A 230686-nucleotide genomic window follows, 5' to 3' on the forward strand; every position below is an offset into this window, starting at 1 on the left:
CCGTCCCCGTTCCGGAGGGGTCGCAGTTCGCCCTCTTGCAGAAGAAGGCCGAATTGAGTAAATTTACGGAAGAATTTCTTGTAAGCGAGGCTATGCTTATGGATAACGAACCGATTGAAAAAATCGTCAAGTATTCGGGGCTTTCTGAAAAAGATATGCTTGAACTTCGCCGTTTGCAAACGGATCCGTCAAAAAAATAGCCGTTCAACCAGCAAATTGATGTGGCAAATAGCTAAAAAAATGCAAATTTGATCAAATTTGAGGGCCCCTCTGTTTGAGGGGCCTTTTTTTGATGCAGTTTTTTGCGACTTTATAAAAATCTCCCCAAAATCTTACATTTCGGTTTTCTTGCTCGGTTTGCATGGGGAGCCCTTTTACATGTTCTGTATTTTCTAAATTGTGGGCGAAACTTTGAAAGTGCGGTCTAGCCGCAGAGGTATATATATAATGTCTAAGACGATTTTGCTTTTCCCGGGCCAGGGTGCCCAGTACGTGGGCATGGGCCAGACGCTCGCTTCTACTTTTGAACCTGCCAAGAAGCTCATGATGCAGGCTGACGAAATCCTCGGTTTTTCGCTCTCCAAGCTCATGGCTGAAGGTCCGGAAGACGTTCTGAAGAGCACCGACAACACCCAACCGGCTCTGTTTACCGTGTCTGCCATGGTGATGGAACTCCTCAAGTCCGAAGGTTTTGCCTTTGACTACGTGGCGGGCCACTCCCTCGGTGAATACTCCGCCATTTACGCTGCCGGCGGTTTCAGCTTCGAAGACGGCCTCCGCCTGGTGCGTACCCGTGGCGAACTCATGGCATCTGCCGGTTCCAAGAATCCGGGTGCCATGGCCGCTATCATGGGCCAGGACGAAGCCAAGATTCTTGAACTTTGCGAAGCCGTGAAGGATGCCGGTACCGTGGTTCCGGCCAACATCAACTGCCCGGGCCAGATCGTGGTGTCCGGTGCGGTCGCCGGCGTGAACAAGCTGGTCGAAAACTGCGCTGCCGCAGGCATCAAGGCCATTCCGCTCGCCGTGTCTGGTGCCTTCCACAGCCCGCTGATGCAGTTCGCACAGGCAGGTCTCGCCGAAGCCATCGCCAAGACCAAATTCAACGATGTCGAAAAGCCGGTCATTGCCAACGTGATTGCCGAACCGGTCACGAAGGGTTCCGAAATTGCCGACCTCCTGGTGCGCCAACTGGTGTCTCCGGTCCGCTGGAACGATTGCATGAACAAGGCCATGTCTCTGGGCGTGACGCAGGGTGTCGAAGTGGGTTCCGGCAAGGTGCTCACGGGCCTCATGCGCAAGATCAGCCGCGACGTGAAGGTCACTCCGGTCGAAACAATCGAGGCTTTCCAGGCATTGAAATAGTAGACAGTAAACAGTGGTTAGTAAACAGGGTAGTTAGGCGGCGAAGCCGCGATTATTTAAACCTAACCACTAGCCACTAACCACTAACCACTTTTAAACTACTAACCACAGGTAACTACTATGGGTAAACTTACTGGTAAAAAGGCAATTGTGACTGGTGCTTCCCGCGGTATCGGTCTCGCCATTGCAACCAAGCTCGCCAGCGAAGGTGCTGACGTCGCCATCCTTTCCACCTCGGTCAAGGAAGAATTGGCCGCCAAACTTTCCGCCGAACTTGGGGTGCAGGTCAAGAGCTATGCTTGCAACGTGGCCGACTCCGAAACGGTGCAGAACGTGTTCAAGCAGATCATTGCTGACATGGGCACGGTCGACATTCTGGTGAACAACGCCGGTATTACCCGCGATGGCCTGTTGATGCGCATGAAGGACGAAGACTTCGACGCCGTGATCGCCACGAACCTGCGTTCCGTGTTCCTTTGCACCCGCGCTGTCGCCCGCACCATGATGGGCAAGCGTACCGGCCGCATTATCAACATTTCGAGCATCAACGCCCTGCACGGCCAGGCCGGTCAGGCCAACTACGCCGCCGCCAAGGCCGGCATTATCGGTATGACCCGCTCCAACGCCATGGAATTTGCCTCTCGCGGCATTACCGTGAACGCCATTGCCCCCGGTTTTATCGGTACCGACATGACCGCTGCTATGGATGAGGCCACCAAGGAAAAGTATGCCGCCCAGATTCCGCTCGGCCGCATCGGAAAACCCGAAGATATTGCCAACGCTGCCGCATTTTTGGCATCTGACGACGCCTGCTACATCACCGGCCAGATTCTTGGCGTCGATGGTGGGTTGAACGCCTAGGCATTTTTTACTAAATTTGAACTCAAACAATCAATCCAAATGGAGATTACAATGAACGAAGAAATTTTCAAGAAGGTCACCGCTGTTATCGTTGACAAGCTCGGCGTTAAGGCTGAAGATGTCAAGCCGGAATCCGAATTCGGTAACGACCTCGGTGCCGACTCCCTCGACCGCGTGGAACTCGTGATGGCCCTCGAAGACGAATTCGAAGTCGAAATCCTCGACTCCGACGCCGAAAAGTTTGCCAAGGTTGCCGATGTGGTTGCCTTCATCGAAGCTAAGAAGGCTTAATTATTAGCCTCTTTCGATAGAACTTTAAAGAGGCGGGACCATCAGGTGCCGCCTCTTTGCTTTTTTCTATTATGTTATTATCAACTTTTCCTCCATACGTCATCCTCGACCGCTAGGGAGGGAATCCATAATTTGAATTTCAATGATGGATTCCGTCACGCTTCGCGTTCCAGAATGACTTCATGGTATAACTTATGGAACAAACAACTCTTCTTCACAAAGTGTTAAAACTCTGGTTTCGCCAGAAGTCCGATGGCGGGCTTGAGGCGAAGCTCGGGTACCGGTTCAAGGATCCCGAACTCTTGGCGCATGCGCTGGTACACCGTTCATTCTTGACGGGCACGGACATGCCTTACGCGAGCAACAACGAACGTCTGGAATTTTTGGGCGATTCCGTGCTGAATATGCTCACCACCGAATATCTTTACAAGGCTTATCCCGACGATCCCGAGGGTGAACTTTCCAAGCGTAAGAGCGCGATTGTTTCGGGGCATGCCTGCGCGCAGTCGTCCAAGGAATGGAGCCTGAGCGAATATGTGAAGGTAGGCAAAGCCGAAGAAAAACTCGGCGGTCGCGGCAAGGAAAGCATCTTGGCCGACGCTTACGAAGCGGTTCTTGGCGCCGTCTACTTGGATGGTGGCCTCGAAGAGGTTCGCGCGATTTTGAACAAGTTCCACTTTCCGCGCGTGCAGGAAATTATCTCTGCCGAAGATTTTGCGAATCACAAGAGTGAACTCTTGGAATACCTGCAGGGTAAGCTCCGCACGGTTCCGGAATATATCGTGGTCGATGAGTCGGGTCCGGAACACCAGAAGGTGTTCACGGTCGAAGTCCATGTGGATGGCCGCGTGTACGGCCGCGGTCAGGGTGGCAACAAGAAGAAGGCTGAGCAGGAAGCTTCCCGTGTGTCGCTCGAAATGCTTTTAGCCGAAGCTGCGAAGGCCGAAGCCGATGGTTCGGCAAGCTCACCAACCGACAAAGCTGCCGCTCCCAAGCCCAAGAAGCAGAAACAGCGTCACGTCGGCTTGCCGTAGCCGTTGTTCCCGGGATAAATTCGGGAAAACAATCTTTCCGAACAATTTATCTATATTGTTCTGTATGAAAGATTTTTCTATTAAAGTTTCTTGTGCGGTTCTTGTTACATCCGCGTTTCTATTTTCTGCCTGTAACGAGTCCGGCGCATCCAAGGGTGCTGCCACTAAAAATGCCGAGCTGAATTGCCCCGAGTTGCCGCAGGATCCCGAAGCGACAGGTGAGTTCGACCCGATAGCCTCAAAGGATGCCCGCCCCTGCGGAACGATTACCTTGTGGGGCTCTGCGATGCCGAAGTCGTTCAACATGTGGGAAGACTATAACAGTTTCTCCGCCGAACTCATGGGCATGATGTTCGAGCCGCTCGTAAGCCTGCACAGTACCGAAGACCGGGAAGTGGGAATCCTTGCCGACAGCTGGAATGTGTCCGAAGACGGCAAGACGTTCACCTTCCACGTGGACCCGCGGGCCAAGTGGAGCGATGGCAAGGCCGTGACGGCCGAAGATGTGCAGTTCTACTACGACGTCATCATGGACGAAAAGAACCTGACGCCCATATTCAAGGTGGGGCTTAGCCGCTTTGACCGCCCCGAAGTCGTGGACAGCTTGACCATCAAGATGACTGCGAAGGAGTCCCACTGGGGCAACTTCTGGGAAGCCGCGGGAATGCTCGCCTTCCCGAAGCATGCGTGGGCAGGAAAGGACTTCAATCAAATTCGTTATGATTTCCCGGTGGTGTCCGGCCCGTATAAAATCAAGACCTTTCGCGAAGACCGCTATGTGGAACTTGCCCGACGTGCCGACTGGTGGGGCTTCAAGAAGAACTGGAACCGCGGCAAGTACAACTTCGAAAAAATCCGCTACCGTTTCATGAATGACCAGACGAAGGCACTTGAGGCCTTCAAGAAGCAGGACATCAACGCTTACGCCATTTACACCAGCAGCATCTGGATGAAACAGACGGACTTTGATGCCTTGCAGAAGGGTTGGGCGGTCAAGCAGCGTATCTTCAACAAGGAACCTATCGGTTTCCAGGGCATGGCTATCAACTTGCGCAAGCCGCAATTCCAAGACGTACGCGTACGCCGCGCCCTCAACATGCTTTTGAATCGCGAAGCCATGAACGAAAAGTACATGTACAACCAGTACTTCTTGCTCAACAGCTATTACCCTGACTTGTGGGAAGGCAACCAGAATCCGACGGCGCCGCTCTACAAGTTCAACCCGGATAGTGCCCGCGCCCTCTTTGCCGAAGCGGGTTACAAGGTGAACGCCCAGGGCGTGCTGGAAAAAGACGGGAAGCCCTTTGCCATCAACTTTATTACGAGCCAAGAAGACTTGCGTCACCTCACGCTGTTCCAGGAAGACCTGAAGAAAGTGGGCGTTGTCGCAACCATCGAGCAGATGTCGCAGAGTACGCTCCGCAAGCGTCTGGACGATGCCGACTTTGACCTTTACTGGGTGAATTGGGGCGCAGGCCGCCTACGCGATCCGGAAGCCAGCTGGAATTCTACGACAGCGCTTCAGAAGGGAACGAATAACCTGGCTGGTGTGCAGGACAAGGTGGTGGATAGCCTCATCAACTTGCAGAAGACGGAATTCGACCTCGCCAAGCGTAACGAAATCCTGAAGGCGCTGGATAACCGCCTGGCTGAAATCGTGCCCTACGTGCTCATGTGGCAATGCGACCACCACCGCATTCTCTACTGGAACCGCTACGGCACTCCGGAAAAAGTTTTCGACCGCTTTAACCGCGAAGATGCCATTCCCGTTTACTGGTGGCTGGACCCCACGAAGTCTGCCGCCTTTGACAAGGCCATGAAGGCTGGAGAGAGCCTGCCGGTTCCGGAATACGATATCAAGTAGGTCGGCGCAATGCGCCTTTGAGGTGTGAGCGCGGGACAAAGTCCCTTTGAGGTCGCTTTGCTTTGAGAAAAAAGAGCGTGCTGAAAATCAGCACGCCTTTCTTGTTTAAACATTCACGGTCTCATCTGAGAACTCTCTGCTCAATGCTCAGAGCGCTCAGCGCGACCTCAAAGCCTTGCTACGCAAGGCGACCTGATACCTCTTTAGAAGAAGAATTCTGCTCCGACGTAAAGGCCGCTGGCGTCGCCACCCATGTTGCTGTGGTCGCCGCTACGAACAAAGAGCTTCGCCTTGATATCAAGTTGGTTGGGGATAATGAAGAAATCCGCACCGAGCCAAAGGATGACCTGCTTGTCGCCGTCGTCGTTGGCGCCTTTTTCGTGCTTCTTGCCGTTTTCGTCAACTTCTTCCCAGGTGCTTTCGGTCATGCGGTATTTGAGCTGCAGGCCGACGAACGGGGTGATTCCTGCATCGGGGATGGTGTAGCCGACTTCGCCTGCCAGATGAAATTCGAGGCCGCGTTCGTTGTTGTCGTGTTCAAAGCCCCAGAAAAGGCCGGCTTCGGTTCCGAACTTGAGACCGGGAGCTTCCGGCACCTGCATGCTGAATTGTCCGCCCATATAGAGGGCGATTTCGTCGCTGGTAACTTCGTCACCACCGATAGGGAGGTTCAAGTCGAGGAAAAGGGCGACCATCGGGTCAATCTGGTAACGTCCACCAATGGTCAGGTCGCGCAGACCGTCACCGCCGTTTTCACAGCCGTTGCAGTCCGTTTCGCTCCAGAACTGAAAACCCCAGCCCTGCAAAGAAACTTCAAGATTCTGGATAATGCTGTAACGGGCGCCCACCTTGAGGCCCGCCTGAGACCAGTCGTGATACCAGTCGTAGTAGAGACCCGCTTCGGCGGAACCCTTGCCCGCTTCGAGAACGGGATAAAAGTCCCAAGTTGCAAATGCGGCACTTGCGGCGAGAGCCGAGGCCAGGGCGATTTTCTTGAACATTCCAGACTCCTTAATAAATTGGTTTTTCCAAATTTAGCAATTTCCCTACGCGGCGGGATGTAAAAAAAAGATACCCCGGACTGTGTGGGTCCGAGGCATTCCTTCTTAAATGTTTTTGAAACTAGAAGTTGATGGCGAGCTTGGCGTTCACGCCCTTCCAGTCGGAACCCATGGAATCGTCATCGGCAAACTTCATGATGAAATTGGCCTTGACGGTGAACATCGGGTTGATGTCATAGCCGGCACCGAGCCAGACCAGGATGGCCTTGTCGCCCGAACCGTATTCTTTGGTGACCTTGCCGCCACGGGCGTCGTCGTACCATTCTTCTTCGACATCGCTAAGGCGCATGTTCAAGGCGGCTCCGATCCACGGGGTCAGGCCGAGGTTGGCGAGAGTGTAGTCCAATTCTGCCTGCACGGTGAGGCCGAGACCTTCGGTTGTCTTTTCGTCTTCGAACTTGTAGCTAACGCCGGCTTCGCTACCGAACCACAGGTTGGGCACGAATTCCTTGGTGAACTGGATGGCGCCATACAGGCCAAATGGATCGTACTTTCCGGTCACGTCTTCGGAAGTGAGGGGGAGGTTCACGTCCAAGGCTGCGATCAAAACAGGCATAAACTGGTAACGAGCGCCAATGGTCATAGCCTTGAAGCCGTCGTTATCCGGGCAGTCGGGATGGCCGTCTTCGCCGCAATCATCCGGATCGTCCCAAAGCTGGTAGCCGAGTCCCGTCAGAGACAGGGCAAGATTCTGGATGACGGAGTATTCGGCACCTGCGATAATTTCCATATTGCTGGTATTGTCGGTCCAGCCATACTGGGCTCCGACTTCAACCTGGCCTTTGCCGGCGTCCTTTACCGGGAAGAAGTTATAGGTTGCAAAGGATGCGCTGGCAGCCATGGCTGCGACGAGGGCAATCTTCTTGATCATTTTTATACTCCTTGGTATATGTTTGTAGTAAGAATGTAGTATTGTGGTGCCTGTTTGTAAAGGGTTCGTTACATGGGGTGTGATAAAGAACACAATGCGCCTGCTAGCTGCAAGTTGTTGACTTGCAACGAATTAGGCACTTCGAATGTGAAATCGTCTTCGCCTAATGGGAGGGACCCCAAGGGCTGGATTCAATCGCTATCTGCTAGATATGTTCCTAATCACACGGACAACATTTTTTGAGGTGAATCACTTCCTTTTTTCAAATATTAAGATATTTTTATAGGGTAAAAGATCTAGAGGGTTTTATGAAGGCAAAAATTGGTTTGGTCTTTTTTACCGTGCTGTACTGTTGCAGCATGGCTTTTGCCGTAAATGGAACGGGTTATTACAATTTGATGACCGTTGTTGAAACGCAAGGCGGATTTGGCTTCCCTGCGATGACATCGACGAAAACGATTATGGTGCTAAGCCAGGGAGCATTGGCTTGCTCTAGTTCCGAATGGTCCTTGACTTTCAAGGGCATGAATTATGTAAGCAACGGAACCGAAATCGGCTATTACAGCAACTATGGATGGCCGGTCATGCAGTCTACCTTTACCAAGAAGGGCGATTGTGTCGCGTCGCTTGAAGACACTCCGGCCAATTTGGCAAAATTGCTTGAGAATTCGTGGGTGAAATCGCCTGAAATGAAGGGCGTTACGCTGGAATTGGGGTCCGATATCGACCTTGGCGAATTTGAATCTTCGACCAAGGCTGGAAGTTGCGAGGTAAACCATCTTCCGCTTCCCATGATGGACAGTAGTTCGTTTAACGGAAACCATTTTACGATAAGCCATCTATGTTACGCAGGACCGCTATGGACAAACCGGTCGGTCTTTTTGAATCGGCCTCGAACGTGACTATTCAGAATGTAAACCTGAACGGGGTGCGTATTTACATTGATGGAGAGAGCGGAGATGGCAAGGACTATTATCCGGTGGGTGCTATCGTTGGAGTCTTGAATCTTGCTACTATCGATAGCATCGTGCTGGCTAATGATTCGATCCAGGCTCCCATTGCGGGCGGCCTTGTGGGCCTTGTCAAAAATTCAACCATTTCGAATATTTCGGGTGACGACGACATTCATGTGTCGAATAAGGTCTCGATTACGGAAGGTTATGCAGGCTCGAGCGTCTTGGCGGATTTCAACTATGCCCATCAAGTATTTCTAGGTGGTATTGCGGGGGTGGCCATTCGTTCGGAACACGACGAAGACCCCACTTTTATCGACGATTCGCTAAAGGTTGAAATCCATGACTATGCCACAGGACATAGGTCCGCTTTGGGTGGCATCGCGGGCTTCTACAAGACGAACGGCGATACGCTTGAAAACCTGAAGGTGTATACGAAGTACGGTGGCGCAGGTGAGACTGTCCCCACGAAAATTTCAGGGGGAGCTTCGATGGGCGGAATCTTTGGAATGCTGTTTGCGCCCCGTGATTACACCGGTTCTGCAACGGCTGGAAATTTTGTTGCCGCAAATTGCTCGTTTGACGGAAAAATTTACGATGCGGCATCTCCGGATACTATAGCCGTTGGTGGTATTGTGGGACTGGGTACAATGGAATCGGCGACATCGGTTCGAGTTATGAACAGCACGGCAACGGTGGATATAAAGGATTCTTTGCGAGTCGCAGGGGTGTATCGCTATTATGCGGGTGGTATTTTCGGCTATGGCGGTTCTTGTAGCCAGGGAGGCGCTAACGGCGATGAATTCCTGACGGTGACTGGCTCGCGTACGGCAGGCTCGATTGCGCTTTCTGCATCTGGTACCGCTGTCGAGGGCCTGCGTAGCGACGCCTATTTGGGCGGTATTGCGGGGTCGGCTTGTATCGCGCAAACAGGAGGCTTGGGACTTGCAAATGACTCGTCTTCGGTCAAGATTACATCAAAGGTGAAAACGTCTGTTGACAAAGCCAAGTTGGTTAATGGAAATAATGCTCGCGATAGCGTTTTTGTAGGAGGCATGATCGGCTTTACGAGTGTGGCGGTAGCCAAGTCGGGCAAAACGTTACTCCCGGCAACCTTGATGAATCTGTATTATGACGGCTCGATTGCGGTAGAAGATAGCTTGAACAGCGTATTCGTTGGGGGCATCCTCGGTGGGTTCCCCAAGGCCGAGGGGGGCAAGTCGCTTGTTTTCGAAAAGGTGATGGCATCTAACGAGAACCTGATTACCTATAAGGCGAAAGAGGCGCCGTCTGCGGTATCGCTGAGTGTGCAGGAAACGGATATCGGCGGCATCTGCGGTATCTGCAACGAAATTGTTGAAATGTCTTATGTGGGAGTGCAAGGTAATATTGTCGTGACCGGAAAGCACGCTGCCAATACCCTTTATGTCGGTGGTCTTGTCGGTTCCACTGGCGCAAACGAGGCGGGAACTTATCTGCACAACTCCTTCAATGTCGGCAATATCCTGGTGACGGCAAGCAATAGTGATGCTTCGTATGTGCAAAAGGTGGGGTACTTGCTCGGGTACGCATTGCTGTACAAGGGATTCGATATTCGGTCGGATTATCATTATAGCGATGCTGCCGAAGATACCTACGAACCGTTCGGAATGTTGAGGGATGAAGCCTACACGAAGGATTGGCGCACGAGCGACAGTATTTTCTATGTTGTTCGGAACGGTGGCGAACGCAAATATACGGATGTTCATCACAACGGAACGGAATTGAAGGATTCCATGAAGGTGTCCAAATTTGCCGGTTTCCTGAACAGCGCTTACGAAAATGCGGAAGATTATGCCTGGAGTTTTAAGTCGGGAACAAACAGCAACCTTCCGATTTTCACCGATAGCAAGAACCTGCCGGTTGTGCCGGAACTCGGACCGGAAAATGCGACCTATGTGGTGACCTTCGTAGACATGAACGGTGAAACGATCAAGCAGGAAACGGTAGAATCGGGAAAGGCTGCAACGGCACCGACACTTGAAGAAATGCCGGAAATCGAAGGTTATAGTTTCACGGGCGAATGGGATCGGGATTTTGAAGAAATTAAGGGTGATTTGACGGTAAAGGCAGAATATGCTATCAATTCGTACAAGGTGAGATTCTTTGATTACGATGGCTTGACGCCGCTTTACGACGAGCAAGTTATTGAATATATGAAATCGGCAACGGCTCCGGAAAACCCGACTCGCAATGGTTATATTTTTGTAGGGTGGAGTGATTCCTCTTATATACAGGTGAAAAAGAACCTGGATATAAAGGCGATGTACCTTGCGAAAAAGTACCTGATCGTGTTCAAGAATTTTGACGGCTCTGTTTTGGCGCAGGATTCCGTACACTTTGATATGACGGTCTCGGAGCCGGTCGGCATTACGCGCAAAGCGACCCCCGAGTATTCTTATGAGTTCAAGGGATGGAATCCGGCGATAACGACGGTAAAGGGCGATGCGGTATATACGGCCCAGTACGATTCCGCCAAGGTAAAATACTCTGTTGCCTTTATTGATTACGACGAATCCCCGATTGGGGAAGTCCAGTGGGTGGAATATGGTGCGGCCGCCTAAGCCCCTGCCGATCCGGTGCGCGAAGGCTACCGTTTTGTCGGTTGGGATCGCAATTTTAGCGAAATTAAGAAGGATACCGAAATCATGGCCCGCTATGAACTTGTCCCCGTGTCTTCGGCTTCTGTTGAAAGCTCCAGCAGCGAGACTGCGGTGTCGAGCTCCAGCGGTGAATCCTCCAGTTCCGAAGAAAGTTCCAGCAGCGAAATCGTGGAATCGAGTTCCTCGAGTGCCGAAGAAAGCTCCAGCTCTGCCGAAAGTTCGAGCAGCAGGGGCGAACTCAAGTTGGTGGAACCGAAAATCGAACAGTCCGGTAACGCCGTTCGCCTGACCTTCGATGCGGAAAATGCGGATGTCGAAACGGTTGCCCGTGTGGTGGTGACCGGAGAAAACGGAATTATTGTCGATACGGTGATTTCGGACGATGTCGTCAAGGGCGGCGCCTGGGAAATGACGCCTGCGCCCATGGGCAAGTTTAAGGTGGAATTGACCTTGGACGACCAGAAGCAAACTGTTTCTTTCGAGAGTGACTTTGAAGTCGCTTCTGAAATTGAGGTGCGCGCGGAAAGCTGGCAGATGGTGTCGCTCTCGGCGCTTGACCGTTCCTCGATGGAAGGGGATGACGATGCCAGCTTCTATTGGTGGGATGAACATAATCCCGTGGGTGATTATTGGCAGTATCGTGCCTTTGCGGGGGGCGATGCCGATGCGACTCGTGGATTCTGGTACGGTACGGCAAAGGGAAAGCCGCTGGTACTCCGCGAATCGACCGGTGCAAAGGATAGCGAAATCGTATGGGAACTGGATAGCCTCTATAGTGGCTGGAACCTGGTGGCTAACCCTTACGGCTGGTATGTGGACCTGAGCAAGGGTGTTGCCGACGATGGTAGCGAAGTCTCGTTCTGGCGCTGGAATCCGGTGCTTTCGGAATATGAGGTGCCGACGGTGATTGGTCCCTACGAGGCTGTATGGGCGAAGGCTTCGCATGCGTTGACATGGCGTGTGTCGGCCGCTCCGGTGTTTGGAATTGCGGAATCGAAAATTGAACCCGGTGAACCGGGCGAAGAGCCTCGCAAGAAAAACCTGATGAAGGCGACGGATGGTCGTACTCCTGGTAACTTCGCTTTGGTAGCAACCCTTTCCGATGAATATGGCAAGAAAGATTCCTGGAACGTATTCGGTGTAGGGAAGCCGCAGTCGCTCGAAGAACCCCCTGCCGGTATGGGTAATCGCGTGTCCTTGGCCATTCGCGACAAGGATGAAAATGGTGCTAAGGGTGTCAAACTCGCCAAGAGCATCAAGGCGGTGGAAGATGAATACAGCTGGACTCTCGAAATGTCTGCAAGTACGGCCCGCGATGGCTAGCTTTCGTTTGAAGGTGTTCAGGAACTTAAAAAACTTGGTCTTAAGTTGTTTGTGATAGCCGACGGCAAGACGACGGAAGTGACTGATGGAAAGTCCGTGAATGTTGCCTTGGCGAAATCAGCAAGCCAGGTGGAAGTCCGCGTGGCCGCTTCGAATGCAGTTGTCGCGACAAAGATTAGCGGATTCAAATCCGCTGTTGCGGGCAATACCTTGCAGCTTGGCTTTGATGCCCCCGAATCGCTGGCCGGAACGAAGGCGAACTACGCGGTTGTCGGCGTCGATGGCAAGGTGGTTGCCTCGGGACGCTTTACGGCGACGGCGGGCACGAACAAACTTGCCATGAATGTCCCGAAGTCCGGAATTTACTTTGTGAAAATCAAGGTGGGTGCTCAGAACATGGCGGGCAAGGTACTTGTGAGATAGCGCACAACATTACAGGCAAATATGTGATTAAACTCAAAAGGTGGGCTTTGTTTCCACCTTTTTTTGCGTATGGGGCCAATATCTGGAACTTAAAAAATTATTATTTGCTTATAAAGTGGAATGGTGTATATGAAGAGAACAACAGAAATTCTTGTTGCAACGGTCCTATTTTTGGTTGGGGCTGTGTGGGCCGGTATTAAACCTATCGGGTATAGGTGCGATGTTCCGTTGCCAAATAATGATTACACAGCAGAATGCTACGTGAAACAATTTGAGCCGGGCGAATCGGCTGGCGAAGATTATGAGGTTTACGATACTTGGGATGAATTTGCATCTGATTTTCTAAGTCGTGTGGGGGCGTTTGAGAGTGATCCGAACACTTGGTCGGTCCAGATTAAATTCGAAAACGATATTGACCTGGGTGGGTATTCGAAAAAAAACGGAACGTGTGCAGAGTCGTTTACTCCGCTCCATTTTAATCTCTCTGGCAAACCGGTTTCTGTCGATGGAAACGACAAAACGATTTCGGGTTTCTGCTATGTTTCTGATGACCAAAATGCGGCGTTCTTTAGTGAGTTGTCGAATGCGTCTGTAAAGAATCTTACATTTGATAGTGCCTATGTAATGGCAAAGACGGTGTCTTCTGCATTGCCCAAGAACGCTGCGGTAGTCGCTGTTTTGATTGAAAACAGCTCTTTTTCGGGTGTGACTGTGAAAAATTCCACGGTGTATGGCTGGAATACCTCGGCCATAGTGTATAGCGCCACGGGCGGGGCGAAATTTTCTAGTGTGCAAGTAGAGAATGTTCATCTTTCTGTAAGTGAAGAATCCTTGAAGGATGTTTCCCAGATAGGATCTTTGCTTACACGAGTTTCCTATAGTGCTGGCCTTGTCGCCTATTTGGTGGACTATGCGTCATTCAAAGACATCTCGGTATCCAATCTGCAGATTCCCGATTCTGTTTCGCAGGTCTTGAAAAACAAGGGAATGGTTTATTCTGGCGCAAGTTATGTTGGTGGAATTGTCGGCTTTGCAAGCGTAAGTATGGATGGCTCGACGAGTTTTTCTCTTGAAGGCTGTACCGTATCTGCAGAATTGACCGGTTCCTCGGTAGGCGGGTTGGTTGGTTCGGTGTCTCCGCATACCATTACCCAAGAGTCCATTTTTGAAGTGGTGAATGCAGATGTGACTTTCAAGTCGGGAGACTACAGCGGAGCAAACCAAAATCGTTACCTGGGTGGACTTGTCGGAGCTTTGTCCTGGAGAAATGGTAGTGTACAACTTTTGAAAAACAAGGTTGAGACGACCATCAAGAATACAAAGACGGTGGGCTCTGTAGGTTCTCGTCTTGGCGGTGTGGTTGGTGTCTATTCGGGACTGAGTGGTGGAGACGACGCTGTTGCGGATTTCACTATAAATGAAAATGATGTCGCGGTGGATATCAGTTCGTCTGACACGGCACTTGCCGTGGGTGGAATTGTGGGCTATGCCACGGTCAACGCCACTAATAGCACTTTTGCCATTCGCAATTCGACTGTCAAACCGGTGAATCCGGGAAAGAATCCAAATGTGATTACGGCAACGGCTTCTAAGATGTACAGTGTTCATGCAGCCTATGTTGTGGGGCGTGTTGACAATCCAAATTATACCGTAGAACTCCGTGGAAACCATGCCGAAGGCAATATCAAAATTGCAGCATCGACGGTGAAAACGATGAGTGGAGTCGGTGCGATGGCGGGTAGAGCGTACTGCTTGAATCTGTATGTGCGTTACAATACTTCTATAGGTGACTTGTCTGTCCCCATCGCAAATGAGACTGCCGGTACGGATAGTGACTTTTTCCATGTCGGTTATGAAGTTGGTGAAATTCGGGCGCCATCATCTGCCCAAATGAATGTCGAGGACAATTACCATTATGGCTTTAGTGATGAAAATGCTGGGTTGGCCGTTGGTTGGCTTGGTTTAGTAAATGGCGACCCGGTTACGCCGGATTTGTGGAAAACCCAGGCTGTCGATTATTACCGAATTTGGAAAAACTATCGCAATGCCGTTAAAACGAAGTCGGCGAGCCTTGATGCCGAAGGGACGCTGGATGTAGATGGCTCGGGTGTCATTTATGTAGAAAACGAAAAAAAATGGCTCTACGATGGCGTGATCGATGGTGAAGAGATGAAGACACGCCTGTTTACTTATGTGCTGAATACAGCCTCTTCAAGTGGCGGAGAATGTGGTGTAAATGGTACGGTCTGCTGGGAAAATGAGCCGGACTCGTTGCCGATGGTTTCGACCTATAGGACGGTGTACAAGGTTACGATAGTGCTTGATGATGTTTATGATAAATTAACCGAGGCCGATAAGGAATCTGTAAAGAAGTATTTGAATGAAACGGAACAAACTTCGTACCTTACTATTTATACTGATAAATACTTCATGCTTGACCATGAACTTGTAAAATTGGTGTATGGCTTGAGTGTCGTTTGTGGAATGTTCGAAGAAAATGCCGCTGCTGGGCCGGATATGTCTGAAGGGACGGATATAGATCTTTACAATTTCTCCACGACGACGGACGCTTATTTCCGCGCAGCAGAAATCTCGTACGAGAATGTGCGTTTCGATGTAAATACAGCGGCGACGGAGGTGTTCTACGGCGTGGGCTCTGAATTGCCCGATAGCCTTGTGGTGCCGAATGGCAACAGACCCGTGTTTCTGCCGTCTCAAATTTATACGGCTGAAGCCTGCGTGATGGGCTGGGCCTTTAATGCCGATACTAACGATTATAAGTACCATGTGAAAGATCCGGGTAGTTACTTATACCCCGATATCAATGCCGAAAAGACTTTGTATGCGGTGTGGAAAGATGCGGAATCCTGCCTTGGGCATTATGTCAGGGTCCGTGTAGGCGAATCTGAAAACGGAACGGTTGCCGTGGACGAATACCGCGACGGAACGAAGGTCTATACGCACCACTTTGCAAAGGATTCCACGATGCTCTTGCCGTGGGACAATCCTGAAGGGGTTGCGATGCGGTTGCTTGCTGAACCCGATTCGGGCTATGCGCTGGATTCGCTGGTGATTGTCAAAGTGATGAAGGATGCTGGCTCGGAGGAAATGTCGAACAACATAAAGGATGGTTCAGTTGAAAGGTATGTGTTGCAAGAAGGCGATACGTTGCCGGACGGCTTGATCAATGCGACCCTGACGGCGTATTTCTCTGAAGCCAAGGACGTAAAGAATCCTGGTGATTCTGCGGATGATCCCACTAAACTCGCCTTGGTACGCCATGAATTGCTCCAGTCGGGAAATGCGGTGCAGTTGACTCTTGAAACGAATCAGTTTGAAGTAGATGGTTCTGCCTCACTACAGGTTTCATTGACGGATGCCTTGGGTGTTGTCCTGGAAAACTACGGCTTTGCCGAAGAAGTGAAGAAAACTCCTTATGAACATGTCTGGACGCAATATCCGTTGCTGCCGGGACGCTATGTGGTGAAGGCGACACTTTCGGACAAGGCCGAGAAGGTGTCGTTCGATACCGCGTTTACAGTGAGTGCGGAAATTGCCGCTGCTCCGGATGCTTGGCGAATGGTTTCGCTTTCGGATGTAGAGATTGATTCCATTGTGTGGGATGCCGACCCGGTGTTCTACCACTGGGACGAGTCCGCTTACTTTGGCGATTTCTGGAAGTACCAGAAGTATCGCGGTGGCAAGGTTGAGGCCGAACAGGGCTACTGGTACAATTCCTTGGAAGGTCGTCCGCTGTTGCTCCGCAGGGATTCGGCAAGGACAGGTAACGAAATTGTCTGGAAACTCGATAGCGGCTGGAACATGGTGGCGAACCCCTATGGTTGGGGGGTGCAGCTGAATGCGGAACAGCTTGAGAATGAGTCCCTGGTGCTGACCGTTTGGAATCCTGAGAGTGCGGATTACCCGGGGAAGACCTTGTATCTTGGCCCTTACGAGGCGGCTTGGGTGTATTCCGAGTCCAAGAGAACAGCCGAGGTCGGTCAGGAACCGTTCTTTGTAAGTGCGGCGGAACATACTCCGGGATTTGACTATCCGCTTGAAAAACGGGTGCTGGCGAAAGCTGAATCTCGCAGTAACTGGACGCTGCAGGCGGTTCTTTCGGATACGAAAGGGCACCGGGATTCTTGGAACGTAATCGGTGCCGGTGCCGCGGCTGAACAGCCGGAACCGCCGGAGGGAATGGGCGACCATGTGAACCTGTCTCTCTTGGAAGGCAAACGCGCCCTCGCGAAATCCATCAGGAGTGCCGATGAACGCTATGAGTGGAATATGGCGCTGAGCGCTACGGGCGACCGTGTGGGCTACCTCAGGTTCGAAGGCGTGAAGGCGCTGAACGAGATGGGCCTCAAGGTGTTCGTGACGGTGGATGGCAAGACGACCGAAGTCGTTGCGGGCGACTCCCTGAAGGTGCTCCTGAAGGCGGCGGGAGCTACCGCTACGGTTCGGGTGGCTCCGATGGATGCCCGCGCCCTGGCCTCTAAGGTCGAGAATTTGCGGTTTGAACAGGCTTCGGGCCGCCTCCAGGTCGGTTTCGATGTGTCCGAGGGGCTCGCCGGGGCGAATTACATGGTGCAGCTGGTGGGCCTGAACGGCAAAATTGCGGCTTCTTACGCGTCCAAGGCGTTCTTCGGCCACAATACGGTCGCCCTGAACGTCCCCAAGTCCGGAATCTACCTCCTCCGCGTTCGTGTCGGCAGCGAACAGGCCTCCCGTAAAGTGGCAATTTCCCGCTAAATCGGGTTTTTAAGGGTGAAACCCTTAGGCGAGAGGGTGGTGGAAGACCCTGCGAAAAGCCTGACCACTAAGCGAACAATCGTCGGCCGAAGGCCGAGGCCTTGTGAGCGTGTGGTTCATGGCTGAGCTGGGGCTGCAACCAGGGAGAGTCTTCTCCCTTACAGACCGCTCGGCTCTTGTTTTATGGAACCCTATGACATCGCCTCGCTCTCGCCTCCACGATTTGTTAATACAAATCGCTTGTGGCTCACTAGTAGTATTCCTGTAATCTTGCCATAAGGGCGGCATTTTTCTAAATTTGGCCGCACTATGACAAAGGCTAAATTCATCAAGTTCATCATCGCGTCGGTGCTTGCCATCGTCGCCCTCTTCTTGCCCTACGAATCCCTCGGATTCGATGCCGCAAGCCCCATGGGAATCCTGAACCCGCTCGAAATCCGCGTGATTGGCGTTTTCGTGATGGCGGCCCTCTTCTGGATCCTGCAACCGTTCCCGATCTGGTCGACCTCGATGCTTGTCATCGTGCTCATGATCGTGACGATGTCTGATTCCGCCCTGACGCCTTTCCGCGTGGACGGCGTGACCATGATCAGCCATAAGTCCATTATGGCAACGTTTGCAAACCCGATCATCATGCTTTTCTTGGGCGGCTTCTTCCTCGCTGCTGCAGCCACCAAGTACAAGATGGACTTGAACCTCGCCCGCGTGCTCCTGAAGCCCTTCGGAAAGAACCCGAAATTCGTGCTTTTGGGCCTCATGCTCATTACCGCCGTGTTCTCCATGTTCATGAGCAACACCGCAACCGCTGCCATGATGCTTGCCATTCTCGCTCCGGTGCTCAAGCTCTTCGACGAAGATGACCGCGGTAAAGCTGCCTTTGCCCTCGCTATTCCGCTGGGAGCCAACATCGGTGGTATGGGTACCCCGATCGGTACGCCTCCTAACGCGATTGCCCTCGGCGCCTTGAACGACGCTATCGCCCGTGGCGACCTGGTCGCAAACCCGGTGAGCTTCGGTCAGTGGATGGCCTTCGGTATTCCGTACGTGATTGTTTTGATGGTGATTGCTTGGCTCTTGCTCCTCAAGATCTACCCGATCAAGATGAAGGAAATGGTCCTGAAGATCGAAGGCGCCGGCAAGTTCGATACCAGCCCGAAAGCAATTATCGTGTACATTACCTTTGTCGTGTGCGTTGTCTTGTGGGTGACCGGTAAGGGTGTCCACGGCATTAACGATAACGCAATTGCTATGATCCCGATGGCCGTGTTTGCCTTGACCGGTGTGATTACCAAGAAAGACCTGAACGCGATGAGCTGGGACGTGCTCTGGCTCGTGGCTGGTGGTTTTGCTCTGGGTGTTGGCCTCAACGCTACGGGCCTTGCCGCTCACTTGATCAAGACGATTCCGTTTGCAAGCTGGTCTCCGCTCGCCCTCATGATCGGTTGCGGTATCATCTGCTTGTTCATGGCGAACTTCATGAGCCATACTTCTACCGCGACCTTGCTCGTGCCGATTCTTTGCGCCGTGGGCATTGCTTGCCAGGACAACCTCGTTGGCCTCGGTGGCGTGACCGCCCTGCTCGTTTCTGTCGCCTTTGCAAGCTCTCTCGGTATGAGCCTCCCGATTTCGACGCCGCCTAACGCCTTGGCCCACGCTACGGGTTACACCGACACTAACGGCATGGCGAAGACCGGTATCGTGATGGGTCTCGGTGGTCTCGTGATTTCTTGGGTGATGATGATCCTCCTTGCCAAGGTGAACTTCTTCGGTACGCCGGTTCCGAAGGCCGCTGAAGCCGCTCCTGCTGCTCCTGCCGCCGTTGAAAAGGTCGTTGCCCCGGCTGCTGACACTGCCGCTCCGGCTGTTGCCGATAGCGCTGCCACCGCGGACTCTACCGTTGCTGTCGCCGTTGATAGCGCAGCCGCAGCTAAGGTTGAAGTTGCCGCCCCTGCTGAAGAGAAGGCTGCAGCTCCGGTTGACTCCGCTGCTAAGTAATTAGGATTCCGGCAAAGCCGGAATGATGCTTTAGGAAGCCGCCTCGCAGGGGCGGCTTCTTTGCGTTTAATCGCTGCATCCGGGATTTTAAGGGCAGAGCCCCACCCTGGTGGCCATGCGCACTAAGGCAACAAGTTGCCAAGTGCTGTCCGCCTTAGGCGAGTGGGTACTGTAAGCCACGGCGAAGCCTGTCCGCAAAGCGAACATTCGTCGGCCGAAGGCCGAGGCCATGTGAGCGTGTGGAGCAGGCTGAGTTGTGGCTGAAAGTAGGGAGAGCCTTCTCCCTTTGCCCCAAAAACAAAAAAAGAAACCTCGCTTAAAAGCGAGGTTCTTTCAGTGGTCGATACAGAACTCGAATCTGTGACCTCTACCATGTCAAGGTAGCGCTCTAACCAACTGAGCTAATCGACCGAGGTGAGACCAAATATAGAAAAGGCTTTTTCGTTTGTCAAGGGGTTTTGACGAACTATCTCTCCGAGGCGGGAACCCAGTAGCGTAGTCGTCCGTTGACATGTACGGGGGGCAGGCTGTCGATGCACGAGCCGGAGCGGCAATCCTTGAAATAGAGGTCAAAATGGGCGGTCCAGAGCGAATCCCCGATGATTTCGTCGAACCGGATGGTGCTGCTGTCCTCGATAAGGGGCGCTTCTGGCGAGAATTCCTCGCGCATCCAGGTGACGTACTGGAACCTTCCGCTCAGGTTGGCCCTTGCGACGGGCGTGAGGGCCTTGCCGGTTTGCGGATTGTTGACCATCAGCGAAATCTGGTCGCCGCGCTTACTTTCATTGATTTGAGAGCAGAAATAGAAGTAGTGGTGGCTGTTGTTCACGTAAAAGGGCGGTTCCACGTCGTTCTTGGCGAGATCGATGCTGTAGGGGCCGTTCCCGTTGACGGTGTACTTGAGGTAGCCGCCGCCCTTGACTTCCCAGCTGCTATTGATGTCTCCGCAGCTGCAAAGCAGGGCTAGCGTGAGGCATGATACGGTGCTTAAAGCGCTCAAGAAAGCGCTTGTCGTACGCCGAGCCGTTCTTGCAAAAGAGGTCTTTGCCGTTGCACCTGGATTCATGCCCCTAAACTAGAAATTATCTTTGTGCTAGACTTCCTATGAACGACATCAATGCCATTTCTAGCGATTCCCGTACCATCCGGAGACTCGATGTGGAGACTCCTCTGGGGGTGGTGCATTTGGCGGGATTCGTGCAGAAACCGGACCACCGGTCGGTCATTCTAGGCATTCTGTCGGAGTATGTGGGCGAGCCTGTAACCGCTGCGGATATCGTGGAATCCAAAGAAGATACGCGTCCTAAATTTCCGAAGCTGGATTTTGACGTGAACTGGACGCATTCGGACGGTTACTGCGTCGTGGCTTTTGGCGGACGAGGCTCTCTAGGGTTGCGTCTCGGGGTGGACCTGGAACGATTTTCCCCTCGGCGACTGCACCTCGCGGAACGGTTCTTCAGCACCGAAGAGGCTTCCCTCGTAAAGTCGCTGACGGCATCGTCGGGAGAATTCGCCGAACATGCAGCCGAGCGGGAGTTTTTCCGTCTGTGGTGCCGCAAGGAAGCTTTCTACAAGTGCGTGGGCGGCGAGTTTTTTGAAGGTACTCTTCGGCGCAATATGCTAAAAAATCCGGTGCACCTGGATGCACCGAATCGTTCAGTTTACTTTGTCGACCTGGACGGCTCGGCTGTCGGAGCTCCTATGAAGGCCGCTCTCTGCCTCGCCGTTTCCGCTTGATTCCGGACTCGGAACGGGGATTCATTCAAAATCCAAATTACGAATTCCGAATTCTGAAAAATTGAATTAGTTGGGCAGTTCCTGTTCGCCACTTGCGATGGGGGCGTCAGGAGAGTTTCCTCCCGGCTGCTGCGGGGCTTCGAGTGCGTACAGCGGGAGGCTTGCCAGTTCTTCGTCGTCGACGATCAGGCGAATGATGTACTTGTCGGGGCGCTTGATCTGGAGGCGCTGCAGGTTCAGGACCATGTTCACCGCGGCGGTATCGAAACCCTGGGCGACAGGTTCCAGCGGAATTTTAGACTGCATCGGGGGTACGATCGGCTTGCCGCACACATCCTCGAATGCAAGCGTCAGGTCGTGCATGCCGGCTTCGCTGCGCGAGTAACGGATACGGAATGCCGTGGAGCACTGCGGGATTACGAGCGGGAATTTTGCAAAGATTCGGTCGAATGCACCAAGGATATTCAGACGGCCTCCGGACCCGTTGGCGGTCGCGGCGTCACAGATTGCAGCAATTTCGATATTCATTATTTAATCTCCCAGTTGTCGGCCACGTACTTCATCACGAGCGGGCCGTTGTTGCGGTTGGCGCCGCCCGCATTTTCGCGGGCAAGCATAGATACATAGACTTTGCCGGAATTGTCGACGGCGAGCATCGGGAACGATCCGCGCAGGTAGTAGCCCTTGGTTTCGTTGAAGACAGCCTTGAAGTAGGGCAACTGGTTCTCGCCGTGCAGGAGCCACTTGTTGTTCTCGAAGCGGTATACATGGACCTGCGACAGTTCGGGTTTGCCCTTGTCGTCTATGGCGGCGTAGATGACTCCGTTATAGATGGCGAGGCTCAAGTGGTAGGCGAGAATGCCTTCGTTAATGGGCGTGCTAGCGAATGTGCTGCCAGTCTTGATCCAGGAGATTTCGTTGTTAGAGATAGTTCCCTTGCCCATTCGTGGCCCATAGGTATTCACGTCACGGCTAAGGAAACCCATGTAGATTGTTGATTCGTCACAAACGAGTTTTGGCTGGCTTACATTATATGCACTGAAGCCATTCCACTTGATTAGCGAGTAGTCGGTTTTGTATAGTCCATAGTAAGCGGTGTAATCGGTGGTAACGCCCATCACAATCAGCTTACCGTCGCTGTTATAGGTTGCATCGAGTTCGCGGTATTTTTGGTTCCCGTCGAATTTGCCGAACTTGGTATTCTTGCTCCAGGCGCTGCCGCTGTAATCGTACATGTAGATCTTCTGGTCGTCGCTCGCAATTACCACGACGTGCGGATAGCTGTCGCTTTCCTTGCTCACGATTTTTGCGAAGCTGATTTTTTCGAAGGTGGCGCCGAGCTTGGCGAACGACGAGGTTGCGCCCGCGGACTTGTATACGGAAAGTTTTCCGGTCTTCTCGAGTGCGGCTAGGTAGAGGGCGTTGCCGTGTACGGTAACGCTGAGCTGCGTCACGGAATCGTTGAGGGTGATGGTTTCGCCGACCTTGTTCCAGTTTGTTCCGTCAAAACGTTTCGCCGCGACTGATGTCTTGCTTTCGAGGTAGGCGACAACCGGCTTGTCGTTGAAAATGGCGAGTGCAGGAGAGGTGTTGACGGTCGATGCCGCAAGAACGGTGTCCTTGCCCTGGTTTTTCCATGCCTTGCTGAAATAGACCGTGCGGCTGACTTCGGCGGCGCGGTGGCGGCTGAGGAAGCCGGGCGAGACCGTTTCGGCGCTGCTGTCGCGGTAATCCAGCGTAATCGTAATGGATCCTTCGGTTGTCCTGCGGGTGAAGGCCGTGTTGAATTCGGCAATGTTGGTATCTAGGCTTCCGTTCGCGCGGCCCTGGTAGAAGTTGTTGTCGACATTGCTGAATTTCCAGCGGAAATCCTGCATGTTCTTGTCGCCGAGGTCGCCGAGCTTGGAATTGAAACCGCCCCATTCCGGAGTGTAGAAATAGAGCGCCGCGTCATCGGCAGCTTCATCGCCGCTCCACAGGTAGACGGTGTCTGCCGCGGTAATGACGCCTACGGGGTGGTATTGCATCAGGCGGACTTCGGTCGAGTCACTGAAGGTCACCTTGGTGCTGGTTTCCTGAGCCGAAATCACGCAGACCATGTCCTTCCCCTTTTCGGAGTAGGTGGAGTCCTTGCCGATTCTGAAGGATTGGTGGTTCGCGGCGTAGTCGTACTTGGTGACCTTGTTTTCCATGGTCTTGCCGGTCGCCTTCTCCTTGCATTCCCAGGTGAACCAGTCGATGCCCTGCCATACGTCGTTGACCGAAGCGTCCAGTTCAAAATTGTCGCCGGGGTTCAGGTAGATGACTTCGTCCTTGACCCAGATGAGGGGGACTTCGGTCGAAAAACTGATCTTGGTCGTGTCGCTTGCGGTGTTGCCGTCGTTGTCGGTCACGCGGGCGATACAGTAGAAATTGGCCTGTGCGGCGGGTGCTTTCCAGACGGTGTCAAAGTCGCTGACGGTTTTCAAGTTGGCAGCAATTTGTTCCGGCGTACCGCAGCTCCATTCGCGCTTGGCGATTGAACCCGGATCCGAGGGAAGTCCGTTGTTGTCGCTTGCCGTTGCGTTCAGGGCGATGTTGTAGCCTTCGCGGACTGTCAGGTTGTCGTTTGCAACCTTGATGGTGGGCGGAGCCAAAATGATGTCGATGGTTACCGTATCCTTGGCCGTATTGCCGTCGTCGTCGGTGACGCGGACAATGCACTTGTATCCGTTTTGGGGTAACGAAGGCATGTTCATGGTGGTCCGCGGCGTGGTAGGCGAGGAATAGGTGAATCCGATGTTTTCTGCCGAGGCCGATCCGCAACCCCATTCATATTTGACCAGGGTGCCGAGGGAGTCCTGTGCGTTTGCGTTCAGTTCTACGATATCCTTGATGGTGACCTTGTTGTAGTTGACAAAGGCCGTTACGGTCGGAAGTCCGACGATGACCTTGTATACGGCAGTGTCGCGGGCGGTATTGCCGTCGTCGTCAGTGACCTGTACCACGCAGTAGTAGGCGTTCGTTGCCGTCGAGGGCATACGCACGACTGCTTCGGGGCCGTTCATCGGACCCCAGCTGGGGTTCTTGAGTTCGGAAAGGTTGTCGCTGCAGGCGGAATCGTAGGCGGCGATGTAGCCGAGCTTGTCCGTCGCGTTCGCCTTGAGCGTCTGTGAACTGTTGATTTTTACGGTGTCCTTCTTGGTCGAAAGTCGTACGGTCGGAAGGTCAAGCAGGGTCGTGAAGAGGAGCGTGTCGAGGCCTTCTTCTCCGTCATCGTCGATGGCCTTGAAAATGCAGCGGTGGTTCGTGACTTCGGCTCCGGGGAGCTGCAACTTGAGCGGAATGTCGCTGACCGATTTCTGGGGGACGCTAAATGTGGTGTCGTGGTCAAAGACGACCATGCCGTTGCTGCAACCCCATTCGATCTTGTTGATGGTTCCGAACTTGTCGCTTGCGGAAGCCTTGACCGTCACGATAGAATTAATCTTGTATTCGTTGGAGTTGCTTTCGGTGGAAGCGTTGATGCTTGGCGGATCGTTTACGACAGTCACGGTGGTCGCAGCTGAGGAGGTTTTATCATCCTGGTCCTTCACCGTGACTGTAACGGTGTGCAATCCGACTGCGTTGAAGGATATGTCCGCTTCCTTCACGTCTTTTGCGGGGCAGGCGCTTGCAGAACCGGAGCAGGCCCATTCAATATGGAGCTCGGTAGATGCCTTGCCGAGGTAGGCTTCGACCTTAAAGTGGACGGGGTCGTTAAGGCTTACGGTGTCGTCGAATGCGGGCTCAGTAAAGATGACTGCCGGATCATCGCCCAGGATACCGAATTTGACCTGCGTCTTGACATTGGCTCCGTTGCTCTTGTATTCCGCCGTCATAATATAGTCTTCGCCCGGCTTGGCGCTGGATGCCTCGCTATAGTCGAGGCTGTAGGTCGTGGTACCGTCATCGAGGACCTTCGTCTTCTTGGTGGTGGCTCCGTTGCCCACATCCCATGTCCAGATGACGGAGTCCGCTGCCGGGAAGGCGCCAATCACTTTCGCAGTGAAGTCGAACTTTCCGTCTGTTCCGATGCGGGCGTTCTGGGCCCCGTTCACGTTCAGGGTCATCGAGGTCGCCTTTACGACAATAGTCTGGGTGGGAAGGGTGGTTGTGTTTCCGGCCTTGTCCTTTGCGGAGTAGTTGAACTGGTGCTCTCCGTCCATCAGGCCCGAAAGGGCGAGCGGACAGTTGAACACGGCGTTGTCGTCCTTGCTGCAGTTGAGAGTCTGAGCCTTTCCGTCGATAGCGGCGGTGACGGTGTCCAGGAACGATCCCAGGTCTCGGGCGTAAATGGCAAAATTGTATTCGCGGCTAGTCAGCGTGTCGATGTTTTTCACGAGCAGGACCGGCGCTACCGTGTCCTTCAGCAGCATTTCGTCGTTCATGATGGTGTTGCCCGATTCAATGAACAGGTCCTTGAGTGTGGCGGACTTGTATTCCTTGGCGGAATCGGAACTTGCGGTGGCGGTGTAGGCGCCTGCGTCCACCTTCACCGAGTAGTTACCCTTTTCGTCGGTGTAGGCGTCATAAGTCTTGTTGCCGTTACTGAATTCCACGTGGATTCCCGCATGGTTGCTGCGGGCCTGGTACTTGGCCGTACCCGAGAAGGTTCCTTGCGTCGAACTCAGGTCGCCGATGTAGAAGTTCCAGGGGCGGCTGGATCCTTCGCCGGTCGAGATACGTTCCATGCGGACGATGTCGTAACCGTCGGTAACGTACATGTCCCAGTAGATGCGGCCCGTCAGTTGTTTGCTCGGATCGCTAATCAGGGTAATGACGTTCTTGCCTTGCTGGTTGATGGGTTCGAAAATGTTCGAGGTGAATTCGGCGGCAATCAGGTCGTCCGGCGTGAACGCCTTTTGGGGCGGCTGTCCGTTCTTGGAGACCTGGGCGTAAATGAAGTATTGCAGGTTCTGCGGGTTGTCGTCGTCTGTACCTTCGTAGAAGAAGTAGAAACGGTCATTGATGTTGTGACGTGCGCCGTCCTGCGGGTAGATAATCTTGAGTTTCGGGATGCGGTTGAAGTGCAGGTTCACGCTGTCCTTGGTCGTATTGCCATCGTCGTCTGCTACGATGACGTAAATCTTTTGGTTTCCGAGCGAGTCTATCTTGGCGTCGCTATTCTTGATGGTGAGGTAGAGGGAGTCGTTGTCTTCGAAGGTCTCGTATTTCCAGACCTTGGCGGAATCCTTTCCGCTGGCATCCAGGTCGACCTTGATGTTCACGATGGTTCCGAAGGAGTCGCTTGCGAGAATCGGGAAGGTGATGTCGCCGTCGTGCCTGGTCCACAGGGTGTCCTTGGGAACCGTCAAAAGCGGCTTGGTGTCGATGACCTTGACCCAGGCCTTGCGGGTGGCCGTACCGGAAGTGTCGGTAGCGTTGTTGCCGTCAAAGGCGACAAACCTGGGCTCGTAGAGTCCGGGTTTTGCGTATGCCCAGGCTTGGGGCTTGGCGTTGCCGCCGATGATGGTCGTGTCCTTGCCGTTCTTGTCGGTAAGGGTCCACTGGAAACGGTAAATCTTGTCGACATGGTAGGGGAGGAGGCCTATCATATAGACGGTGTCGTTGACGGTAACCGTAAGCGTGTCGGGTATGGTGTCGGCTTCCACGACGGCCGTGTTTGCCATGGAGTCGGCGAATGCCTGCGCATCAGGAATGGGCTCGTTAAAGATGAAAACGCGGGAGTGGTTGTTCTTCAGGTTCACGTTTTCCTTGACGGACGATTCCCTGGAACAGCCGAAAAGGGCTATCATGGCGCTCAGGCCAAGGGTAAAAGACAAAAAATGGGGTACACGCATAGCACATCCTCAATTAAAATCAAGATATTTTTTACACTTTAAATCTATCTTTTTTATTCGTAAAGCGTGTGTGATAAAATGCACCGATGGAGCTTGTTTTATGGAAGAAATCCCTCTTTGGTATCATCTTGCGGTGTTTTTTGTGCTGGGCGCCTGTGTCGGCAGCTTTTACAACGTGATCGTGTACCGCATGCCGCGCGGAATTTCGCTGATCAATCCGCCTTCGCACTGCCCCTTGTGCAAGAAGCATATTCCGCTGTATTACAACCTGCCCATTGTCGGCTGGCTGATTCTGCGCGGAAAGAGTGCCTGTTGCAAGCAACCGATCAGTATCATCTACCCTATTGGCGAAAGTATTTGCGGCTTGCTCGGTGCGCTGGCCCTTTATGCGGCGACCGGATTCACGACGAACTTTACCGCCCCGGTGCAGGGTATGGAAGTGTGGGCCGACGCCCTGGCGCTTTTCTGGCTCCTGCTCGGCATTTATCCGGTGAGCGCGGTTGATTTTAAGTACAAGTTAATTCCCGATTCCATTTCGGTGGGCGGCATTGTCGCGGGGCTTGTCATTTCGTTTATTCCGGGGGGCGTCACCCCTGTCGAAAGCATTGTGGGCGCTGTAGCTGCCGGCGGTGGCCTTTACCTGCTGGGCTTTGTTGCATCGAAGGTGTTGCACAAAGACGCCATGGGTTTTGGCGATGTCAAGCTCCTCGCTGGTTTCGGAGCCATTATGGGTTTTACCCGTGCGGTCGAAGTGCTGGTGGTCGCCTCGATTCTTGGCATCTTGATTATGGTGCCGTACGCAAAGATTGCCGAACGCCGTGCCGCTAAAAAGGCTGCTCAAAATAAGGTTTCGCAAAATAAAAAAGCTTCCGCAGACGAGGCGGAAGACGAAGGCGCCGGACAGATTCCTTTCGGCCCGTTCCTCGCAGTGGCCGCCCCGTTTATGTATCTGTGGGGCGATGCGCTGAAGGACATTTATATGAAATTCGTTCTCGGCGAATAAGAGCGGCAGCACAGCACGGATTGATTGCTGCTTTTGATGTGAAAAATGCTCGCGAAACCGCGAGCATTTCGCTTTAATTGTTTTTCTGCATTTCGTAGAAGGCCTTGAGCCATGCCTTGAGGCGGGTCCAGTCTTTTTCGCCATCCTTTCGAATGTAGCTGCCGAAGGAATGGACGACTAGGTTTTCTAGCGGATAGTCGCCGACCAGCATTCCAGAGAGACCGTAGAATTCGCTGGAAAGCTTGAGGTCGGTATCGTGGATTGTTTCTCCGTCTATGGCGATGGCGAGGTGTTTCTTGTGGATGACGAACGAAACGTGGTGCCTTTCGCCGTCAAGGATTTTCGCCTTGCCGTAGATGACGCTGTCTGTCGCGGCGGAATCGAGCCCGCTGTAAATCCTGGAACAGACGTATTCAGCGTTCCTTTCGCATTGGGCTATTTTGAAACCGGTACTTTCTGAACCCAGGGAAAGAATGCTGTGGCGAGTGCTGTCTTCTGTACCCACGGCGTGAATCCAGAATCCGATTGCTAAGCTGGAATCTTCGGAGAATGTTGCCCTGTACAGCGTGTCGCCCGAGGCGAACGAGTCTGAATACTGGATGCGGTTTGTGGCTGCCGCGAGGGGGTAGATTTCTCCGTGTACCTTGTAGATGGTGACTGCCGAATCCATGGGCGGAAGCATTACCCAGGTGGTGATGGAGTCTGCCCCCCTGTAGTTGGAATTGCTCCAGGGAAGGCTGTTTTGACTCTTGTCCATGAAGTCGGATGTGGTCGTGCTCCCGAAGGCGCATACGATGTAGTCGTCTTGTGTGACGTGCCTTTTGACTGGAATCGGTGCGATTAGCGAATCGAGCGTCTTGTCCTGGAGGCTGTCGAGAAGACTTATGGATGGGAGCGTGAAGGACCATTCGGAGACAATATCGACGACGGCGTTCTTGTTGGCGGTGCGGTCGTCTCCAGGGAAAACACGCCAGTAGACGGTATCCTTGCGGGCGGCTCCGTCATGGATAATTTCGACCTGGTCATAGTCTACGTAGGAGTCAGAATATGTTGATGCCGGAATATTCTCGATGCTGATGTATCCGGATTCCTGTGCGGTTTTGTCGTAGACTCCACAAGACAGGGTGCCCGTGATGCAGACAGAGTCGCCCGGGGCAATCTCGAGTGCCGCTGCGTTCAGCCTGATTTTTGCTGTCTCGTAAAGGTTGATCTCGAGGTGGGTCTCTACAAACCCGGTGTCGTTCAGCAACTCTTTGGACTCAAGAATTTTGTCGGTGATGATATTGCCAAAGGTGACGGCGCCGGAAGGATCCATACCCATGGCCACGATGCTAAAATCGCTGTAGGGCACGTTCTTGAAGGTGACTTCGTTGTTCGTGTCGGTGACGGCGGAGTCTATGATTTCGCTGCGGTCGTTAGCGGTACGCATCAAGGCGACTCTGGGGCGACTACTGATTTCGGAGGGGGCGCCAACTTCAAGATTCGTGTTGACGCTGATGGTCAAACTTGCAGTCTGCCCCGATTCTGTTTCGGTAAGCACGCCCGCGGTGCTTGTGCTGTCGCTACAGGCGGTAAGGAGTGAGACTGCCCCTGTAAGCGAACAGAATGCCGCTGCGGCGAGGGACGGATAAAATTTGAAAAGTCCTTTATTCATCTGTCGCCCCCTAGTCTAAATTTGAGAACAGGTGGATGTTCATCTGGTAAACGCCGTCGGCCTTTTCTTGATCTTCGCCGATGATGCGTCTCGCCTTCGCCTTGAATTCCTGCAGCTCGGCTTCGAGTTTCTTGTACGCCTCGCTCGAGATACTGAAGGTGAGCGTGCTCATGACGGTCGGCTGCTTGGGTGGCGTCATCAGGGCCTGTTTCGAAAGTTCGAAGCACTGCAGCTGGTATTGTTTGATCAGTTCGGCGTTGTTGTAGGGGCCGCTGCTGATACTTTCTTTGGTGGGCTTCCAGAAGCCGTTCTCGTTTTTGCGTGCAAGTCCGAGGCGCTCCAGGAGTGCAAGCGAGTCCTTGAGCTTTCCGAGTGGCACCTTCGGAAAAATCCGCTTTTGAACCTGGGCCATGTCGTCGCCGACATCCATTGCGTCTAGAATCGCGAAAAGGGCGCTGTTGTACCAGTGGCTGTAGTATTCGTAGGCGTCTTCGTTTAAGATATGCTGCGGGTTCGGGTGCTGCTTCAAGAGCTCCTGCATCGCCGCGTTACGGATCGTTTCGTTTTTGGCCTGGTCGAGTTCGACCAGGGTTTCGAAGTACTTGGCCTCTTTCTTGTCAAGTTCCAGAATTTCGATAAATTTTTGCACCATGCGGGGGCTGACTTTCTTGCCCCTGAGAACATCGGCGAAGTAGCTGCGGCTCTTTTCGAGGCCCAGCAGGTTGCAAATTTCGGTACGGGTAAAGCCCGGCTCCGCTTTGGCGCGGACCGCCTGGTATTCTTCCAGGAACTTGCGAAAGTGAGTAAACTGATAAATGTCTAAATAGCGATTCACGGTAACTAATATAGATTTTTTATTGGAATTGTGTATGGTAACTCAAAAAAATTTGAGAACATGTAGCGCGGCTCACATTTTTGGGAAAAATCGGGAATTTTTACACCGAATTAACGAAAATGAGCATTTTTTTTAGCTTTTTTTGCAAGATGATAACACTTTTTTACTACGGCAAACTGGAAAATTTGGTAAAAAATGGATTATTTTAGAGATGAGGATTTTGGGAAATGAAAAAGGTGCTTTTTGTATATATAGTGGCGGCGTGCGCTCTGGTCTCGCAGGTGAGTGCTCGTCCGGCTGCTCCGGGATTCCAGACTATTTCCAACAAAGACGGTAGCTCCGTTTCGATTCGCCATTTTGGCGATGAACATTACCATTATGCCGAAACATCTGACGGCTACCTGGTTATGGGCAATGGCGATGGCAGCTATGTGTACGTGGGCGAAGATGGCTTGGCGAGCGACGTTATTGCCAAGAATGTCGCTGATCGCACTCCCGAAGAAAAGACTTTCTTGAACGGTTTAAACCAGGAGGCGGTTCGTCAGAAGCACCAAGAACTGAATGGGGACCGATTTCCCGAGGAAGAAGGACTGAACGAAAACGAGAATTTTAGCCATGTTCCCCTGATGTCGTACAATCAGGATGGAGTATCGGCGGTGATGCTCCGTCGTCCGACTTCGGAAAAATGGACGACTGGGGAACGTTGGTTCCCGGTACTCTTGATAGGGACTACCGATAAAAATTATGGCGATTCGGCGGCGTTCTATGATTTTTTGAATAAGCCGGGCTACAACGTCAACAACAACATCGGAAGCCTGCGAGATTATTTCTTGTATGTGTCGGATAGCCTATTTTCGCCGCATTTCGACGTGTACCCGATCCAGCTCAATAAGGCGTTGACGGACTATGGCTCCGGCGACAACTTTAAGGAAGGCCAGTTTACTGCGGAAGGCCTTACGGAGTTGGCGAAACGCGCTGATTTCCAGGCGAACGCAAAAAAATATTGCATGAAAAATTCTAATGTCGACGGGTTTATATTCCTTTTCCCTGGCATGGAAGAAGACGCTCTCAAGCAGAGTCAAATCTTTTGGGGACACCAGTTCTGGATGCAGAGCAACGGGTCGTCATCTGGCTGGTATCCGTCGGCATACAAGGCGGGTGGCTATACCTTTGACAAATACTTGTTTATTGCCCAATATGCAGATGGTTCAAGGAATTCCAAAATCAATAAGATGGGAATTTTTGCCCATGAATTTAGCCATGTAATGGGTTTAAACGATCATTATGGTAAGGATGCGAATAAGCAGCAGGTTAATGGTCCGGGGGCATACGATATTATGTCGCTTGGCATGTATAACGGAACTTCGTATAACGAAGGCAATGCGCCAATGGGGTATTCCGCGTACGAAAAAGAAATTATGGGTTGGCTGAAACTGACTGAGTTAGAAGCCGACCAAGTTTACTCCCTCAGAAAATTGAGCGAGATGCAGGCGTATTCTGTCACGAACCCGAACCAGAATGATGAATATTACATTGTCGAATACCGTCCGGCGGAATCTTACGACTCGTATATAAAGAATTCGATCAGTTGGAACCAACGCGGAAATGGCGTGTATGTGTGGTATATCGATTACGATAAAACGATTTGTGTGACGAACAATAATGCAAATGGCGATATCAATCACCAACGTGTAGCGCTCAAGTCGGTGCTTGCGGCTAAAGGTTACTATGTGGACTTTACTTATGTGAATAAGAACGGAACGTCTTCTGTGCCGGGCGTTTACAATATTGTGCTCGATGGCGACGACAGGGCGTGCTTTACGACTTCGCAGGAAATCTCTTTGACGGCATGTCCCGAAGAATCAAGTTCTTCTGTCGCAAGTTCCAGCAGCGAGGTTAATAGTTCCGGCACCGAGGTCGAAAGTTCTAGCAGCGAGGAATCGAGTTCTAGTCAGGTCGAGGCGGGATCTTCTTCTAGTGAAATGCTGGAATCCAGCTCGTCCGAGACGATGGGCTTTGCCGCAAATGTCGGCGCTGCGCCGCAAGTCCAGATGGTTCTTGACGGCGACTTGCTCTACGTGCAGACCGAAGTGGCTGGCCTCAAGGAATTGCGGCTGTTCGATCTGCAGGGACATCTGCTCCATTCGGAAAAATTTTCCGGGAATTCGACTAGTCTTGAAATTGGAAAATTCAGCCACGGAAAATATATCGTGCGGCTGAGCGTGGGTAACAAGCTTGTTGCCGTGAAAAGAATCTAATAAACGGAAGAGAATGCCCCTGCATATTTGCGAAGAGCAGTGTGGCGATTTATTTCCCGCCGACGGGGAATAACGCGAATTCTAGCTGGAAAACCTTATCGCTCCCTTCGTCTTCTTCGGCGAGGAGCGCGATTTCTTTGCGGAAGGCGTTGATGCGTTCCACAATGCGTTCGTAGCCTTCTTGGCTGATGCCGAGCGTGAGTCCCGAAATGTGGCGCGTGCCCGGAGGGTCGCGGTCGATAGAGTCGGCGGCAAGCTTGAGGCATTGCTGGTGGTAGCCGCGGAGAGCAAGTTTAGAGGTCCGGTCGCCGGTAGTAATGGCGCTTTCTGTCAGGATGTATTTGCCGTTGTCGTCTTTCTTGATCAGCTGGCATTCTTCAAGCAACTTTACCGATTTTTTCGCCTCGTCGGCGGTGATATGCGGATGCACCCGCCTGGCGAGCGCTTCGAAGTCGCCGTCAAAACCGAATAGTCCGATGAGGCTACGGACGGTAAGGTGACGCCAATCCGAATACACCATGTACTGGGCGTGCCCGAGCAGGTGCTGCTTTTCGGCGAAACGGACAACCTTAAGCGTTGTCTGCATTTCTTCGAAAGCGGTGTTCCTTTCTTCGGTGGTTTCGGCTTGGTTGAACTTGACGAGCGCGACGAAGAATTCCGTTTCGTGTTTGCCGAGGCGCAGCCCCGAGGCAACTTTTGGAATGCTTTGGTTTGACAGATTCTTGTCGCCGTTCATCACGCGGCTGATAAAGTCCTTTGCCTTGAAACCGATCCTGTCCGAAAATACGCGGAGAGAAAAGGCGGGGTTAGCCTCTTTCTTTGCGTTGTAGTAATCCTTCAAGAATTCCCGGTAATCCAGGTACTCGAAGATTTTTTTTGTCGGTTTCTTTTCGGCCATGCTTTAAATGTAAGAAAATTATCTACTTGAAAGTATTCCTTTAATGTTTTCCCGTTGTCCAGGAACAACGCAAAATGTGACGGTTGTCAAAAATAGCTTTGAAAAGATTGATGCGAAATTTAGATTATGGACACAAAAAGGGTGTACAGATATGAAAGATATGGGAAAAATGTTTGGTCGCTTCGCCTTGGTGGGCGTTGTCTCAATTTTAGGAATTTCTGCAGTGCAGGCCGCTGTTCCGGTGAGCGAAGTGGTGAGTCTGCCGACGGATGCTGCTTATGGCGGCGGCGACAAGGTGGGTTCGCAGCTGGTGGCCGCGACGTACAACGCGGGCGAGGGTCCGGGCATCTGGATTGTGGCCGATGGCGGCTACAGGCTCTACCACAATGGCGCGCTCCTTGCCGAAGACAACCAGGCGGGTCGTGTGCGTTTTGTTCCGATGACCTTCCTCCCTGGCGAGAACGCGATTTCGGTCGTGGGCGTGAACGGCCAGGGTGCTCCCGGTGTCATGGTGCAGATTGATGACCTCGACAAGTCCTACTATTCCGGCAGCGGCTGGAAGGCCAAACCGACCGTCGGCAACAACTCCTGGAAAAACAAGGGCCGCGACCTTAGCCAGTGGGGCGGTGCTACGACTTTGAACTATGCGAGCAACAAGCTCCCGAGCGGGGCGGCCCTTACGGGATTTGCCGCGAATACGCAGGCCAAGTGGATCTGGAGCGGTGCAGAAACCGACCCGACGGCCGTACTGCTTTTCACATTCAACGTGAAGGCCGAAGGTTTCGGCGCCAATACCACCGGCGGCGATGCGGGTAACATCGTGGTGGCAAGCGACTCGGCAACCATCCGCAAGTACCTGCAGAGTAACGATGCCGTGACGATTCTTGTGCCCGAAGGTACTTACGATTTTAGGCAGATGCGCAATGCGGTAACCGAGGCGAACAAGCAGGGGCGTACCTGGTGCCGCACGACATGCAGCGAGAAGAACCGCGTGACGGGCAAGACGAACAAGTTCTACCGCATCGCCTTTGAGAAAAACAGTTGCGCGAGCCTCGGCGAATCCGGACTCGAAATCGTGAAGGAGTCGGATAATCTGCAGGCGTGGAGCAACTGGATTACCACCAAGCCCAACAAGAGTCTTGTGGGCATGGGCCGCGGTGCGAACCTGCGTGGAGCTTCCATCGTGGTGCGTAGTTATGAAGGGTCCGGAAACCACATCTATCGCAACCTCGCCATTTACGACGTAAACCCGCACTTGATCGAGGGCGGCGACGGCCTCGAGACGGTGGGCTCCGCATCGAACCACGTGAAAAAGTTTTGGGCAGACCACATCAGCTACAAATGGATCAGTGACGGCATGGACATGGAATTCGTGGACGACGCCACTATCAGTTACCTGGATTTTGACGGCGCAAACGATTTCAACTGCTGGGGTACCGACCCCTACATGGCACTTGTCGAAGATGCTCATCTGACATACGCGAACAACTACTGGCACAATACTTACGGCCGCGTGCCGAAGGTGACGGGCGAAAGCAACGGTTCGCAGGTGCATCTGTACAACCAGTACGTGGACTACAACCGCTTCTTTATCGCAGGTGCGAACGGCCATAGCGCAAACGCGAAGGCCTACGTGCGCTACGAGAACAGCTATATCGATAATGGCCAGGGCTATCTGGCCGAATGGGGCGACAACGGCTACGTGTACTTTAGCGGAGTCACGTTCGGGAGCGGGACAAAGCAACAGCACCGCTACAACGGTACGGTGACGCAGGGGGTCCCGAATGCGGCGACATTCAACCCGAGCTACAGCTTTGAAAAGCGTACCGTGGCAAATCTCCCGAAAGAAATCCCGAATCTCTCGGGCGTGGGTGGCCGCTACGGCAAGATGCCCGAATACAACCAGGCTTTCGGACTGAGCAACAAGGCGGCGACGGTCTCGATGACTGCCCCTGCGTCGGGTGCGAAGTTCGAAGTGGGTGCGACGGTGACCTTGAAGGCCGACGCGAAGGACAGCGACGGTTCCGTGAAGAGTGTCGCCTTCTATGTGGGCAATACTTTGGTCGGATCTGCGACGGCAGCCCCCTATCAGGTGGACGCGAGCGGGCTTGAACCGGGAGTGTATTCCGCGGTTGCAGTCGTGACGGACAATTCGGGCCTTTCGCAGATGTCTTCGTTCGTGACTTTCTCTGTCGAAGGGACTGCCTATCCTGAAGTCGTGAAGTGCGGAGCCGGTTCCAGCAGCCAGAGCATCAATCTGGGCGAACCGATTGTAGATTTCTGCTACACCTGGAGCGGCGCCGAGACGGTCGTGCCCCAAGGCTTCCCGGCGGGTGTTACGACTAGCATCGACAAGGAAAACCGCAAGATTTCTATCAGCGGCACTCCCACTGCGGCGGGCGAGTTCGCCTTTACCGTCACGGCAACCAACAACGATTCGACCTTTGTCAAGAGCGGCCGCATCGTGGTGACGGACCCGAATGCTCCCGAATCATCTTCGAGTACTGAACTGGAGTCTTCTTCGGGCGAAGTTATTGAATCCAGCAGCGGAACGACTTCGATTGCGCAACGCATAAACCTGTCAACTGAAGCCGAAACGGGTTTCTACCGTATCTTTGATATGCAGGGCCGTCCGCTGTTTGCTGGCGAACGCAAACCGGCAAGGATGCCTGCTGCTCGCGTGATGGTGGTGGAGTATACGAAAAACGGCGCAGTGAAGCGCCGCTACATACAGTAGTATAGTCATTCTCGACCCTGGAGTGCGTAGCACGATAGGGGAGGGAATCCATTATTTTCCTATACTATCTAATATTTTCTGAGCCTGTTTGGCCATCATATCATTGCCATTCATCTCGATTACTTTTTGAAGACGCTTAACACCGTCTTCAATTTCTATTTTATTCGTAATACTTGTCTCGCCTAGAACGTAAAGGGCGCGACGGGCGAAGTTCTTGTCTTTTTCGCGCGAAAGGCCTTTCTTCAGAAGAAGGATGGCTGCCTCGGGGGAATTCTTCGCCTTGGCGATTTCGCCCCATTCCAGCCATTGGTTGCTCATGATTTCAATGTAGAGAGTCGGGCTGGTCATCCGTTCGGCAAGTGATTTTACGAGTTCCCCGTCGACAGGGTGTTCCTGCAAAAGTTGGGTCATCGCCTGGGTCAGCTGACGCTGAGCCTGGTCGAATTGCCCGAGTTTGGCGCTTGCAAATCCGGCCTCGATGGTGGCGCGGGTTTTCGCCTTCATTTCTGCCATCGGGTTACGGCTCGCGACGCGACGTGCTCGTTCGTTGAGGGCATCCTGTTTGAGTTCTCGCTTGTTCTTGCGGCGAGTCTCAATCTTTGTCCCGGCGAAAGCTCCTGCTCCGAACAGAAGGGGCGAAAGAATGGTGACCGCCCCGAAGATTCCCGGGTTCACGAACCAGTTGATTGCCATGTCTAGGAATAGTCCCGCAAAGCAAACTGCGGAAGTTGTCGTCGAAATCATATCCTTGCGGGGAGCAAATGCAGTTGCTCCGAGTAGAAAGGCGATGGTGAGGCTCATTCCCATGTAGCGTTCGCCATCATAGTGATCAAAGAAGCTTGTTCCCGTAAGAATCGAAACGAAGATTCCTCCGCAAAGGGTTACTCCGACCACGATTCCCCACAAGATATACCATTGCCAGCGCTTTTCCAGTTGAACGGTGGCGAAGATAAAGAATACGGCAAAAACCAGGTAGCTCCACACGCTCGGGAAAAGCATCCAGCTGGTAAGCAGGTTGCCGTATTGTTCCCTCTTGGGAACGAACGCCATATTGTAGCGGGTAAACTTGTCCGTATAGTTGTTGATCCATTTCGTCAGTTCGCGACGGAAATCCGATTCACTGGGGTAGCGCTTGTGCTCTTCGGCAAAGGCCTCTTTACCGCCCTTGATTTCCCACCATTCGCGGAAATCCTTTTTCATGATTTCGATGCGGTCTTCTACGATATAGGAAGGCTTCTGGGCGAGCGCTCTCGCTCGGAACTGTTCGAATTCCTCGTTGCGGATTTTTTCGGTGGGTTCCAGACCGACGGCCTTGAACTGCTCGGCGCCTTCGTTATCCCACCATTTGCTGAAAGCCTTTTCAATCCCGCGTTCGTAGCGGTGTTGGTTGATATAGGGCATTGCCCCTGTGACGGCGTTGAATATCCCAAGTCCTAGAATCAGGGCGAGGACAATATAATGAACGGGCTTGAGTTGACGGAGGCCATCAAGGAACAGCTTCTTTAGTGTCGCTTTGAACATATCCCAAACTGATTGTTAAAAATTACTTGAGCGGATTTTTGTCGCTCTTGTACCACTTCATGAATTCGGCGATGCCGTCGTGCAGGCTCCAGTGGGGCTTGTAGCCGCACTCGGTTTCGAGCTTGGTGGTATCGGCGTTGGTCTGGTACACGTCGCCGGGCTGCATGGGCAAGAAGTTCTTCTTGGCGGGCTCGCCGTAAGCGTTTTCGATTTCGGCGATAAAGTCCATGAGCTTTACGGGGTGGCTGCAACCGATGTTGTAAATCTTGTAGGGCACGTTGTTGGCGCACTTGGCGGCATCGGGCACATGGTCCAGTGTGTGGATGGTGCCTTCGGCGATGTCGTCGATGTAGGTGAAGTCGCGGATCATGTCTCCGTTGTTGAACACCTTGATGGGTTCACCCTTGGAAATGGCGCGGGCAAAGAGCATGGGCGACATGTCGGGGCGTCCCCACGGACCGTATACGGTAAAGAACCGCAGGCCCGCGACAGGCAGGTTGTAGAGTTTGCTGTAGCTGTGGGCCATGAGTTCGTTGCTCTTCTTGCTCGCGGCGTACAGGCTCACCGGATTGTCGACCTTGTCGTCTTCGCTGTAGGGCACCTTGCTGTTGAGGCCGTACACGGAGCTGGACGAGGCGAACACCAGGTACTTGACTTGGTTGTGGCGGCAGGCTTCCAGGATGTTCAGGAATCCGACCAGGTTGCTTTGCAGGTAGGCATACGGGTTCGTTATGGAGTAGCGTACGCCTGCCTGTGCGGCGAGGTTCACGACCTTGTCGAACTTTTCTTCGGCAAAGAGCTTGTCGAGGGGCTCCTTGTCGTCGATGCCCATCTTGACGAATCGGCAATTCTTGTACTTGGTGCTTTGCACCATGGCGCCGTAGGCGAAGTTGTCGCCGGGCTGTTCGATGCCGCCTTCGCGGAGTCTGCCGTACTTGAGGCGGACATCGTAATAGTCGTTAATATTGTCGAGGCCCACCACTTCGTCGCCGCGTTCCGCGAGCATGAACATGAGCTTGGAGCCAATAAAACCAGCTGCACCTGTAACAAGAATTTTCATGTGAGATAATATAGCAATTAGAATTTAGAGCTTAGATTTTAGAGCTTGGATGATTCTTCTAAGTTCTACCAACTAAGCTCTACCAACTATTTTCTACCTTTATTCCCGATGTCCACGGTTATCTTATTCAACAAGCCTTTCGGCGTTTTAAGCCAGTTTACGCCGGAATCGGGCCATGCGGCGCTCGACACGTTCGGGTTTCCGCCGGGTGTTTATGCGGCGGGGCGTCTGGACCATGACAGCGAAGGCGCGCTCTTGCTGACGGATAATGGCAAGCTGATTAAGAAACTGCTGGATCCGAAGTTTGAGCACCCGCGAACCTACTTGGCGCAAGTGGATGGTCAAATTACCGAAGAGGCGGTGCGCAAGCTTGCCAGGGGTGTCGATATCAAGGGTTATCACACCAAGCCCTGCAAGGCTGAAATGGCGGAAGAACCGGACTGGCTTTGGCCCCGTAATCCGCCGGTGCGTTTCAGGGCGAATATTCCCACCAGCTGGGTACGCCTTATGCTCATCGAAGGCAAGAACCGCCAAGTGCGTCACATGACGGCGGCGGTGGGGTTCCCGACACTTCGCCTTATCCGCGTGCAGATAGGAAAAATTCCCCTGGGTGACTTGCAACCAGGGGAATGGAAAATTGTTACTGATAAAGTAATTTAGTTACTAAATCAGTCCTTCAAAGAAGTTGTTGCCCTTGTCATCCACGAGGATGAATGCCGGGAAGTCCTTGATGGTGATCTTGCGGATGGCTTCCATGCCGAGTTCCGGGAAGGCCACGATATCGTTGCTGAGGATGTTCTGTTCAGCGAGGATAGCTGCCGGGCCGCCGATAGAGCCGAGGAAGAATCCACCGTACTTCTTGCAGGCGTCGGTCACGTCCTGGCTGCGGTTGCCCTTCGCGACCATGATCATCGAGGCTCCCTTGCTCTGGAAGCGCATCACGTACGGGTCCATGCGGTTGGCCGTCGTCGGGCCGAAGCTACCGGTGGGCATGCCTGCCGGAGTCTTGGCTGGGCCGGCGTAGTAAATCGGGTGGTCAGAAACAACCTTGAGCACGGTCTTTTCTTCGTCCGTGAGTTCTTCGCCGCGTTCCTGCTTGTCGAAGATTTCGGCAATCTTCGCATGGGCCATGTCGCGGGCCACGATCATCGTGCCCTTGAGGCTGAGGCGCGTCTTCACTGGGTACTTGGTGAGGTCGGCGAGCACTTCCTTCATCGGGCGGTCAAGGTCGATTTCAACTGCCGGAGCGAGATTCACGGCATTGCCTGCCGGAATGTAGTTTTCCGGATGGTGTTCCATCTTTTCGAGCCAGAGACCGTTCTCGTCAATCTTTGCCTTGATGTTACGGTCGGCAGAGCAGCTCACGCCGATAGAAACCGGGCAGCTTGCAGCGTGGCGCGGAGCGCGAATCACGCGAACGTCGTGCACCAGGTACTTGCCGCCGAACTGGGCGCCAATGCCCGTCTTCTGGCAAATGTGCAGAACCTTTTCTTCCATTTCGAGGTCGCGGAAAATGCGGCCGCCTTCGGAACCGCTGGTCGGAATATCGTCGAGGTAGCCGCAGCTAGCGAGCTTCACCATGTGGGTGTTCATTTCGGCAGAGGTACCGCCAATCACGATCGCAAGGTGGTACGGAGGGCATGCTGCAGTACCCAAGGTCTTCACCTTTTCGGCGAGGAACTTTTCCAAGGACTTCGGGTTGAGGAGCGCCTTGGTCATGGGCCAGTAGTAAGTCTTGTTGGCAGAGCCACCGCCCTTCGCCACAAAGAGGAACTTCATCTCGGCGCCTTCTTCGGCGTGGATGTCGATCTGGGCGGGCAGGTTGCAACCGGTGTTCTTTTCTTCGTACATCGTGAGCGGAGCAATCTGGCTGTAGCGCAGGTTCTTCGTGGTGTAGGCGTTGTAGATACCTTCAGAAATGGCTTCGGCATCGTCAAAGCCCGTCCAGACCTGCTGGCCCTTGTGGGCAACGCAGATTGCGGTACCAGTGTCCTGGCAGAACGGGAGAATACCCTTTGCGGCAACGCAGGCGTTCTTGAGCATGGTGAGGGCCACAAACTTGTCGTTGTCCGAAGCTTCCGGGTCCTGCAAAATCTTTGCGACCTTGGCCGTGTGGGCCGGGCGCAGGCAGAATTCGACTTCTTCAAAGGCGGCCTGGGCAATCTTGGTAAGCGCCTCGGGGGCGACCTTCAGAATCTTCTTGCCTTCGAATTCGGCGACGGAAACGCCGTCTTTACCGAGATTTACGTATTCGGTAGTATCTTCACCGTGCTGGACGGTTGCTTCGTATTTGAATGCCATAGTGTTCTAGTGGTTAGTGGTTGGTGGTTAGTGGTTAGGATCTAGGGACTGGAGTTAGGTGTGGGCTGTGTAATGACTAATTATAAATTTCACATTTCACATTCCACATTGATTTTACGTGTGTAATTTAAAATTTCTTGCAGTATCCGTCCTAAAAAAGCTGCCTGAATGGAGTACTTTTACCCCTGACGGTGTACGAAAAAATTGCAAAATGCCGACGAAAAGACGAAAATGGCGGACAATTTGAACTTTTTTTATAAAAAACTTGGCGAACGGCCGAAATTTGTACTATTTTTTACAACGTGAAAGTTTAAAATCTAGTGAGGAATACTATGAAGATCAAGAATCTCATGCTCGCATCTATGCTTGCCTCTGCGGTTGTTTTCGCGGCCCCGGCTGCCAAGACTGCCGCCGCTCCCGCTGCCGAAGCTGCCAAGCCCGCTGCTGAAGCCCCGAAGGCTGAAGCTGCCGCACCGGCTCCCGCTGCAGCCCCTGCTGCTCAGCCCGCCGCCGAAGCTCCGAAGGCTGCTGAAGCCGCTCCGGCCCCTGCTCCTGCCGAAGCCCCGAAGGCCGAAGCCGCTGCTGCTCCTGTTGCCACTGATTCTGCTGCCGCTCCTGCTGAAGCTCCGAAGGCCGAAGCCGCTGCTCCGGCTGCAACCGATTCTACCGCTGCCGCAGCCCCGGCCGATTCTGCTGCCGCTCCTGCTGCTGAAGCCGTAGCCGCCGCCGATACGACAGCTCCTGCCGATACGGCCAAGACCGAAGTGCTCGAAGCAAAGGCTGAAGAAGCTCCGGTTGACTCCGCCGCTCTCGCCAAGGCCGAAGAAGAAAAGAAGGCCGCCGAAGCTGAAGCTAAGGCCAAGGCCGAAGAACAGGCTGCTCTCGAAAACAGCTCCGCCGGTTCTGCCAAGTCCACCATCATGGAAAACCCGTGGGAATTCCTGATCGTGTCCGCCGCCTTCGTGGCATCCGTGCTCGTGATTATCTTCACCGGCAAGGACTAATCAACGCTTTTTGCAAAATCCTACGGTTAAGGTCGATGCCTACGGGTGTCGACCTTTTTTTTGCGTACATCCTTTGTAAAGATTTTTATACTTTGTTCTACATTTTTCTTACTAAAAACTTTTATGCGAAATTGCGTATCTTAAATCATCAACTTTTGCCTTTTTTGAGAGCAAAATGCGAACATTTTCTGATTTGGCATAGTCCGTTTTTAGACTAATAAATCTATTTTTAGAATGTGTATTTGGGCGTTTGCTTAACGGGTGCTTGTGTATCCGCCATTTAGTTGTATATAAAAGGAGGCTTTTGTGCCTATTAAAAAGAGTCTTGTCGCTGCGATGTTTGTCGCGATGTCTGCCGTATCCGTTATGGCGGCAGCGGGTCAGGAACAACCCACGCCTTATGACCTGATTCGTCCGGTGTGGCCCCTCACCTGGGATACGACTGTCTTTAATCATTATGACACGACGGTCACCATGAAACACAATATGGTGCCTAAGAACCGTACCCCGGCCTCTTATGTGCCGAATGCCCTTATTCCCGATACGCTGAACCAGGCGTACCTCGATGCAATCAACTATCGCATGTCGCCGATCCGTATCAACCAGGCCGGTTACTTGCCGAGCGACCCCGAAAAGCAGTTCTACTATGTGGGAACGGCGACCACTTTCGAAGTGGTCGATGTCGACGGCAATTCCTTGAGCCCAGCGGTGACGGGTACGCTCTCCAGTAGCGGTGTGCAGACTTCTTCGGACTGGACGATTATCGCCGGTACCAATGCGGCAACTAACGACCAGAAGCGTTACCAGCTCGACATCACGGGGCAGTCCGGCATTATCCAGATCGGTCATATTCCGGGCAATGTCCCGACGGACACCCGTTTGCGTATCAAGGTCGGGAACGATATCTCGAGCACCTTTATCGTGAGCGAAAAGGTGTATTCCATGGTGCGTAGCGCCGCCCTCAAGTTCTACGGCATCAACCGTAGCGGTTACGGCGATTCCTGGTTCCACCCGGCTAGCCATACCTTGGATGGTGCTGGCGAACTGGTGCAGGACCCCGAAGGTGGTTCGCTGACTTTCCTTGATATGTCGCAGGCGGGAACGCTGGAAGGTGGCTACTATGACTGCGGTGACCACCTGAAGGAATCCCAGACGCAGATGTATGCCTTTATGGTGGCGGCGGTTCTTGCTGCAACGAATCCCGACGCCGACGAAGACAACTATGCTTTTAACCATGGCGAAACGGTGAATACCGACGGTATCCCGGATATGTTGCGCGAAGCAAAGCATGGTGCAGACTTTGTGTTGCGTTCCTATGTGCGTGCAAAGGGCGTGATTGACGACATGGTGCTGTCTGTTGGTAGTTTCGGCAAGGACCATGGTTGGTGGGGCAGACCTGAAAACCAGGACAAACTCCCGACGGACGGTTCCGCTGCCGCAACGGGCCGTGGCGGTCCTACGACGCGTATCCTGAGACAAGGTGAAATCGGTGCGAATATCGGTGGCGAAACGGCTGCCGGCCTTGCGATTTTGGGCAAGATGTATGCTGAATACGACAAGCCCTTCGCGGACAGCTGCTTGATGGTTGCCGAAAAGATGTATGACTTTGCAAAGTCCCTTGCCCAGGGCAAGTCCAGTTACGACGGTGGCAAGCCTTTTGTGAACAACACCAAGGCTGCCGGTTGGTCTTCTCCGGCTTACAACGGTAACAACGAATTCTACGATGACCTTGCTCTCGCTTCTGTGGCACTTCTCTATGCGACCGGCAAGAAGGAATATGCCGACGACATGATCCGCACCCGTAACTTGGTGGCTGGCCAGGAATATATGGACGGTGCGGGCGCCTTTGCTGGCGGTTGGTTTGTGACCAACGACAAGGGCTTCCTGAAGAACGTGAAGAACACGAGCTGGGCGAATGTTTATGCCTATGCGACCTATGCTCTTTACAAGCTGATCCTGGCTGACAAGAACAAGGCCATAACCGAGTATGGACTTACCGAAACGGAATGGCTCAATGCAGTGGAAGACTGTATTACGAGCATGATCCTGAACCTGGAAGACATGTCTGGAAATGGAACGGGCTCCATTGCATTGCCGGGCATTCCCAATAACCAGGGACCGGCTTGGAAGTTGAGAGGTGCCTTGACTTACGATCCGACTTGGTACACGATGATGACGGACCAAACCTGGATTTACAACCGTTACCAGGCAGGCAACATCTTCGAAGTTCTTGCGTACGCCGATGTGGCGAAGGATATCGAAAAGCAGGGAATCGTTCTCCCGATTATGGGAACTCCTGACTGGAAGGCCGACGAAATGCATCAGCTGGGTATCAACCAGTTGAACTACATGCTGGGCGTGAACCCGTGGGACGTGTCCTTTATCTTGGGTATCGGCGACAAGAACGATGCCCACCCGCACCACCGTGCTGCAAACCCCGAAGGTAAGAATACGCCGGGTGCCGGTTACAAGTATAATCCGCCGGTGGGAGCCCTTTTCGGTGGCGTGACTCCGGGTACGACTAATTCCTGGGTTCCCGACAACAAGAGCTGGGAAGACTATCACCTGTCCGAAACCTGTATCGATGCCGCGGCTACGATTGTGAGTTCGGGCATGCTTGCCGCCGCCAAGTTTGACCGCACGGCAGCCCCGGGGGTGACGGTGGAAATCCGCCACGTGAGCATGGACTCCGCAATCGTGATGGTGAAACTCTCGACCCGTGGAACGGCAAGGCTTTATTACGGTACCGACGAGGCCTCGTTGAATACGGCGGCCTTCCCGGATGATTCCACCTCGGGCGTGCAGCACGAAATTATCCTGCGCGGCCTCCAGAACGGTACGACCTACTACTTCTATGCTGCAGGCCTGAATGCCTACAATCCGGAAAACTTTACCTTCAAGTACATGGTCGATTCCACGGAAACTCCGTTCAGCTTTACGACGCTCAATACGGTGGAAAGCGCACAGATTACGAACCCGACGGTCTGTAACATGTTTGGTGACAGCGCCGAAATCATGTGGTACACGCCGAATGGCGAATATGAATCCAAGGTGTACTGGGATACCGTTCCGCATGCGACTGCCGCCGAATACGCTTTCAATAGCGGTGCGGGCAACGCCGATGTATCGGGCATTCCGACCAAGTTCCACTATGTGAAGATTGGCGGCCTTAAGGAAAAGACGACTTACTATTACATGGTTGAAAGTAACGGCCAGTTTGCGAATACCAACGACAAGACGGGTGAACTGCTCAAGTTTACGACACCGGTGGGCTGGTACGACTTTAGCGTGCGCGCATACCAGTATGAATTTGGTGGTCTGGACTTCCTCGATTTGAATATCTACAATAACGAGGCAAGACCCTTCGACAGTTTGACCTTGCGCATGTACTTTACTGCAAAACCGGAAGAAGTTGAAAAGTGCGCGACCTTGATTGATATCGATATCTGCCAGGCCTACGATGAAGCTGGCTTTAACAAGCCTTGCGAAACGGGTGAAGAAATCCGTTACCTGATGCGCCATGCATTGCCGCAACGCCTGGATGACACTTACGATGCAGCAACGGGTAAGTATTCTTACTATTTCCCTGTTCCGCTGGGATCGACAACGATCAAGTCTTCGTCTCGCGTGCGTCTCGACTTTGGTTTCTCGTCGGGTCTTTCGAACGATGGCTATCAGACTTGCGAAACCCTGCGTCAGCTCGCCAAGAAGCGCATGACCAAGGAAACGGGAGACTGGTCCTGGGCTCCGCATGAGTTCCTGAAGGACGGTGCCGACTATGTGGGTATGCCTTTTGAAGACAAGGATTACGGCGATATCGATAACGAAATCCCCATTAACCCCTATATCGTTGTTTACCGTAAAGACGAATTCATTTGGGGCTATAGCCCCTCTTACCAGGAAATGACGCAGAAGAAGGCTCACTACGAAATGGATGTGACCCTGGACGCTCCGTTCAATGTTTCCGACGGTTCCTATGTGGAAATCGACCAGACGAGCAGCACCGTGTACGTGAAGGGTTATGCCCACGTTTCCGAGCAGGGCTACATTACCCGTATCTGGGCGAACGGTACTGAAATTGAAACGATTGTCAACAGGATTGGTGATGAAATCTTCCTGATCTCGAAGGACAGCGAAGTGATTGCTCACTACAATGTCACGAGCGGCGGCGGTGAGATTGACTCGACCGGCCTCTGGACGCTGAATATTCCTGTCAAGATGAAGATTGGTAGCAACAAGATTGACCTCACGATTTTTGCGGGCGCCAATCCGGATTGTGCCGAATGTGCCGAAAACGGCGGTTGCGCCTTTATCAACCGTACCTACTACGTGCAGTTCACTCGCGGTAACCTGACGCAGTCCTCGCTGACGATCAAGGACGAAGCCGGTAATCCGGTGGCATCTCCTGCCGATCCGGCGAATACCCGCTTCAATATCTTCTTGACCGACAAGGACAAGGCGGGAACTTCCGCTCCGATCGAAGTGCTTGTCGTCAACGGAAAGAAGCAGGATACCCTGAAGGTCAAGCTGGTGGAAGATGCCGCCAACCCGGGCTCGTTCAAGAGTTCCTCCTTGATTTCTGCAGTGTCCGTTCCGAAGGAAGGCCGTCTGGGCAATCAGATTTCCTTCTTTGCGGGCGATACGATTCAGGTAATCTACATTGACCCCGACGACGAAGAAGATATTTCGAAGCAGAGCTTCTTTGCGGAATCCAAGTACCCCGAACCGCAGAAGGTTCTGGCTCAGGATACCGACTGCGACAATGTCGCCGACAAGCTTCTCGTTGAATTCACGAACGAACTGGATGCGGATTACAGCTTCGACAGTATCCGCGTGTTCCTGCCGGGCATGTCCGATACGGCTACCCTTAAGGTGGATCAGGCCGCGGCGCTGAACCAGTCGGTGGTGACGCTTGACCTGCCTGCCTCGCTTGGAATCCAGGCGACTGCATCTCCGTCGGGAACGGCGACGGTTTACCTGAAGGCCGAAGGGGCGACGAACGCCGAACGCGTGGCGATTGGCGACGGCATCCTTCCGCAGCTCTTGAGCGTGACGATTCTTGAAAACCCGAATCATGAATCCGAACAGGATACCTTGATGGTCGCCTTCACCGAACCGGTGCTGCTTTCTTCGCTGAACAACTGGTTCCTGCAAGTGGTCGGCGTGACGGGTGCCGCAATCAATGTGGTGGGCAAGGCGACGACCAGTAACGATGGCAAGAGCTGGCTCTATGTGATTACGGGCAATACCGACGGACAGATGCTGCCGGTTGGCGGTACGGTGGTCGTGCAGCCGAATTCCGTTTCGGACAAGACGCTGAACCTGCTCGATCCTGCGAATACCTGCAATACGGTGAAGATCGTGGAAACTCCGAAGCCGGTGCCGGTGACGCTTGCCGAAATGCGTGACTTCGAAGGTGACGGTTATCCCGATGAACTGTACATGAAGTTCGCGAAGAAACTCCGCGACAAGGACATGCTTGACAGCTTCGTGGTGGAATGGGGCCTGAAGGGCGAAGTTCTTAGTTTCTTGCCCGAAAGCTGGACGCATACATTGGAATTTGGCGAACATGCCGAAAGCGTTTTGGCCGAGGATTCTTCGGTCGTTACGGTGATGGTCCCCGATACCGTCTCGATTATCACGATCAAGATGACTCCCTCGAACACCTTTGCGAAGGGCTCTACGGTTGGTCCTTACGACGGTTACGGACATGTGACTCCGCGTCTTGGCCCCGAAGGCGGCTTCTTCGACAAGTATTACCCTGTGGTCGACAAGTGTCCTCCGATTATCCTGTCTGCGCTGTGGCAGGGCTACGACGTGGGTGATGACGCCCAGGGCTCCAAGGACTACGTGACCCTCACGTTCTCGGAACCGCTGGATACGATGCCGGGTCACCCCTATGTGGTGGAACGCAACCGTGAAGGAAAGAAGGGAACGTTCTTCAGTCCTCTGCAGAATCCGAACCTCTCGCTCAGCTATTCTTCTCGCTCGACGTCGGCACGCCTTGGTTTCAGGCACAAGTATGACGAAGCGATTTGGATCGCAGACTCGGTGCGTCTGATTTCGGATGCCGAAATGAGCTACTTCAAGGATCTCGCCGGACAGTATGCGGGTGATCAGAATCCGTGGGTGCCGGTAACCGGATCCGTGTCCAAGATCAAGTTCACGATCTCGACTCCGGAAGGCGTTGCCAAGGGTCGTAAGCTCGATGAAGTCTACTATGGAGGCTCCCCGCTGCTTGCTAACGAAAACTTCCGCTTGACCGGAATCAACAAGAACGGTGAAACGGTCGTGATCGCGGCTGGCCAGCATAAGCTGCACGATGTCTTCAGTGCTCCGATCAAGGATTACAAGCATGCCGGTCCTGTATTCATGATCGAGGTGGCTCTGCCCGATGTGCGCGACAGTACGGACCTGGGCGAAGCGAAGCGCAATTACGACATCAAGCTCGAACTGGATATCTTCAGCAATATGGGCGCCTACGTGAACAACATGAGCTACAGGTTCACCTCGGCGGCCGTGATGGACTTCATTTCGGCAAGCAGCACCTTGACCTTGTATCTGGAATGGTGCGCCCCGGAAGACTACCCGGCCAGCGCCGATGGCAAGAAGATCGGAACCGGTCCTTACATCGCGAAGTTCAATACCGAAGCGAAGAGCCCCTACCTGGCCTCGACCGAAGAAAGTGCTGACGGCGCGACCAAGTACAGGACCGAAACGCTCAAGGATAACGATACGTTTACCAAGACGTTCGGCTTCAGAAGAGCGAAGAAGTAAGATTCCGAAAGTCGCGACGATATAAAGTTGAGTGGTATGATGAAGTTCTTGAAGTTTGTTCTGTTCCTCGCCTTGTTCGCCGCGGACTTTGCCCTGGCGGACGGGCTCCCTAATTTGGATCGCACCGACAAGGTGCATAGCCGTCGCTATCTGGACTCGCTGAACGCCTTCGCGAGGCGTCCGATTCGCCTGAACCAGAGCGGCTATAGACCTCAGGACTACAAGTACGCCTATGTGGCGGACCCTGCGGATACCAAGTTCAGAGTCATTGACGCGAATAGCGGCGCCGAGGCATGGAGCGGCTCCTTGAGCCTTATCAGCAATAGTGTCATTAAACCGAATATCTGGATTAATGGTGCTTTCAACTCCCTGGAAAGCGTCTACGAGTTTGGAAAGCAGGATTCCATCAGCACCGAGAGGGAAGCGCTTTACCGTGCCGATTTTACGGGACTCTCGCCGGCGATTCCGGGTGAATATTTTGTCGTGGTCGGAAACGACACCTCGGCCACGTTCCATATCCATCCTTCCGTCTTTAATGCGATTCTCGAAAAGTCGCTGATGTTCTTTGGCATCCAGCGTTGCGGTGACACGCATTCGCATTTCCACGGGGCCTGCCATTTGAAGGACGGTTCTGCAGAGGGCTTTGACCTTACGGGTGGTTGGCATGACTGCGGTGACCATTTCAAGGTCTCCGAAACTTTGGGCTATGCGGCGTTCGTTTTGTCGATGGTTTACCTGACGTACCAGGACAAGGCCGAAGACCGTTACGGCAATTCGTATGCCGATACGGTGTTCACCGACGGTATTCCGGACGTGCTTTACGAGGCGAAGATCGGAACGGACTATTTGCTCAAGCTTTACAGGGCATCCAAGGCGAAAGGCCTGATTGAAAAGGGCGATATGTTCCATTCGGTGGGCGTGGGCGATGGTGACCACCGATACTGGGATTTGCCGGAACGCCAGGATGCGCAGTCTCCGGAACAGGGTGGCCCTGACCGTCCTGTCGACACCTCGATTGGAGCCAATACGGCGGGTATTTTTGTGGCGGCCATGGCGAATGTGGCCGTGGGTTACAAGGTGTATGACCCTGCCTATTCCGATTCCTTGATCGAGGCCGCCAAGGATATTTACAAGAACGTGTTGATGCCTGCCTTTTACGAGCAACGCAATACGGGTGGTGGCGCCTATAATCAGTTCTACACGGGTGGTGGTCCGCTGTATGACGACGGTGCCGCCGCAGCCCTTGCCCTGTGGTATGCGACCAAGGATACGACGTATCAGTACGACTTGTACAAGAACACCAATATTTTTAATAACGCCTCGAATTACCATTATAACTTGGATTATTTTAAGGCCGGTTTCCTTGGCAATCCGAGTGGCTTTACTCCGGGTGGCTGGGCGGCCGACTACCAGAACATCCATTCGTTCGTCCTGTTTGCTCTGCAGAAAATGATTCTGAATGACGAGACGGTGGCTGCTTCTTATGGGCTTTCTGCGGCGGAACGCGATACCCTTTCGAAGCGTACGATGGCGACCTTCAGGAAGGTTATCGACAACAGCACGAACGACGGTGACTCCCTGGTGCTTGAAAATCCGGCGACGCAGGGCGAGCCGCACGAGGGGTCCACCAAGCTGCACGTGATTCGCCCGTATAACCTGGTGTGGACGAGTTTTGACTGGGGCGTGATGCGTTACAACCTGGGAACGGCAGTCTCGATTTTCTTGATGTATGAACTGACGGGCGACGAACGCTATTTGCGTGTGGCACTCGACAATATGTACTTTATCTTGGGTGCGAATCCCTGGGATATTTCCTTCTTGATGGGGACGGGCGACAAGAACCCGCAGCATCCGCATAACCGTGCGTCTAACCCCGATGGCTATAATGCTGGCGGTATGCCTTACAAGTATAAGTGCCCGGTGGGCGCCTTGATGGGTGCCCGCGAACCGACCAAGACTTTGATTGAAGACTGGAGCAAGTACACCTCGACGGAAACCTGTATCGACTTTACGGCACAGTTCCTTTTCCCGGCGCAGAGCCTTGCCCAGACACTTCCGATCGACGCCGAAGGCCCCCTGTTCAGCAACATTATGGGGACGCCCATTACCGATACGTCGGCTATCGTGAGCTGGGATGCAAACGAAGTGGCGTTGGTGACGGTGTTCTACAATACGACGCCCGATGTGGTGGGGGCAAAGTCGGTACAGCAGGAAAAAGCTTCCAAGGGTGGTAATGTCGTTCTGCCTGGACTTGAAATGGGTCAGACCTACTATTTCTTCCTGGAAGGCATGGACACCAAGCGCAATATGACGACCGACGACAATCACGGACAGTGGTATCAGTTTACCATGGTGCCCGCCACGACAAATATCAGCGGCGTGACGATTTGCCAGGTCGATAACCGTAGCGCCAAGATTTATTGGTGGTCGAGTGACCGTATGAACGGTGTCGTCAATTACGGAACTTCGATGAGCGCATTGACGTCGTCCAAGGCGGCCGATGGCGGTGCCGTACTCTTCCACGAGGCGAAACTTACCAACCTTGCTCCGGGAACGACTTATTACTTTAACGTGTCCTCGGGCATGACAACGGACGATAACGGCGGTGCGGGTTACAGCTTTACGACCGAAAGCGAGGCATCTTATGCCGACCTGAATATCAGCCTCAAGCCGAGTTCCTACCAGAATGCTTGTTCCGACTGGGGGAGTTGCCACCAGTTTATCGTGTCGATCAGCAATAACGATACGATCCCGTTCGAAGATTTCGAAATGCGCCTCTACCTGAATAACCCGAACCTTCAGGCGGCAAGCAACATTACGCAGAAGTTCGGTGGTGGCGGTGTCGTGAACGGCTCCTGTACGGTTTCGTTTGGTACGGCGCAATCCGATGGTTTCGGCGGCTATTACCTGCCCATCAAGGTGAACGGCCAACTCGAAGTTTCGGGTCAGTTGATTTTCCAGCTGATATTCAATAATACCGATTTCAAGGCTCTTGAAGGTTCCTGGTCGCTCAGAGCGCATACCGATGAGAACGATCCCGTGTACTTCGAGGGCGTCGACTTGACGCGTGGCCCGGCTTACAGCGGCTCCGAGACATCGTTCCTGGAAACCTATAACGGAGAAAAGGTGATTGCGATGGTGGAAGATCCCTATATCGCAGTCTATTACCATGGAAAACATATTTTCGGTTACGGTCCTGACTATACGCCCGAAAATGGTCCCCAGGTGCATCGTACCGTGACCCTTGACTTCACGAAACCGTTTGTGTCCCCGCTCTACTCTGTCGAAAAGGAAGACTACGCGACAAGTTTCGAGGGCAAGAGCAAGGTGTCTCCCACGGGATTCCTGGATGACCTTGAAATGAACGGCCGCCCGCAGAACTTCTTCTACGACAATGGAAACCGTACCGATTCCTACGTGTTCGGCAAGGATACGGTACTTTCCTACGGCAACAACTACATGGAATGGGTGAGCTGGCATAACCATGGCGCGAACCTGAAGACCGAGAATAAGTACGATTGCGCTTGCGCGGTGGTGCGTAGCAATGTGGAAATCGATACGATTACAACTCCGCTAGAAAAACGCTACCTTGTATTCGACAAGGATTCCTATAAGACTTATCAGACCGCGGCGGGCGGGACGCCCAAGATGGTGGAGGTCCATGTGCGTCTGCTCGATAGCCTTGCCAATCCGCTCGATACGGTGAACTTGACGCTCACCTTGGGGACGACTTCGGGAAATCCGCTTTTCTGGAGCTCTGCCACGGCGACGATTCCTATTACGAGTGTCCAGCTGGTGGGGGGCGAAGCGACCTTCTATGTGAGTTCCGAAGATGTCATGACGACGACGCTCTTTGCCCGTGCGGGAACTTCTACGCAGTTTGACTATGTGCCTGCAAGTGCCGAGCTGATTGTCGAGGAACTTCCGCCATGGCCGATTATTGACATTGCCAAGATGGTTGACACGGATTGCGATAATGTTCCCGATGCAATCCAGATTCGGATCTCGAACGAATACCAGGAAAATCAGTCGTTCAACTCGGTGCAGTTTGTATACAAGAACGATACTGTTACGACGACCGACGCTTCTGTAAACGGCAAGGAAATTCTGGTCAAGATGAACATTTCCGATACGTCCGTCAATACGGCTCCGAGCGGCTCGATTACGCTGTTCTCCAATGTGGCGGGCAAAGTGGAATCGCATACGGATTTCTATCTGGATGGCATTGCGCCTACTCTGCTGGCTGTCGCGGTACTCGAACGCCTCGATACAGCTAGGAGTGACCGTGTGTACATGCAGTTCAGCGAACCGATTTCTTCTCCGGGTACCGAATGGCCGGTACAGCTTTTCGCCACGGATGGAAATTCGATGGTCGATGCTCCTGCAGTCAAGTTCACGCAGCTCTATAACGAGCCTATGAACGTGTGGGAATTTGAAGTCGCGTATGCTGCCGACGGATCGTCGATTGTCACGGAAGGGATGTTTGCCCAGCTGCTTGCAACGAGCGGAATCCTGGACAAGAACGGAAACGGAATCTCGACGACCTGCGGACAGCCCAAGCTTCCGATTACCTTGAAACTCTTGCCGGTCCCGATGGTATACGCCTCGATTTCGGATGCCGACGAGAATGGTGTCGCAGAACGTGTCTATGTCGAATTTGAACGTCCTATCGATGCGAAGCATTACCCGGACAGCATTTCTGTCGTCTTTGGCCGTACCGAACCCGAAACACTGTGGGTGTCTGGTAGCCTGCCCAATTACGCTGCCGACGGCATGACGGCGATTCTCGATTTGCCAACGCCCTTCAGCTATGGGGTCACGAGTGGAACCTATGAAGGCGCTTCCAAGGGAATGAATATCTCGGGTGCAGGGTTTGTCACTCAGCACTTGGGTTCTGGCGCCTCCTACGAATCGAATTCAGCCTTGGCCGAAGACAAGGTTGGCCCGGTAATCGTGTCGGCGACTATTGATATGTCCAAGTCGGATCGATTCGATATGCTTAATATGAGTGTCAGTGAACCCTATACGATTGTCGATTCGTCGCTGGTGTACTACCGCGAAAAGCAAGACAAGCGCGATACGGCGGTTTACAAGCATTCTGTGGAGTCCATGACGTTGAACAAGTTGGGTATCACGGCGGTGTATAGCAAGGAGAACGAACTTGCCGTGAGTGATGGTGACTCTGTGCGTCTGCAACCGAAGGATTTCAGTGCCGTTGTCGATGAACGGGGCAACAGGCCTTCGCTGGATAATCGGTGGGTGCCTATCCTCGCTGGAGGCGAACCTAAGATCAGGTTCCGCGTGAAGCTGCAGGAGCAGGTTTCCCGTTCGGGCGGCTTGGTCCGTTCTCAGGTTCCTTCTACCGACAACATCCGCCTTTACGTCGTGAATCCGTCGACGGGTAAGCTGGACATGATCAGTCACGGCTTGGTGGTGGCGACGGGAATCGACACCTCGGCTATCCAGGGTGCTATCTGGAAAGTGGACATGACGGTACCTCGAGGTTCCTTGAGTGGAGAACCTGCCGCTTGGGATACGCTCAAGATCAAGTATAACTTGCCAATCTATTCGAATTTGGGCAACTACGTGAACCGCCTCGCTGCTTCGTACAACTTGCCGTCGGCGAAGTACTTGTCCAATTCGGGAAAGGTGGTCATGTACATAGAATGGGCGAACTCCGAGGTTGGTCTCCAGTCCGAACAGGGCAGGGCCGTTGCGACGGGTGCCTATATTTACAAGTTCCAGATCGATTGTCGGTTTGTACCTAATAGGAACGCAGATGCCGCTCTTGTGAAGAAGTTCTCGAGCAAGAATTCTTACGACAAGACGGAAACCTTCGGGGTCAAGCGTGTGAGGTAGTATGGCTGAGAGCCTTTATTCCGATTCGCCGTACCTCTTGGTACTTTCGGTGCTGGCATTGTTGCTGTCGCTGGCGTACCCGATGTTGATGAGCAGCAAGATGACGGCAAAGGCTCTCCCGTCTGCGCTTCGGCAAATGATTATAATCAACATCGCCTGGAACTTGGGCGGTGTGATTGGCATTCTGTTCTTTGACGGAACGGTCGAGGTCGGCACGCCGCAATATATTGGGCGAATGATCTTGTTCGGTCTCCAGGCAATTTTCTGGATCAGGCTGACGCTGGTTACCTACAGTATCGGTGAGCTAGTCGTTTTCAACAAACGCAATTCCTTCGGCTACCTGATGTCGGTGTTGAGCGGCGTAGTTGTTTTGCTGTTTACTCTTTTGCTGATTTTTGCTCCGGAAGCGGTTGCTGGAATCACTGTTCTGGGAATGCATCCCTTTGAGAAGGCTCCCATCTTTTCAAGCTTTGCTGTCGCCTATATTTTATTTGTCGCCCCGTTTGGTTTCCTTATGGTGTACCAGCTTTTGCGCGGAACGCTTCATTCGCTTGATGCAACCATTACGCAGACGGGCGGCTACATGGTGTCCTGTTATGCCGTCCTGATGATTCTTGCGGTCCTGTTCGATTTTGTCATTCCGATTGCGAAACATTTCGAGACGGGGGTAGGAAGTTTTCATTTCATGGTGTGGCATCAGTTCCTTAGCCTTTTCTTGGCGGTGCTTAGCGGGCAGTATTACACGTCGGCCCGTTTCCGGGACAAGAGTGCCTACTGGTTCTTGCAGAAACTCATTAGCAAGATTGAAGATGGCGTGATTTACTTTGACGACCGAGGCAAGATCGAATTCGCTAATTACGGAGCTTCCAAGTTGCTTGGGCAGTCTGCCGCAAGCCTTTGCGGTCGCTCGATCAAGAGCCTGTTTCCTCCGAATCTCGATTTTTTCCGCGAGACGGTCTACAGTGACGTGCGTGTTTCTATCGATGGGGAAACGCATGTGCTCAAGATTCATTTTTTCAAGTGTCGCCAGACGCTGATGACGGTTCTGAATGTCGCCTTTTTTACCGACCAGTCCAAGACGCTTTTGCTGCAGCAGAATATCAAAACGCTGAACGAACAGTACGTGGAGTACACGCACGATCTGGTGCGTTACCAGGACCGCCTGAATAAGGAAGCGAGGGTCAAGGCCGAAAAGGAAAACGTGCTGAACACCTTGATCAACGCACTCCCGTTCAGAGTGTGGTACAAGAGCGAACTGGGTGTCTACCAGACGCAGAACCAGATGGACCTGGACAAGCGCGGATCCCGTGGCGGTGCCCGCGATAATCCCGACGATATTTCGGAGTACGAAACCGATGCCCGCGAGAAGGGCGAGGTCAAGGTCTACACCTCTTTCGAAACTGCTGACGGCAAGGAAATTTCCCAGGACGAGGCGAACAGGCTCGCGAAGAACGGCGAACTGGTTCAGACGTTCGACAACATGTACATTCCCATTATCCAGGGGACGGCTCCCTACAAGACTTTGTGTCTTAAGGTTGACATGACGGAGCAGCGCAGGCTCGAACAGGAACGTAACATGCTCCGCGAACAGAAGTTCATCCATTCGAGACTCGAGGAACTGGGTACGATGTGCGGCGCCTTTGCGCACGACTACAACAATATCCTGGGTTCGCAGATCGGCTTCTGCGAATTGGCGATCGAAATGCTTTCTCCGGACAACGATGCCTATGAATTAGTCTGTGAAGCAAAGAAGGCGGCGGAACGCGGAAAAGTCTCTATCGCGGAATTGCTGAACGTGATTCGTGGCAACGCCAATGCGGCAACGCCTGCAATGGTGTTCTCTCCGTATATGATTATCGAGGACGTTGTCAAGAAGATTTCTCTGACTCTTCCGCCCAATATCGTGGTTCACAGCGAAAACTTGGACAAGAAACTGAAAATCAAGGGCATCGTGGCGTCGTTGGACCGCATCATCAGCAATATGGCGAACAACGCAATCTTTGCCATGAAGCAGACGGGTGGCACGCTTACCTTCGGCCTCTCGCCGGTGACGCTCGAAACCCAGCTGGTGACCCCGTACGCACCTCCCGTGCCGGCCGGAAATTATGCCAAGTTCGAAATCGCCGATACGGGCTCGGGGATGGATTCGGGGACCCTGGAACGCATTTTTGCACCGTTCTTTACGACCAAGGCGCCCGGAGAGGGGCTCGGGCTTGGGCTTTCGTCTGCACTTAGGCTCCTAAAAGAGGGTAATGCCTACTTTACGGTGCAGACAACTTTGGGCGAAGGAACTACATTTTATCTATATTGGCCACTGGAAACTGAAACGAAGGAGGACTAGTGTCTACTATCCTGATTATCGATGACGACGAACAGTTCAACCTCATGATGAAAAAGGCTCTTGAAATCAAGGGCTACAACGTCGAGACTGCCAAGAATGGTCGCGAAGCCAAGGCTTTGTACCAGAACAAGACCTACGACGTGATCATCACCGACATCATTATGCCGGATGTGGACGGTTATGAAGTAATCCTGGACCTGCGTCGCTTGGGAATGAGCGACCGTACCATTGCCGTCAGCGGCGGTGGCCGTACCTCGGCCGAAGATTACCTGATGACTGCCCAGCATTTCGATGCCGCTGCGACATTCAACAAGCCCGTAGAACTGCAAGCCCTTCGCGCCAAAGTCGAAGAAATTATCAAGAGTCACGCCTCCTAGAGTAAACGATGAATATCCTGATCGCGGATTTGGATCAGAAGTTTATCGAGGGCGTGGAGCGTTCCTGGTCGGTGCCAGGGACCAATTTGTTGGTATGCCGTAACGAAGCCGGGCTCATGCCCCTCGTCAAGAAGGATTCGATAGACCTTGCGTTTATCGAGGTTCCGTTCCTGATGCAGGACAACATGGACATGGTGAGTTTCCTGAAGGAAAAACACCCTGGAATCGAGATATTTGTGCTTTGCGACGACCGCAACTGGCAGGGTGCCGCCTCGGCGATTACGCGCGGGGCGAACAGTTTCCTGAAAAAGCCAGTCACTCTTTCCCTGCTGGAATCGACCGCCCGCAAAATCCAGTCGCAGTTGCAGAACCGCACGAACAACCAGCTCATGGAATCCCAGGTGCTGGACAGCCTTCTGGGCAATACGCCCGAGATGCGCAAAATTTTGAAGACGGTCTACAAGGTGGCGCCTACCAACAGCACCGTTCTTATTACCGGCGAGTCCGGTTCGGGTAAGGAATTCCTGGCGAATGTCATTCACCGTTACAGCAAGCGTGCGACAGAACCGTTTGTGGCAGTGAACTGCGGCGCCATTCCCGAGAACCTGGTCGAAAGCGAACTTTTCGGTAGCAAGAAGGGCTCCTATACGGGCTCGACGACCGACAAGAAGGGCCTGTTCGAATCCGCGAACGGCGGTACGCTTTTCCTGGACGAAGTGGGAGAACTGTCTGCCGCTACCCAGGTGAAGTTATTGCGCTTCTTGCAAAGCCACGAAATCAGGCGCGTGGGCGAGACCGAACCTCGTTATTTGGATGTCCGCGTGCTTGCGGCGACCAACCGCGATTTGCAGGAATCCATGCAGAAGGGAACCTTCCGCGAAGACCTTTATTACCGCCTGAACACATTCCACCTGATGCTTCCTCCGCTCCGTGAAAGGAAGCCCGCGCTCCCGAACCTGATCAAGTACTTCATCTTGAAGAACAAGGATGCGCAGGGGAAAGAAATTGTCGACCTGGAACCGGCAGCCCTGTATGCGCTCACCAAGTATCCGTATCCGGGCAATATCCGCGAACTGGAAAATATCATCGAACATGCCATCGTGCTTGCCGAAGGTGGCGTAATCCGCTTAGAAGATTTGCCCGAAGAAGTGCAGGAATGCGCCCGCGAAAAGACGATGGCGATTCCGCATATCAAGGGGGAATCCCCGGAACCGATCGAGGCTGAAGTTGAAAGACTACCGGGCATTTCGTTTGAAGGGACGGGTAAGTCGAGTGCCTCGGAACAGAAGTCGGCAGCGGAAGGCGATTCCGAAGAAATCCTCTCGCTTGAGGAGATGGAACGCCGTCATATCCTGCATGCGCTGAGTGTGTGCGGCGGAAACAAGACCGAAGTCTGCAAGCGACTTGGAATTAGCCGTGCGACCCTGTGGCGTAAATTGAAAGAACTCAAGATTATGATGGATGGCGACGATGCCTGATTTTGAAAACCAACAGAACAATTTTGAAGGCCGTCAGGTCCCGATGGATCTTGAGGCGGAACGTTGCCTGCTCGGTAGTATTTTGCGCGATCCGGACGTGATGGGGAGTGCCATCATGACCATCAAGGACGAAAGCTTTTTTTATCTGGAAAAGCACCAGCTGATATGGACAGCCCTCTGTACGCTCAACCGTAATGTGACTCCGATCGACTTGGTGACTTTGGCCTCGGAACTCGAGACCATGAACAAGCTAGCACTCGTGGGTGGCCGCGAATACTTGTTTGAACTCATGGAATCGGTTGCGTCTTCGGCGAATACGGAATGGCATATCGAGCTGTTGCGCAAGAAGGCGACTCTCCGCAAGCTGATCAAGTCGTCTTCAACGATTATCAAGAATGCAATGGATCCGGCGGCGTTGCCTGACGAAGTCTTGCAGGATGCCGAACGTGATATCTTTGCGATTGCCGACGACCAGATCAAGGATTCTCTCAAGCCGATCCAGAGCTTCGTGACTCCGCTCCTGGAACGCCTGAATAACCGCAAGGATGGCATTACGGGTATTCGTACGGGAATTTCGGAACTCGATGAACTCACGAACGGTCTCCAGAATTCCGACTTGATTATTCTGGCGGCGCGTCCGGGTGTGGGTAAGACTTCTTTTGCCCTGACGATTGCGGCGAATGCGGCCATCAACTACCACCACAACGTGGCGTTTTTCAGTCTCGAAATGGACGGAGTGCAGCTTGCCCAGCGTCTGCTTTGCTCCCAGGCGCAGATCGACCAGAGCAAGCTCCGTAACGGTTACCTGAACAGTGACGAAAAGAAGAAGCTAATCGCGGCCGTGTCGCCTATCCAGCAGGCTCCGCTCTATGTCGACGACAACGCGGACCTCGGCATCATGGAACTCATGAGCAAGGCGCGCCAGCTCAAGCGCAAGGGAAAACTTGACCTGCTGATTATTGACTACCTGCAGCTGATGAAAACCGGCAAGGAAGAAAACCGTGCGGTCGCCATCGGTGCGATTTCGCGTGGCTTGAAAATTCTCGCGAAGGAAATGCAGATTCCCGTGATTGCGCTTGCCCAGCTTAGCCGTAAGGTCGAAGAAAAGGGACGCGAACGCCCGCAGCTTTCCGACCTTCGTGAATCGGGTTCTATCGAACAGGACGCCGACATGGTGTGGTTCGTGGAACGCAAGTTCGTGCAGACCCACCGCGAAGAAGATAAACATTCTGCAGAACTTATCGTGGCGAAACACCGTAACGGTTCCGTCAAGGACATCCCGATGACGTTCATTCCGGAATACACCACATTCTACGACGCAGCCCCCGAAGGCGAAGAGGGTGGCGAGGCCTATGCCTACGACGACTCCGGCGACATGGGCGCAACCGATTTCGGAAGTTTCTAGGAAATTGCGTATGTCGATTGTTTTGCTCCCCTTTGCCTGGCTTGGAAAGATTATCGTGACCGGTATTGCCAATATCGGTGAAGTGGTGTGCATCCTGTTGAACACGCTGAAACAGTTGCGCTATATCCATAAGAATCCGTCGCTGATTGTAAAGCAGATGATATCGATTGGCGTGTCGTCGCTTCCACTGCTGTTCGTGACCTCCATTTTTACGGGCATGGTTGCGACGGTACAGGCAGAATTTGAATTTCACAATCTGGTTGCAGACAAGTTTGTGGGAACGGCCGCTTGCAAGATGATCTTGATCGAACTTGGACCACTCCTCACGGCGATTGTGCTTTCGGGCCGCGTGGGCTCTGCCGTGGCGGCAGAACTCGGTTCCATGAAAGAAAAGGAAGAATTGGCTGCTTACACGGTGCTCGGACTTGAACCATACCGTTACTTGGCTCTCCCGCGTTTTGTGGCTTTCTTTACGATGGTGCCCTGCCTTACGGTGATTTCGAATGCGCTAGCCATTATAGGTGGTTGGATCGTGTGCGTACTTGGTCTTGACATTACGACCTATACCTACGTGACCGGGATGCAGTACCTGTTCGACCCGATGGACCTGTGGTCCGGTGTGCTCAAGTCGTTTGTCTTTGGAACCTTGATTTTCTTGCTGGGTTACTACCACGGCATCAATGCCAAGGCGGGTGCCCGAGGCGTGGGAATTGCCACGATGAGCGTGGTGGTTTCCAGTTGCCTTATGATTTTGATTGCTGACTTTGTGATGGACGCCATCCTGTTCTTCTAAGGTAATATTATGCCTAACGTAAAAATCGACCCGAACGATATTGCCATTCGCCTCAAGGGACTCAAGAAATCCTTTGGCCCGCAGGATGTGCTTTGCGACGTGAACCTTGACATTCGCCGTGGCGAGACGATGGTGATTATCGGCAAGTCCGGTGGCGGAAAGTCCGTGATTCTTAAGCACATGATTGGCCTGTTGCAGCCGGACGGCGGTGAGGTGACTGTGGACGGCGTGACGATCAGTACGCCGAAGTTTTTCGATACGCATACGATCCGCCGCAAGATGGGCATGCTTTTCCAGATGGGTGCGCTCTTTGACTCGATGGATACCGGCGAGAATATCGCGTTTGCCCTGCGTGAACATCACCCGGAACTTTCCGAGAAGCAGATTCAGGATGTGGTCACCGAAAAACTCCAGATGATTAACCTGGTGCCCGAATTCCGTACCAAGATGCCGTCTGAACTTTCGGGTGGTATGCGCAAGCGTGTTGCCTTGGCCCGTGCGATTGCACTGAATCCTGAAATCCTGTTGTACGACGAACCGACGACCGGTTTGGACCCCATTACGAGCGATGTGATTAACGACTTGATTCTCGATATGCAGAGCAAGCTCGGGGTGACGTCTGTGGTGGTGACGCACGACATGGTGAGTGCCTTCAAGGTGGCCGACCGTATCGCGATGCTTTACAACGGCCGCATTATCGAGGTGGGGACGGTGGACGAAATCAAGAACACCAGCAACCCCTACGTGCACCAGTTTATTACCGGACAGCGCAAGATTTCCGTGGAAGAGGGCGAAGCGTAAAGGCTTTCCCGGCTGTTTCCACATCGTCATTCTCGACGGAGCGAAGCGACGGAGGGAATCCATTGAATCATTCGTCGGTTGGATCCCGTTCGCCTCTTCGAGGCTCCAGGATGACTCTCCTAGAACCGTAACGGAATGCCCCCGCGTCGTCATTCTCGACGCGCCTGCTTCGGCAAGGATGTTGTACTCGCATCGTCATTCTCGACGGAGCGAAGCGACGGAGGGAATCCATTGAATCATGCGTCGGTTGGATCCCGTTCGCCTCTTCGAGGCTCCAGGATGACACTCCTAGAACCGTAATGGAATGCCCCGCCTCGTCATTCTCGACGGAGCCTGCTTCGGCAAGGATGTTGTACTCGCATCGTCATTCTCGACGGAGCGAAGCGATGGAGGGAATCCATAACTTGAGGTTCTGCTTGACATTTTGTTTAGTAATGTTTACATGTCGGTGGTGTGTATGTAAAAAATATGTGTTTTTAAGCACGAATTTATCACCAAGTGTAACGCTTTTGATTTGAATAATGTATTTTTCGGACAAAGAGGTTTTATATGAACAAGAAACTTTTGTCAGGACTTGCATTGGTGTCGGTTGCTGCGACCGGTTTTTGGGCTTGCGGCGAAGGTAATATCAATGGCAAGGATTTGAATGACGATATCGCGATGGCTTCCAATGATCAGGACTTGCAGACTTTAAAAGACAACGCCCTTGATGAATGTCGTATGACCCCGGACTGCTATGCGAAGTATCAGGGCTATTTGGAAGGAACCGAAGTTCCGACTTCGGTTGACAATCCGGTTCCTGACGTAAATTCCTCGAACTCTAATGGCGGCGGCAATTCGTATACGATGCCGAATGTGTCTTCTTCCATCAAGATTGCCCGTAGTTCTTCGTCGATCAATATTATTGATAATCCGGTTGAGTCCTCTTCTGGCGCAGCCCCGATTACCGACGATTCGTTCGGTACTTGCGCACCGCTTAAGAATCCCATTAACAAGGGTGAAAAGGTCCAGTGGCAGTTTAAGGCAAACTCGAAGTATCCTGGTTTTGACGCTTTGAAGATTGCCAAGGCGACTTATACTTGGTCCTTTGCTGCTGGTGCCGTGGATGATGGCACGGGCAAGGGCACCACGAGTGGCAATATTACCTATGCAAACTCCGGCGCAACGACAGCCTCTGTTACGGTGCTGTATGATGGCACTCCGATCAGCGTTGCCTGCGATCCGCTGCAGGTGAATGGAGCTGCAATTACGGGTTGTACTTGCGAACCCGATGTTGCTATTCCGGATGTTGCAAATGGCCCGGTCACTGTTACATGGTCTGTATCTAAGTGTGCTACTGTTGGCGCCACGATTACTGGTTATGAATGGACAGGTGCTACTGGAACGGGCGAATCTGCTACCGCAGCATTCTCCGAAAAAGACCAGGAGATTACTCCGACAGTGGTTGTTTCCAACGATGACAATACCAAGCAGTCTTTTACTTGCTCGGCAGTGAAGGCTATCGATGCAAGCAAGCCTGACTATGAATTTACGGATCAGGGAAATACAAACGCTATTCCGTTTGTTGGCAATGTGGATGCTACTGTAGTGTTCAATCTTCCGTCGGGTTGGCATGGCGCTGGTGATGCTGGCACATGTACCTTTGCTTGCCAGGTTGATAGAGGTGGAACTGGTGATGGAAAAATTACGGGATCTATTGGTACAGTTGAAATTGTTGGTGGTGACTATGTTACTGCAACGATCGATGTTGCCAATACTATCGGTGGTAAGTCCCTGCCGTTTGTCTTGAATGTTGGATCCAATGCCGGCGCGTCCTGCTTCGTTGCTTGGTAATCCACTAAAACTCTAATTTCAGAAAAGCTCCCTCCGGGGAGCTTTTCTTGTATATGTACAATCATTGATTGTCCCGAATATTGTCTATTGAATAATTTGCTATTGAAAGAAATGGCTGTCAAAAAACTTGACACTACCAAACACAAGGGTCTCCCTGCAGGGAAGCCGTTGTTCTGTTCGCTCGTAGTTCAGTCTGCTCTTTATTCAGTCCATTAGAATTAGACGCACATTCAAAACCATATACAAAAAAAAGCAAGTCCTTGGACTTGCTTCTGAATGCTTTTCAATGAAACTGTAATTTCTACTTTTTGGTAGTCTTTACGGCGTTCCAGACCATGTAGCCGATAAAGAGGGCGCCGAAGGCGAGGAGGGCGATGGCGAGCTCGGAATTGTATTTCTCGATAATGTCCTTCTGGCCGTGGGCGAGGTAGCCGAGGCCCGCAAGGACACAGTTCCAGATGGTGGCGCCCAGGAAAGTGTACAGGGTGAATGGAATCAGCTTCATGTTCGCGATACCCGCCGGGATAGAAATCAGCTGGCGGATCACGGTGATGAGGCGGCCCACGAACGTAGAAATGGCTCCGTGTTCACGGAAGTAATTTTCTGCCTTTTCGAGCTTCTGCGTGTCCAGCAACAGGAAATGTCCTAGACGGCTGTCGGCGAATTTGTAGATAATTGGTCGACCGAGGAACTTGGCGAGGAAGTAGTTGATGTACGCTCCGACGAGGGCGCCTGCGCTTGCGGCGATGACAATCAGCACGATGCTGAGCCCCGAGCCCGGCTGCAGCGCCTTGTAGGCGGCGGGGGGCACCACGAGCTCCGACGGGAATGGAATGAATGAACTTTCGACGGCCATCAGGAGGGCGATGGACCAGTAATTCAGATGCTCGTTATACCAGTCAATAATCTGGGTGTAGATTCCCGTAGATTTGACCGGGGCCGCTTGGGCGACTGTATCGGCTACGGTGGGCTCGGCGAATGCCGCTACTGCGAACAAGCTAATAAGTGCTAAGGCGAAAAATTTTTTATTCATGAGGCCAAATATAGAAAGAAAAAGAAACCCCTGACGCGTTGTCAGGGGGTATCAAAGGTTTGTAGAAAAGTCTTACTTTTTCTTCTTGGACTTTTTGTTCTTTTTCTTGGCGGCTTTCTTATTCGCCTTCTTGGAAGCCTTCTTGTTCTTGGACGGCTTGACTTCTTCCTCTTCTTCGTCCTCGGCGACTTCTTCCTGCTGCACGGACTGTTCCGGTTCACTGTAGGTTTCGCCCGTCTGGTATTCGATGATGGAGTTCTGGCTGTTCGCCTGGTTAAGGGCGGCCTTGGCCTCTTCCACGTACTTGCCGTTCGGGAAACGCTTCAGGTAAATCTCGTAGTCCTTCAAGCGGTTGCCAGCTTTCACCAGTTCGAAGATGCCTGCTTCGGCTTCATCGCGGAAGGCTCCGTTCGGATTGTCGTTCAGGTAGGTGAGGTATGCCTTGAAGGTGTTCTGAGCCTGGATGGCGCGGAACTTGTCGTATTCGCCGAGAGAACGCAGCTTGGCTTCGACTTCGGGCCTACGCGGGGAGTCGGGGTAGTACTGCAGGAACATCTCGAGCATTTCCGGATCGTTGGAGGCCATGACCTGGTCGAAACGGGAATCTTCCTGGCGAACCTGGTATTCCTTCAACTGGACCTTGCCGCTGTCGAGGGTGGAGTAGAGCTTTTCCTTGGTGGCGAGGTCTGCCGGGTGGCAGAAGGCGAGGAAGCTTTCGAGTACGTCCGCAAACTGGGTGCGGGTGTAGGCTTCGCTCATGTCGGGCAGTTCGCCGTTTTCGTCAAGGTAGAAACGGTAGTCGCGCTCGATGGCCATGCAGTCCCAGTCGCTGAGCGTATCCTTGACTTCGCTGTACTTGCGCAGGACGTCGTCGCGGTCGTGCAGGTTGTAGCGCATGCGGCGGTCACGGCGGCTTTCACGGCCGAAATCAAGTGAGAGTTCTAGGCCGACGCGTACGGGCCACTTGTAGGAAATCTTGTCGAACTTGAGGTCGGAGTACGGGGACGGGCTTGGGCTGTTGTCCTTGTCGCGTGCCTTGATGTCTTCGTAGGGGAGGAATTCCTTGCGGACATTCACGCCAATCTTGAGGTCGACATCCTTGAAAATCTCGGTGATGCGGTATTCGAGCGCGCCGGAAACGAATCCGGTCTGAGCCATTTCGGTATGCTGGTCGGTATGACCGCTGTAGTCGTCGTAGAAAGAGAAGAAGTGGAATCCGAATCCGCCCAAAACGCGCAGGTCGAGGTCCCCGATCAGGTTGAAACTGAAACCGGCGAGCACGGAAGGTGCGTAAGTGAGGAACCAAAGTTCACGGTCGGTCTGTTCGCCCTTTCTGGTCTTTCCGCTCTTGGATTCATCGGGGATGGTGTACTTGGGGTTGTCTTCGATGGTACCGAACTGGAAGGAGTTGACTTCCGCGCCCAGCCAGAAGGTAAACGGGATGTCCGCTTTCCACAGGGGCGTGATCAGGGGCGACCACAAAAGACCCAACGAAAGGGGGACGGTAAGAACATCTTTGTCAAGCCCGTCATCGAGGAGAGTCTTGCTCTTGTCGGTCTTGAAATTCAAGAAGGCGGGTTCACCCTGCAGGTACAGCTGGGTACGCCAGTTGGATCGTTCAAAATCGGCCGCATACGAGGCAGCCGCCAGTAAAGACAAAATGGCAAATAGTTTACGCATCATACTAAATTTAAATTTTCTAGGGCGCTTCGGGAGAAAGAAATTAAAAAATAAGGGTTTTTTAGGTGTTTTTGGTCTAATATCAGAAGTTCAGGATGAATCCGACGCCCAGTAGGATTGCTCCGGCTCCAATCAGGGAGCCTCCGATGATCATCTTGCGGTCGCCCTTGTCGACCAGATCCCTGTTTTCTTCGATTTTTTTCTGGTAATTTTTTCCTCCCGAGGCGGGGCGTTCCAGCTCGTTCTTGACGGCATCGGCATCGTCGTAGTCCAAGCTGGCGAGGTATGTAAACAGGGCGCCGAGAAGCAACGGAGCGATAGAGGTGCCCATCAGGGTCTTCCCTAGGCGGTGACGCTTGCGGATGCTTTCCCATTCGTCCTGTACGATTTGCTCCTGGAGGTTCGTGATGGGAGTCAGGGTGACGTCGATGTCCGTGATTTCGGTGGGCGAGGCGAATACGGTCACCAGGGTGTCACGGTAACCGACCTTGCGAATTTGCACGGTAGAAAGGCCTGGTTCGAAGATGGTGAATTTATTCGGAGAGTATCCGATGGGTTCCGACTTCGGCGTAATCGGCGACGACCCTGCGTATATTTCTGCTCCCGACGGAATGGTCGTGATGCGGAGTTCGGGTTTTGCCTTCTTGAGCTTGAGCGAAAGCTTGGTGGTGTCACCCGGTATCGGCCTAACAGCGGACTTGGTGCTCCATAGCTGGCGGTTCACATTCCAGTAGGCGTACAGGACGATTTTCCCGGTGTCGGCCGTTGCAAATGTACAGGGGCTCTTGCAGATGTCCTCTTTGCCGTGGATGGCAATGTTTGCGCCTTCGGGATCCGTTTCGATATGGATATAGCTCTTGCCGCTTACAGCCGGCTTGGAGGGGGAAACCTTTTCGCCTTGGAGCGCCTTGATGAAATTTTGCAGCTTGTTGTTGGCCATGGCATCGCTCAGGGAGCGGATTGCGGATAAATTCATCTGGACCGAGGTTTTTGCTCCCTTGACGGTGGAATCGTCGAAGACGAAGTGCGATGCCTGCACTGCCAGTGAATCCGGCGTGCGTGCGGCGGTGATGCGTCCGGTGTAGGCGGATGCGGCCTTGTGGGCGGAGAGTGAATCGCGGATGCAGGCGATATCGGGGCAGTTCGCGAATGCGTCGGGTCTTGCGACCGTGACGGGCGTTCCCGATTCCTTGATAAGCTTGGTCATCAGGTGGTCCAGCTGTTCGGCTAGCGCAGAGTCGGAGCTGCGGCGTTCCAGCGGAATGTAGATATGCTTGCCTTCGACGGAATCAAGGTAGGTGGGGATTGGGGCTGCGATGGCGTCTGTCGTGTCTTGGAGGGGTGAGTCTTGTAGAGTTGCGTTGCGGGCGATCGTATCGCGAGTAGTGGTGTCGGCCGGGATGCTGTCGGTGCGGACGGAGTCAACGGTCTGGTTACTGCTTGCGGCGTGGAGAAGGTCGGCTCCCTGCTCGTCGGTAATGCTTTTGAAACGGGTGGCGGGAATGCGTACAATGGTGAATTGTCCTTTGATGGAGCCACCGAGACTGACCGTGTCGTTCTGAATGCCAAGGAACTGCGCCGTCTGTTTTGCGCCGGTCACCAATTCAACGGTAGCGCGGACGCCCTGGAGTTCGTCTGCGTAGGTCGCGAACGCCCAGAAGAGTACGAAGGAGAGGATAAACTTTTTCATGGCCGACCTAGAATGTTAATATGAATCCGAGGGTGAGGAGCGAGGCGCCGACTGCAAGACCGGTGTACATGACGGACCTGGAGGTTTTAGCCTTGTCGCGGTAATCCTTGAAGTCCTGCTCGGTTTGACGGAAATGCCTTGTTTCGGCAATAGCCGAATTCTGAAGGGTGTTCTTGCAGTCATTTGCTTTGCTGATTTCGTATTGGCTTACGATTCCCGCGATAGCACTCACGGCAAAGGGAATGACCGACGAGAACATCAGGCCTTTCCCGAACTTTTTGCGTTGTCTCTTGGACAGTTCACTTCTCTGTTCGCTGAGGATATCCTCGTCCAGGGCGCTGCGTTGCGAGACGATGAGGTATGACGTGTCCCTGTCGGAAAGCTTGACCTTGATGGTGGTGTCCGTAAATTCGGGGTGGAACAGCGAAACGAGAATTTCGCCTTCAAGAACTTGGTCGTCGTTCAGCGGGATAAAGGCGGGCGAGACGAAGTCCGGATCCTGCGTATGATCTGGGCGCGTGTCCTGAACGTAGATGTCGGCCTTGGATGGAATAGTCGATACGTGCAGCACCTTTTGGGCAAAGGCGATGTTTGCAAAAAGAAGGCAAATGGCGATCAGTCGGAACATTAGAAAATTCCTCCTGAATACGGTCCCGTGATGGTATAGTAACTTGACTTGTTCTCGATAAACCAATGCATTTGCGGGAGTGGATTGCGCGCATTGTCTTCGCCTAGAATTTCAACTTTGCAGCTGAACCTGCATTTGAATCTGAAAAGGAGTGTAGGTGAACGAAAATCGCTTGGAATGGTGTCGCCGTCAACCAAAACGTTCAACCGAGAAGCGTTGATTCCGGAACCGTCGTCATAGACAAGGTATTGGATGGAATCGGCGGGAGAAATCGTATCGAGGAAGGGGGATATCTGAGGGGCGACCTTGTCCGTAAGGAAAATCGTGTCAAGTGTCTGAACCGTGTTTGCGGGGATGTCCACCATAACGCTTTCGGGGGTATATTCCTTGCGTAGCGATTCCTTGACCAGAATCTTGAGTCTGGATTGGGCCTTGACCTTTGTCGTGACGGTGTATGCATGTTCGTCGGAAGTGTGCTTTTCTAGCGTGTCGCCGTCTGCGGAAATCAGGTAGACGTTTGATTCCAGGAAGGCGTTGCTCTTGAACCTGGAGTAGACGACGGGAATCTTGATTGTCGAGGAGTCGTTCAGGATCTTCGTTGAAAAATGGAATATCTCCGAAGTGTTCTGGTACACCCTGCCGCTGGCGCTCTGGGTGAGAAGCTTTAGTCCCCAATACAGGGTGAAGGAACAGTCCCTTGTGATGATGGCGGCAGAGTCGGGATCGATGGGACCGAGAAGTGAACCGCCAAGTGAAATTTCTGCGTTACAGTCGACGTTGCCGACGGCATGGTCCCAGACGGAATCGGGATCGTTTGAAATGAAAATCTGGCAGATGGATGTTTCCCAGGGATCGTGTCCCTGAACGGACCAGCGTAAAGGAATCTGCTGGCTGGAAGTCGGCTCTGCCTGGTTGTAGCCGTTGTACGGGAATAGAATCGTGATTCCGTTGGGCGTGTTGACGTGGACTCTGAAATCGTTATGGAGGGTGTCGCCGTAAAGGTCGACGGTCTCGAGAGAGCCTGTGTAATCTCCGGAATTGCTGAAGGTGTAGCGGAAACTGGACAGGTTGAAGTTGTCGTTTTCGATGTTCCACGAACAGCCCCCGTGATACTGCTGTAGGGTCTCGTCGGTGAAAATGGCTTTGCCGAGGCCGTAGGCCGCATAGAACCGGACGGTTTGTCCTTGCTCCAGGTACAGGTCGCCGAGAGCGTCATTGTTGTTGACGATGTCGCCGGTATAACCGTCGGCGACGGCGTAGACGAATTGCTGCAGGTTGTTCGATTCGCTTGCCAGGTGGTCGTCGCCGCAGGCCGAGAGGAACAGGACCGCATAAAGCAGAATGGAAAGAATCAGTCTATTCACCGAAAACCTCCGGCAGGGTCGTGTTCGGCTTCAGATAAAAGTTTTTATTGATTCTGTTGCCGCTAAAGTCGATGGCGGTAATGGTGATAATCCTGTAGGTCCAGCTTCGAATGTCCTTGTCAAAAGGAATTTTCAGCAGGTTGTCCGATAATGAAAAGTCTTGCACATAACGGTTCTCGAAGAACACGCTAATCATGGATTCCGAAATGCCGCTGCCTGCATCGTAGACTGCAAAACGGAGCGTGTCCGCGATGGCAATCGTGTCGCTCCCTAGCGGGCTTGTGATGGCGGGCGGTTTGTTGTCGTATAGGCGGATGGTGTCAAGTTCCAGAACCTGTTCCCCGTGGAGTGAGAAACGTGAAAGGATGGGCGAAAAATCGGGATGTCCCGGAATGGATACCCGGAGCGAAAAGGAGCCTTCGGCAAGGGGAGCCAGGCTGAAATCGGTACTGTCGCTCTTGATTTCCTTGAGGGGGACCATGTTGCTGTCTTGCAGGAGAAGCTGGTAGGTGAAGGTGTCCCTGTCGGAGTTGGTCATGAGATGGCCCATCACGGCGTTTTCGCGGGATGCACCCTTGACATAGAAGTATCCTTCGATGGTCCGTTCCGATTTTTGGTGGAACTGGTTTTCGGCAGAGACGCTCCAGTAGTACTTGTGGAGTGGAGTGAATCCGTTGCGGTAGATGAAGTTCGCCTGATTGAGGAGCGTGTCGACCATGATTTCGCCTGTAGATTTCCAGATGACGAAATGGTAGCTGATTTTGCTGATGGAATCGGATGCGGTGCCGTTCCAGGCAAAGCTTAGGGAAGAGTCGGGTTCGATGCTCTGGGTGCCACAGGCGGGAATGAAAAGACTGTCATCTAGTGCAGGTGAATTTGCAACGGTCACGGAGAGTGTATCGCTCAGGGTGTCGCCGAAGGAATCGACAAAGACGAATACGACTTCGTGGACGCCGAGTTCAAGGATGGTGTTCCTGAAACTGAACTCGTTTGCAAACGGGTTACCGTCTAGTAGCCAGAAGTACCGCTTGTGTCCGATGGATTTGGACGGGTAAACTTCTGTAAGGAAAATGAGGGAGTCGCCCGGTCGGATGGTGTCGGACCTGACTTTGGCGACGGAGGAATCGAACGATGTCGTGAGGAGGGCCTTGACTGAAATGGGTTCGCCCGGTTCGGAGCCGTCAAATACGTAGCGGTCGGAATCGCTGCAAGCCCCGAAGACAAGGATGATGAGGCCTAGAAGGAACAACAAGAGGGAATGGAACTTGCCGAAAGTCATTTGCCCTCCAGCGTGTCGAGGACAAAGAAGGTGCGGGCAGGAATGGAATCCTTGTCGCCACGGGAATCTTCGACGATGACCCTAAAAGTGTGTTCGCCTTCGCCTAAGCCGGATTGCCGGATGTTGTCGAGTTCGCCGAGGGTGTAGGATTTCCCGTCGATTTCAATGGTGCTGAAAATTCTGTCGTCTTCATCGCGGTCCCAGGTGTCCCAGGTGAACAGGAACGGGGTATGGCTGTTACCGTAGAGGGTATCGCCATTGGCAGGAACAGTGATGTCGCTGATTTCGGGCGGAGCGTTTACGATGACCGAGATCTGTTTTTCGAGCCAGTTTCCTTCGTTGTCGATGATTTTGACATGGTCGGGAATGAAGTTCTGCACCGTGAACGGGGACGCCGTCATGACGGTTGATACGGGGTAGCTGCGACCGCTGTCCAGGAGGTCTTCGCCGTTATACCAGTAATACCTTACGTTGTCCTGGTAGGCGTCCGGTACGACATGGACGACCAGGGTGGCGGAGTCGTTGGAATTGATCTTGAGCGGGTCAAAGGTGTTCTCGCCGGACTGGTGGACGTAAACTTCGAAATCCTGAATTTTGGAGGAACTGTCGGGTAAATCGGGAATGTCGCTGCACGCACCTAGACATACGCCCAGAAAGGCGAAACCTGTCAGGCTTCCGTAAAAGCAAAAAATACGCTGAATGGATTTACCGAATAAACTCACGGAATTAAAGATAACTATATTCGTTCACATGAGTACCGAAAATTTTGAATATAAAACCGCAATGGAGCGTCTGGAAAACATCCTGGAACGCATAGACAATTCCGAGATGGAAATCGACGAATTGGCCGGGGCCGTGCAGGAAGCTACGGAACTTTTGCGGAAATGCAGGCAAATCCTGCTTTCAACGGAAAAGAACGTGCAGGAAGCGCTTTCGAACCTGGACGGCGAAACGGAAACGGGTGCCTGATAATGGTTGATAAGGCGTCGGAAATGCCCCTGAACGCAGAAGTCCCTGCCATGGAGGTTTCGGGACTGACTGTGAAGTTCCCGGTGCGCGGAGGCGTGCTCGGTAAGGTGCAGCGCTATTTTACCGCCGTGGACGACGTGTCGTTTACGCTCCCGCAGGGGAAAATCCTGTCGGTGGTGGGGGAATCCGGCTGCGGCAAGTCGACTCTCGTAAAGTCCCTGGTCGGGCTCGTGCCGATGGCATCGGGTACTTTTAAACTGTTTGGCGAAACCGTCTGTCGGGGGAAGGTGGCTGGACCGGCTGCTTTGCAAAAATTGGAAGGTTCAGCTACGCGTAAGTTGGATGGTTTGGCTTCGCAAAAGTTGGGTGGTTTGGCTTCGCAAAAACCGTGCCGGGTGTCCGACCTGGTGCAGATGATTTTTCAGGATCCGTTCAGCAGCTTGAACCCGCGGCAGACTGTAGCGGAAATACTCACGGCGCCGCTGGTGGCGCGCGGGGTGAAGTTTGATGTGGCGGAAACGCGCGCCAAGGAACTCTTGGAGCGCGTGTCATTGCCGGCAGCATCTCTCCAAAAGTTCCCCCACGAGTTCTCGGGGGGCCAGCGGCAGCGCCTCTGCATAGCCCGCAGCTTAATGGTGCGTCCGAGAATCCTCTTGTGCGACGAAGTGACGAGTGCGCTAGATGTCTCGGTGCAGGCGCAAATTTTACATTTGCTTGATGACCTACGGAACGAATTTGGACTTTCTATTTTATTTATTAGCCACGACATGCAGGTGGTTCGTGCCTTGAGCGACGAAGTTTTGGTGATGTACTTTGGTCATGTGGTTGAACGCGGTCATGCCGACGAGGTCTTGACGAATCCGCAGCATGAGTACACTCAAAAATTGTTGGCAAGTGTTCCGACAATAAGGAGAAAGATATGTCAATAGCAGAAGAAGCGAAAAAGTTTCACGCCGACAAGCGTGGCAACTGCGCCATGGCTGTGGCTTATGGTTACGCCCGTGGAACGGGCAAGACGGAATTGGAATCGACCGATGCCGCACAGACTTTCCGCGGGTTTGGAGGTGGCCAGGCTCCGGATGGCTTTTGCGGTGCGCTCTACACGGCAAAGCTGATGCAGCCGGACCATGCCGACGCCATCGAGGACTTCTTCAAGCGCGGGGCGAAGAACTGCACCAAGTGCAAGGAAATCCGTCCGAATGGCGTTATCCCTTGCAACCGCTGCGTGGAACTCGCCGGCGAAGCGCTGGATTTTTTAGATAAGTGACACATAGTGTCATTCTGAGTTTGTCGAAGTTCTCTAGTCTCATAAAAAATCTATTTTTGCTCTTGAAAAAGAGAGGTTCTTATGTCCGCTAATCCCATAATCGTCGTCGACTATAACGCCGGTAATTTGACTTCGGTGATGAACGCACTTGCGCATATCGGTGCAGACGCCAAGTCCAGCCGCGATCCCGACGTGATTGCAAAGGCGACCCGCCTTATTTTCCCGGGCGTGGGTGCGGCGGCATCGGCCATGGAAACCTTGACTAAAACTGGAATTGGCGATGCCATCAAGACGGTCGTGAAATCCGGTAACCCGGTGCTCGGCATTTGCATCGGTTGCCAGATTATTCTCGAGGAAAGCGAAGAGGATGGCGGTGTCAAGACGCTTGGACTCATTCCGGGCAAGGCGGTGCGTTTCAAGGACGAACCGGGCCTCAAGATTCCGCACATGGGATGGAACCAGGTGAACTTCACGCGTGAACATCCGATTATGAAGGGTATCAAGAACGGGAGCGATTTCTACTACGTTCATTCGTACCACCCGGTGGTGCCTGCGGAATATGCCTTTGCCGAAACGACCTACGGTACGCAAACGTTCCAGGGGATTGTCGGCAAGGACAACCTGATAGCCACTCAGTTCCACCAGGAAAAGAGCGGCGATGTGGGCCTCGCCATGCTCAAGAATTTCTGCGACTGGAAAGTCTAGCGCGAACGGTCGCTTGTGAGCAAGAAACGGCCCGTATCAACGGGCCGTGCTTGCGAGAGTGAGCGCTTCGGGGACGAATTCGTTAGTTTAGGCGCGAACGGTCGCTTGTGAGCAAGAAACGGCCCGTATCAGCGGGCCGTGCTTGCGAGAGTGAGCGCATCGAGGAAGAATACGCTTGTTTGGGCGCGAACGGTCGTTAAATCTTACGGTAGTTCGCCGCCGATCAGTTCCATCTGTTTCTTGTAGATGTCCTTGCAGGCGTTTTCGCCGAGGTCAAGCAGCGTGTTGAGCATGTTGCGGTCGAAGCTTGCGTGTTCACCGGTGCCCTGCACCTCGATGAAGTTCTTTGCGTCTTGCATCACCACGTTCATATCCACGTCGGCTGCGGAATCTTCTACGTAGCACAGGTCGCAGAGTGGCTTGCCTGCGACAACGCCGACGGAAATCGCGGTAATGCCGTGCTGCAAAATCTGTTGCGTAATGCCGAGGCGCGCCTTGATTTTCTTGAGTGCGATCGCAAGGGCGACGAAGCCGCCGATAATGCTTGCGGTGCGTGTCCCGCCGTCGGCTTCGATCACGTCGCAGTCGACCACGATGGCGTTCTCTCCGAGGGCAGAAAGGTCGGCTGCGCCGCGCAGCGACCGGCCTACCAGGCGCTGGATTTCTTGAGTGCGGCCGCTCGCGCCCTTGCGCTCGCGTTCCACGCGCTTGCCCGTACTCTGCGGCAAGAGGCTGTACTCAGCGGTAATCCAGCCGGTGCCTTTACCGGCGAGCCAGTCGGGAACCTTCGGTAAAAGGGTGGCGTTGCAGATGACGCGGGTGCGTCCCATTTCGATGAGAACAGAACCGTCGGCGCTAGAAATAAAGCCGGTGGTCATCTTCAGGTTGCGGTATTCGTTAAACTTTCTGTCGGTGCGTTCGTATGCCATAATCGTTCCTTTTTAATTTCATTAAAACGTCATTGCGAGCCCCCATAGGGGCGCGGCAATCTAGTATTTAAGAGTCTCGACGACGCCCTTCTTGAATGTTCCCAGAATGTACATCTGGCTCGTGTAGTTCTTGAGTTCGGCGAGGGCGGCCTGGGCGCGATCCTCGTTCACGTTCGCCTCGAAGGATACGTGGAAAATATATTCCCACGGTTTGTCCGGGTGCGGCCTGCTTTCGCAACGGGTCAGGTTGATTCCGCGCTTGGCGAAGCATCCGAGCGCATTGTAGAGGGCTCCCACCGCGTGATCGTCGGCAAGTTCAAAAAGCATGGTCGTCTTGGCACCTTCGATTCCGTCGAATGTGGCGGGTGATTTCTGGATGCCATAGAAACGCGTGAAGTTCGTTCCCCTCAGGTTTTCAAGCCCTGCCCTTAAAATGTCTAGATTGTAGATCTTGGCGGCGTAGGCACTCGCGATAGCCCCTTCGTCCAAAGCCTTGCGCTCGGCGAGTTCCTCGGCGGAACCGGCTGTATCGAATGCAGGAACTGCCTTGATCTGCGGGTTTTCCGCAAAGAACTTGGAACACTGGGCCAATGCCTGCGGGTGACTGTAGACGCGTTTGAGGTCGGCGAGCTTTACGCCCGGCATCACGCACAGGGTATGCTCGATACGCAGCATGACTTCGCCCACGATACGGTGACGCCATTTGTAAAGCAGGTCGTAGTTTGCTTCGATGGATCCTGCCGTCGAGTTTTCGATGGGAATGGCTCCGCCGTCGGCTTCGCCCGTTTCTACCGCCTGGTAGATTTCCTCGAACGTGTCCATCGGGAGAGTCTCGATACTTTCTCCGAACAGGTAATGCGCGGCGCAGTCGCTATAGGCACCCTTGCGGCCCTGGAATGCAATTTTCTTCATGCTTAGAAAGATAGTAAATGGTGTGTAGTGTGTGATGTGAGATGTGTGATTACTCATTTCACATTACACATTAGTCATTTGTCATTTACCTGAACCTTCTTGCGCCCTGGTACTTGGGGCTCCAGTACTTGTCGTGCATCGGAGAAATCATCACGCCCTTGCTCGTGCTCGCATGGATGAACCGGTCTCCCGAAAGGTACATTCCCACGTGGTCGATTTTCCAGAGGCTCCCGAAAAAGACGAGGTCACCTTCCTTGAGGCTTCCGCGGCTTACGGATTTTCCGCGGCTATCCTTGTACATCTTGGAGGCGCTGTGGTCCAGCGAGATGCCGTAATAGCCTTTGTAGACCTGCATCACGTAGCCGGAACAGTCCGTTTTGGTCTTGGTGGCCATGGCGTAACCGTATTTTGCTCCGAGCCATTGACGCGCGTAGCTTTCGAAACTCCCGCGGGGGGTGGACTTGGCTGCCGCCTTGGCGGTTTCTTTCTTGTTGATGGCGGCACGGGCCTTTTCCGCAGAATTTAGGGGTTTTTTGGCGGAATCCGGAACGGCTGAGGTCGATTTTTGCGATGTCGGAGGCGTTTGAGCCGCGGTTTCGGATGGCTTGCTTGCTGCTTGTGCCGTTGCGGTTTCGCTTGCGGGGACGGGCTTGTAATCGCCGATATTGCGATCGTACCCCGTGCGTACCGGGAACGAACAGCAGACAAGGCCCATGCAAAGTGGGACCAGTACCAACCCGGTAAATTTGGACAGCGAACGCATCAAGGAAAATGTAATTAAAAGAGAAAGCCTGGAAATGTGAATCTCTACACTTTTTTATCTAAACGTAAAAATAAATTGTCTTTTCTGTTTTTTAGAGGTTATATTTCAAAAAGCAAACCATCATACTAAGGAGAAAATTATGAAAATCAAACACTTGCTCGCGTTTGCCAGCTGTTGCGCCGCTTTTGGCCTGGTTGCCTGCGGCGATGATTCCAGCTCCAATTCTACAGGGGGTTCAGGGGAAGTTTATAAAGAAGCTAAAGCTTCGATAATCACCCTGGATGAACAGAACAAGACGATTGTCGCTTATGAATCGAGAAAAAAAGACTACTGTGTTGTCGATGAATTGACCGAAACGGCGTCGTGGAAAACGGTTGATAGGGGTAACGACACCTCGACCGTAGAGTATGAATTTATCTCGTTGGCAGAAAATGAACTTTCGTTTGTCAGGGACAGCTTAGAACTTTCGGTGAACGGAAATACGGCTGTGGTAATAAAAAATGTGTCTACCTATACAGATGAATCCGGAGCGCAGTATAAATATGCTTCGACGTTCGGATTCTTTGTAGGTGGAAGTTCCGCTACAATCAAGGGAACCTGGGTATCCATTCCTTGCGAAGAAAACGACGGTGAGTTGGAATGCTTTGGAATTGGCGATGGTTGGAAACAGACAACCCTGAAAATATCGGACAACTCGATTTCCTTAACGGAAAGGTATATCCCCGGAGAGTACGATGATGAAGAAGATTATGATTACGATGATTATGACTACTATACGGACGACGTGGCTCAATCGGGACTGATGTATTCCATATTGAAAGTCTTGAGCGGAATGCGAGACTATATCAATTCCAATTATTCCATGATGGAAAATTATTCCGAAGACATCGAGGAATTGCAGTCCGAACTTGGTATCGTCGTAAGTTCAAAGACAAAAAATGCAGAAACTTTTGTCCTGAATGGCAAAACATATAGTCTAAAAGTAAGCAAGCTGGTGGCTGATTTTGATAGAAGCGACGACTTCAATTTGGACATGACGATTTCTGCCGACGGTAAGAGCTGCAACTTCTATGATGAACATGTTGAAAGTATCAGTAGTTCTACCTGCAAGGCCGATTTGAAGGGATACTACGTTGGGACAGGGTCTATCTATGACAATGACGAGAATATCATTGGCAAGAGAGTGGAATATTATTCCAAGGACAATACTGTTGAATTTACGATGTGCCTCCAGAATCTCGCTGGGGTGACGAGTAGTGAAACGGAGTATCCTGACGATGACGAAGATAGTTGGATGAACGACGACGAAGAATTGCCGGCATACGATGATGAATATCCGATCGTGAATCCGCTACTCAAGAAATCCTCTAGCAATAAGTCGTCTGCGGCTCAGTTCTGGAGAAATTACAAACGCAACATGAAGAAACTGCGTACGATTCTTCAGTAATTCTAGATAAGGAAACTTAGATTTGCTCCGGGGTAAACACCGGAGCTTTTTCTTATGGGGCTTTGCTCTGGAAAAGCGCGTTATATTCGATGGAACCGGAAAGTTCCCGCAGCAGGTGTACCAGCTGGCGCTCTTTCATGGATTCGACAAGTGTCTTTTCTTCGGAAAGGAGGCTTGCCCCGAAACCGAGCCTGTGGCCTTCTAGGTTGAACCCCATTGTTTCCAGGACGGTAGGTGCGGAATCGAAGGATGTATATTTGCGTCTTGTTTGCGTGGATGTTTTTTTCGGATTGATGTAGATGTTTACGAACCTGCGGTCTGATTGCTTCGATACTGGAAACGGGGACTTGGTCATGAACAGATGGTCCCCTGCAATGACGATTTCGGTGTTGCTGCCGAAAGGTTTTTCCTGAATCCACTTGACGAATTCCCCGATCCTTTTGGAGGTGCAGCTTAGGACTGCGGCGTAATAAGCCCCGTCCGAAGAATTGGCTGGTTTTATCTTGCAGCGTCTGTCAAGAAATCCTCTGGGAAAGTGGGTGTCGATGGTCGTGACGGTCATCGAGAAAGGGGCGTGACCGAGGGTGTCCAAAATGCTTTTGGCATAGTTGAAAACGTCTGCATCGGCAACGCCTGGCCCGCGACGGCGATAGGTTTCGCCCCTGGCCTCGAGTGCTTTTTCGATGTCGTCCTTGTCGTAGAGTTCGTCTATGCCGTGAGCAAGGAAAAAGGGACCCGTGGCACCGAATCTCGCCGGAGTGCCCTGAACATAGAAGTTGCGGTAGCCAAATTGGTGCAGGATGTCGTATATTCCGGGAAGGCTGTCAAAGAAGGTTTCCCCGGTCTTGCCGAAATTGTTCATGACGGACGATCCGCAAAGGAGTGGCATGCCTGTCGTCTTCGATACCATGGAAGAAATTGTCGTTGCAGCCCCGATGATATTCTTTCCGCCTCCGTACGGAAATTTGTCAGAAAAGACAAGACCTTGTTTGTACAGTTGGCTGATTTCCGGGGTAAATTTGAGGAATGTGTTCTCGAAAGATTCTACATAGATAAAGACGAGGTTTCGCGTCGTATCGTCGGCTGACACCATTTCGGGGGAGTAAAGGACAAATTTGTCCTGGTAAAATTTGGAATGGGCTGGTTCTGCGGGCGAGTTGAAATAATAGTCAATGTACTGTTGCCTGGCTTTGGGGGATATGGCGTTCCAGAAAGGGAAGGAACCTGCGATAAATATGACGATGAATGCAATCGCGAAAAAGACCTTGCGGAATTTCAGGTTCTGGTACAGGTCGCAGATTGGCCATAGCAGGGAGAGCGACAAAACAAGCGCGTAGAATCCGACTCTGCTAAAAAAATCCTGGATGAAAACCGATACGAATCCATCGACAGGCATCTGCAGGGTCATGATGGTCAGGTCGGGGTTTTGCACCGGGAAGGTTTTCTTGACCCAAACGAGCGTGGTGGGGAGGGCCAGAAGAAGGAACTGGTAAAGCCAGAGGAAAACGACCTGGAGCGAAAATTTTTGAGAGAATCGTTCGTACTTCTTTTTGTGGAGGTAGAATCGCAGTGCCGTGTAGAGTATGGTCGCGACGATAAAGTCAATTACGGAGCAGTCGAAACGGAAATGCTTGACAAATCCGATTGCGAACGCAAACATGACGATGTAGAGAAGGTCAAAAAAGTAGATGAGCAATTTATTTAAGAGACGGACCATGTGATGCAATTTAGCATTTGAAACGTTTTACAGGTGAACCAGCCCCTGCGTGTTGTTATATTTAACGCATGAACGTTATCAAGAAAACCTTAGTCGCGATTGCCTTGTGTGGGGCTGTCCTGTGCAGTTTTGCCGCCGATGTCAAACCCTACGTGGAAGCGGACGCGCTCCCGAATGCGCTGAACTATTACCCTGCACCCCCCGATACCATGTCGCCGCAGTTTATATATGACATCTCGCAGTACATGTGGGGTAAATCGATGCGTCTCGATTCTGCCCGTGCGGCCCTGGCGGTGGCACAGGCGGCAGAAACCGTCGAAGAGATGGCCGCAATGTTTAGTGAACCCTTCGGCATGGAAATTTCGGCAAAGAAGACTCCTGCCATCATGAATGTTCTTGAACGCGGAATCCGGACGCTTAAGCAGGTGGGTAGCAAGGCCAAAAGACATTACATGAGACGCCGCCCTTACGACCGCTTCAATGAACCGACGCTTGTCCCTGCCGAAGAAGAAAGGCTAAGAACAAATGGTTCCTATCCGTCAGGACATACCATTCGTGCGTGGGCGATGGCGTTGCTGCTTTGTGAAGTGAATCCGTCTGCCCAGGATGCCCTGCTGAAATACGCTTATGAATGGGGGCAGAGCCGCGTGATTGCCGGGTTCCACTGGCAAAGCGACGTGGATGCCTCCAAGGTGCTAGTCTCGGGCGCCTACCCGAGCCTACATACAAACGAAACCTTCATGGCCGACATGCGCAAGGCCCAGGCCGAATTCAAGAAGCTGAAAGCCGCCGGGAAAAAGAAAACTGAAGGGACGAAAAAATGACGAGAATGAATCCTGCGCTATGGGCAATTTCGTTTGCTGGGCTTTGGGCTCTTTCTGCCTGTAGCGATGGTGATTCGTCTAGTAGTGCGTCCAATAGTTCTTCTGCCGAAAAACAGTGTATCGCCAATTTTGACTGCGGCGACTATACGCTGGAAGGTGTTGTTGTCTTGAGCCGCCACAACATTCGTGCTCCGCTTTCTGACAGCAAGTCAACCATCGGTCAGCTTACGCCTCATGAGTGGTACGCCTGGCCCGTAAAGCCCAAGAGCCTCTCGCCGCACGGGGAACTCCTCGAAGAAAAAATGGGTGCCTATTTCCGCGAGTGGATTTCGCAAAACGGTCTGAAGGCCGCCCTTGAAAGTCAGGGCGACGCCGTGCGCATCTACGCCAACTCGATGCAGCGAACCATCGCGACCGCGACGCATTTTGCGGCGGGCATGTTCCCGAAAGCGAATGTGGAAATTGAACATCACTGCGAAGTGGATGTCATGGATTCCATTTTTACGCCGCAGTTTACGTTCCTGAACGATGACTACAAAAAACGAGCCTTGAAACAAGTCGAAGATATGTTTGGCGATGGCTCGCTTGCGGGAATCGGCCGGAAACTGACTGAAAATTACGCCTTGCTCGGCTCCGTCTTGGATATGGAAGAAAGCGTCAGCTGCAAGGAAAAGCAATTCTGCGAATTCGATACCGACGATACAGAATTTATCATGGAAGTCGGCCGTGAACCGAGCGTGAAAGGTTCGCTCACAACGGCGACGGGTGCTGCGGATGCGCTCGTGTTGCAGTACTACGAAAATGCTGAAGAAAATGCCGATTTCGGGCATAACCTGACTGTCGCGGAATGGGAAAAAGTCTCTGCAGTCAAGGACTTTTATGGCAATGTGCTGTTTACCGCACCCTTGGTTGCTGTGAATGTCGCGCGTCCGCTTCTGAAAGAAATCTTGAGTGAGCTGAATGCCAAGGGGAGGCTGTTCTCATTCCTATGCGGGCATGATTCCAATGTCGGTAGCGTCTTGGCCGCTCTCGGTGTGAGCGACTATACGCTTCCCAAGACGATTGAATCCAAGACCCCGATTGGAGTGAAACTGGTCATTGAAAAATGGCGCGGTAAGGACGGTATAGAATATGCCAATATGATCCTAGTGTATCAAACGACGGAACAGCTGCGCAACATGACGACCCTTTCTCTCGAAACTCCGCCGGAATCGTACAAATTAACATTTGATGGCTTGTCCGCAAACAAGGACGGTCTCTACAAAATGACGGATGTCGAAAGTCTCTTCGAAAAAGTAATCGCGAAGTACGATGAATTGTAGTGGATGTCGAATGAATAAGAAAAACGCAGGCTCGATTGAGTCTGCGTTTTAAGTTTATCGAGTGTCGCCCTGGAGTAGCCCGCAGGGTGAATGATCGGTGCCACGAGCTTGCAATTTGCATTGTAAAAGAAATTTTGCTTAAATATGTGGCTTTTTGAGGGGCTAAAAGCCTACTAATACATAGAAGTCGCCTGGCGGGCGACCAAAATCGGCAACAGACGGCCTAAATTCATTTTGTTTTTGAATAAGTAGAGCAGACGATGCTATATTTATGGAGACATAATGTTTTTAGAGTAGAATCTTGTTCCTGTATTGAAAAGTCTGGTAAACTTGATGTTAGCAGGGAACAGGACGTTACTCGCACCCATGTGGTGCGGGTCGTCTGTTGCTTATCGCTAACGGGTTACCAGAGCCTTCAATACGTAAGCCTGCGACTTCGCACCTTTTTTGTATCCCGAAAACGTGCGAACATAGCAGGGCTAGGTTCAAATTCCTCTCACAAGCCGCCTTTGGCGGAAAGGGTGATGTATGAAAAAGAAGGTTATGGCAGTCATTTCAATCGTTGTTCTCGTCTCTATTCTGATCTTTGTTTTCCTTAAATTTTTCTTGAATGTTCTTACCGCTTGTGTTGTAGCTTTTGTAATTGTTGTGGCGTTGAGTATTTTTATCATTCTTTTTCTGAAAAAGAGATATGTCTTTGAAGACTCATTTATTGATTTTTTTAAGGATAATTGGTTTATCGTATTGTTTTTAATGTTTTTTGGTTGGGGTGGCTTATGCTTGTTATTCCTTCAAATTGAAAATATTCCACCTGAGAAAACCGTTGAAATAATTCAAGCACAAAGACTACCTAATAAAGAAATCACAAAACGAATATCATGTGATTCAATTCAACGTTTTATAGAGCAAGATGTATCTGTTGATTCTGTCAAGCATTACCGATACAGGTGGGGCGTTATGAGAAATCATATTGACACGATAAAACATAAGACTCCAAGTTATGTATACGCTTTTTTAAGGAAAGAATACAATTTGAAACAAGATACCATTCTTGGGGGGTATACATTTAAATGTGGTGAAAAAACGCTTGTTGATGTTCAAGAACGATATTTTGAAGGTAGCAAATATAAGCCTTTTACAAGACTCATTATAAGTGAATATAATGAAAATGGGTTTAGAACATATTCAGAATTTAGAAATTCTCCACAGTCTGAAAATGATGATTCTAGTCTTTATGACCTGTTCTTTGATGGAGCGCAAGCTCAGTGGAGCCACACTATAAATGTTCCTCGGTTCTACTGCTCGCTTGCTTCTGGAAAGACCTCTGGTTATTATGCTACATACGCGGAAGCGCAAAATTATTGCGATGAAATTTGTAAAAAATCAGCAGATAAACTATTGTCTGGTTTTGACTATACACAATACAAAGCCTGTTTGTCTACGTTGGATGTTTATCGCTCCTATAAAGAGGAAATTGTTCCTTGTGGTGTCGCAAAAATAACGGTTAATAGGAAACGTGGCTTTTTATCTAGGCGTCCATATTCTTGTAATTCGACTGGAACATGGGAAATGATTAGAGAATGAAGATTAAGCAAATGTCATGAAATTTAACAAAGGAAAGTAACGATGTCTTTCATTGACGATATGTTTTCGCCGCATCCCCAAAGGGATGAAGTGCTTTTTGCCGTAGTCAGTGGCGGAAATTGGGGACGTTTGCCTTCTGGATACGTCTTGTGTTCCGATGGACGAATCTATTTGTATAAAAAAGCCACGTTAAACACCTCATGGAATCTGCTTGGAACGAATTCAAAAATGGCAGAAGAGGTTGCGGAGTTAATAAAGGTGAACGACAATCGGATTTCGGCATTGCCGGAGGATACATTTTGCCAAGGCATTACGGATGGCTGCTTTACAGAAATCCTTTTTTCGGGAAAACACTGTGTGTCGTATATGATAGAACATTGCCCTGATACAGAAGAAATAATCTTCTGGCACAATGAAATCGTTCGTTGCATTAGAGAATACGGTTATCTTCAAGATTATCCCCTTTTGGAACGGCGTTCTTAAGAGAATGACTAAATGACATTACGGACCCGATTATGTTCGGGCTCGTATTCAGCAACAAGCATATCGCGAAGCCTTTTATTGAGCACTTGCTGAACATCAAAATTGATCATTTGGAAACGCCAATTCCAGAGGCGGTTTTGAGTTACGATGCAGAACATAAGGGCGTTCGTTACGATGTCTTCGCGCTTTCGAAGGGCGGTTATTACACCAGTCTCAAGGAACAATATGTCATCTTCTTGTGCCCTATGGATATTTTTGGACGTGGGCATCCCTGTTATCATTTCGAAAACAGGGCAAGTGAAGATCCGAGTATTACTTTGGGAGACCTTTCTTACAAAAATTTTTATATCTTTAAGAGGTACGAGAAGTTTACAGACCCGGTTGTCAAGGCGTACATGAAGTACTTTGCGACTAGGAATGCGGACTCTCGTGAAACAAAAACCATCAACGACCAGGTGTCTCTTTACAAGGCCGATACTCTCATTAGGAACAAGTATATGACTTACGAATTCGACCTTCATGAAAGCGAAGAAAAGGGCAAAACCAAAGCTCAAGTTGAAACTGCTGTAACCATGCTTGCAGATGGTGAACCTGTCGAAAAAATCGTCAAGTATTCGCGACTTTCCGAAGAGGAAGTGCTTAAATTGCGTGAATCTAGCATGGAATCGGCAACAAAGTAATTTAAGATTGTCCCGTAAAAAACGCCTTGCTACATTTCTGTAGCAAGGCGAAATGTTTTAGATCCTGCTCCTTCGAACCTAACTCAACTAAGGCTACAAGTAGCCAAGTTTCGTATATCAACTTCGGCGCAACGCGCCTCCGTTCAGGATGACAATTTGCGACTAGCGCACAACCTTGCGGTCTTCGGCGGTCATTTCGAGGAACTGGGCAACGGTCATTTGACCCTTATCACCTTCCTTTCTCTTGTTGACAGCGATGAGACCTTCAGCCTGTTCCTTTTCGCCTACAATAATCTTGTACGGCACCTTCTGTAGTTCGCACTGGCGGATCTTGTAGCCGAGCTTCTCATTCGACTCATCCACTTCCACGCGGACGCCGGCGTTCACGAGTTCCTTTTCCACGGACTTCGCGTAGTCGACGAACTTCTCGGAAATCGGGAGCACGCGGGCCTGAACCGGAGCGAGCCACAGCGGGAAATCGCCCATAAATTCTTCAATCAAAATGCCGAGGAAGCGTTCGATGGAACCGACTGCGGCGCGGTGCAGCATCACCGGCACATGCTTCTGGTTGTCCTTGCCGACATACTCGGCACCCAGGCGCATCGGCAAGTTGAAGTCCACCTGAATCGTACCGCACTGCCAGTCACGTCCGAGGGAATCCTTCAAAGTGAATTCAAGGTTGACGCCGATGGCGTCCATGGCTGCACTCGGTCATAGAAAAATGCAAGCATTTTTCTGCGACACTCGTTTTGCACACTTTTCGGGCCGTAGAAGGCTCCTTCACCCGGGTTCAGGATGTAGTCGAGGCCAGCGAGCTTCGTTGCTTCGGCGAGGGCGGCTTCAGCCTTGTCCCAGATTTCGTCGGAACCCACGCGCTTTGGACGCCTTTGGCGTCTGCGCTTCGCCTCAGCAATGAAAACAAACGAGTTTGTTTTCGCTGCATTCGGCTTGTGCGCTACTCCGGGCGGGTGGAGAACTTCACCACGATATCGTCGAAACCGAAGTCGTGGTAGATTTGACGCCTTTGGCGTCCGCGGCTGCGCCTCGGTCATGCCAAAATAGCGTAGCGCAAGCATTTTGTCGCGACACTCGGCTTGCACGCTTTCCTTCACGAGGGCGCAGAAGTCGGCCACTTCGTATGTTGGTCTTATGGGCGTTCCCGCACATTCTGTGCGGTCGGGCTATATTTTAGGGGCGGTTGTCTTCGCTTCGCTTGACACCCGCCTCCTAAAACGGCGCTGCAGTGCCGCCCCAAGGGGTCACTATCCCTAACGAAAATGTGGTAGCAAATTAAAACTGAGGAAGCCCCTCTATATAACATCTTAATTCATTGATAATTTTTGCAAAATTTTCAGACTTAGGAATTTTGACAATAGATGCTATATTTTTTTGAATGGCTTTCAATGATTTAGAATCAGTATGAGCTTTTAGAAAACGTCTCCAATTGTCTGCGGGAATTCCAAGTATATCTGTTTTTAAAGTTTCTTCTACAAATTGAGACATAATGCCAGTGCGTGCTAATCGGCCGAAATTTTTTCCACCATCACTACGAGGCTTGTAGTTCGTCTTATCTCGGGCGTTGAGCATGTAAGGCTTAATAGATTTGGGTGTGTCAACGCCCCGTTCATCTAGAGTCATTGGTTCTGGCGTGTTTCTTTCGAACAGCCAGTATCTTTTCATTGCTTCGGATGCTGCCTTTGCGGAATACACCCATGGATTTGTAAGGATTGGTTTCCCACAAACGGCATTACTGAGATACCATGGAATTATGCATAATAAATCACCAGCATCGCAAGCTTCAGATGCTGTTGCGTATCTAAAAGATGGTTCGCCCTCTTTTGAAAGAATAAACCAACTTTTTAATTCAATTCCTAATTTTGGATTTTCGTTGCCATTTTTTGCAACAAGTCTGACATCGGGGAATGATTCGTTTGAACGAATAAAATGATATTCTTCCCAATTTCCATCATCCCAAAGGGGCCTATGAGTGTTTAAGAAAAGAACTACTTTGTTTTCGATCATCGATCCGAGCAAGGTGTTTAAGCTAAACAAGTCTGTCGCAAGGATGCCTGAATAATCATTTTCAATAAAGCATTCTGATGGAAGTGAGGGGAAAACGACAGAACGAAGTCGTTCTATAAGAGTAAATCTGGGATCTTTCGTTGTTATAAAATAATCACTTTCTTTAAATTCAGGCAAAGTCGAACAATCTATGCTTTTGAACGGCGTCCCTTTTTCAGCTAATGTCAAAGAAATATTTTCATTATCGCGATTTGTCATACGGCCACACGCTCCAGTTCAAGTAACCTGTTGTATGCGTTAATATAGGTGCTCTTAGTTATTTCTGCAGAAAAACAGGACCTTCCAAGAGCTCGACAGCACCAGGCTGTGGTTGCTAGTCCGGCAAAAGGATCCCAAACTACATCACCTTCATCAGATGATGTCTGAATGATGTAATCGATGATTGAAATAGGTTTTTGATTGTAATGTATTGCTTTGTGACTAGAGATGTCCTTCAGTCGTTCTTTGCTATGCAATGCAGGACAATTCCACACATTTGTATAACCATGAATGTGATTCCATTTCGCCCGCATAGATTCCCACAGTTTTTCAGACATTTTTTTTCCGTCAATTGTAAAATAGGGCTTTCCAGAAGGATTTCCATATGCATTAGCGTAATCAGAAATCTTTTTCATTGCTTCTGCGGGCGGGAAATACCACATGTCGTCCGATGTGAAATATTTACGAGTGGCAGCATTTCTTACTCCGCAGGCAACGTTTGTTTTATTAAATGGTAAACCAGATCGTTTCCATTCGCTCCTAAGCCAATCCTGCAATTCAAGAAAAGTTCCGTTTTCAGTTTCTATTGAGACTTTTCTTGTATACCTTACGCATATTTCTGTTACAACAGGAGCTTGTCTGATGGTTTTAGAATTCACATTGCCTGCTACATGACTGATACCTTTATTCCAGATAAAGGTCTGCTCATAATTCCACCCATTAACCTCTAAATAGGGATGCATTCTGGCCCATCCAAGTTCTGTTCCCCAAAACCACAAAGTTGTATTTGGTTTTGCGTACTTAGACCATTCTGCAATATGAGGTGCATATGTCTCTGGCAGCAACTTTGTGTCTTTGGGATCTCCTGGGAAACCTCCTATTCCGTAGGGTCCGTCAACAAAAATAACCGTTGGAGCTGGCCAATATGCGTAGCAATCAAGAGAATTCTTGTTTTCTAGAACAATTTTGTGTGAACCCAATTCTTGGACAAAAGCTTTCATAAGAAAAGTGCCTTTTTTTGGTAAAATATAAATTTTTTTTAGAAATCGATCGGCTTTGGATGAAATAACTAATCTAAATGAGTTCTATCTAGATAATTTTGAATCGAAAATTTTTTTTCATTAAGAAGCATTCTTTTTCATCTATGCTTTTTTGTGCAAGGAAAATGTAATCATGTAAAGGGGGGGGGGGGGACGAATGTTTGTCAAAATTCTAGAATCTACACATAAATCTCCTTTGTTCAGCGCTAGAATTAAATATATCTTTTTTTGGTGTCATAATGTGTCATTTGTTTTTTTGCAAAAAAAACGCAGGCTCAGACGAGTCTGCGTTTTCTAAAAGGCGATGCCGGAACAAAGTCCGGCATGACATGTTTGGCGACTAGCGCACAACCTTGCGATCTTCTGCGGTCATTTCCAAGAACTGGGCGACAGTCATCTGACCCTTGGGGACTCCTACGGAGTCCTTCCCGCTCGCCTCGGTCATGCCGGTGTGCAAGCACCCCGTCGCGACACTCGGCTTAGGCGGTAATCGCCTTCCTTTCTCTTGTTGACTGCGATAACGCCTTCAGCCTGTTCCTTTTGGACTCCTACGGAGTCCCAATCGCAGCGGCTCGGCAATGGGCAAATGCGTTTGCCCGCTGCTCTCGCCTTGGGCGGTTGTCGCCAACAAAAAAACGTAGGCTCGAAGGAACCTACGTTTGCAAATGACATTCGGTTATTGACTAACGGACGACTTTTCTGTCGTCTTCCGTCATCTTGAGGAAGTCAGCGACAGTCATAGAGCCCTTGTCGCCGTCCTTACGCTTACGCACAGAGACAACTCCATCGGCAACTTCCTTCTCACCAACGATGAGGAGGTAAGGCACCTTCTGCAATTCGCACTGGCGGATCTTGTAGCCGAGTTTCTCGTTAGATTCGTCGACTTCCACGCGGACGCCGGCGTTCACAAGTTCCTTCTCGACCTGCTTCGCGTAGTCAACGAACTTCTCGGAAATCGGGAGCACGCGGGCCTGAACCGGAGCGAGCCACAGCGGGAAATCGCCCATGAATTCTTCGATAAGAATACCGAGGAAGCGTTCGATGGAACCCACGGCGGCGCGGTGCAACATCACCGGAATGTGCTTCTGGTTGTCCTTGCCGACATACTCGGCACCCAGACGCTGCGGGAGGTTGAAGTCCACCTGGATAGTACCGCACTGCCAGTCACGACCGAGGCTGTCCTTCAGCGTGAATTCCAGCTTCGGGCCGTAGAAGGCACCTTCGCCTGGGTTCAGGATGTAGTCGAGGCCAGCGAGCTTCGTTGCTTCGGCGAGGGCGGCTTCAGCCTTGTCCCAGATTTCGTCGGAACCCACGCGCTTTTCCGGGCGGGTGGAGAACTTCACCACGATATCGTCGAAACCGAAGTCGTGGTAGATTTCCTTGACGAGGGCGCAGAAGTCGGCCACTTCGCTTGCAATCTGGTCTTCGGTACAGAAAATGTGGGCGTCGTCCTGCACAAAGCCGCGCACGCGCATCAGGCCGTGCATGGTACCGGCAGGTTCGTAACGGTGGCACTTACCGAATTCGGCAAGGCGCATCGGAAGGTCACGCCAGCTACGGAGCCCCGTGTTGAAAATCTGGATGTGGCAGGGGCAGTTCATCGGCTTCACGGCCATTTCCACGTCGCCAGCCAGCGTCTTGAACATGTTCTCGTTGTACTTGTCGGCGTGGCCGGACTTGATCCACAAAGTCTTGTTCACGATTTCCGGCGTGATCACTTCGAGGTAGCCGCGACGGTCAATCTTCCCGCGGATGTAGTCCTTGAGGGCGTTCACCATCTTGGTGCCCTTCGGGTGCCAGAACACCATGCCCGGAGAATGGTCTTCAATGTGGTAGAGGTCCATTTCCTTGCCGATCTTGCGGTGGTCGCGCTTTTCGGCCTCTTCCAGGAACTTCAGGTAAGTTTCGAGACCTTCCTTGTCGGCAAAGCAGGTGCCATAGACGCGGGTCAGCTGGTCGCTGTTCTGGTCGCCATGCCAGTAAGCACCAGACATGGAGAGCACCTTGAAATTCTTGAGCTTACCGGTACTCGGCACGTGGGGGCCGGCACAGAGGTCTTCAAAGTTCTTGCCCGGTTCGCCAGTCACGTAGAAGCTGAGCGTACCGTCGCTACCTTCGCGGGCGAGAGCGCGCTGCGCGTTGTCCGTCTTGTACTTGTCGCCCTCGGTGCGCTTCAGGCCATCGGCGGCGCTGACTTCGCAACGGGTAAACGGACGGTCTTCCTTGATGATTTCCTTCATGCGCTTTTCGATGCGCTCGAAATCCGACTGCTGGATCGGGGTCGGTGTCATCAAATCGTAGTAGAAACCCTTTTCGATAGCCGGACCGTAGGCGAGCTTGGTGCCCGGGAACAGGTCGCAGATGGCTTCGGCAAGCACGTGGCTGCAGCTGTGACGCAGGAGCATCAGAGCATCCGGGTCGTCGTTGCTCGGCGTGATAATCTTGATGGTGCCGCTCTCGGTGAGCGGGCGCGTGAGGTCGAGGACCTTATCGCCGAGTTTGACGCCAAGCGCCTTGCGTGCAAGACCTTCGGAAATGCCCTTCGCAATTTCGAGGCCGGTGGTGCCCGATGCTACGGAACGTACGGAGCCATCGGGGAAGGTGAGTTCGATTTGAGACATAAATAATCCTTTTTGTGGGCGGTTCTCGCCCGGTTCCCCAGAAATACGACATCTGGCGGTGCGCGCAAATGTAGAATTTGATATAAGATGTGGCTAGTGGGAGGGGGAAGAATCCCCCTGATTGCAGCCCGCTACGCGGTCTTTCATCACCCCTTCGCCTAGGGGCTTAGCCCCTAAGACCCCGTAAAATTGTATCTTGTGATGGAGGTCTGTAATTATGAGGTTCCTTCTTTTGGCAGTCGCGCTATTGCTTCTTTCGACAAACTGTTTTGCGAAAGACTGGCCAATCAAGCATATTATGCATTGCTCATTAATGCGTAAAGGCGTGATAGCGGACGACAGCACTTGCAACGAGTATTTTCATGAAAAAGATTCTATCGATGTTGTTCGAGATTCCCTCACGCAATATATCGCAAAGCACAGCGCCTTTGATAAAAAAGAGAGAAGGCTTACGTTCAAGGACATTGACGCTCAAGAATTTTCACGAAGGAATAGACTGCATGGTGAAGCATTCTTCGGCTATGTGGCAAAACAGTTTTTCAGCACGCCATCAACACTGATACCCAAAAAACACATCGAGAAAAAAGATTACTGGATTGTTCCCTGTTTGCTCTCCTGGATGGAAGAGGGGGCAATAAATGACGGAGAAACCGCTTTCTGCATAAGCAAGGACGCAGTTTGGCCGTGCTATAGCGAATGGGAAAAGGAAAAATAGTATTTGCCAAATACGCGCGAAGTGCGCCAAGATAAAACGCCATTACAGAGCAAACTAAAGGTTTTTCATATATTTGCGTTATGTTGAATCATAAGAAAATTCTTTGCGACCTCACGTTTCTGCTCTCTATATTCTTTGTCGCAAGCGTTCTGCTCTCTTGCGAACAGAAACGTGATAATGTTTCTGTGGATTTTATTCCTGGAAAACCGCGACCTATGCAAGAATCTTTAGCGCTTGCAGATTCTATGGTCGTATATAATGCACAGGGCTTGGCCTACACAACGAATAGCTTGAAGGAAATCAAAAAATTTGCGAAGGCTGCGGTGCTTGATGAAGAAACTGTTGAATTTGAAAGAATTCTTAAAGATGATTTCTTAGATAAAGTGAATTTGTCTGTTAGCTTATTCCAAAAAGGAACGCTGATTGATTATTTGTTCTTCTATGAAAATCGTTCTTCTTGGGATACTTTATTTGAAGGAATTGTATATTCGTTGCAAGGCTACGGCAGAATGAAAAAACTAGATTCTGTTTATACGTTTTTCAAACATCGAAATGTTTCTACAGAGGGCAAAACGGCAGAATTCAATACACGACCGAATCTACCAGCATTGAAAGTGAATATATATGTTGATACATTTGAATTAAAAGAAGGAAAATTTCTTAGTGATACGATGCCACCACGCGAATTTGAAACGGGACTTGTTAATAGTGTGAAAAGGCCTTGTCGTTGGCTTCTTGACAGAACTTTCAAACGATATTATAAAGAGGGCTTTAATCTTTCTGTTGATGCTACGATTACATTTGGCGATAGTGGCCGTGTTACGAATGTTTCAATGGATACTGATCATCCTGAGTATAAAGATTTTTTGGAAGAAGTCAAATCCATTCTATATTATGCATGGATGCCGCCAGAAGTGCGAACGCAGCTTGTTGTTCGTCAAACGCATCCTATATTTACCGAATACCTTCCTCCTGAATTGCGTTCTCGGCGTATTTTTGGCAAGATCGCTGCACAAGAAATTGTCAAGTCAGAAAAGGTCCATCTTTCGTTTTCTAGAGAATATTTCCAAGAATGTAATGGCGAGGAAAGTGAAAAAGATTCCGTTGAAATTATCGGCTATTCTGACGTCATCAAAGAACATTGCGATAAGATTCATTTTACGAAAGACTTGGCTACGGGTGGAATTAATTATTTGCGATGCGTAAAAGGGGTGACAAAAAGAGATCCGCTGTTCCCTAAAAAGCCTGTTAAACCAGCAAAATCATTTGAACTGTTTGATCGATATCATGCTATGTACGTCAAAGAAGACCTTTCTTTAAATCAAGTCGTAACCCTCAAAATTCCGGCCTGCTTTGTGGAAGAAAAATAAAGTTCAAAAGCCCTGCTTATTTATTAAATTTTGAAATATGAAAACCTTATCGCTATCCATCGCTCTTTTATTTTCCGTATTCTTCGTCGCATGCTCTACGCCGACAGTTTCTAGCGATGATTCCGATGAAATTGAACGGATATCTTCCGATAGCGAAAAAACGACTTCTTCCTCTAGTGTTGCAACGAAATCAATTTACGAAGCGGTGGAAGAATCCGGTTTGTACACGACCAAGGATTCCGTGGCGGTATACCTTTGCAAGTTTGATAAATTACCGAGCAACTATGTCGGCAAGAACGAAGGAAAGTCTTTGTACGAATCTAAAACAGGGAAAACTTTTGAAAAATGGAATTTCAATCCGTGGACGACGCTTGGTGTGATGATTGGTGGCGATGTCTTTGATAATCGCGAAGGTCTGTTGCCGAGCGGAAATTACCATGAAGCGGACGTCGATTACTCCGCCAAGAATCGCGGAACGAAACGCCTGATTTACCAATCAGATTGCGTTATCTACTATACTGCAGATCACTACGAAACTTTTAGCAAGTTGGATGTTCACTAACTACACTACGTCCACAAGCAGGTAATCCTTGTAGATTTCCTTGACGCGTTCCACGAGTTCCCTGCCGATGCTTTTGCCCTGGTATTCGATGCTCATTTAAATTTTGTATCCAGACTTTCGTAATTTTTCGACGTATTTCGGGTCGCCTAGGCGCGCCTTGGATTCGGCCATAAACTTATCGTTGTCCTTGGCTGCAAAGCCGAGCTTGATACGGAGCGCGATGAATCCGCTGACGACGCCGAATAGCGAGCATAGGATGCATGCCAGGGTAAGCTTTGTGGAATTGTTTCCATGTACGAACGAAGTTTGAAGTAATACCCCGCAGATTATTGCCATTGACAAAAGGAATGCGGCTCCTTTTGCGTAGAATTTTGCATTTTTGCTACGCGGATCAAATCCGTCAATCGCCACCTCGCGCCAGCGCCTGTCCAGGTATTCGCTGCGGCAGGCCTTGCATTCGCGAATCGGACTGCCGTACATCCACATGTTGCAAGTTTCGCGGTTCTTGGTCTTGCATTCCGGGCAAACCCATTCGGCATAATTCATTTTCATATAAACTCCTAAAAGCTGCTAGAAAGATAGCCTTTTTAACGTCTGCTATTCTTTACGGCGATAAACATTCGCCAAAATCGCGCCGGAAATGTTGTGCCATACGGAGAAGATGGCGCCGGGAACAGTCGCCATAGCGAGGCCCGAGAACGCTGTCGCCGCAAGGCTTGTGGCGAGTCCGGAATTCTGCATGCCGATTTCGATAGAGAGAGCCTTCGTCTTGGGGGTCGAGAATTTCAGCAGTCTGCCGAGGCCAAAACCGCAGCCGTAACCGAGCAGGTTATGGAGAATCACCACGGCGAACACGATGGCGCCCGTAGAGAGAATCTTCGATGCATTGTGCGAGACAACCGCGGCTACAATCATCGCGATAGCAATCACGGAAACGAGCGGCAAGACCTTCACGGCGCGGGCGGTCCATTTGCCAAAGAACTTGTTGATGACAAACCCGAGGGCAATCGGCACGATGACGACCTTCACGATGGAAAGGAACATTGCCATCACATCCACGTTCACGGTGGTGCGCAAGAGCAAGTAAGTAATCGCCGGAGTCAGCACGGGAGCGAGCAGCGTATTCACGCTGGTCATGCCCACGGAAAGCGCCACGTCGCCTTTCGAGAGGTAAGTGATGACGTTGCTGGAGGTCCCGCCGGGGCAAGTACCCACAAGCACAACGCCCGCCATGAGGGCCGCGTCGAGCCCGAACGCCTTGGAGAGCACGAAAGCCAAAGCCGGCATCACGATAAACTGCGCCGCACACCCGATGGTAATTTCCTTGGGGCGCGTAAACACGAGCTTGAAGTCGCTCAGCTTGAGCGTGAGTCCCATGCCGAACATCACGACCATCAAGAGGTAATTCACCCAACTGAGTTCAATCCAGAGCGTCGATTTCGGGACAAACAGCGAAAGCGCCGCGATTGCTAAAACCACGACCGCCATCCACTTGCACACAAATTCACTGATTTTTTCGAGAACGTGCATTGCAAAACCTTCTTAAATTAACGAAAAAGATAATCTATTTTTAGGCCAACGGCTCAAATCTCGATGCTTTCTTCGTCGCTTGTGATAAATGCCTTGAGGCGTTCTATGGTGCGGTCAAAGTCGTTCTTGATGGAACATTCCCATACGGTAGCAACGCGATAGCCTTGTAAGGAAAGTTTCCAGTTCGTCTTGATATCGCGAACGACATTGTTCGTGAATTTATCGTTCCAGAAATCAGGATTGCTCTTGGGGTGACTCGTAAACTTGCAGCCATGCTGGTGCCAAAAGCAACCGTTCACGAAAACAACCACGTTGTATTTCAATACAAATAAGTCCGGAGATCCGGGTAAATCTCGCCGGTGCAATTTATAACGGAAACCCGCCTTAAAAAGCGAACGCCGCACAAGCATTTCTGGCTTCGTGTCTTCCGAATGGACCGCCTGCATCATTTGCGAGCGGTTCATGGGAATGCGTTTTTTGTGGCGGCGTTTCATTAAAACTTTTATTTTAAAACACGGATGTAGTCGACTAGCATCTCGTTCGGAAATTGAGCATCATCTACATCGAAACCGGGCCAACTGCCCGCGACGGCGACGTTCAGTATAAAAAAATGCGGTTTGTGGAAGGCCTCTAGGCCGTCCTTCGCGTTTTCAATAGCGATTTCTTGGTACTTAAAATCGTCGACATACATCGCGATGAGCTTTTCGTTCCAGACCATCTTGTAGTTATGGAACTGAGTGATGTCGAGAACCTTGCTTGTACCATAGTAATCCTTGGTGCTGTTGCCGTATTGGGCGTGGCCACCTTCGTATTGCCAATGGTTGGTGCCGTAGACGACATTCTCGTCATTTACAGCCTCGATGATGTCGATTTCGCCACAGGCGGGCCAGGAGACTGCGTCGATGTTTTCTCCGAGCATCCAGAAGGCGGGCCAGATGCCGTTGCCTGTAGGCAGTGCGATGCGTGCCTCGATGGTGCCGTAGGTGAAACTGAATTTCCCTTTGGTAATCATGCGGGCAGAAGTGTATTTCGCACCCTCGTAATCTTCCTTGTTCGCGCGGATGTGGAGAATGCCGTCTTGCACATAGGCGTTTTCCTTGCGTGCGGTGTAGTATTGCCATTCGTTGTTGCCCCAGCCGCTTGCGCCTGTACCGATTTCGAAAGTCCACTTTGCGGTGTCGATCGAGTCAAATTCGTCGTGCCAGAGGTAAGGGGAAGAACTGCTGCTGGAAGTCACTTCGGCAGGCTCAGTGACCTTGTCGCTACTGCTCGATTGCAGTGTGACACTGCTAAATTTGGGCTCGGTGGCGCTGCTGGACGATTCAGGTTCAGCGGGGGAGTCCATGTAAGAGGAACTGCACGCGGGCTGTTCCTCAACGGGGCCGGAACTGCTCGAATCGGAGGTGCATGCCGCAAGAATCCCCGTGGCGACGATTGTCGCTGTTGCCGTTATGTTGAAAATGGCTCGGAACATCTTGTGACGCATGAGGACCTCTTAATCTTCGGGTGCTTCGGGCGGGACTCGCGCGATTACGCCGACCGTGGCGTGGGTCGCCTTTACGAGGTCGGCGGGTGCAACTTTCAGTTGCAATCCGCGTTCACCTGCACTTACATAGATGTAAGGAAAATTCATCGCGGTTTCGTGAATGAAAATAGGGAAGTTCTTCTTGAGGCCGAGCGGGCTGCAACCGCCGCGGATGTAGCCGGTCAGCGGCGTCAAGTCCTTGAGCGGGACGGTGTCGATTTTCTTGTTGCCGCTCACCTTGGCGGCCCCCTTCAGGTCCACTTCGAGGTTGCCCGGTACCACACAAATTAAGTAGCCGATCTTGTCGCCGTGAACAAGAATGGTCTTGAAAACTTGGTTGATGTCTTCGCCGAGGCTGTCGGCCACGTGTTGCGCGCCGAGGTCGTTTTCATCGACCTTGTAGGGGATGAGTTCGTAAGAAATTTTTTGGCGGTCTAGAATTCTCGCCGCATTCGTCTTCTTGATTTCCATTTTGCTAATCTTCCCCGCCCTTCGGCATGCTCAGGACAGGCTCCGGCAGGGAATCTCCATTTTTGTTTCCTGCGATAAATATAAAAAGAAAGTCTGCGACTTCTCGCAGACTCTCTTTTAATTCTGAAATCCAAAATCTGAATTCCGAATTATTTTACAGCTTGATGCTGCAGCCCTTGGCGTTCCAGATTTCTTCGGCGTACTGCTTGATGGTACGGTCGGAGCTGAACTTGCCCATACGAGCGACGTTGAGGATTGCCTTTTCTGCCCAGGTCTTCTTGTCCTGGTATTCCTCGGCGACTCTCTTCTGCATGTCCACGTAGCTGCGGAAGTCTGCGCAGAGCAGGTAGTTGTCGTTGGTGAGGAGCTTGTCGGCAATGTGCTTGAACAGGTCCGGACGATCGGGGCTGAAGAAGCCGGAAGCGATCAGGTCGATCACGCGGCGCAGATCGTCGTCGTGTTCGTAGAAGTCGCGCGGATGGTAACCCTTGGCGAGCAAGTCGGTGACTTCTTCCACGGTGAGGCCGAAGATAAAGATGTTGTCGTCGCCGACTTCTTCCTTCATTTCCACATTGGCGCCATCGAGTGTACCGATGGTGAGTGCGCCGTTCAGGGCGAACTTCATGTTACCGGTACCGGAAGCTTCGGTGCCTGCGGTGGAAATCTGTTCGGAGAGGTCTGCGGCCGGAATGATCTTTTCGGCGAAAGACACGCGGTAGTTCTCGAGGAACACCATCTTGAGCTTGCCCTTGCAAACCGGATCGGCATCGATGATGGCGGCAACGGCGTTGGCAAGACGGATGATCTGCTTGGCCATCCAGTAACCCGGAGCGGCCTTACCACCGATCATGATGGTGCGCGGCATGATTTCCTTGCCGTCCTTCAGCTGGATGTACAGGTGAATGGCGTGCAGAATGTTCAGGAGCTGGCGCTTGTATTCGTGGATACGCTTGACCTGCACGTCGAAGAACGTGTTCACGTCGACATCGACGCCCTGCGTTGCCTTGAGGTACTTGGCGAGGCGTTCCTTGTTCTGCTTCTTGACGGCCATGAATTCCTTCTGGAACTTGGCGTCCTTCGCAAACTTTTCGAGCTTCTTGAGTTCGTCGAGGTCCTTGACCCAGCCTTCGCCGATCTTGGAAGAAATGAGTTCGGACATAGCCGGGTTAGCCTTGCGGACCCAGCGACGCGGCGTCACGCCGTTCGTCTTGTTGTTGAACTTTTCAGGCCACAGTTCGTAGAAGTCCTTGAAGAGAGTCGTCTTCAAGAGGTCGGAGTGGAGTGCTGCCACACCGTTCACGGCGAACGATCCCACGATGGAGAGGTAAGCCATGCGGACCATCTTGCAGCCGCCTTCTTCGATGAGGCTCATGCGGGCGAGGCGAGCGTTGTCGCCGGGCCACTTGAGGGACACCTGACGCAGGAAGCGTGCGTTGATTTCGTAAATGATCTGGAGGTGACGCGGCAACAGCTTTTCGAACAGGCTGACCGGCCACTTTTCGAGAGCTTCGGGCATCAAGGTGTGGTTCGTGTAGGCAAACGTGTGCGTCACGATTTCCCAGGCTTCGTCCCATTCCAGGTTTTCTTCGTCGAGGAGGATTCGCATCATTTCGGCGATAGAGATTGCCGGGTGCGTGTCGTTCAACTGGATGGCGACCTTTTCGGGGAACACCTTCCATTCGCCTTCGTGGAGTTTCTTGAAGCGGCGGATGATGTCCTGCAGCGATGCAGAGCAGAGGAAGTACTGCTGCTTGAGGCGCAGTTCCTTACCGTTCATGGAAGCGTCGTTCGGGTAGAGCACCTTGGAAATGGTTTCGGAAAGTTCCATGTCCTGCACGGCGGCGATGTAGTCACCGTTGTTGAAGTAGCTGAGGCCGAAGTCGTCGGTGGACTTGGCGCTCCAGAGGCGCAGGTTGTTCACGGTGTTGTTCTTGTAACCCGGAATCGGAGTGTCGTAGGGGAGAGCGAGCACGTAGTCCTTGGTTTCCCAACGGTTACGGAGTCTGCCCTTTTCGTCCATCCAGCTTACCACGTAGCCGTACATCGGAACCTTGACTTCGTTCGACGGACGGGCGATTTCCCACGGGTTGGTGAGGCGCAGCCAGTTATCCGGCTGTTCTTCCTGTTCGCCGTTCACGATCTTCTGGCTGAACATACCGTATTCGTAGCGGATGCCCATACCGGTGGCCGGGAGTTCGAGCGTAGCCATGGAGTCGAGGAAGCAGGCGGCGAGGCGGCCGAGACCACCGTTACCGAGGCCGGCGTCGACTTCCTGTTCACGGAGTTCTTCGAGAGTCATGCCGAGTTCGTCAAGAGCTTCGGTCACGGCGCTTTCGACGTCAAGGTTCAGAACGGAGTTGCCGAGGGTACGGCCAATCAAAAATTCGAGGGACAGGTAGTAGACGCGCTTCACGTCTTTCTGGTAGTAGGTTTCCTGGGTCTTGATCCAGCGGTCCACGAGGCGGTCGCGTACAGCGTATGCAACGGCGAGGAACTTTTCGTGGTCGGTCACGGTCGCGCTGTTACGGGCGAGCGTGTGGTGGATGTGGTCGGTAAATGCTTTGCGGAACGATTCCGCATCGGTACCGAGTACAGAGACTTCTTCTGCTTTCTTGAATGATTTTGCCATAAGAGGGTCCTATGGGTTTAGGGTTAAAATTTTTTCGATATAAGTTTAGAATTTTTTACGGGTTCTGTGCGGGATGAGCCCAAAAAATGTTTCTTAAATAACCTGCGTTGACATAAATAATTAAATTAACATTGAATAGTAATTTAGAGGAAACTTTTATGAACGTAAAGAAACTGGTTGCCCGCGCTTTTCCGATGGTTTGCGCTGCTTGCATTACGGCTGTGATTGCCGGTTGTGGCGATGATTCGTCTACTCCGACAAAGCCCGAAATCACGAATCCCGCCTCGTCGGCTGCTGTGGCTAATAGTTCGGATGCGGCCGTTTCTGATGTCTGCCTTCAAGATCCGACATCCCCGTCTTGTAATACTGAAGTTCCTCCAGCCTCCTCGGCTTCGGCGCCGGACAATGGAGGAAACTCTGGCGAAGGAGTCTCTTCTGCAACCGATCAGGGTGGCGATGTTCCGCCGATTACTGCCACGTTTGCCGCTGCTAAAACTTTGTCTGTAATTCCTGATACAAACGGTTTCTACGATGTGGGCGATATCTACAAGGCTGCTCCTGAAACCTACAGAATCGCCTATGTGCTGCGCCATGCAGAACGTGAATCGGGACTGGGCCAGGAGTCTCAGCTGACCGAAGTGGGGGTTGCGCAGGCCTTGGCTGTTGGCGAAAAACTCTCCGGTGGCGACGAGTCCTTCTACTACGCTTCGACAGACTTTATCCGTACCCGCGAAACCTGCAACAATATTGCGAAGGGCCGCGGCGAAACGGCCAATGTCACGGAAACTCAGGCGGAACTGCTGAACGGAAGCTACTTCTTGACGGTTCCTTCGGATAGCTTGGATGCCTTTGCAAAGAAGAAAGGTGGCGGTTGGAAAATTATCTCGGTCTATGCGTATGGCGAAGACTACTATGCGGACCAAGTCGCGTTGCATTTCTACGATCTTTTTGAAAGGGGAAACCAGTTCGTGATGGAAAATATCGTTGCGAACATGCCGAAGTGGAAACGCGTCAGCATCTTGGTTTCTCACGATGTCCTGTTGGAACCGCTGGTTGTCTATGCGAGCAACAGGGAAGTGGACGTGAATTTTTACAGGAGCGGCCGCTGGGTGAATTATCTGACCGGTGTCGCCGTTGTGCTGAATGCAGAAAACCAGGTGGAACTTTATCCTGTCCGTGGAACCGATATCGGCTACATGACGCAGAAGAAAGTGGTTATCAGGACAGATTCTACGACGACCGTTGTTGATCCTGCTGAATAAAGTGGTAATATGAAAGTTGCAGTTCTTGGCTCGACCGGTCTTGTCGGAAAGAATGTCTTGAAATTGCTCGCGCGCCTCCCGCAAGTGGTGCGCGTTTTTTGTCCTGTAAGGAATGTTCCTGATTTGAACGATCTTGGAATTCTTGAGGGGGCGTCAAAATTGGACTTTAAACAAGTTGATTTTGAACAAGATGATGATGCAATGCGACTGTTTTTCTATGCGGGGTTTGTCGGCTGCGATGCGGTGGTGTGTTGCCTTGGAACCACTCGCAAGCAGGCGGGAAGCAAGGCTGCCCAAGAAAAAATAGACTTGAGGCTTCCTCTAAAACTTGCCGCTATCGCCAAGAAGGCGGGGGTGAAAAACTTCCTGTGCGTAAGCGCCATGGGCGCCGACAGCCATTCGCCTTATTTTTATAACCGACTCAAGGGGCAACTGGAAGAAGGCCTCGATATGATAGGCTTTGAAACGCTGACGCTGGTGCGCCCGTCGCTTCTGCTTGGGAAACACAAGGACCGTCGTTTTGGCGAGGAACTGTTGCAGAAAACCATCGGGGCCCACCCTGAATGGATTCCGGCGTATGTGCGTCCGGTGCATGCAGAAACCGTTGCTGCCCATTTGGTGACATCTGTTTTGAAACCGCCCACGGATCACGTGTGCGCCACCGACGGCACGAAAGGCAAGCGGATTATCTATAACCGTGTGCTTGCCAATACGAAAATAGATGATTTGTTTTAGAGGCTAGTAAGCGCCTTCGCCCTTGAATACGACCTTGAAGGTCTTCAGGATCAGGGAGAAGTCGTCGCTCAGCTTGCCGTTGCGCTTGATGTAGTCGTTGTCCAGACGCATCTGGCCTTCGAAACTGATATTGCTGCGGCCGCTTACTTGCCAGATGCAGGTAAGGCCCGGCGTCACGGAAAGACGCATGCGGTGCCACGGTTCGTATTCCGCCACTTCAGATGGAATCGGAGGACGCGGACCCACGATGGACATGTCGCCCTTGATGATGTTGAAAAACTGCGGAAGTTCGTCGAGGCTGAACTTGCGGAGCACGTGACCGAACGGATAGATTCGTGGGTCGTTTTTCATCTTGAAGGTTTTTCCGCCCGTTTCGTTCTGGGCCATGAGTTCCTTCTTGCGTTCTTCGGCGTCCACGTACATGCTGCGGAACTTGTACATGGTGAACAGCTTGCCGTTCTTGCCGACGCGAGTCTGCTTGAAGATGATGGGCCCCTTCGGGTCGCTGATCTTGACCGCCAAGGCGCAGAACAGCAGCAGGGGCGAACAAAGGAGAATAGCTACGCTTGTGCAGGTGATGTCTACGAAGCGCTTGATGATGTGACGAAAACGGATTGTGTGCGGGTGTTCCCAGATGTGATCCAGGTTCAGGCGCGAAAGCGAGAAAAAGCTGCCATTCGTGCTGTTGAAATCCTTGATTTTGTCGGCGAGCTCCAGGTTGTCTTTTTCCTGGAGACCGGTGTAGACATACGCTTCGAAAATGGGGCGCTTGGGCTTGATGCGGAGTGTCTGGATGAGGCCCGCGTCATTGAGCTTATGCAGGATTTCTTTGCGGATGGATTCAAGAGTCGATAGGTCGGAATTCAGGAGGATGATTCCGAGACCGCTTCCGTCGGACAGGTAACCGAGGACGTCGATAAAACGCAGATGCGAGAACATGGTGAGAATACTGATACGCCAGGTATTCTCGACGGTCTTGTCGGGGCTGCCCCAGCCGAAAAAGTCGTACTGATGGGCATAAATCTTGATATACAGGAAGGGCTTGCGCGTGCGGTTTGCTCGCAAGAATTCTTCGTTCAGGCGTGCCCTGAAAAGCCTTGCCGGGTAGACAATGTTCTTAAGCTTCTGTTCGTCCAGAATCGAGCCGATTGCCGGATTGACGTTTTCTTGTTCCATGGTGTAAAATATAGTAAACGGACTCTCTTTTGCTCTTTTTTTGTACAGAAGGCGAGCCAAAACGGCTTTGATAATTGTATTTTTCTGTATGGTACCGAATGATACCTTTAAAAATGCACAAATTGCACAAAAAGGTGAATATATGCTTGATTTGAACACTGTCGATTGGAAGACGCTCCCCTTCGGTTATTATGACACCGATTACAATGTACGCTGCTACTACCGCAATGGTCAGTGGGGCAAAATCGAGCTGTCTTCTTCCAAGGATATTAGCATCCACATGGCCGCTACTTGCTTGCATTACGGCCAGGAAGGTTTTGAAGGCCTCAAGGCTTACACGGGCAAGGACGGCAAGGTCCGTATTTTCCGCGTCGACGAAAACGCGAAGCGTATGCAGAACACCGCTAACCGCGTGCTCATGGCTGTGCCGCCTGTTGAATTGTTCCGCGAAATGGTTCACACCGTGGTGAAGGCCAACAAGCGCTTTGTTCCGCCGTATGGCTACGGTGCAACGCTCTACATCCGTCCGCTCCTCATCGGTATGAGCCCGGAAGTGGGTGTGAAGCCTGCCGACGAATACCTGCTCATGATGTTCGTGACTCCGGTGGGTCCGTACTTCAAGGACGGGTTCAAGCCGGTGGACATGATGATCAGCCGCAACTACGACCGCGCCGCTCCGCAGGGTACGGGTACGGTGAAGGTCGGCGGTAACTACGCCGCTAGCCTTCAGTCCCTTGCAGAAGCCAAGAAGCTCGGTTACTCCAGCACCATTTACCTCGATGCAAAGGAAAAGAAGTACATCGACGAATGCGGTCCGGCAAACTTCTTCGGTATCAAGGGCAAGACCTACGTGACCCCGAAGTCCGAATCCATTTTGCCGTCGATTACGAACAAGAGCTTGCAGCAGCTGGCTGAACACCTCGGTTATACCGTGGAACGCCGCCAGGTCCCGTTCGAAGAACTCGCTGAATTCTCCGAAACTGCCGAATGCGGTACCGCCGCCGTGATCACCCCGATCAAGAAGATCGTGGATCCGGTTGCCGGCAAGGAATTCACCTACGGTGACGGTAAGAATCCGGGCCCGGTTTGTACGGAACTCTTCACGAAGTACACTGCTATCCAGTTCGGTGAAGCGGAAGACCCGTTTGGCTGGACTGAAGTGGTGGAACTGTAATAGGTCGCGACTCCGTCGCTTTAAGCGATGAGGTCGCTCGTCTTCGACTCGCTTCGAGGTATGAGCGAATTTGAAAATTCCCGCGGAGAAATCTGCGGGATTTTTTGTATTCCGAATTCTGAACTCCGAATTCTGAATTAATTTAGTCTTTCTTTGAGGCGCGTGTAGCGGCGGGTGCTGCGGTTGTTGCGGACGGCCTGGTGGAAGGCGCCGGGGGCAGAAAGAATCCACACGTGGCCTTTCGCGCGCGTGATGGCGGTGTAGATTAAGTTGCGCTGCAGCATCACGTAGTGGCTGGAATCGAGAATCACGATGACGGCGGGGTATTCGCTACCCTGGCTCTTGTGAATGGTGCAGGCGTAGGCGAGTTGCAGTTCGTCGAGTTCGTCGTCTTGGTAGGTGATGAGTTTTTCGTCGAAGAAGACGGCGATTTTGCGCTTTTCTTTGTAGATGCTGTAGACGATTCCGACATCGCCGTTGAACACGTTCTTGTCGTAGTTGTTCTTGATTTGCATGACGCGGTCGCCCACGCTCCAGCCGATGCCCATCATTTTTTGCCGCGGAACGCCCGGGTTCAAGAGGTCTTGCAAGAAGGGGTTCAGCTCGATGATGCCGAGGGGGCCTTTGCGCATGGGGACAAGAATCTGCAAATCGGATTTAAGGTCGATGTCGATTTTGCTCTTGACGCCGGTGGCAATGAGTTGCTGTAAATGCAGCTTGGCTTCTTCGGGCGTTTCGAACGGAACAAAGTGAAAGTTCGGGCCTTCGATGGGCGACGGCGTAATGCCCTGATTGATTTTGGCGGCCTTGTCGGCGATGTCATTGCCGCCGCTTTGCCTAAAGATGTGCTGCAGGCGCACACTTGGAATGCGCGGACATTGCAGCAGATCGTTGAGTACGTTGCCCGGGCCCACGCTCGGAAGCTGGTCGGCATCGCCTACAAAGACGATGCGGGCCGTTTCGGGGACGGCGTCCAGGAGCGAGGCGGCAAGCCAGGTGTCCACCATACTGAATTCGTCGACAATCAGCAAGTTGCAGTCAAGCTTGTTGAATTCGTTCTTGTTGAATTTCTTGGTGACGGGGTCGACTTCCAAGAGGCGGTGGATGGTGTAGGCCTTGTCGCCGCAACAGTCGCCCATGCGCTTGGCTGCGCGGCCCGTCGGGGCGGCGAGCAGAATGTTTTCGCCCATCTTGCGGGCAAGGTGAAGGATTCCCTTGAGAATTGTGGTCTTGCCGGTGCCTGGACCGCCGGTAATGATGCAAATCTTGTGTGCGGTCGCAAGGCGAATGGCTTCGCGCTGCACGGGGTCGAAACTGAACTTGTGTTCGCGTTCCCAGTCCACGAGCTCACGCTCGAAGCCGTAAGTCGGCAATTCATTTTCGCCGAGGCGTGCTTTGATGATGTCTGCGATTTTCTGCTCCGCGTTGTCCAGCGACGGGTAAAAGCAGTCTTCGCCGTGGCGCTTGATGCGGCCCGCTTCGCAAATGCGCTTGAACTGATCCAATAGATTTTGAATCGCGTCGTCGTCGGTGACGTCGATGCGCAAATTCTTGAGGGTTCGGCCGATTAAATCGTTGCTCGGCAAATAGCAGTGACCGTCCGAAAGTGAAGCTTCTTGCAGCGAGTAAAGAATTGCCTCTTGCAGGCGCATGGGGCTGTCTTTGGGGATGCCTACTTTCATTGCGATTTCGTCGGCTTTCAAGAATCCGATTCCCCAGATTTCTTCGCAGAGAATGTAGGGGTTCTCGCGGATTTTGCTGATGGTGTCCTGCCCGAATTTCATCCACAGCTTTTTTGCAACGCTGCCCGTGATGTCGTGGTTGTAGAGGAACAATAAGGTTTCGCGGCTGTGGCGATTTTCTTGCCAGCTGGCGAGGAACTGTTCTACCTTCGCGGCCGAAAGACCCTTGATTTTCTTGGCACGGAAACGGTCGGGCTCGTAGTCCAGAATGTCGCGAAGTTCGTCGCCGAAAGTTTCGACGATGGCCTTTGCGGTCTTAGGGCCTATCCCTGGGAAAAGCCCGCTGCCGAGGTAGGCTTCCAGATTGTTGCTTTGCGTTTCGACGATTTCGAAATGCTTGGCCTGGAATTGCTCGCCGAATTTAGGGTGGCGTCCCCAGTCCCCTTCGAAGCGCAGGTTTTCGCCTACGGAAAGTTCAGGGAGTGTGCCCGTAACGACCACCACCTTCTTCGTGCTGCTATCAATAAGCCGCAGCACGGTGAAGCCGTTCTGCGGACTATGAAAGGTAATGGACTTGACGGAACCTTCGAGAACCATTTATTGAGCTTTGGGGACCTTGCCTTCGTCCAGTTCGGGGTTCCAGCGGTCAGGATCGAAACCTTCCATCTTGGTGAGCGTCTTGCCCCTAGTGCAAAGCAGGAATCCGAGAATGACGGCGTCGTGCAGGGCAATCACAAGGGCGGTCTTGTAGTCGAGACCGAAGCCCAGCGGAGCACCCTTCAGGTTTTCGGGACTCACCCAAAGAATATAGTCGCAAGTAATGAAGGTCATGAACATGCACGGAATGAGTGCAATCCAGAAGTTCTTCTTTTTGCTACGCAGGTAAACCGTGGCCACGCAAAGGCTGCACACGGCCATGAGTTGGTTGCTCCAGCTAAAGTAATTCCACAGAATATTGAATCCTTCGGGGTTCAGATTGCTCCAGAAGATGATGATGGCGCAAATGGCGAACATAGGCACAGTAAGGAGCAGACGGTTGCGAATGGAGGTCTGTTCCATGCCGGTGAGTTCTGCAATCGTGAGGCGTAGGCTTCTAAGGCTCGTGTCGCCACTGGTAATCGCAAGGACAATCACGCCCACGACAACGAGAATCGAAATCGGAGCCCAGGGAATCACGGTAGAAACGAGGACGCTCAAGACCTTGACGCCCGAAGCGCCGGTTAAAAGTTCCGGCATCTGGTGGTAAATGAACATGCCGCCGGCGGCCCAAACCATACCGATCAGGCCTTCGATAATCATCATGCCGTAGAAGGTCTGACGGCCTGTTCTTTCGGTGACTTCGGTGCGGGCGACAAGCGGGCTCTGCGTGCTGTGGAAACCGCTAATGATACCGCAGGCAATGGTCACGAAGAGCATCGGGATAATCGGTTGGCCAGCCGGATGTTTGTGGAAGTTGCTCATGATGTCGCTAAAGCAGAATTCATCGAGAACGTTCAAGTTCGGGACAATGCCTACGAAAATCGCGAGAGAAGCAAGAATCAAAAGCGCACCGAAAATCGGATAGATGCGGCCGATAATCTTGTCGATGGGGAAGAAGGTGCTTGCAAAGTAGTAGGCGAAAATGCAGGCAACCGCGACCCAGAACAAGGTGGGCGACACGGCAGAGCCCGCAAGAATTGGCGTGTTAATCAAAGCGGCAGGCGTGTTGGTGAAGACGGCGCCCACCAAAATCAGGGCGACCGAAATCAGAGTCATCACGACCTTGGCTGGACCCTTGCCCAGGAACTTGCGGGAAAGTGCCGGCACATTGTAGCCGTTGTTGCGCATACTGACCATGCCGCTAAAATAGTCGTGCACGGCGCCGCCAAGCACGTTGCCGATAGGCAGCAGAATGAACACGATGGCGCCGAACTTGATGCCAAGAATCACGCCGATCACAGGACCGATGCCTGCAATGTTCAAAAGCTGGATGAGCATGTTTTTCCAGTGGGGAAGTACCACGCGGTCAACGCCATCCGGGTTTTCGAGGGCGGGAGTCTTGCGGTCGTCGGGGCCGAAGACATGTTCAACGAATTTTCCGTAAGTAAAGTATCCGCCGATAAGAATCGCGATACCGATCAGGAATGTAATCATGTGATGCCTTCTTTGTTTTAAGTTAAAAGTAGAAAGTAGACGGTAGAATGTCCTTACTCTTCGTTAAAGGAATCGTCGGTAGATGTCTCTTCGGAAGAAGCCTCGTCTACGGCAGGGGCTTCCGTTGTTTCTTTTGGCTGAGCGTCGTTGGTTTCTGCGGGAGTCTCATTCGGCTGCTCGGAACTTTCCGTTGTTTGCTCGGCCTTCTTTGCTCCGCGAACGAAACCTTTTTCCTTGGCAATTTCGTCGGGAGTCTTGTCTTCGCCGAATTGTTGCTTGAAGTAGAGAACGTTGGTCGTGAAGCTGCTCTTGCCGGCGTAATCGAAACCGACGACGGGGTGGAAGGACTTGCCCAACTGGAATGCAACTTCCAGACCGAAACGGAATCCGTTGTTGCCTTCGACGGTAATGTCGGGATCGATGGTGGCGCCGTAGCCACGTGAGTAGTCTGGATTGCCAAATTGCTTGGCGACGCAAAGCAGATGTCCCGAAGATTTCATTTCGGCGCTCTGGTAGCCGAGCGACATCATGACTTCGATAAAGCTGACGGGCTTGTAGCCAATGACGATTGCGAAATTTGTCGTCGAAACGTCGAGATTGAGATCGCCTTCGTAGTCCTCGGGACGGTAGCCGATGCCGCTGGTGTTGTAACCGAAGACGATGCTCACGTCAAGCGGCTGGGCAGCGGGAGGCAACATGTACTGGAAAAAATGGCCGAAACTGTACTGCAGGCCGAAACCGAACAGGTTGAACTTGGTCAGTTCGCTGATCGAGGGCAGGAACATTCCGCGGAAGACCACGCGTGCATGGTAGAAACTTGCGCCTAGCTGGATGTAGGGGTAGGTAAATACGCCCAGGCCGTTCAGCGTCTTGTTGCCGTAAATCCTTCCGTCGTCAGCCTGGGTCATGTCGCGGTGATCACCGAAAATGGTCGGCGTTTCGTAGGCAATGGACTGACCGAGGAATTCCGCATTCTCGGTGTAATTCCGGTCGTCGTCACCAATAGAAATGATTGAAATGGGGAGACCCGCTTCGAAGGTGAAACTTTGCGGAACCGAGGCGCTCACATACCAGTTGCTGTTGAGCACATTGCCCAGGTTGTCGATAATGGGCTTGACGTAACCGGGACGGTTGGCATAGGGGTTTAAAGAACCGTCTTTAGAGACGGGACTTTTCTGGAATGCCGAGAGGGATTCGTAGGTGGAGGCCCAGCCGTCTTCGTCGGTTGCGAATGCGGAGCCAAGTCCAAGAATAAGAAATGCAAAAAGGGCGGATTTTTTCATACCGCGCCAAATTTAGAAAAAATTTAAGGAGCCTAGAACTGGTATTGAATCGATACGGTGGCGAGAACGAAGGTTTGCCACAGGTACGGATCCAGATCATTATTGTCTATACGGGAGCAATGCACGTTCTTGAACCAACTCTCGTAAAACTTGAGTGCGGGTACCATGGCGATGTTTTCAGTAATGTAGTAATGGATGTTTGCGATAAAGGCCACCGCAGATCCCATAAACTCCGCGTCGTAAACGTCGGTACCGAACAAGGCTGCGTTTTCGGACTTTACGCTAGAGTAGGAGTAACCGAGGCCGAGTCCAATCTGGAAAAAATCAGGCCAGAATAAGTTGTATGTAACTTCGAGGCCTGCTCGCCAGATTCGTGTGTCCTGTCTATAAGATTCGTCGGGAAACCCCGCCATGACCTGTTCGGATGTCCAATACTGAAAGCCGAGACCGAGCGAGAATGCTCCCAGGTTGACGCCTACCATCAGGTCTGGGGTCGCGACGAATTCGAGTGCGGGCGGGTGTATGTATCCCTTGACTCCTGCGGAATCCGTTCCAGAGATGGCACGCTCGTTGAAATCACCCTTGGAAACTTGGGCGCCAAAGCCCGCGCTAACGTAATATGTGCGAGGCCAGTAGTACTCTTCAGCAAAGGTTAACCCTGCCAGAAGGCAAAGGACCAAAGTGATGATTTTAAACTTCATTGTTTCCTCTTATTAATTCAGATTTCGGAATTCGGAGTTCGAAGATTTTTTATTTCTGAAATCTGAATCCCAAATTTTATTTTGCAGCGTAGTAGAACATCGCGTCGATGCACTTTTTGGCGGCAACGCGGGTTGCTTCGTCAAGTTCTACGTGCTGCGCCTTTTCCGGATGACGCAAGGTTTCCAGAATGTTTTCGAGCGAGTTCGACTTCATGTACTTGCACATGCTGCAGCTGCCAATGAAGGTCTTGTTCGGAAATTCGTACTGCATGCGAGCGTTCAGGCCGCATTCGGTGAGAAGCAGGAACGGCGTGCCTTCGGGCTGTTCCTTGATGTAGCTTACCATCTGGCCGGTGCTGCCCACGTAGTCGCTGAGGAGGGCGACGCCCGGGTGGCATTCGGGGTGGCTCACCACCTTGAGGCCCGGATTCTGACTGCGGAAAAAGTTGATGAGCTCGGAATCGTAGGTCTCGTGAACGTAGCAGCAGCCGCTGTGGAGCACGATTTCTTTCTTGATGCCGCGCTTCTGCATTTCGTCGATGAGGTTCTGTCCCATGAGTCCGTCGGGAACGAACACGATCTTATCGTTTTCGAGGCTAGAGACAATCTTCATCACGTTGCTGCTGGTGACGCACACGTCGCAGTTCGCTTTCACGTCGGCGGTGGTGTTGATGTAGCACACGAAGGTGTGGTCGGGGTACTTTTCGCGGAGAGCCTTGACCTCGGCGCCGGTAATGGAGTCGGCGAGGCTACAGCCCGTAAGCGGGCCCGGAATGAGAACGTCCTTGGTGGGGTTCAAAATTTTGGCTGTTTCGCCCATAAAGCGCACGGCAGAGAATACGATCGTCTTCGCGCTCACCTTGGTGGCGTCCTGACTCAACTTGAAACTATCGCCGTCGTAGTCGGCAACGCCCAGAATGATTTCGGGGGCCACATAGCTGTGGGCGAGAATCACGGCGTCGCGTTCTTTCTTGAGTTCGTTGATTTCATTGATGAGCGGGAGCATCTGTTCGCACTTTTCCATGGAATAGGTGCAAAGCACGGCGCCCGGCTGAATGGTCTTGAGACGATTGTAAAGTTCTTCTGCGGTCATAGGAATAAATATAGAAAGTGCTAGTAGATAAGTTTCAGGTCGTCAATAATCAAAGTCGCGTTCTTCACACCCTTATAATGGTTTCCGTCGGCGCTCGAGGCGAAAACGACGCGGATATGGGTGACGGATTCATTCCCCTCACCTTGAATCAGCGAATTGTCGATGGCAGACTTATTCGAGGACTGTAGCGAGGTGGCGAAAGTGGAGGAGTTTTCGATAGGGGAATTTTCGAGTGGCGTGCCGTAGCGGAACTTGAGGCGCAGGGTCCGCATGCCGTTTTCGTCCTTGTCCGAAATGCTGACGACGTCCGGGTTTTCGCGGCCGGTGTTGTCATTGGTGGTAGAACGGTACCAGGTGCTTGCGACGAGCTTGTTGATATCGTCGGAACCTCGGTTGATGTTCTTGTCTCCATCGCGGCTTTCAAGGAGAATGTAGATGTCGCAACTGTCGCCGCTGCCGTCATAGGAGAACTTGACTTCGGCATATTCCGGCCTTGCATTGAAGTGCTTGCCGAAATCGATGAGCTCGTTGCCGTCGGGCCAGGTCGAAGAATTGGCCATCGAAAGCGTACCGACGTTATTCGGGTTGAAATCGGCGCTGTACAGGCTTCCGCTTGCGGTCTTGCCGAGTAAAGCCGTGGTGGCAATCCTTGCGCCTGTCATGGATCCGGAGGTGTATTTTTTTGTGGTCGTGATGAGTGTGTTTGCGTTGCCCCAGAGGGAATCGGGAATAACGTCATCTCCATTCCAGTCGTTGAAATCGGATCCCGGAATCTGGTAGCCCGCCTTGACGATGTAGGTGATAGATTCGCCGTCGGAATTCTTGATGACGATTTCCTGCCCGACGCCGAAATCGTAGGTTTCGCCGGTCTTGTGGCTTTCGCAGGTGGCGCCTTCAGAAAGTTCCAGTTCGGTGAGCTCCAGGTTCGAAAGATCCGCGAGGAAGGGGAGCGTGTCCAGATGAATGTGAATCTTGCCGCTGTCGATGGTGGCCTCCATGGAGGCTATCTTGAGCGAAAGAATCTTGGGGGCGTCGGCAGGAATATGCGTTTCTTCTGAACTTTCTGAGGACGAGGCTGTGGATGCCGGGGAATCCGGAGTCTTGTTCGATTCTGAAGATGATGCCGAGGAGGAACTCTTGGGGGAATCACTACCTGTCGAAGACGAAGACTTGTTCGATGATTCGCTCTTTGCCGAAGAAGAGGATTTTTCCTTGTCGGAATCCTTGTCGGATTTGGTGTCGCATGATTCCGAGGGCTTCGAGAAGGCGATTTGCCAGAGGGCGGGAATGCCACTTTCCGAGACAACGACAATGTAAAGAGTGTCGTTTTCGGGAATTTCTATCTTGGAGCCTATCTTGATTTTTTTGCTTTCGTAGCTGACCTTGCGTGCCAATGAATCCAGTACGGTCGAATCCTTGGGGAAAGAACCAATGGAATCTAAGACCGTGTGGAATGTGGCGAGAGAACTGATGCTCAGGTCGTCAATGGTGACTGAATCCCAGGAACAGTCTTTATTTGAACTGAGCTTGACTGCGATGCGTTGCTCGTTAGCGCTGATGGATGGCCTTCCGTCCTGCTCCTCGAACGAGATCTCGTTGAGGACTCTGTAGTCGGATGTTCCGAAAGTGTCAATATCGGCGGTGCACGAAGCGGTAGTGGCTAGGATGCCCGCTATGGCGGCCCATTTTAAAACAGTTTTCTTGATCCCCATGATAGCTCCTAGAAGAAGTAGACCAGCGACAGGTCAAGCGCTAGCAAGTTGATGGAAAAGTTTGCGATGTTGTAGACCACTTCACTGTGGGTCTCGTTGTTTTCTTCGACTTCAATGACACTCGTCGTAAAGCCGAGCAGTCCGACGGATGTTTCGATGGCAACTCCGTTTAAGATCATGATGCAGAGTCCCGGATCAAGTCCGATTCGAATTGACCAGGTGTTGCTAAGGGTCTTGTTGAGATCTTCGCCGTCATCCGTCTGCGAAATTCCGTACGAATAGCCGAAGGAAACCGACGTTTCATTGAATAGGTAGACGGTTCTGGAATCAAGAACCTTCAGGTAGTTCTTGACGAAAGGTTGCAAGAAAAATCCGTTGCTGACATATTGACGGTGCTGCTTGAGGTCGCCGAGGTCTTCGAGCAGGGTGAAGTCAATGTCGAATTTGGTGCGGGAGTAGCCTCCCCTGATACCGATGGCGAGCGCATCGCGGATGAAGTAGCCGCCGAATGCTTCGATTGAGAACATGGATCCTTCGGCCTTGTAGATATCTCCGATGATGATGTCCAGGGCGTCGTCGTCGGTACTGCCCTGGATGAGCGAGAACGTGGCGCCAGTGAGGATGTGCCCCTTGGCGATGGATTCGTCGGGTTCGACAGCAAATAGTGCTTCTAGAAGACCGCTACTCTTGGCAGTTTTGGCGGAGTCGGGGACCGCTTGGTTTTCTGCGTGTAAAAGTACTGCAAATGCGATGAGGGTAAAAAGAAAAGCTCTCATGAGCTCAAATAAAAAAATTGTTGTCCGTTATTACTATATTTGTTGCCAAAATTTCCTGTGCCCTGAAAAGCTCTTGCCGTTGCCTAGTTGGGTGCGGCAAGGAGAGAATCCCGTGAAAGCCGGGAGCGGTCGCGCCGCTGTAAGGGAGGACGAAACCGGCATAAGCCAATGCGTGGAAACCGAAAGGGAATACATGTGTGAAGGAGCCGGAAGTAGGTTGATCCCCGAGCCAGAAGAACTGTGGGAAATGTGATGTTGAGGAACGATGCGAACGACGTCATTCTACAAAGCCGCATACACTGCGGTTCTTTGGTGTTGGGCTGCCATTGGCGCAGGTAATGCCGTGGCTGCAACTTCGGAAAATGCTCCGGAGGATATTTCAGTTGTTTCTGCAAAGTCGGTCGCCACTGATGATGCGACGGTCGTCCGTGACCTCGGCGTGACCGATGTGGTGACCGAGGGCGAAACAATCCTCAATAATGATGCAAATTATACCGAAATTACCGCTGCGGCCTGGGAAGGAAAGGCGCTTTCTGCTGCGGACTTGCTTTCGACGCTTCCTGGAATCCAGTCGTACAGGCAGGGCGGACTCGGTAGTTTTCAGACGGTCTCGATACGAGGAATAGCGGCGCGCAATATCATGATCTGTGTCGACGGAGTTCCCCTGAACGATGCAAGTGGTGGAGCAGTGAATCTAGGTTCCATCGACTTGAACCAAATGGAAAAAGTCGAAGTCTACAAGAATAATGTCCCGGCGAAATTTGGTGTGTCGGGGCTTGGCGGTGCCATTAACTTTGTCACGAAAAATGCCGTGAAAAAGGGCGGACGAGTTTTAGCGGCCTACGGAAACCACAATACGTGGGAGGGCTCGTTCCAGGTGGCGGCTCCTGTGACCGACAGCATTATGTTTGCTTCGTCTTTTGCGACACGCCATAGCGATAATGACTATGAATACCTGAACCGTAATGGTACGCAGTACAACGACGAAGACGACTATACGGCAACGCGAGAAAATGCCAAGTACACCGATGTATCTGGGAATGTCCAGTTCCGCATGTTGCACGGGAACGGCTATTTTTCAACGCTTGCGGTAACGGCAAGCCGGTACGAGGGCGGCAACCCAGGCAAAGAAGAGCAGCAAACCAAAGTGGCAAAGTTTGTAGGGGAGTCGGCTCTCATTCGTTATAGTCTTGAATCAGACAGTTACTTTGATGATAGACTTTTCTTGTATGGAGGACTGTCTGCGCGATTCGACAAGAATTTGTCGAGTGCCTATTATCCGTTAGACCATATCGGTTATGGCAACAATCGTTTTATGGAATATGGCGCCGCTACCTATAAAATTGTTCCTGAGATTTCAGCTGATTTTACGCCTATAGAACGCTTGAAGGGCTCTGCTCGTATTGCAGGGGAGTGGGAACGGGCCGAGGCGCGAGGCGATTCTAAGGAATGGTCTCTGGATAGGTGGACTTTGATGGGCTCAGGTGATTTGTATTACCAGATATTTAAGTATGGTGGCTTGGGAGGCGAAGGCTCAGCTCAATTTTTGAAAGATGAATTGAATGATGGCGTTTTTGTGCAGCCTTCTGGATCGCATATACTAGAAGATGCGGCTGATCGCGATGCCTCTTTTGCGGGAAGGCTTTATACGCGCTTGGGTGCTTCCGAATCGCCTTTGACTGGTGAAGTTTCGATAGGACGTTTTTACCAGCAGCCCGCCTTGATGGAGCTTTATGGAACATTCCCCGGTGCATTGTCAAATCCGGACCTCAAACGTGAAAAGGCCACTAAATTTGAGGTGGCAGGGCTTTACAAATTCCCTGGGAAACACACAACGCTTCGTGCGGCTTATTTTGAGTCGCATATACAAGATGGAATTTGTTGGGTTATTTCGGTGGAACTCTTGCGTGCCGAAAATGTGGCTCGGTCGCTTGTGCGCGGTGCGGAAATTGAACTTAATAGCAGTCCTTCAAAATTCCTGGATGTGCTGTTGCGAGCGACCTTCCAAAAAACAGAAGACCGGAGTAGTTCTAATACGTACCATGGTAATATGCTTCCTGGTGAGCCTGCACGCGACTATTTTGCCGAGGCGACAATCCATTTGCCGTTGCATTTTGATTTTACGTGGACTTCGCAGTGGCGAAGCGTAATTTATAGTGATCGAGCGAATAAGATGGATCAGCCTGCCGTGGCAACGCATCGGGCAAACCTTGCGTATTCTCCGTTCGATAAGACCCGATTGACTTTTACCGTGGATAATATTACCGACGAAAAGTATCGAAATTTCTATACGCCCTTCCCTATGCCTGGGCGAGAATACAAGTTCACAATCATACAGGGGTTCTAGCCCCCGCGCTAAATGCGTAAAGCCAGAAAAGGAAAAAAATGAAACAGATGAAAAATAAACTTATCGCGGGCGCTGCTTTGGCAAGCCTTGCATTCGGTCTCGTGGCTTGCGGCGACGATTCTAGCTCTTCGGCGTTGGCCGCCGGCGACGACACGGAACTCAGTTCTTCGTCCAACGACGATGCTAGCAGCTCTAGTGTCAAGGCTGAAAGCAGTTCCTCTGTTGCAAAGGATGAAAGTAGCAGTTCTGTGGCGAAGGACGAAAGCAGCAGTTCTGTGACGAAGGACGAAAGTAGCTCCTCTGTTGCCAAGGAAGAAAGTTCTTCTTCTGTCGAGGAAGTCAGCAGCTCTTCTGCCGAAGATGTGGTAACGGCAGCTGTCTTTGGCACTGACTATACCACGGGTGAACTCCGCTGGGTAATCAACGGTAAAAAGCTTTCTGAAAAGAGCGTAGCATTCTTCCAGGATTCCAAGGTGATTGCAAACGGTTCCGATTTGTATGTTCTCGAACGTATGAAGGCTGACAATATCACGAAGTTGAATTCCAAGGAACTTGAAGAAAAGGGTGCAAAGGCCGTTGTCTGGCAGATTTCGCTGGACGATAACGCAAACCCGGTTGATTTGGCTTTCGACGGCGAAAACGCCTGGGTTGCTCTCCAGAACGCAGACTCCCTTGTAAGGATTTCTACCAAGGATGGCAAGATTTCTAAGTCTATCAAGACAACGGATTTTGCTTACGAAGGCGAAACCTCTCCGTATGTAGCTGACATTGAACTTAACGACGGCAAGCTCTATGTGTTGATGCAGCGCTACACGCTGGATCCGGCTACTTGGGCAACGACTTATCCTAAGGGCCTCCTTGCCATTTACGATGCATCTACTGGTGACCTGAAGGATACTGTGCAGTTGCTTAAGAAAAACCCCACTGCCATGACGTTCTTTGACGGTAGTCTTTATGTGGCAAGCCAGGGCGAATACAATGCCGATTATGGCACCGATGCCGATGAAGAACGCGGTATTGAAAAGGTGAATCTTGCCGAAAAGAAATCTGAACTGATCGTGTCTGGCAAGACTCTTGGTGGTGGTATTTATGCCTTTGCCGCCGAAGACGGAATTGCCTATGCCGCCATTTACAAGTCCTATGGCGATGTGCCTCTTGCCAAGATTGATCTTGCTGCAAAGACAGCCTCTACGGTTGAAGGCGTTGCCGATGCCGAAGGCTCCCTCGCTGTGAAGGGGGGCGTTGTTTACGTAGGTGACCGCAGCTATGCCAACGAAAAGGTCTTTGTTGTCAAGGACGGCAAGGCCTCGGCGGTTGAATCTGTGGAGGGTGCTCTCGCTCCGTACAGCATTACGCTGCTTTAATGAAGAACCTTAAGGTTCCGTAACCAAGTCCATCGCCCTGCGGATCATTTCCGCGGGGTTATTTGTTTTGGGGGCGTTTTCGCCGAGGTACTGGCGGAACTTGCGGGCGCCGGGTTTGCCGTTAAAAAGTCCGTACAGGTGGCGCACCAGAATCGTGGCGGGGGTGCCGCGGGCAGCTTCCATTTCTACATAAGGGAGATTGGCTTCGAGCAGCGCTTTGCGACTAGTCATTCCCGACCCTCGAAGAGGGGAGGGAATCCATGAAGAATCATGATGGATTTCGTCGCCGTTGGTGTCACCGAAAATTCTTTCGTCGGCGTCGCGCAGAAACCACGGATTTTCGTAAGCTTCGCGCCCCACCATCACGCCGTCTAAATCCTGCAACTGTTCCTGCACCTGGTCAAGCGTCTTGATGCCGCCATTAATCGAAATGTTCAGCTGAGGCATTTCTGCCTTGAGGCGGTGCACAAAGTCGTAATGCAGCGGTGGAACTTCGCGGTTTTCCTTGGGACTTAGGCCCTTGAGCCAAGCCTTGCGGGCATGGATAATGAACACGCGGCAACCCGCATCTGCAATGGTGCCGATAAAGTCGCGGAAAAATTCCCAAGAGTCGAATTCGTCGACACCAATGCGGCACTTGATAGATACGGGAATGCTTACGGCGTCCTGCATGGCCTTGAAGCAGTCGGCGACCAGGTTCTTGTCTTTCATGAGGCATGCGCCGAAGTTGCCATTCTGCACGCGGTCTGAAGGGCAGCCGCAATTCAGGTTGACTTCCTGAAAGCCGGACTGCTCGACCATCTTGCTGCACTTGGCCAAATCGGCGGGATTAGAGCCGCCCAGTTGCAGCACCGCGGGGTATTCGAATTCCTGATGGCGCAGGAACTGGTCCGGATCGGTATGCAGCAGCGCATTAGTCGTGACCATTTCGCTGTACAACAGAATGTGCTTCGACAGTAACCGCAAGAAATACCGTTCGTGACGGTCGGTGCAGTCAAGCATCGGGGCAATAGATAATCTGCGGTTAAAGTCAAGATTCATAGAGGTCGCTTCGCTTTGAGGTGTGAGGTCATGCTAAAGCACTGTGAGGTCGCTTCGCTTTGAGTTTTTTGCTCATTGCTCATGCCTCAGAGAGCCGAAGGCTCGACCCCACTGCCACTAAATAAACATCATCGTGTTGAGTTTGGCGCGGTATTTCCACGTGAGTTCGTGCTTCGGCCCGAGAACTCCGAACAAAGTAAGCATCGCCTTCTTTGCGGCGCCGTCGTTCCATTCCGGAGCTTCTACGTAAAGGTTCAGGAACGCCTGCAAGGCACTTTCAAAATCTTCGCTACAGGCGAGCTTGCATGCTTCGTGGTACACGATTGCTTCTTTACCTTGAACGTCCTTCTTGGCGGCTTCGGCGTGGAAGTCCAGCAGTTCCAGCAGCGATTTCGCTTCGCGGTACTGGTCGTCGGCTTCGGTAAACTTGGCAAGGACTTCCTTGGCTTTTTCAGTGTCTCCCATGCCGAGGCTTGCCTTGGCCCACAAGAGCTGCAACTTCTTGTCGTCGGGGGTCTTGGCGAGCGCTTCGTCGAGCATCGGGAGCGCCTGGTCAAAATTCTTTTGGGCAATGGCGTCTTCGAGGGCTGCTTGGAAACGTGCTTCGTCTGAAACGAAGAATTTTTCAAGACGCTTCTTGAGGTCTGCTTCGGGGAGAACGCCCTGGATGACGTCTGCAATCTGGCCCTTGTCGACAATGTGAACTTCGGGTACCGAGCGCACGCGGAATGCCTGGATCAGCTGCATGTTTTCGCGTTCGTCGCAGCTTACGACGCCGAGCGTAAAGTCCATGCTGGTAGAAAGCTGCCCCAGCAACTGGGAATATGGTGCGCAGTCGGGGTACTCTGCAGAAGAGAAAAGCACCGCTACGGCGCGGTTTTCGGAGGCCTGAGCGACCTCGGTTTCAAAATTTTCAGCGGTAATTTGAACTACTTTAGCCATACGCTAAATATAGAAAGGTATGAGCTCGGGGCGTTGCCCCTTTGAGTAATGAGGTCGGCACTGCGTGCCTTTGAGCGATTGATAGAAAATTCCTCATATTTCATACCCCAGAGCGCCATAGGCGCGACCTCAAACCCCAAAGGAAGCCGAAGGCGACCGACCTAATTACTATATTCCCCAACATGAATACTTGTCCTTATTGCAAATCGGAGGTGGCGCAGATCAAGTTCCAGCATCTGGACTTGCGTATTTGCCCCAAGTGCTTTTCTACGTTTTTCCCTTGCGACCAGACCATGGCCTTCCGCAGCGATTTGACCGACAAGTCTCGCGAACTTTGGCTCAAGGCCCTGCTAGCCAAGAATGTGCAGGACCCGGTTTGCGAAGACCCTTGCTGCATTGATCACGGCGAACCTCTGGTGCAAGGAAAACTCCCGGACTACGGTTACGACGGCAAGGTGACGAACTGCTGCAAGATGTTCCACATGCCGCCTTCCATGACGATTCAACTTTTGAAGCGTACCCTGGAACACCCGTTCCAGCAACCGGCGAAAGAGGGTAAGCATCATTTCTTCTTTATCCGCTTGCTCGATGCCCTGATAGACCGACTCTTTGGCGAGAAGATGCCTGACGAAGATCCGTTGGACTTGGTGCAGTACAGTCTTCATCTCAAGCCTATTTTGGAACCCGAAACTTCAAATGACTAAAACCTATATTACAATCATCGCAATCGCAGTCGCGGTAATTATTGGCTATTTTGCGATGCCGAGTCGTTACTTTATTGATTCGGTGTTTCCGTTGCATGGGGATGCGTCTGTCGATGCGTACGACGACACCTACGACGGTGGTTCTTCCCAGGTGGCTTTTACGCAGGCGGATTCCTCGCTTTCGTTCAGCTGTACCCTGGGGGGCGAAGAAGGTCAGTCTGCCTGGTGTGGCTTTGTGATAGACCTGCGCGAAAATGGCGAAGAACGGTATCGCGACTGGACATTTGTCGATTCCGTCATCCTAGACCTGTACGCCGAAGGAACCGATGAGGTCCTTATGAAAATATGGACGTATGATCCGGATGTCACGGATACCTTGAAGGCACGAACCTTCCGTCTATTGATGAAGGAAATCCCGCTTGTGGCCGGTCGCCAGAGAATCTCGATTCCGATGGAACAGTTCTACACGCCGGAATTCTGGTTCAACGACGAACATGTGGACCCCTCCTTGATCGACCGTCATCAAGAAACGGTGGCCCGCGTAGAAGTTGCTCCCGGCTGGAATCATCCTCGCGGAAAGAAATTCTCGTTGAAAGTCCATGAAATTGCAGTCAAGGGTCTCAGTAATTTTTCGTTTGGCGTCGTGATGTTCATTATGCTCGGCCTTATGATTGTGGCTATCGGTCGGACTCATTCCTACAACAAAGAAAACGAAACCCAGAAGACGGAATCTGACGCATGAAAAGTATCGTCCTAGCCTCTGCGGCGCTTGTCGTTTTGATTGCGTTATGGGTAGCCTTGTTTGTTACTTTCAGGTCTACGGAACAGGTGTTGTTCCCGGGCGGAACCTACCAGGTCTATCCGGTGACGGATTCTGCAGTCGGCGGTTTTTCGACGGTGGAACTTTCTCAGTCGGATTCTGTGATTTCGGCCCGTGTCAATATCCGGTCCGGTATGGCGTATCCCTATGCTGGCATGGGCGTGAACCTGCTTTCGATCCACAATCGACCGGCGTCAGGATATTTTGATTTTTCGGATTATGATTCTTTGGTTATCGATGCGGAAACGGATCGCATGAGAAAAATTGGAGTCAAGATTTTAAACGACGATCCCGTCTATAGCCAGAAAAACGATTACCGGAGTTACCGACCGATGGTTTCCCAGGTGCAGGTCCGCAAGAACGGGGTTGCCGTGTCGATGCTGGACTTCAAGGTTCCCGAATGGTGGCTTGCCATGCAGGGGCTCGAAAAGGATGATGGCCTGCGTTACATGAACCGCGGAATGTTGTTTGAAATTACGAATGGCGAAGGAACGATGCTTGGCATCCCGGACGAAATTACGGTACGCTCTATAAAGTTGTGGGGCGAAAACCGGACGTTCAAGGCGCTGATGTATGTCGCTTTGGCGGTAATTGCCGCTGTGTATGCGGGTGTAGTCGCTCTAGCCGTTCGCGGCTCGGAACGGTCCGTGAAAAAACGGATGAAAAAAGAGGAGAACCTGAAGTCCCGTATGGCCTCGGCGGCAAAACTTTTGAGGGAGTCGGACCGCTCGGTGGCCGAAATTGCGATTGCGGTCGGGGCGGGAAGTCCGTCGTCTTTTGAAAAAGACTTTGTCCGAATCTACGGAGTAAAGCCCTTAGACTATAGGAATCAAAAATGATTAAACGTATTTGGACGATTGACCGTGTCATGCGGCACCTTTTTATGGCGACGGGAATTGGTATCCTGCTTTGGATACTGAATTACCTGAGCGCGGTACTCGCGCCGTTTTTTGCGGCCTTTTTGGTGGCCTATATCTTTGATCCGCTTGTATGTAAAATTCAAAATAAAGTAAAGTACCGTGTCGTCGCCGTGGCAATTGTTATTTCGATGATGGTGCTGGTAATCGGCGGGGCAATGTGGATTTTTATCCCGATGGTGGTCGGTGAAGTTCGACATTTAGGGGTGCTTATCCAGAAATTGTTCAGTGATTCGACTTGGATGGAACGTCTTTCAGCCTTTGTTCCTCAGGACTTGTGGCGGGAATTCAAGTCCCTGATTTCTTGGGACAAGGTCGCGGTGGCGATGCAGAGCCTTGATTTCTGGAATGCGGCGCAGTCCGTGGCGGGGAAGGTCCTGCCGAGTGCCTGGGGCGTGGTGACGAAGACTTCCAGCTTGGTCATGTGGCTGTCGGGCGTGGGCCTCATCTTTATGTATCTCGTATTCATTATGCTTGATATGCCGAAACTTCGTAAGGGGGTCAAGAATCTGTTCCCGACAAGGTATAGGCAGAGAGCTTCGGAGTTCGCGATGGAAATGGACCGTTTCATGGGCAGTTATTTCCGTGCGCAGTCGTTTGTGGCTCTTTCGGTAGGTATTTTGTATGCGATCGGCTTCGGCGTCATCGGACTGCCTATGGGGGTTGCCTTTGGCCTTTTCTCGGGCGCCCTGAATATGATCCCTTACTTGCAGCTCACGACGATTCCGTTGGCGTTGCTGTTGGCGGTGGTCTACGCTTTGGAAAAGGGAATGCCGTTTTGGGAAGTGGCCATCATTGTTCTGGTGATTTATCTGGTGGTGCAAGTGATTCAGGATATGATCCTGGTGCCCAAAATTGTGGGGTCGTCCATGAATTTGCCTCCGGTGGGCATACTCCTGTCCCTTTCTATTTGGGGCAAACTCCTCGGATTTTTGGGCCTGATTGTCGCGATTCCCTTTACTTGCCTGTGCCTCGTTTATATTGAAAAAATCCAGAAGAAAGCGGATGCTATCGTGGAGTCGGATGTCGAACCACCGCCTGAGGCCTGATTTTATAGGGTTTTTCAAAAAATTTTCAAAAAAAATGTGCCACGACGCAAAAAAAAAAAGTATAATATCATCATAAAATTCTTAACCTACTCAAGGAGTAAAAAATGAATAAGCAAGATCTCATCGAAGCCATCCTCGCTAACAAGGAAGCTGGCATTGAATCCAAGGCCGCTGCTGCTCGCGCAGTTGACGCTGTGCTCGACGGCATCACCGCCGGTATCAAGAAGGACGGCCTCGTTCAGTTGATCGGTTTCGGTACTTTCTCTGTTAAGGAACGTGCTGCTCGCGAAGGCCGCAACCCGCTCACCGGTGAAAAGATCAAGATCAAGGCTTCCAAGACTGTTTCCTTCAAGGTCGGCGCTGGCCTCAAGGAAACCGCTAAGAAGACCAAGATCAAGAAGTAATTGGTTTTTAAGCGATTTGCTTGCACCTGGGAATACTCCCGGGTGTTTTTTTTTGTCGCAGCTCTCGCCTTTTACTATATTGTACTGTAATGTGTTGAACATCAACTAATTAGAGAGGGATGATATGATTCGTAAGTTTTTGGGAATGCTTTGCCTTTCCGCTTTTGTAATGGCGGTAATCGGTTGTGGTAGCTCCAGCAGCGGCTCCGATGAAGACGAATGCACCAAGGATCCGGAATCCGTGAATTGCAAGGTCGAAAAAACGGATGACGTCCTGACGGACGGAGTGGAACCGTAACGACTGTTTTTTTTACATATTTTAGTATAAGACATTGAAAGATTTACAATATTTGTCTATATTTGCGCAAGTTTAAACCTTGAGCGAATTAGACAGGAAGATGAACAAAAATCTTGCAATGTCGAAGCCCCAGAGCTGCGAGACCTGCGCAATCCACTGCGCAACTGCAACGGGTTTTTCCAAGGTTGATAATTTTTCTGATTTTGCTGGACTTTTTAGTTCAGCATTTTTTTTAGGATTTAATAATTAGACAAACGGAGATAAAAAAATGAAGATTGAAGGCATCGACAAAGTTCTTATCATCGGTTCTGGCCCGATCGTAATCGGTCAGGCTTGCGAATTCGACTATTCCGGCACCCAGGCTTGCAAGGCCCTGCGCGAACAGGGTTACAAGATTGTGCTCGTGAACTCCAACCCGGCTACCATCATGACCGACCCGGTCATGGCCGATGCCACCTACATCGAACCGCTGAACGTCGCCCGCCTCACCCAGATTATCGAAAAGGAACGCCCGCAGGCTCTCCTCCCGAACTTGGGCGGTCAGACCGGCCTGAACCTTGCCTCAGCACTCAGCAAGGCCGGCGTGCTGGACAAGTATGGCGTGAAGGTCATCGGTGTGAACCTCGACGCTATCGAACGCGGCGAAGACCGTGAAATCTTCAAGGAAACCATGCAGAAGCTCGGCATCGACACCCCGCGCTCCGGCATTTGCCACTCTGTGGAAGAAGCCGAAAAGATCGTTGCTGAAATCGGCTACCCGGTCGTGGTTCGCCCGGCTTACACCATGGGCGGTGCAGGTGGCGGTTTCTGCTACAACGTGGAAGAACTCCGCACCATTTGCTCCAACGGTCTTGAACTCTCCATGACGCACCAGTGCCTCATCGAAGAATCCATCCTCGGTTGGGAAGAGCTGGAAGTCGAAGTCGTGCGCGACTCCAAGAACCAGATGATCGCCATCTGCTTCATCGAAAACATCGACCCGGTGGGCGTGCATACCGGCGACTCCTTCTGCGCGGCCCCGTTCCTCACCATCGACAAGAAGCTCGAAGAAGAACTGAAGGAAAAGGCCTTCAAGATTGTGGAATCCATCGGCGTGATTGGCGGTACCAACGTGCAGTTCGCTCACGACCCGAAGACCGGTCGCGTGGTGATTATCGAAATCAACCCGCGTACCAGCCGCTCTTCTGCACTTGCTTCCAAGGCTACCGGCTTCCCGATCGCCCTCATTTCTGCAAAGCTCGCTGCAGGCCTCACCCTCGATCAGATTCCGTACTGGCGCGATGGAAGTCTCGAAAAGTACACCCCGAGCGGTGACTACGTGGTGCTCAAGTTCGCTCGCTGGGCATTCGAAAAGTTCCGCGGCGTCGATGACTGCCTCGGCACCCAGATGAAGGCCGTGGGCGAAGTCATGGCTATCGGTAAGACCTACAAGGAAACCCTCCAGAAGGCTATCCGCGGTCTCGAAAATGGTCGCTCCGGCCTCGGCTTTGCGAAGGACTTCAACAAGAAGAGCAAGGAAGAACTCCTCGAAATGCTCAAGACCCCGAGCTCCGAACGTCACTTCCAGATGTACGAAGCCATCCGCAAGGGTGCAACCGACGAAGAAATCTTCGCCGCCACCTACGAAAAGGCTTACTTCGTGCAGCAGATGCGCGAACTCGTGGAACTCGAAGAAGAAATGCTCAAGACTCCGGGCCGCCTGCCTTCCGATGAACTCCTCATCAAGGCCAAGAAGGACGGCTTCAGCGACAAGTACATCGCCAAGATTCTCGGCATCCGCGAGAAGGACGTGCGCAAGAAGCGTACCGAACTCGGCGTGGTCGAAGGCTGGTGCGCAGTGCCGGTGAGCGGTGTGGAAAACCAGTTCTACTACTACAGCACCTACAACTGCAAGGACGAATCTACCGCTTCCACCAACCCGAAGAAGATCATGATTCTCGGCGGTGGCCCGAACAGAATCGGCCAGGGCATCGAATTCGACTACTGCTGCTGCCACGCTGCCATGGCCCTCCGCGAAATGGGTTACGAAACCATCATGGTGAACTGCAACCCCGAAACGGTTTCTACCGACTACGATACTTCCGACAAGCTGTACTTTGAACCGGTTTCTTTGGAAGACGTTCTGCAGATCTATCATAAGGAAAAGCCGGCTGGCGTGATCGTGCAGTTCGGTGGTCAGACTCCGCTGAACATTGCCCGCGCTTTGAGCGACGAAGGCGTCAAGATTCTCGGAACGAGCATCGACTCCATCGATATTGCTGAAGACCGCGACCTGTTCCGCAAGATGATGGACCAGCTCGGCATCCCGATGCCGGAAAGCGGCATGGCCACGAACATCGACGAAGCCCTCGCTTGCGTCAAGCAGATCGGCGGCTACCCGGTGATGATCCGCCCGAGCTTTGTGCTTGGCGGCCGCGGCATGGAAGTCATCTACGATGAAAACATGCTCCGCGAATACGTGGCGAAGGCTGTTGGCGTGACCCCGGACCGTCCGCTCCTCATCGACCGCTTCCTCCACAACGCTCTCGAATGCGAAGCCGACGCCCTCTCTGACGGCGAACACGTTTACATCCCGTCCGTGATGGAACACGTGGAACTTGCCGGTGTCCACTCCGGTGACTCCGCTTGCATTATCCCGCCGGTGACCATCACCAAGGAAAACTTGGCCACCATCAAGGATTACACCAGGAAGATTGCTGAAGCCCTCCACGTTTGCGGCCTCATGAACATGCAGTACGCTATCGAAGACGGCAAGGTGTTCGTCCTCGAAGCGAACCCGCGCGCAAGCCGCACGGTGCCGCTGGTCTCCAAGGTTTGCAACACGCAGATGGCCCGCCTCGCGACTCGCCTGATGCTCGGCGCCAAGCTCGAAGACCTCAAGCTCAAGGACAAGAAGTTCAACCACCACGGCGCCAAGGAAGCCGTGTTCCCCTTCGACAAGTTTCCGAAGGTGGACCCGGTTCTCGGCCCCGAAATGCGCTCCACCGGCGAAGTGCTCGGCCTCTCCGACGACTACGCTCTCGCTTACTACAAGAGCCAGGAAGCCGCAGGTTCCTTCCTCCCGAACGAAGGTGCCGTGCTGATTAGCCTCTCCGACAAGGTTAACTTGTCTGAACAGGCCATCGAAATCGGCAAGGAATTCCAGAAGCTCGGCTTCAAGATTTACGCTACCGAAGGAACCGCCAAGTTCTACGAAGCAGCCGGTGTCAAGTGCGAAGTGGTGAACAAGATCGCCGAAGGCCGCCCGAATGTCCTCGACATCATCCTGAACAAGCAGGTGAACCTCATCATCAACACGCCGTGGGCAAAGCGCGACGCCATCAAGGACGAAAGCGCCATCCGCAAGGCCGCCATCAAGTACAAGGTTCCGTACATCACGACCCTCGCCGGTGCCTACAACACCGTGAAGGGCATCGCCGCCGCAAGGAACGGACATGGTGCTGTGAAGTCTCTCCAGGAGTACCACGCGAGCATCGAAGAGGTCTAAGGTCCCTGAGCCTGCCGAAGGGCCGCTCTAGCGTGTCATCCTGAGCGAAGCCCTGTCATTCTGGAGCGAAGCGATAGAATCTAGGGCGAAGCCGAGGGATCAAAAAAATTCAAAGGACTGCAGCGATGCAGTCCTTTTTCTGTATGGGAGGGGGAGGAATCCCCCTCGCTTCTGTTTCGCCAGGCTAAAGGCTGTATAAAGGTTGGTGAGCCTGTCGAACCATCCGCTACCCCTTCTAACGGGTGCTCAAAACCCTGTAAGCGAGAGTCGCAGCCATGCTTGTATGGCTATGACCGAGCGTCATGGGTTTCTGCAAACGCCGCGCCCGTAACGCCCGGCTTACTCCGCCCACCCGCCCTGAAGTAATCTTGCTTATAGAGACTATAAAAAAGACATATTATTTTGGCTATATTGTATTCTGACAAAATCAAAACTAAATTTTGAATATGGAAGTTGCTGAATTAAAAAAATTAGTGGATGCTTTGGCGGCAAGCTCTAATGAAACGGAATGGTTTGAGTTCAAGGCGAATTTCCATTCTCGTAAAGAAATAGGAGAACGTATTTCTGCGTTATCCAATAGTGCCTGTATTCTAAAGAAACCCTACGCTTATTTGGTCTTTGGTGTTGATGATAAAACTCACGCTATTGTTGGAACGGACTTTTGTGCGCGTTCTGCGAAAAAGGGAAATGAAGAGCTGGAAATGTGGCTGTTGAGCCGCTTGAAGCCTGCCGTAGATTTTCAGACTATTGAATTTGATTACGATGAAAATAGGCATATTTCGTTGTATAAGATTCCTGCTGCTTCTAACGAACCTGTAGCGTTTTTGAATGAGGCTTATATAAGAGTCGGCTCCTTGACGAAGAAACTAGTAGGCTTTCCGGAGAAGGCTTCCAAAATCTGGAGAAACAAGGCTAAGAATCCGCTTGATGCGGTTGTTGTGAAAGATGGGTTGTCTTGTGGTGATGTTGTATCGTTGCTTAGTGTGGAGTCTTATTTCGATTTGATGAAATTACCCCTTCCTCAATCGTCTTCTGGAATGGTTGATCGCTTTTGTCAAGAACGGCTTGTTGTTTCGAATGAAAGTGGATTTGGAATAACAGAGTTGGGGGCGATTTTATTTGCGAAGAATCTAAGTGATTTTGAAGGACTAAATCGCAAGGCTATACGTGTTATTGTCTATAAGGGTAAAAATAAGGTTGAGACTGTTCGTGAACGCTGTGGTAAAAAAGGATATGCTGTCGAATTTTCCGAAATAATGGAGTGGATAAATGGTCAGCTCCCAGCAAATGAAGAAATTGGAAAAGCTTTGCGTCGTGATGTCAGGATGTACCCCGAAATAGCTATTCGTGAATTTGTTGTTAACTCGATAATCCATCAAGATTTTATGGAACCGGGGTTCCCTATGGTGGAAATATATTCTGACCGAATTGAGATTTCAAATCCTGGAGCGCCGATAATTGATACAAATCGTTTTATAGATGAGTATGTGTCAAGAAATGATTCTCTTGCAGATATTATGCGTCGTATGGGATTTTGTGAAGAAAAGGGTAGTGGTTGGGATAAGGCGGTTTTTTACAACGAGCTCTATCAACTTCCTCCATTTAATATTTTGTTGCAGGAAAATCGTACTGTGGTTTCTATGTATGCCTATAAGGCCTTGAACCATTTGGAAAAGGAAGAACGGGTTCGGGCTTGTTACCAGCATGCTTGCCTAAAATACGTGTCTAACGAAAAGATGACCAATCAGTCTTTGCGAAATCGTTTTGGCATTGAGGAACAGAATTCGGCTGTAGCTTCTCGAATAATCCGAGAAACTTTGAATGAAAAGCTGATTAGGGAAGATGATCCCGAAAAGCAATCCCGCAAATTCAAGAAATACGTCCCAATATGGGCTTCGTGATTTTTATTTGATGGTTATTTGATAGAAACTGGTTTGGGGATGTTGGTTGCTCCAAGTTGGAATGCCCCTTTGGCTTTACAAAATGCTCTAAATTCGCCGTTTTCGTCACAAAAATACCCTTGGACTGGTACGCTGTTGTACGAGTGCGAAATGGTATTGTCATATTCATAGGGTAGTCTGGAAAAAAGACTGAATCAAAAAAATTTCCCGGATCGTTCGAATAAACGTCCGGGAACAAGGAGCATAAAAAAAAGCCGCTCTGGTGGGTCTGTCTCGTCTAGAGACTTGCGGCTCGCGGTTGCTGACTGGAGCGGCTGCGATGCCGGCGCTTCTTATCCACCAGAAGGGCTCAATCATTAATATACCACTTTATTTCTAAAGTGGTACAAATTTTTTTATAAATCATATTCCAACTTGGAATAGGGCGCGCGATTTTAAGCGTTGCCGATAAATCCGTGCGGCTTGAATCCGAGGCCCTTCACGAGTTCGAAGTCCTTGCAGCTGTTGACGCCGGCGGTGGTGAGCATGTCGTCGGTGATGGCTGCGTTTGCGCCGCTCTTGAAGGCGCGTTTGCCGTCGTCGCCCAAGACGCCGCGGCCGCCCGCGAGGCGGATGAATGCCTTCGGGTTGATGAATCTGTAAATTGCCACGATGCGGCAGAATTCGTCGTTCGTGAGCTTCGGGAGGTTCTCGTAAGGCGTGCCCGGGATGGCGTTCAATACATTCACCGGTGTGGACTTGACGCCGAGTTTGCGGAGATCGAGGCACATGTCGATGCGGTCTTCCATGGTTTCGCCGAGGCCCATGATGCCGCCGCTGCAGATTTCAAGACCAGCGGCAAGGGCGTTTTGGAGTGCGCCGATTTTGTCGTCGTAGGTGTGCGTGGTGCACACGTCGGGGAAATGCCTGCGGTAAGTTTCCAGGTTGTTGTGGAAGCGGGTGAGGCCCGCCTCCTTGAGCTTGTCGAACTGCTCGCGGTTCAAGAGTCCTGCCGAAAGGCATACGGAAAGTTTGGTTTCTTTCTTGAGGCGTCGAATGGCTTCGCTAATTTGTTCTACGTCGCGGTTCGAGAGCGTGCGACCCGAGGTGACTATGGAGTAGCGCGGAATACCTGCGGCTTCTTTCTTCTTCGCATCGGCCACGATTTCGTCGGCGCTGAGCAGCTTGTATTCGGGGGCGCCGGTGTGGTAGTAGCTGCTTTGGGCGCAGTACTTGCAGTTTTCGGAGCAACGCCCGCTGCGAGCGTTCACGATAGAGCAAAAGTCAAAGTCGTTGCCGTGGAATTTTTCGCGAATCTCGTTCGCGGCTTTCGTGAGTTCGTCGAGGTCGGCGTCGAGCAGTTTCACTGCCTCTTCGCGGTTGATTTCGTAACCGCCTAAAACCTTTTCCTTAAGTTCCTGGATAAAAGACATATCTTACTCCTTGAACATTTTTCGCGTGCAAATATAGAAAAGATATATTATATTAAGAAGGTGAATTTTTAATCCGAAAAGGGGGTTATATGCTCAAAAAACTATTCCTGTCCACCGCTATAGTGGCCTTGGTTTTTACCGCTTGCGATTCTGACAGTTCTACATCGCCAAAAAACGATGAACAACCTAAGGACAATGTCTCGGAACAGTCCGGATCAATAAATGGTGATGGTGCTGATAATACTGTTGTGCAAACAAATCCTGTTTCTGCGAATACATCTACCGAAGTTCCTTGTTCAGTAGAAAAACTTTCCGCTAATTCCTTTGTCATAAAAATGAAAGAGGATGGTGCGAAGACAACGATTACGACTACAATAGCTGGTGGACAAGCAGAAAATGATTACGTGACCGAATACGACGAATCTGTGCCGGAAGCAATGATCCAGTCGCTGTGTGAATCGAACAAGCAAGAGGCTTTAACGAAGAATGCGACTGTAACATGTGATGGCCGGACCATGAAGATTCATGAAATCGCTGGTGCCGAAATAGGCTTTGATGGAGCTTTGGAATCTGCTAAAGAAGTCTGTAAAACGATGAATGCGTACCTGTCGGAAAATAGTGATGTAAATCTTCCGGAGGAACCTGGTTCAAACGAAACGCCTGTGATTGATGACCCGAACCCGAATGCTTTTTCAACTTCTGGCAAAGCCACTTGCAAGATTACCCAAAAAACGGGAACCGCTTTTGAGATGGTTGCAGTTCAGCCGGATTCGGGGTCGATTACAACTTTGTATGAGTATAAAATGGATTCTCTTGTGACTCTCATCCAGTTTGATTTCTTGCCGGCCATGCCTCTGGATTCTATTAATGCGTTCTGTGCAGAAGCTAAGGTCGATGCAGGTGAAATGGAGGAAGATGGTGCGGTTGTGAATGTGACTTGTGGTGACAATACGATTACAGAACGTATAGCCGTGCCGAGCTCGTTTAACCCGCTCCCTTTCATTGCTCCGGAGATGACTGAATACTGCGAAGAAATTCAGCGGACGGGAATAATCCCTGATGATGAAGACGATATCTAAAAAATTTTAACAGACAACTAAAAAAGCTCGGCACCGCCGAGCTTAAATTTTTTTCTGAGAAATCCGCTTATTTAGCGAACGGAGGCATCACTTGCCATAATACGGCTTTGTGAGCGTGCAGACGGTTTTCGGCTTCTTCAAAACTCATGTTCACGTCGAGGTTGTCCATCACGGAGTCCGTGATTTCTTCGCCGCGGTGTGCGGGGAGGCAGTGAGAAACCTTGCAGTGAGCCGGAGCGAGCTTCAGGAGTTCGTCGTTAATCTGGAACGGCAAGAAGTGGCTCTGCTTGGAGGCCTTTTCGCCTTCCTGACCCATAGAGACCCACACGTCGCTATAGAGAATGTCGGCGTCTTTGACGGCTTCCTTCGGGTCGTGGAATACGCGGTACTGGCAGCCGTGCTTCTTGAGGCCGGCCTCCGCTTCTTCGACCACCTTGGCGGGCTGTTCGAAGCCCTTCGGGCAGGCGAGCGTGAAGTTCATGCCCACCTTGGAGGCGAGGGCGAGGAACGAGTTTGCCACATTGTTGCCGTCACCGATGAAGGCGACCGTCTTCGGCTTACCGTCGGCGTTCTTGAAGCCGCCGAGGTTTTCCTTGATCATCTGGGCGAAGGCGATTGCCTGGCACGGGTGGTAGTCGTCGGTGAGGGCGTTCACGACCGGCACGCTACCGTATTCGGCGAGCTGTTCCACCAGGTCCTGCTTGAAGCAGCGGACCACGATGGCGTTCACCCAGCGGCTGAGGCAGCGGGCGACGTCCTTGACGCTTTCGCGCTTGCCAAGGCCAATGGAATCCGGGGCGAGCAGCACGGCATGGCCGCCGAGCTGGTTCATGCCCACCTGGAAGGTGGTAATTGTGCGCAACGACGGTTTCTCGAAGAACATGGCGATGTTCTGGCCGTGCAGACGGTCGGACACCTTGCCGGCGTGAACCTCGGCCTTGAGGCGGGAGGCGATATCTACGGTTTCGAGGATTTTTTCTTCGCTCCAGTCCATGAGGCGGAGGAAGTGCTTGTTGCGATCAATCATCTTCTATCCTTTGGGCAAGCCCTATAAAAACAAAAAAAGTAAAAAACGGAGCTTTTACACTCCGTCTTTAACAGGAAATCACAATAGAATGCTAACGGATATTAGCGAAGTTTCTTTTTGTGACGGTCACGACGACGGCGCTTCTTACGCTTGTGAGTCGCAATCTTCCTGCGCTTTCTTTTCTTTCCGCAAGGCATGTTGTTTCTCCGTTAAGGGTTAAACTAAAAATTGTATGCGCAAATAGAGAAAATTTTAGGGGCTTTGTCAAGGGCAAAATGCCCCCAAAACAGATAAAAATATTCAAAAAAGTAAGCAAAAACCCCCGACTTGCGCCGGGGGTCTGGGTGTTTGTCCTTTTTTTATAGGATGGTTTAATTCAAAGTGGGCGTTGTCCAGTCAACCCAGTCGGCCGCGTTGTAGCTAACACCCTTCGCTTCAATCTTACCCGTGTTTTGAGTTTTGTCATCGAACAGGTATTTTTTCACGAAGGCGGTGAGCTCGTCCTTGTTCTCGGGAGGGAAGCTGCAGTGCATGTGGTTTGCCGCCTTACTGTAGGTGAAGTCCTTCTCGGCCCCGAGGGCCTTGAAGATCTCGACGGTGGACATGGCGTTTGCGTAGCTGGCGCCTTCGCCGAGCCATACCCAGCCGGTGTTGTCGAGGACCAGGAGCGCGCGCGGGGCGACCATGCCGGTCAGGTAATGGTGGTCTGTGGGCAGGTCGTTGATTCTGTTGCCGTAGTTACAGAGCGAGGAGCGGAACCAGGCGGCTTCCTGACAGGCGTGGCTGAGCGGCTGGGCTTCGCTGTCCTTGGCGGCGCTACGCCAGTTGGAAGCTCCGCCGGAGCCGGATTCCTGCGGAATGACGAGCGCGATTCGTGCGTCGAAGGCACCTGCCACGGCGGCACCCTTGCCAAGGCGAGAACATCCGGTAACACCCAGGTGGTGAACATCGATGCCCGCTTCGGGTGTCTTTTCGAGGGCGTCGATGACACGGCTTACGCCCCAGGCCCATGCAATCATCGCACCTGCGCTATGGTTGCTTCCGTAAATGTCGTAGAACCGTCCCTTGCCGCGGGTCGCTTCCGGGGCGACGTCATCGGGATTGAACGAAATCGTCGCGATATTCAGGCCGGAATAGTCTAGGCTTCCGCCGCTGAACCCGATAATGGCGGGCTTCGGATTATCCTTGGTGCCTGCTCCGGAAATCTTGACGCTGAAGCTGATGGTTTTTCCCTTGTCTGTAACGGTGACCTTGAGCGAACCGCCGGAATAGCTTCCTTCGACTTTTTCCGGGTTGCGCGGTTTTTCGCCAAGTTCAACTTCTTCGAGAAGAGCCGAAATTTCTTCGCGGCGGCATTTCCACTGAGCCTTTGTGGTCACCTTGGAACCGTCGAAGGCGGTAAACGGATCGGGAAGCTTCGGGTTGCTTCCGATTTTCGGAATGCTTGTGACGGGACATTCGTCACGGAAGTGTTCCTTGAAGTCGTTGCCGGGTGTCGGCGGAACGACTTCTTTTTCGCTCGAACTGGATACCACGGGGATTATGCTGACGGAAGAACTGCTGCCCCAATGATGGTGGTGGCTGCTCGAAGATCCTACGATCGGAGCGGCGTCCGAGGATTCAGGCTGCGGTATACCGGTGTCGCTTGAAGAAGCCGGTTCGTTTGGAATCTGCGGCTCGTTGGGGTCTACGGGCAGGTTCGGATCCTGCGGGTTATTGGGATCGACGGGGGTGTTTGGATCAAGCGGGTTGTTCGGATCCAGGAGGCCCGGAATCGAGTCCCCGTTGGGGTTCTGCTGATTTGCCGCATTGGCCGAATCGGCGTTGTATTGGCCATATTTTTCAATAAGGCACTGTTCAGTTACACATTCTGAGGCGGTGCTATTTTCATCGCCACAGGCCCAAAATCCAGCGGCTATTGCCACCGGCAAGAGAAACGTAAATTTTTTCATAATAAATAATCCAACCCCATGCGAACATAGTGAATTCTACATTCCCATGTACAAATAAAATAAATTCAAAATATGCAAAGAGTGCACTATGTAAAGTGTTTTCCGTTGTTTGCCTTAACAACACCAGCCGTGAATGCGATATAAGTTGCTATAATTTTGGTATTCAAACGGGATGATTAACGATGCAAACTGCTGTTGAAACGGTTTCTTATTTTCATGGGACTTTCTGGGCGTTGGTGCCCTCTGTTGTCGCGATTGTCCTTGCGCTTATTACCAAGGAAGCCTATTCGTCTCTGTTTGTCGGAGTCTTGATTGGCGGACTTTTTATTAGTCAGGGGAGTTTCCCGGAATTCCTGGATGCGGTTTTCAAGAACGGTATGGTTAAGCAGGTGTCCGATCCGTGGAATGTGGGAATTCTTTTCTTCTTGGTGATGCTGGGTGCGATGGTTGCCCTGATGAACAAGTCGGGGGCTGCAGCTGCGTTTGGAAACTGGGCGAAATTGCATATTAAGTCCAGAGTTGGAGCGCAACTGGCGACGATTATCCTTGGCGTGCTGATTTTTGTGGACGACTACTTTAACTGTCTTACGGTGGGTAGCGTGATGCGTCCGGTTACAGATAAGTTTAAGCTCAGTCACGAAAAACTCGCCTACTTGATTGATGCAACGGCTGCTCCTATTTGCATTATCGCTCCGGTGAGTTCCTGGGCGGCTGCTGTCACGGGATTTGTTGAAGGAGAAGATGGATTAGGCCTTTTCGTGAAGGCGATACCGTTTAATTTTTATGCGCTGCTCACGATTGTGGCACTGTTTGCCTTGGTACTTTTGAAGGTGGATTTTGGCCCGATGAAAAAGTATGAATCTGCGGCCGAAATGATTGATGCGAAGATGGAAAAACTGAATATTGAACATACCCGCGGAACTGTACTAGATTTGGTATTCCCGATTGTGATGCTGATATTGTTCTGCGTAATCGGCTTGATTTATACGGGCGGATTCTTTGCTAGTGGCGAAGCGCATAAGGGCTTTGTCGATGCCTTTGGCAGTAGCGATGCCTCTGTTGGTCTTGTGCTGGGGAGCTTTGCGGCCTTTATCGTAACCGTGATTTGGTATTTGGGTCGTCGAGTCTTGAAACTTCGCAGGTGCTTAGAAAGCTTGCCCGAAGGTTTCAAGGCGATGGTTCCGGCTATCATAATCCTTGTTTTGGCTTGGAGCCTGAAGGGTGTTACCGATACGCTTGGCGCGAAAGACTTTGTGGCGGGACTCGTTTCGGGAAGTGCTGTGGGATTGATGAATTTTATGCCGGCGATTATTTTCTTGATTGGTATCGGCCTTGCTTTTGCGACAGGTACTTCGTGGGGAACGTTCGGCATTCTGATTCCGATCGTGGTGGCGGCATTCTCCAGCATCGATCCGAATTTGACGATTATCTCCATTTCTGCCTGTATGGCGGGGGCTGTGTGCGGCGACCATATTTCGCCCATTTCGGATACCACGATTATGGCAAGTGCCGGTGCCGAGTGTAACCATGTGAATCACGTGAATACCCAGTTGCCGTATGCCTTGAGTGTTGCGGCCATCAGTTTTGTAAGTTACATTGTCGCAGGCGTTACCCGTAGTGCCTTGCTTTCGCTCTTGGTAGGTGTCGTATTGGTTGTGGGTGGGTTGCTGCTTGTTAAAAAGCGGCAGTCGGTTGCCTGCAAAAAATAAGTCGGCTATCGCTTAATCTGCGCGGCGACGATAGCGAACATCATGATGGCACAGCCGCAGATTTCGCGGGCCGAAAGCTGTTCCCCTAAAATGGCCCAGCCCGCAAGTACGGCGAATACCGATTCGAGACTCATCGTGAGCGAGGCAATGGTGGGGTTCACCTTGTCCTGTGCGACAATCTGTAGCGTATAGGCGATGCCGCTCGAAAAGAAGGCGGCAAAGCATAACCCTGCGACGGCCCGCGGATTGATAAACGCGCTAGCGACCGTACTGAAGTCCATTTCTGGAAACTTGAGGTCAAAAATGATCATCAACGGTGCAGTCAGTACGCCGATGGTCAAGAATTGTATCGCTGAAACGCGAATCGGATCGACCTGGTTCGCGAACTTGTCGATGACCAAAATGTGGAATGAGAAGGCTAGCGCACAAAGTAACGAAACGCCATCCGAAAGTTCCAAAGAGAAACCGTCCTTGATGCAGAGCAGGTAAAGCCCGACGGTGGTAATCGCGACGCAAATCCATGTCTTAGGCGAAATGCGGTGCCCGAGAACGAGTCTCACGACCGGCACGAGTATTATGTAGCAGGCTGTCAGGAATCCGGACTTGCCGGCGGAGGTGCCGAGGAACATTCCGAGCTGTTGCAGGTTCATGGCGGTGCAAAGGGCGAGCCCGTAAAAGAATCCTGCTTTCCAAAGAAGCTTGGTTTCGGCGGGGGAGCACGGCCTGCGTGGACTCTTGCCGAATACATCGAGAACCTTAAAAACCAAGGCAAGGAACCCTGCCGCGATAAAGCAACGGATGCACGAAAAGGCAAACGGCCCGAAGGCGTTCCCTTCAATCTGGGCGACAAAGCCCGATCCCCAGATGAACGCCGTCAATACCAGTAAAAGACTGTAGCCGAAACTTGCCATGTAGGCTATATATAGAAAATGGAAATGGAAAGAACCCTTTTTTGAAAAAATATTGAACATTGCAAATCAAGGAATCTTGAAAAAAAACATCTTTTTCTATTATTGTTGATGTGAAAAAGGACTTGAAAAAGACGGTTGATACGGTGAATACGATTTTTTTTGTGGTCGACGTGGGCAACTCCCACACGGTGATTGGCATTTTCAAGGATACCAAGGTGGTTGATTATTGGCGCCTGACCACCCGCAAAGAAACCACCTCTGACGAAGTGATGAACAAGGTGGGGGGCCTCTTGAGGTTTTCCAAGATCAAATCCGAGGAGATTACCCATGTGGGACTTTCTACCGTGGTGCCCGCTTTGGAACGCCCCTGGATCAAGGCTCTGGATTCCTTGCTGAAAAAACGCGTGCAGGTGGTGAATTCCAAGAACTGCATGGGCTTGCAGATTAATTACCAGAACCCGTCGATGGCCGGTGCCGACCGCTTGTGCAATGTGATTGCCATGCGCGATGCGGGGTTCAAGAATGCGATTGTCGTGGATATGGGGACCGCTACCACTTTCGACGTCATGAAGGATGGCGCCTTTGCAGGTGGCGTGATTATTCCCGGCATTAACGCGAGCCTGGATGCCTTGACGGAAAAGGCCGCGCGCCTTTTGCCCGTGACGATTGAATGGCCCGAGGCTGTGGTGGCAGACAATACCGATGACGCTATCCGCGCAGGTCTTCTGTACGGATTCCTTGCCCAGTTGGAATTTCTGATTGGCAAAATCAAGAAAGAAATGGCCTGCGACGATATGCCTGTGTATGCGACCGGTGGTTGGGGAAAAACGATTGCTCGCAGGACGTCCTTGATTGACAAGTATGATCCGTTCTTGACGCTGCGAGGGATTCGTCTGGTCGCCTTGAACGGAACTGCGGCGACTGCTTACGGCGAAGAGGCGCGGGACACCGAGGAAGAATAATATTTCTCAAGTAAGAAGGGGAAAATAAATGCCGAAAAAATTTCTTGAAACGCTCTCGGAGCATAGGACCGTAATTTTCTTAATTATGTGTCTGTGCGTTCACGTTTTTAATGTGTTCCTGTTTTGGAAGTTTGGGCTTTTCCCGTTGGTGGTCCTGAATGCCGCCAGTTCTGCGATATACGTTATTTTCTTGACGTTTTTTAAGAACGAAAATCTCAGAATTTCCTTCGCCTACTTCGAAATCATTTTTTTCTCCGCTATGACGGAATTGATTTCTGGCGGCTATTTTGGTACCTTGACTTTTGTCATTGGCATGGTGGCGGTAATTTTCTTTATGCTGCCTTATTCCAACAGGAAAAAACACATATATCAGCTTATTGGAGCTATGCTTGCGGTTGCAATTAGCTTGATTTCCGTTTTTAATTATTCCCTTTACCCGGAACTGATGGATTTGGTACTGCTTCACAGCTCTTTTGTGAAAGTCATGAACTTGATCATTACGTTGTTCACGCTGTTCTATTTAACCAACCTTTATTTGGTGGAGCTGAGAACTACTCGCGAAAAACTGGATTACAGCAGCAATCATGATATGCTGACGGGCCTTTATAACCGTCGGTTCTTTGAAAGCATCATGAAGCGTAGCAAGGACGAGAAGGAAACGTCTTTCTCTGTCGCGATGCTGGATGTGGATGACTTCAAGAAAATTAATGACACTTATGGCCATGAAACCGGCGATAGAGTCTTGGCGGCGGTAAGCAAGTGCATTGAGGCTTGCCTTCCCCAGGATGCTGTGGCGGTTCGCTGGGGTGGCGAAGAATTTGTGCTTTATCTGCCTCAGGTGGAAAATTCCCGCGCATTGGAGGTCTTGGAAACGTTCCGGACGAAGCTTTCGGAACAGGAAATTTATCACAAGGGAACTCGGGTTGCTATTACGGCGACTATTGGCCTTTGCACGGGCGAAAGTATTGCTGACTACGAGGAATACCTCCGTCAGGCAGACGAAAAACTGTATTGGGGCAAGAAACACGGTAAGAACCAGATTGTTAAATAGCTATATTATGCTCGAATAATTGGAGCTTAATATGCGCTGTTTAGTTACTGGTGGGGCTGGATTTTTAGGGAGTCACTTGTGCGAACGTCTGTTGAACGACGGTCACGAAGTCATTTGCCTCGACAACTACTTTACGGGCCGTATGGTGAATGTTGCCCACCTGCGCGATAACCGGAATTTCGAGCTCATTCGCCATGACGTGACGGAGCCGATTCTTTTGGAAGTGGACCGCATCTTTAACTTGGCATGCCCCGCAAGCCCCATCCATTACCAATTCAATCCGGTAAAGACCATCAAGACGAGCGTGATGGGTGCCATCAATATGCTCGGTATGGCAAAGCGTGTGAAGGCTCGCATCTTGCAGGCTTCCACCAGCGAAGTCTATGGCGATCCGGCGGTGCACCCGCAGACTGAAGACTATTGGGGAAACGTAAACCCCATCGGCTTTCGCAGCTGCTATGATGAAGGCAAGCGTGTCGCCGAGACCTTGTTCATGGATTACCATCGCCAGAACAATGTGGATATCCGCATCGTGCGAATTTTTAACACCTACGGACCGCGTATGCTCATGAACGACGGCCGCGTGGTAAGCAACTTCATTGTGCAGGCGCTCAAGGGCGAAGACATCACCATTTACGGTGACGGCAGCCAGACGCGCAGTTTCTGCTACGTGGACGACCTCATCGAAGGTTTTGTCCGCATGATGAACCAGGACAAGATTATTGGACCGGTGAATATCGGAAACCCCGGCGAATTCACGATGCTTGAACTCGCGAAGGAAGTGCTTGACCTTACAGGTTCCAAGAGCAAGATTGTGTACAAGCCGCTGCCCGGTGACGACCCGAAGATGCGCCGCCCCAACATTGATCTTGCAAAGTCCGCCCTCGGTTGGGAACCGACGATTCCCTTGCGCCAGGGCCTCGAAAAGACGATTGTGTATTTCGACAAACTGTTAAAAGATTCTAATCATTAACCCTTCAATTCTATGGCCACGAAAAAAATTTCTCTCACGGGCATCAAGCCCACCGGTACACCTCACCTGGGTAACTATCTCGGTGCAATCCGCCCCGCTCTTGAACTTTCGAAGACCTACGATACGGTCTACTTCATTGCGGACTACCACGCTCTCACTACCGTGCAGAACGGTGCCGAAATGCGTGCGAATATCTACAAGATTGCGGCGACCTGGCTTGCCCTTGGCCTGAACCCGGAAGAAGGCCTGTTCTACAAGCAGAGCGACATTCCTGAGATTTTTGAACTCAGCTGGGCGCTTAGCTGCTTTACGCCGAAGGGCTTCATGAACCGCGCTCACGCCTACAAGGACAAGGTCGCGAAGAACGAAGCCGCTGGCGAAGATCCGGATGCCAACGTGAACATGGGCCTCTATTGCTACCCGTGCCTCATGGACGCCGACATTTTGATGTTCAGCGCTGACATCGTGCCCGTGGGCAAGGACCAGAAGCAGCATGTGGAATTTGCTCGCGATATCGCCATCAAGTTCAACAAGCATTTTGGCGAAGACGTGTTCACGATTCCTGAACCGGTGTTCCAGGAAACGACGGGTATCATCCCGGGCCTCGACGGTCGCAAGATGAGCAAGTCCTACGACAACGTCATTGACATCTTCCTGGAAAGCAAGGCTCTCAAAAAGAAGATTGGCAAGATCGTGACGAACTCCCAGGGGATCGAAGAACCCAAGGATCCGGACACCTGCAACGTGTTCAAACTGTACAAGCTGTTTGCTACGCCGGAACAGACCGAAGCGCTCGCTGCCCGCTACCGCGCCGGTGGCATGGGCTGGGGACATGCCAAGCAGGAACTCCAGAACGTTCTCGAAGAACACCTGGGTGCTGCCCGCGAAAAGTACTTCTACTTGCTGAACCACACCGAAGAAATTGACAAGATCCTTGCCTACGGTAAAGAAAAAGCTAGAGTAAAATCTAAGGCGATGATGGAAAAAGTCCGTGCCCTTTTGGGAACATACTAGTTCCCGTGGCTGCCTTCAATAATCCAATTACACAGCTCCTCGATACTTGCGTAGTCGGGGAGTGTTTTTATAAAGTTCGGTGACTTGCTGCGTTCGATGAACTTGCTCCAGGCCTGTTCATTCTTGGCTTCGAGACCTAGATGTTCTTCGATGGCGCCTTTTGTCCATACCCAGATTCCTTGGCTGCGGAGCTTCGCGTGAATGCTGCGGATGGGTTGTTGCGCTTCTTCCATTTCGGCCATCATGGCGTAGGCGGTGGAGGCGCTGATGTTGCTGTGCTTGTTTACAGGGAGTCCGTTCACTAGGCGCAGGTGATTGTGGAAGGCGAGCTCGCGGAACAGGTCGCGGCAGTACCGGATGTCGGGGTCGTTTGCTTCCAAAAATCCGTCGCGGGTGGCAGTGGTGAAGGCGTAATCTAGGTCAACAATCGCGCGCACGGGCATATCCATGGCATCGAGAACTTGCATACTCTTGCGGGTATTGCTCACGCCGCCCTGGCGAACTAGTGCACATTTAATGAGGGCGAAGGATTGCCCGGTAATGCGTTCGAAAAGTGCGGGGAGCACGCGCCATTCGGTCTTGCCTTCGGTGAGCAGCACGTAATCGGCGAACAGAAGTTCGTTACTGTTGCTAAGGCTGAATAGCATCTGTAACTGGCTCGGTGCGTCTTGCACCACCTGGTGCACGGCGTCTTCCATTCGCTTGCGCATAAAGGTTCCACGGGCCTTGTTCTTGCGGATGAGGAGCGAAGTGCTGACATCTTCGCTGGTGACCATCTGGGCGCTGTGGGTGGCAAATACCACCTGGTAGCCTTCGTTTGAAAGATTCTTGAGTGCTACGCGCACAAGTTCCACTGCCTGCGGGTGCAGGTAAAGTTCCGGGGAATCGATGAGTAGCAGCGTGCGGCTCAGGTAATGGTTGTGGTGGTGCTTTTTCACGTCGGCGAGGTAACGCACCAATGCCATTTGGATGGCGCGCTTGCTCCCTTCGCCCATGCGGCTGATGTCGCGCTCAAAACCGTCGTCTTCGTCGATGACCTTGAGGCTAGCCTTCTTGAGGAAGGTTTCTAGGGTCGGCATGGGAATGTCGAGCTCCACTTTTACGCTCGGGAACAGCGGCGAAAGCTTTTCGTTGACCTCGCGATCGAATGCGCCGATTTCGGCGGCGCGGTTTTCGCTGTCGGGCGAGAGCAGGTCGCAGAACTTGTTCAGGAGCGTGTTGATTTCGCTTCCGAAACGGCGCTCGAGCGGCTTGAAAATTTCATGCAGAAGCTTGGTGAAGGCCTGATTCCCTTCGAAGTCCCAAATGGCGATCGATTCGGGGAACATGCGGTGGTAGGCCTTCTTGAATTCTTCGCTGGGCCTGACCCATTCGCGCTTGTCGCCTTTGCGGTGGTTGCTCGGCACAAAGACCAGTACTTCGATTCCTTCCGGATTTTCGCCGGGAATGCGCTGCACCTTCTTGACGCGCAGTCGGCCTGGCCCTTGTGGTGTATTCTGCAAGTAGGGGCGCACCGCGGCGGCGCGCTCTTCGCCCAAGCGGCCGAGCACCTGCTCCGAAATACCGTCAAAGACGCCGATGACTTCTACGGGGCGGTTCGGGTCGTCAAAGTACGAAATGTCGAACGAAAAATTGGACAATAGCCAGCGAATGCCCATCAAAATGTTTGTCTTGCCGGCGTTGTTGTAACCGATAAGGGCCGTGAAGCTACTGAGCGGAAACGTCTGCCTCTGGATAGAACGCAGATTTGAAATTGTAATCTCGGATAGTCTCAGTGCTTGGGGCTGCATACCCTGAATGTATATAAAAAGTGACGGGTGGGAACACAAAAAATGCCGTTTTTTTGCTTTTTTTGGGCGTTGTCCGGAAACAACGGGTAATTTTTTGCACTATTTTGGATTCGTTTTTGCAAATCTATATTTATATTAGTGGTGATGAGTGTATGGAAATGCCGTGTTGCGCGGCCTGCTTGGCTTTGTGTATCCGCCGTTGGCTTGGCGGGTGTTATTTCGGCATTTTGTTTAACAGCGTGTTCTTCTCATGACACTACCGCCGGCAATAGCGCTGAGACGGGTTCCCCGGAACTCGCGGGTATCTTGATGTTGGACGGCGGCAAGCCGGCTGTGCATGCGCGGGTGCAGTGCGTGCCGGGCGACTACAACATCATTGCTGCAAGCGAGGCTGAACAGGTTCTACCCTCTGCGTTCGAAACCGAAACGGATGAAAACGGCAACTACGAGTTTGATTCCATCCCGTCGGGAAACTTCACTCTCGAGGCATTCCATCAGGAATCGGGCCAGATGCTTCTTGTGCAGAATCTGAGTGCCGAACAAGATGAACCGCTTACCGTAAACGACACGTTGCAAGGTCCGGGTACGGTCAAACTTCTCGTATCGGGTGAATTCCGCGAAAACCAAAGCGGTGAGGCCATTGTCATCGGGACGACGATTCGCAGAAAGGTTTCTGTGCAGAGCGGGAAAATCGTGGTCGATAGCCTCCCTGCTGATACTTTTGAAATTGTTGTTTACATGGATGGCATGGATCCGTTTGAATTTAAGGATGTTTCCGTAAAGCCTGAAGAAACGACTGTTTGGGGCGATTCGGTGACGTACACATTGAAAGCTCCGCTCGCACTCCCCGAAGGAATCGATTCTCTCGGTGTCGTCGTGAGCGATTTTCCGCTGGCCATCCGCTTGACGGAAATTGCTTTTGATTCTGCGGATGTGATGAACGGCCGTTGGGAGGCCGTGCGCATTTCGCAGGATGGAAACCGCAGCAAGAAACTCCCTATTGCGCAAACCTACTTTGACGCTTCTGCCAAGGAAGCCGTGTTCTGGGTGAGTGTCGATTCGCTGAATGTTTTTGATTCGTTGGAAATCCATTTTGACAACACCATGGACCCTGCGTACGCAAAGGATGTGTTCCCCACGAACCGCAGCTATTCTCTGGTGTGGCATTACGATAGCGGCCTTGAACCTGTAGGCGATGGAGCGGAAAAGGGCTACTTCGAAGGTCTGCCGACAGGGGCCGTGGCTGCCGACGGTGTTGTGGGCAAGGGTGCAAAGCTTGAAGAAGGCGATGTTGTTGTTGCCGAGAATTCGAGTGCAGCTGATTCCTCGCGCAAGGTGAACTTGAATTATGACGGAAGCGATTATTTCTGCTTCTCGGTGTGGGTAAAGCTCGATAATCTTGAATCGGAGCAGGCCATTTTCAAGAAGTCCAAGGAATATGCATTGCGCTATGTTCCAGAGATTGGCTTTGTCGTGGACCTCTGGGTCCCCGATTCAAGTTCCGATTCTATAAAATACGCCTGGGCGTCGGGAACGTCAGGTATTAAGGCGGGCGAGTGGGTGTATGTCGCCTTTAGCCGCCATACGATATCGCAGTCCAATTTCTACGTGAACGACCGTAAGATAGAAACGGAGCCGGAACAAATCGCCTGGACGGGCGTTCGTGATGTCGCAGACTTTGAAGTCGGCGGCTTTACCGGTACGATTGACGAACTTATGCTCGGCAGCTGTTACCGCGATGACGACTGGACGCGCCTTACCTACCTGAACCAGCGTCCCGAAAATTATTGGCCAGCCCTTTCGGCCCGCTAGGCGTAATCCATAAATAATTATTTTTTTTGTAAAAATGAGAACATTTTTGCAAAAAAATCGCTGTATCTATTGACTTTACGAAAAGAATAACTTATATTCTGTTTTGATATTTTGAGAACATTTTTGAGAACAGGAATGAATGTTTGTCGGAATATCAAAGGATGTACTTGGGATGAATTATTTGAAGAATATCCGCTTGGTGGAAATTTTGACGGCAGCTTTTGCCGTTTTGGCGCTTGCCGGGAATACCCATGTAAAGCCTGGCGACGATTTTATTTCGGCCATGACTAAGGCCTCCGCCGGAGATACCGTCTTTTTTGAAGCGGGAACATACCAGGTGCCCTATACAGAGGGTCAGGCGAATACGATTACACTTTCAAAGTCAGGAATGGCGGACAAGCCCATTGTGTTCTATGCGGCGGGCCATGCGACTGCCGTGATAGACTTCCAGTTCCCGGAACTCACCTATGTCGACAAGGGCGTGGGGCTGAGCATGACCGGCAGTTATTACGAACTTCACGGTCTCGCCATTACCCGTGCGGGATACCAGGGAGCCTATGTGACAGGGTCGTACAACAAGTTCTACAACATGTCGTTTTTCGAAAACCGCAATTCCGGTTTGGAAATTAACAAGGGCGGGAATCATACGCTGGTGGTCAACGTAGATGCGTACCGTAATTATGACCCCAAGAAAAAGGGCGGCATGGCTGACGGCTTTGCGAGCAAGCAGACTCAGGGAGCAGGAAATGTGTTCATCAACTGCCGTGCTTGGGAAAATTCCGACGACGGTTTCGACTTTTTTGATTCACCCGACAGTGTCATTGTCTATGATTCCTGGGCGTTCCGGAATGGGGTCAATGTTTTTGGCTATGCGGCCGAGCTCTTTGATGGAAACGGCAATGGCTTTAAGATGGGCGGCAATAAAGCCCAAGCGAATCACCGTTGCACGCGTTGTATTGCGTTTGACAATCCGGTAAAGGGCTTTGACCAGAACAACAATACGGGTGGCATTACGGTGGAACAGAGCCTTGCTTACCGCAACGGAAGTAGTGGTGCCGCCAATTATGGAATGGGTGGGGCGCTGAATGCGGGGCAAAAGCATCACCTGCGGAACAATATCTCTTATAAGGGCAAAAATGCCGACTCTTTTGGTTCGTCTAGCGAACAGAAAACGAATTCCTGGAGCATTTCGGTGGCTGTGAGTGACGATGACTTTGAGTCGTTGGACACGAGCCTTGCGACGATTGCCCGAAATGCGGATGGACTGCTCCCGTACACAAAGTTGTTCCGCCTGAAAAAAGGGAGCGTCTTGATTGACAAGGGGACGGAAATTGGCTTTGATTATGTTGGCTCGGCACCGGATCTTGGACCTTACGAATATGGCGAAATTGCAGCAGAATCCAGTTCTTCGGAAGTGTCTTCTAGCAGTGCTACAACGACTGTTATTCGCCGCAGGGTGGCCCCTGCTGACAGGCGTAAAGATGCTCCGAGGTTCAATGCATTGGGGCGTTCGGTAAAATCCGCGGAACCTTTCCGTTGGAGCGTCAGTTGGTTTTAATAAAGAGGTGGAAAAATGAAAGCAAAATATTTGGCAATTCTCTTGATGAATGTGGGGCTCTTTGCGGCTACCCCTAACTTCGATATGGTGGGGTATGCCACTTTGGAAGGGGGCACTACCGGCGGTAACGGGGGCAAGGTTGTGGAAGTCTCCAACTTTGCAGAATTTAAGCAGTACGCCGAAGATTTGGAAACTCCTTACGTCATTATCGTGAAGGGTGAAATCAATACCGGTATCAAGACGTTTATCGATGAAAATGGCCATGTGGCCTCTTCGGGTACGGCAACGACTTATGGCGAATTGGTCTTGGTCGGCAATAACAAGACGATCATCGGTAAAGGCGAATCGGCGTTCCTTAATCGAGTGGGCCTGATGATTCAGAATAAACATAACATCATCATTCGTAACATCAAGTTCACCATGAGCGATGTTCCCATTAGCAAGACCGACGAAAACAAGGTGATCGCTTTCCGTAATGGGGCAGAAGTTGTCCTCAATGACCCGGATTGCATCGCGATTTCTGCGGACTCTGCTGCCACTAACTGGGCTGACAAGAATAAGCAGGGAAGCCATAACATTTGGATCGATCACTGCGAATTCTATAATGCCTACACCAGCAACAAGGACCGCTACGATGGTCTGTTGGATGCCAAGAACAACATTTACAATGCGACTTTTAGCTGGAATTATTTCCACAACCATCATAAGGGAAGCCTCATTGGCAATAGCAACGGAGATAGTCTTCGTCATGAAATAACTATCCACCATAACTTTTATAAGGACCTGGATGCGCGTACTCCCATGATGCGCCATACTAAAATTCACCTTTATAACAACTATGTTCTTGGTCAGGGAACAGGCAACGGCCCGAATGTTCGCTATGGTTCTGACGACTACTTTGAAAATAATCACTATGCGGGCCTCAGCAAGGCGATTTTCGCTGGCGATGATGGCGTGGCTACCATTGTTGGAAACTATTACGAAGGCTGCGCCAACTTCCAGAGTAGTGGCTGTAACAGCAAAAAAATGAAGATTTCCGTAAATCCCGGTACTTCGCTTACTTCCAAGGATACCGCATGGGTCACTTACGATACGGAAATCCCTAAGGGAACTTTCAATCCCAAGAGCGTCTACAGCTATAGTGCAGATCCCGTAGGCGATGTGAAGGGCTTGGTGACAAATTATTCTGGCATTGGTAAAATTGATATCAGCGAATATGAAAAAGGAACGAAAATCGACCCGGTGATTGTTAGCTCAAGTTCTGTCGCCGAAGTAAGTTCTAGTAGCGTTACGAGTTCTTCAAGTAGCTCCGAAAACACAACGCGGTTGATTGCAACCGATGTCGAGTTCACCATTTCGCCTATGACCAAGGTGCAAATTTTCTCCTTGACAGGAAAACTGATCAAGCAGGGCTTTTACAGCGAATGGGAACAATTGAAGTCTAGCCTCCCGCAAGGCCACTACATTGTACGAGGGCTTCACCAAACATTAATATTCCAGTCCCGAAGAAAATGCTCTCGTCTTTAAGGTAGTGGAGCAATCGTTGTCCTTAGACAACGCGTAAATAAAAATTTCAATACTCCTTGGCCAGCTAGGGAGTATTTTTATTTTCGCATAAAAGTTGGAGTGTGTTATGCAAAAAAGTTGTTTGGGATTGATTCCGGGCGCCGTTTTGTCGGCTGCCCTAGGTGTTCACTCATACGCGGCGTCGGGTGATGCCTACACGTGGCCCGGCTACCGCAGCGACCTGGATTACGACACGAAGTCGAATCTGGGCGATATCCAGCCACCGACCAAGTTCAATAACAATTGTTCGGGCGTTACCGGAAAGAAGGCCGGTAAATGGTGGGCGTTTTATTGGGGCAAGGATCGCGACAACCGCATTACCGACGTGACAATTGATTCGATCCTCAAGAAGTACGATACCGATTTCGAGTACCTGTACAATGAGATGGGATGGGCGCCGGATGCCCAGGCGCAAGAAGGCCAGTACAGCGCCGTTTATTACTATGGCTCGGGTACGTGTGCCGGTGGTGCGAAGGACGATACCACGGGTGGTTGGCAGACTTGGGTGGCGGGCTACACGGCGGTGGCGGCTTCGTTCTATCCGCTCTACAGTTTTAACACGAGTTGCCCTTACCACGATCGTGTAGCGCAGATGGATGCGATGATTCACGAGGGTATCCACTCGATGACGAACGGTTACCCCGGCGCAAAGGATGCGCACTGGTTCCAGGAAGCGGGTAACACCTGGATTCAGCAGGATATGTTCAGTCACCGCGATGGTGTTTACAGCGGTATGGGATTTTTGAATGCGGCGACGGTCATTGCGCCGTTCATGCCGATCGAATGCTATTCGGGCTGGCTCATCGACGGTACTTTCGGTGGCCCCGGCGGCGGTGCCGATGACGGAGGCGTGACTGGTAAGAATCAGCGTTACCTGCTGGGCGGCTCGCAGTACAGCAACATCTTCCCGACGTTTATCGGCACATGGATTGGAACGGGTGCGGTGCGCTGGATTTACGGAAATGCTTATGGCAAGACCAAGTACCTGCTCGAAACCTACGGCCTCGACAAGGGCCTTGGCGATGCGGGCGTGCGCAGGCTCATTACCGAATTCCGCGCAAGGCTTGCGATGCTTGACATGAAAAAATGGTCCGGCGAAATCAAGAATTTGCTGAATCAGCATTTCGGAAGCGACACCTACTGGGAACAGGACATGTGGGACAACAACAGGAAGAGCTACACCTGGACCATGACGCCTTACCAGACGGTAACGGAAAGCAACGGTTACCTTGTACCGAATCAGGAAACAACTCCGGGTTGGTCTGGCTCGAACGTGGTTCCGCTGAAGGTGCAAAACGGAGCAAAGGAAGTAACCGTGAGCTTCAACCCGAACGGTGCCAACTCCAATAACAAGAACATGAATTTCTTGCTGTGCTACCGCGCAACCGACGGTACGCCTGTGTACAGCGAGCCCATTACGGGCGAGGGCTCTGCAACGCTTCGCCTGGACAAGACGCCTTCTTCGACAAACGGTGCGCAGATGGTTTTCGCGGTGATCGTGAATACCGATTACCAGTACACTGGCAACACGGGAATTCGCAAGTTGCATTACGATTATAAGTTGAAACTGGAAACGGGCGTAAGTGGCGCTGGGGCTGCAAACATCAAGTACTACAACGACTTTAAGCTGGATTACGAGTGGCCCGAAATCGGCGAGGTTCCGGTTGCGTCCAGTAGCTCTGTAGCTTCGAGCAGCTCTGTCGCTCCCGCAAGCTCCAGCAGTGTGGTGGCCAGCAACTCCGAAAAGATTGTCTTGGACGGTGCCACGACATATTCTATCTCAGTGACGCTTCCGATTGACGACAACTATGCGACGGTTGCGGCAAAATTTGATGTAAATGAAATCGCACAAAAGCTTGGACTTACTGCGGCGACTCTTTCCCGGGCGACCTTCTTTGCCCAGGAAAGCGACGGCAACGTGGTGACCAACAGCACCGCCACCGCTCCGGGACACTGGTTCGGTAAAGACGGCAAGGTGGTGGAATGGGGCGAGTCCGCCTACGTGTTCAGCGAAGCCGACTTGTCGAAGGGGACGCTTGCTGTCGGACATTATCCGAACCGCGTGAAGGACGGCGAAAAGTACAGCTTTACGCAGGGCCTTTCGCACAACGGAAAATCGGTGCTGTTCAAGGTAAACGTGACTATCACCAACGAAAAGGGGAGTGGCGAGGCGACAACGGCGTTGATGTGTGGACTCGAAGGACTTTCGACTCATGTTGACCTTGCGCTTCGTCGCGGACAGATCGAGGTTCGCTACACGCTTCCGCAGCGCGACAATGTAAAAATCAGCCTGTTTACGGGATTTGGAGCCCTGGTTGCCCAGGAGGTGGTGGGGCTGCAGAATGCAGGTGCGCATACGTTTGCATTTGACATGAGGGGCTTGCCTATGGCGACCTATATCGTGAAGGTGACGACCGGCAGCTACCGCGAAGCAAAATCGATAAACATTTTCCGATAAATCGATGATACCAAACAAAGGCACCCCGGCGAATGCCGGGGTGCTTTTGCATTGACGAGGTCAATGCAAAGCTCTGTGCCTCGGTCAAGGGCAAATTATTTGCCCGTGACTTTCGGCTTGGGAGCTTTTGTTGGAGGTGTGTTGTTTTGAGAGAGTTAACGCCTTACGGCCTTGAAAATCCCGAGGGGCCTGTTGCCTTGCGAGACCTTGACGAGGTAGGCGCCTTGCCGCAGGGTGATGTGGAGTTCGTTCCCCTGCGTGGCGCGGAATTCAGCGATGCGGTGGCCCTGCAAGTCGAAGATGCTGATGTCGTGCGCGCCGCCGTCGATGCCCTCAAGATGGAGTGTGCTACCGTCGATTCGTCCGCTGATGGCGTTGTGCGGAGTCATGGATTCGACGATGGTGATGCCTTCAGTTTCTTCTGCTCCTGAAGATGCACTTTCTGCCGAGCAGGAAGACTGCGGCATGGCGATTTCTGCACTTGATGAGGACTCCGGCTCTACCTGAATCAAGCCTCCATCGGTGATGGGCGTCTTTGCCCGTGTGAGGACGTCGAGCGGGTCGGGCTTGCTGGAATCGAATGCCTCGTGGTCGTCGCGCAGGTGCTTGGCGAGTTCGGGCACCTTCGCCTTGATTTCTTCGATATTCGCGCGGGCGAGTTCGTAGGCGCCGTATTCGCAGAAGTGCGTCTTGTCGCTCGCGGTGTACATGTACATTTTTTCCTTGTTGCCACCGAGGGCCTTGCCGAGCGTGATGCTGTGCTGGTTCAGGTCGAGCACGGTAACTCCGAGTTTTTTCCCGAGGGCGCGCATGCGTTCGGGAAGCCCGCCTACGGCTGTTTTCGGGTCGGTCTCGTTCTGCCTTGCGGTGGATGTCACGAACAGCGGAATGGCGCCCTTCGCCTTGATTTCGTTTGCGTACTTGGTGAGGGTAGTTTCGTAGTTGTTCACGTCGTTTTGATTCTTCTGGTCGTTATGCGCGAACTGCACGGTCACGAAGTCGCCCTTCTTGACTTCGGAGAGAATCTTGGCGAGGCGCTTCATGCTGTAGAATCCGCTGGCGGTAAGGCCCGATTCGGCGTAGTTCGCGATGGCAAGGCTGGATTTGAAAAATCCCGGGGCCATCTGGCCCCAGCCCGCCCACGGTGCCATAATCTGGTCGACCACGGTGGAGTTTCCGCAGAGCCAAAGCGTGGTCACGTTGTCGTTACGCTTGATTTCGATTCCTGCGACGGCGGGCGCCTTGCCGCTGATGACGAAGGTGAGCTTCTTGTCCCAGGTGCGGTAATCCTTTTCGCGGTCCTTGATGCTCATGGTCACCGAGCCGTCCATGCTTCTTGTTTCCATGCGCCTGAGCGAAACGGTCTGCCTGCTGAACACGCCGCCGGCGAGGGTGATGCGGTCGAGCATGAGCTTGCGGTTTTCGGCCCATACGGTGGTTTCGCTTTCGTTTTCGCCGTCACCGAGAATGAACGTCACCTCGTAATTGCCTTGCGGGAGCGCTACCGAGAAAACCATGTCGCCCTTCGCCGTCAAGAAATCCGTGGTGAGGTCGTCGTCCCACAGACGGTCTACCGAAGAAACCGTCCCGCTTTCGAAACCGAAACCCTGCGAGTCGCTGTACTTGGTGTTGGCCTTGACCTGCGTGTAGCCCGCGGCAACCGGGCCCTCGCCAAAGTCGAACTTGTAGTTTTCGGCGGCGTCTGCCCATGCGAACGCCCCGAGGACTGCGACCGCCGTGAGAATCGTTGCTGCCTTGATCGCAGTGTCTATTCCTGCTAATTGTTTTTGCTGTTCCATAAAACCATCCCTTTTACACTCGTTTGCGCTTGTACTACAAAATGTACTATAAAATTTTTAGAAAAGCAAGAAAAAATTTATTTTTTTTTGTAAATTCATTCCCCCGATACCGCAAAATGCGCCAAAATGGCGATTTTCCCGTCGAGTTCTACGCGCAGGTAGTAGCGACCGGCCGAAAGTCGGGCGCCTCCCTGCAGGAGTGCTGTGCTGCCGGCCGAAACCATGCGGGTCTCGTCAACAACCGTCTTGCCGAGCGCATTCATGATTTGTATGTGTGCCAAGCCGCCGGCGGAACGGAGGGTGAGGTTCCGGGGGTCGAAAGCCGTTTGGTTCTTTTGCATGGATACGGCGATGGTGGTGCCCGTTTCGGAATCCTGCGTGCCGCTAGAGTCCTTGAGTACTTCGGCGACGGGACAGCCGACCCGGTGTACGGCCTCGTTGGTAAAGGAAACCATGTCTACATTGGGGCCTCCGTTATTTGTCGTGGAATAGAGGACCATGTCGAAATCCACGGCGTCGAGCCAAACGTCGTCCACGTAGGCGGTGTCCCAGATATCCCAGCCGCCGGTAGGCGGGAGCTTTATATCGTAGGTGACTGCATCGATCTTGATTTTCATGTCGCGGTTTTCGGTTCCGTCAAAAGCGTAGCGCACCATAACCCGTGCGTTGGTGGCTGATCTGTCGGATGTAAGTTTGTATGTAGCCGTGCTGGAAATGTCGTTGGTCAAGTTGAAGAATCCCTTGCCCACGTAGCCCTCGTGATTCGTGTCGGTGGTGCCGTCACCCTTGTCCGGGTTCGCCATATCGATGGGAGACGGCCAAGCCTTGATTCCCTTGAGGTTGGAGCATTCTACGATGGCGGAACTGGATTGCGGGATTTCGGAACTGGAAGAAGCGGGCATTACAGAGCTGGAACTTTCGTTTTCGGTAGTTGAGCTTGCGACACAGGCGGCGCCGCCCTTGAACATGGCGGTGTAGGTCGTATTGTGGTTGGGCGTCTTGAAACCGTAGTAGAGCTTGTTGGACGAAATTTTCTTGCAGTTCTCGTCTGCCCAGTATTCAAAGGTCTCGCCGCTTGCGGGTGCCACCCGAAGGGTCATGGGGGAACCTCCCGGGAAACTCTGGTCCTGCGTGATGGCGCCCTTTGTCGCGATGTTCGCCTTTACGGTCACCTTGTAGCGGGGGCGTAACGCCGAAACGAGCTTTGTGAGTTCTGCCTTTGATTCGGGCGAAAGGAAGGTGTCGTTTACGCCCCTTTCCAGTTCTTCTGCAATCATGGTGCCGTGGCCCATGGAGCCCATTTCTTGGAAGTGCGTATTCCCGTCGTTACTGCCGTTGGGGTAGTTGGGGTAAAGTCCTGCATCCAGTTGCATATAAAGGAATTTCTTGACATACGAATCCATCTTTCCTTTGTATGTATTGTTATAGGTATTGTAGGATTTCATGTTCAAGTCTACGAAGGGAATCTTGTAATCCTTCGCAAGTTTTAGCATCATGCCGCGGGAATCGTAGTTGTTGCTTCCGGTAGAAAATACGTTGCGCGAACCGCTCATGGTGACGGTTGAAACCAACACCGGGGTTGCCCCGCGCTTTTGCGCCGTCGTGATGTACTGCTTCATGTAATACGGGAAGGAATCCTGGGGAACGTAGCGTTCCGGCTTGTTTGCGGTGCGGTCGTTATGCCCGAACTGCACGAATACGAAATCCCCTTTCTGGATGTTGGGCTCGAGGCTTTTTAGACGCCCGTCAACGATGAAACTCTTGGAACTGCGCCCGCCAATAGCCACGTTGTTTACCTTCACGCGGGAAGCGTCAAAGAAGTTGTTCAGTACCTGACCCCAGCCTTTTTGCGGGTATGCGGAGTCCTTGTAGTTGCAGACCGTAGAATCGCCGATGACATGGATGGTGAAGGATGTGCTGTCGCTCACGGCAAGGCTTGTAAACAGGCCGGCCACGATGGCGTATTTGAAAAAGTTCTTCATGCTGGCTCCTTATTTTACGTTGGCCCAGGTGGTGCTAAATTTGTGTTTCCCGTTGCGGACGATGATGCGGTAGATGCCGCTTGCCTGGACGATGCCGGACAGGTCTATGTTGTCGCTGCCGGAGAGCTTGCGGGCGACCAGACGGCCCGACATGTCGAAAACATCTATCCTCGTGTTTTCGTTTTTCGAGACAGAAAGAATGTCGCCTTTCAGGGACGTTGTCTCGACTTCGGGAACGATTCGTTCCACGCCGTCGACGCTGAACCCGAATGCGTCTATGTTCGGCCCTCCGTTTTCGGTCATGGAAATGAACTTGAGGATTCCTTCGCCATTGATGAGATCCAGGTCCACGTAGGCGGTATCCCAGGTGTCCCAATCTGCCGTGGGCTTGAACTTCACGATATAATCGTGGTCGAGGTACACGTTCAGCGAGCGCTCTTCGGTGCCGGCAAAGGAATAGCGGATTCCCATAGTCACGTAGCCTGCAGAGGGAAACTTCATCTTGTATTCGGCGGTAGAATTCAGCGCGTTTTCGAAATTGAAGAAACCGTTGCCTGTATAGCCTTCGTGGTTTGCCTCGGTGGCGCCGTTTCCCGTATCGGGATTGGCGGCGTCGATAAAGTTCTTGATGTCTAGGCTTATATGCTTTTCTTCTTGGACGGTGTCTTTCGCGGTAGTGTCTACGGAGTATGTTACGTCGGAAAGTTTTTTCGGAGTCCCTGTCGGGAATGCCGTGAGCGCCTTGCCGTCACCGGTGTATTTTTCTGCGGTGCCGCCTTCGTAAACAGCGGTGTATTGCGTGCTGGCGGAACCCATGACGAAGGTGTATATCTTGTCTGATTTTACCGAGGCGTTTGCGTTCCCGCTCACCTTTTTGCCGTTGCCGTCATACCAGCCAAGAAATTTCTTGCCGGATTTTGGTGTAGTCTTGAGCGTCACCGTCATGCCCTTGGGATAATAGGAGCTGATAGTCGTTGCCTGGTCGGAACCTGCGGGGCTGACTTTCACGTCTACCTTGTACATGGGCGCCAAGTAGTCGGCGAGTTTTTTTACCTGAGCGTCCGGGTGTACGCGCAACTGTTCGGTAATGATGCGCCCGAAAGCGATGGCTCCATTCTGCTGGAAATGAAGGTTGTCATTGTTCCCGTTCGCGTAGTTGCTGTATTCGCCCTTGTCGAGCACCACGTTCAGGTAATGGTGAGCGTAGAACTGGCCTACGGAAAGCAGGTAGTTGCGGCTCAGGGTGTCCATGTCGATGATGGGCGTGTTGAGCGTTTTCGAAAGTTCGCGTGCGATAATCGGGTAGTTGTGGTAGGATTCGTAAATGGAATCCTGCTTTGTTCCGCGGAAATCGCTGCGGCGTACCGGATTCACGATGATGGGGTAGGCTCCCTTGGCCTTCGCCTCGTTGATCATCTTGGTCATGTAGGTGCGGTAACCGGCTTCGGAGCTGTAGTTGCGGTCATTGATTCCGAACTTGATGAATACGTAGTCGCCTTTCTGGAGGGCGTTCTTGACTGGGGTCCATTTCCCGCCGTTGTAATAAGTTTCTGCGGCGGTACCGCCTGCACCGTAGTTTTTGACGGTCGCGAGCCCGGAATCGAAGAAGTATCCGAAATTCTGGCCGATGCCCTGTTTGGGGTAATAGCCTGCGTTCCAGTCCTGCATGGTGGAATCGCCGCACATGTAGATGGTTACTTTCGCCCATACGGCTGCCGGGGCAATGACCATGGAAATTGCCACGAGGCTTTGCCAAATCTTTGAATAAAATCTGTTCATTTTAAACCAATCCCTTTTGTGAAATCCGTTAACGTTAAAAGCCGCCTAACGCCCTTCCGAGAAAGGGCGCTAGACGGGGAGTTTATGGGGGTTCTATTTCTTAAAGATTCCCTTGGAGATGTACTTGCCGTCGATTTTTACGCGCACGAGGTAACTCCCCTTCGGGAGCGGTTCCTGCGAGAGGTCCACGGCGCTCTCACCCGCGGCGACAAACTTCGCGATGGTCCCCACGATGCGGCCACCCATGTTGTAAATCTCGATTTCGGCATATCCGCCACGGGCAAGCTTCTGTACGCCTGTCGCAAGGGCGGTCGTCCCTTCCGCAGGGGCGAGCGTCACACCCGGTACCCCGAAGTAGAAACCGTCTACGTTCGGGCCGCCGTTCTCCGTGGTGGAGGAGAGCTTGAGCGTATTCTCTCCCTTCACGATGCTTACAGGTACCTGGACTTCTTGCCATGTGGTCCAGCTGCCGGTAGAAGGCAGGCTTACGCTGATCGCTTCGCCACCATTTACGGAGAGGTTCATGTCGCGGGCATCGTTCCCGCCGTTTGCAAACACGATAGAAACGGTTGTCTTCGCGTCTTCCTTCGCGGTCACTTTCCAGGTGGCAAAGCTCGCCGCATCGTTGTCGAAGTTGTAGTAGCCCTTCTCTTTCCAGCCTTCGTTCGTGTCTTCGAAGGTTCCTTTACCTTCTGCCGGGGCGGATGCATCCACGAACGATTCCTTCGTCATGTCGTGCTTGATTTCGGGAACGACGGGGTCGACAATCACTGGGTCAATAACGACGGGGGTAGTACCGTCACCTGCGAGATAAATGGAAGGCTGCTTCAGGTTCTTTACCGCGTCGGGCAGGTAGTAACCCAGGTGCGGCGGCTGGTTGTAGGCCACGTTCTGCCAGGCAATGCTCACGCGGTAATGCGGGTCGTGCATCAGGGTGTACACGCGGTAATCCGTCGTGACCGGAGTGCCGAAAATCGTAATCATGGAGGCGTCGCTGCCCGAACGCAGGATAAGTTCTTCGCGCCAGTCGCCGAACAAATCGGCCACGAGGCTCGGGTTCTTCTTTGTTCCGTTGTTCGTAGTAGACTTGTTCACGTTGCCGTAGGTGAAGTAGCGGTTCGCCTTCTTGTCCTTGGTGCTCCACTTGTCTATAGAACCGTCGAGCAGTTCGTCTTGCAGGTCGCCGTCGAAATAGATGCGGAAGTTCACCGAGGGCTTGCTGCCCGAAATCTTCTGGCCCTTCACGTTCTTCACGCCGTCGCCCGCGCTGCTCCACATCTCGAATCCGCGGTGATCCGCATCGATGTCTGCGGCAAGGCCTCGGCCGTTGTCTACGCCCGGGTTAGGCTGCTTGGTGCCCCAGATAATCTTGCCGTCGGGGCCGCGGAAGTCGTCGGTATAGGCGGCAGACTTTTCTTCGTGAACATCCCACGATTCAAGGCCCGGACGGTCGGGGTCCATGTCCGAAAGGTGGAGCGCGTCGCCGTGTCCGAGCCCTGTGCGGTAAAGGAGCGTGCCGTCGGACTTGAGCGCCGCGGAACCGAACACGATTTCGTCCTTGCCGTCGCCGTTGATGTCGCCCACGGAAACGTTGTGGTTGCCTTCGCCAAAGATGCCCTTGCCCCTCGTTTCGGACTTGTGGTACCAGCGCTGCTTGAGCTGCTTGCCGTCGAAGTCGTAGGCGACCGCGTAGGCGTAGGTGTAGTAGCCGCGCATCATCACGAGGCTCGGGTGTACACCGTCGAGGTAAGCGATGGCCGCGAGCATGCGTTCGCTGCGGTTGCCGTAGGTGTCGCCCCAGTTCTTGGTGACATTACGGCCCGGCACGTAGTCGATGGTCGTGATGGCTGCACCCGTCTTGCCGTTGAACACGGTCAGGAACTCGTTCCCGCTCATGATGGTGCCGGTCTTTGTGCGGTAATCCTTGCTCTTGTCGCCGATGGCCTTGCCTGTACCGTCAATGGTGCCGTCGCTAGTTTTCATGGCGACTTCGGCGATGCCGTCACCGTCCAGGTCGTAGACCATGAACTGCGTGTAATGGGCGCCCGCGCGGATATTCTTGCCCAGGTCGATGCGCCACAGCTTTTTGCCGTTCATCTTGTAGCCGTCGATATACACGTTGCCCGTGTAGCCGCTCTGCGAGTTGTCCTTTTGGTTGCTCGGGTCCCACTTTACGACGAGTTCGAGTTCCCCGTCGCCGTCCAGGTCGCCCACGCTCATGTCGTTCGAGGTGTAGCTGCAGCTGGAACCGTCGGGCATCTTGAGGTCGCCCGGGCGGTCAAGCTTGAGAGTTGCATACGGGATGTTCTTACCGTCGGAATTGGCCGACTTGTCGAACACGAACGAGAGCCCGGCCTGCGCGCCTTCCTTGCCGTCCACGACTGCGGCGACCGTATACTTGGAGGTCGCCTTGCCCGAAGCCTCGAGGTAGTTTGTCGCACCGTTCCCTGCAATGGTCGCAATTTTTGTCCCGTCGCGGTAGAGGTTGAATTCGGTATTCGGGGCGTCGCTCCCGAGCAGGCGCCAGCTGACCAGCATGCCTTTTCCGACGTTAGAAGCCACGAGACCGCGGCTCAGGTTTTCCATCTGACGCGGGGCCGCGAAAGACGGGATGGCGAGTCCAAAGGACAACGCTACACACGCCGCAAGCGGCGTTTTCTTTCCACAATACACCATATTTTCCTCCCCAAAAGGGTCGAAGTTTTACCAAACAGGTACTTATCGTACCGATTTTTAATATAATCTAAATTTTTATTAAAAGTCTACATTTTTTCAATAATTTACCTTAATTTACAAAGATTGTTAGTTATTTGTTGTTATAAAAAGTCCACATTTGTAGAGAAATCGCCGAAAAATGTTCCGTTTTCGCCGTTTTGAGGCCTTTTCTAAAAGTCAACGGTTTTCATCGAATATCGAGCGAGGGGTGCGGATGTACAAAAAAGTTGATAATTACTATACTATGTACTATATTTTTATGTATATTTGATATCATGAATACCTTCGTAAACATTTTCGAGTTTACCAAGTTCCGCAAGTTCCTGGCGGAATACCAGGAGCGCCGTCAGGCGGCGGAGCCTTCGTTTTCGCGTACCGAGTTCTGCAACTTGCTGGGGCTCCCGAATACCCGCAGCTATTTCAACGACGTGGTGCAGGGCAAGCGCGTGACCGACAACATGCGCGAGCGCTTTATAAACGTCATCGGGCTCAAGGGGAACGAGGCGAGGTATTTCGAGGCGATGGTCGATTTTGACCAGGGGAAGACTGCCCAGGTGCGCGAGGCGGCGTTCGATGCCATGATGCGCCTGAACAAGAACCCGCAGGCGATTGTGGACCCGGACAGTTACGAGTTCTTTGGCAACTGGTACAACAGCACGGTTTACGCGATTCTCGAGGTGATGGATGTGGGCGACGACGTGTCGGAACTTGCGGCGAAGATTTTCCCGCCCGTGTCCGAGAAGCGCCTGAAGGCAAGCCTTGAACTCATGCAGAAGATGTCGCTCGTGCGCAAGGACGAACGCGGATTCTGGAAGCCGACGAAGGATAGCCTTGCCACAGTGCAGCAGAGCAAGAGCCAGATGGTGCTCCAGTTCCAGAAGCAGTGCCTGGAACTCTCGAAGCAGGCGCTGGAATCCGAAGGGAGCGAGTCCCGCGACATGACCACGTTCACGTTCGCGGTGTCGAAATCCGCGCAGGCGAAGGTCGAGAAGGCTGCTGAAAAATTCAAGGCGCAGGTGCGCCAGATCGTGATGGCCGATAGCGAGACGCCGACCGTCGTGGAGCATGTGAACCTGCACGTGTTCAGCAACATCCGCGAAAACAATAAACCGTCCGGTGCGGGCGAGGCATAGGGAGGAAGGTGTTGATGGGATGCTTTAAGAATATCTTTGGTTCGGGGCGACTCGCGTTCGCTTTTGCCGCGGTGTGCGTGCTCGCCTTCTTTGCGGGCTGTAGCACTACGTCTTCTACGGATTCCGCGGGGATTTTGATTGAGACGAATACGGGCAACAAGGGGCTTGCGCGGATTCTTGTTTCTACCGAAAATCTGGATGTTGTCGCGGGCGATACTGTCGTGGTGTTCAAGGCCAGCGCCGATACCGTAGGCGATACTTTGTATGTAGATACGGTGGACTACAGGCATGTGGCGACCTCGATTGAGTGCGCGTCGGGCGTGATGTCGCTCGATAGCCTGCCCGTGGGCGATTACGAATCCGTTTCGGTGCACCCTCTGGAAGGTGACGTGCGTTCCGTGGCTGTTTCCTGGAACGTCGAGGAAAATTCCACGAATATCGACCGTGCGCTGGAAGCTGAATTCAAGGGCGCTGTCGCGCTCGTGCTTCCTGAGGGCTTTGTAGATTTGGCCAGTTCGGACGAGGTGTTCGAAAGCATGCCCTTCGCGGTCCGTCTCCCGGATGTGAAGAACCCCTGCCTGCTGGATGCTGACGGCAACATGGTGCGTCTCAGTCGTGCCGAACTTGCAGATGCCCCTACGGCAAAGGTTTCCGACTCGGCCGTTTATTGGGGCGTGCTGCCGCAGGTCTCCTTCGACGGGAATGGCGCGATTTCCCTTGACATCGTAGAATCGTGCCAGTCCAGCGACCGCATTGACTTGGCTCTGGCCCGCTATGTGGAGCATTTTGATTCGATAGTTCCTTCCGAAGCGGCGCTCGCCACCGGCAACGAGCTTGCGTCTGTGCTCGGCAATTCCCGCTGGGTGGATTCTACCGACAACTGGTTCTACATTCCTGATTTCAAGCCCTTCTCCGAAGACGGCTACTACATGGGGCTTTCCATCTGGTTTAATGTTGATTCCATGCAGGTGGGCGAGTACGCTCAAATTATTTCGGCCAAGAAGGACAGCGTGGGCTTCACCCTGCAAAAGCGCGGAACATCGGGTGCGGTGAACCTCAGGCTCGATACGCGCACGGGTGTCTACAACACGGTCGTGGGGCGTGCGAACGGGGTGCTCGATGGAACCTGGCACAACTACTCGTTCAAGATTCACGGCGATAGCGTGACCACGTTCATCGACGGAACGCTGCTGGAATCCAGGCAGTTCGATGCGGGCGAGGGCTTTGCGACTGCGTTCAACCCCTCGATTGGCTACGGCGGGCTTCGCGGCGGTATTGACGAGGTGTTCTTCTTCGACGGTACGCAGTCCAACAACTGGATGCGGCTCTTCTACGCCCTGCAATATGCGGTTATAAAGGAATAAACGGGCGTTTAAGGCGCCTTTCTGGATGTATTTTTGCGAAATGTGGACTTTTTTTAAGTAAAGTGTTGTAAAAATTACATCATTTAGTTTGAAATTGTGTAAAAACTATTGACTTTTAATAAAAACTGACGTGTATTTAAAGTAGTAAACCTTATAGTAAAAAGGGAGATAAATATGTTTGGTGTGATGGGATTAAATTCTCGCGGAGTGGTGTCCGCGGCGATTTTCACGCTCGCTTTTGCGGGCCAAGGTGCGTTCGCTCAGTCGTGGTATGCAACTGACGTGCGCCAAGGGGGCCATGACCCCTCCATGTACAGGGACGAGAATGGCTACATCCTTATGTCCACGAATAACAACCTGGCAATGTGGACCTCGACGGACATGGTCAAGTGGAGTTCGAAGGGCCAGATTTTCAGGGATAGCCCGCAGTGGCTCAAGAATGCCGTGGGCGGAAGGACTGACGGCATCTGGGCTCCGGACCTGTTCCATTTCAATAACCAGTACGGCGTGTTCTACTGCGGCTCCGTTTTTGGCCAGCGCACGTCTGCAATCGGTGTCGCGACGAACGCGAACCTGAACTTCTCGGATCCGGCGAAGGGTTGGACGGACCAGGGCGAAGTGACGCGCGCCACGAACAGCAACAACTACAACGCGATTGATGCCGACGTGGTGGTGACTCCCGATGGCCAGTACTGGATGACGTACGGTTCGTGGAATGCAGGCGGTATCCGTTTGATCAAGCTGGACCCCAAGACGGGCAAGCAGGCGAGCGACGACAAGACGAACTACATGATTGCGACGCGCGGCGGTACGGGTATCGAAGGCCCGAGCCTCATCGAGCACGGCGGGCAGTATTTCTTGTTCACGGCCTGGGACGTATGTTGTAAACAAGGTAACGAAATCGAACAGACCACCTACAAGACGGCTATGGGTCGCGCCGACAAGGTGAACGGAACCTACAAGGACCGCAGCGGCAAGGAACTCAACAAGGGTGGCGGAACCATCCTGATGCAGCGTTACAGCCGTTACGTGGGCCCGGGCGGCGGCGAAGCCTTCAAGGACCTGAACCGCATCCGCTTTGTGCATCATTACTACGACCTGACCGGCGACAAGTACAACCACATCCACATTCGCGACCTGGTGTTTACCGACGACAACTGGCCCGAAATGGGGCAGCCCTTCCTCGGACGCTACCTGAGTGCCGAGGCGGAACACGGCATTATGACACGCGGTGCGACGGATGACTTGACCTTCAATTACACGAAGGAAGCCTCGAACGGCGAATACGTGGGCTACATCAATACGAAGGGCTCCAAGATTCGCTTGCCGATGAACATTATGCAGGCGGGCGACTACATTCTGCGTTACCGCTACGCGAACGGCGGTGATAATGATGCTACACATAAAGTAACGGTGAATGGAAAGGCGCAGACGGTGAAGCTCCCGAAGACGGGCGCCTGGGGCAGTTTCCCCGAAAAGTCCGTGGCGATGGTGCCTGCAAAGCTCAAGCGCGGCGGCAACTTTATTGAGGTGGAACCCGACCAGAATTTTGCGGAACTTGACCGCATCGACTTCTTGCGCGTGATTCGCGATACCATTCCGGGCAACGGCTTCGATAACGGCATCAAGGTGCGTCTCACGAAGGACGACAAGCTTGCCGTCAAGAACGGTGGCTACGCCATCTTCGAAAACGTGGTGACGGATTCTATCAAGAGCACCGAAGTCAAGGTCGAACTGCAACAGTGCAACGGCGGAACGCTCAGTATCCGCGAGGGTTCTGCCACGGGTACGGAACTTTCCAAGTGCACTGTTCCTTCGAGCTGCGCAAACGGCGCCTGGACCGAAGTGAACTGCTCTGCCACCAAGAAACTTTCGGGCGTCAAGGACTTCTACCTCACGGGTAGCGGCATGAGCGGCGAAGTGCTGGTGGGCAACATCCGTTTCGGAAAGGCAGCTTCTATTGAACCGCCGGTATCTAGTTCTAGCGTGAATCCGCCTGCCTCGAGCTCCAGCGTGGCTCCGGTGGAATCTAGTTCCAGCATCGCTGAAGTTTCCAGTTCTAGCGAAATTTCGACGGCTCTCGCTCAGGCAAAGTCTTTGAAAACCGGCTATAAATTGACTGCAAATGCTTTGGGCTATACCTTCCATTTTGATCGTCCCGGTAATTACGAAATCATCGTGATGAACCCGATGGGTCAGCTGATGGCTCGAAAGACGGTGCGCATGGAATCTGAAGTGTCGCTGCAGGGCCTGCCTAAAGGAAAGTACGTTTTCAAGGTGATGAATCGCTAACAGAAAAAGGGATGTTTGGGTATGTTTAAACGCACTTTATCTATGCTGATGGGGGTAGCGGCTGTTGCGATAGCTGCAAACCCGCTCACTACAAAATTCTACTCTGCCGATGCCGCGGCGCTCGTGCACAACGATAGCCTGTTCATTTTTGCGGGCCACGACGAGCAGGGCGCTCAGGGGAACAACAACAAGTTCTTCTTGATGAACGATTGGCACGTTCTGGTGACCGACGACATGGAAAACTACCATGACTACGGTGCGGTACTTTCGTGGCGGACCTTCAAGTGGGCAAGCGGCAACGCCTTTGCGGGCCACTGCGAATACCGTAACGGCAAGTTCTATTGGTACGTGGCGGTGCATCATGCGACCATCAAACAAGACGAAGGTTTTGCGATTGGCGTCGCGGTGGCCGATCACCCCTCGGGCCCGTGGAAAGATGCCATTGGCAAGGCGCTCGTGACCGACAACACCACGAACGATGTCGCGCTGAATATCGACCCCGCGATTTTCTACGACGGGAACGATATCTGGATGTATTGGGGCTCGTGGAATGCGGGCCGTCGCGTAAAGCTCAAGGAAAACATGATTGAGCTCGCGAGTACGCCCGAAGATATCAAGATCAAGGACTTTTTCGAAGCGCCCTGGATGCACAAGTATCGCGGCAACTATTACTTCAGTTACGCCTCGGGTTACCCTTCTACGACGAACTACTCGATGGCTACGAGCTTGAATGGCCCGTGGACGCAGAAGGGCGTGCTGAACGACAAGCTCGACAATTCCGAGACGAACCACCAGGCGATTTTCAAGTATCTCGGGCACTGGTATTTCATGTATCACGGCGCGAATGCTCCGGGCGGCTGGACCTACCGCCGCTCCGTGAATATCGACTACCTGTACTATGACGAGAATGCGAATATCCAGAAAATCAAGCGTACCACCGCGGGTGTAGACAAAGTAAATAACGCACTCGTGGAAAACGGCACGTACCGCCTGACTGTTTCGCACAGTGCCTTGTCGCTGGTCGAAGAGAACGGAATCGTGGTGCAGCGTCCCGAAAGCGAAAAGGATGCGAACCAGTTCTGGACCGTGGAACGCAGCGCGAAAAATGCCCGCCATTACATGCTCAGGAATTACGGTACCGGCCGCTACTATTGCCCGCCCAAGACGCTGCTCGATACCGTCAAGACGTCGGCGACTGCCTGCGAAATCCGCATCGAGAATGCCTCTGCCGCGAAGGGCTACTACCTGTATGGCGATTACGACAGCGACTTTGTGGGCGACGTGCTGAATGTCTCGAAGGACGCGGGCATGCCAGTGATTACCTGGGTGCGCACCGGTGCCGACAACCAGAAGGTGAAACTCGCGAAGGCGACCCCGCCGGCGGTTGAACCGGAATCGTCTTCTAGCATCGCAGAATCCTCTAGCTCCGAAGTTGCTGAAAATTCTTCGAGTTCCGAAGTCGCGCCCGAAAGTTCTAGCAGTGGAACTACCGCGATTGCTCCGCGTGCAACTCGCCAGGGAATGCAGGTGCCTGCTCGCAAGGGTTACCGTGACCTCAAGGGCCGCAGTTTTGACAAGCAGATTCCGTACCGGGTGATGTTCTAGCGGAAGAAATTTGTCCTAAAAAGTAGGAGTGTTTGGATGTACGGATTGGGAAACGCCCTTCGGGGCGGCTTTGTGGGTGTCGGCTTGTCGCTAGCCGTTGGTGCATTTGCGGCGAGCAATCCCGTTGTCACGAATATGTTCACGGCAGACCCCGCAGGGCTCGTTTACAACGATACCATGTATATCTTCACGGGGCATGACGAGGCGCCCGCCGGTCACGAAGGTTACATAATGAACGACTGGCACATATTCTCTTCGGGAGATATGGATACCTGGGTGGATCGCGGGGCCGTGCTTTCTATCAAGTCGTTCAAGTGGGCACGCGGCAGTGCCTGGGCGAGCCAGACTATCGAACGGAATGGCAAGTTTTACTGGTACGTGACCGTGCACGACGGCAGGGATTTTGCGGTTGGTGTCGCGGTTGCAGACCATCCGGCCGGCCCGTACAAGGATGCCATCGGCAAGGCGCTTATTACCAGCAACATGACTGCTGCGAATAGCGGCGTGAATTACGATATCGACCCGACCGTCTTTATCGATGACGACGGACAGGCCTATATTTATTGGGGCAACGGCGCCGTGATGGGCTACAGGCTCAAGGAAAACATGGTCGAACTGCAAGGCAGCATGTTCAACGTGACGCCGCCCAGTTTTACCGAGGCTCCGTACGTTCATAAAAGGAATGGCTACTACTTTTTGACGTATGCCTACGGCTGGGAAGAACGCATTGGCCAGGCGACCATGAAAAGCCCGACGGGGCCCGTATCCAATTCCAAGGTCATTGTCGGCTACAACAAGAATTCCAATACGAGCCACCAGGCGTTCGTCGAATTCCATAACCAGTGGTATTACATATACCATACGGGCGCGATTGGCGGCAGTTTCCGTCGTGCGCTGTGCGTGGACTATGCCTACTACGAAAACGATTCGACCATCGCGAACATTACCATGACCGACGCGGGCGTAAAGAAGGTTGACCACGCGCCGATCAGGGATGGCGTTTACCGCATCAAGGCGCGGCACAGCGGCCTGAGTCTCGAAGATAGCCGTAGTGTCGTAATCCAGATGGATTCCGAAGAAAGTGAATCGCAGTTGTGGGCGCTCAAAAGAATCGACGGTTACACCTACACGCTCAGGAACATCGAGACGGGAAAGTACCTTTCGTTCGGAAAGGGAAACCTGCTGGATACCGCAAGGACCGTCGATGCCGAAAACAGGATTGTCATCGAGAACTTTAATGTGGATGACGGTTACCGCCTGTACGCGGATACCGCAAGTGAATACCTGGGCGATGTCCTGAACATCTCTACGGAGGCGGGCATGCCGCTTGTCGTGTGGAAACAGACAGGGACGCAGAACCAGTCGTTCAAGTTTGAATATATGGGCGACGAATCTGCATATAGTTCTTCCAGCGAGGATGCGTCGAGCTCAGGGACCGCCGAACTGGTGTCGAGTTCCAGCTCCGAGGCTGTGTCGAGCAGTTCCGCAGAAATTACGTCGTTAGTCGCAGCGCCTGGGAATCTCGGTGCGCGGATTGTCGGCGTTTCTCGCGTGGACGGGCTGCGGTTCTCGCAGACCGCGGATTACGCCCTGATGAACCTGCATGGTATGGTGGTTGCCCGCGGGCACGCTGCGCAAGTTGCGGTGAAGGATCTTGCCCCCGGCGCATACGTGGTAAGGCTTGGCGGCCGCATCCAGAAAATCGAACTGAGGTAAAGCATGTTCGACCATGAAAATTTCGCCATCGTCAAGCAGATTGCGGTTCTTAGCCTGCTCGCCATCGCACTCGGACTTGTTTACGGGTGAGATTGAGCTTGTACTCCAAAGAATATTCTCGTTTTTCGCCCAAAATCGCCAATTTTAAAATTTTTCAAAAAATATAGTACGCTTTGTAGTAAAAAGAGTTATATTTATAGAAAATTGTAGTACAATTTATAGTACAACAAAATTTGAAAAAGCCGTAAACAAGATAGCGATAAACTAAAATCAAAGGAGTGAAGGATGTTTGGATTGGGAAAAATCATCAGGAAAACGGCGCTGGTCTTGGGTGCCGTGGCGGTTGCGGCGCTTGCGCGCCCGTATATCGTGGGTGTCGATGTCTCGTGGGTGCTCGAAGACGAGTCGCTGGGGGCGAAATACTACGATAACGGCAAGCAGCAGGATCTCTTTGATATCCTGCAGAATCACGGAATCAACTTTATCCGCGTGCGCACCTTCGTGAATTCGTGCATCGGCTACGCGAAGAACAGCTACTCGGGCGCGAATTCTAACGTGTGTTGGTGCGACCTGGAGCATACCATCGCGCTCGCCAAGCGCATCAAGGCGCACAACATGGGGTTCTTCCTCGATTTCCACATGAGCGACACGTGGGCTTCCATCGGTCACCAGGATGTTCCGGCCTCTTGGGCGGGCAAGAGCAATGCCGAGATGGGCAAGCTCGCCTATAACCACGTGAAGACGACCATGGATGCGCTCATGAAGGCGGGACTTCGCCCCGACATGGTGCAGGTGGGTAACGAAATTAACTCGAGGGTGGCGGGCGTTTCGCTGAGCAAGACGGCGGACTTCGCGAACATCATCAATTCGGGTGTGCGTGCGGTGCGCGAGACGGATCCTTCTATCAAGATTGTGATGCAGCATGGTCAGCCGCGCCCCGAGAAGGGCTTCGCGGATTGGTACAGCAAGATTCACGCGAATATTGACTACGATGCCATTTGCGGTTCCACCTACGGCACCACGAACAACGGGCAGGATTGGCGCGATATGTTCGGGCTCGTGGTCAAGAACAAGAAGGCGGTGCTGAGCTGCGAATATACGGGCGAACGTACGGCCCTCGTGAACTCGGTGTTCTATGAATTTGGCGACCTGGGCTGGGGAACCTTCGTGTGGGAGCCGACCCGCTACAGCAACAAGCCGATGTTTGATCGCGACGGCCAGAAATACACGGCGAATGCGCGCCTTAGGGAACTGCGCGATATCGCGAAAAAATACAACGCGACGCTCCCGGACTGGGTGCAGGTCGGCAAGGCCGTAAAGAAGTACAACGTGAAGACGACGGTCGCTTACGGCGGATCGATTGCGCAGAGCATCGAGGGTAGTGAAATTGCCGAAGGGAGCAAGGTGACCTTTACGGCCGTTCCGCAGGAGGGCTGGGAATTTGTGGCGTGGACCGGCGACAATACGGGTAACGGCAAGGAATACACGGTGGCAAGTCTCGGCAAGGATGTGAACCTGGGCGCGACCTTCAAGTTCGTGGGCAAGGATTCGCTCAAGTACGAAGCGGAAAACGGCGTGTTCAACAAGACGGTTCTCGAGTCGACGCACGAGGGCTTTTCGGGCAAGGGCTACGCGAATCTCGATAACGAGGTGGGTTCTTCGCTGACGCTTTCCGTGGTTGCTGCCGACGAGGGTGATAAGGACGTGAAGATTGTCTTTGCGAACGGCTCTACGGCAAACCGCCCGGTAAGTGTTGCGGTGAATGGCAAGGTGCAGGTGGAATCGGTGGACTTCGAATCGACGGGTGCCTGGGAATCGTGGGATTCTAGCGTGGTGACGCTCAGGTTGCCTGCGGGTGCAAGCGCCATTACCATCGCCTCACTCACGAAGGATGGCGGCCCGAATATCGACCGCATCGAGTTCGTGAATAAGAATGCGGTAATCCCCGTCAATCCTGGCGACTCGGCGGTGGGCGACAGCGGCACGACGGTACTCCAGCGGATCCCTGTGCGTAGCAATACGCTCCGTAACGGTGGCCGGAACTTCCTGGTGAACGGGCGTTCTGCGGGTGCATTGAAGAACCGCGCGTCAAGAATCAGGGTATATACAAAGTAACAGGATGAGGCGAGGTATGAAAATGAAGCGCGTGTTGTGTGCGGCCGTGATTGCCTTGGCTGCCGCGGAGACTTTCGGGGCGACCTACTACGTGGCCCCCGATGGCAAGAATACGAATAAGGGAACGAAGGATAGCCCGTTTGCGACCATCAACAAGGCGAATTCCGTGGTGAACGCGGGCGATACCGTGTGGATTCGCGGCGGAACCTACCTGCATACGGATACGTCGTATGTGAAAAACGACAACATGTTCGCGGGCATTCACCTGACCAAGAGCGGTTCAAGCGACAACAAGCGCATTCATTACCTCGCGTATCCGGGCGAAAAGCCGGTCATTGACTTCAGCAAGATGCCGATTGCCAACGGTTCGAACAACGTAAGGTACACTTCGGGTATCCTCATTCAGGCGCAGTACTTGCACCTGAAGGGGCTCGAAGTCAAGAACGTTCCCATGAAGGGCGAATCGAATGTGGGCGTGTACGTGTCCCGCAGTAAGCATATTTTCTTGGAACTGATCGATAGTCACCACAACGGCGGTTCGGGATTCTTCGTAAACGAGAGGGGCTCGGGAAGCGGCGGCGGACATTTGTTCTTGAACTGCGACAGTCACGACAACTACGACCCCAACGGACGCCAGGGAGACGGCCAGAATGCCGACGGTTTTGGCGTGCATTACCAAACTGGTGGCGATACGACAAAGTTCATCGGTTGCCGTGCCTGGTGGAACAGCGACGACGGCTGGGATTTTATCAGTCAGGAATTCCCGGTAGTTATCGAGAACAGCTGGGCGATGGGCCACGGCTACAGCAATTACGGTACTGGCAAGCCGAAGGACGGCAACGGCAACGGTTTCAAGGCGGGGAGCAGCAAGACGGGTGTGCGCCATACCATCCGCAACTGCGTCGCCTGGAAAAACAAGGCGTCGGGCTTTTACGCAAACCACAGCAGCGGCGGTAACGACTGGTTCAACAATACGGCCTACATGAACGGCACGGCGTTCAACATGTGGGCGAGCACCTGGGATGCAAACGACAAGCGCACCGACGGTGTCGTGCTCAAGGGCAACAAGGCTCACGTGATGAAGAATAATATCGCCTTCCCGAACAAGACGGCCTACATTGGCGGCGAATATGCGGCGGGCGAATACAACACCTGGAACCTGAACATTACCCCGAAGGAATCGGATTTCGTGAGTGTGTCGGACCCGAGCATGACCGTGACGGGCAAGGAACTCGGGCCTCTCGGCGGTGCATTCGGCCCGCGCCAGGCCGACGGTAGCCTTCCGGATATCGACTTCCTGAAGCTTGCGAAAAATAGCCAGATGATTGACAAGGGCGTGAATGTGGGGCTCAAGTACGAGGGCAAGGCTCCGGATTTGGGTGCGTACGAATATGGCTATGTGTCGCCTGTTATAGTGCCGGTCGATACCACGCCGAAGGATACTGCTGTAACGCCGATTGTCGTTCCGGTCGATACGTCGGTTGCGCCGGTCGATACGACTGCGGATTCTACGGAAATTTCTGTGGGTGATTCGACGACGTTTGTGCGCCCGCTTCCGCAACGCAGGTCGAACATGCAACAGCCGGGACGCCTGTTCTACGTGAACGGCCGCTCGGTGAATGCCCTGCGTGCAGGTGGTTGCGAGGCTTCGAGAATCAGGACTTATTCAAAATAACGGGGGTGTTTTATGAAAAAGATGAGTTTATTCAAGACGGCGCTTGCCGGGGGATTGCTTGTCGCATCCCTTGCCGCTACGGCTACGGCGCAGACTATCGTAAATGACCGTTTCTGGAAAGATACGGACGGCAACTTTATCTATTCGCAGGGCGGTGGCGTGCTCCAGGTGGGCGATACGTTCTACTGGTACGGAGTCAAGTACAACGGCGCCGTTACATACGCGGCGAACCCCACCAAGAAAAACGACGATACCGGATTTGCGGGCGTCACCTGCTATTCCTCGAAGGATTTGGTCAACTGGAAATTCGAGGGAATCGTGCTGAAGCCGAGCGAAGCGGGCGGTGGATGGTTCGGGCGCATTGGCGTCGTGTACAATGCGAAGAGCAAGAAGTATGTGCTCGCGGGCCAGGGGGCAAGCCCGAGCTGGGAATTCGGCGAGTATTTTGCTACCAGCGATTCCCCTACGGGGCCGTTCAAGTTCGCGCGCGTGCAGCCCGAAAGCGAGATGACGTTCTTCGTGAACAATAATACTGGCGACCAGACGCTTTTCCAGGATGATGACGGCAAGGCGTACGTGATTGCGTCTAACGTGAAGGGGCGTACTAACTTGTATGTAGCGCCGCTCCGAGAATCGGATTTCTTGGCGATTGACGGTTCCAGGACGGTGAATATCCACAAGAGCCGTGTGGGTGGCCGCGAAGGGAATGCCATGTTCAAGCAGAACGGCGTTTACTACTTCTGCTCTTCTGATTTGCACGGCTGGAATACCTCGCAGACGTATTGCATGTCGGCGACAAACATCCTGGGCCCCTACAGCGAAGAGTTTGTACTTGAAGGAACGCAGCACGACTTTAGTCACGTGACGCAGACCGGGTTCTTTGTCATGGTGAAGGGCTCGAAGGGTTCGTTTGTGGTGAACGCGGGTGATCGCTGGAGCGATTTCGCAGGGAATGGCCTCGGTTATAACCAGTGGCTGCCTATTTCTTTCGAGACGGGCAAACCCGTGTTCCATTCCCTGAGCGAGTGGAACATCAACGTGAAGGAAGGCACGTGGAGCGTGGGCGCGGGCAATAACTATTGCCTGAATCCGACATTCGAGGCGGATCGCGTGGGCCAGACGACCTTGACGGGCTGGAAACTGGACAAGGCCGATGCCAACAACATTAATTCCACATCCAAGAAACGCACGGGCCGCTGGGGGCTCTACCTGACGGACAGCAAGACGCTCACGCAGACATTGACGGTGCCCAACGGGAAGTACACCCTGAGCGCCTACGTGCAGGGTAGTGGCGGGCAGAGTTCCGCGAAGATGTTCGCGAAGGATTTCGGCAGCAGCGAGCAGAACGTGTCTATTGCCGCGGCAGCAGGCAACTGGACGAAGAAGGTGGTGGAAAACATCACCGTGACGAACGGGAAGATAACCATCGGGTTTAGCACGGCGGGCTCTTCTAGCCAGTGGATTGCCGTCGACGATATCGAACTTATCAAGTCGGGCAAGAGCTACAAGGTGTCGCTCGATGCCGGAATTGGCGGGACGATTGCCCAGAATATTGCCGGCACGGAAATTCCCGAGGGCTCGAACGTCACATTTACCGCGACACCTCTGGACGGCTGGGAATTTGCGGGCTGGAGCGGAGATGCAAGCGGGCTCGATAAGGAATACGTTGTGGCAAGTCTCGGCAAGAATGTGAATCTTGGAGCTGCATTCAAGTTCGTGGGCAAGGATTCGCTCAGGTACGAAGCAGAAAATACCGTATTCAAGCAGACGCTTTTCGAGGACAAGCACGAAGGCTTTTCGGGCAAGGGCTACGCGAACCTGGACAATGCGGTGGGTTCCTCGATTACGTTTGCACTTTGCCTGCCTGAAGGCGATGAACGCAAGGTCAAGTTGACTTTCGCGAACGGCGGGAGTGCGAACCGCCCCGTAAGCATTTCGGTAAACGGCAAGGTTCTGGTAGAAAAGCTGGACTTGGAACCGACGGGCGGATGGACCTCATGGAACGATGCGGAATTGACGCTCAAGATTCCTGCCGGCGTAAACGCCCTGGAAATTGCGTCGCTCACGGAAGACGGTGCCCCGAATATCGACAAGATTGAGTTCGTGCGGGCAGACTCCGGTACGACCGTACTGCGCAAGGTTGCCCCTGCAGAAGTATCCAAGGCCCGCACGGGCAAGCGGTTCTACGTGAACGGCCGTGCGGTAAACGTCCTGCGTGCTGGCAACCGCAAGGCAGTGCAACCCACATTCGCAAAGTAGCAGCACCGTAGGTGCCCGCCGTAGTCCGCGGACAACTGGAAATTTCTTTTACCCTACCCCCGGAGCAAATGCGAGGGTATTTTTGTGGGCAGAAAGGAGTTATGTATGGGATGTTTGAACTCTATTCGCGTATTGGGCCTCTCGGCGGCGCTTGCCTTTGCCGCATCGCCCGTCATCAAGGTCGATTTTGACATGAGCGGCCGCAATTCGAGCGAGGTTACGGAACCGAATTACGTGCCCTGGGTGGTTTCGGGTGTCGCTTCGAAAGATACGACGCTTTCGGGCGTGAAGGTGAATGTCGCCGGAAGCGCGAACCTCAAGGCCAACTGGTACAAGGCCGGGGTGCAGTCCCCGAGCTATGCGCGCCTTGTGTGCGACGGCGTGATGGTCGAAGGCGGCGGGGCGATTACGCTCACCTTCTCGAATCTTGCGGCAGGGACGCACAGCCTCCTTTTGTACCTGAACAATGTCGATGGGACGGCGGTAAGCAACAGCATCGATGTCTATGTGAACAACTCGAAGCAGGCGTCGGTCAAGCCCACGAATCGTGCGCTCTCGACAGGCGAGGCGGCGATTGCCTACGTGACTTTTAATGTGGGCGGGACGGGCGCTTCGACCGCGATAAAACTGAATACGGGAACGGTTACCCTGAACGGCTTTGAACTGAACGTGCCCAATGCGGCGGCGCAGGCAACTGGCCCTTCGCCTGCAGATTTGGATTATCACGCATCGCACGAAAACGGAGCGCTGACGCTTTCGTGGACGGCGGCGAAGTCGGCCGTAAAGCATCGCGTCTATTTCGGGACGGATTCGGCGGCTGTGCTTGCGGCAACGCCCTCGAGCACTGCGGTTTACATGGGTGAACAATCCGGCAGTTCGTATAAGGTGAGCGGCACGACTCCGCTCCAGACTTACTACTGGCGCGTAGATGAGGTCGATGCGAACGGAACGGTTACGGCAGGGAATGTCTGGTCGTTCAAGCCGGGCCGCGTCGCGTTCGAAGGTGCCGAAGGTTACGGTCGCAATGCGGTCGGCGGGCGCGGCGGCAAGGTAGTGTACGTGACGAACCTGAACGATGACGGTGCAGGCTCCTTGCGCGAGGCGTGCACGGCAGAAATTGGCCCGCGTACCGTCGTGTTCAAGGTGTCGGGAATGATCCAACTGAAATCGCGTTTGGTCTGCAATCAGGATTATGTGACGATTGCGGGGCAGACGGCTCCCGGCAAGGGAATTACCATCAAGAGCGCTCCCATCGGGTTCACGGGCAAGGACATGGTCATCCGCTTCATGCGCGTGCGCTTGGGTTACGGTGCCACTTACGACGGCATGGGGCTCACCGGCGGCGACCACAGCATATTGGACCATGCGAGCATCAGCTGGACGATTGACGAAGCCTTCAGTAGCCGAGGCGGCAAGAACCTTACGCTGCAGCGCACGCTGATTTCGGAAGCGCTGAACATTGCGGACCACCAGAATTACCCTGTCGGGACGGGACACGGGTATGCGGCGACTATCGGCGGCGATATCGGCAGCTTCCACCACAACCTGCTTGCGCATAATGCGGGCCGCAACTGGAGCCTGGGCGGTGGCCTCGACGGGAACGGCTACTATGCGGGCCGCCTTGACATATTCAACAACGTTGTCTATAACTGGGTGAGCCGCGTGACCGATGGCGGTGCGCACGAGGTGAACTTCGTGGGCAATTACTACAAGGAGGGTGCTGCAACCACCTTGCACGGCTATACTTTGCGCGCACAGTTCGAAGGTACGGGCAAAGGCTCGCAGGCGTATTACTACCACAACAACGTTCTCGAGGCTGCGGGCGGCAAGTTCACCTGCGACGGCACCAACGACAATTGCGGTCGCGAGTATTCGCTTTCCGGCGGGCAGGTGCTGGATTGGGAACCCTGGAACAGCAAGCCCTTCTTTGCCTCGTATGCGACTGTCCAGAGCGCGAAGGCCGCCTACAAGGATGTGCTGAGCGATGTGGGCCAACGCATGCCTGTACTTGACAATCACGACACCCGCGTGATAAACGAAACCAAGAACGGAACCTACAGCATGAAGGGCTCCGTGGGCGGCATGGCGGGCATTCCCGACCGCGAAACCGACGTGAAGGATACGGCGAACATCAAGGGCTGGGAGCCTTACCCGAGCGAAATCCGGGCCGACGACTACGACAGCGATTTGGACGGGCTCCCTGACTGGTGGGAAAATATGTACGGGTACAATCCGAAGTCGAAGAGCGGTGACTTTAGCGAAGCGAACAGGGACCGCCTGGGCGATGGCTGGACGGAATTGGAACGCTACCTGGAATGGATGGCCCGCGCGCACTACACCTTCGCGAAGGGCGAAACCCAAGTGATAGACCTTTCGCAGTTTACCCGCGGTTACGACGGCGGAACCTACACCGTGTCGGCCCCGAGCGGCGTGACGGCGACCGTGAGCGGTTCCAAGTTGGCGGTGAAACTCGCCGAAAACTTTGCAGGTGCGGACTACGTGCAGTTTACGCTCAAGGACAATGCGGGCGATACCTTTAGCCGCTACATCGGCGTGACGCAGGGCCTAGCCTTGAACGCCTCGCAGGGCGAACAGGATGAAAACGATACGACATCTGTTGTCGCGGGCGATACGACTGCGACAGGAGATTCTACGACAACATCGTTAAGGCCGCGTGCGCAGAGAAAGCATCTAAATGGCCTTGGACGCATTTACGACACGCAGGGACGTCTCTTGAAGCAGCGAAAACATAGGGGCTTTTACCTGACGCGATAAATTTTTAGTATAATAAGATGAAAGGATGGTCGATTATGGGAATGTTTGGTACAAAAACGGCAGTTTCGGCGCTTTGCCTAACAGTGTTTGGTTTTATCGGGGCGGGTGCCGAGCCGCTGGCTTTCCCGGAGGCGCTGGGTTTTGGCGCGCAGGTTACGGGTGGTCGTGGCGGCAGCGTTTATCACGTGACGAACCTGAACGATGATGGTGCGGGTTCTTTTCGCGATGCGGTGAGCCAGGGCAACCGCATTGTGGTCTTTGACGTGGGTGGCATCATCAACATCAAGACGGCGGTTTCCATCAAGAGCAACATTACCATCGCGGGGCAGACGGCTCCGGGCGAGGGAATCGCCATTCACGGTGGCAAGCTCAGTACCGGCAAGCAGAGCAACATCATCATCCGCTACCTGCGAATCCGTCCGGGCGAAAATACTGCGTCCGAAAAGGACGATGCGCTCAACCTTTACGATGCGAAGAACGTGATTGTGGACCACTGCTCGGTGGAACTTGCGCCATGGAATAACTTCGGCGGTTCTTCGGACAATGCGAGCTATCGTGTCGCGGGCATTACGGTGCAGAACTCGTTGATTGCAAACCCCATCGGACAGCAGTTCGGTGCGCATATCGAATCGGTGGACGGAACCTGGGCGTGGTACTACAACGCCTTCGTGAACACGCACAACCGAAACCCGCTGGACAAGATTAACGACGTGTTCGTGAACAACATCCTCTACAATTTTGAGGCGGGCTACACAACGCATACGAGCACGCACTTCAATCACGACATCGTGAACAATTACTTTGTCTATGGACCGAAGGGGAGTAACCCGTGGTTCCAGGTGGACAAGAACCAGAGCATCTACGCCAGCGGCAACATGATCGATACGGACCGCGATGGAAAACTGAACGGCGGGCCTTCGAGTATTTATTATTATCAGGGCGTGGGCGAGGAACTGGCGAAACCCTGGAGCGAACTTACGACATCGGGCCCGATGCTCAGTGCGGCAAGTGCGTGGCGCTACGTGACGTCGCAGAGCGGCGTGCTCCTGTATGACGATATTGATTCCCTGATATGGCGCCAGGTGGGGACACTTGGGAAAGAAGGAGCCTTGGTGAAAAGCGTTGGTGCCATGGGAATCAAAACCAATAACGGCTGGGGAGAGGTGATTGCGGGGAAGGCCGCGACCGATTCTGACAAGGACGGCATGCCGGATTACTTCGAAGAAGCGATGGGTTATGACAAGTCGAAAGATGACACGATGACCAAGGAACGCGATGGCTACGTGCGCATCGAGAAGTATATCAACTGGCTGGGCGCCATGCATGCGACGGCTGCGGGCGGCAAGTCCCTCGATTTTGACCTGCGCACGATTACGCGCGGGTTCAAGGATGTGTCGCCGACTTACAGCGTGTCTGCTGCGGAGAACGGAAGTGTGGAACTTGCGGGTGACGGCTATACGGTAAGGTTTGCGCCCAAGGCGAATTTCAGCGGGCTTGCCTCGTTCAAGTACACCGTGAAGGGCAACGACAATACCGAATATACGGGCCGCGTTGAGGTGCTGGTGGAAAAATCTGCCGGCGCAGATACTTCGACCGTGCAGCCGCAGGACACGACTGCACGCGATACCTCCGCGACCGACACGACGTCCATCGTCGCGGGCGATTCTACGGCAAAGGATTCGACAACCGTGATACGGGACCTTCGTCGTGCACGCCCTGCCGACATGCGCGGGGCTACGCATAAGGAATACCGCGACCTGAAGGGCCGCCGTTTCGACAGGCAGATCCCTTACAGGGTGATGTTCTAGGTTCTATTTGGTGTAAATCTTATGCTCGGCCATATAGATAGCTAGATAGTCGATGACGCCGGATTCTGCGCCCTTTACGGGAATGTAGCGCAAGTTATTTTGTGCGTCTATAATAACGGCTAGCCCCGCGATATAATTTATCCAATGGTAATCCTCGTGATACTTGAGGGCGACCTTTTTCTGCGAACCGAAAACGGCGAGTGGCATCACGAAGATGTCGTGCGATACCATGATGGTAACGCGTTTCCACTTGGATAAATTTTTCAGGATGACCGCTTGCATGAATTCTTGTGCGCGGGGCTCCATTTCGTAAAATGTTTCTGGGTATCCGCCTTCGTATGCCCAGCGAGCCATCAGTTCGATTGAACTGCCCTTTAGGCCGAGCGCGGTCGCTTGCTTTGCGAGAGAGTCGGCCGAAATTTTCAAGAACCAATTGCCAGTAATGTCGTAATTCGTGATGAGTTTCGGGAGAGTTGCTTCGCCGCGACCTTTCGAAATTTGGTTTGCGGTTTCGTTCGTGCGCACGAATCCCGAAGTGACGTACGAGAATTCTTCTTCGCTTTTGAGGGTGGCCCCTAGATCCTGTGCCATCTGGATTCCGTTTGTGGTGAGTTCGGTTTCCAATGCCACGTCGTCTTCACGTTCGGAATGGCGAATGATAAAAACGGCCTTTTCGTCGGGCGCGAGACTCTTGTAGACATCGGCGACGGTAGCAAAGCCATCTTTGTCCAAAACGATTTCCGGAGAGGGTTCAATGACTTCTGACGAAGAGGATTCCTCGATTGAAGAGGAATAGTCGACATATGGTTCTGCGGACGAAGACAGAGCTTGTAGAATATGTTCGCTAGAAGAGTACGGCGGAATGCTCGAAGACGACCATTCCGGAGAATCTTGCTCGGACGATGACTCGGGTATCCAGGAGTGATTGGAAGATTCGTCGGACGAAGCTGATTCAATATCGGGGCTAGAAGCTTTGTCGTTGCATGCCGTGAGTGCAGCAATACATGCGGCGGCAAAGATGAAAAGGTGCGTGCGCATTATGACCCCCACTGATAATCTCCGGCTTCGTAAACCGGATTTTCGCCGTTGAAGCCGCGGGGACGTTTGATTTTGTCATCGTAAAGGGTCTTGTTGAATATGCGGAAATCGCCTCGTTCATAACTTTGGAATGAAATGTGGCAGAAAATGGGGCCTGCTGGCATGTATTCGCTGTAGCTCATGGTGCGTTCGCCAGCGGTGTAAAGGTAGTTGAAGTATTTCCCGTTCAGCACGATGTGAAGCCCGATGTTACCCACGGTGAACCAGCGGCCCTTTGCGAGAATGTTCTCGTGGTGCGTGTCGTCGTAATCCATCACTACGAATTCGGCGTCCCCATTCTTGTCGAGGTGGAATCGGTACTTGTGGTTGCCTCCGCAACAGCGCCCGTCAAAGAACCAGGTGTATCCACTTGCGGCAGCAATACGCGGGTCGCGCACGCTTGTGTCGGGGTGGGCGAGCTGTTCGTCTGTCACGAGGCGCTCGGGTTCCACGGCGGCGATCAACTGTTCCAATGTTTTCGGGTTGCTTACGGTCGTAAGGCTTACCTTGTTCTTAGCTTCGCTTGCAGCACGGCGGTACAGTCGGTAGGGAATGCCGTCGTCACTGATCATGGTGAGTTCATCTTGGCTGAACACATAGTAGGCGTACGTTTTGGTTCCGGTTTTGGTGACCACGTTGAAACTGCGGTTGTTGAGCGTGTACCATTGTCCAGAAACGTTCGGGAATCCTGAAACGGCTGCAATTCCGTCTTCGCCGATGACAACGGTGTAGTCATCGCTGATCCAGGCTTCGTCGGCTGCGGTAATGAGGCGGCAGTCGCGGTTTTTATCTCCGACACAAACCGCGTCGCTCGGGTTCGCCGCTTCGCAGGCGCTGATCATTCCCGGCGGAAGTTCGGTAGAGGCCCCTAGCCTAAATCCCATATCGGCAGCACCGTCGCGGCTACGGATGGCCCGGCGGCTCACCCGAGCGAATTCGGCGGGTTCGCCGTAACTGCCGCCACGTCGTGTCTTGTTGCCGGAACCCGTGAGCTGTACCGGGTTGACTTTGTCGTCTGCGGTGTAGCCTACGAGCCAGTCGTACACCCATTCCCAAGAATTGCCGCTCATGTCGTAGAGTCCGAGTTTGTTAGGCTTTTTGGTGGCGACATCGTGTGCCTTGCCGCCGCTGTTTTCGGAATACCAGGCGACATCGTCAATGGGCGTTGCCTCCTGAGAATTTGAAGCCGTCGGCAATCCCATCCTTACCTCCGCGAGCGGCAAATTCCCATTCGGCATCAGTGAGCAGGCGGTATTGCCTGCCTGTCAATTTCCCTAATTTGCAAGCGAAATTGTTCGCGTCAAACCAGCTTACACCTATTTTGGGAGCGTTTCCCGATTCCCACGCGTTTTTCTTGCCGCCCATGACGGCGTTCCATTGGCTGACCGTGACTTCGGTTTTGGCGGCAAAGTAGTCGCTGACGGTTACCTTGTGCGCGGGAGTCTCGTAAATTTTGTCTTGTTCGGCGCAGTTGTCGCACCCGCGTGTGTACGAACCTCCCGGAACATGAACCATGTCAAATAAGACGCCGTTTACGGTATCGGTAAAATTTGCGGGTGCAATATATGAGAATTCAGTTCCGCTCGATGAGCAGGAATGGGTTGCGAGCTCATCTGAAGAGGATGAAATGGCTAAAACGTTGTCTGATGAGCTTGCGGTAAGGAATCCGCTCGATGAATAGGTGCTAGAGTCGTCAACAACTGCTCCGGAGCTGATTCCTTGAGGTGAATCAGCGTTTGACGAATCCGGAGGAATCGTTGCTGAGGAATCGCCCTCGGCGGGGGGAGTTAACCCACTTTCGGGCGATTCCGAGCAACCTACAAACATCCCAGCGATAAAGGTAACCGCTATAACACCCGAGGAAATCTTGTGCATACGCACCTCCATCGAGTAAGCATCCGTAACCAATTTCAATATAAGCTTAAGCTATAAGAAAAAATATGTACAAAATATTTTACTGTGGACAAATGTGTCCACACGAAATGTACGCTTGTCAAAAGAAGCTCCCCGTTCAGGGCCCCTCTTTGTTTGGTTTAAGAAGATTTGCGTTTTTACTTTACTTGTACGGTACTTGTCTGGACCGCATTTTTGCCTCGGATGATTGCTATGTACTGGCCCGTCGGAAGGTTTTCAAATTGTACTTGTCCGTGATTCTGTGAGAGCACCTTTTGGGAAATGACTTGCCCCGTTGCAGAAACGAGGGTGACGTGGGATTCGTTTAGGAAATTTCCCTCGACAACGATATTTTTACCTTGCGCGTAAATTCGATTTGTGTTAAACTTCAGATTTTTCGCCGTATTTATCGCGTCGGAGCTATCGGGCTCTGTGGAACAGTCTTTACATGCGGTGTCACCTGCAGCGTACAAGGGAGCGAGCGCTTCGGCCCACAAGTGGTGCATGGCTTGCCCGCCCTTGGTTTCGCCATTCGGGTGAACACCGTCGCTGGCGAGCTGTTCCGGATGTTCTTTGAAGTAGGCGTAAAAATCGGGGCCTGCAGGCAGATTGTTGTCTTCGACAAGCTTATCTACGGCTGTCAAAAATGCCGGATTAATCTGCCAACCCGCCTTGGCGGAATCGGTTGCTATAATGCGGGCGAGAATCGGGGTGATTCCGTGAGCCTTTGCAGAATCGATAATCGTCTGCATGTTCTTCTTGTACGTATCGAGGTTCCAATCGCCACCGCCCCAGGCGTCGTTCGTGCCCATTTCGATTGCCCAGAACTTGACGTTGCCGGCGTATGCCAGGTATTCGTTCAGGTGTTCCACGACTTCGCTGCTGTTGATGCAGCCGATGCCTCCGCGCAACATGGCGGGCGTGTATTCGGGGAATCGTGCGTGGATGAGCTGCGCCGTGGTGGAATCGGTGTCCTGTTGCTTGATTCCCATCTGGCTGATGCTTGTTCCCATAAAGAACCAGGTGTCGGTGCCGCCATTGCTCATGTCGAAGGCTTCAATTTCAAGAATCTGGCCCACATCGCCTTCGCTTGCGAACTTGAACCAGGATTTGCCTGCAAAGTCGATGGTTACACCGCGTGCCATCACGGGGTTATCCTGGATGGTGGCGGCCACTTCCCAGTCACCGTCGGTGCCGTCGGTGGAATTCGCCGAGGTCAAAATCTTGAAATTCGAGAGAGCGACGCCTGCGTGTCCACAATTGCTCGTGAAGTCGGTCGCCCAGGCGCAATCGCCGAACGATTCCCAGTTGATCAAGAGCTTTTTGGGGCCTTCGCCCACGTTCAACGCGATTTCCTTGGCGCTGCTACTCTTCCAGTTGGTCAAGTAACCGTCCGTCAGATAATCTGTCGTTGTGGCTCCTGTATGAGCCGGCAAACCGCCAGAAACCAACTTGTTCGGGGTAATCCCGTAAGAGGCGCACATTCCGCATAACAAAAAAGCGGCGGTTGTGTTCGCCATTTTTAAAGTAAAACAACCCATGAACACTCCAATTCAAAAAAGCGACGCTCCAAAAATAAACTCCAACCCCGCTGTGTATTCATTTTTTTTGCGTCGCCTGCAAAAATTCGTTGAAACCGACTCAATAGTTATTTTTTGATGTATACCGCATTCAAGTTGCGTCCCTGGATTCTTTGACGCACGATGTAGCGACCCTGCGGAAGTCCTTGCGTAGAAATTCCCACGTAATGGCCGTTCATGTCAAAAATGCCGGTTGTTGTTGCAGAACCATAGAATGGCGACACCTTTGCAAGACGCGTCGTCGAAGTGTCCTGCTTGGGCTTGTATTGGTCCCAACCGGGCATGTCTTCGAGCGAAATAACACGTTCGTCGTCCATATTGCTCTTCCACACGGCATCCTTCGTTTGGCCGGGCCAGGTTCCGCTCCAGGTGCTGTACCACGGCATCCACCAGCTCCATACGGCTTCGTCGGTGTGCATGTTGTTCACATCGGGAATGGGCCCGTTTTCGCTGAGTGCAATGATCTTCGTGCCGTTCGAGGCGCTCTTGAACTTGTCGAAGGCGCTCGCGTTGCTGGAATGGTCATTTGCGCTGTTGTATATGTCGATGGAGAGCACATCGTAGTATTCGCTGCCCGGATCCCAGGAGGAGACGGTAGAACCTTCTGGGTTGAATACCCAAATCATGTTCTTCACTCCCTTGACCTTCACCATGCGGTCAAATACCAGGCGGTAGAGGGCCGCGAACTGCTCGCCCGAATTGATGCTCCACCAGAACCACTTGCCGCCCGCTTCGTGCAGGGGGCGGAAAATGCCCGCAACACCTTCTTTCTGCAATTCGAGGAAGTAGTCGGCAATATGGTCGATGTCGGCGACGATTCCCTTGTAGGCTGCACTTTCGGTGTCCCATTCGGTGGTGCCGGGCTTGAAACCCGTAGAGAAGTCGAAGTCCGTATATTCGTTGGTCCCTGCCGCACTCTGGATGTAGAAGGCGTCCTTCTTGTCGAGCGGGTCTTTCCAGTGCCAAGTGAATGCGGGGATGCCGCCAGCCTTCCAAAGGCCTTTTGCAATGGAAATCGCCTTGTCGGTGTATTCCATGTTCCAGCCTTGAGACGCGTTCGGGCCAGTTGCGAAAAGGAAGTCGAGACCGACGAGCGCCGGGTACTTGCCCGTGCGTGTATAGATGTACTTCACGTCGTCGTGGGTCTTGAAGTCGGCGCCCAGCGTGTATCCGGTCATGTCGCCAGTCATAATGCCGCTAATCGTCTTTTTGCCGAAGTTTTCTCGTAAGAAACTGTAGAGCTTCACGGCGCTTTCGGTCGCGTTCGGGGTAACCGGGGTCGCAGAAAGCTTGAAGGGAGCGGATTCGTAGGCAGAAATGTCGATGTAGTCGACGTCGATCCATCCCCAGAACTTCTCGATGGCGATGGTGTTTGTACCCGCCTTGAGCGTGACGGCCGTTGTGACATCCGCCCATCCGGTTGTTGCCGCAAAGTCGATTGTGCCTGCGGTGGCACCATTCACCTTGAGGTAATTCGCCTTGTAATCTCCCGCCTTGTAATGGATAGTGAGTGTGTACTTGCCAGCGGTTTCGGCGGTGACACCTGTGAAGGAAATGCTGCCTTCCTGGAGGCTTGCGTACCCTGTGCCAGAGACGCCACTGCTGTTGACAATTTTTGCTTCGCTAGATACGGTTGCCGATTCGGCTTCGTACTTGGTGGCGAAAGCTGTGGTTGCGAGGGTTGCCGCGAGAAAAACGGCTGTATTTCTTTTAAACATTCAAACTCCTTGATACACCATTATACCCTAAATCTATGCTTATAAATAAATAGGGGGTCATTTTTTTAGGTTTGGTGTGGACAAAAATGTCAACATGCCTGTAAAAAATCAATAAAAAGCGGTTGTAGAAATTGATTATTTTGATGATAGAAACTATATTCTTGGGGTAGCAAATCATGTTCGCAAGAAATAAGATAAACATATACGACTATACCGACTACCGCAAGTTCTTGCAGGACTTCTACGAACTGGAAAAGTCGTTGGACCCGACATTCAGCTACCGCGTGTTCGCCACTGCGGTCAGTATGGATGCTAGTCTCTTGGTAAAGATTTTGCAGGGCAAACGCCATGTTTCACCCAAGTGCGTTGAGGCTTTTGTGCAATTTTTCCGATTCAAGGAGGCAAAGGCGGAATACTTCCGTGAAACGGTCGCTTACGGCAAGGCTAAAACCGACGAAGAAGTGCGTAAGCATTTTGAGACGCTCCAGAAAATGCGCCCGGCGAGTTGTCGCGAGTTAGATGAGGCTCGGTACCGCTATTTTCAACAGTGGTACTACCCGATGATTCGTTCGGCTTTAGATGTGTTCGATTATCGTGGACCGCAAGATGCGGCTGCGCTCGGTGAAGCATGTATCCCTAAGCTAACCGCTTCGCAGGTCGAGAAAGCCGTTGAGGCGCTGTTGCAGTTAGGGCTTGCCCGCCAACGCAAGGATGGTCGTGTGGAGCCCACCGAGGCGCACCTCCGTACGCAGGAACACTGGCTGAGCGCCACCATTAGCGATTATCAAGGGCGTATCGCGGAGCTGGCACGGGATTCGATTGCTTACATTCCGAAAGAAAAGCGCGATATCAGTACGCTTACCATGGCACTCGACTCGAAACAAATCCAGAAAATCCGCGAAATCCTTGCAGAAACGCGAAAAGCCATCGTAAATGTGGTCAATACGATGCCCGCACAGATATGCGACAGCGTTTATCAATTAAATTTTCAGTTATTCCCGATGATGAAAAAGGAAGAGTGATGAAAAGGGTTGTGGAGAGCTTTATTTTTGGCGTGGCATTGCTTGTCGGATGTACCGAAAAAGGGAACGACGCTGCAGGTGCCACGAGCGAGACGACAAACGGAATCGCCATCGTTGCATTTGACGGGGCGCACATGCCTATACCGCAGGCGCGCGTTACCTTGTATCAGCGTGCTGGTTTCACTCCTGCGGAAAGCCCGTCCGAAGATGTGAATATCCAGGACCAGTCGCAATTCCTCCCGTCCCATGTTTCAGCGCTGGAAACTGCAACAGCGGATGATTCTGGAATGGTGCAGTTCGAGACTGAAACTGACCAGTGTCAGAACGCAAGGTGCTATGTTGAGGGAATTGCGGGCGAGGACTCCTCGCTCATGGTGTGGACGAAACTCGATGCGGTAGATTCCACGGCAGACGAAATTGAACTCCTGCCGTCCGTATCGCTTACGGTGCGTACTGGGGCTGCGGCCTCTGATTCTATAGTTTCGCGCAGTGTCGTGATGCTTGATGCGACTCCCTATTGGGCAAAAAATGATGGAAGCGAGTTTATCTTCTCGCATGTTCCTGCGGGCCTATATACGATTCTTGCGGATGATCAGCCCGTTGCCGCTGTTTCGCTTGACGCGGGGACTTCCGTCGATACGCTCGTGCGATTCCAGGAAATGACCCGCGAATACGTCTTCGAAGATTTTGACGATGGCGACAGCCTGAACAACTTGGCGAAGATTTACAAGAACTTCGGCTGGTACTACATGCCGCACAAGGGTGCTGTTTTCGAAAGCCCCGATAGTGCAAGCGGCTTTGTGAGTGCGCTTGTAGATGACGGTGCCGGCGGGAAGTATCTCTCGTTAAAGTATGTCATTCAAGATACGGGCTATGTCATGCTCGGAACGCATCTTGGGCTTGATTCCGGTTACTACGATTTGAGTGCGCTTTCTGCCGTTCGCTTGAAAGTCCGCGGTGACTGCGATTTTGCTGTTGCGCTGGAACATTACCGTCAGCTTGAAAACAACAACTATAACAAGGCGTTGTGGATGGGGACGGCGAACGACGAATGGACGGAATTGGTTCTTCGGCCCGGTGATGAGCTTTTGGACGACAGAAATTACCAGGTCGCTTGGGGTGAAATCTCAAACGAAATCGGCATATTCAGCATCTTCATCTATAACGGTACCCGTCTAGAAATAGATGAAATCGTATTCGAAGGAATTCAAATTATCGATTAACCAAATAAAGATGCCTCGGCGGATGCCGAGGCACTTTTGCTCCCTTTTGTTTCGGGGAAAGGCTTTTGCTTACTTGATTGAAATCGGGTGGACGGAATTGCCGATGCGGAGAATGTAGCGGCCTGCCTGCGGTGCGCTTAGCTTAATGCTGCTTGCGTTTGCGGTGCCGGAACGCAGCGTTTGTCCGAGGATGTTCGAAAGCGAGTAGTGCGTGCCGTTCTTGATGCCGGTGGCGACAATGTTCAATCCGTTGGTGTTTATGCGGTAATTCGCCTTTGCAATCTGCGTCTGGACGGCATTTGTGTTTGTGGGGATTTTTACAGGCGTGTAACCTTCGACGCTTTCGATGCACTTGATGTTTTCGATCCAAAGCGAGGTGTCGAAAAAGTCGTTTGTTACATTAAAGCGGAACGCGGTCGCCGCCGAAAGAACCGGGGTTAGCGGGAGTGCTGCCTGCCAGCCGTTGCTCATCATCCAGCCTAAATCCACGTAGACCGTTTCCCATTCCGGTGCATACGGCATTTCGACAAAGGGGTAGTCCCAGGCGCCTTCGCCAAAGACATCGATACTGGCGTTCCAATCGTAGTAGAGGATAAACTGGTGGTTTGCTCCTTTGTAGCGGTAGCTAACCATTTTGCACTTGGACAAATCGGGTGCGCCGTCGAACGCGTATTCTGCGCGGATGTACGGAGCGTAATCGAAACCGGTACCGACGGTGTCAAGCTTCATGTTGTCCATTTTTACGGTAGTTTCGGTAGAGTTGTCGGTAAAGGTGGAATTACCCTTGTCGCCCTGTTCGTCGCCGTAGTCGTCAATGTCGCTGGTGCTGCTCCACTTGCCCGGAATATCGGTGCCGGCGCCGTATGTAATCAAGTTGGGCAACTTGTCGTTGATTTCGGTTTCCCAGTTCAGGTTTTTCTGGTAGGTGGTTTTTGCAGGCAAAATGTTTTCTTTGATATAATTGTCGACATCGTTGTTTTCGAGGAAAGGCTTTTCGACATCCCATTTTGCACAAGAAATTTTCTTTTCCTTGGTCCATGCGAGGAATTTTTCAAGTTCGGTCTTGTGGGCTTCCTTGGTGAAGATTTCATCGATACCGCCCCATTCCGTTACGAATACGCTAAGGCCGGCTTCCATCGCCTTGTTGGAACTGGACAAGTGGCTAGAAGTCTGATGCAGGTTGGCGTAGAAATGGTAAGTGTAGGCGACGTTATCGTCTTGTACGGGGGCGGCTACGGCATCGCCTGCCATAGAAGACCACATCGGGGTTCCGACGATTACCAGGTTCTTTGAATGTTTGCGAATCGCGCTGATGACCGTGTCGGCGTATGCTTTCAGGTCTGCCCAGGATTCGCTCACGGGTTCGTTGTAGATTTCGAAAATGACATGCGGATACTTGCCGTAGCGTTCGGCCATGCGTCCGAAGAAGGCGGCGGCATCGTTTGCGGTAAAGCAGGTCTTGTTGTCGTTAAATTCGTACTTTGGCTTTGTTCCCTTATGGATGCAGTTGTAGTAACCGCCTTCGCTGTGCCAGTCGATCAAGACGTAAACATCGTTTTGAATAGCGGCTTGAACCACGGTGTCCATTTGCGATTCGAAATATTCGGGGCGGGTCATGTAGCTTCCGTGTCCCCAAGGCGGCACGACGCCCATGGCAGAGCGGACGAGTTCAACGTTCCAGGAGCCGACCAGAGTATCAATAAAGGAACTTCCGTAAAAGCTGCTGCCGTACGGCCAGTACTGACTCCAAGTGAGGCTCATTCCGCGAACCTGGACTTCGGCGCCGTCCTTGACGCCTTGCACGCTGCCGTAAATGCGGCCTTCGCCAGCGGAGTTCTTGCCGCTTTGCAAAGCTCCGTATTGGCTAACGGGGCCGACGCGCGTGGGTTGAATGGTGGCGAACGCGCTGCTTGCAAAAGCGAGAGCGCACAAGGCTACTATGCCTATATTTGTCTTTTTCATAAAGCACACTCCTATATGTGAAAATTCTAGAATCGCATTCCGAGGCTTGGCCACATGCTCGGCGAAATGCCGTCAAAGCGAATGTTGTCCAAGAAAATCTCTGCGTCCTCGGTCACCAAGATGTTGATGGTGTTGACGGCGATAAGTTCCGTGTCGAAATCGTCGGCGGTAAAAGTGAAGTGTTCCCATTCGTCGCCGAGCGTCACGAAGGCTGTCTGGTGAAAGTCTCGTTTGCCGTCGTTGCCGCGCTTGGTGATTTGCAGCGAAATCTTTCCGCTGCCCTTGGCGTCGAACGAAATGGCGGTGGCGCTGCGTAAGTCGTAGAAAGCGAACATCTCGTCTTCGTCAAAGTCGTCGCCGATGGAAAATCCTGCGACGCCGTAATGGCCTTTAGTTTCTTGATCGATATTGAAAATCAGGTGCAGGCTGCTTCCGCTCTTGGCGCTGTCGCCGGTAACGAGAATCTTGTCGCTATCGATGCCTTCGGCGACGCGGCTGTTCCCGCCTTGCAGGGAGTCGGTGCAAATAAACCACCAGCCTTGTCCAAAACTCTTGCCGATAAAGGTCTGCCTGTGTTTCCAATTTTCAAAGTCTTCGACAACGGTGAAAATGCTGTCGGCAATGTTGATGTGATTTGTCGTGGCGCCATCGCTTAGGCCGGTTTCCATCTGGTAAGAGAATTTGCCGAAATACCCTTCAACGAAGGCGTAGTGCACGCCTGCAGGCAAGCCGCTGAATTCAAAGTATCCTTGTGCGTCCGTGGTGACGGTTTGGTCTAGAATGCTTACGGTTGCGTTTTCGACGGCGGTACCGTTACTGGTGATAATGCCTTTCAGGCTTTCGCTTTGGGTAATGGCGAGATTCTGCTCCGGACTGCGTTCGAAGTCAACCCAGCGCATAATGGAGAGCGAGTCGCCGGAGCGCATTTCGAGCAGCTGGACGGGGGCCTTCTTTTCGCTCAAGGCGGCGGAGTTAATCTTGAGAATGCCGTTGTCGTCAAGGGAGTCTTCGTAGGCGACATGCATGGAATCCTCGTTTAAAATCCATACACGGGCGACGGCGTTTTTGAGGGGCATTCCGTGATTGGTGGCTGTAACGATGCCGGCAATTTCGGTTTCGCCGGCGTTGCTGCCTGTACCGTTTGCGACAGAATTTTCACTTGTGCTGCAGGCGGTGAATGCGATGCCGAGACTGGCTGCGAAAAGCGAAAGGGCGAGAATAACCTTCATTATTTGCCCTCCTTCACCTTGGCGCGATTCACGAGCTGGAATCCGATATGACAGACGCGGTCGGGGTTCTTTTCTTCGCGGGACATGGCCAAAATCTTTTCGCGAAGCTTGGCGATTTCTTCGCGAACCTTTTCGAAACTTTCCTTGGAAAGGCTGCAGGTTACGCTGGTGATGCTGCGGTCGTCGCTTGAAAACAGGTCGTAAATTTCGCTGTTGACTTCGAGGTTCTTTAAATGGTATTTGCGCAGAATGGTGGAGCGCACGCGGGGCGGCGTCGAAATAATGGGTTGCTCGACATGGTAGGTTCCGTTATCGTTCAAGGAAACGAATCCGGCTTCCTTTAGGTACTTGATTCCGCTTTGCACTTGCGGGGCGCGGAGCGCGGGCGTGAACATCCGGCCGATTTTCTCGGCGGGGGTGTTTGCGGGGAGGAGCGGCAACAGGTCGCGCAAAACGGGGTAGTACCACTTCGAAAAGAACTTGAGGGCGGAATCCTGGAGTTCGTATTCCTGCTTGTTGGCGCGTACGGCGAGGAGTTTCTTGAGCAGGTTTTCGCGCTCGTCCACGTTTTTTTCGTTGCCGAAGCGGACTAGCGTCAGAAAGTATTCGGTTTCTTCGTCGGAAAGCCCCCAGGCTTTGGCGAGTGTCTTTGCGTTTGCGGTAGAAAGCGGGCGGGATCCGTCCAGAATGCGGTTGAAAAAGGCGGAACCCGAGACTCCGGCGCTTTCTTGAATGGAACGGATGGACTGCCCTCTGGATTGCAATGCCTCCACAACGGCCCGGATATAATCCCGGTAATCAAAGTACATAAATACACTAATTGTGGAAACATTTTTCATACCTCTAAAATTAGATAAAATTTTGATGTTGCAAAGTAAACTTTTGTTATTGTTTTAGTAAAATACACGAAAAATGGAAACAGAATGGCGGATTTGACCGTAGGCTGTGATATCGGTGCCGGCGCCGTATGTAATCAAGTTGGGCAACTTGTAAATATTCCTTACAAGTTGCGCCTTTATCTAATTTTCGTCAATTAAAGAAAAATGTTTCTTATCCCATCCTGTTGAACTGTCAAGTATTCCTTGATTGTTCGATTTATAAAATTTACTCCAATTTGGAATATGCAAACCCTTTATTTAAAGACGTTTTGGGAACTTTGTTACAAAAAAATGCGATTTCTTTAAAATTTTTGTACATTTCGCTCAATTTTATATTAGTTTTGAAGTGAAAAAGAGTTTTCCTCTTGCCCTCTAAACGAAATCTCGACCATTTCACTAAGCGAGGACAAGGCGAACGCTCACGCAGGTATGCCTCTTTTGGCGTACTTCAGTTTGCTGTACCGACTTTACAGTCGGTCTTTGGTCGTATGGCCAAGGGCAACAGCCCTTTTGGGGCGTGGGTCGTTTGTGTTTATCGCTTAGAGGCAGTCGAGAGCCCCGTTTAGGTAAATGCAACGATCTGCGCCTTTTCTTGTATCTATACAAAATCGGCACGAATCCTTGCAGAGCAAGAAAAAACTCCGGAAATTTCATTGAAGGAGAAATGCGTCGCTGTACCTGCGATTTGTTCAATGAAAAAAATGAGCTTTTGCAAACGCAAAACGCACTATGCCGAAACCCGCGCGGCATAGTGTGCAACAACCTGCGGGATATACACTCATGAGGTATATTATGAAGACAACAAAGAAGATGGCCTACAAGAAGCCCCGTCTTATCGCAAAGAACAACCCGACCGGAAGCTTCGCTGCTGGCTGCCCGACTTACAATGCAGGCACTCATGGCGGAGAATGCCAGAATTGCGAAACAACATACTAAGCGCAATTATTATTTCCTAGAACGAGGCTTGCCGCCCTGCTCTAGGGAATACCTTTTTGCCAAATTTTCTTAAAACCGAGAAGATTACAATGAATAAGAAAATCTTCATTACAAAAGAAGTTACAAAAAGAGATAAAGGAACATTATGGATGCCAGAAAGTCGGAAATTCTTAAAATTTTAGCAGATCGAAAGGTGGATAACATCAGTATTGAATCTGTAATGATCGAAGTGGAGAATGTATCCAATTCTTTTCCTTACAATTCAACAAATGAAAACGTTCTGACCGCTCTTGAAAATCTTTCCAGAAGCAGCAAAATGGCTGAAGAACAGCGTCAAACTATCATAGGAGATTCATCATGTACTTCACTTTAGAATGGTATCAGAATCAATTTTTGATAATTTTGACAAAGAAAATGGGCTTGGAAGACTCTGATGCTCTAAGTCCGCTCAAATTATATGAGTTCGTTAAGCAAAAACTAGAAATTCATACGTTGCTTGTAAAATTTTTCACTGAATATAAAGCATGGTACGATTTCCATTTAGGCTTAGAGTCAAAAAGGATCTCATTAGATACTCAATACCTAATAAAATTATCTGATTTATTTAAGCAAACTAGACAAGAATTACTAAAAAAAAGCTGATGAATTAAAGGAGGTCTAATGTTTTACCGTCAATCTCGTGACACCTTTATTCGTTCTATCGGCGACTATGGCTATATCAAGAGCCAATTAACCAAGCATGACCGCACCTACACGCAAGAAGGAAGAGCTTTCCTTTCTGTGATTTCTCGTGAACCGCATAGCTTGCAGGAACTTTCGGCAAAAGCATGCGAATACTTCGAAGATGTGGCTCCCGAAGACATTCAAGATGACATGAAGGATTTTTTAGATTCCCTAGTTGCTGACCGCTACTTAGTCTCCGCAGAAACAGCCGAAGAATGTGCTGCTAAGGATACTTTCTTTAGTTATGCTGAAAATCCGAAAACATTATTCACCTACAACTCTCAACAAAATCCTGATGACGAAAAACTCTATATCGATACGCAAGAACTTTTAGGAGACTGGTATCGCGAACATCCGCAAATTCACAGTTGCCAAATTGAAACAACGAATCGTTGTAATGAACGCTGCATTCACTGTTACATTCCGCATGAACTAAAGAATATCGTGTTACCATACGAAGTTATCGAAAGTGTTCTCAATCAGTTGCACGATTTAGGCGTTATGGGCCTTACGTTATCAGGTGGTGAATTTTTCACGCATCCCGATGCAGAAAAAATCTTACGTAAGGCTCGTGAACTTGATTTCAGTTTCTATGTGTTGTCAAACATCACTTTAATTACGCCACATATGATTGAGGTGCTTAAGGAAGTTAATCCGAGTTATGTGCAAACATCGCTTTACAGCGTTATTCCTGAAGAACATGACCATGTCACACAACTCAAAGGCTCCTGCGAAAAGACCAAGTCCGCTATTGACTCCTTGATTGCGGCGAACATACCCGTGCAAATCAGTTGCCCTGTGATGAAGACGAATTATCACACTTATAAAGATGTGTTGAAATATGCTTACGAACGAAATTGCAAGGCTCAAACTGACTTTGTAATGATGGCTCGATACGATTTTACCACGGACAATCTTGCCGAGCGCTTGACTATGGAACAAACTGAAGAATTGCTCAAGGATATTATTCAGTTTGATAAAGATTATCTTGACTTTACTGATACTCCGGTGCCGTCCGTTTCTCGCGAGGAATGGGGTAAGCGACCTTTCTGTGGTGTAGGCATGGATAACCTCTGTATTGCAAGTGACGGCATTGTGTATCCATGTAGCGGTTGGCAGGGAATGGCTTGCGGTAATGTGCGAGAACAGCCCATTAAGGATATTTGGGAAAAATCTCCGCAGCTTAACAAACTTCGTAACCTTACTAAGTCTGCTATTCCGCAATGTTACGATTGCGAAGACCGACAATTCTGTGCTCCATGTCTTGTTCGTAATTTCAACGAAAGCGGCGGTGATTATCTGAAGGTTGCTCCGCATTTCTGCAAGGCGGCTCACTTGAATCGCAAACTTGTTGTAGAAGCCAAAGCGAAAATGAAAAAACAGCACTAATTAACAGGAGTAAAAGATGAGTGTTGAATACAAGGTAAAGGAACTTGAAGCCGAAATAAAGAAATTGAAAGAAAGAGTTGATAAACTTGAACAGCAAAATCAGCCTCAAGTTCCTCCCCCCAAAGAAGATCCTCCTAATATGATGCATTATTAACGTAAGCATTGTTTTGGAATATGCTTTTCGATTTCCATGTTCACATAGGGCAATATTTTGACGACTATTACACGCCGCCACGAATACTGCGTACCTTGCGACTTGCGGGCATCACGCATTTTGCTTATTCTAGTACAAGTACTGTTGTTTCAGATGACCCCGACTTTTTGCTAGAAGAACGTGTTGCGATGCATGAACTTTCGGAAGGTCGTGCCAAGCCAATCTTGTGGGTGACGCACGATATGCTGAAACATTCGTCGAATCTTTCGTTATATATGAATGATACTGGTGGTAAAATTCGCGGGTTGAAAATTCACGGTGTGTCGGAGAAATGGTTGCCGAATGGTCGGGAACTGCAACGGGTGTTCAAAATAGCTCAGGAACGGGGCCTGTTTGTGAAACTCCATACCGGTGAATTCGAGAACTGTGAGACTGGAATGTATAGGGGAATCTGCATGAAGTTCCCAAATGTCCGTGTTGTTCTCGCCCATGGAAGACCAATTTTGCAAGCTATTGATATGTTGCGTTATTGTCCGAATACGTTTGTAGATACGTCGTTTATGCCACATAGTCATTTTCAGCAGCTTATAATCGCTGCACGACAAAATGGCTTTACTGATCGCATCCTGTTCGGTACAGACACCCCTATTCCAGGGCGTCACCTGAAAAGTTCGCTCCCGCGTCATCTGCGTAGCCGAATAGACCAGACAAGGCGAATCTCAGGCAAGGACTGGTCTAAAATTTCTTGGGAAAATGCCCAAAAGATTTTGACAACCGCATCAAAATGAACGATATATATATTGATGAGTATGGTTTTCCGCACGAAAAGTCTTCTGGCGTTTATTTTTGTCATTCTGCTGCTTTCGGGCTGCGGGCTCAGTGACGACACCCAGGAACAGCTGGAAGAGGCTGTTGGTAGGGCGGCTGCGGAAGCGCTGGACTCTGCAAAATCAAAAACGGCAAATGCCGTTGAGGAACTTTCGTCCACCATTGATGAACACGGTGGAGCTCAAGGCATTTTTGATAAAATTGTCCAATTCTTGGATGGACTATTCGGTGAATTTGAAAACGGATGCGAAAAAAAGCCTGCTAAAAAGATTGAACGCGATGCTCCTAGGACAGTTATCAAGCGCAATGCGGAACAACAGAACTATCACGATGAGGTCCTCAGCCTCACTATATTGAAGACTGCTGCCGTAAATATTGACTGCCTACGCCCCGAACTGGACTCCGCCATAAACATAGTGGTAGCCACCTATCACGAGGTCTTCAAGGACGATAATTATCGCCCGGTAATCACTAGCGGAAATGATTCCGACAAGCACGGCGAACGATCTGCCCGTTATGCCTGCGCTGCCGTAGACATCCGAATCAAGGATGTAGAAGACGTTAAGATTAGAAAGACCCTTGCAAAGGCAATCACGGAAGATCTTGGTCCCCGATACTTCGTCCTCCACGAAGACGTCGGTATGGTAAATGAACATCTGCACATTCAGCTGAAAAGCGGCTCCTACAATAGAAACGAAGTGTGGAAATAACCCCGGTTCCTGGTGCTTTTGACAGAGTTTTTTTCCCTAGTGTGACTTGGTCACAGACTTTTGGCCTCTCATTATCTAAAATATACCTGTAAACAAGAAAAAAGAGAGGTAAAACATGTCTGAAATGAATATCTCCAAAAACAACTTCGAACAAGAAGTGCTCCACTTCGACAAGCCGGTCCTGATCGATTTCTGGGCTCCTTGGTGCGGCCCTTGCCGGATGCTTTCGCCCGTGATCTCGGAGATAGCTGAGGAATACGGCGACAAGATCAAGGTCTGCAAGGTGAACGTGGACGATGAAGGCGAATTGGCAGCCTCGTTCAATGTCATGAGCATCCCGACGCTTGTGGTCGTAAAGGACGGCAAGGTGACGAATTCTGCAGTCGGTGTCCGCCCGAAGGCTCAGATTGTAGAAATGATTGGCTAATACATTTACTCCTTGGGCGCCTTTTTTGTATATTGCAAAAGAGGCGTTTTTTTATGAAAGCAGCTCCGGTTCGTTTGATTGTTCCCAGACTCCCGTTCTGGCCGAAACTTTCGGCCGAAGAACAGGCGGTAGTGTCCGAACGTGCTGTCGTCAGGCGCTTCGGCAAGGGGCAGCTCGTGAGCAGCAACAGCTCCGAATGTCTCGGAATCGTCTTTATTCTCGAAGGTGAAATCCGCGTGAGCATGACCTCGGACGACGGCCGCGAGGTTTCGTTGTACCATGCCCGCAAAGATGAAGTCTGCGTGTCTACGGCTTCGTGCGTGATTCGGCAGTTGACCTTTGATACGGCGGTGGTGGCCGAAAGGGATACTTCCCTGTTGGTGGTTCCGGCGATGGTCTGTGCGCGCCTGATGGAATCGAACGTGCATGTGCGCGCCTTTGTCTTCGAAAGTGAAACGGAACGGTTTTCGCAGGCGGTTCGTGCAATTCAGCTGATGCTGTTCAAGCGCTTTGACCAGCGGCTTGCCTCTTATTTGGTGTCGCATTTTGAAAGGAGCGGCTCCGACGAAATCCGGAAAACACAGGAAGAAATCGCCCGCGACGTGAATTCAGCCCGCGAGGTGGTGGCCCGTATGCTCCGCGAATTTGCAGATAAGGGACTTGTCGAAATCAGACGAGGCCTCATCAAGTTACACAACGTGGATGGCCTTCGCAAGATTTTGTGATGAAATCGGGCGCTTATTCTCATAAATTATCGTAAAATTCGTTCGGGGTGCAGGTCTTGCGCCCTTAACTTTTGTATTTTTGTCCCGAATTTTGTTTATAGGTAGGTTTATTCTGCGCTTTCGCTGGCTGTTTTTATTTGCTGTGTTTGTAGGGCTTGCTCAGGCCCAGCTTTTGGACATGTCCGAAATGTCCGAGAGCTATATGGTCGAAAATAAGATTCATAAGGTCAAGGTCGAAGGGACTGTCCACATGGACGATCGTGCGGTGCTCAGCCGCATCGGTATTCGCGATGGACAGAGCTATTCACCGACGGCCCTTACCGAAAAGGTTCAGTCTTCGGTGGCTTCCTTGTACAAGTCCGGGCTTTTTGACGACGTGACTGCCTGGATTGATTACGTGGGTGACGGCACCGATGTCGACCTCATTTTCAAGATTAAGGAGCTTCCCGCGCTCGATACGGCCGTTTTCGAAGGTCCGGACGAGGTCTCGGAAGAAGACCTGAAGCTGAAGACCCGCTTGATTCCGGGGCAGGTCTACAGCAAGAGCCAGCTGGAACGCGACCGTCAGGCCATTTTGGAGTACTACCGCTCCGAGGGCTATTTGCTCGCCGAAGTGGGCTACCGTGAAACTCCGGTTGACGAAAACAAGAATTTAGTGACCTTCATTGTCCGCGAGGGCGAAAAGGTCAAGGTGCGCCAGTTCGATATCCAGGGGAACGACAACGTGCCCGCCGAAGATATCATGGAACACATGGTCACGAAGCTCGACCAGTGGTGGGGCGGTGGCGAGTTCAAGGAAAACATTTTCGAGGCGGACCGCGATACGGTGTTGAACGCCATCCGTCATTTTGGTTACCTGGATGCGGAACTGACTGAATACAGCGCCGAATACCTGCCTGACTCCACTTGCCTGTTCTATCTGGGCCGGATGGTTCCGCTCGGCGAAAATCTGGAAGTCCTCTACAAACAGTTGAACCTTGCCCTGGGTGATTCTGCAACGCCCCTCTACAAGATGGCAGGCAAGCCGACCATGCAGGTAACCCACTTCTTCCGCAAGCATCGCGAAGTCGGCGAAATGCCCTGGGTGTCTAGACCTAAGGTGACGGTCAAGACCGAAGAGGACGCCTGGAACATGCTGAACGACCTGATCCGCTACGAAAGTGCCCGCAAGGAATGGCTGGATATCGTGGACGGACGCAAGTGGAAGAATCCGAAGATTGATTCGCTCCGCAAGATCAAGAAACGCTCGACTTACCAGGAAAAGCTCCTGGTCCGTTACATGATCGAGGATATGTTCCCGGCCTTGAACAAGTACGACAATATCAAGACCTCGAGTGCCATTCTGGTCCATATCCACATGATCGAAGGCCGCAAGTACTACATGGGCAGTCTGCATTTCTCGGGTAACGAAGTGCTGAACGACAAGATGCTTGCCTACGCCTTCCGTCTTGACAGCGGTGAAGTCTTTGACCAGTATAAGTACGATGCCTCCCGCAAGGCGCTTCTGGATGCCTACCGCGAAGACGGCTACCTGTTCGCCCAGTACGAGGAAACCCGTACGTTCGAGAACGATTCGATTGTGAACCTGTCCTACAAGATGACCGAAGGTCTCCCGGCTCAGATCCACAAGGTGCATATCCACGGCAATACCAAGACGAACGAGAAGGTCATCCGCCGCGAAGTCCGTCTGTATCCGGGCGATACTTATCGCCAGTCCTTGCTGGAACGTAGTTTCCGTGAAATTATGCAGCTGAACTACTTTGACATGGTCGTCCCCGACATCAAGGTAGTGGGCGAGCAGGATGTGGACCTCGACTTTACCGTGCAGGAAAAGGAAGCGGGTACCGGACAGTTCAGCTTGGGCGTGTCTTACAGCGAAAGCGACGGTATCGTGGGTACGGCGAGCGTGTCTATCCCGAACTGCTGTATGGGTGACGGCCAGGCCGCATCGTTCAGCGTGGAATACGGTGCCGACAAGAAGAGTGCTTCCGTGAGTTTCCAGGAACCGTGGTTCCTCGACAAGCCGATTACCTTGGGTACGAGCCTCAGCTACTCCTGGTGGAACATGTCCAAGTACGACGACCCCGATATTACCCGTTACGGCGGCAGCGTCTACCTGGGTAAGCGCCTCAAGTGGCCCGATGACTACTTCTACGGACAGATTGGTTACAGCTGGCTCATGAACAAGCAGGGCCCGAACATCGATGACAGTTACGTTGTCTATACCGGTGTGGAATCTGCCTTGAACTTCCGCCTGCTCCGCGACGACAAGAACCTGCCGCAGTTCCCGACCGACGGATCTCGCTACGTGCTCGATATCCAGTGGGCCGATGACGCCATCTTCAGTGACTTCAGTTTCGTGAAGACCGAACTTACGATCAAGTGGTGGTTCCCGCTGTTCCGCGACCGCCTGACGGTTGCGCTGACCAACCAGTACGGTGTAATCTTTGGCGACCAGTTGCAGTACCGCACGCTCTACACCATGGGTGGCGTGATGGGCTACGAGGGCATGATGCGTGGCTACAGCTCGGGTTCTATCGGGTACCGCCGCTTGGGCCGCAGCTACCAGTATACGGGTGTTGAACTCCAGCTCGGTCTTGTGCCGCAGACATTCTACCTGTTGCCGTTCTTCTTTGACGCCGGTAACGTGTTCGGTGAACGCTACAACCCGCGTACCAAGGTTCCGAAGCCGAGCAGGAGTCCGCTCAGCGAATGGGATCCGACGAGCCTCAAGAAGGATATCGGTTTCGGTTTCCGCGTGATTGTACCGATGCTCGGTATTATCGGCTTCGACTTTGCCTGGCCCTTGGATGTGGGTGAAACCTATAGCGGTACGCAGCGTACCGAAGTGGGTGACATGCAGTTCAACTTCGTGATCGGCCAGGGATTCTAAGGAGGCTTTATGCTTAAACGTCTGCTGATGGTTCTGGTGCTTGCGTTTGCGACCGTCTCGTTTGCCGAAGACGGGCTGCGTATTGCGCATGTGGATTCCAAGCTGATCTTTGACGGTTACAAGGGCACCAAGAAAGCCCAGGAAGAGTACGACCGCCAGGTGGCCAAGTGGGAACAGCAGGGCAACTTGCTGCAGAAGGAACTTGCCGCTATCAAGGAAAAGCTCGACAAGCAGGTGCTCATGCTCAGCGACGAAAAGAAGAACGAGCTCGAAGCCGAGTACAATAAGAAGGACCTGGAACTCAAGACCTTTATCGACCGCGTGTACGGCCGTAAGGGTGAACTGATTTCTGAAAACGAGAAGGTGAGCGCCCCGATTATTCAGCTGATTCGCAAGGCTATCAACGAAATCGCCTTGCAGGAAGGTTACGACATGGTGGTCGACCGTGCAACCGGCGCCGTGGTGTTCTGGAAAAAGGAAAACGACCTTACGCAGAAAGTGCTGGACTACCTGAACAACAGGTAGTTGTGGCGTATTTAAATTTCGTCGCCCTGGATTCCGTCGCTGCGCTCCAGAATGACAATCCTCGAGGCGTTTGCGCGGGGTGACGTTCCCTGAAACTGTCCCCTGGATTCCGTCGCGCGCTCCAGAATGACAATCTCCGAGGCGTTTGTGCGGGGTGACGTTCCTTGAAACTGTCGCCCTAGATTCCGTCGCTACGCTCCAGAATGACAATCCCCGAGGCGTTTGTGCGGGGTGACGTTCCCTGAAACTGTCATCCTGGAACCACGGAGTGGTGACGGGATCCAGAGTAGAATTTCTACTTGAACTTCCAGAATTTATAGAGATACTTTGTCGTTTGCACGGGCGTCTTCAAGAAGGCGCTCTTCTTGTATCCGCTCAAGGCGAATCCTTGCAGCACCTTGTAAAGTCCGACCTGGTCTTCGCGGTTCAGAGCGAGCAGGAACCTACGGAACTTGTATTCGAAGTCGTGCATCTTGCCGAAGTAGCCGTAGCAGCGTTTTTCGTACTGCTTCAGGAAATTGTGGCTGAGGCTAGCGGCTTCGCCGGAGGTTGCCTTGAGGCCTTGGTCGACGTATTCCGCGCAGAATCGGCCCGCCCGCATCGCGGCAGCGATGCCACCACCCGTGAGCGGGTTGGTGTGGTGGGCGGCGTCGCCCACCAGGGCGAAGCGGTCTAAAGTGTAATCCTTAAGGGTGCTGGAAACCGGCACCATTCCACCGACGGTATGGTTGATTTTTGCTCCGGGGAAAAGCTTTTCTAGCCACTCCATGGTGACTTCGAGGATGTTTCCGCTGTGCTTTCCTGCGGCGAGGAATCCGGCACCGAAATTTGTCACGTTCGATTTCTGCTTCGGGAAACTCCAGATGTATCCGTCGTTGATAAAGTCGTGACCTTGCCAGAAGGTGAGGTAGTCGGGTTTGGTCAAGAGTCCTTGCACCTGGATGTCGACGCCGGTGCAGGTCTCGCGCGGATTCTGCACGCAGTTGAGCCCGACCATGCGGCCGATGCGGCTTTCGACGCCGTCGGCGGCGATGACCATCTTCGCAAAGATTTCCTGCGTACCGGTCTCGGTGACGCTCCCGTCGCCGTTGCCTTTTCCGAGAACGACGCGGACCATTCGTCTGTCGCCCTCGACTTCGCCTACAAATTCGGCGCGGGCGCAAGTTTCAACCTGGGCCCCGTCGTCGGCAGCGAGTTTTGCGAGCCACGGGTCGAAAATTTCGCGGTTCAGCATGATGCCCGTGCTTGGCTTCGGAACTTCGATGTTCACGCCATTAGGGCCGTAAATGTAAAGGCCGTTGATAATGCTTTCGATGCAGCTTTCGTCGATCGGACCGTAAGTCTGTAGGTCCGCAAGCGTGGTGCTCGCCTCGCCGCAGCGTACCGGGAAACCGATGCGTTCCCGTTTTTCGAGGAGCAGCACCTTGTGCCCGGCCCGGGCCAGGTTGCGTGCTGCGACGGAGCCGCCAGGCCCCGCACCGATGACCACGACGTCGTAATTAGGATCAAGCATCGATGACCTCCGTCAGCATAAGCGCCCCGACCGGGCATGCCTTGACGCAAATGCTGCACTTGATGCATTTTTCGGGGTCTATCTGCAAGTCAAGCCCGTGCATGTCGAGCGCCATCTTGGGGCAAAGCCCCACGCACCCTGCACAGGCGAGGCAAACTTTTCTGTCGTGAACAAGCTTCTTCATTAAGGATGAATATAGAAAAAGAGGTATAATTCGGACTTCAGATTTCAGAATTCAGAATTATTTTGGGAAACATTTAACTTTGAAATCAGGGCCTTGTTTGTTGATATCGCAACTCCGAACTCTAAACTCTGAATTCTGAACTAATAAGTGTATTCCCCGGTCAGGCGCTTCTGGAAGTTGTCGTGGACAAGTGGCTTGTCGAAAAGGAAACCCTGTACATTGTTGCACTGGATGTTCTTGAGGAATTCGGCCTGCGTCTCGGATTCGACGCCTTCGGCGATGATTTCCTTGTTGAGCTCGTTCGCCATCTTTACCACATTGCGGATAATGACATCGTCCTTGGAATTGGGGGCGCCCACATGGTCCAGGAGCGACTTGTCGAGCTTGATGGTGGTGATGTTGAAGTCCTTGAGCACGTTCAGTGTGGAGTAGCCGGTACCGAAGTCGTCGATGGATACGGCGATTCCGTTCTCGGCCATCGTGTTCACGAATTTCATCATGGCTGCGTTATCATCGAAATCGGCCGATTCGGTCAGTTCCACTTCGACATATTTACTTGGCACGTTGTGCTTGCGAATGATGCTCAGGACGTTGTCGGCGAGTTCGGGATTGCGCAAATGGAGCTTCGAAAAATTGGTCGAAATGCGGTGCGGTTCGATGCCGACGTCAAGCCACTGGCGAATGTCGGCGCAGGCCGTCTCGAAAACATAGAAGTCCAGGTCGCAGATGGTGCCTTCGCGCTCCAGGATGGGGATGAAGTCCATCGGAGGGACGATCGTCTTGTGGCGGATCCAACGGACTAGCGCTTCCGCTCCCGTAACCTTCTTGGTGAGCAAGTCGACCTTGGGTTGGTAGAATACCACAAATTCCTTGTTGCGGATGGCGTTGTGGAATTCGTTCGAAATTTCCTTCTGGTGCATCGCGCGGACAAGCATCTCTTTGGTAAAGTAGACGATGTCGCGAGTCTTGATGGCTCTTGCGGCCTGTAGGGACATGGCGGCGTTGTTCAGGGCGTCGTGAATTTCGACATTGTTTTCGACGGGGTAGACCCCCATTCGCGCCTGGATGCGGATGTTTACGGGCTTGGACCCTTGACTAAGCGTCATTTCGCAGTTGCTGAATCTGGAAATGAACTCTTCTTGGCGTTCCTTCTTGATGAGCGCGAAGAAATTGTCGCCGCCGAGTCGTGCGATGAGTTCCTTTTCATTGATGAATTGGGAAATTTTGCTGACGTACATCTTGAGGGCGAGGTCGCCCTGCTGGCTGCTGGTTGACTTGTTGACGTACTTGAAATTTTTCAGGTTGATGAACGTGGCCGCGTAGCTAGGGAGGTCCCCGCCGATAACCTGCTGGCTGAACATGAATATGCCGGCTTGGTTGAAGGCCCCGGTCATGGGGTCGGAAATGGCAGACTTGCGGGTGTTCCCAATCAGGTGGGCACGACCGGAGATGATGAAGAAGTCCCAGCTGAGCAACTGCACGAGTTGCTTTTCGAAATCGGTGAAACTGTGGCCGTCAATCGGGTGCGCCTGGAAAGTGAAGGACCCTTGCTCGCCGGTGCTCATGGTTTCCGAAAAATCGGTTGTCGAGGGAATTGCCGGGAGTCTGTTCTTGTCGTGGTAGGCGGTGAATTCGCCCGAAAGTCCGTTGGGGGCGAACTGGCTTACGGGAACGTAGTAAATGCAGTGGATGTAGCCGATGTTTGCTTGGAAGGCAAGGTTGGTTATGTTTCTTGCCATGATGCCGAATATTTCATCTGTATTATAAATGGATCCAAGAAGCTTGGACCTAAAGTCAAGATACGTGCCATTCCACAGAGAAATTTCCATTACATCCTCAACATACCAAAACCTCCCCAAAATTACAAAAATGCTACATCAAATGCAAGTTCGTTTTATAAGAATTGACAAAAAAAGCTATTGTTAGATTAGTCTAATTTAAATCCATGCGGGTGTGGACGACTCCGTTTAGAAAGCCCTCTTTCCTTTTGTAGGTTTCCCGCGGAGTACTTCTTAAAATTCTATCTTTAGCGCCGCATTTAAAGAGGTAATCTCCTATGAGTAATGAGGCAGAAAAGCCGAATTTCATTACGACCTCTCTTGACTTCCTGGTCAACTGGGGCCGAACGAACTCCCTGTGGCCGTTCCCTTATGGAACAGCCTGCTGCGCAATCGAATTTATGAGTACCGAAGTGGGCCGTTACGACTTGTCCCGTATCGGGTCTGAATACGTGCGCTTTACGCCGCGTCAGTCTGACGTGTTGCTGGTCGCGGGAACCATTTCCTACAAGCAGGCGCCGATCCTCAAGCGCATGTACGAACAGATGGCTGAACCCCGTTGGGTAATCGCCATGGGCGCATGCGCCAGTTCTGGTGGATTCTATGACTGCTATTGCACCGTGCCGGGTATCGACCATATCATGCCGGTGGATGTTTATATCGGCGGATGTCCCTCCCGTCCGGAAGCGTTCTTCGAGGCGATGTTTGACCTCCAGAAGAAGATCAAGGACGAGTCCTACATGAAACAGCGCGCCGAACGCGTGAAAGACCAGCTTGAAATGATCAAGGCGAAGACCGAACAGGCGAAGGCGGAAGCCCGCGAATTCGCTCGTGAAAAGACTGCTGAACTCAAGGAATTCGTGACTGAAAAAGAGCAGGAACTTGTGAAGAAGGCCCAGTTCTGGAAGGAGTAATGATGGAAGCCAATGAAATGACTTTTGCAGAAACGGTCGTTTCTGTCCTCACCTCCAAGTTTGGTGGCAAGAAGGACGATGCGGCCAAGTGGGACGCCTGCGTGGTGGTCCCGAAGGAATACCTGCACAATGCGGTTGAATTCCTGAAGAACGATCCGTCGATGCAGTTCGACATGCTCCTCGACCTTGCCGGTATCGACTACCTGACTTATCCGAACCATGAAGGTCCGCGTTTTGCCGTGAGCTACGCTTTTAAGAGCATGAAGAATCCGGGCCGCCGCGTTCGTCTTAAGGTGCTGGTCAGCGAAGCCGACCTGAAGGTGACGACGATTACTGATTTGTATGCAAGCGCCAACTGGCTCGAACGTGAAGTCTACGACCAGTTCGGTATCGTGTTCGAAGGCCACCCGGACCTGCGTCGCATTTTGAACCATGTTGAATTTGTGGGCCATCCGCTCCGCAAGGATTACCCTGCCCAGAAGCGCCAGTGGCTCTCGACGACCGACTTCCTGATTCCGGAACTGGAAAAGCGCCTGGAAGACAAGGGCTACAAGGTAATCCAGCGCTCCAAGGAAATCATGCCTGTCGAAGAAGAATATCTTGAAGGGAGTATCAGAGAATGATCGTACTTGACCCGAATGGCGAAAAGATGAACCTGATGGCCCTGAACGTGGGCCCGACGCATCCGGCGACTCACCACTGCGTGCGCCTGCTGGCTGCCCTCGATGGCGAAACCATCGTGGCCGGTGTCCATGAAATCGGCTTTATGCACCGCGGCTTCGAAAAGATGGTCGAACGCGGCACCTGGCAGCAGGTGATCCCGTACACCGACCGCTTGAACTACTGCTCTGCAATGATGAACAACATTGCATTCTGCCGCGCTGTCGAAAATATGTACGGTATCGAAATCCCGGAACGCACCAAGGTGCTCCGCGTGATTGTGAACGAACTCTCCCGTATCAACGACCACTTTATTTGTGTGGCAGCTGCTTTCCAGGACTTGGGCGGTACGACTCCGTTCATGTACGCTTTCAACCCGCGTGAAGAAATCATGCTGATTTGGGAAAAGCTCACGGGCGCACGCCTCACGAACAGCTTTGCCCGTATCGGTGGCCTCTACCGCGACAGCTACGACGGTTTCGAAGACGATGTGCTCGCAGCTTGCAAGTCGGTGGAAAAGGCCCTCAAGGACCTGCACGCCTGCTTGGACCGTAACCGTATCTTCCTCGACCGTACCGTGGGCGTCGGCAAGATTTCTGCCGAACGCGCTATCAGCTACGGCTGGACTGGTCCGTGTCTCCGTGCGACGGGTGTCGAAAGCGACCTCCGCAAGGACGAACCTTACTACGACTACGAAACCTACGACTGGGAAGTCGTGGTGGGTACCCAGGGCGACGCCAACGACCGCCTGCAGGTGCGCCTTGCCGAAATTGAAGAATCTGTGAAGATTGTGCGCCAGGCCCTGAAGCGCCTGCAACCGGGCCCGGTCGACATCGTCGACCCACGCATCCGCGTGCCCGCGCACAAGCTTGCCTACCAGGACATGGAAGCCCTTATCGGCCGCTTCAAGAGTGTGTACGAAGGTGTGCGCGTGCCTGAAGGCGAATACTACTGCGCAAGCGAATGCGCAAACGGCGAACTTGGCTTTACCATCGTGAGCGATGGTTCCGGCCACCCGTACCGCATCAAGGTGCGTTCCCCGTCGTTTGCCCATGTGTCCGCATTTAACGAACTGGTCGAAGGCCTGACCCTTGCCGACTCCATGGCAACTCTGCCTGGCCTCAACATGATTGCTGGAGAACTTGACCGATGACACAACATATTCAAGGTGCAGTTCAGTTTGTATCGAATAACCATTTGAAGTTCGACGGTCCGAGCGAAGCGATTCCCGCTCTCCCGGATCCGGGTCAGACTTTTGGCTACGTGAACAAGCCTGTTCCGCAGCCCGCTCCGAAGGAAGTGCTCGCAAAGCTTGACACTCCCGAAATCAAGGAACGTTGCGCCGACTTGCTCAGCCGCTACCCGGTGGGCCAGGGCGCTCTCCTTGAAGTCCTTTGGCTGGTGCAGGGCGTGTTCGGTTGGGTTCCGACCGAAGGTATTCGCTGGGCGGCAAACGTTTGCTGTTGCGCTCCGGCTCATGCTCTCGGCGTTGCCACTTTCTATACCATGTACAACCACGCTCCCAAGGGCAAGTTCCTGTTGCAGTTCTGCCGCAACATCAGCTGCGCCATCAAGGGTGCCCAGCCGCTCATCAAGTATGTCGAAAACAAGCTCGGCGTCAAGAGTGGCGAAACCACTCCCGATGGCATGTTTACCGTGCTCCAGGTGGAATGCCTGGGCAGCTGCGGTAACGGCCCGATGATGCTGGTGAACGATGACTTCGCCACCGACGTGGTCGACGGTGAACTCAAGATGAAGCGCGGTACGACTCTGACCGAAGCTAGCATCGACCGCATTATCGACTGGTGCAAGGCTCACGCGAACAACGTGCCGAAGCATGATGTGCTCGGCGGTGTGGTGAAGGGCCACGGTGGCCACCCGGGTGCTCCGGGTGCTACGGCCAAGCCGCAGGTCGCTGACTACGCTCCGCCTTCTCCGGTGCTTAACGTGAAGGCCGAAGCCGACGAAAACGGCGCCACCCTCACCTGGAAGGGCGCTCCCGAATTCACGAAGATTGTCGTCGAAAAGAAGAACGGCAATGACTGGGTCGCCGTGGGCGAGCCCGGCGTGAAGGACAAGGCCTTTGTAGATGCAAGCGGCAAGGCAGGCGATGTGTATCGCATGATTGCAACTTCCGGTGAACGTACGGCAAAACCTTCCAAGGAAGCGGTGACTACCCAGAAGCCCGCGCCCGTAGAGGAGGCTAAGTAATTATGGCTGAAGTAGTAAAAGTTTGTACAGGAAATTTTGGCAAGGGCGCCCAGGACATTGAAGTCTACAAGAAGCTGGGCGGCTACGCGAACATTTCGGATCGCTTGTTCAACATGAGCCAGTTCGAAGTGATTGACTACGTGCAGCGTTCCGGCCTGCGTGGCCGTGGCGGTGCAGGCTTCCCGACCGGCATGAAGTGGAGCTTTGTTCCGCGCAATTCCGGCAAGCCTGTGTACATTGTGGTGAACGCTGACGAAGGCGAAGGCGGTACCTTTAAGGATCACTTCCTGATGATGGAAGATCCGCACCGCTTGATCGAAGGCCTGATTATTGCAGCCTGGGCTCTCGGTAGCCGCGCTGCCTACATCTACTGCCGTGGCGAATTCTTGCCCTGCATCGAAAGCCTGAACAAGGCTTTGAACCAGGCATACGCCGCCGGTTACCTCGGCGAAAACATTTGCGGCACCAAGTTCAGTTTCGATATCTTTGTTCACCGTGGCGCTGGCGCCTACATTTGCGGTGAAGAAACTGCTCTTATCAACTCGCTCGAAGGCCAGAAGGGACAGCCCCGCCTGAAGCCGCCTTTCCCGGCGGTGAGCGGTGCATGGAAGAGCCCGACTTGCGTGAACAACGTCGAAACCATTATGTCTCTCCCGTGGATTTTCCAGCATGAACCCGAAGAATACGCCAAGATGGGTACACCCCGTGCCGGCGGTACCAAGGTGTTCTGCATCTCGGGCGACGTGAAGAATCCGGGCGTGTACGAAGCTCCGCTCGGCACTCCGATGATGACGATGATTAACGAATACGCCGGTGGCGTCGTGGGCGGAAACCTGAAGGCGGTACTTCCGGGTGGTTCCTCTTGCGCTCCGTTGAACGCGGGCGAATGCGCTGTAGCTACGATGGACTACGAATGCCTCGCCTCCATGAAGACGATGTTCGGTTCGGGTGCCATGATCGTGATTAACGATACGCACAACATGGCTGAACTCCTGAACGTGCTCGGCAACTTCTACAGCCACGAATCTTGCGGCCAGTGCACTCCGTGCCGCGAAGGTACGGGTCTTCTGCACCGCATTCTGAACCAGATTGTGGAAGGCAAGGGCCACGACGGCGATGTGGAACTCATGCAGAGCCTGAGTGGTGGATTTGGCGGCGTGACGATTTGTCCGCTTTCCATTTCGCTCGGTGGCCCGGTGGGCAGCTATACGGCGAAGTTCCGCGCCGACTTCGATGAATTGATCGCAAAGAACCCCGACCACGCCAAGCCGCGTGTTCAGGAAAACTATCGTCCTGGAATTTTCTGGTAATAATATGAGTAACTTCTACAACATGCCGAAACTCCCGACCGAGAATAGCCCGAAGGTGGAAATCTTCGTGGACGACAAGGCCGTGATGGTTCCTGGCGATACAAACCTGCTCGAAGCTTTGAAGGCTGTCGGGATTGAAACTCCTCACGTCTGTTACCACCCGTATTTGCCGGTGTCCGGTAACTGCCGCCAGTGCCTGGTGGAGCAAGAAGGCCCGCGAGGTCGTATGCTCGTGATTGCCTGCTACACGCCGGTGATGCCGGGTATGAAAATCTACACGCCGGCATCCAGTGCGCGCGTGAAGAACGCCCGCAAGGCCACCCAGGAATTCATGCTGGTGAACCACCCGCTCGATTGCCCGATTTGCGACAAGGCCGGTGAATGCACCCTGCAGGAAAACTACATGGAAGCGGGCCAGAACGAATCCCGCATGCGCCCCGAATACGGCAAGAACTACCACGGCAATCCCGCACACCAGTTCATTGATGCGAAGGGTCAGCTCCGTGGCGGTAAGCACGTGGACTTGGGCCCCCGCGTGTTGCTCGACGAAGAACGCTGCGTGCAGTGCGACCGTTGCGTGCGCTTTATGCGTACCATTGCCGGTTCCGAACAGCTGCAGCTCGCCGGCCGCGCCGACCATACCTACATTACCACGTTCCCGGGTGAAAAGCTCGATCACGAATACGACTTGTGCGTGACCGACGTTTGCCCGGTGGGCGCCATGACCGCGAAGTACTTCCGCTTCCAGAAGCGCGTTTGGCTGCTCAGCCACACGCCGACGGTTTCGATGGACGATTCTCTCGGCGCAAACATTTGGCTCGATTACGCCGACGGTCACATTTACCGTGTGATGCCGCGTTGCAACCCTGAAGTGAACCGCAGCTGGCTTTCTAACACGAGCCGCCTCGCGTTCCAGAACTTCGACAAGAACCGCTTGCCGGCGATGGGCTTCCACGTGATTCAGGAAGCGCTCGCCGAAGTCAAGAAGGTCGGGGGCAAGGTCGCCCTCGTTGCCGGTGGCTATTGCACCGTCGAAGATCTTGCTGCGGTTCGCATGCTCAAGGAATCCTTGGGCGACTCCGCCGAACTTTTCGGCGGGACCTTCAAGAAGGTCGGCGCCCCCGACGGCATTGCCATGAGTGGCGACCCGCTTGCAAACCGTGCCGCATTCAAGCTGCTTGGCATTCCTGACAACAACCTCGAAGACCTTACGAAGCGTGCTTCTGAATTCAAGGTGCTTGTCACCGTGAATAACGACATCTTTGGTGAAGGTGGTGCCGCTGTGGCTACCCTCGAGAAGATTCCGACCCGTATCGCGTTCACTCCGTTCAACGATGCTACCGCCCAAAAGGCGTCGCTCGCTTTCGGCATTCGCCACTGGAGCGAAGTCCAGGGTACTATGGTGAATAGCCTGAACATTTTGCAGAAGTTGAACGCTTGCCCGGTATGCCCCGACGAAAAGATCCGCGCCGCCTACGACGTGCTTTCGGAACTCGCCGGGAACAAGTTCGAATCCGCATTCGACGCCTTCAAGAAGGCGGGCGAATATGCGGCCGTACTTGCAGGACTTTCTTACGATACCATCAAGAGTACAGGCAAGTTGCTCGAAGGAGGTAACGCCTAATGGATATCATCGAATCCAAAACCTGGGTGGAATGGCTCATCACGATTGCGAAGTTTGGCTTCTGCTTCGTGCCTGTGCTCTACATCCTGTTGTTGATTCCTATGGAACGCCGTGGTGCAGGTTTCATGCAGGACCGTCAGGGCCCGAACCGCTCCTACATCAAGGTTCCGTATTTCGGTAAGGTCCGCTTGTTCGGCTATGTGCAGAACATGTGCGACGGTACCAAGTTGTTCTTCAAGGAAATGTTTGCTCCGAAGGGTGCAAAGAAATTCCTTTACTACGTGGCTCCGGCAATCCCGTTTGCCATCGTGTTCCTTTCTCCGTGCGTGATTCCCTGGTTTGGCCCGATGGTTTTTGACTGGGGTGGCCAGGTGGTGCGCATCGCGGGCCCGATCGTGGATTCCGAAGTGGGCATCTTGCTCCTGTTCGGTTTCAGTTCGCTTTCCGCCTACGGTGCCGTTCTCGCTGGCTTGAGCTCCCGTTCCAAGTACAGCTACCTCGGTTCTCTGCGTACGACCGCGATGACGATCAGCTACGAAGTCTGCCAGGGCCTTTCGATGATGGGCCTCCTGGTGCTCGCTGGTTCTTTCAGCCTCACCGATATCGTGAGCTGGCAGGAACACCACGTGTGGGGCATTGTCGCCCAACCGGTGGCTTTCTTCTGCTTCTTGATTGCGACGATTGCCGAAACGGGCCGAGCTCCGTTCGACGTTGCCGAAGGTGAACCCGAACTTGTTGCCGGTTACCATACAGAATATGGTGCCATGCAGTTCGGCCTGTTCTACATGGGTGAATACTCTCACATTTGCATCAGCAGCCTTCTGGTGGCAACCCTCTTCTTGGGCGGTTACTCGGTCCCGTTCGTGACGACCGAAACCATCCAGGCTCACATGGGTGGCTCGCTCGCTATCCTCTGCTGGGTGCTCGCTTTCTTCGCTCTCGCGTTTCTCCACATGATCTACCGCTACTCCCGCAAGCTCCGTGCTTCGGCACAGTCCAACAAGATGGAAATCTTGCAGGAATACAAGCTTTACAAGGGGATCGGTTGGATTGCCGCTTTCGTGCTGGTCTGCGCCGGTGTCGCATCCTGGGTGCTTTACAACCCGCAGGTTACCGTGGTTAATGGTGTCGCCGTGAACACTCTGGGCGCTGCCCTCGGTACGGCTCTCATCCACCTGCTCGTGCTCCTGGTGAAGAGCGTGTTCTTCTGCTGGGTGTGGATTTGGGTCCGCTGGACGCTCCCGCGCTTCCGCTACGACCACGTGATGCATCTTGGCTGGAAGATCATCTTGAACATCGCTATCTTGAACCTCGTCGTGACCGCCGTGGTCGCGAAGCTGATGGGAGGTAACTAATGGCTCGCGTTATTAGACAGAGGCCCATGAACTGGGTGGAACGCCTCTACATTTTCGAGGCGATTCGCGGCTTGTGGACGACGCTCAAGCACGCCGCCCGCGGTCTTTTCCGCTACGAAGAGCTGCCGACGATTTCTTATCCGGAAGGTCAGCCCGAAGTCCGTAGCACTTACCGTGCAAAGCACCGCCTGATGCTGCGCCCCGATGGAACGCCCCGTTGCGTTGCCTGCGGCATGTGCGCTGCGGCTTGCCCTGCCCACTGCATTTATATCGAAGCGACCGCGAGTGACGACCCGCGTATCGAAAAGAAGGTGAAGCGCTTCGATATCGACCACCTGACCTGCGTGTTCTGCGGTCTCTGCGTTGAAGCCTGCCCGGTCGATGCGCTCCGCATGGATACCAAGGAAATCATTTTTGAACACCGCACCCGCGACGAATTCGTGGCGAACCTGAAGACTCTCACCAGCTGGGATCCGAAGGATTACCCCGATGACGCGCAGAGCCAGAAGGCTCCGGGCGGAAAACTGAATGCCGAGGCCCGCAAGGTCTGGGGAATGGAGGTTAAGAACTAATGCTCGCCCTGATATACTTTATCATTCTCGCCGTGATTGCCGTGGGGGCCGCCTGCTGCGTGTTCCTCTCGAAGCATCCGCTTTACGGTGGTCTTTCTCTCGTCCTCACGATGCTTTCGCTCGCCGGTATTTATGGCCTGCTGGGTAGCCCCTTTATCGGTGTTGTTCAGATCATGGTCTACGCAGGTGCCATCATGATGCTCCTCGTGTTCGTGATTTCGGTCTTGAACGCGGCCAAGGACAATAGGACTCCCATGTTCGACGGCACCTCGATCTTCGTAATCATCGGTGTGCTTGGCTTGGCAGGCCTTATTGGCTTTACCCTCGTGATTACTCCGCTCGGCTTCGACGCTACTACGCTTCGCGGCTCTGTCGAGATGACCTCTTCGAACCTGTTTGATACGACGCAGACGGGCCCCGGCTACTTCGTGCTTTTCGAGGTGCTTGGCCTGTTGCTGCTCTCTTCGATGGGTGCGGCTGTTCTCATGGCTAAAAAGCGCCTGGGTTCTGACGCCTCTGTCGAGGCCGCTTCTGAAGAAGCTATCGCCGAAGAAAAGGAGGAAAAGTAATGGAACTTCAACCGATTTTCATCCAGATGCTCGCCCTGTTGCTTTTTGCCATTGGCCTTGCGACGGCTCTTGCCCGCCGTAACGTGTTCTTTGTGCTGATGGGCATTGAACTTGCGCTGAACGCCGTGAACCTCTCGTTTGTGGGTTTCGCGAAGACTCTCCCTGCGGCCGAAAGTGTCGCGGGCCAGATCGTTCCGCTGTTCTCGATTGCCGTGGCCGCTGCCGAAGCGTGCGTGGGCCTTGCACTCGTGATCCTCATTTTCCGCAACCGTGAAAGTGTCGATTCCGACAACTATTCCAATATGAAGGGGTAAGCAATGACAAATTTACCGCTTTGGATTATTCCTCTTTTCCCGCTTCTGGGAACGATTCTGCTCGGTACCGTAGCCGTTGTCTCGTCGGGTAGCAAGAAGGGTCCTTCCGAAGGTTTCGTGGGCGCCCTCTCGGTGTTGTTCCCGGCGCTTTCGTTCGTGAGTGTCGTGTTGCTCGCCTTCGGCATGCCCGAAGAAGGCATCCGCCAGACGCTCTGCAACTGGATCGACATCCCTATGCTCAAGGTCGATATCGGATTCCTGTTCGACGGCCTTTCCCGCGTGATGCTTCTGTTCGTGACGGGTATCGGTTCTCTCATCGCGCTCTACTCAATCGGTTATATGCACGGCGACCGCGGCTTTGCCCGATTCTTCGCCTACATCAACCTGTTCCTGTTCAGCATGATTGTGCTGGTGCTTTCCGACAGTCTGCTGCTCACCTTCCTCGGTTGGGAAGGCGTGGGCCTCTGCTCTTACCTGCTGATCGGTTTCTGGAACCACGATCTTAACAACTGCAAGGCCGCCAACAAGGCCTTCATCGTGAACCGCGTGGGCGATATCGGCTTTTTGCTCGGTATGCTCTGCCTCGCCACTCTCGGTGGCTCCGCCATTCTCAACTACGATGCTCTGAACAAGTTCATCGAAATGCTGATTGCTGGCGGACACGTGGAACTGGCGACTCCGATTATCGCGATTGCGGGTCTTCTGTTCTTCGTGGGTTGCACCGGTAAGTCTGCCCAGATTCCTCTCCTGACCTGGCTCCCGGATGCCATGGCGGGTCCGACTCCCGTGTCTGCGCTTATCCACGCTGCAACCATGGTGACCTCCGGTGTCTACCTGCTTGCTCGTCTTAGCCGCATGTTCTCGGTGATTCCGGAAGTCCTGGTGATTGTCCTGATTGTCGGTATGCTCACTGCCTTCTGGGCGGCTGTCGCTGGCCTCTTCCAGAACGACATCAAGAAGGTTCTGGCCTACTCCACGATTTCCCAGCTCGGTTATATGTTCATGGCGGCGGGCGCCTCTGCTTATGACGCCTCGATTTTCCATGTGTTCACCCACGCCTTCTTCAAGGCGGCCCTCTTCCTCGGTGCTGGTGCCGTGATTCACGCGCTCGCTGGCGAACAGGATATGCGCCGCATGGGTGGCCTCATCAAGAAGACTCCTGTTACCGCTTGCGTAATGATCTTTGCGTTCCTCGCCATTATCGGCTTCCCGGGCTTTGCCGGTTTCTGGTCCAAGGACCTGATTCTGGAACGCCTCTACACGAACGCCCCGTTCGGTGAGTTCTTCTACGGCGTTGGCCTCTTGACGGCTGTTATCACGGCGGTCTACATGGGTCGCCTGATTATCATGACCTTCTTCGGTGAATACCGCGGTCCCAAGGAAAAGGAAGCCCACATTCACGAAGCTCCGGCCTGCATGCTTTTCCCGATGGTGATTCTCGCTGTCGGTGCCGTGTTTGCCGGTTACCTGTGGGCCGATTCGCTCGGTATCAAGTTCTTCGAAGGGACGCTCGCCCCGGTGGTGGGTGTCGCCCAGGACTTTGTGGTGGGCAAGCTCGCTGTTGCCCACGTGAACCCGATGGCCTTTGCCTGCTTCGGCACGGCGGCGGCTCTTCTCGGTATGTTCATCGCTTATGCAATTTATGGAACCAAGCGTCTGCCGCGCTTGCACGCCAAGTGGGGGAGCGCCCCCGAAGGCTTCAAGGCCGACTGGACGTTCTTCTTTGACTACATCCATTCCATCTTTATCGTGATGTTCAAGGCGGCTGCCTTCGTGGCCGATGTCTTCGTCGATAAGGTCCTGCAGGCGATTCAATGGACGATTGGCGCCATTACCGAAATCGTGGGCGACGGAGTCAGCTCTTTCCAGGCTCGCAAGGTGCGTGTGCAGCTTACGCTTAGCCTGGTGGGTCTCGTTGCGCTCACTGCTGTTGTTCTTCTGACTGGAGGTTTGTTCTAATGCTTTTGCATCTCCTTGTCTTAGCACCGTTTGTCGCCGCTGTCCTGATGGCTGCGACTTCCAAGGAAGACCCGAAGTCTTCTTCTAGACTTGCGTTCCTTTTCGGTTATGCCTTCGTGGCGCTGTCGATTGCCCTGATTGCGAGTGGCAACCAGGCGACCGAGGCTATCGAATGGTTCCACATTCCTGGCGCGAAGGGCTCTGTCTATTACTACCTGTATAGCCACGGACTGGGCGCCTGGATGGTGCTTCTGTCGACGTCGCTTTCTCTGGTGGCATTGATGACGGCTCGCAACACGCTCGACACGAACTACCGCAATTTCGCCATCGGCATCTTTGCCTTGATGGGCGCGATGAACGGTACCTTCCTCGCTGCCGATGCGGTGCTGTTCTTCTTCTTCTTTGAAGCCATGGTGATTCCTGCCGCGATCCTGATTGCCGCTTATGGCGGAAAGGAACGCACGAAGGCTGCGATGACGTTCGCGATTTACACCCTGGTGGGTTCTGCCCCGATGATGGTTGCCCTCTGGTACCTCGTGACGGTGGCGGACAATTCCCTGGTGCTTTCTCTTGCGGTCGCTCTCCAGAATCTGGATCCTGCAGTGCAGTCGACGCTTCTCGCTTGCTTCCTGCTCGCCTTTATGGTGAAGACCCCGATTTTCCCGTTCCACGGCTGGCAGGCGATTACTTACGCCGAGGCTCCGGCTCCGCTTTCGGCAATCCTTACGGGTGCCATGAGTAAGGCGGGCGTGTTCGGCTTTATCGCCTGGATTCTCCCGATTTTCCCGCTCTCGATGGAATGGGTCGATTCCATGATGTGGCTTGGCCTCTTGACGGCTGTTTATGGTGCCATGCTTGCGTTCCGTGCGACGGACGGCAAGAAGCTCCTGGCCTATAGCTCCATGGGCCATTTGGGCCTTGCGGTGACGGGCGTGTTCAGCCTTTCCGAATCGATGCTCCCTGCAGTGCTCGTGCTCCTGGTGGCTCACGGTCTCAGCGCCGGTGCCCAGTTCTACCTGATGGGTATTGCTGAACGCTTTGCGGGTACTCGCGATATCGAGCAACTCGGTGGTCTTGCCAAGCGCAACCCGGTGTTCGGTTCGCTGTTCGGCTTTGTGGCGGTGCTTTCTCTTGCGGTTCCGGGAACAGCCGGATTCGTTGGTGAATTTACGGTGCTCATGTCCCTGTGGGATATGGGTCCGCTTCCGGCACTTGCGGCAGGTCTCTGCCTGATTCTCTCTGCCGCCTATATGCTCCGCTTTGTGCAGAAGGTGATTTTCGGTACGCCCGCCCGCCAGTACGAAGATGGCAAGCGCATGACCGCTCTCGAAGGTTCTTCGATCGGTATCATGGGTGTGCTGCTCCTGGTGTTCGGTATGCACCCGGCCTTCATTACCAATGCTCTCCAGCTCTTTGACGAAAACGCCGTGCAGGAGATGAATAAGGTTTCGCACCCGGAAACGGCTCCGGTGGAATCTTCGACGGTCGAAGCCTCTGCCGACGTGACGGATGATGCGACTGCTGACGAAAATGTCGCTGCCGTGGCGCAGCCCATGACCGAAGAGGACTTGCAGCAGCTCGATTCCAACTTGAAGGCGAACGGCTTTAGCGACGAAGAACGCGCTTCGCTGATTGCCCAGCTCAAGGCGATGAGCGAAAGCGAAGTTGCCGAGGCTCCTGAACAAAACGAGGCCACAGCAAACGAGGAGGCTTCTGAAAATGAGTAATATCGTGAATCTCTTGCCCGTAATTCTGGTCGCGGTCGGTGCCCTCGTGACGCTTGCCGCAGAACCGTTCATCAAGGACGACAACAAGCACAAGGTGCTTCCGTGGGTGGCAAGCCTCTTTGTCGTGCTCGGTGCCGGTGCCTATTACCTCACGACGAACGACACCTTCATGAACCTGTACGCCATGGACCCGATCCGTCGCGTGCTCGGTATCGCGATTGTCCTGTGTGCCTTCCTCGGCGTAGCCGGTCTCCAGTGGACTCTCGGTCACGAAAAGTTCAAGGGTGGCGAAGCTTATGGTCTGTTGCTGCTGGCGACAAGCGGCGCCTTGCTCATGACACAGGCGATTGATTTCCTCGCCCTTTACCTGGGCATGGAACTCGCGAGTTTCCCGATTTATGCCCTGGTGGGTCTCCGTCGCAAGGACATCAATGCGAACGAAGGTGCTTTCAAGTACTTCGTTTCGGGAGCGGTGTTCAGCACGATTTTCCTGTACGGTGTCGCGCTCGTTTACGGTGCTACCGGTTCGACGCATATTTTCGCCTCTGTCATCGCTGGCCGTGGCATGATTTACGGCATGGGCATTTTCCTCGCCCTGTTTGCGCTCCTGTTTAAGGCGGGTGCCGCTCCGGTTCATTTCTGGGTGGCAGACGTCTATACGGGTGCTTCTGTCGCGGTGACGGGCTTCATGGCCGCAGTCGTCAAGGTCGGCGCACTTGCTGCTCTCGGAACCCTTTGGCTTGGCTCCATGGTCACGCGCATCGGTTCTGCTCCGGCATGGAACTTGGCCGAACAGGTGACGATTCATAGCGAAAACAAGAGCCTGTTCTACGTGATCGTGGTGGTGTCGGTGCTTTCGATGGCGATTGGCGCTTTCGGCGGTCTCGCCCAGAAGTCCATCCGCCGAATCATGGCTTACTCCGCCGTGATGAATGCGGGCTTTATCGTGATTGGTCTGTTGCTTCCGGATTATGCAGCCGAAGGTACGGTGCAGCTCGGTGCAATGTATTACTTCCTGATCACTTACGCGATCGGTAGCGCGGGTGCCTTGACGGGTATCGCTTACCTCGCCGGTAAGGAAGACAAGAAAGAAACCCTCGACGATATCCGCGGTCGCGGCCGCAAGCACTCCTACGTGGCGCTCGCGACGTCGGTCTGCTTGGCAAGCCTTGCGGGCATGCCGCCCGTTGCCGGTTTCCTCGCCAAGTTCTCGCTCTTCACGGACGCCCTTGCCGGTGGACTCGGAATCATTGCAGCGATTGCTTTCGGTCTTTCGCTCGTGGCGGCGGTATTCTACCTGCGCATTGCCTTTGTGCTCTTCATGCCGCCCAAGGCTGAATGTCAGTGCAAGTGCTGCTGCAAGGACAATTCCGTGTATGTGTACCTGCTCCGCTTCGGCGTGACGGTTGCCGCCCTTGCGCTCGTCGTGATCGGCGTCTTCCCGAAGCTTGCACTGATTGAGTAATATCAGTCGAAAAACACAACTTTAAAAAAGGAGAATGCCACGAGGCATTCTTCTTTTTGTATATAAAAAAATTGCCCGGTCTCTTCGGGTATAATGAGAATCTTGAAAAATAAGGGTGAAATGGTAATTGAGGACACCCCTTTTAATTTATGAAAAATATTTATGTCTATTACGATGTAGGATTTTGTTGCTGAATTTTTTTATATTGGCATAACGACCTGAAAGATTGGAACGTGTTCGATAAGACGGTTTGCGGTATAGCCTTGATTGATTCGGATGGAAATGTTATTTATGGAAAAATTCCCTCGGTTAGCGAATGTCAATCCTATGATGCACCGAGTCTTTTGGAAATGCAATATGTGTGGAGGTCCTAGCATGAAATTGATTGTTGCGATTCTTGTTGCGTTCGTCCTTTGGGGCTGTACGGACCATACCTCTACGGGACCGGTTGAAAAAAAGGAAGAAAGGCTTTATGGCTGGCGGTGGGACGATTTCAAGCCTGTCCCGGATGCCTCGAAAATGTTTGGAGGATTGAGGGAAATATATCATGTTGGTGAATGGATTGTATTGATGGATGATTATTATTCAAGCAATGCATACACCTCGCCGGGAAAGGTTACTGCGACTCCTAGGATATATGCGTCTAAAATCGGCTCCACCCAATGGGATACCCTTTCCAGTTCCGAATGGATTCGGTATATCTACGGAGATTCTACGGGACTTTATGCGGGAACGCAATTAAGCGGCAAAGTCTTAAAGTATGATTTTAGTAGACGGTTATGGGATGAAATTTATAAATTGGAATTTGCATCAACAGGATTCTACAATGTCTATGGAATTGCTGTCTATAAAGGTTTTCCGGTAGTCTGTTTTGCGGGTTACGATGACAGGGCCGATATTCGCCCAGAAACGATAAAGCTGTTTATGAAAATGCAGACGGATACGGGCTGGGTAGATATCACATACGATTACGATTCGTCCAAGGAATATCCCTTTCAATTCCACAAGGGGGTGGAACTGAATGGTAAATTGTATGCCATTAGCGGTGATCGCGGGGTATGGCGCTTTGACGGAATTTGGAAAAGACTTGCACGAATTCCGTATCCAGATTGGGCGACTTGGGTTCCATCTTATGATACAAGTGATATTGCAATGGACATTGTGGTGCATAAGCAGAAGTTGTATGTGATTGGAGAAAAATTTTCGACCAATGTCCTTGAATATGACGAAGCCCTTGACCGCTGGAATCCTGTGGATAGTGTGGTTGAAACCTACGATGAATCCATCGACCCCAACGATCCCTTTGCAGATCCATACAGAGGTCACAGAACATTCCATAACACCCCCTTTAGAAGATATGCGTTAGCATCCGATGGGGAGCATCTTTTTGTTGCTGGAGATGACCTGCTTTGGCCTGCTGTTTATATGGGGGATTACGGTTCGCCATACGGAAATGAAGAAAAGGGTTGGCGGTTCGTAAAGGGCAATTTTTGCGAGAATCTGAGATGCCTGTCGACACAGGAAACCTATGACATGGAAGTGGTTGGGGATACCCTGTACTTGGCAAACTGGAGCGGTGTGCTGAAATTCCCCCTTGCTGACCTGGACAGCGCTATAGCCAAGGAACAATCGTACCCGGAGGCATATTAGCATTGGTTGAATGGAACTCTAAAATGCGCCAAGTGAAAGGTTCTGTTAAAGCATGTATATGTGAAACGGATGATGAATAGCGTAAAGCGCCTAAATTTGGCGATTAACCTTCCAGGATCCTTTTGGCGTGGGCAATGCGCTCGGGGCTCGGGGACTTGGTGTCTTTCAGGGCGTAGTCGATACCGAGTTCCTGGTACTTGGCAAGTGCGAGCGAATGGTAGGGGAGCACTTCGACCTTTTGGACATTGTGCAGACTTTGGATAAATTCACGGGTGCGTTCCAGGTACTCGTCGTTGTCGCTGATGCCGGGCACGAGTACGTGGCGAATCCAGATGGGCTTGCCGATTTCGTCGAGGTAACGGAACATGTCCAGGTTGTGATCGATGGGGTGGCCCGTCAGTTTCTTGTGCTCTGCGGGGTCGATAATCTTGAGGTCGACGAGCAACAGGTCGGTGGACTTCATGAGCCGTTCGAACTTGCCGAAGTAAGGTTCATTACGAACAAAGTTTACGCCCGACGTGTCAATGCAGGTGTGTACGCCTGCCGCTTTAGCCGCTTCGAAAAACTCGATGAGGAAATCCATCTGCATCAGGGGTTCGCCGCCGCTTACGGTGATGCCGCCGTCTTTACCCCAGTAGCTCTGGTAGCGCAGCGCCTTTTTCAGGAGGTCTTCGGCGGAAATGTCGAAAGCATCTTCGCCTTTGATGTCCCAGGTTTCGGGATTGTGGCAGAAAAGGCAGCGCATGGGGCAGCCCTGCGTGAACACGACGAAGCGCACTCCGGGGCCGTCCACGGAGCCGAAAGTTTCCAGTTTGTTGATGCGTCCGAGCATATCGTTATTCCGTTTTTCCTGCAAAGTTAAAAAAAGAGCCCGTTTTGCGCAATGGCGGTTGCCCGAGTGCGAAAAAAATTCTCTATTTGGACTTGTACTGACGTTCGTGGGTGCGATTTGGGCTTGAACGAGCCGATTTCGGACCCGTCTGCGAACGCCGTTTGTTATACGAGGTCTATTTGGTAGCCCAGAAGTTGGATACACTCATCGCCCAGGCCTGCGAGGCCGCCGGCGTTACATTGGTGGAACAGGATATGTTCCGCGCAGGCAAAAGGAAGACTCTGCGCCTTTACATAGACAAGCCCGAAGGGGTTTCGATTGACGATTGCACGAACGTGAGTCGTCACTTGTCCGATGCGCTGGATGCCGATCCGGATATCATCGAGGGTGCCTACACGCTCGAAGTGTCGTCGCCGGGGTTGGACCGCCCCTTGAAGTCGGTTGCCGATTTTACCCGCAACATCGGACGATTTGTCCGGGTGACCCGCAGTACCGGTAAGCCGGTGACGGGCAAACTGAAGGCTGCGGACGAAGAGAATTTGACGCTCACCCTGAAAGGCAATGCAGGTGACGTGGTCGTGCCTCGTAGCGAAGTGCTCGTGGCAAAAGTGGATGTACAAATATAATTGAGGTCTAAAATGGCTATTAGTAAGAAAGAACCGAAGGTTAACCTGCTCGAAGTGCTGAAAGGTGTCGTCGAAGCCAAGGATATGGATGATTCTGTCGTGCTGAACGCGCTGAAGGAAGCGCTCGTGACGGCGGCCCGCAAGTACCTGCACATCGAAAAGAAGATCGATGTGGATTTCGACATGGAAACCAACGAGGTGCACGTCTACCTGCGCGTGGCCGTGGTGGATGACTATCCGGACTACGACCCGAACATGACCGCTGCCGAAGTCGAAAAGCTCGACCAGGGTTACATGCTGGTAGAAGAAGCCCGCGACTTCAACGAAGATGCTCAGGCCGGTGACTTCCTCGAAATGGAAATTCCTATTTCCGCCTTCGGTCGTCAGGCTATCCAGACTGCAAAGCAGCTGCTGAACCAGCAGATTCGCGATGCCGAACGCCAGAAGATCATGGACACCTACCGCAGCCGTATCGGCTCCATGGTGAGCGGCGAAGTGCTTCGCTTTGAACAAAGTAACATCATCGTGAAACTCGGCAAGCAGACCGAAGCGATGATTCCGTTCCGCGAACAGATCAAGCGCGAACGTTGGGAACAGGGTAACTCCATCAAGGCCGTGATCGCCCGCGTGGAAGAATCCTCCAAGAACGGCGCCCAGGTGATTCTGTCCCGTGCAAACGGCGACTTCCTCAAGGAACTCTTCCGTCAGGAAGTTCCCGAAATTTACGAAGGTACGGTCGAAATCAAGGGCGTTGCCCGCGAACCGGGATTCCGCGCCAAGATTGCCGTGTACTCCCGTGACGAAAAGATTGACCCGGTTGGCGCCTGCGTCGGCATGAAGGGTGCCCGCGTGCAGACGATTGTGCGCGAACTCGGCAACGAACGTATCGACATCGTGCAGTGGAATCCGGACCTGGATGTGTTCATCCAGCGCGCCTTGACTCCCGCCAACGTCATCAAGCAGATCCACGTGCCTGAAACCCGTCGCACTGTGGTGATCATCAGCGATGAAAACCTCGCCCTCGCTATCGGCAAGAACGGCCAGAACGTGAAACTCGCTGCGGAACTCGTGCAGCGTAACCTGGACGTGTTCGGTGAAAAGGAATGGTCCGAAAAGGACGACGAGACCAAGGCAAAGATTACGTCTCCGTCTGTGGCCGATCTGAACCAGAATCGCAAGGCTGCTCGCTAATTTTAAAAAAAGGAACATTGGAAGCTATTCATGGCTAATGAAGATCAAATTAAACCAGTAGATTGGGCTGAATCCCATGGCATCAAGGTCGATGTCGTGATGAAGCTGCTTCGCGATGCGGGCGTGACGGTCCGTACTCACATGTCCAAGGTGGATGCCGCGGACTACGAGAAAATCGAAGCTGCCGCCGAAAGCGAACGCCAGAAAGCCGAAGCCCGCAACAAGAACCTGAAGAAGGCGTCTTCCGCCGAAACTTCCAATGCTTCTGATAAGAAGAAAGAGTCTGCTTCGGCTGGCGAAGGCAAGTTGAAGGTCAAACTCATCAAGGGTAAGAAACCGGCGAAACCTGCTACCGCTCCTGCGGCTGCAAAGCCCGCTCCAGTCGAAGCTCCGAAGCCTGCCGCTCCGGCCGCTGCTCCTGCAGCCCCCGCGGCATCCGTTGCTGCGTCTCCGGCCCCCAAGGCCGAGGTGAAGCCCGCCGCTCCGGTCGCTCCCGCGGCACCTGCTCCGAAGCCCGCCGCTCCGGCCCCGGCAAAGCCCACGATGGTTACGCCCGGTATGGAACTCAAGCAGCCTCCGATGAAGGCCCAGGTGTTCAAACCCGACGAAGCGATTCTCGCCCGTATCAAGAAGTCCCAGCAGCAGGCCCAGGCCGGTCGCGGTGGTCACCGCAATGGTTCTGGTAACCAGCAGGGCTATACAGGTACTTTTGGCCGTCTCTCGAACAATGGCGACAACCGCAATGGCGGCCGCCGTAACGACAACCGCGGTGGAAACGGCGGTAATGGCGGCAATAACGGTGGCCGTACCTATACAGGCCGCACCGGTGGCTTTACCGGCAGTTCGATGCAGGACGCCTTCAACGCCAGCAATGGCGGCGGCCAGGGATTTGGCGGCCAGAACCAGGCTGGCAAGGGCGGAAAGCCGCAGAACGGTCGTCACGGACAGAATGACAAGAACCGTCGCGGTTACGGCAAGGACCGTCAGGACCAGCAGAAGGAAATGCAACAGGAAGCCGTTCGCCAGAACGTTTCCCGCGTGATGGCCGACCTGTCCAAGAAGCCTGTCAAGAAAGTTTATCGCAAGGAGCATAACGACAATACTTCTGGCGAAGAAAAGAAAATCCTCAAGACTTCCGACTTTATTACCGTGGGCGAACTCGCCGGTCTTATGGACCAGATGCCGGCCCGCGTGATCGCGAAGTGCATGGAAATGGGCATGATGGTGACCATCAACGCCCGTCTCGATTTTGAAACGATTCAGCTGTTGGCCGACGAATTCGGTTACGAAGCCCAGCTGATGGAAGAATACGAAGAAGAAGTGCTCGGCGTGGAAGAGGAATCTTCCGAGAACCTGAAGCCGCGTCACCCGGTGGTGACGGTGATGGGCCACGTTGACCACGGTAAGACCTCTTTGCTCGACTGGATCCGTAAGACCCACGTGGTTGCCGGTGAATCGGGCGGCATTACGCAGCACATCGGTGCATACGAAGTCACGACCTCCCAGGGTAAGGTGACCTTCCTCGATACTCCGGGTCACGAAGCGTTCAGCGCCATGCGTGCTCGCGGTTCCCAGGTCACCGACGTGATCGTGCTGGTGGTGGCAGCCGACTCCATGGTGATGCCGCAGACGGTGGAATCCATCGAACTTGCCAAGCGCGAAAAGGTTCCGATGGTCGTTGCGATCACGAAGATAGACCTTCCGACGGCCAACCCCGACAAGATCCGCGCCCAGCTCGCCGAACGCGGTGTGGAAGTGGAACAGTGGGGCGGTTCTACGAGCTGTATCGAAGTGTCCGCCCGTACGGGTCAGGGCATGAATGATCTTTTGGAAACCTTGGCGCTCGAAGCCGAAGTGCTCGAACTCAAGGCTAACCCCGACGCACACGCACGCGGTGCCGTGGTCGAATCCAAGCTCGACGTGGGTAAGGGTTCCATGGCGACGATCCTCGTGCAGAACGGTACGCTCCATGTGGGTGACCCGTTCGTCTGCGGTATCTACGCAGGCCGTGTACGTGCCATGTTTAACGAACGCGGTGAACAGATGAAGGAAGCTCCTCCGTCTGCTCCGTGCCAGGTGCTCGGCTTCGACGGTACTCCGCAGGCCGGTGACGACCTGATCGTGGTCGAAGACGAAAAGACCGCACGCGAAATTGCTTCCAAGCGCCGTATGGCTGCTCGTGAACGCGACCTTCGCGCTCGTAAGACCGTGTCCTTGGAAAATTCCTTCAACGAAAAGAAGGAAGGCAAGCTCTCCGAACTCAACCTTATCGTCAAGGCCGACGTGGGTGGTTCTGCCGAAGCTCTTGCCGCAAGCCTCGAAAAGCTTACCAACAAGGAAGTCCGCGTCAATATCATCCGCAAGGGTGTGGGTACCATTACGGAATCCGATATTCTCTTGGCGACGACCGCTTCTGCAATCATTATTTCCTTCCACTTGATGCCGTCGCTCTCTATCCGCGAAATGGCCGAGAAGGAAGGCATCGAAATCCGCAACTACCGCGTGATTTACGACTGTATCGAGGATATCACGAACGCTGTGGAAGGCCTCCTCAAGCCGACGCTCCGCGAGGAACTCTCCGGCGAAGCCGAAATCCGCCAGGTGTTCAAGATTCCGAAGATCGGTCTCATCGCAGGCTGTATGGTTACCGACGGCGAAGTCGACCGTACGAGCCATGTGCGCGTGTACCGCAATGGCGTGGAACTCGGTACGACCGTGGTCCAGTCCTTGAAGCGCATGAAGGACGACGTCAAGTCTGTCGCTCGTGGCTTTGAATGCGGTATCGGCCTTAAGGGTTACGAAGACATCAAGGAAGGCGATAGCTTGATTTTCTTCAAGGAAATCAAGGTTGCCCGTACCCTGAAGGATGTGGCCCGCGAAGAAGCCGAAGAAAAGGCGAAGAAAGCCGCGGAAGAGGAAGTTAAGTAAAAAAGTGATAAGTGGTTGGTGGCTAGTGGTTAGGATTTTTATTCTCCTGTTAACCACCCACTGCTTACTAACCACTGTTTACTAACCACTGAAACAAATGAGTAGAAGAACCGACAGATTAGACGAACAGTTCCGCGAGGAAATCGGCAAGCTCTTGCAGAAGGGCTTGAAGGATCCTCGTGTGAGCAGCCTCGCAAGCATTACGCGTGTGACGATTACTGACGACCTGAGCTACGCAAAGGTGATGGTGTCGGTGATGGGTTCCGACAAGGAAAAGCGTGATTCGCTGATTGGCCTCAAGAATTCGGCGGGTTACATCCGTACGGTTTTGGGCAAGGCGCTCAAGATTAGGAAGATTCCCGAGCTGAATTTTGTTCTGGATGAAAACCTGGAACACGCCATGCATATCGAAAGCATCTTGGCCGAACTGAAGCAGAAAGGGGATCTCTAGTTGAGCAATTCCGGCTTCGTTCTTTTGGACAAGATCGCTGGCGAAACTTCTTTTAAGGCCCTTTTCCCGCTGAAAAGGGTCTTTTCTACGAAGCGCGTAGGTCATGCGGGTACGCTTGACTTGCGCGCGTCTGGCTTGATTATTGCGGCCACGGGCCGCTGCACGCGTCTTTTGCCGTTTGTAGAGGCAAAGGACAAGTGCTACAGCTTTAGGCTGCATCTGGGTTACGAGACCGACACCCTCGAGTGGGATGGGGAAGTCGTCGCTCAGGATGAATTCGGAATACGGAATTCGGAATTTGGAATCGATGATAGTTGCTGTCATCCTGGAGCCGCAGGCGATAGGATCCAAGGCATTACTCGCGAAGCCGTTGAAGCGGTTCTTCCGCAGTTTACGGGCGACATCGAGCAGATTCCGCCGAAGTACTGCGCCGTGAAAATCAACGGCGTTCGTGCAAGCGACCTGATGGAACGGGGCCGTAACATTGAGTTGAATCCCCGCAAGATTCACATTGGCGAACTCAAGGTAATCGGCGAAGGTAAAGTGACCGAGGGTTGCTCCGGCAAGGAATTTGCGACTTTCGACTTGATTTGCGAATGCTCCAAGGGAACTTACATCCGCGCACTTGGACGCGATATCGGACGTGCCCTCGGGACCTACGCCTGCGTATCGCAGATACGCAGACACCGCATCGGCAACGTGGCGGTGGAGAGTGCCGTGCGTGGCGAGGACTTGACCCGTGAGAATCTGTTGCCAGTCGATGCGGTGCTCGACTTTCCGGTGGTGCGCCTGACCGACGAACAGGTGGCTACCATCCGCCAGGGAAACTGGCTCCCATGGAAAGAGAAAGTCGAGGGCGTAGGCCCTGAGGGAAATGTGTTTGCCGCGAACATGCAAGGCGAGGTCTTGAGCCTATGCCACTATGAACCGGGACGCATCAAGCCGAAGTTCTACTTAGGGGAAGATGGGTAACCCTTCGACAGGCTCAGGGACCTTATTTCGATTTAGGCATTAACGATAATTAGGAATTTGCAATTGATGAAACGTGCTGTGACGATGGGAAATTTTGACGGATGTCACCTGGGACACCAGGCGTTGTTCCGTACGCTCAAGGCCGTTGCCGAAGTCAACGGCTGGACTCCGACCGTTATCAGTTTCGAGCCTCATTCCAACTACGTGCTGCGCGGCCCTGGCGATCCGCTGCTCCTTACGACCACCGAAGAAAAGCGCGAATTTATCGAAAGCCTGGGCCTTGAATTCCTGGTGCTCCCGTTTACGCCCGAAGTCGCAAAGCTCCCGTTCGATGTCTTTGTCCGCCAGGAACTGATTGAAAAGCGCGGCGTGTGCGCCATGTTTTTCGGTCACGACCATTGCTTTGGTGCCGGCGGCAAGGGAAACTACGAAACGATTACCGCCGCCTTCCCCGAACTTTCGACGGCCATGCTCTCAATCGTGCTCCATAAGGGGGAACGCGTGAGTTCTTCGGCTGTGCGTAACGCGCTACTGAATGGCGACGTTTCGCGTGCGCAGGCTTATCTGGGGCGCCCTTATCGTTTGTCGGGGACGATTGTCTCGGGAAAGCGCCTGGGACATACCATCGGTTTTCCAACGGCGAACCTTCAGGTAGAAAAGTACAAGTTCCTGCCCAAGCGCGGCGTGTACGTAGCGACGGCCCGTCTGCCGGGAGTTGTCGATGCTGACGGAGCTCACGATGAACGCGTCTTCCGCGCAGTGGTGAATATCGGTACGCAACCGTCTACCGGCAACCAGCCGCTTGCGATCGAGGCATATCTGCTCGATTTCAGCGAGGACATTTACGGATGCCCGATGGTCCTTGACTTGATGGCCTACCTGCGCCCTGAACAAAAGTTCGCATCTTTGGATGACCTGGTACGCCAGATTGGCATGGATGCCGACACTGCCCGCAATTACAACGGCAACCACTGGGCTGAATAGGCCTTGGCTAATTTTTTATGAAAAAAGACCGGCGGTAAGCCGGTCTTGAATTTTTTAGAACAGAATTTCCGCTGCGTTTTTTCGCCGCGGTACGAGTTATCCGAAAATCTTGGCACAGAGTTCCGGCGCAAACTTGGAAAGGTATCCCTGAATCAAGAGGATCGAAACGAGAGCCGGCAAAATCCACTTGAAGTAGATTCTGAAGGCGGCATTGTAAGGGATCTTGTAACCCTTACCGGCATTCATTTCGGCAAAGAATTTTTCTTGTCCCCAACCGTAGCGGCTGGAGCAGAAGATGGCGATGAACATGCCGCCCGCCGGGAGCATGGTGTTGCTCACGATAAAGTCTTCGAGATCCAAAACACAGCTGCCGGGACCGAACGGTTCAAAGCTGGAAAGCACGTTGAAGCCGAGAGCGCAGGGGAGCGAAAGCAGGAACACGATTAGGATGTTCCAATAGGCGACCTTGCGGCGCTTGTATCCCTTGAGATCCATCCAGAACGACACCAGGTTTTCGAATACGGCAATCAGCGTGGACATGGCCGCAAAAGACATGAACAGGAAGAAGGCTGCACCGAAGAACCTGCCTGCAGGCATCATGGCGAACACGTTAGAAAGCGTCACGAAGATAAGACCCGGGCCCTGACCAGGAGACTGGTTGAAGGCAAAGCAGCTGGGAATCACAATGATGCCCGCGACCAAGGCGACGACGGTATCCAGAATGCAGACGCTCGTGGCTTCTTTTGCCAGGGAATGATGCTTTCCGATGTAGCTACCGAAAATGGCCATGCTGCCGATACCGAGGCTCAAGGTAAAGAAGGCGTGCGCAAAGGCGGCGAAGATTGCTTCGCCGATGCCCTTGCCCGATTGCGTAAGGCGTTCCAAGGACGGCAACAGGTAGAATTCAAGGCCTGCCGTAGAACCGGGGAGCGTCACGGCGCGAATCGCAAGAATCACCATAATGACAAGCAAGCAAATCATCATGGTCTTGGTGATGCGTTCCACACCCTTCTGGAGGCCGAGCGACACGATAAAGAGGCCGATGACAATGGCAACCGTCATCCAGAAAATCATGAGGCCCGGGTTCGAAAGCATTTCGCCGAAACCGGCCGCAATCTGATCCGGAGTGCCCATGAGGAACTTGGGGTCGGTGACCATCTTGTAGAAGTAGTAGAACATCCAGCCGGTAACCACTGAATAGAACGCCATTAATATATAGTTGGCCGAAATCAGCGGGAACTTGGCCCAGTGCCACTTGGTACCCGGTTTTTCCAGGTTGTCGAAGGCGCGGGCGATACCGCTTCGGCCTCCACGACCCAGGGCGAGTTCTGCCATCAAGATGGGCAGGCCCAGGAAAAGCAGGAAGCCGAGGTAGGGAAGCACAAAGGCCGCTCCGCCGTACTGGCCGGCAATGTAAGGGAATCGCCACACGTTGCCCAGGCCAATGGCGCAACCGGCGGCAATGAGGATAAATCCGAGTCTTGATTTAAAGGTTTCGCGTTCCATAGTGGGTTAAACGATAGAAAATTTTCGGCTTGTATTCGGTTGTCTGTGTCGATTACCGCTTTTTCGAAAAAATAAAATAGACGTATCAACAGTAGAATTGGTGAACTGATGTTCACTATGTCTGCCCCGGACCAAGGACTGAAGTATGTTTTTTGTATGCTTTGGGTGCGAAAAATGCACTCGTATCTTGCATCGGTGGGGAAAAATGGTAAATTTGTACTGTGTTGTGGTAAAATGTCCCAAATCTGTGTGTAAACTAGTATGAGTTCTTCGTTGTTCATAGGTCAGGCCCAGACGGCTATCGACGGAAAGGGAAGGTCTTCCTTCCCTAGGGAATTCCGTCGTCAGCTGCTGCCGTCCGACGGGGAAAAGCTCGTGGTCACTCGTGGCCCGGCTAGGACCCTTCGGCTGTATACCCTGCCCGAATACGAAAAATTCATGGCCGACCTCGACTCGAGGTCCGACCGCCGTCAAGCCGACCTAGTTCGCAGAGGCCTCTGTCCCACGGTTGTGGAACTGGATGGTCAGAACCGCATTTTACTTCCAAAAATCTTGTTGGAGTATGCTGGTCTAAAGGATGAAGTCCTTTACGTACAAGCTAGCGGAAAGACTCTGGAACTATGGAATCCGGAACGCTTCAATGCCATGTATGGATTGACTACAGAGGATGCTGTTGCTGCATTCGATGCCGCGTACTACGGAGAAAGCTTGACGGAGGGCGACGATGGCCGAAGATAATCTCCGTCTACATTCCGCTGCTGCCACTGCGGGCGTCGAGAACGGCGTGTTCTATCACGATCCGGTGATGCTTGCCGAATGCCTCGAAGGCTTGAACATCAAGCCCGATGGCACTTATTCCGATTGCACCCTGGGCGGTGGCGGACATTCCTACGCGATTGCAAATAAATTAAATAAAGACGGCGTGCTGCATGCCTTTGACCGCGACGAAGAAGCGGTGGCCTTTGCGACCAAGCGTCTTTCGGGAACCGCTCCGAAGTTCATTGTGCATCCGGTCCGTTTCGGCGAACTGAAGAATGAAATTGCGCCGAATTCGCTGGACGGCATCCTTTACGATTTGGGGATCAGCAGCCATCAGGTGGATGACTCCGCCCGCGGCTTTACCTTTGTGGGTGACAATCCGCTCGACTTGCGCATGGATCGTCGCGAAGGTGTCTCGGCGCAGGAATGGCTGCGTACCGTAAGTGCTGACGACCTTGCCGCGGCGCTCCGCAGGAACGCCGACATGGATCGTGCCTTTAAACTTTCGACCCGCCTGGTCGAAATGGCGGTGTCTATCAACGGTCGCGACATTTTGCCGTCTGACATGAAGACGGTGGTGGAATCGGTATTCCCGGACAAGAGGCGTGAAATCAACGGTTTGCTCGCTCGCGTGTTCCAGGCGATTCGCATGGAAGTGAACGGGGAACTCAAGGAAATCGAGGAAAGCATCCGCGCTGCTGTTGATTGCCTGAAGGTGGGCGGTCGCCTGGTGGTCATGAGCTACCACTCGGTAGAAGACCGCTGTGTCAAGGAAACCGCCGCGGAATTCGAACGTGCCTGCATTTGCCCCGAACACATGCCCGTGTGTATGTGCGGTGGTAACCATCAGCGCCTGAAAAAGGTGAACCGGAAACCGATATTACCGACAAGTGAAGAAATTGCGGTCAACAGCAGGGCTCGCTCTGCGAAACTGAGGGTGTACGAACGGGTATGAGCGAGTCTAATGTGAATTCCGTGCTGTCCTCGAACCGCCTGATTGTGCGGGGCTTTTTGGGCGCCATCTTGGTGGCGGGCCTGATGTTGATTTTGCCGCTGTACATGCAGAACCGCCTGACGAAACTTTATACGAAATCGCATGAGCTGGCCTTGCAAATCGGTCAGTTGGAACGCGAACGTACTTTGCAACAGCTTGAAATCAATAAGTTGTCTTCGCTGGAGAATCTTTCGGTGTTTGCCGAAGGGGCAGAACTTGGCTTGAACGGCGTACCGACCAAGGTGCGCGTGACGGGGGCACCATGAATATCGTGAATTTGGATGCTCTCTCGGTTGGAAAGATGATTGTGCTGGGCGTTATCGGCGTTCTGGCGTGGCAGACCTTTAATATCCAGGTGATCAACCGTGGCGTTTACCAGGAAGAAACCAAGCGCCAGGTCACGATGGCCAAGAATATCTATGCAGAACGCGGTGAAATTCTGGATAGGAATGGCGAAGTGCTCGCGCGGAACCTGCGCGATACGGGCAAGGCCGAAGACTATA

Annotated in this window: 173 protein-coding genes, 1 tRNA gene, 3 pseudogenes and 1 riboswitch (1 of these 178 cut by a window edge); of the genes and pseudogenes, 109 read left to right on the top strand and 68 right to left on the bottom strand. The window is 52.5% G+C overall.

Annotated elements, in window-relative coordinates; translation table 11 throughout:
- The 6 genes and pseudogenes from BUA93_RS16080 to BUA93_RS00030 form a co-directional block, all read left to right on the top strand.
- Positions 1 to 200: pseudogene (locus BUA93_RS16080) on the top strand (hypothetical protein); the annotation flags it as partial.
- A 247-nt stretch (positions 201 to 447) separates the two neighbouring features.
- Positions 448 to 1365, top strand: a complete 918-nt coding sequence (gene fabD / locus BUA93_RS00010) for an ACP S-malonyltransferase (protein ID WP_072976356.1) — start codon at positions 448 to 450, stop codon at positions 1363 to 1365.
- A 120-nt stretch (positions 1366 to 1485) separates the two neighbouring features.
- The gene (gene fabG / locus BUA93_RS00015; protein ID WP_072800985.1) at positions 1486 to 2226 is read left to right on the top strand and encodes a 3-oxoacyl-[acyl-carrier-protein] reductase; all 741 of its coding nucleotides are present in this window, start codon (positions 1486 to 1488) and stop codon (positions 2224 to 2226) included.
- Positions 2227 to 2277: 51 nt separating this feature from the next.
- On the top strand, positions 2278 to 2517 hold the full coding sequence (gene acpP, locus BUA93_RS00020) for an acyl carrier protein (protein ID WP_072800986.1): 240 nt from the start codon (positions 2278 to 2280) through the stop codon (positions 2515 to 2517).
- Between the two features lie 194 nt (positions 2518 to 2711).
- Complete coding sequence (rnc, locus tag BUA93_RS00025; protein WP_072976357.1) at positions 2712 to 3551, top strand: ribonuclease III; 840 nt, start codon at positions 2712 to 2714, stop codon at positions 3549 to 3551.
- Positions 3552 to 3615: 64 nt separating this feature from the next.
- Positions 3616 to 5415, top strand: coding sequence for an extracellular solute-binding protein (locus BUA93_RS00030; RefSeq protein WP_072976359.1), 1800 nt, complete (start codon positions 3616 to 3618; stop codon positions 5413 to 5415).
- Positions 5416 to 5618: 203 nt separating this feature from the next.
- Here BUA93_RS00030 and BUA93_RS00035 read toward each other — a convergent pair whose 3' ends face one another.
- Together BUA93_RS00035 and BUA93_RS00040 are read right to left on the bottom strand one after the other, a co-directional pair.
- A complete protein-coding gene (locus BUA93_RS00035; protein WP_072976361.1) occupies positions 5619 to 6416 on the bottom strand; it encodes a hypothetical protein in 798 nt (265 codons plus the stop codon).
- A 121-nt stretch (positions 6417 to 6537) separates the two neighbouring features.
- A complete protein-coding gene (locus tag BUA93_RS00040; RefSeq protein WP_072976362.1) occupies positions 6538 to 7347 on the bottom strand; it encodes a transporter in 810 nt (269 codons plus the stop codon).
- A 308-nt stretch (positions 7348 to 7655) separates the two neighbouring features.
- Here BUA93_RS00040 and BUA93_RS00045 point away from each other — a divergent pair, with 308 nt between their 5' ends.
- The 6 genes from BUA93_RS00045 (at position 7656) to BUA93_RS00070 (ending at position 19438) form a co-directional block, all read left to right on the top strand.
- A complete protein-coding gene (locus tag BUA93_RS00045; RefSeq protein WP_072976364.1) occupies positions 7656 to 8249 on the top strand; it encodes a hypothetical protein in 594 nt (197 codons plus the stop codon).
- The gene (locus BUA93_RS00050) at positions 8189 to 10903 is read left to right on the top strand and encodes an InlB B-repeat-containing protein (RefSeq protein WP_083597058.1); all 2715 of its coding nucleotides are present in this window, start codon (positions 8189 to 8191) and stop codon (positions 10901 to 10903) included. Before BUA93_RS00045 ends, BUA93_RS00050 begins: the two co-directional genes overlap by 61 nt.
- A gap of 15 nt (positions 10904 to 10918) precedes the next feature.
- Complete coding sequence (locus BUA93_RS00055; protein ID WP_072976367.1) at positions 10919 to 12265, top strand: hypothetical protein; 1347 nt, start codon at positions 10919 to 10921, stop codon at positions 12263 to 12265.
- Positions 12266 to 12316: 51 nt separating this feature from the next.
- Positions 12317 to 12688, top strand: a complete 372-nt coding sequence (locus tag BUA93_RS00060) for a T9SS type A sorting domain-containing protein (protein ID WP_175547337.1) — start codon at positions 12317 to 12319, stop codon at positions 12686 to 12688.
- Positions 12689 to 12817: 129 nt separating this feature from the next.
- Positions 12818 to 17443: a hypothetical protein gene (locus BUA93_RS00065; RefSeq protein WP_139257624.1), complete on the top strand. Its 4626-nt coding sequence runs from the start codon at positions 12818 to 12820 to the stop codon at positions 17441 to 17443.
- A 309-nt stretch (positions 17444 to 17752) separates the two neighbouring features.
- A complete protein-coding gene (locus tag BUA93_RS00070; protein WP_072976372.1) occupies positions 17753 to 19438 on the top strand; it encodes an SLC13 family permease in 1686 nt (561 codons plus the stop codon).
- A 337-nt stretch (positions 19439 to 19775) separates the two neighbouring features.
- Here BUA93_RS00070 and BUA93_RS00075 read toward each other — a convergent pair.
- Together BUA93_RS00075 and BUA93_RS00080 are read right to left on the bottom strand one after the other, a co-directional pair.
- Positions 19776 to 19849: transfer RNA gene (locus tag BUA93_RS00075), tRNA-Val, on the bottom strand.
- A 55-nt stretch (positions 19850 to 19904) separates the two neighbouring features.
- Positions 19905 to 20504 carry a hypothetical protein gene (locus BUA93_RS00080; protein ID WP_072976374.1) on the bottom strand — a complete coding sequence of 200 codons (600 nt, stop codon included), beginning with the start codon at positions 20502 to 20504 and terminating at the stop codon, positions 19905 to 19907.
- A 38-nt stretch (positions 20505 to 20542) separates the two neighbouring features.
- On the opposite strand from BUA93_RS00080, the gene BUA93_RS00085 reads away from it, so the two are divergent.
- Positions 20543 to 21175 (top strand): 4'-phosphopantetheinyl transferase family protein, encoded by a 633-nt coding sequence (locus BUA93_RS00085; RefSeq protein WP_072976376.1) that lies wholly within the window; start codon positions 20543 to 20545, stop codon positions 21173 to 21175.
- Between the two features lie 66 nt (positions 21176 to 21241).
- Here the strand turns inward: BUA93_RS00085 and BUA93_RS00090 are convergent, their stop codons facing one another.
- Positions 21242 to 21703: a DUF6941 family protein gene (locus tag BUA93_RS00090; protein ID WP_254793775.1), complete on the bottom strand. Its 462-nt coding sequence runs from the start codon at positions 21701 to 21703 to the stop codon at positions 21242 to 21244.
- Positions 21703 to 26997, bottom strand: a complete 5295-nt coding sequence (locus BUA93_RS00095; RefSeq protein WP_072976378.1) for a carboxypeptidase regulatory-like domain-containing protein — start codon at positions 26995 to 26997, stop codon at positions 21703 to 21705. Before BUA93_RS00095 ends, BUA93_RS00090 begins: the two co-directional genes overlap by 1 nt.
- Before the next feature lie 100 nt (positions 26998 to 27097).
- Here BUA93_RS00095 and BUA93_RS00100 point away from each other — a divergent pair, with 100 nt between their 5' ends.
- Positions 27098 to 28000 carry a prepilin peptidase gene (locus BUA93_RS00100; RefSeq protein WP_072976380.1) on the top strand — a complete coding sequence of 301 codons (903 nt, stop codon included), beginning with the start codon at positions 27098 to 27100 and terminating at the stop codon, positions 27998 to 28000.
- Positions 28001 to 28073: 73 nt separating this feature from the next.
- Here BUA93_RS00100 and BUA93_RS00105 read toward each other — a convergent pair whose 3' ends face one another.
- Together BUA93_RS00105 and BUA93_RS00110 are read right to left on the bottom strand one after the other, a co-directional pair.
- Complete coding sequence (locus tag BUA93_RS00105) at positions 28074 to 29654, bottom strand: hypothetical protein (RefSeq protein ID WP_072976382.1); 1581 nt, start codon at positions 29652 to 29654, stop codon at positions 28074 to 28076.
- A gap of 10 nt (positions 29655 to 29664) precedes the next feature.
- The gene (locus BUA93_RS00110; RefSeq protein WP_072976384.1) at positions 29665 to 30489 is read right to left on the bottom strand and encodes a TIGR02147 family protein; all 825 of its coding nucleotides are present in this window, start codon (positions 30487 to 30489) and stop codon (positions 29665 to 29667) included.
- 227 nt (positions 30490 to 30716) lie between these two features.
- Between BUA93_RS00110 and BUA93_RS00115 the strand changes: the two genes are divergently transcribed.
- On the top strand, positions 30717 to 32747 hold the full coding sequence (locus BUA93_RS00115) for a M6 family metalloprotease domain-containing protein (RefSeq protein ID WP_072976386.1): 2031 nt from the start codon (positions 30717 to 30719) through the stop codon (positions 32745 to 32747).
- 49 nt (positions 32748 to 32796) lie between these two features.
- Here the strand turns inward: BUA93_RS00115 and BUA93_RS00120 are convergent, their stop codons facing one another.
- The gene (locus BUA93_RS00120; protein ID WP_072976388.1) at positions 32797 to 33645 is read right to left on the bottom strand and encodes a TIGR02147 family protein; all 849 of its coding nucleotides are present in this window, start codon (positions 33643 to 33645) and stop codon (positions 32797 to 32799) included.
- 160 nt (positions 33646 to 33805) lie between these two features.
- Here BUA93_RS00120 and BUA93_RS00125 point away from each other — a divergent pair, with 160 nt between their 5' ends.
- Positions 33806 to 36382: an Ig-like domain-containing protein gene (locus BUA93_RS00125; protein ID WP_254793776.1), complete on the top strand. Its 2577-nt coding sequence runs from the start codon at positions 33806 to 33808 to the stop codon at positions 36380 to 36382.
- A 51-nt stretch (positions 36383 to 36433) separates the two neighbouring features.
- Here BUA93_RS00125 and BUA93_RS00130 read toward each other — a convergent pair whose 3' ends face one another.
- Together BUA93_RS00130 and BUA93_RS00135 are read right to left on the bottom strand one after the other, a co-directional pair.
- Complete coding sequence (locus BUA93_RS00130) at positions 36434 to 37903, bottom strand: tetratricopeptide repeat protein (RefSeq protein WP_072976390.1); 1470 nt, start codon at positions 37901 to 37903, stop codon at positions 36434 to 36436.
- A 22-nt stretch (positions 37904 to 37925) separates the two neighbouring features.
- The gene (locus BUA93_RS00135) at positions 37926 to 38963 is read right to left on the bottom strand and encodes an NAD-dependent epimerase/dehydratase family protein (RefSeq protein WP_072976391.1); all 1038 of its coding nucleotides are present in this window, start codon (positions 38961 to 38963) and stop codon (positions 37926 to 37928) included.
- 108 nt (positions 38964 to 39071) lie between these two features.
- On the opposite strand from BUA93_RS00135, the gene BUA93_RS00140 reads away from it, so the two are divergent.
- On the top strand, positions 39072 to 39623 hold the full coding sequence (locus tag BUA93_RS00140) for a pseudouridine synthase (protein WP_072976393.1): 552 nt from the start codon (positions 39072 to 39074) through the stop codon (positions 39621 to 39623).
- A gap of 3 nt (positions 39624 to 39626) precedes the next feature.
- Here BUA93_RS00140 and BUA93_RS00145 read toward each other — a convergent pair whose 3' ends face one another.
- Positions 39627 to 41264 (bottom strand): fumarate hydratase, encoded by a 1638-nt coding sequence (locus BUA93_RS00145; protein ID WP_072976394.1) that lies wholly within the window; start codon positions 41262 to 41264, stop codon positions 39627 to 39629.
- A 332-nt stretch (positions 41265 to 41596) separates the two neighbouring features.
- Between BUA93_RS00145 and BUA93_RS00150 the strand changes: the two genes are divergently transcribed.
- The 10 genes from BUA93_RS00150 (at position 41597) to BUA93_RS00200 (ending at position 63932) form a co-directional block, all read left to right on the top strand.
- Positions 41597 to 42268, top strand: coding sequence for a hypothetical protein (locus tag BUA93_RS00150; protein WP_072976396.1), 672 nt, complete (start codon positions 41597 to 41599; stop codon positions 42266 to 42268).
- A gap of 306 nt (positions 42269 to 42574) precedes the next feature.
- Positions 42575 to 49045, top strand: a complete 6471-nt coding sequence (locus tag BUA93_RS00160) for a glycoside hydrolase family 9 protein (protein ID WP_072976400.1) — start codon at positions 42575 to 42577, stop codon at positions 49043 to 49045.
- A gap of 36 nt (positions 49046 to 49081) precedes the next feature.
- Positions 49082 to 54904: a glycoside hydrolase family 9 protein gene (locus BUA93_RS00165; RefSeq protein ID WP_072976402.1), complete on the top strand. Its 5823-nt coding sequence runs from the start codon at positions 49082 to 49084 to the stop codon at positions 54902 to 54904.
- Between the two features lies 1 nt (position 54905).
- Positions 54906 to 57245, top strand: a complete 2340-nt coding sequence (locus tag BUA93_RS00170) for a sensor histidine kinase (RefSeq protein WP_072976404.1) — start codon at positions 54906 to 54908, stop codon at positions 57243 to 57245.
- Positions 57245 to 57622 (top strand): response regulator, encoded by a 378-nt coding sequence (locus BUA93_RS00175; protein ID WP_072976406.1) that lies wholly within the window; start codon positions 57245 to 57247, stop codon positions 57620 to 57622. The genes BUA93_RS00170 and BUA93_RS00175 overlap by 1 nt, the downstream gene beginning before the upstream one ends.
- Positions 57623 to 57630: 8 nt before the next feature.
- Positions 57631 to 59100, top strand: coding sequence for a sigma-54 dependent transcriptional regulator (locus BUA93_RS00180; protein ID WP_072976408.1), 1470 nt, complete (start codon positions 57631 to 57633; stop codon positions 59098 to 59100).
- Positions 59093 to 60505, top strand: a complete 1413-nt coding sequence (dnaB, locus tag BUA93_RS00185) for a replicative DNA helicase (RefSeq protein WP_072977198.1) — start codon at positions 59093 to 59095, stop codon at positions 60503 to 60505. Before BUA93_RS00180 ends, dnaB begins: the two co-directional genes overlap by 8 nt.
- A gap of 10 nt (positions 60506 to 60515) precedes the next feature.
- Complete coding sequence (locus BUA93_RS00190; protein ID WP_072976409.1) at positions 60516 to 61298, top strand: MlaE family ABC transporter permease; 783 nt, start codon at positions 60516 to 60518, stop codon at positions 61296 to 61298.
- A gap of 9 nt (positions 61299 to 61307) precedes the next feature.
- Positions 61308 to 62099, top strand: coding sequence for an ABC transporter ATP-binding protein (locus BUA93_RS00195; RefSeq protein ID WP_072976411.1), 792 nt, complete (start codon positions 61308 to 61310; stop codon positions 62097 to 62099).
- Positions 62100 to 62648: 549 nt separating this feature from the next.
- Complete coding sequence (locus tag BUA93_RS00200; RefSeq protein WP_072976413.1) at positions 62649 to 63932, top strand: hypothetical protein; 1284 nt, start codon at positions 62649 to 62651, stop codon at positions 63930 to 63932.
- Between the two features lie 301 nt (positions 63933 to 64233).
- Here BUA93_RS00200 and BUA93_RS00205 read toward each other — a convergent pair whose 3' ends face one another.
- From BUA93_RS00205 to BUA93_RS00235, 7 genes are all read right to left on the bottom strand, one after another.
- Positions 64234 to 64965 (bottom strand): DedA family protein, encoded by a 732-nt coding sequence (locus BUA93_RS00205; protein ID WP_083597059.1) that lies wholly within the window; start codon positions 64963 to 64965, stop codon positions 64234 to 64236.
- A gap of 72 nt (positions 64966 to 65037) precedes the next feature.
- Positions 65038 to 66648 (bottom strand): tetratricopeptide repeat protein, encoded by a 1611-nt coding sequence (locus tag BUA93_RS00210; protein ID WP_072976415.1) that lies wholly within the window; start codon positions 66646 to 66648, stop codon positions 65038 to 65040.
- A 79-nt stretch (positions 66649 to 66727) separates the two neighbouring features.
- Positions 66728 to 68335: a peptidase associated/transthyretin-like domain-containing protein gene (locus tag BUA93_RS00215; RefSeq protein WP_072976417.1), complete on the bottom strand. Its 1608-nt coding sequence runs from the start codon at positions 68333 to 68335 to the stop codon at positions 66728 to 66730.
- 7 nt (positions 68336 to 68342) lie between these two features.
- A complete protein-coding gene (locus BUA93_RS00220) occupies positions 68343 to 68963 on the bottom strand; it encodes a hypothetical protein (RefSeq protein ID WP_072976418.1) in 621 nt (206 codons plus the stop codon).
- Positions 68963 to 70327, bottom strand: coding sequence for a hypothetical protein (locus tag BUA93_RS00225; protein ID WP_072976419.1), 1365 nt, complete (start codon positions 70325 to 70327; stop codon positions 68963 to 68965). The genes BUA93_RS00220 and BUA93_RS00225 overlap by 1 nt, the downstream gene beginning before the upstream one ends.
- A complete protein-coding gene (locus tag BUA93_RS00230; RefSeq protein ID WP_072976421.1) occupies positions 70320 to 71606 on the bottom strand; it encodes a hypothetical protein in 1287 nt (428 codons plus the stop codon). Before BUA93_RS00230 ends, BUA93_RS00225 begins: the two co-directional genes overlap by 8 nt.
- Positions 71603 to 72328, bottom strand: coding sequence for a hypothetical protein (locus BUA93_RS00235; protein ID WP_072976423.1), 726 nt, complete (start codon positions 72326 to 72328; stop codon positions 71603 to 71605). The genes BUA93_RS00230 and BUA93_RS00235 overlap by 4 nt, the downstream gene beginning before the upstream one ends.
- A gap of 28 nt (positions 72329 to 72356) precedes the next feature.
- Between BUA93_RS00235 and xseB the strand changes: the two genes are divergently transcribed.
- From xseB to hisH, 4 genes are all read left to right on the top strand, one after another.
- Positions 72357 to 72575, top strand: a complete 219-nt coding sequence (gene xseB, locus BUA93_RS00240; protein ID WP_072976425.1) for an exodeoxyribonuclease VII small subunit — start codon at positions 72357 to 72359, stop codon at positions 72573 to 72575.
- A 2-nt stretch (positions 72576 to 72577) separates the two neighbouring features.
- Entirely contained in the window at positions 72578 to 73504 is a 927-nt protein-coding gene (locus tag BUA93_RS00245; RefSeq protein ID WP_254793777.1) for an ATP-binding cassette domain-containing protein, read from the top strand.
- The gene (locus BUA93_RS00250) at positions 73495 to 73842 is read left to right on the top strand and encodes a hypothetical protein (RefSeq protein ID WP_072976426.1); all 348 of its coding nucleotides are present in this window, start codon (positions 73495 to 73497) and stop codon (positions 73840 to 73842) included. The genes BUA93_RS00245 and BUA93_RS00250 overlap by 10 nt, the downstream gene beginning before the upstream one ends.
- A gap of 81 nt (positions 73843 to 73923) precedes the next feature.
- Positions 73924 to 74547: an imidazole glycerol phosphate synthase subunit HisH gene (hisH, locus tag BUA93_RS00255; protein WP_072976428.1), complete on the top strand. Its 624-nt coding sequence runs from the start codon at positions 73924 to 73926 to the stop codon at positions 74545 to 74547.
- Positions 74548 to 74750: 203 nt separating this feature from the next.
- Here hisH and rph read toward each other — a convergent pair whose 3' ends face one another.
- The 3 genes from rph to BUA93_RS00270 form a co-directional block, all read right to left on the bottom strand.
- On the bottom strand, positions 74751 to 75476 hold the full coding sequence (gene rph / locus BUA93_RS00260) for a ribonuclease PH (protein WP_072976430.1): 726 nt from the start codon (positions 75474 to 75476) through the stop codon (positions 74751 to 74753).
- Between the two features lie 60 nt (positions 75477 to 75536).
- Positions 75537 to 76388, bottom strand: a complete 852-nt coding sequence (locus BUA93_RS00265) for a prephenate dehydratase (RefSeq protein ID WP_072976439.1) — start codon at positions 76386 to 76388, stop codon at positions 75537 to 75539.
- An 85-nt stretch (positions 76389 to 76473) separates the two neighbouring features.
- Positions 76474 to 77151 carry a C40 family peptidase gene (locus BUA93_RS00270; RefSeq protein ID WP_072977203.1) on the bottom strand — a complete coding sequence of 226 codons (678 nt, stop codon included), beginning with the start codon at positions 77149 to 77151 and terminating at the stop codon, positions 76474 to 76476.
- Positions 77152 to 77290: 139 nt separating this feature from the next.
- Here BUA93_RS00270 and BUA93_RS00275 point away from each other — a divergent pair, with 139 nt between their 5' ends.
- Positions 77291 to 78598: a hypothetical protein gene (locus BUA93_RS00275; protein WP_072976440.1), complete on the top strand. Its 1308-nt coding sequence runs from the start codon at positions 77291 to 77293 to the stop codon at positions 78596 to 78598.
- Between the two features lie 52 nt (positions 78599 to 78650).
- On the opposite strand, the gene BUA93_RS00280 is transcribed toward BUA93_RS00275, so the two are convergent.
- Entirely contained in the window at positions 78651 to 80315 is a 1665-nt protein-coding gene (locus tag BUA93_RS00280) for an LTA synthase family protein (RefSeq protein WP_072976441.1), read from the bottom strand.
- A 68-nt stretch (positions 80316 to 80383) separates the two neighbouring features.
- On the opposite strand from BUA93_RS00280, the gene BUA93_RS00285 reads away from it, so the two are divergent.
- The 5 genes from BUA93_RS00285 to BUA93_RS16455 all read left to right on the top strand — a co-directional run bounded on the left by BUA93_RS00285 (position 80384) and on the right by BUA93_RS16455 (position 85208).
- Entirely contained in the window at positions 80384 to 81139 is a 756-nt protein-coding gene (locus BUA93_RS00285; RefSeq protein WP_072976442.1) for an acid phosphatase, read from the top strand.
- Positions 81136 to 82461, top strand: coding sequence for a histidine-type phosphatase (locus BUA93_RS00290; protein ID WP_139257626.1), 1326 nt, complete (start codon positions 81136 to 81138; stop codon positions 82459 to 82461). Before BUA93_RS00285 ends, BUA93_RS00290 begins: the two co-directional genes overlap by 4 nt.
- A gap of 528 nt (positions 82462 to 82989) precedes the next feature.
- Positions 82990 to 84045: a hypothetical protein gene (locus BUA93_RS00295; protein WP_139257628.1), complete on the top strand. Its 1056-nt coding sequence runs from the start codon at positions 82990 to 82992 to the stop codon at positions 84043 to 84045.
- Positions 84046 to 84087: 42 nt separating this feature from the next.
- Positions 84088 to 84528, top strand: a complete 441-nt coding sequence (locus tag BUA93_RS00300; protein ID WP_072976444.1) for a hypothetical protein — start codon at positions 84088 to 84090, stop codon at positions 84526 to 84528.
- 32 nt (positions 84529 to 84560) lie between these two features.
- Positions 84561 to 85208, top strand: a complete 648-nt coding sequence (locus BUA93_RS16455) for a hypothetical protein (protein ID WP_072976445.1) — start codon at positions 84561 to 84563, stop codon at positions 85206 to 85208.
- Positions 85209 to 85370: 162 nt separating this feature from the next.
- On the opposite strand, the gene BUA93_RS16460 is transcribed toward BUA93_RS16455, so the two are convergent.
- The 5 genes from BUA93_RS16460 to thrS all read right to left on the bottom strand — a co-directional run bounded on the left by BUA93_RS16460 (position 85371) and on the right by thrS (position 91149).
- Positions 85371 to 85907 carry a threonine--tRNA ligase gene (locus BUA93_RS16460; RefSeq protein ID WP_072976446.1) on the bottom strand — a complete coding sequence of 179 codons (537 nt, stop codon included), beginning with the start codon at positions 85905 to 85907 and terminating at the stop codon, positions 85371 to 85373.
- On the bottom strand, positions 85871 to 86341 hold the full coding sequence (locus BUA93_RS16465; protein ID WP_072976447.1) for a hypothetical protein: 471 nt from the start codon (positions 86339 to 86341) through the stop codon (positions 85871 to 85873). The genes BUA93_RS16460 and BUA93_RS16465 overlap by 37 nt, the downstream gene beginning before the upstream one ends.
- A 157-nt stretch (positions 86342 to 86498) precedes the next feature.
- On the bottom strand, positions 86499 to 87488 hold the full coding sequence (locus tag BUA93_RS00320; RefSeq protein WP_139257630.1) for a hypothetical protein: 990 nt from the start codon (positions 87486 to 87488) through the stop codon (positions 86499 to 86501).
- A complete protein-coding gene (locus tag BUA93_RS00325) occupies positions 87485 to 88489 on the bottom strand; it encodes a DNA methyltransferase (RefSeq protein WP_072976450.1) in 1005 nt (334 codons plus the stop codon). The genes BUA93_RS00320 and BUA93_RS00325 overlap by 4 nt, the downstream gene beginning before the upstream one ends.
- 722 nt (positions 88490 to 89211) lie before the next feature.
- On the bottom strand, positions 89212 to 91149 hold the full coding sequence (gene thrS / locus BUA93_RS00330; RefSeq protein WP_072976452.1) for a threonine--tRNA ligase: 1938 nt from the start codon (positions 91147 to 91149) through the stop codon (positions 89212 to 89214).
- Between the two features lie 217 nt (positions 91150 to 91366).
- Here thrS and BUA93_RS00335 point away from each other — a divergent pair, with 217 nt between their 5' ends.
- The 3 genes from BUA93_RS00335 to BUA93_RS00345 all read left to right on the top strand — a co-directional run bounded on the left by BUA93_RS00335 (position 91367) and on the right by BUA93_RS00345 (position 93796).
- Complete coding sequence (locus tag BUA93_RS00335; protein WP_072976453.1) at positions 91367 to 91864, top strand: hypothetical protein; 498 nt, start codon at positions 91367 to 91369, stop codon at positions 91862 to 91864.
- Between the two features lie 80 nt (positions 91865 to 91944).
- Entirely contained in the window at positions 91945 to 93234 is a 1290-nt protein-coding gene (locus BUA93_RS00340) for a hypothetical protein (protein ID WP_072976455.1), read from the top strand.
- 37 nt (positions 93235 to 93271) lie between these two features.
- Positions 93272 to 93796 carry a ribonuclease domain-containing protein gene (locus BUA93_RS00345; protein ID WP_072976457.1) on the top strand — a complete coding sequence of 175 codons (525 nt, stop codon included), beginning with the start codon at positions 93272 to 93274 and terminating at the stop codon, positions 93794 to 93796.
- Positions 93797 to 93892: 96 nt separating this feature from the next.
- On the opposite strand, the gene BUA93_RS00350 is transcribed toward BUA93_RS00345, so the two are convergent.
- The 6 genes from BUA93_RS00350 to BUA93_RS00375 form a co-directional block, all read right to left on the bottom strand.
- On the bottom strand, positions 93893 to 94348 hold the full coding sequence (locus BUA93_RS00350; RefSeq protein ID WP_072976459.1) for a hypothetical protein: 456 nt from the start codon (positions 94346 to 94348) through the stop codon (positions 93893 to 93895).
- A 45-nt stretch (positions 94349 to 94393) separates the two neighbouring features.
- Positions 94394 to 95326 carry a bile acid:sodium symporter family protein gene (locus BUA93_RS00355; protein ID WP_072976461.1) on the bottom strand — a complete coding sequence of 311 codons (933 nt, stop codon included), beginning with the start codon at positions 95324 to 95326 and terminating at the stop codon, positions 94394 to 94396.
- Positions 95327 to 95379: 53 nt separating this feature from the next.
- Positions 95380 to 95820, bottom strand: a complete 441-nt coding sequence (locus BUA93_RS00360) for a very short patch repair endonuclease (protein WP_072976463.1) — start codon at positions 95818 to 95820, stop codon at positions 95380 to 95382.
- Positions 95821 to 95828: 8 nt separating this feature from the next.
- The gene (locus BUA93_RS00365) at positions 95829 to 96812 is read right to left on the bottom strand and encodes a glycoside hydrolase family 16 protein (RefSeq protein WP_254793778.1); all 984 of its coding nucleotides are present in this window, start codon (positions 96810 to 96812) and stop codon (positions 95829 to 95831) included.
- A gap of 9 nt (positions 96813 to 96821) precedes the next feature.
- A complete protein-coding gene (ybaK, locus tag BUA93_RS00370; protein ID WP_072976464.1) occupies positions 96822 to 97322 on the bottom strand; it encodes a Cys-tRNA(Pro) deacylase in 501 nt (166 codons plus the stop codon).
- 154 nt (positions 97323 to 97476) lie between these two features.
- Positions 97477 to 99951: a glycogen/starch/alpha-glucan phosphorylase gene (locus BUA93_RS00375; RefSeq protein WP_072976465.1), complete on the bottom strand. Its 2475-nt coding sequence runs from the start codon at positions 99949 to 99951 to the stop codon at positions 97477 to 97479.
- Positions 99952 to 100109: 158 nt separating this feature from the next.
- Between BUA93_RS00375 and BUA93_RS00380 the strand changes: the two genes are divergently transcribed.
- Together BUA93_RS00380 and BUA93_RS00385 are read left to right on the top strand one after the other, a co-directional pair.
- Positions 100110 to 101213, top strand: coding sequence for a histidine phosphatase family protein (locus tag BUA93_RS00380; protein ID WP_072976467.1), 1104 nt, complete (start codon positions 100110 to 100112; stop codon positions 101211 to 101213).
- Between the two features lie 9 nt (positions 101214 to 101222).
- On the top strand, positions 101223 to 101948 hold the full coding sequence (locus BUA93_RS00385; protein ID WP_072976469.1) for an NAD(P)H-binding protein: 726 nt from the start codon (positions 101223 to 101225) through the stop codon (positions 101946 to 101948).
- A gap of 3 nt (positions 101949 to 101951) precedes the next feature.
- On the opposite strand, the gene BUA93_RS00390 is transcribed toward BUA93_RS00385, so the two are convergent.
- Complete coding sequence (locus BUA93_RS00390; RefSeq protein ID WP_072976471.1) at positions 101952 to 103124, bottom strand: sugar transferase; 1173 nt, start codon at positions 103122 to 103124, stop codon at positions 101952 to 101954.
- Between the two features lie 151 nt (positions 103125 to 103275).
- Here BUA93_RS00390 and BUA93_RS00395 point away from each other — a divergent pair, with 151 nt between their 5' ends.
- Positions 103276 to 104298 (top strand): branched-chain amino acid aminotransferase, encoded by a 1023-nt coding sequence (locus BUA93_RS00395; protein WP_139257704.1) that lies wholly within the window; start codon positions 103276 to 103278, stop codon positions 104296 to 104298.
- 137 nt (positions 104299 to 104435) lie between these two features.
- Here BUA93_RS00395 and BUA93_RS00400 read toward each other — a convergent pair whose 3' ends face one another.
- The 7 genes from BUA93_RS00400 to BUA93_RS00430 all read right to left on the bottom strand — a co-directional run bounded on the left by BUA93_RS00400 (position 104436) and on the right by BUA93_RS00430 (position 113678).
- On the bottom strand, positions 104436 to 106577 hold the full coding sequence (locus BUA93_RS00400) for an SF1B family DNA helicase RecD2 (RefSeq protein ID WP_072976472.1): 2142 nt from the start codon (positions 106575 to 106577) through the stop codon (positions 104436 to 104438).
- A complete protein-coding gene (locus BUA93_RS00405; RefSeq protein WP_072976473.1) occupies positions 106578 to 108113 on the bottom strand; it encodes a carbon starvation CstA family protein in 1536 nt (511 codons plus the stop codon). It abuts the gene before it with no gap.
- A gap of 53 nt (positions 108114 to 108166) precedes the next feature.
- A complete protein-coding gene (locus tag BUA93_RS00410) occupies positions 108167 to 109396 on the bottom strand; it encodes a DUF6588 family protein (protein WP_072976475.1) in 1230 nt (409 codons plus the stop codon).
- Positions 109397 to 109428: 32 nt separating this feature from the next.
- Positions 109429 to 110097: a hypothetical protein gene (locus tag BUA93_RS00415; protein WP_072976476.1), complete on the bottom strand. Its 669-nt coding sequence runs from the start codon at positions 110095 to 110097 to the stop codon at positions 109429 to 109431.
- A 76-nt stretch (positions 110098 to 110173) separates the two neighbouring features.
- Positions 110174 to 111190, bottom strand: coding sequence for a quinolinate synthase NadA (nadA, locus tag BUA93_RS00420; RefSeq protein WP_072976477.1), 1017 nt, complete (start codon positions 111188 to 111190; stop codon positions 110174 to 110176).
- Positions 111191 to 111210: 20 nt separating this feature from the next.
- Positions 111211 to 112902 (bottom strand): PCMD domain-containing protein, encoded by a 1692-nt coding sequence (locus tag BUA93_RS00425; RefSeq protein WP_072976478.1) that lies wholly within the window; start codon positions 112900 to 112902, stop codon positions 111211 to 111213.
- A gap of 8 nt (positions 112903 to 112910) precedes the next feature.
- The gene (locus BUA93_RS00430) at positions 112911 to 113678 is read right to left on the bottom strand and encodes a BT1926 family outer membrane beta-barrel protein (protein WP_072976479.1); all 768 of its coding nucleotides are present in this window, start codon (positions 113676 to 113678) and stop codon (positions 112911 to 112913) included.
- Positions 113679 to 113737: 59 nt separating this feature from the next.
- Positions 113738 to 113939: riboswitch (cobalamin riboswitch) on the top strand.
- A 4-nt stretch (positions 113940 to 113943) separates the two neighbouring features.
- On the opposite strand from BUA93_RS00430, the pseudogene BUA93_RS16715 reads away from it, so the two are divergent.
- Positions 113944 to 114453 (top strand): annotated as a pseudogene (locus tag BUA93_RS16715) (TonB-dependent receptor); the annotation flags it as partial.
- Positions 114454 to 115217: 764 nt separating this feature from the next.
- On the opposite strand, the gene BUA93_RS16720 reads toward BUA93_RS16715, so the two are convergent.
- On the bottom strand, positions 115218 to 115277 hold the full coding sequence (locus BUA93_RS16720) for a hypothetical protein (protein WP_371359293.1): 60 nt from the start codon (positions 115275 to 115277) through the stop codon (positions 115218 to 115220).
- A 786-nt stretch (positions 115278 to 116063) separates the two neighbouring features.
- Between BUA93_RS16720 and BUA93_RS00440 the strand changes: the two genes are divergently transcribed.
- A complete protein-coding gene (locus BUA93_RS00440; protein WP_072976481.1) occupies positions 116064 to 117389 on the top strand; it encodes an NHL repeat-containing protein in 1326 nt (441 codons plus the stop codon).
- A gap of 9 nt (positions 117390 to 117398) precedes the next feature.
- Here BUA93_RS00440 and dusA read toward each other — a convergent pair whose 3' ends face one another.
- Both dusA and BUA93_RS00450 read right to left on the bottom strand, forming a co-directional pair.
- Positions 117399 to 118430 (bottom strand): tRNA dihydrouridine(20/20a) synthase DusA, encoded by a 1032-nt coding sequence (gene dusA, locus BUA93_RS00445; protein ID WP_072976482.1) that lies wholly within the window; start codon positions 118428 to 118430, stop codon positions 117399 to 117401.
- Positions 118431 to 118547: 117 nt separating this feature from the next.
- Positions 118548 to 119372, bottom strand: a complete 825-nt coding sequence (locus tag BUA93_RS00450; RefSeq protein WP_072976483.1) for a tetratricopeptide repeat protein — start codon at positions 119370 to 119372, stop codon at positions 118548 to 118550.
- A gap of 182 nt (positions 119373 to 119554) precedes the next feature.
- Here BUA93_RS00450 and BUA93_RS00455 point away from each other — a divergent pair, with 182 nt between their 5' ends.
- The 8 genes from BUA93_RS00455 (at position 119555) to BUA93_RS00485 (ending at position 128952) form a co-directional block, all read left to right on the top strand.
- Positions 119555 to 120076 (top strand): hypothetical protein, encoded by a 522-nt coding sequence (locus BUA93_RS00455; RefSeq protein ID WP_139257632.1) that lies wholly within the window; start codon positions 119555 to 119557, stop codon positions 120074 to 120076.
- Positions 120069 to 120818 carry a hypothetical protein gene (locus tag BUA93_RS00460; RefSeq protein WP_072976485.1) on the top strand — a complete coding sequence of 250 codons (750 nt, stop codon included), beginning with the start codon at positions 120069 to 120071 and terminating at the stop codon, positions 120816 to 120818. The genes BUA93_RS00455 and BUA93_RS00460 overlap by 8 nt, the downstream gene beginning before the upstream one ends.
- Positions 120815 to 121735 (top strand): helix-turn-helix transcriptional regulator, encoded by a 921-nt coding sequence (locus BUA93_RS00465; RefSeq protein ID WP_072976486.1) that lies wholly within the window; start codon positions 120815 to 120817, stop codon positions 121733 to 121735. The genes BUA93_RS00460 and BUA93_RS00465 overlap by 4 nt, the downstream gene beginning before the upstream one ends.
- Positions 121732 to 122862 carry an AI-2E family transporter gene (locus BUA93_RS00470; protein WP_254793779.1) on the top strand — a complete coding sequence of 377 codons (1131 nt, stop codon included), beginning with the start codon at positions 121732 to 121734 and terminating at the stop codon, positions 122860 to 122862. Before BUA93_RS00465 ends, BUA93_RS00470 begins: the two co-directional genes overlap by 4 nt.
- A 104-nt stretch (positions 122863 to 122966) precedes the next feature.
- Entirely contained in the window at positions 122967 to 123266 is a 300-nt protein-coding gene (locus tag BUA93_RS00475; RefSeq protein WP_072976487.1) for an HU family DNA-binding protein, read from the top strand.
- Positions 123267 to 123390: 124 nt separating this feature from the next.
- Positions 123391 to 123564 carry a hypothetical protein gene (locus BUA93_RS16085; protein ID WP_175547338.1) on the top strand — a complete coding sequence of 58 codons (174 nt, stop codon included), beginning with the start codon at positions 123391 to 123393 and terminating at the stop codon, positions 123562 to 123564.
- A 268-nt stretch (positions 123565 to 123832) separates the two neighbouring features.
- The gene (gene carB, locus BUA93_RS00480; RefSeq protein WP_072976489.1) at positions 123833 to 127051 is read left to right on the top strand and encodes a carbamoyl-phosphate synthase large subunit; all 3219 of its coding nucleotides are present in this window, start codon (positions 123833 to 123835) and stop codon (positions 127049 to 127051) included.
- Positions 127052 to 127497: 446 nt separating this feature from the next.
- On the top strand, positions 127498 to 128952 hold the full coding sequence (locus BUA93_RS00485) for an RNA-binding domain-containing protein (protein ID WP_072976491.1): 1455 nt from the start codon (positions 127498 to 127500) through the stop codon (positions 128950 to 128952).
- 434 nt (positions 128953 to 129386) lie between these two features.
- On the opposite strand, the gene bioB is transcribed toward BUA93_RS00485, so the two are convergent.
- Entirely contained in the window at positions 129387 to 130364 is a 978-nt protein-coding gene (bioB, locus tag BUA93_RS00490; RefSeq protein WP_072976493.1) for a biotin synthase BioB, read from the bottom strand.
- Positions 130365 to 130453: 89 nt separating this feature from the next.
- Between bioB and BUA93_RS00495 the strand changes: the two genes are divergently transcribed.
- Positions 130454 to 131443 (top strand): hypothetical protein, encoded by a 990-nt coding sequence (locus BUA93_RS00495; protein WP_072976495.1) that lies wholly within the window; start codon positions 130454 to 130456, stop codon positions 131441 to 131443.
- A 67-nt stretch (positions 131444 to 131510) separates the two neighbouring features.
- Here BUA93_RS00495 and argF read toward each other — a convergent pair whose 3' ends face one another.
- Both argF and BUA93_RS00505 read right to left on the bottom strand, forming a co-directional pair.
- Positions 131511 to 132470, bottom strand: coding sequence for an ornithine carbamoyltransferase (gene argF, locus BUA93_RS00500; protein ID WP_072976497.1), 960 nt, complete (start codon positions 132468 to 132470; stop codon positions 131511 to 131513).
- A 371-nt stretch (positions 132471 to 132841) separates the two neighbouring features.
- Positions 132842 to 134422 carry a glucuronyl esterase domain-containing protein gene (locus BUA93_RS00505; protein ID WP_072976498.1) on the bottom strand — a complete coding sequence of 527 codons (1581 nt, stop codon included), beginning with the start codon at positions 134420 to 134422 and terminating at the stop codon, positions 132842 to 132844.
- Positions 134423 to 134604: 182 nt separating this feature from the next.
- Between BUA93_RS00505 and BUA93_RS00510 the strand changes: the two genes are divergently transcribed.
- Positions 134605 to 136131 (top strand): Na+/H+ antiporter NhaC family protein, encoded by a 1527-nt coding sequence (locus tag BUA93_RS00510; RefSeq protein WP_072976500.1) that lies wholly within the window; start codon positions 134605 to 134607, stop codon positions 136129 to 136131.
- Positions 136132 to 136136: 5 nt separating this feature from the next.
- Here BUA93_RS00510 and BUA93_RS00515 read toward each other — a convergent pair whose 3' ends face one another.
- Entirely contained in the window at positions 136137 to 137042 is a 906-nt protein-coding gene (locus tag BUA93_RS00515) for a DMT family transporter (protein WP_072977210.1), read from the bottom strand.
- A gap of 110 nt (positions 137043 to 137152) precedes the next feature.
- On the opposite strand from BUA93_RS00515, the gene BUA93_RS00520 reads away from it, so the two are divergent.
- Entirely contained in the window at positions 137153 to 138004 is an 852-nt protein-coding gene (locus BUA93_RS00520) for a type III pantothenate kinase (RefSeq protein ID WP_072976502.1), read from the top strand.
- A 79-nt stretch (positions 138005 to 138083) separates the two neighbouring features.
- Here BUA93_RS00520 and BUA93_RS16090 read toward each other — a convergent pair whose 3' ends face one another.
- Positions 138084 to 138368, bottom strand: a complete 285-nt coding sequence (locus tag BUA93_RS16090; protein WP_175547339.1) for a hypothetical protein — start codon at positions 138366 to 138368, stop codon at positions 138084 to 138086.
- Between the two features lie 21 nt (positions 138369 to 138389).
- On the opposite strand from BUA93_RS16090, the gene BUA93_RS00525 reads away from it, so the two are divergent.
- From BUA93_RS00525 to trpS, 3 genes are read left to right on the top strand one after another with little or no spacing between them, the layout of a single operon-like run.
- The gene (locus BUA93_RS00525) at positions 138390 to 139055 is read left to right on the top strand and encodes a GGDEF domain-containing protein (protein WP_175547340.1); all 666 of its coding nucleotides are present in this window, start codon (positions 138390 to 138392) and stop codon (positions 139053 to 139055) included.
- A 31-nt stretch (positions 139056 to 139086) separates the two neighbouring features.
- On the top strand, positions 139087 to 140028 hold the full coding sequence (locus BUA93_RS00530; RefSeq protein ID WP_072976506.1) for a UDP-glucuronic acid decarboxylase family protein: 942 nt from the start codon (positions 139087 to 139089) through the stop codon (positions 140026 to 140028).
- A gap of 12 nt (positions 140029 to 140040) precedes the next feature.
- On the top strand, positions 140041 to 141042 hold the full coding sequence (gene trpS, locus BUA93_RS00535) for a tryptophan--tRNA ligase (RefSeq protein ID WP_072976507.1): 1002 nt from the start codon (positions 140041 to 140043) through the stop codon (positions 141040 to 141042).
- Here the strand turns inward: trpS and BUA93_RS00540 are convergent.
- Positions 141039 to 142832 (bottom strand): ATP-dependent nuclease, encoded by a 1794-nt coding sequence (locus BUA93_RS00540; RefSeq protein ID WP_072977212.1) that lies wholly within the window; start codon positions 142830 to 142832, stop codon positions 141039 to 141041. The genes trpS and BUA93_RS00540 overlap by 4 nt on opposite strands.
- A gap of 144 nt (positions 142833 to 142976) precedes the next feature.
- Between BUA93_RS00540 and BUA93_RS00545 the strand changes: the two genes are divergently transcribed.
- The 4 genes from BUA93_RS00545 to BUA93_RS00560 all read left to right on the top strand — a co-directional run bounded on the left by BUA93_RS00545 (position 142977) and on the right by BUA93_RS00560 (position 150226).
- On the top strand, positions 142977 to 144644 hold the full coding sequence (locus tag BUA93_RS00545; protein WP_072976509.1) for a LamG-like jellyroll fold domain-containing protein: 1668 nt from the start codon (positions 142977 to 142979) through the stop codon (positions 144642 to 144644).
- Positions 144645 to 144816: 172 nt separating this feature from the next.
- Positions 144817 to 146202 (top strand): right-handed parallel beta-helix repeat-containing protein, encoded by a 1386-nt coding sequence (locus BUA93_RS00550; protein WP_217650980.1) that lies wholly within the window; start codon positions 144817 to 144819, stop codon positions 146200 to 146202.
- A gap of 15 nt (positions 146203 to 146217) precedes the next feature.
- A complete protein-coding gene (locus BUA93_RS00555; protein ID WP_072976513.1) occupies positions 146218 to 147729 on the top strand; it encodes a pectate lyase family protein in 1512 nt (503 codons plus the stop codon).
- Between the two features lie 106 nt (positions 147730 to 147835).
- Complete coding sequence (locus BUA93_RS00560; RefSeq protein WP_072976523.1) at positions 147836 to 150226, top strand: DUF4859 domain-containing protein; 2391 nt, start codon at positions 147836 to 147838, stop codon at positions 150224 to 150226.
- Between the two features lie 155 nt (positions 150227 to 150381).
- Here the strand turns inward: BUA93_RS00560 and BUA93_RS00565 are convergent, their stop codons facing one another.
- From BUA93_RS00565 to BUA93_RS00580, 4 genes are all read right to left on the bottom strand, one after another.
- Positions 150382 to 152025: an SGNH/GDSL hydrolase family protein gene (locus BUA93_RS00565; protein ID WP_083597061.1), complete on the bottom strand. Its 1644-nt coding sequence runs from the start codon at positions 152023 to 152025 to the stop codon at positions 150382 to 150384.
- A gap of 95 nt (positions 152026 to 152120) precedes the next feature.
- Positions 152121 to 154007: a GDSL-type esterase/lipase family protein gene (locus BUA93_RS00570; protein ID WP_072976525.1), complete on the bottom strand. Its 1887-nt coding sequence runs from the start codon at positions 154005 to 154007 to the stop codon at positions 152121 to 152123.
- Positions 154008 to 154016: 9 nt separating this feature from the next.
- Positions 154017 to 155786, bottom strand: coding sequence for a T9SS type A sorting domain-containing protein (locus tag BUA93_RS00575; RefSeq protein ID WP_072976526.1), 1770 nt, complete (start codon positions 155784 to 155786; stop codon positions 154017 to 154019).
- A gap of 93 nt (positions 155787 to 155879) precedes the next feature.
- Positions 155880 to 158462, bottom strand: a complete 2583-nt coding sequence (locus tag BUA93_RS00580; RefSeq protein WP_072976528.1) for a rhamnogalacturonan lyase family protein — start codon at positions 158460 to 158462, stop codon at positions 155880 to 155882.
- Between the two features lie 314 nt (positions 158463 to 158776).
- Between BUA93_RS00580 and BUA93_RS00585 the strand changes: the two genes are divergently transcribed.
- The 10 genes from BUA93_RS00585 (at position 158777) to BUA93_RS00635 (ending at position 177243) form a co-directional block, all read left to right on the top strand.
- On the top strand, positions 158777 to 159634 hold the full coding sequence (locus BUA93_RS00585; RefSeq protein WP_072976530.1) for a TIGR02147 family protein: 858 nt from the start codon (positions 158777 to 158779) through the stop codon (positions 159632 to 159634).
- Between the two features lie 14 nt (positions 159635 to 159648).
- Positions 159649 to 160998 carry a LamG-like jellyroll fold domain-containing protein gene (locus BUA93_RS00590; protein WP_072976532.1) on the top strand — a complete coding sequence of 450 codons (1350 nt, stop codon included), beginning with the start codon at positions 159649 to 159651 and terminating at the stop codon, positions 160996 to 160998.
- A gap of 186 nt (positions 160999 to 161184) precedes the next feature.
- Positions 161185 to 163290: a family 43 glycosylhydrolase gene (locus BUA93_RS00595; protein ID WP_254793780.1), complete on the top strand. Its 2106-nt coding sequence runs from the start codon at positions 161185 to 161187 to the stop codon at positions 163288 to 163290.
- A 21-nt stretch (positions 163291 to 163311) separates the two neighbouring features.
- Positions 163312 to 164895 (top strand): glycoside hydrolase family 43 protein, encoded by a 1584-nt coding sequence (locus BUA93_RS00600; RefSeq protein WP_072976536.1) that lies wholly within the window; start codon positions 163312 to 163314, stop codon positions 164893 to 164895.
- Positions 164896 to 164931: 36 nt separating this feature from the next.
- Positions 164932 to 166611 carry a family 43 glycosylhydrolase gene (locus tag BUA93_RS00605; RefSeq protein WP_072976537.1) on the top strand — a complete coding sequence of 560 codons (1680 nt, stop codon included), beginning with the start codon at positions 164932 to 164934 and terminating at the stop codon, positions 166609 to 166611.
- 285 nt (positions 166612 to 166896) lie between these two features.
- Positions 166897 to 168726 (top strand): glycosyl hydrolase 53 family protein, encoded by a 1830-nt coding sequence (locus BUA93_RS00610; RefSeq protein WP_072976538.1) that lies wholly within the window; start codon positions 166897 to 166899, stop codon positions 168724 to 168726.
- A 16-nt stretch (positions 168727 to 168742) separates the two neighbouring features.
- On the top strand, positions 168743 to 170401 hold the full coding sequence (locus BUA93_RS00615; protein WP_254793781.1) for a right-handed parallel beta-helix repeat-containing protein: 1659 nt from the start codon (positions 168743 to 168745) through the stop codon (positions 170399 to 170401).
- A 12-nt stretch (positions 170402 to 170413) separates the two neighbouring features.
- Positions 170414 to 172660 carry a family 43 glycosylhydrolase gene (locus BUA93_RS00620; RefSeq protein WP_175547341.1) on the top strand — a complete coding sequence of 749 codons (2247 nt, stop codon included), beginning with the start codon at positions 170414 to 170416 and terminating at the stop codon, positions 172658 to 172660.
- Between the two features lie 105 nt (positions 172661 to 172765).
- A complete protein-coding gene (locus BUA93_RS00630) occupies positions 172766 to 175435 on the top strand; it encodes a hypothetical protein (RefSeq protein WP_072976539.1) in 2670 nt (889 codons plus the stop codon).
- Between the two features lie 41 nt (positions 175436 to 175476).
- Positions 175477 to 177243: an Ig-like domain-containing protein gene (locus BUA93_RS00635; protein ID WP_254793782.1), complete on the top strand. Its 1767-nt coding sequence runs from the start codon at positions 175477 to 175479 to the stop codon at positions 177241 to 177243.
- Between the two features lie 3 nt (positions 177244 to 177246).
- Here the strand turns inward: BUA93_RS00635 and BUA93_RS00640 are convergent, their stop codons facing one another.
- The 5 genes from BUA93_RS00640 to BUA93_RS00655 all read right to left on the bottom strand — a co-directional run bounded on the left by BUA93_RS00640 (position 177247) and on the right by BUA93_RS00655 (position 183511).
- A complete protein-coding gene (locus BUA93_RS00640; protein WP_072976541.1) occupies positions 177247 to 178281 on the bottom strand; it encodes a histidine phosphatase family protein in 1035 nt (344 codons plus the stop codon).
- Positions 178281 to 179522 (bottom strand): formylglycine-generating enzyme family protein, encoded by a 1242-nt coding sequence (locus BUA93_RS16470; protein ID WP_254793783.1) that lies wholly within the window; start codon positions 179520 to 179522, stop codon positions 178281 to 178283. Before BUA93_RS16470 ends, BUA93_RS00640 begins: the two co-directional genes overlap by 1 nt.
- The gene (locus tag BUA93_RS16475) at positions 179476 to 180195 is read right to left on the bottom strand and encodes a formylglycine-generating enzyme family protein (protein ID WP_254793784.1); all 720 of its coding nucleotides are present in this window, start codon (positions 180193 to 180195) and stop codon (positions 179476 to 179478) included. Before BUA93_RS16475 ends, BUA93_RS16470 begins: the two co-directional genes overlap by 47 nt.
- A gap of 176 nt (positions 180196 to 180371) precedes the next feature.
- Complete coding sequence (locus BUA93_RS00650; RefSeq protein ID WP_254793785.1) at positions 180372 to 181754, bottom strand: SGNH/GDSL hydrolase family protein; 1383 nt, start codon at positions 181752 to 181754, stop codon at positions 180372 to 180374.
- 107 nt (positions 181755 to 181861) lie between these two features.
- Positions 181862 to 183511, bottom strand: a complete 1650-nt coding sequence (locus BUA93_RS00655; RefSeq protein ID WP_072976543.1) for a glycosyl hydrolase — start codon at positions 183509 to 183511, stop codon at positions 181862 to 181864.
- 176 nt (positions 183512 to 183687) lie between these two features.
- Between BUA93_RS00655 and BUA93_RS00660 the strand changes: the two genes are divergently transcribed.
- Both BUA93_RS00660 and BUA93_RS00665 read left to right on the top strand, forming a co-directional pair.
- Positions 183688 to 184533, top strand: a complete 846-nt coding sequence (locus BUA93_RS00660) for a TIGR02147 family protein (RefSeq protein ID WP_072976544.1) — start codon at positions 183688 to 183690, stop codon at positions 184531 to 184533.
- Positions 184533 to 185756 carry a hypothetical protein gene (locus BUA93_RS00665; RefSeq protein WP_072976545.1) on the top strand — a complete coding sequence of 408 codons (1224 nt, stop codon included), beginning with the start codon at positions 184533 to 184535 and terminating at the stop codon, positions 185754 to 185756. The genes BUA93_RS00660 and BUA93_RS00665 overlap by 1 nt, the downstream gene beginning before the upstream one ends.
- A gap of 69 nt (positions 185757 to 185825) precedes the next feature.
- Here BUA93_RS00665 and BUA93_RS00670 read toward each other — a convergent pair whose 3' ends face one another.
- Genes BUA93_RS00670 through BUA93_RS00680 form a run of 3 tightly spaced genes read right to left on the bottom strand, consistent with a single transcriptional unit; the run spans position 185826 to position 189786 of the window.
- A complete protein-coding gene (locus BUA93_RS00670; RefSeq protein ID WP_072976546.1) occupies positions 185826 to 187718 on the bottom strand; it encodes a glycoside hydrolase family 5 protein in 1893 nt (630 codons plus the stop codon).
- 26 nt (positions 187719 to 187744) lie between these two features.
- Positions 187745 to 188947: a carboxypeptidase-like regulatory domain-containing protein gene (locus BUA93_RS00675; protein WP_072976548.1), complete on the bottom strand. Its 1203-nt coding sequence runs from the start codon at positions 188945 to 188947 to the stop codon at positions 187745 to 187747.
- The gene (locus tag BUA93_RS00680) at positions 188947 to 189786 is read right to left on the bottom strand and encodes a TIGR02147 family protein (protein WP_072976550.1); all 840 of its coding nucleotides are present in this window, start codon (positions 189784 to 189786) and stop codon (positions 188947 to 188949) included. Before BUA93_RS00680 ends, BUA93_RS00675 begins: the two co-directional genes overlap by 1 nt.
- A gap of 831 nt (positions 189787 to 190617) precedes the next feature.
- Between BUA93_RS00680 and BUA93_RS16095 the strand changes: the two genes are divergently transcribed.
- The 10 genes from BUA93_RS16095 to BUA93_RS00725 all read left to right on the top strand — a co-directional run bounded on the left by BUA93_RS16095 (position 190618) and on the right by BUA93_RS00725 (position 199135).
- Entirely contained in the window at positions 190618 to 190761 is a 144-nt protein-coding gene (locus BUA93_RS16095) for a hypothetical protein (RefSeq protein ID WP_175547342.1), read from the top strand.
- A gap of 145 nt (positions 190762 to 190906) precedes the next feature.
- Positions 190907 to 191134: a hypothetical protein gene (locus BUA93_RS00685; RefSeq protein ID WP_072976551.1), complete on the top strand. Its 228-nt coding sequence runs from the start codon at positions 190907 to 190909 to the stop codon at positions 191132 to 191134.
- A gap of 287 nt (positions 191135 to 191421) precedes the next feature.
- Complete coding sequence (locus BUA93_RS00695) at positions 191422 to 192873, top strand: radical SAM/SPASM domain-containing protein (RefSeq protein WP_072976555.1); 1452 nt, start codon at positions 191422 to 191424, stop codon at positions 192871 to 192873.
- Between the two features lie 16 nt (positions 192874 to 192889).
- Positions 192890 to 193027: a hypothetical protein gene (locus tag BUA93_RS16100; protein WP_175547343.1), complete on the top strand. Its 138-nt coding sequence runs from the start codon at positions 192890 to 192892 to the stop codon at positions 193025 to 193027.
- A gap of 20 nt (positions 193028 to 193047) precedes the next feature.
- A complete protein-coding gene (locus BUA93_RS00700; RefSeq protein WP_072976557.1) occupies positions 193048 to 193815 on the top strand; it encodes an amidohydrolase family protein in 768 nt (255 codons plus the stop codon).
- A 15-nt stretch (positions 193816 to 193830) separates the two neighbouring features.
- Positions 193831 to 194565, top strand: coding sequence for a hypothetical protein (locus BUA93_RS00705; protein ID WP_139257635.1), 735 nt, complete (start codon positions 193831 to 193833; stop codon positions 194563 to 194565).
- A 115-nt stretch (positions 194566 to 194680) separates the two neighbouring features.
- Complete coding sequence (gene trxA, locus BUA93_RS00710) at positions 194681 to 194992, top strand: thioredoxin (protein WP_072976561.1); 312 nt, start codon at positions 194681 to 194683, stop codon at positions 194990 to 194992.
- 53 nt (positions 194993 to 195045) lie between these two features.
- Entirely contained in the window at positions 195046 to 195717 is a 672-nt protein-coding gene (locus BUA93_RS00715) for a Crp/Fnr family transcriptional regulator (protein ID WP_072976563.1), read from the top strand.
- Positions 195718 to 195895: 178 nt separating this feature from the next.
- A complete protein-coding gene (locus BUA93_RS00720; RefSeq protein ID WP_083597092.1) occupies positions 195896 to 198610 on the top strand; it encodes a BamA/OMP85 family outer membrane protein in 2715 nt (904 codons plus the stop codon).
- 9 nt (positions 198611 to 198619) lie between these two features.
- Complete coding sequence (locus BUA93_RS00725) at positions 198620 to 199135, top strand: OmpH/Skp family outer membrane protein (RefSeq protein WP_072976566.1); 516 nt, start codon at positions 198620 to 198622, stop codon at positions 199133 to 199135.
- A 295-nt stretch (positions 199136 to 199430) separates the two neighbouring features.
- On the opposite strand, the gene BUA93_RS00730 is transcribed toward BUA93_RS00725, so the two are convergent.
- From BUA93_RS00730 to BUA93_RS00740, 3 genes are all read right to left on the bottom strand, one after another.
- On the bottom strand, positions 199431 to 200648 hold the full coding sequence (locus BUA93_RS00730) for a geranylgeranyl reductase family protein (protein WP_072976568.1): 1218 nt from the start codon (positions 200646 to 200648) through the stop codon (positions 199431 to 199433).
- Positions 200641 to 200832, bottom strand: coding sequence for a DUF362 domain-containing protein (locus BUA93_RS00735; RefSeq protein ID WP_072976570.1), 192 nt, complete (start codon positions 200830 to 200832; stop codon positions 200641 to 200643). The genes BUA93_RS00730 and BUA93_RS00735 overlap by 8 nt, the downstream gene beginning before the upstream one ends.
- A 140-nt stretch (positions 200833 to 200972) precedes the next feature.
- Positions 200973 to 202661: a GGDEF domain-containing phosphodiesterase gene (locus BUA93_RS00740; protein ID WP_072976572.1), complete on the bottom strand. Its 1689-nt coding sequence runs from the start codon at positions 202659 to 202661 to the stop codon at positions 200973 to 200975.
- Positions 202662 to 202888: 227 nt separating this feature from the next.
- Here BUA93_RS00740 and BUA93_RS00745 point away from each other — a divergent pair.
- The 14 genes and pseudogenes from BUA93_RS00745 to BUA93_RS00810 all read left to right on the top strand — a co-directional run.
- Positions 202889 to 203389 (top strand): annotated as a pseudogene (locus tag BUA93_RS00745) (NADH-quinone oxidoreductase subunit B); the annotation flags it as partial.
- 134 nt (positions 203390 to 203523) lie between these two features.
- Positions 203524 to 204147: an NADH-quinone oxidoreductase subunit C gene (locus tag BUA93_RS00750; protein ID WP_254793786.1), complete on the top strand. Its 624-nt coding sequence runs from the start codon at positions 203524 to 203526 to the stop codon at positions 204145 to 204147.
- Positions 204144 to 205337: an NADH-quinone oxidoreductase subunit D gene (locus BUA93_RS00755; RefSeq protein WP_072976575.1), complete on the top strand. Its 1194-nt coding sequence runs from the start codon at positions 204144 to 204146 to the stop codon at positions 205335 to 205337. Before BUA93_RS00750 ends, BUA93_RS00755 begins: the two co-directional genes overlap by 4 nt.
- A complete protein-coding gene (locus tag BUA93_RS00760; RefSeq protein WP_072976577.1) occupies positions 205334 to 206395 on the top strand; it encodes an NADH-quinone oxidoreductase subunit NuoE family protein in 1062 nt (353 codons plus the stop codon). Before BUA93_RS00755 ends, BUA93_RS00760 begins: the two co-directional genes overlap by 4 nt.
- Before the next feature lie 2 nt (positions 206396 to 206397).
- Positions 206398 to 207705, top strand: coding sequence for an NADH-quinone oxidoreductase subunit NuoF (gene nuoF / locus BUA93_RS00765; protein WP_072976579.1), 1308 nt, complete (start codon positions 206398 to 206400; stop codon positions 207703 to 207705).
- Between the two features lie 4 nt (positions 207706 to 207709).
- Positions 207710 to 209329 (top strand): NADH-quinone oxidoreductase subunit G, encoded by a 1620-nt coding sequence (locus BUA93_RS00770; RefSeq protein WP_072976581.1) that lies wholly within the window; start codon positions 207710 to 207712, stop codon positions 209327 to 209329.
- On the top strand, positions 209329 to 210684 hold the full coding sequence (locus BUA93_RS00775; RefSeq protein WP_072976583.1) for a complex I subunit 1/NuoH family protein: 1356 nt from the start codon (positions 209329 to 209331) through the stop codon (positions 210682 to 210684). Before BUA93_RS00770 ends, BUA93_RS00775 begins: the two co-directional genes overlap by 1 nt.
- Positions 210684 to 211256, top strand: coding sequence for a NuoI/complex I 23 kDa subunit family protein (locus tag BUA93_RS00780; RefSeq protein WP_254793787.1), 573 nt, complete (start codon positions 210684 to 210686; stop codon positions 211254 to 211256). The genes BUA93_RS00775 and BUA93_RS00780 overlap by 1 nt, the downstream gene beginning before the upstream one ends.
- Positions 211256 to 211825, top strand: a complete 570-nt coding sequence (locus tag BUA93_RS00785) for an NADH-quinone oxidoreductase subunit J family protein (protein WP_072976585.1) — start codon at positions 211256 to 211258, stop codon at positions 211823 to 211825. The genes BUA93_RS00780 and BUA93_RS00785 overlap by 1 nt, the downstream gene beginning before the upstream one ends.
- Complete coding sequence (gene nuoK, locus BUA93_RS00790) at positions 211825 to 212139, top strand: NADH-quinone oxidoreductase subunit NuoK (protein WP_072976587.1); 315 nt, start codon at positions 211825 to 211827, stop codon at positions 212137 to 212139. Before BUA93_RS00785 ends, nuoK begins: the two co-directional genes overlap by 1 nt.
- A gap of 3 nt (positions 212140 to 212142) precedes the next feature.
- Positions 212143 to 214098 (top strand): NADH-quinone oxidoreductase subunit L, encoded by a 1956-nt coding sequence (gene nuoL / locus BUA93_RS00795; protein WP_072976589.1) that lies wholly within the window; start codon positions 212143 to 212145, stop codon positions 214096 to 214098.
- Positions 214098 to 215825: a complex I subunit 4 family protein gene (locus BUA93_RS00800; protein ID WP_083597062.1), complete on the top strand. Its 1728-nt coding sequence runs from the start codon at positions 214098 to 214100 to the stop codon at positions 215823 to 215825. Before nuoL ends, BUA93_RS00800 begins: the two co-directional genes overlap by 1 nt.
- Positions 215818 to 217290 (top strand): NADH-quinone oxidoreductase subunit N, encoded by a 1473-nt coding sequence (locus BUA93_RS00805; protein ID WP_072976591.1) that lies wholly within the window; start codon positions 215818 to 215820, stop codon positions 217288 to 217290. Before BUA93_RS00800 ends, BUA93_RS00805 begins: the two co-directional genes overlap by 8 nt.
- Positions 217291 to 217665: 375 nt before the next feature.
- Positions 217666 to 218940, top strand: coding sequence for a Kelch repeat-containing protein (locus BUA93_RS00810; RefSeq protein ID WP_139257637.1), 1275 nt, complete (start codon positions 217666 to 217668; stop codon positions 218938 to 218940).
- Between the two features lie 103 nt (positions 218941 to 219043).
- On the opposite strand, the gene pflA is transcribed toward BUA93_RS00810, so the two are convergent.
- The gene (gene pflA, locus BUA93_RS00815; RefSeq protein ID WP_083597063.1) at positions 219044 to 219772 is read right to left on the bottom strand and encodes a pyruvate formate-lyase-activating protein; all 729 of its coding nucleotides are present in this window, start codon (positions 219770 to 219772) and stop codon (positions 219044 to 219046) included.
- A 179-nt stretch (positions 219773 to 219951) separates the two neighbouring features.
- On the opposite strand from pflA, the gene rimP reads away from it, so the two are divergent.
- The 6 genes from rimP to ribF all read left to right on the top strand — a co-directional run bounded on the left by rimP (position 219952) and on the right by ribF (position 226924).
- Entirely contained in the window at positions 219952 to 220398 is a 447-nt protein-coding gene (rimP, locus tag BUA93_RS00820; protein ID WP_072977219.1) for a ribosome maturation factor RimP, read from the top strand.
- Positions 220399 to 220410: 12 nt separating this feature from the next.
- The gene (nusA, locus tag BUA93_RS00825; RefSeq protein WP_072976596.1) at positions 220411 to 221589 is read left to right on the top strand and encodes a transcription termination factor NusA; all 1179 of its coding nucleotides are present in this window, start codon (positions 220411 to 220413) and stop codon (positions 221587 to 221589) included.
- A 30-nt stretch (positions 221590 to 221619) separates the two neighbouring features.
- The gene (infB, locus tag BUA93_RS00830) at positions 221620 to 224517 is read left to right on the top strand and encodes a translation initiation factor IF-2 (RefSeq protein WP_072976598.1); all 2898 of its coding nucleotides are present in this window, start codon (positions 221620 to 221622) and stop codon (positions 224515 to 224517) included.
- 97 nt (positions 224518 to 224614) lie between these two features.
- Positions 224615 to 224968, top strand: a complete 354-nt coding sequence (gene rbfA, locus BUA93_RS00835; RefSeq protein WP_072976600.1) for a 30S ribosome-binding factor RbfA — start codon at positions 224615 to 224617, stop codon at positions 224966 to 224968.
- The gene (locus BUA93_RS00840; protein WP_072976602.1) at positions 224969 to 225940 is read left to right on the top strand and encodes a tRNA pseudouridine synthase B; all 972 of its coding nucleotides are present in this window, start codon (positions 224969 to 224971) and stop codon (positions 225938 to 225940) included. It begins immediately after the preceding gene.
- A 66-nt stretch (positions 225941 to 226006) separates the two neighbouring features.
- On the top strand, positions 226007 to 226924 hold the full coding sequence (gene ribF, locus BUA93_RS00845) for a riboflavin biosynthesis protein RibF (RefSeq protein ID WP_072976604.1): 918 nt from the start codon (positions 226007 to 226009) through the stop codon (positions 226922 to 226924).
- 96 nt (positions 226925 to 227020) lie between these two features.
- Here the strand turns inward: ribF and BUA93_RS00850 are convergent, their stop codons facing one another.
- Positions 227021 to 228430 (bottom strand): sodium-dependent transporter, encoded by a 1410-nt coding sequence (locus tag BUA93_RS00850; protein WP_072976606.1) that lies wholly within the window; start codon positions 228428 to 228430, stop codon positions 227021 to 227023.
- A 261-nt stretch (positions 228431 to 228691) separates the two neighbouring features.
- On the opposite strand from BUA93_RS00850, the gene BUA93_RS00855 reads away from it, so the two are divergent.
- The 4 genes in view from BUA93_RS00855 to BUA93_RS00870 are tightly spaced (each overlapping or abutting the next) and all read left to right on the top strand, a layout consistent with a single transcriptional unit that may run on beyond the window.
- Positions 228692 to 229168 carry a division/cell wall cluster transcriptional repressor MraZ gene (locus BUA93_RS00855; protein WP_072976607.1) on the top strand — a complete coding sequence of 159 codons (477 nt, stop codon included), beginning with the start codon at positions 228692 to 228694 and terminating at the stop codon, positions 229166 to 229168.
- Complete coding sequence (gene rsmH / locus BUA93_RS00860; RefSeq protein WP_072976609.1) at positions 229155 to 230144, top strand: 16S rRNA (cytosine(1402)-N(4))-methyltransferase RsmH; 990 nt, start codon at positions 229155 to 229157, stop codon at positions 230142 to 230144. Before BUA93_RS00855 ends, rsmH begins: the two co-directional genes overlap by 14 nt.
- The gene (locus BUA93_RS00865; protein WP_072976611.1) at positions 230141 to 230449 is read left to right on the top strand and encodes a hypothetical protein; all 309 of its coding nucleotides are present in this window, start codon (positions 230141 to 230143) and stop codon (positions 230447 to 230449) included. The genes rsmH and BUA93_RS00865 overlap by 4 nt, the downstream gene beginning before the upstream one ends.
- Positions 230446 to 230686, top strand: partial view of a penicillin-binding protein gene (locus BUA93_RS00870; RefSeq protein WP_072976612.1) — the beginning only. The gene runs 1658 nt beyond the window's last position; 241 of the gene's 1899 nt are visible here — the first part of the coding sequence; the start codon lies at positions 230446 to 230448; its stop codon lies off the right edge, out of view. The genes BUA93_RS00865 and BUA93_RS00870 overlap by 4 nt, the downstream gene beginning before the upstream one ends.

It is taken from the genome of Fibrobacter sp. UWH4 (assembly GCF_900142475.1).
Classification (GTDB): Bacteria; Fibrobacterota; Fibrobacteria; order Fibrobacterales; family Fibrobacteraceae; genus Fibrobacter.

Bases quoted from the DNA above. Each gene is read 5' to 3' on its own strand.
- fabD (WP_072976356.1), top strand. From the start codon at position 448: ATGTCTAAGACGATTTTGCTTTTCCCGGGCCAGGGTGCCCAGTACGTG.
- fabG (WP_072800985.1), top strand. From the start codon at position 1,486: ATGGGTAAACTTACTGGTAAAAAGGCAATTGTGACTGGTGCTTCCCGC.
- acpP (WP_072800986.1), top strand. From the start codon at position 2,278: ATGAACGAAGAAATTTTCAAGAAGGTCACCGCTGTTATCGTTGACAAG.
- rnc (WP_072976357.1), top strand. From the start codon at position 2,712: ATGGAACAAACAACTCTTCTTCACAAAGTGTTAAAACTCTGGTTTCGC.
- BUA93_RS00030 (WP_072976359.1), top strand. From the start codon at position 3,616: ATGAAAGATTTTTCTATTAAAGTTTCTTGTGCGGTTCTTGTTACATCC.
- BUA93_RS00035 (WP_072976361.1), bottom strand. From the start codon at position 6,416: ATGTTCAAGAAAATCGCCCTGGCCTCGGCTCTCGCCGCAAGTGCCGCA.
- BUA93_RS00040 (WP_072976362.1), bottom strand. From the start codon at position 7,347: ATGATCAAGAAGATTGCCCTCGTCGCAGCCATGGCTGCCAGCGCATCC.
- BUA93_RS00045 (WP_072976364.1), top strand. From the start codon at position 7,656: ATGAAGGCAAAAATTGGTTTGGTCTTTTTTACCGTGCTGTACTGTTGC.
- BUA93_RS00050 (WP_083597058.1), top strand. From the start codon at position 8,189: ATGTTACGCAGGACCGCTATGGACAAACCGGTCGGTCTTTTTGAATCG.
- BUA93_RS00065 (WP_139257624.1), top strand. From the start codon at position 12,818: ATGAAGAGAACAACAGAAATTCTTGTTGCAACGGTCCTATTTTTGGTT.
- BUA93_RS00070 (WP_072976372.1), top strand. From the start codon at position 17,753: ATGACAAAGGCTAAATTCATCAAGTTCATCATCGCGTCGGTGCTTGCC.
- BUA93_RS00080 (WP_072976374.1), bottom strand. From the start codon at position 20,504: ATGAATCCAGGTGCAACGGCAAAGACCTCTTTTGCAAGAACGGCTCGG.
- BUA93_RS00085 (WP_072976376.1), top strand. From the start codon at position 20,543: ATGAACGACATCAATGCCATTTCTAGCGATTCCCGTACCATCCGGAGA.
- BUA93_RS00090 (WP_254793775.1), bottom strand. From the start codon at position 21,703: ATGAATATCGAAATTGCTGCAATCTGTGACGCCGCGACCGCCAACGGG.
- BUA93_RS00095 (WP_072976378.1), bottom strand. From the start codon at position 26,997: ATGCGTGTACCCCATTTTTTGTCTTTTACCCTTGGCCTGAGCGCCATG.
- BUA93_RS00100 (WP_072976380.1), top strand. From the start codon at position 27,098: ATGGAAGAAATCCCTCTTTGGTATCATCTTGCGGTGTTTTTTGTGCTG.
- BUA93_RS00105 (WP_072976382.1), bottom strand. From the start codon at position 29,654: ATGAATAAAGGACTTTTCAAATTTTATCCGTCCCTCGCCGCAGCGGCA.
- BUA93_RS00115 (WP_072976386.1), top strand. From the start codon at position 30,717: ATGAAAAAGGTGCTTTTTGTATATATAGTGGCGGCGTGCGCTCTGGTC.
- BUA93_RS00120 (WP_072976388.1), bottom strand. From the start codon at position 33,645: ATGGCCGAAAAGAAACCGACAAAAAAAATCTTCGAGTACCTGGATTAC.
- BUA93_RS00125 (WP_254793776.1), top strand. From the start codon at position 33,806: ATGGGAAAAATGTTTGGTCGCTTCGCCTTGGTGGGCGTTGTCTCAATT.
- BUA93_RS00130 (WP_072976390.1), bottom strand. From the start codon at position 37,903: ATGTTCAAAGCGACACTAAAGAAGCTGTTCCTTGATGGCCTCCGTCAA.
- BUA93_RS00135 (WP_072976391.1), bottom strand. From the start codon at position 38,963: ATGAAAATTCTTGTTACAGGTGCAGCTGGTTTTATTGGCTCCAAGCTC.
- BUA93_RS00140 (WP_072976393.1), top strand. From the start codon at position 39,072: ATGTCCACGGTTATCTTATTCAACAAGCCTTTCGGCGTTTTAAGCCAG.
- BUA93_RS00145 (WP_072976394.1), bottom strand. From the start codon at position 41,264: ATGGCATTCAAATACGAAGCAACCGTCCAGCACGGTGAAGATACTACC.
- BUA93_RS00150 (WP_072976396.1), top strand. From the start codon at position 41,597: ATGAAGATCAAGAATCTCATGCTCGCATCTATGCTTGCCTCTGCGGTT.
- BUA93_RS00165 (WP_072976402.1), top strand. From the start codon at position 49,082: ATGATGAAGTTCTTGAAGTTTGTTCTGTTCCTCGCCTTGTTCGCCGCG.
- BUA93_RS00170 (WP_072976404.1), top strand. From the start codon at position 54,906: ATGGCTGAGAGCCTTTATTCCGATTCGCCGTACCTCTTGGTACTTTCG.
- BUA93_RS00180 (WP_072976408.1), top strand. From the start codon at position 57,631: ATGAATATCCTGATCGCGGATTTGGATCAGAAGTTTATCGAGGGCGTG.
- dnaB (WP_072977198.1), top strand. From the start codon at position 59,093: ATGCCTGATTTTGAAAACCAACAGAACAATTTTGAAGGCCGTCAGGTC.
- BUA93_RS00190 (WP_072976409.1), top strand. From the start codon at position 60,516: ATGTCGATTGTTTTGCTCCCCTTTGCCTGGCTTGGAAAGATTATCGTG.
- BUA93_RS00195 (WP_072976411.1), top strand. From the start codon at position 61,308: ATGCCTAACGTAAAAATCGACCCGAACGATATTGCCATTCGCCTCAAG.
- BUA93_RS00200 (WP_072976413.1), top strand. From the start codon at position 62,649: ATGAACAAGAAACTTTTGTCAGGACTTGCATTGGTGTCGGTTGCTGCG.
- BUA93_RS00205 (WP_083597059.1), bottom strand. From the start codon at position 64,965: ATGAATAAAAAATTTTTCGCCTTAGCACTTATTAGCTTGTTCGCAGTA.
- BUA93_RS00210 (WP_072976415.1), bottom strand. From the start codon at position 66,648: ATGATGCGTAAACTATTTGCCATTTTGTCTTTACTGGCGGCTGCCTCG.
- BUA93_RS00215 (WP_072976417.1), bottom strand. From the start codon at position 68,335: ATGAAAAAGTTTATCCTCTCCTTCGTACTCTTCTGGGCGTTCGCGACC.
- BUA93_RS00220 (WP_072976418.1), bottom strand. From the start codon at position 68,963: ATGTTCCGACTGATCGCCATTTGCCTTCTTTTTGCAAACATCGCCTTT.
- BUA93_RS00230 (WP_072976421.1), bottom strand. From the start codon at position 71,606: ATGACTTTCGGCAAGTTCCATTCCCTCTTGTTGTTCCTTCTAGGCCTC.
- xseB (WP_072976425.1), top strand. From the start codon at position 72,357: ATGAGTACCGAAAATTTTGAATATAAAACCGCAATGGAGCGTCTGGAA.
- BUA93_RS00245 (WP_254793777.1), top strand. From the start codon at position 72,578: ATGGTTGATAAGGCGTCGGAAATGCCCCTGAACGCAGAAGTCCCTGCC.
- BUA93_RS00250 (WP_072976426.1), top strand. From the start codon at position 73,495: ATGTCAATAGCAGAAGAAGCGAAAAAGTTTCACGCCGACAAGCGTGGC.
- hisH (WP_072976428.1), top strand. From the start codon at position 73,924: ATGTCCGCTAATCCCATAATCGTCGTCGACTATAACGCCGGTAATTTG.
- rph (WP_072976430.1), bottom strand. From the start codon at position 75,476: ATGGCATACGAACGCACCGACAGAAAGTTTAACGAATACCGCAACCTG.
- BUA93_RS00265 (WP_072976439.1), bottom strand. From the start codon at position 76,388: ATGAAGAAAATTGCATTCCAGGGCCGCAAGGGTGCCTATAGCGACTGC.
- BUA93_RS00270 (WP_072977203.1), bottom strand. From the start codon at position 77,151: ATGCGTTCGCTGTCCAAATTTACCGGGTTGGTACTGGTCCCACTTTGC.
- BUA93_RS00275 (WP_072976440.1), top strand. From the start codon at position 77,291: ATGAAAATCAAACACTTGCTCGCGTTTGCCAGCTGTTGCGCCGCTTTT.
- BUA93_RS00280 (WP_072976441.1), bottom strand. From the start codon at position 80,315: ATGGTCCGTCTCTTAAATAAATTGCTCATCTACTTTTTTGACCTTCTC.
- BUA93_RS00285 (WP_072976442.1), top strand. From the start codon at position 80,384: ATGAACGTTATCAAGAAAACCTTAGTCGCGATTGCCTTGTGTGGGGCT.
- BUA93_RS00290 (WP_139257626.1), top strand. From the start codon at position 81,136: ATGACGAGAATGAATCCTGCGCTATGGGCAATTTCGTTTGCTGGGCTT.
- BUA93_RS00295 (WP_139257628.1), top strand. From the start codon at position 82,990: ATGAAAAAGAAGGTTATGGCAGTCATTTCAATCGTTGTTCTCGTCTCT.
- BUA93_RS00300 (WP_072976444.1), top strand. From the start codon at position 84,088: ATGTCTTTCATTGACGATATGTTTTCGCCGCATCCCCAAAGGGATGAA.
- BUA93_RS16455 (WP_072976445.1), top strand. From the start codon at position 84,561: ATGTTCGGGCTCGTATTCAGCAACAAGCATATCGCGAAGCCTTTTATT.
- BUA93_RS16460 (WP_072976446.1), bottom strand. From the start codon at position 85,907: ATGGACGCCATCGGCGTCAACCTTGAATTCACTTTGAAGGATTCCCTC.
- BUA93_RS00320 (WP_139257630.1), bottom strand. From the start codon at position 87,488: ATGACAAATCGCGATAATGAAAATATTTCTTTGACATTAGCTGAAAAA.
- BUA93_RS00325 (WP_072976450.1), bottom strand. From the start codon at position 88,489: ATGAAAGCTTTTGTCCAAGAATTGGGTTCACACAAAATTGTTCTAGAA.
- thrS (WP_072976452.1), bottom strand. From the start codon at position 91,149: ATGTCTCAAATCGAACTCACCTTCCCCGATGGCTCCGTACGTTCCGTA.
- BUA93_RS00335 (WP_072976453.1), top strand. From the start codon at position 91,367: ATGAGGTTCCTTCTTTTGGCAGTCGCGCTATTGCTTCTTTCGACAAAC.
- BUA93_RS00340 (WP_072976455.1), top strand. From the start codon at position 91,945: ATGTTGAATCATAAGAAAATTCTTTGCGACCTCACGTTTCTGCTCTCT.
- BUA93_RS00345 (WP_072976457.1), top strand. From the start codon at position 93,272: ATGAAAACCTTATCGCTATCCATCGCTCTTTTATTTTCCGTATTCTTC.
- BUA93_RS00350 (WP_072976459.1), bottom strand. From the start codon at position 94,348: ATGAAAATGAATTATGCCGAATGGGTTTGCCCGGAATGCAAGACCAAG.
- BUA93_RS00355 (WP_072976461.1), bottom strand. From the start codon at position 95,326: ATGCACGTTCTCGAAAAAATCAGTGAATTTGTGTGCAAGTGGATGGCG.
- BUA93_RS00360 (WP_072976463.1), bottom strand. From the start codon at position 95,820: ATGAAACGCCGCCACAAAAAACGCATTCCCATGAACCGCTCGCAAATG.
- BUA93_RS00365 (WP_254793778.1), bottom strand. From the start codon at position 96,812: ATGCGTCACAAGATGTTCCGAGCCATTTTCAACATAACGGCAACAGCG.
- ybaK (WP_072976464.1), bottom strand. From the start codon at position 97,322: ATGGAAATCAAGAAGACGAATGCGGCGAGAATTCTAGACCGCCAAAAA.
- BUA93_RS00375 (WP_072976465.1), bottom strand. From the start codon at position 99,951: ATGGCAAAATCATTCAAGAAAGCAGAAGAAGTCTCTGTACTCGGTACC.
- BUA93_RS00380 (WP_072976467.1), top strand. From the start codon at position 100,110: ATGAACGTAAAGAAACTGGTTGCCCGCGCTTTTCCGATGGTTTGCGCT.
- BUA93_RS00385 (WP_072976469.1), top strand. From the start codon at position 101,223: ATGAAAGTTGCAGTTCTTGGCTCGACCGGTCTTGTCGGAAAGAATGTC.
- BUA93_RS00390 (WP_072976471.1), bottom strand. From the start codon at position 103,124: ATGGAACAAGAAAACGTCAATCCGGCAATCGGCTCGATTCTGGACGAA.
- BUA93_RS00400 (WP_072976472.1), bottom strand. From the start codon at position 106,577: ATGGTTCTCGAAGGTTCCGTCAAGTCCATTACCTTTCATAGTCCGCAG.
- BUA93_RS00405 (WP_072976473.1), bottom strand. From the start codon at position 108,113: ATGATTACATTCCTGATCGGTATCGCGATTCTTATCGGCGGATACTTT.
- BUA93_RS00410 (WP_072976475.1), bottom strand. From the start codon at position 109,396: ATGAAAAAATCCGCCCTTTTTGCATTTCTTATTCTTGGACTTGGCTCC.
- BUA93_RS00415 (WP_072976476.1), bottom strand. From the start codon at position 110,097: ATGAAGTTTAAAATCATCACTTTGGTCCTTTGCCTTCTGGCAGGGTTA.
- nadA (WP_072976477.1), bottom strand. From the start codon at position 111,190: ATGACCGCAGAAGAACTTTACAATCGTCTCAAGACCATTCAGCCGGGC.
- BUA93_RS00425 (WP_072976478.1), bottom strand. From the start codon at position 112,902: ATGGGGATCAAGAAAACTGTTTTAAAATGGGCCGCCATAGCGGGCATC.
- BUA93_RS00430 (WP_072976479.1), bottom strand. From the start codon at position 113,678: ATGAGAGCTTTTCTTTTTACCCTCATCGCATTTGCAGTACTTTTACAC.
- BUA93_RS00440 (WP_072976481.1), top strand. From the start codon at position 116,064: ATGAAACAGATGAAAAATAAACTTATCGCGGGCGCTGCTTTGGCAAGC.
- dusA (WP_072976482.1), bottom strand. From the start codon at position 118,430: ATGAATCTTGACTTTAACCGCAGATTATCTATTGCCCCGATGCTTGAC.
- BUA93_RS00450 (WP_072976483.1), bottom strand. From the start codon at position 119,372: ATGGCTAAAGTAGTTCAAATTACCGCTGAAAATTTTGAAACCGAGGTC.
- BUA93_RS00455 (WP_139257632.1), top strand. From the start codon at position 119,555: ATGAATACTTGTCCTTATTGCAAATCGGAGGTGGCGCAGATCAAGTTC.
- BUA93_RS00460 (WP_072976485.1), top strand. From the start codon at position 120,069: ATGACTAAAACCTATATTACAATCATCGCAATCGCAGTCGCGGTAATT.
- BUA93_RS00465 (WP_072976486.1), top strand. From the start codon at position 120,815: ATGAAAAGTATCGTCCTAGCCTCTGCGGCGCTTGTCGTTTTGATTGCG.
- BUA93_RS00470 (WP_254793779.1), top strand. From the start codon at position 121,732: ATGATTAAACGTATTTGGACGATTGACCGTGTCATGCGGCACCTTTTT.
- BUA93_RS00475 (WP_072976487.1), top strand. From the start codon at position 122,967: ATGAATAAGCAAGATCTCATCGAAGCCATCCTCGCTAACAAGGAAGCT.
- BUA93_RS16085 (WP_175547338.1), top strand. From the start codon at position 123,391: ATGATTCGTAAGTTTTTGGGAATGCTTTGCCTTTCCGCTTTTGTAATG.
- carB (WP_072976489.1), top strand. From the start codon at position 123,833: ATGAAGATTGAAGGCATCGACAAAGTTCTTATCATCGGTTCTGGCCCG.
- BUA93_RS00485 (WP_072976491.1), top strand. From the start codon at position 127,498: ATGGAAGTTGCTGAATTAAAAAAATTAGTGGATGCTTTGGCGGCAAGC.
- bioB (WP_072976493.1), bottom strand. From the start codon at position 130,364: ATGTCTTTTATCCAGGAACTTAAGGAAAAGGTTTTAGGCGGTTACGAA.
- BUA93_RS00495 (WP_072976495.1), top strand. From the start codon at position 130,454: ATGCTCAAAAAACTATTCCTGTCCACCGCTATAGTGGCCTTGGTTTTT.
- argF (WP_072976497.1), bottom strand. From the start codon at position 132,470: ATGATTGATCGCAACAAGCACTTCCTCCGCCTCATGGACTGGAGCGAA.
- BUA93_RS00505 (WP_072976498.1), bottom strand. From the start codon at position 134,422: ATGAAAAAATTTACGTTTCTCTTGCCGGTGGCAATAGCCGCTGGATTT.
- BUA93_RS00510 (WP_072976500.1), top strand. From the start codon at position 134,605: ATGCAAACTGCTGTTGAAACGGTTTCTTATTTTCATGGGACTTTCTGG.
- BUA93_RS00515 (WP_072977210.1), bottom strand. From the start codon at position 137,042: ATGGCAAGTTTCGGCTACAGTCTTTTACTGGTATTGACGGCGTTCATC.
- BUA93_RS00525 (WP_175547340.1), top strand. From the start codon at position 138,390: ATGCTTGCGGTTGCAATTAGCTTGATTTCCGTTTTTAATTATTCCCTT.
- BUA93_RS00530 (WP_072976506.1), top strand. From the start codon at position 139,087: ATGCGCTGTTTAGTTACTGGTGGGGCTGGATTTTTAGGGAGTCACTTG.
- trpS (WP_072976507.1), top strand. From the start codon at position 140,041: ATGGCCACGAAAAAAATTTCTCTCACGGGCATCAAGCCCACCGGTACA.
- BUA93_RS00540 (WP_072977212.1), bottom strand. From the start codon at position 142,832: ATGCAGCCCCAAGCACTGAGACTATCCGAGATTACAATTTCAAATCTG.
- BUA93_RS00545 (WP_072976509.1), top strand. From the start codon at position 142,977: ATGAGTGTATGGAAATGCCGTGTTGCGCGGCCTGCTTGGCTTTGTGTA.
- BUA93_RS00550 (WP_217650980.1), top strand. From the start codon at position 144,817: ATGAATTATTTGAAGAATATCCGCTTGGTGGAAATTTTGACGGCAGCT.
- BUA93_RS00555 (WP_072976513.1), top strand. From the start codon at position 146,218: ATGAAAGCAAAATATTTGGCAATTCTCTTGATGAATGTGGGGCTCTTT.
- BUA93_RS00560 (WP_072976523.1), top strand. From the start codon at position 147,836: ATGCAAAAAAGTTGTTTGGGATTGATTCCGGGCGCCGTTTTGTCGGCT.
- BUA93_RS00565 (WP_083597061.1), bottom strand. From the start codon at position 152,025: ATGGAACAGCAAAAACAATTAGCAGGAATAGACACTGCGATCAAGGCA.
- BUA93_RS00570 (WP_072976525.1), bottom strand. From the start codon at position 154,007: ATGAAGAACTTTTTCAAATACGCCATCGTGGCCGGCCTGTTTACAAGC.
- BUA93_RS00575 (WP_072976526.1), bottom strand. From the start codon at position 155,786: ATGAACAGATTTTATTCAAAGATTTGGCAAAGCCTCGTGGCAATTTCC.
- BUA93_RS00580 (WP_072976528.1), bottom strand. From the start codon at position 158,462: ATGGTGTATTGTGGAAAGAAAACGCCGCTTGCGGCGTGTGTAGCGTTG.
- BUA93_RS00585 (WP_072976530.1), top strand. From the start codon at position 158,777: ATGAATACCTTCGTAAACATTTTCGAGTTTACCAAGTTCCGCAAGTTC.
- BUA93_RS00590 (WP_072976532.1), top strand. From the start codon at position 159,649: ATGGGATGCTTTAAGAATATCTTTGGTTCGGGGCGACTCGCGTTCGCT.
- BUA93_RS00595 (WP_254793780.1), top strand. From the start codon at position 161,185: ATGGGATTAAATTCTCGCGGAGTGGTGTCCGCGGCGATTTTCACGCTC.
- BUA93_RS00600 (WP_072976536.1), top strand. From the start codon at position 163,312: ATGTTTAAACGCACTTTATCTATGCTGATGGGGGTAGCGGCTGTTGCG.
- BUA93_RS00605 (WP_072976537.1), top strand. From the start codon at position 164,932: ATGTACGGATTGGGAAACGCCCTTCGGGGCGGCTTTGTGGGTGTCGGC.
- BUA93_RS00610 (WP_072976538.1), top strand. From the start codon at position 166,897: ATGTTTGGATTGGGAAAAATCATCAGGAAAACGGCGCTGGTCTTGGGT.
- BUA93_RS00615 (WP_254793781.1), top strand. From the start codon at position 168,743: ATGAAAATGAAGCGCGTGTTGTGTGCGGCCGTGATTGCCTTGGCTGCC.
- BUA93_RS00620 (WP_175547341.1), top strand. From the start codon at position 170,414: ATGAAAAAGATGAGTTTATTCAAGACGGCGCTTGCCGGGGGATTGCTT.
- BUA93_RS00630 (WP_072976539.1), top strand. From the start codon at position 172,766: ATGGGATGTTTGAACTCTATTCGCGTATTGGGCCTCTCGGCGGCGCTT.
- BUA93_RS00635 (WP_254793782.1), top strand. From the start codon at position 175,477: ATGTTTGGTACAAAAACGGCAGTTTCGGCGCTTTGCCTAACAGTGTTT.
- BUA93_RS00640 (WP_072976541.1), bottom strand. From the start codon at position 178,281: ATGCGCACGCACCTTTTCATCTTTGCCGCCGCATGTATTGCTGCACTC.
- BUA93_RS16470 (WP_254793783.1), bottom strand. From the start codon at position 179,522: ATGGGATTGCCGACGGCTTCAAATTCTCAGGAGGCAACGCCCATTGAC.
- BUA93_RS16475 (WP_254793784.1), bottom strand. From the start codon at position 180,195: ATGCACAAGATTTCCTCGGGTGTTATAGCGGTTACCTTTATCGCTGGG.
- BUA93_RS00650 (WP_254793785.1), bottom strand. From the start codon at position 181,754: ATGGGTTGTTTTACTTTAAAAATGGCGAACACAACCGCCGCTTTTTTG.
- BUA93_RS00655 (WP_072976543.1), bottom strand. From the start codon at position 183,511: ATGTTTAAAAGAAATACAGCCGTTTTTCTCGCGGCAACCCTCGCAACC.
- BUA93_RS00660 (WP_072976544.1), top strand. From the start codon at position 183,688: ATGTTCGCAAGAAATAAGATAAACATATACGACTATACCGACTACCGC.
- BUA93_RS00665 (WP_072976545.1), top strand. From the start codon at position 184,533: ATGAAAAGGGTTGTGGAGAGCTTTATTTTTGGCGTGGCATTGCTTGTC.
- BUA93_RS00670 (WP_072976546.1), bottom strand. From the start codon at position 187,718: ATGAAAAAGACAAATATAGGCATAGTAGCCTTGTGCGCTCTCGCTTTT.
- BUA93_RS00675 (WP_072976548.1), bottom strand. From the start codon at position 188,947: ATGAAGGTTATTCTCGCCCTTTCGCTTTTCGCAGCCAGTCTCGGCATC.
- BUA93_RS00680 (WP_072976550.1), bottom strand. From the start codon at position 189,786: ATGAAAAATGTTTCCACAATTAGTGTATTTATGTACTTTGATTACCGG.
- BUA93_RS16095 (WP_175547342.1), top strand. From the start codon at position 190,618: ATGAAGACAACAAAGAAGATGGCCTACAAGAAGCCCCGTCTTATCGCA.
- BUA93_RS00685 (WP_072976551.1), top strand. From the start codon at position 190,907: ATGGATGCCAGAAAGTCGGAAATTCTTAAAATTTTAGCAGATCGAAAG.
- BUA93_RS00695 (WP_072976555.1), top strand. From the start codon at position 191,422: ATGTTTTACCGTCAATCTCGTGACACCTTTATTCGTTCTATCGGCGAC.
- BUA93_RS16100 (WP_175547343.1), top strand. From the start codon at position 192,890: ATGAGTGTTGAATACAAGGTAAAGGAACTTGAAGCCGAAATAAAGAAA.
- BUA93_RS00700 (WP_072976557.1), top strand. From the start codon at position 193,048: ATGCTTTTCGATTTCCATGTTCACATAGGGCAATATTTTGACGACTAT.
- BUA93_RS00705 (WP_139257635.1), top strand. From the start codon at position 193,831: ATGAGTATGGTTTTCCGCACGAAAAGTCTTCTGGCGTTTATTTTTGTC.
- trxA (WP_072976561.1), top strand. From the start codon at position 194,681: ATGTCTGAAATGAATATCTCCAAAAACAACTTCGAACAAGAAGTGCTC.
- BUA93_RS00715 (WP_072976563.1), top strand. From the start codon at position 195,046: ATGAAAGCAGCTCCGGTTCGTTTGATTGTTCCCAGACTCCCGTTCTGG.
- BUA93_RS00720 (WP_083597092.1), top strand. From the start codon at position 195,896: ATGTCCGAAATGTCCGAGAGCTATATGGTCGAAAATAAGATTCATAAG.
- BUA93_RS00725 (WP_072976566.1), top strand. From the start codon at position 198,620: ATGCTTAAACGTCTGCTGATGGTTCTGGTGCTTGCGTTTGCGACCGTC.
- BUA93_RS00730 (WP_072976568.1), bottom strand. From the start codon at position 200,648: ATGCTTGATCCTAATTACGACGTCGTGGTCATCGGTGCGGGGCCTGGC.
- BUA93_RS00735 (WP_072976570.1), bottom strand. From the start codon at position 200,832: ATGAAGAAGCTTGTTCACGACAGAAAAGTTTGCCTCGCCTGTGCAGGG.
- BUA93_RS00740 (WP_072976572.1), bottom strand. From the start codon at position 202,661: ATGGAAATTTCTCTGTGGAATGGCACGTATCTTGACTTTAGGTCCAAG.
- BUA93_RS00750 (WP_254793786.1), top strand. From the start codon at position 203,524: ATGATGGAAGCCAATGAAATGACTTTTGCAGAAACGGTCGTTTCTGTC.
- BUA93_RS00755 (WP_072976575.1), top strand. From the start codon at position 204,144: ATGATCGTACTTGACCCGAATGGCGAAAAGATGAACCTGATGGCCCTG.
- BUA93_RS00760 (WP_072976577.1), top strand. From the start codon at position 205,334: ATGACACAACATATTCAAGGTGCAGTTCAGTTTGTATCGAATAACCAT.
- nuoF (WP_072976579.1), top strand. From the start codon at position 206,398: ATGGCTGAAGTAGTAAAAGTTTGTACAGGAAATTTTGGCAAGGGCGCC.
- BUA93_RS00770 (WP_072976581.1), top strand. From the start codon at position 207,710: ATGAGTAACTTCTACAACATGCCGAAACTCCCGACCGAGAATAGCCCG.
- BUA93_RS00775 (WP_072976583.1), top strand. From the start codon at position 209,329: ATGGATATCATCGAATCCAAAACCTGGGTGGAATGGCTCATCACGATT.
- BUA93_RS00780 (WP_254793787.1), top strand. From the start codon at position 210,684: ATGGCTCGCGTTATTAGACAGAGGCCCATGAACTGGGTGGAACGCCTC.
- BUA93_RS00785 (WP_072976585.1), top strand. From the start codon at position 211,256: ATGCTCGCCCTGATATACTTTATCATTCTCGCCGTGATTGCCGTGGGG.
- nuoK (WP_072976587.1), top strand. From the start codon at position 211,825: ATGGAACTTCAACCGATTTTCATCCAGATGCTCGCCCTGTTGCTTTTT.
- nuoL (WP_072976589.1), top strand. From the start codon at position 212,143: ATGACAAATTTACCGCTTTGGATTATTCCTCTTTTCCCGCTTCTGGGA.
- BUA93_RS00800 (WP_083597062.1), top strand. From the start codon at position 214,098: ATGCTTTTGCATCTCCTTGTCTTAGCACCGTTTGTCGCCGCTGTCCTG.
- BUA93_RS00805 (WP_072976591.1), top strand. From the start codon at position 215,818: ATGAGTAATATCGTGAATCTCTTGCCCGTAATTCTGGTCGCGGTCGGT.
- BUA93_RS00810 (WP_139257637.1), top strand. From the start codon at position 217,666: ATGAAATTGATTGTTGCGATTCTTGTTGCGTTCGTCCTTTGGGGCTGT.
- pflA (WP_083597063.1), bottom strand. From the start codon at position 219,772: ATGCTCGGACGCATCAACAAACTGGAAACTTTCGGCTCCGTGGACGGC.
- nusA (WP_072976596.1), top strand. From the start codon at position 220,411: ATGGCTATTAGTAAGAAAGAACCGAAGGTTAACCTGCTCGAAGTGCTG.
- infB (WP_072976598.1), top strand. From the start codon at position 221,620: ATGGCTAATGAAGATCAAATTAAACCAGTAGATTGGGCTGAATCCCAT.
- rbfA (WP_072976600.1), top strand. From the start codon at position 224,615: ATGAGTAGAAGAACCGACAGATTAGACGAACAGTTCCGCGAGGAAATC.
- ribF (WP_072976604.1), top strand. From the start codon at position 226,007: ATGAAACGTGCTGTGACGATGGGAAATTTTGACGGATGTCACCTGGGA.
- BUA93_RS00850 (WP_072976606.1), bottom strand. From the start codon at position 228,430: ATGGAACGCGAAACCTTTAAATCAAGACTCGGATTTATCCTCATTGCC.
- BUA93_RS00855 (WP_072976607.1), top strand. From the start codon at position 228,692: ATGAGTTCTTCGTTGTTCATAGGTCAGGCCCAGACGGCTATCGACGGA.
- rsmH (WP_072976609.1), top strand. From the start codon at position 229,155: ATGGCCGAAGATAATCTCCGTCTACATTCCGCTGCTGCCACTGCGGGC.
- BUA93_RS00865 (WP_072976611.1), top strand. From the start codon at position 230,141: ATGAGCGAGTCTAATGTGAATTCCGTGCTGTCCTCGAACCGCCTGATT.